Source organism: Variovorax sp. GW821-FHT10B04 (assembly GCF_059415645.1).
Genome location: NZ_JBWKNQ010000001.1, coordinates 675,391 through 898,436, shown reverse-complemented (window position 1 = coordinate 898,436; position 223,046 = coordinate 675,391). Strand labels below are relative to the sequence as shown.

Annotated in this window: 216 protein-coding genes and 1 riboswitch (2 of these 217 only partly in view); of the genes, 106 read left to right on the top strand and 110 right to left on the bottom strand. The window is 68.8% G+C overall.

All coding sequences use genetic code 11. From position 1 onward, the window contains the following. The 6 genes from AC07PZ_RS04300 to AC07PZ_RS04275 all read left to right on the top strand — a co-directional run. On the top strand, positions 1-505 hold the 3' portion of the coding sequence (locus tag AC07PZ_RS04300; RefSeq protein WP_495293773.1) for a GntR family transcriptional regulator. It extends 218 nt beyond the left edge of the window; 505 of the gene's 723 nt are visible here — the last part of the coding sequence; the start codon falls outside the window, past its left edge; the stop codon is at positions 503-505. Between the two features lie 297 nt (positions 506-802). Then, positions 803-1,663, top strand: a complete 861-nt coding sequence (locus AC07PZ_RS04295) for a fumarylacetoacetate hydrolase family protein (protein WP_495293772.1) — start codon at positions 803-805, stop codon at positions 1,661-1,663. Positions 1,664-1,751: 88 nt separating this feature from the next. Continuing rightward, on the top strand, positions 1,752-2,723 hold the full coding sequence (locus AC07PZ_RS04290) for a tripartite tricarboxylate transporter substrate binding protein (protein ID WP_495293771.1): 972 nt from the start codon (positions 1,752-1,754) through the stop codon (positions 2,721-2,723). Positions 2,724-2,745: 22 nt separating this feature from the next. Beyond that, entirely contained in the window at positions 2,746-3,324 is a 579-nt protein-coding gene (locus AC07PZ_RS04285) for an amino acid synthesis family protein (RefSeq protein ID WP_495293770.1), read from the top strand. Position 3,325: 1 nt separating this feature from the next. Further along, complete coding sequence (locus AC07PZ_RS04280) at positions 3,326-4,330, top strand: zinc-dependent alcohol dehydrogenase family protein (protein ID WP_495293769.1); 1,005 nt, start codon at positions 3,326-3,328, stop codon at positions 4,328-4,330. Positions 4,331-4,346: 16 nt separating this feature from the next. After that, a complete protein-coding gene (locus AC07PZ_RS04275; protein WP_495293768.1) occupies positions 4,347-4,913 on the top strand; it encodes a VOC family protein in 567 nt (188 codons plus the stop codon). A gap of 36 nt (positions 4,914-4,949) precedes the next feature. On the opposite strand, the gene AC07PZ_RS04270 is transcribed toward AC07PZ_RS04275, so the two are convergent. The 6 genes from AC07PZ_RS04270 to AC07PZ_RS04245 form a co-directional block, all read right to left on the bottom strand. Next, on the bottom strand, positions 4,950-5,183 hold the full coding sequence (locus AC07PZ_RS04270; protein ID WP_495293767.1) for a hypothetical protein: 234 nt from the start codon (positions 5,181-5,183) through the stop codon (positions 4,950-4,952). A gap of 72 nt (positions 5,184-5,255) precedes the next feature. Further along, entirely contained in the window at positions 5,256-6,440 is a 1,185-nt protein-coding gene (locus AC07PZ_RS04265; protein ID WP_495293766.1) for an amylo-alpha-1,6-glucosidase, read from the bottom strand. 95 nt (positions 6,441-6,535) lie between these two features. Then, positions 6,536-7,381 (bottom strand): amidohydrolase family protein, encoded by an 846-nt coding sequence (locus AC07PZ_RS04260; RefSeq protein WP_495293765.1) that lies wholly within the window; start codon positions 7,379-7,381, stop codon positions 6,536-6,538. 1 nt (position 7,382) lies between these two features. Continuing rightward, the gene (locus AC07PZ_RS04255) at positions 7,383-8,090 is read right to left on the bottom strand and encodes an RraA family protein (protein WP_495293764.1); all 708 of its coding nucleotides are present in this window, start codon (positions 8,088-8,090) and stop codon (positions 7,383-7,385) included. Then, positions 8,087-9,094: a hydroxyacid dehydrogenase gene (locus AC07PZ_RS04250; protein ID WP_495293763.1), complete on the bottom strand. Its 1,008-nt coding sequence runs from the start codon at positions 9,092-9,094 to the stop codon at positions 8,087-8,089. Before AC07PZ_RS04250 ends, AC07PZ_RS04255 begins: the two co-directional genes overlap by 4 nt. Before the next feature lie 34 nt (positions 9,095-9,128). Further along, a complete protein-coding gene (locus AC07PZ_RS04245) occupies positions 9,129-10,139 on the bottom strand; it encodes a Bug family tripartite tricarboxylate transporter substrate binding protein (RefSeq protein ID WP_495293762.1) in 1,011 nt (336 codons plus the stop codon). A gap of 91 nt (positions 10,140-10,230) precedes the next feature. Here AC07PZ_RS04245 and AC07PZ_RS04240 point away from each other — a divergent pair, with 91 nt between their 5' ends. Beyond that, complete coding sequence (locus AC07PZ_RS04240; RefSeq protein WP_495293761.1) at positions 10,231-11,145, top strand: LysR family transcriptional regulator; 915 nt, start codon at positions 10,231-10,233, stop codon at positions 11,143-11,145. A 42-nt stretch (positions 11,146-11,187) separates the two neighbouring features. On the opposite strand, the gene AC07PZ_RS04235 is transcribed toward AC07PZ_RS04240, so the two are convergent. Continuing rightward, on the bottom strand, positions 11,188-11,523 hold the full coding sequence (locus AC07PZ_RS04235) for a YnfA family protein (RefSeq protein ID WP_495293760.1): 336 nt from the start codon (positions 11,521-11,523) through the stop codon (positions 11,188-11,190). A gap of 75 nt (positions 11,524-11,598) precedes the next feature. Here AC07PZ_RS04235 and AC07PZ_RS04230 point away from each other — a divergent pair, with 75 nt between their 5' ends. Further along, positions 11,599-13,071 carry an amidase gene (locus tag AC07PZ_RS04230; protein ID WP_495293759.1) on the top strand — a complete coding sequence of 491 codons (1,473 nt, stop codon included), beginning with the start codon at positions 11,599-11,601 and terminating at the stop codon, positions 13,069-13,071. Between the two features lie 75 nt (positions 13,072-13,146). On the opposite strand, the gene AC07PZ_RS04225 is transcribed toward AC07PZ_RS04230, so the two are convergent. Continuing rightward, positions 13,147-14,082 carry an AraC family transcriptional regulator gene (locus AC07PZ_RS04225; protein WP_495293758.1) on the bottom strand — a complete coding sequence of 312 codons (936 nt, stop codon included), beginning with the start codon at positions 14,080-14,082 and terminating at the stop codon, positions 13,147-13,149. Between the two features lie 96 nt (positions 14,083-14,178). Here AC07PZ_RS04225 and AC07PZ_RS04220 point away from each other — a divergent pair, with 96 nt between their 5' ends. The 13 genes from AC07PZ_RS04220 (at position 14,179) to hydA (ending at position 27,820) form a co-directional block, all read left to right on the top strand. Further along, positions 14,179-14,931, top strand: a complete 753-nt coding sequence (locus AC07PZ_RS04220; protein ID WP_495293757.1) for an SDR family oxidoreductase — start codon at positions 14,179-14,181, stop codon at positions 14,929-14,931. Between the two features lie 130 nt (positions 14,932-15,061). Beyond that, complete coding sequence (locus AC07PZ_RS04215; protein ID WP_495293756.1) at positions 15,062-15,850, top strand: alpha/beta fold hydrolase; 789 nt, start codon at positions 15,062-15,064, stop codon at positions 15,848-15,850. Positions 15,851-15,970: 120 nt separating this feature from the next. Next, the gene (locus tag AC07PZ_RS04210) at positions 15,971-16,882 is read left to right on the top strand and encodes a LysR family transcriptional regulator (RefSeq protein WP_495293755.1); all 912 of its coding nucleotides are present in this window, start codon (positions 15,971-15,973) and stop codon (positions 16,880-16,882) included. A 245-nt stretch (positions 16,883-17,127) separates the two neighbouring features. Then, entirely contained in the window at positions 17,128-18,792 is a 1,665-nt protein-coding gene (locus AC07PZ_RS04205; RefSeq protein ID WP_495293754.1) for an ABC transporter substrate-binding protein, read from the top strand. A 47-nt stretch (positions 18,793-18,839) separates the two neighbouring features. Further along, positions 18,840-19,838: an ABC transporter permease gene (locus AC07PZ_RS04200; RefSeq protein ID WP_495293753.1), complete on the top strand. Its 999-nt coding sequence runs from the start codon at positions 18,840-18,842 to the stop codon at positions 19,836-19,838. Positions 19,839-19,841: 3 nt separating this feature from the next. Then, complete coding sequence (locus AC07PZ_RS04195) at positions 19,842-20,759, top strand: ABC transporter permease (RefSeq protein WP_495293752.1); 918 nt, start codon at positions 19,842-19,844, stop codon at positions 20,757-20,759. Next, positions 20,759-21,784, top strand: a complete 1,026-nt coding sequence (locus tag AC07PZ_RS04190; protein ID WP_495293751.1) for an ABC transporter ATP-binding protein — start codon at positions 20,759-20,761, stop codon at positions 21,782-21,784. The genes AC07PZ_RS04195 and AC07PZ_RS04190 overlap by 1 nt, the downstream gene beginning before the upstream one ends. After that, positions 21,784-22,830, top strand: coding sequence for an oligopeptide/dipeptide ABC transporter ATP-binding protein (locus AC07PZ_RS04185; RefSeq protein WP_495293750.1), 1,047 nt, complete (start codon positions 21,784-21,786; stop codon positions 22,828-22,830). Before AC07PZ_RS04190 ends, AC07PZ_RS04185 begins: the two co-directional genes overlap by 1 nt. Continuing rightward, on the top strand, positions 22,827-23,873 hold the full coding sequence (locus tag AC07PZ_RS04180; protein ID WP_495293749.1) for an isopenicillin N synthase family dioxygenase: 1,047 nt from the start codon (positions 22,827-22,829) through the stop codon (positions 23,871-23,873). The genes AC07PZ_RS04185 and AC07PZ_RS04180 overlap by 4 nt, the downstream gene beginning before the upstream one ends. 16 nt (positions 23,874-23,889) lie before the next feature. Further along, entirely contained in the window at positions 23,890-24,825 is a 936-nt protein-coding gene (locus tag AC07PZ_RS04175) for an N-carbamoyl-D-amino-acid hydrolase (RefSeq protein WP_495293748.1), read from the top strand. Positions 24,826-24,828: 3 nt separating this feature from the next. Next, positions 24,829-25,500: an aspartate/glutamate racemase family protein gene (locus tag AC07PZ_RS04170; RefSeq protein WP_495293747.1), complete on the top strand. Its 672-nt coding sequence runs from the start codon at positions 24,829-24,831 to the stop codon at positions 25,498-25,500. Then, positions 25,500-26,294, top strand: a complete 795-nt coding sequence (gene cuyB / locus AC07PZ_RS04165) for a cysteate racemase (protein ID WP_495293746.1) — start codon at positions 25,500-25,502, stop codon at positions 26,292-26,294. The genes AC07PZ_RS04170 and cuyB overlap by 1 nt, the downstream gene beginning before the upstream one ends. A gap of 11 nt (positions 26,295-26,305) precedes the next feature. Further along, complete coding sequence (gene hydA / locus AC07PZ_RS04160) at positions 26,306-27,820, top strand: dihydropyrimidinase (protein ID WP_495293745.1); 1,515 nt, start codon at positions 26,306-26,308, stop codon at positions 27,818-27,820. Positions 27,821-27,856: 36 nt separating this feature from the next. Here the strand turns inward: hydA and AC07PZ_RS04155 are convergent, their stop codons facing one another. Next, positions 27,857-28,549, bottom strand: a complete 693-nt coding sequence (locus AC07PZ_RS04155; RefSeq protein WP_495293744.1) for a GntR family transcriptional regulator — start codon at positions 28,547-28,549, stop codon at positions 27,857-27,859. Positions 28,550-28,661: 112 nt separating this feature from the next. Here AC07PZ_RS04155 and AC07PZ_RS04150 point away from each other — a divergent pair, with 112 nt between their 5' ends. From AC07PZ_RS04150 to AC07PZ_RS04080, 15 genes are all read left to right on the top strand, one after another. Then, positions 28,662-28,967: a hypothetical protein gene (locus AC07PZ_RS04150; protein ID WP_495293743.1), complete on the top strand. Its 306-nt coding sequence runs from the start codon at positions 28,662-28,664 to the stop codon at positions 28,965-28,967. A 41-nt stretch (positions 28,968-29,008) separates the two neighbouring features. After that, positions 29,009-29,857, top strand: a complete 849-nt coding sequence (locus AC07PZ_RS04145; protein ID WP_495293742.1) for a DODA-type extradiol aromatic ring-opening family dioxygenase — start codon at positions 29,009-29,011, stop codon at positions 29,855-29,857. Continuing rightward, a complete protein-coding gene (locus tag AC07PZ_RS04140) occupies positions 29,857-30,507 on the top strand; it encodes a cysteine hydrolase family protein (RefSeq protein ID WP_495293741.1) in 651 nt (216 codons plus the stop codon). Before AC07PZ_RS04145 ends, AC07PZ_RS04140 begins: the two co-directional genes overlap by 1 nt. 48 nt (positions 30,508-30,555) lie before the next feature. Next, positions 30,556-31,047 carry a carboxymuconolactone decarboxylase family protein gene (locus tag AC07PZ_RS04135; RefSeq protein ID WP_495293740.1) on the top strand — a complete coding sequence of 164 codons (492 nt, stop codon included), beginning with the start codon at positions 30,556-30,558 and terminating at the stop codon, positions 31,045-31,047. 16 nt (positions 31,048-31,063) lie between these two features. Next, the gene (locus tag AC07PZ_RS04130) at positions 31,064-32,530 is read left to right on the top strand and encodes a 2-hydroxymuconic semialdehyde dehydrogenase (protein WP_495293739.1); all 1,467 of its coding nucleotides are present in this window, start codon (positions 31,064-31,066) and stop codon (positions 32,528-32,530) included. A 23-nt stretch (positions 32,531-32,553) separates the two neighbouring features. After that, positions 32,554-33,651: an ABC transporter ATP-binding protein gene (locus AC07PZ_RS04125; protein ID WP_495293738.1), complete on the top strand. Its 1,098-nt coding sequence runs from the start codon at positions 32,554-32,556 to the stop codon at positions 33,649-33,651. Continuing rightward, positions 33,648-35,444, top strand: coding sequence for an ABC transporter permease (locus tag AC07PZ_RS04120; protein ID WP_495293737.1), 1,797 nt, complete (start codon positions 33,648-33,650; stop codon positions 35,442-35,444). The genes AC07PZ_RS04125 and AC07PZ_RS04120 overlap by 4 nt, the downstream gene beginning before the upstream one ends. 16 nt (positions 35,445-35,460) lie before the next feature. Beyond that, positions 35,461-36,549, top strand: a complete 1,089-nt coding sequence (locus tag AC07PZ_RS04115; protein WP_495293736.1) for an ABC transporter substrate-binding protein — start codon at positions 35,461-35,463, stop codon at positions 36,547-36,549. 34 nt (positions 36,550-36,583) lie between these two features. Next, positions 36,584-38,044, top strand: a complete 1,461-nt coding sequence (locus tag AC07PZ_RS04110) for an FAD-dependent oxidoreductase (RefSeq protein ID WP_495293735.1) — start codon at positions 36,584-36,586, stop codon at positions 38,042-38,044. A gap of 73 nt (positions 38,045-38,117) precedes the next feature. Further along, complete coding sequence (locus AC07PZ_RS04105; protein WP_495293734.1) at positions 38,118-39,089, top strand: alpha/beta hydrolase; 972 nt, start codon at positions 38,118-38,120, stop codon at positions 39,087-39,089. Then, the gene (locus AC07PZ_RS04100) at positions 39,086-39,469 is read left to right on the top strand and encodes an AraC family ligand binding domain-containing protein (RefSeq protein ID WP_495293733.1); all 384 of its coding nucleotides are present in this window, start codon (positions 39,086-39,088) and stop codon (positions 39,467-39,469) included. The genes AC07PZ_RS04105 and AC07PZ_RS04100 overlap by 4 nt, the downstream gene beginning before the upstream one ends. Positions 39,470-39,637: 168 nt before the next feature. Next, a complete protein-coding gene (locus tag AC07PZ_RS04095) occupies positions 39,638-40,369 on the top strand; it encodes a Crp/Fnr family transcriptional regulator (RefSeq protein WP_495293732.1) in 732 nt (243 codons plus the stop codon). Positions 40,370-40,498: 129 nt separating this feature from the next. Continuing rightward, on the top strand, positions 40,499-41,224 hold the full coding sequence (locus tag AC07PZ_RS04090) for a Crp/Fnr family transcriptional regulator (protein ID WP_495293731.1): 726 nt from the start codon (positions 40,499-40,501) through the stop codon (positions 41,222-41,224). 101 nt (positions 41,225-41,325) lie between these two features. Further along, the gene (locus tag AC07PZ_RS04085) at positions 41,326-43,263 is read left to right on the top strand and encodes an Ig-like domain-containing protein (RefSeq protein ID WP_495293730.1); all 1,938 of its coding nucleotides are present in this window, start codon (positions 41,326-41,328) and stop codon (positions 43,261-43,263) included. Positions 43,264-43,313: 50 nt separating this feature from the next. After that, the gene (locus AC07PZ_RS04080) at positions 43,314-44,477 is read left to right on the top strand and encodes an OmpA family protein (protein ID WP_495293729.1); all 1,164 of its coding nucleotides are present in this window, start codon (positions 43,314-43,316) and stop codon (positions 44,475-44,477) included. Between the two features lie 66 nt (positions 44,478-44,543). On the opposite strand, the gene AC07PZ_RS04075 is transcribed toward AC07PZ_RS04080, so the two are convergent. The 7 genes from AC07PZ_RS04075 to AC07PZ_RS04045 all read right to left on the bottom strand — a co-directional run bounded on the left by AC07PZ_RS04075 (position 44,544) and on the right by AC07PZ_RS04045 (position 53,005). Beyond that, positions 44,544-46,484, bottom strand: a complete 1,941-nt coding sequence (locus AC07PZ_RS04075; protein ID WP_495293728.1) for a putative bifunctional diguanylate cyclase/phosphodiesterase — start codon at positions 46,482-46,484, stop codon at positions 44,544-44,546. 102 nt (positions 46,485-46,586) lie between these two features. Continuing rightward, on the bottom strand, positions 46,587-48,179 hold the full coding sequence (locus tag AC07PZ_RS04070; RefSeq protein ID WP_495293727.1) for a phospholipase D family protein: 1,593 nt from the start codon (positions 48,177-48,179) through the stop codon (positions 46,587-46,589). 169 nt (positions 48,180-48,348) lie between these two features. Next, positions 48,349-48,840 (bottom strand): OsmC family protein, encoded by a 492-nt coding sequence (locus AC07PZ_RS04065; RefSeq protein ID WP_495293726.1) that lies wholly within the window; start codon positions 48,838-48,840, stop codon positions 48,349-48,351. Continuing rightward, positions 48,837-50,216 (bottom strand): LLM class flavin-dependent oxidoreductase, encoded by a 1,380-nt coding sequence (locus AC07PZ_RS04060; RefSeq protein ID WP_495293725.1) that lies wholly within the window; start codon positions 50,214-50,216, stop codon positions 48,837-48,839. The genes AC07PZ_RS04065 and AC07PZ_RS04060 overlap by 4 nt, the downstream gene beginning before the upstream one ends. 1 nt (position 50,217) lies before the next feature. Continuing rightward, entirely contained in the window at positions 50,218-51,402 is a 1,185-nt protein-coding gene (locus AC07PZ_RS04055; RefSeq protein ID WP_495293724.1) for an ABC transporter substrate-binding protein, read from the bottom strand. 77 nt (positions 51,403-51,479) lie between these two features. Further along, positions 51,480-52,238, bottom strand: coding sequence for an ABC transporter ATP-binding protein (locus tag AC07PZ_RS04050; RefSeq protein ID WP_495293723.1), 759 nt, complete (start codon positions 52,236-52,238; stop codon positions 51,480-51,482). Beyond that, positions 52,235-53,005: an ABC transporter permease subunit gene (locus tag AC07PZ_RS04045; RefSeq protein ID WP_495293951.1), complete on the bottom strand. Its 771-nt coding sequence runs from the start codon at positions 53,003-53,005 to the stop codon at positions 52,235-52,237. The genes AC07PZ_RS04050 and AC07PZ_RS04045 overlap by 4 nt, the downstream gene beginning before the upstream one ends. Positions 53,006-53,466: 461 nt before the next feature. Between AC07PZ_RS04045 and AC07PZ_RS04040 the strand changes: the two genes are divergently transcribed. From AC07PZ_RS04040 to AC07PZ_RS04010, 7 genes are all read left to right on the top strand, one after another. Beyond that, positions 53,467-54,504: a VWA domain-containing protein gene (locus AC07PZ_RS04040; RefSeq protein WP_495293722.1), complete on the top strand. Its 1,038-nt coding sequence runs from the start codon at positions 53,467-53,469 to the stop codon at positions 54,502-54,504. A 33-nt stretch (positions 54,505-54,537) separates the two neighbouring features. After that, positions 54,538-54,897 carry a DUF2946 family protein gene (locus tag AC07PZ_RS04035; RefSeq protein ID WP_495293721.1) on the top strand — a complete coding sequence of 120 codons (360 nt, stop codon included), beginning with the start codon at positions 54,538-54,540 and terminating at the stop codon, positions 54,895-54,897. Positions 54,898-55,018: 121 nt separating this feature from the next. Further along, positions 55,019-57,364 carry a TonB-dependent receptor gene (locus tag AC07PZ_RS04030; RefSeq protein WP_495293720.1) on the top strand — a complete coding sequence of 782 codons (2,346 nt, stop codon included), beginning with the start codon at positions 55,019-55,021 and terminating at the stop codon, positions 57,362-57,364. Between the two features lie 60 nt (positions 57,365-57,424). Then, a complete protein-coding gene (locus tag AC07PZ_RS04025) occupies positions 57,425-58,330 on the top strand; it encodes a copper chaperone PCu(A)C domain-containing protein (protein ID WP_495293719.1) in 906 nt (301 codons plus the stop codon). Positions 58,331-58,424: 94 nt separating this feature from the next. Further along, positions 58,425-58,925, top strand: coding sequence for a sigma-70 family RNA polymerase sigma factor (locus AC07PZ_RS04020; protein ID WP_495293718.1), 501 nt, complete (start codon positions 58,425-58,427; stop codon positions 58,923-58,925). A 17-nt stretch (positions 58,926-58,942) separates the two neighbouring features. Then, entirely contained in the window at positions 58,943-59,914 is a 972-nt protein-coding gene (locus tag AC07PZ_RS04015) for a FecR domain-containing protein (RefSeq protein ID WP_495293717.1), read from the top strand. 126 nt (positions 59,915-60,040) lie between these two features. After that, the gene (locus tag AC07PZ_RS04010) at positions 60,041-62,575 is read left to right on the top strand and encodes a TonB-dependent siderophore receptor (RefSeq protein WP_495293716.1); all 2,535 of its coding nucleotides are present in this window, start codon (positions 60,041-60,043) and stop codon (positions 62,573-62,575) included. A 31-nt stretch (positions 62,576-62,606) separates the two neighbouring features. On the opposite strand, the gene AC07PZ_RS04005 is transcribed toward AC07PZ_RS04010, so the two are convergent. The 6 genes from AC07PZ_RS04005 to AC07PZ_RS03980 form a co-directional block, all read right to left on the bottom strand. Continuing rightward, a complete protein-coding gene (locus tag AC07PZ_RS04005) occupies positions 62,607-64,316 on the bottom strand; it encodes a Mur ligase (protein ID WP_495293715.1) in 1,710 nt (569 codons plus the stop codon). A 19-nt stretch (positions 64,317-64,335) separates the two neighbouring features. Further along, positions 64,336-65,349 (bottom strand): helix-turn-helix transcriptional regulator, encoded by a 1,014-nt coding sequence (locus AC07PZ_RS04000; RefSeq protein WP_495293714.1) that lies wholly within the window; start codon positions 65,347-65,349, stop codon positions 64,336-64,338. A 77-nt stretch (positions 65,350-65,426) separates the two neighbouring features. Next, complete coding sequence (locus AC07PZ_RS03995; RefSeq protein ID WP_495293713.1) at positions 65,427-66,530, bottom strand: M14 family metallopeptidase; 1,104 nt, start codon at positions 66,528-66,530, stop codon at positions 65,427-65,429. Further along, positions 66,530-67,519, bottom strand: coding sequence for a tripartite tricarboxylate transporter substrate-binding protein (locus AC07PZ_RS03990; RefSeq protein ID WP_495293712.1), 990 nt, complete (start codon positions 67,517-67,519; stop codon positions 66,530-66,532). Before AC07PZ_RS03990 ends, AC07PZ_RS03995 begins: the two co-directional genes overlap by 1 nt. A 55-nt stretch (positions 67,520-67,574) precedes the next feature. Further along, the gene (locus AC07PZ_RS03985) at positions 67,575-68,585 is read right to left on the bottom strand and encodes a threonine/serine dehydratase family protein (RefSeq protein WP_495293711.1); all 1,011 of its coding nucleotides are present in this window, start codon (positions 68,583-68,585) and stop codon (positions 67,575-67,577) included. A gap of 1 nt (position 68,586) precedes the next feature. Beyond that, positions 68,587-68,988, bottom strand: coding sequence for a RidA family protein (locus tag AC07PZ_RS03980; RefSeq protein WP_495293710.1), 402 nt, complete (start codon positions 68,986-68,988; stop codon positions 68,587-68,589). A 131-nt stretch (positions 68,989-69,119) separates the two neighbouring features. Here AC07PZ_RS03980 and AC07PZ_RS03975 point away from each other — a divergent pair, with 131 nt between their 5' ends. After that, positions 69,120-70,019, top strand: a complete 900-nt coding sequence (locus AC07PZ_RS03975) for a pilin (protein WP_495293709.1) — start codon at positions 69,120-69,122, stop codon at positions 70,017-70,019. Between the two features lie 12 nt (positions 70,020-70,031). Here AC07PZ_RS03975 and AC07PZ_RS03970 read toward each other — a convergent pair whose 3' ends face one another. Beyond that, positions 70,032-71,447: an MFS transporter gene (locus AC07PZ_RS03970; RefSeq protein ID WP_495293708.1), complete on the bottom strand. Its 1,416-nt coding sequence runs from the start codon at positions 71,445-71,447 to the stop codon at positions 70,032-70,034. A gap of 193 nt (positions 71,448-71,640) precedes the next feature. Here AC07PZ_RS03970 and AC07PZ_RS03965 point away from each other — a divergent pair, with 193 nt between their 5' ends. The 4 genes from AC07PZ_RS03965 to AC07PZ_RS03950 all read left to right on the top strand — a co-directional run bounded on the left by AC07PZ_RS03965 (position 71,641) and on the right by AC07PZ_RS03950 (position 74,899). Continuing rightward, the gene (locus AC07PZ_RS03965) at positions 71,641-72,027 is read left to right on the top strand and encodes a response regulator (protein ID WP_495293707.1); all 387 of its coding nucleotides are present in this window, start codon (positions 71,641-71,643) and stop codon (positions 72,025-72,027) included. A gap of 89 nt (positions 72,028-72,116) precedes the next feature. Beyond that, positions 72,117-73,157, top strand: coding sequence for a hypothetical protein (locus AC07PZ_RS03960; protein WP_495293706.1), 1,041 nt, complete (start codon positions 72,117-72,119; stop codon positions 73,155-73,157). Between the two features lie 164 nt (positions 73,158-73,321). Next, positions 73,322-73,543 (top strand): hypothetical protein, encoded by a 222-nt coding sequence (locus AC07PZ_RS03955; RefSeq protein ID WP_495293705.1) that lies wholly within the window; start codon positions 73,322-73,324, stop codon positions 73,541-73,543. A gap of 69 nt (positions 73,544-73,612) precedes the next feature. Next, positions 73,613-74,899 (top strand): O-acetylhomoserine aminocarboxypropyltransferase/cysteine synthase family protein, encoded by a 1,287-nt coding sequence (locus tag AC07PZ_RS03950; protein WP_495293704.1) that lies wholly within the window; start codon positions 73,613-73,615, stop codon positions 74,897-74,899. Between the two features lie 77 nt (positions 74,900-74,976). Here the strand turns inward: AC07PZ_RS03950 and AC07PZ_RS03945 are convergent, their stop codons facing one another. Both AC07PZ_RS03945 and AC07PZ_RS03940 read right to left on the bottom strand, forming a co-directional pair. Next, positions 74,977-75,804 carry a MetQ/NlpA family ABC transporter substrate-binding protein gene (locus AC07PZ_RS03945; RefSeq protein WP_495293703.1) on the bottom strand — a complete coding sequence of 276 codons (828 nt, stop codon included), beginning with the start codon at positions 75,802-75,804 and terminating at the stop codon, positions 74,977-74,979. Positions 75,805-75,954: 150 nt separating this feature from the next. Then, entirely contained in the window at positions 75,955-77,460 is a 1,506-nt protein-coding gene (locus AC07PZ_RS03940) for an ABC transporter substrate-binding protein (RefSeq protein ID WP_495293702.1), read from the bottom strand. A gap of 240 nt (positions 77,461-77,700) precedes the next feature. Between AC07PZ_RS03940 and AC07PZ_RS03935 the strand changes: the two genes are divergently transcribed. From AC07PZ_RS03935 to AC07PZ_RS03910, 6 genes are read left to right on the top strand one after another with little or no spacing between them, the layout of a single operon-like run. Then, positions 77,701-78,519: an ABC transporter permease gene (locus tag AC07PZ_RS03935; protein ID WP_495293701.1), complete on the top strand. Its 819-nt coding sequence runs from the start codon at positions 77,701-77,703 to the stop codon at positions 78,517-78,519. Positions 78,520-78,533: 14 nt separating this feature from the next. Beyond that, positions 78,534-79,379, top strand: coding sequence for an ABC transporter permease (locus AC07PZ_RS03930; protein WP_495293700.1), 846 nt, complete (start codon positions 78,534-78,536; stop codon positions 79,377-79,379). Between the two features lie 14 nt (positions 79,380-79,393). Further along, entirely contained in the window at positions 79,394-80,188 is a 795-nt protein-coding gene (locus AC07PZ_RS03925; protein WP_495293699.1) for an ABC transporter ATP-binding protein, read from the top strand. Between the two features lie 58 nt (positions 80,189-80,246). Then, positions 80,247-81,335, top strand: coding sequence for an ABC transporter substrate-binding protein (locus AC07PZ_RS03920; RefSeq protein WP_495293698.1), 1,089 nt, complete (start codon positions 80,247-80,249; stop codon positions 81,333-81,335). A gap of 10 nt (positions 81,336-81,345) precedes the next feature. Then, positions 81,346-82,683, top strand: a complete 1,338-nt coding sequence (locus AC07PZ_RS03915; RefSeq protein ID WP_495293697.1) for a sulfatase family protein — start codon at positions 81,346-81,348, stop codon at positions 82,681-82,683. A gap of 10 nt (positions 82,684-82,693) precedes the next feature. Next, positions 82,694-82,990, top strand: coding sequence for a LysR family transcriptional regulator (locus tag AC07PZ_RS03910; protein WP_495293696.1), 297 nt, complete (start codon positions 82,694-82,696; stop codon positions 82,988-82,990). On the opposite strand, the gene AC07PZ_RS03905 is transcribed toward AC07PZ_RS03910, so the two are convergent. From AC07PZ_RS03905 to AC07PZ_RS03870, 8 genes are all read right to left on the bottom strand, one after another. Further along, the gene (locus AC07PZ_RS03905) at positions 82,973-83,788 is read right to left on the bottom strand and encodes an ABC transporter ATP-binding protein (RefSeq protein WP_495293695.1); all 816 of its coding nucleotides are present in this window, start codon (positions 83,786-83,788) and stop codon (positions 82,973-82,975) included. The genes AC07PZ_RS03910 and AC07PZ_RS03905 overlap by 18 nt on opposite strands. Beyond that, positions 83,785-84,798: an ABC transporter ATP-binding protein gene (locus AC07PZ_RS03900; RefSeq protein WP_495293694.1), complete on the bottom strand. Its 1,014-nt coding sequence runs from the start codon at positions 84,796-84,798 to the stop codon at positions 83,785-83,787. Before AC07PZ_RS03900 ends, AC07PZ_RS03905 begins: the two co-directional genes overlap by 4 nt. Further along, positions 84,795-85,646, bottom strand: a complete 852-nt coding sequence (locus AC07PZ_RS03895; RefSeq protein WP_495293693.1) for an ABC transporter permease — start codon at positions 85,644-85,646, stop codon at positions 84,795-84,797. The genes AC07PZ_RS03900 and AC07PZ_RS03895 overlap by 4 nt, the downstream gene beginning before the upstream one ends. Next, positions 85,643-86,662 carry an ABC transporter permease gene (locus AC07PZ_RS03890; protein WP_495293692.1) on the bottom strand — a complete coding sequence of 340 codons (1,020 nt, stop codon included), beginning with the start codon at positions 86,660-86,662 and terminating at the stop codon, positions 85,643-85,645. The genes AC07PZ_RS03895 and AC07PZ_RS03890 overlap by 4 nt, the downstream gene beginning before the upstream one ends. Continuing rightward, complete coding sequence (locus AC07PZ_RS03885) at positions 86,659-88,281, bottom strand: ABC transporter substrate-binding protein (protein ID WP_495293691.1); 1,623 nt, start codon at positions 88,279-88,281, stop codon at positions 86,659-86,661. The genes AC07PZ_RS03890 and AC07PZ_RS03885 overlap by 4 nt, the downstream gene beginning before the upstream one ends. Before the next feature lie 54 nt (positions 88,282-88,335). Further along, on the bottom strand, positions 88,336-89,517 hold the full coding sequence (locus AC07PZ_RS03880) for an SfnB family sulfur acquisition oxidoreductase (protein WP_495293690.1): 1,182 nt from the start codon (positions 89,515-89,517) through the stop codon (positions 88,336-88,338). Beyond that, positions 89,514-90,887 carry an LLM class flavin-dependent oxidoreductase gene (locus tag AC07PZ_RS03875; protein WP_495293689.1) on the bottom strand — a complete coding sequence of 458 codons (1,374 nt, stop codon included), beginning with the start codon at positions 90,885-90,887 and terminating at the stop codon, positions 89,514-89,516. The genes AC07PZ_RS03880 and AC07PZ_RS03875 overlap by 4 nt, the downstream gene beginning before the upstream one ends. 65 nt (positions 90,888-90,952) lie before the next feature. After that, positions 90,953-91,882, bottom strand: a complete 930-nt coding sequence (locus AC07PZ_RS03870; protein WP_495293688.1) for a TauD/TfdA dioxygenase family protein — start codon at positions 91,880-91,882, stop codon at positions 90,953-90,955. Positions 91,883-92,042: 160 nt separating this feature from the next. After that, a riboswitch (yybP-ykoY riboswitch) is annotated at positions 92,043-92,207 on the top strand. A gap of 15 nt (positions 92,208-92,222) precedes the next feature. Here AC07PZ_RS03870 and mntP point away from each other — a divergent pair. Then, the gene (gene mntP / locus AC07PZ_RS03865) at positions 92,223-92,795 is read left to right on the top strand and encodes a manganese efflux pump MntP (RefSeq protein ID WP_495293687.1); all 573 of its coding nucleotides are present in this window, start codon (positions 92,223-92,225) and stop codon (positions 92,793-92,795) included. A gap of 60 nt (positions 92,796-92,855) precedes the next feature. Beyond that, entirely contained in the window at positions 92,856-94,151 is a 1,296-nt protein-coding gene (locus tag AC07PZ_RS03860) for an NRAMP family divalent metal transporter (protein WP_495293686.1), read from the top strand. Positions 94,152-94,169: 18 nt separating this feature from the next. Here AC07PZ_RS03860 and AC07PZ_RS03855 read toward each other — a convergent pair whose 3' ends face one another. From AC07PZ_RS03855 to AC07PZ_RS03845, 3 genes are all read right to left on the bottom strand, one after another. Further along, entirely contained in the window at positions 94,170-95,180 is a 1,011-nt protein-coding gene (locus AC07PZ_RS03855; protein ID WP_495293685.1) for an alpha/beta hydrolase family protein, read from the bottom strand. 31 nt (positions 95,181-95,211) lie between these two features. After that, entirely contained in the window at positions 95,212-96,090 is an 879-nt protein-coding gene (locus AC07PZ_RS03850; protein WP_495293684.1) for an AraC family transcriptional regulator, read from the bottom strand. A gap of 101 nt (positions 96,091-96,191) precedes the next feature. Then, entirely contained in the window at positions 96,192-97,748 is a 1,557-nt protein-coding gene (locus AC07PZ_RS03845) for an FAD-dependent oxidoreductase (RefSeq protein WP_495293683.1), read from the bottom strand. 76 nt (positions 97,749-97,824) lie between these two features. On the opposite strand from AC07PZ_RS03845, the gene AC07PZ_RS03840 reads away from it, so the two are divergent. Further along, entirely contained in the window at positions 97,825-98,577 is a 753-nt protein-coding gene (locus tag AC07PZ_RS03840) for a TetR/AcrR family transcriptional regulator (protein ID WP_495293682.1), read from the top strand. A 51-nt stretch (positions 98,578-98,628) separates the two neighbouring features. On the opposite strand, the gene AC07PZ_RS03835 is transcribed toward AC07PZ_RS03840, so the two are convergent. Together AC07PZ_RS03835 and AC07PZ_RS03830 are read right to left on the bottom strand one after the other, a co-directional pair. Next, the gene (locus AC07PZ_RS03835; protein ID WP_495293681.1) at positions 98,629-99,378 is read right to left on the bottom strand and encodes a siderophore-interacting protein; all 750 of its coding nucleotides are present in this window, start codon (positions 99,376-99,378) and stop codon (positions 98,629-98,631) included. Next, entirely contained in the window at positions 99,378-100,067 is a 690-nt protein-coding gene (locus AC07PZ_RS03830; protein ID WP_495293680.1) for an O-methyltransferase, read from the bottom strand. Before AC07PZ_RS03830 ends, AC07PZ_RS03835 begins: the two co-directional genes overlap by 1 nt. A 137-nt stretch (positions 100,068-100,204) precedes the next feature. Between AC07PZ_RS03830 and AC07PZ_RS03825 the strand changes: the two genes are divergently transcribed. Then, positions 100,205-101,020, top strand: coding sequence for an AraC family transcriptional regulator (locus AC07PZ_RS03825; RefSeq protein ID WP_495293679.1), 816 nt, complete (start codon positions 100,205-100,207; stop codon positions 101,018-101,020). A 40-nt stretch (positions 101,021-101,060) separates the two neighbouring features. Here AC07PZ_RS03825 and AC07PZ_RS03820 read toward each other — a convergent pair whose 3' ends face one another. Then, positions 101,061-102,038 (bottom strand): LysR family transcriptional regulator, encoded by a 978-nt coding sequence (locus AC07PZ_RS03820; RefSeq protein WP_495293678.1) that lies wholly within the window; start codon positions 102,036-102,038, stop codon positions 101,061-101,063. An 81-nt stretch (positions 102,039-102,119) separates the two neighbouring features. On the opposite strand from AC07PZ_RS03820, the gene AC07PZ_RS03815 reads away from it, so the two are divergent. Then, positions 102,120-102,245, top strand: coding sequence for a hypothetical protein (locus AC07PZ_RS03815; protein ID WP_495293677.1), 126 nt, complete (start codon positions 102,120-102,122; stop codon positions 102,243-102,245). A 152-nt stretch (positions 102,246-102,397) separates the two neighbouring features. Next, complete coding sequence (locus AC07PZ_RS03810) at positions 102,398-103,141, top strand: alpha/beta fold hydrolase (protein ID WP_495293676.1); 744 nt, start codon at positions 102,398-102,400, stop codon at positions 103,139-103,141. 37 nt (positions 103,142-103,178) lie between these two features. Here AC07PZ_RS03810 and AC07PZ_RS03805 read toward each other — a convergent pair whose 3' ends face one another. From AC07PZ_RS03805 to AC07PZ_RS03790, 4 genes are read right to left on the bottom strand one after another with little or no spacing between them, the layout of a single operon-like run. Continuing rightward, the gene (locus AC07PZ_RS03805) at positions 103,179-104,171 is read right to left on the bottom strand and encodes a tripartite tricarboxylate transporter substrate binding protein (RefSeq protein ID WP_495293675.1); all 993 of its coding nucleotides are present in this window, start codon (positions 104,169-104,171) and stop codon (positions 103,179-103,181) included. Then, a complete protein-coding gene (gene glyA / locus AC07PZ_RS03800) occupies positions 104,171-105,484 on the bottom strand; it encodes a serine hydroxymethyltransferase (RefSeq protein ID WP_495293674.1) in 1,314 nt (437 codons plus the stop codon). Before glyA ends, AC07PZ_RS03805 begins: the two co-directional genes overlap by 1 nt. Then, positions 105,481-106,269: a phytanoyl-CoA dioxygenase family protein gene (locus tag AC07PZ_RS03795; protein ID WP_495293673.1), complete on the bottom strand. Its 789-nt coding sequence runs from the start codon at positions 106,267-106,269 to the stop codon at positions 105,481-105,483. The genes glyA and AC07PZ_RS03795 overlap by 4 nt, the downstream gene beginning before the upstream one ends. Positions 106,270-106,308: 39 nt before the next feature. Beyond that, positions 106,309-107,436 carry a M14 family metallopeptidase gene (locus tag AC07PZ_RS03790; protein WP_495293672.1) on the bottom strand — a complete coding sequence of 376 codons (1,128 nt, stop codon included), beginning with the start codon at positions 107,434-107,436 and terminating at the stop codon, positions 106,309-106,311. 112 nt (positions 107,437-107,548) lie between these two features. Here AC07PZ_RS03790 and AC07PZ_RS03785 point away from each other — a divergent pair, with 112 nt between their 5' ends. Further along, positions 107,549-108,037, top strand: coding sequence for an Lrp/AsnC family transcriptional regulator (locus tag AC07PZ_RS03785; protein ID WP_495293671.1), 489 nt, complete (start codon positions 107,549-107,551; stop codon positions 108,035-108,037). A gap of 205 nt (positions 108,038-108,242) precedes the next feature. Continuing rightward, entirely contained in the window at positions 108,243-109,286 is a 1,044-nt protein-coding gene (gene mgrA / locus AC07PZ_RS03780; RefSeq protein WP_495293670.1) for an L-glyceraldehyde 3-phosphate reductase, read from the top strand. A 36-nt stretch (positions 109,287-109,322) separates the two neighbouring features. Here the strand turns inward: mgrA and AC07PZ_RS03775 are convergent, their stop codons facing one another. Beyond that, complete coding sequence (locus AC07PZ_RS03775) at positions 109,323-110,279, bottom strand: LysR family transcriptional regulator (protein WP_495293669.1); 957 nt, start codon at positions 110,277-110,279, stop codon at positions 109,323-109,325. Between the two features lie 151 nt (positions 110,280-110,430). Here AC07PZ_RS03775 and AC07PZ_RS03770 point away from each other — a divergent pair, with 151 nt between their 5' ends. Genes AC07PZ_RS03770 through AC07PZ_RS03750 form a run of 5 tightly spaced genes read left to right on the top strand, consistent with a single transcriptional unit; the run spans position 110,431 to position 115,992 of the window. Further along, positions 110,431-111,393, top strand: coding sequence for an alpha/beta fold hydrolase (locus AC07PZ_RS03770; RefSeq protein ID WP_495293668.1), 963 nt, complete (start codon positions 110,431-110,433; stop codon positions 111,391-111,393). Then, on the top strand, positions 111,390-112,244 hold the full coding sequence (locus AC07PZ_RS03765) for a VOC family protein (RefSeq protein ID WP_495293667.1): 855 nt from the start codon (positions 111,390-111,392) through the stop codon (positions 112,242-112,244). The genes AC07PZ_RS03770 and AC07PZ_RS03765 overlap by 4 nt, the downstream gene beginning before the upstream one ends. 3 nt (positions 112,245-112,247) lie before the next feature. Continuing rightward, the gene (locus AC07PZ_RS03760) at positions 112,248-113,855 is read left to right on the top strand and encodes a bifunctional 3-(3-hydroxy-phenyl)propionate/3-hydroxycinnamic acid hydroxylase (protein ID WP_495293666.1); all 1,608 of its coding nucleotides are present in this window, start codon (positions 112,248-112,250) and stop codon (positions 113,853-113,855) included. After that, positions 113,852-114,703 (top strand): fumarylacetoacetate hydrolase family protein, encoded by an 852-nt coding sequence (locus AC07PZ_RS03755; protein WP_495293665.1) that lies wholly within the window; start codon positions 113,852-113,854, stop codon positions 114,701-114,703. The genes AC07PZ_RS03760 and AC07PZ_RS03755 overlap by 4 nt, the downstream gene beginning before the upstream one ends. After that, complete coding sequence (locus tag AC07PZ_RS03750; protein WP_495293664.1) at positions 114,700-115,992, top strand: FAD-dependent oxidoreductase; 1,293 nt, start codon at positions 114,700-114,702, stop codon at positions 115,990-115,992. Before AC07PZ_RS03755 ends, AC07PZ_RS03750 begins: the two co-directional genes overlap by 4 nt. A gap of 40 nt (positions 115,993-116,032) precedes the next feature. Here the strand turns inward: AC07PZ_RS03750 and AC07PZ_RS03745 are convergent, their stop codons facing one another. Continuing rightward, positions 116,033-117,256, bottom strand: a complete 1,224-nt coding sequence (locus AC07PZ_RS03745; RefSeq protein ID WP_495293663.1) for an MFS transporter — start codon at positions 117,254-117,256, stop codon at positions 116,033-116,035. A gap of 97 nt (positions 117,257-117,353) precedes the next feature. On the opposite strand from AC07PZ_RS03745, the gene AC07PZ_RS03740 reads away from it, so the two are divergent. Then, positions 117,354-117,812 carry a winged helix-turn-helix transcriptional regulator gene (locus AC07PZ_RS03740; protein ID WP_495293662.1) on the top strand — a complete coding sequence of 153 codons (459 nt, stop codon included), beginning with the start codon at positions 117,354-117,356 and terminating at the stop codon, positions 117,810-117,812. A 34-nt stretch (positions 117,813-117,846) separates the two neighbouring features. Here AC07PZ_RS03740 and AC07PZ_RS03735 read toward each other — a convergent pair whose 3' ends face one another. Genes AC07PZ_RS03735 through AC07PZ_RS03710 form a run of 6 tightly spaced genes read right to left on the bottom strand, consistent with a single transcriptional unit; the run spans position 117,847 to position 123,131 of the window. Then, complete coding sequence (locus AC07PZ_RS03735; protein ID WP_495293661.1) at positions 117,847-118,800, bottom strand: ABC transporter substrate-binding protein; 954 nt, start codon at positions 118,798-118,800, stop codon at positions 117,847-117,849. A 51-nt stretch (positions 118,801-118,851) separates the two neighbouring features. Beyond that, positions 118,852-119,646, bottom strand: a complete 795-nt coding sequence (locus AC07PZ_RS03730) for an ABC transporter permease (protein ID WP_495293660.1) — start codon at positions 119,644-119,646, stop codon at positions 118,852-118,854. 8 nt (positions 119,647-119,654) lie between these two features. Further along, on the bottom strand, positions 119,655-120,446 hold the full coding sequence (locus AC07PZ_RS03725) for an ABC transporter permease (protein ID WP_495293659.1): 792 nt from the start codon (positions 120,444-120,446) through the stop codon (positions 119,655-119,657). Beyond that, the gene (locus tag AC07PZ_RS03720) at positions 120,443-121,297 is read right to left on the bottom strand and encodes an ABC transporter ATP-binding protein (RefSeq protein ID WP_495293658.1); all 855 of its coding nucleotides are present in this window, start codon (positions 121,295-121,297) and stop codon (positions 120,443-120,445) included. Before AC07PZ_RS03720 ends, AC07PZ_RS03725 begins: the two co-directional genes overlap by 4 nt. Beyond that, on the bottom strand, positions 121,294-122,757 hold the full coding sequence (locus tag AC07PZ_RS03715; RefSeq protein WP_495293657.1) for an amidase family protein: 1,464 nt from the start codon (positions 122,755-122,757) through the stop codon (positions 121,294-121,296). The genes AC07PZ_RS03720 and AC07PZ_RS03715 overlap by 4 nt, the downstream gene beginning before the upstream one ends. Further along, a complete protein-coding gene (locus AC07PZ_RS03710; RefSeq protein WP_495293656.1) occupies positions 122,757-123,131 on the bottom strand; it encodes a DUF1330 domain-containing protein in 375 nt (124 codons plus the stop codon). Before AC07PZ_RS03710 ends, AC07PZ_RS03715 begins: the two co-directional genes overlap by 1 nt. Positions 123,132-123,523: 392 nt before the next feature. Between AC07PZ_RS03710 and AC07PZ_RS03705 the strand changes: the two genes are divergently transcribed. From AC07PZ_RS03705 to AC07PZ_RS03675, 7 genes are all read left to right on the top strand, one after another. After that, positions 123,524-123,775 carry a hypothetical protein gene (locus tag AC07PZ_RS03705; protein ID WP_495293655.1) on the top strand — a complete coding sequence of 84 codons (252 nt, stop codon included), beginning with the start codon at positions 123,524-123,526 and terminating at the stop codon, positions 123,773-123,775. A 12-nt stretch (positions 123,776-123,787) separates the two neighbouring features. Then, on the top strand, positions 123,788-125,140 hold the full coding sequence (locus AC07PZ_RS03700; RefSeq protein ID WP_495293654.1) for an LLM class flavin-dependent oxidoreductase: 1,353 nt from the start codon (positions 123,788-123,790) through the stop codon (positions 125,138-125,140). Positions 125,141-125,259: 119 nt separating this feature from the next. Next, positions 125,260-125,736 carry a rhodanese-like domain-containing protein gene (locus AC07PZ_RS03695; RefSeq protein WP_495293653.1) on the top strand — a complete coding sequence of 159 codons (477 nt, stop codon included), beginning with the start codon at positions 125,260-125,262 and terminating at the stop codon, positions 125,734-125,736. 69 nt (positions 125,737-125,805) lie between these two features. Next, the gene (gene epsC, locus AC07PZ_RS03690; protein WP_495293652.1) at positions 125,806-126,738 is read left to right on the top strand and encodes a serine O-acetyltransferase EpsC; all 933 of its coding nucleotides are present in this window, start codon (positions 125,806-125,808) and stop codon (positions 126,736-126,738) included. Beyond that, positions 126,735-127,004, top strand: coding sequence for a helix-turn-helix domain-containing protein (locus AC07PZ_RS03685; protein ID WP_495293651.1), 270 nt, complete (start codon positions 126,735-126,737; stop codon positions 127,002-127,004). Before epsC ends, AC07PZ_RS03685 begins: the two co-directional genes overlap by 4 nt. Before the next feature lie 64 nt (positions 127,005-127,068). Beyond that, positions 127,069-128,001, top strand: a complete 933-nt coding sequence (locus AC07PZ_RS03680) for a family 2A encapsulin nanocompartment shell protein (protein WP_495293650.1) — start codon at positions 127,069-127,071, stop codon at positions 127,999-128,001. A 92-nt stretch (positions 128,002-128,093) separates the two neighbouring features. Next, positions 128,094-130,004 (top strand): family 2A encapsulin nanocompartment cargo protein cysteine desulfurase, encoded by a 1,911-nt coding sequence (locus AC07PZ_RS03675; protein WP_495293950.1) that lies wholly within the window; start codon positions 128,094-128,096, stop codon positions 130,002-130,004. A 15-nt stretch (positions 130,005-130,019) separates the two neighbouring features. Here AC07PZ_RS03675 and AC07PZ_RS03670 read toward each other — a convergent pair whose 3' ends face one another. Continuing rightward, positions 130,020-130,886, bottom strand: a complete 867-nt coding sequence (locus AC07PZ_RS03670; RefSeq protein ID WP_495293649.1) for a LysR family transcriptional regulator — start codon at positions 130,884-130,886, stop codon at positions 130,020-130,022. A 93-nt stretch (positions 130,887-130,979) separates the two neighbouring features. Between AC07PZ_RS03670 and AC07PZ_RS03665 the strand changes: the two genes are divergently transcribed. Together AC07PZ_RS03665 and AC07PZ_RS03660 are read left to right on the top strand one after the other, a co-directional pair. Next, complete coding sequence (locus AC07PZ_RS03665) at positions 130,980-131,561, top strand: DUF4865 family protein (RefSeq protein ID WP_495293648.1); 582 nt, start codon at positions 130,980-130,982, stop codon at positions 131,559-131,561. Next, a complete protein-coding gene (locus tag AC07PZ_RS03660; RefSeq protein WP_495293647.1) occupies positions 131,558-131,698 on the top strand; it encodes a hypothetical protein in 141 nt (46 codons plus the stop codon). Before AC07PZ_RS03665 ends, AC07PZ_RS03660 begins: the two co-directional genes overlap by 4 nt. Positions 131,699-131,716: 18 nt before the next feature. Here the strand turns inward: AC07PZ_RS03660 and AC07PZ_RS03655 are convergent, their stop codons facing one another. Beyond that, a complete protein-coding gene (locus AC07PZ_RS03655) occupies positions 131,717-132,688 on the bottom strand; it encodes a CysB family HTH-type transcriptional regulator (protein ID WP_495293646.1) in 972 nt (323 codons plus the stop codon). 354 nt (positions 132,689-133,042) lie between these two features. On the opposite strand from AC07PZ_RS03655, the gene AC07PZ_RS03650 reads away from it, so the two are divergent. The 4 genes from AC07PZ_RS03650 (at position 133,043) to AC07PZ_RS03635 (ending at position 136,811) form a co-directional block, all read left to right on the top strand. Beyond that, positions 133,043-133,846: a MetQ/NlpA family ABC transporter substrate-binding protein gene (locus tag AC07PZ_RS03650; RefSeq protein WP_495293645.1), complete on the top strand. Its 804-nt coding sequence runs from the start codon at positions 133,043-133,045 to the stop codon at positions 133,844-133,846. A 116-nt stretch (positions 133,847-133,962) separates the two neighbouring features. Beyond that, positions 133,963-135,324 (top strand): LLM class flavin-dependent oxidoreductase, encoded by a 1,362-nt coding sequence (locus tag AC07PZ_RS03645; protein ID WP_495293644.1) that lies wholly within the window; start codon positions 133,963-133,965, stop codon positions 135,322-135,324. Continuing rightward, positions 135,321-136,469, top strand: coding sequence for an acyl-CoA dehydrogenase family protein (locus tag AC07PZ_RS03640; RefSeq protein WP_495293643.1), 1,149 nt, complete (start codon positions 135,321-135,323; stop codon positions 136,467-136,469). Before AC07PZ_RS03645 ends, AC07PZ_RS03640 begins: the two co-directional genes overlap by 4 nt. Before the next feature lie 9 nt (positions 136,470-136,478). Then, positions 136,479-136,811 (top strand): carboxymuconolactone decarboxylase family protein, encoded by a 333-nt coding sequence (locus AC07PZ_RS03635; protein WP_495293642.1) that lies wholly within the window; start codon positions 136,479-136,481, stop codon positions 136,809-136,811. Between the two features lie 10 nt (positions 136,812-136,821). On the opposite strand, the gene AC07PZ_RS03630 is transcribed toward AC07PZ_RS03635, so the two are convergent. The 9 genes from AC07PZ_RS03630 to ssuD form a co-directional block, all read right to left on the bottom strand. After that, positions 136,822-137,475 carry a methionine ABC transporter permease gene (locus tag AC07PZ_RS03630; protein WP_495293641.1) on the bottom strand — a complete coding sequence of 218 codons (654 nt, stop codon included), beginning with the start codon at positions 137,473-137,475 and terminating at the stop codon, positions 136,822-136,824. Beyond that, positions 137,456-138,556, bottom strand: coding sequence for a methionine ABC transporter ATP-binding protein (locus AC07PZ_RS03625; protein WP_495293640.1), 1,101 nt, complete (start codon positions 138,554-138,556; stop codon positions 137,456-137,458). The genes AC07PZ_RS03630 and AC07PZ_RS03625 overlap by 20 nt, the downstream gene beginning before the upstream one ends. Next, positions 138,519-139,352 carry a MetQ/NlpA family ABC transporter substrate-binding protein gene (locus tag AC07PZ_RS03620; RefSeq protein WP_495293639.1) on the bottom strand — a complete coding sequence of 278 codons (834 nt, stop codon included), beginning with the start codon at positions 139,350-139,352 and terminating at the stop codon, positions 138,519-138,521. The genes AC07PZ_RS03625 and AC07PZ_RS03620 overlap by 38 nt, the downstream gene beginning before the upstream one ends. Before the next feature lie 50 nt (positions 139,353-139,402). Next, positions 139,403-140,230, bottom strand: coding sequence for a MetQ/NlpA family ABC transporter substrate-binding protein (locus AC07PZ_RS03615; protein ID WP_495293638.1), 828 nt, complete (start codon positions 140,228-140,230; stop codon positions 139,403-139,405). A 34-nt stretch (positions 140,231-140,264) separates the two neighbouring features. Then, positions 140,265-141,488 carry an acyl-CoA dehydrogenase family protein gene (locus AC07PZ_RS03610; protein ID WP_495293637.1) on the bottom strand — a complete coding sequence of 408 codons (1,224 nt, stop codon included), beginning with the start codon at positions 141,486-141,488 and terminating at the stop codon, positions 140,265-140,267. Between the two features lie 40 nt (positions 141,489-141,528). Next, positions 141,529-142,899, bottom strand: a complete 1,371-nt coding sequence (locus AC07PZ_RS03605; RefSeq protein WP_495293636.1) for an LLM class flavin-dependent oxidoreductase — start codon at positions 142,897-142,899, stop codon at positions 141,529-141,531. Then, positions 142,896-143,453 (bottom strand): FMN reductase, encoded by a 558-nt coding sequence (gene msuE, locus AC07PZ_RS03600; RefSeq protein WP_495293635.1) that lies wholly within the window; start codon positions 143,451-143,453, stop codon positions 142,896-142,898. Before msuE ends, AC07PZ_RS03605 begins: the two co-directional genes overlap by 4 nt. A 180-nt stretch (positions 143,454-143,633) precedes the next feature. Further along, positions 143,634-144,827 (bottom strand): acyl-CoA dehydrogenase family protein, encoded by a 1,194-nt coding sequence (locus tag AC07PZ_RS03595; RefSeq protein WP_495293634.1) that lies wholly within the window; start codon positions 144,825-144,827, stop codon positions 143,634-143,636. Next, the gene (gene ssuD, locus AC07PZ_RS03590; protein WP_495293633.1) at positions 144,824-145,987 is read right to left on the bottom strand and encodes an FMNH2-dependent alkanesulfonate monooxygenase; all 1,164 of its coding nucleotides are present in this window, start codon (positions 145,985-145,987) and stop codon (positions 144,824-144,826) included. The genes AC07PZ_RS03595 and ssuD overlap by 4 nt, the downstream gene beginning before the upstream one ends. A 308-nt stretch (positions 145,988-146,295) precedes the next feature. Between ssuD and AC07PZ_RS03585 the strand changes: the two genes are divergently transcribed. Then, the gene (locus AC07PZ_RS03585; protein WP_495293949.1) at positions 146,296-147,423 is read left to right on the top strand and encodes an acyl-CoA dehydrogenase family protein; all 1,128 of its coding nucleotides are present in this window, start codon (positions 146,296-146,298) and stop codon (positions 147,421-147,423) included. After that, the gene (locus AC07PZ_RS03580) at positions 147,420-148,556 is read left to right on the top strand and encodes a sigma-54 interaction domain-containing protein (RefSeq protein ID WP_495293632.1); all 1,137 of its coding nucleotides are present in this window, start codon (positions 147,420-147,422) and stop codon (positions 148,554-148,556) included. The genes AC07PZ_RS03585 and AC07PZ_RS03580 overlap by 4 nt, the downstream gene beginning before the upstream one ends. A 9-nt stretch (positions 148,557-148,565) precedes the next feature. On the opposite strand, the gene AC07PZ_RS03575 is transcribed toward AC07PZ_RS03580, so the two are convergent. From AC07PZ_RS03575 to AC07PZ_RS03555, 5 genes are read right to left on the bottom strand one after another with little or no spacing between them, the layout of a single operon-like run. Next, a complete protein-coding gene (locus AC07PZ_RS03575; protein ID WP_495293631.1) occupies positions 148,566-149,327 on the bottom strand; it encodes an ABC transporter ATP-binding protein in 762 nt (253 codons plus the stop codon). Continuing rightward, positions 149,315-150,199, bottom strand: a complete 885-nt coding sequence (locus AC07PZ_RS03570) for an ABC transporter ATP-binding protein (protein ID WP_495293630.1) — start codon at positions 150,197-150,199, stop codon at positions 149,315-149,317. Before AC07PZ_RS03570 ends, AC07PZ_RS03575 begins: the two co-directional genes overlap by 13 nt. Positions 150,200-150,201: 2 nt before the next feature. Further along, positions 150,202-151,125, bottom strand: a complete 924-nt coding sequence (locus AC07PZ_RS03565) for an ABC transporter permease (protein WP_495293629.1) — start codon at positions 151,123-151,125, stop codon at positions 150,202-150,204. Then, positions 151,122-152,132: an ABC transporter permease gene (locus AC07PZ_RS03560; RefSeq protein WP_495293628.1), complete on the bottom strand. Its 1,011-nt coding sequence runs from the start codon at positions 152,130-152,132 to the stop codon at positions 151,122-151,124. Before AC07PZ_RS03560 ends, AC07PZ_RS03565 begins: the two co-directional genes overlap by 4 nt. Beyond that, a complete protein-coding gene (locus AC07PZ_RS03555; protein ID WP_495293627.1) occupies positions 152,129-153,736 on the bottom strand; it encodes an ABC transporter substrate-binding protein in 1,608 nt (535 codons plus the stop codon). The genes AC07PZ_RS03560 and AC07PZ_RS03555 overlap by 4 nt, the downstream gene beginning before the upstream one ends. A gap of 337 nt (positions 153,737-154,073) precedes the next feature. Between AC07PZ_RS03555 and AC07PZ_RS03550 the strand changes: the two genes are divergently transcribed. The 3 genes from AC07PZ_RS03550 to AC07PZ_RS03540 are packed head-to-tail and all read left to right on the top strand — an operon-like array spanning position 154,074 to position 157,356. After that, positions 154,074-155,162, top strand: a complete 1,089-nt coding sequence (locus AC07PZ_RS03550; RefSeq protein WP_495293626.1) for an LLM class flavin-dependent oxidoreductase — start codon at positions 154,074-154,076, stop codon at positions 155,160-155,162. Beyond that, positions 155,159-156,340, top strand: a complete 1,182-nt coding sequence (locus AC07PZ_RS03545) for an SfnB family sulfur acquisition oxidoreductase (RefSeq protein ID WP_495293625.1) — start codon at positions 155,159-155,161, stop codon at positions 156,338-156,340. Before AC07PZ_RS03550 ends, AC07PZ_RS03545 begins: the two co-directional genes overlap by 4 nt. A gap of 11 nt (positions 156,341-156,351) precedes the next feature. Then, entirely contained in the window at positions 156,352-157,356 is a 1,005-nt protein-coding gene (locus AC07PZ_RS03540) for an amidohydrolase family protein (RefSeq protein ID WP_495293624.1), read from the top strand. Positions 157,357-157,462: 106 nt separating this feature from the next. Here AC07PZ_RS03540 and AC07PZ_RS03535 read toward each other — a convergent pair whose 3' ends face one another. From AC07PZ_RS03535 to AC07PZ_RS03525, 3 genes are all read right to left on the bottom strand, one after another. After that, positions 157,463-158,422: a ketopantoate reductase family protein gene (locus tag AC07PZ_RS03535; RefSeq protein WP_495293623.1), complete on the bottom strand. Its 960-nt coding sequence runs from the start codon at positions 158,420-158,422 to the stop codon at positions 157,463-157,465. A 67-nt stretch (positions 158,423-158,489) separates the two neighbouring features. After that, complete coding sequence (locus tag AC07PZ_RS03530; protein ID WP_495293622.1) at positions 158,490-159,509, bottom strand: CysB family HTH-type transcriptional regulator; 1,020 nt, start codon at positions 159,507-159,509, stop codon at positions 158,490-158,492. A 12-nt stretch (positions 159,510-159,521) separates the two neighbouring features. Continuing rightward, positions 159,522-160,907: an LLM class flavin-dependent oxidoreductase gene (locus tag AC07PZ_RS03525; RefSeq protein WP_495293621.1), complete on the bottom strand. Its 1,386-nt coding sequence runs from the start codon at positions 160,905-160,907 to the stop codon at positions 159,522-159,524. A 251-nt stretch (positions 160,908-161,158) separates the two neighbouring features. On the opposite strand from AC07PZ_RS03525, the gene AC07PZ_RS03520 reads away from it, so the two are divergent. The 4 genes from AC07PZ_RS03520 to AC07PZ_RS03505 all read left to right on the top strand — a co-directional run bounded on the left by AC07PZ_RS03520 (position 161,159) and on the right by AC07PZ_RS03505 (position 165,239). Further along, complete coding sequence (locus AC07PZ_RS03520) at positions 161,159-162,568, top strand: NtaA/DmoA family FMN-dependent monooxygenase (protein WP_495293620.1); 1,410 nt, start codon at positions 161,159-161,161, stop codon at positions 162,566-162,568. Next, positions 162,558-163,349, top strand: a complete 792-nt coding sequence (locus tag AC07PZ_RS03515; protein WP_495293619.1) for an ABC transporter permease — start codon at positions 162,558-162,560, stop codon at positions 163,347-163,349. Before AC07PZ_RS03520 ends, AC07PZ_RS03515 begins: the two co-directional genes overlap by 11 nt. A gap of 62 nt (positions 163,350-163,411) precedes the next feature. Beyond that, a complete protein-coding gene (locus AC07PZ_RS03510; RefSeq protein ID WP_495293618.1) occupies positions 163,412-164,476 on the top strand; it encodes an ABC transporter substrate-binding protein in 1,065 nt (354 codons plus the stop codon). 16 nt (positions 164,477-164,492) lie between these two features. Then, positions 164,493-165,239 (top strand): ABC transporter ATP-binding protein, encoded by a 747-nt coding sequence (locus AC07PZ_RS03505; protein WP_495293617.1) that lies wholly within the window; start codon positions 164,493-164,495, stop codon positions 165,237-165,239. Positions 165,240-165,326: 87 nt separating this feature from the next. Here AC07PZ_RS03505 and AC07PZ_RS03500 read toward each other — a convergent pair whose 3' ends face one another. From AC07PZ_RS03500 to AC07PZ_RS03480, 5 genes are read right to left on the bottom strand one after another with little or no spacing between them, the layout of a single operon-like run. Then, positions 165,327-166,208 (bottom strand): ABC transporter ATP-binding protein, encoded by an 882-nt coding sequence (locus AC07PZ_RS03500; protein ID WP_495293616.1) that lies wholly within the window; start codon positions 166,206-166,208, stop codon positions 165,327-165,329. Positions 166,209-166,226: 18 nt separating this feature from the next. Continuing rightward, a complete protein-coding gene (locus AC07PZ_RS03495) occupies positions 166,227-167,054 on the bottom strand; it encodes an ABC transporter permease (RefSeq protein ID WP_495293615.1) in 828 nt (275 codons plus the stop codon). Further along, on the bottom strand, positions 167,051-167,926 hold the full coding sequence (locus AC07PZ_RS03490; protein ID WP_495293614.1) for an ABC transporter permease: 876 nt from the start codon (positions 167,924-167,926) through the stop codon (positions 167,051-167,053). Before AC07PZ_RS03490 ends, AC07PZ_RS03495 begins: the two co-directional genes overlap by 4 nt. 55 nt (positions 167,927-167,981) lie before the next feature. Further along, positions 167,982-169,094 carry an ABC transporter substrate-binding protein gene (locus tag AC07PZ_RS03485; RefSeq protein WP_495293613.1) on the bottom strand — a complete coding sequence of 371 codons (1,113 nt, stop codon included), beginning with the start codon at positions 169,092-169,094 and terminating at the stop codon, positions 167,982-167,984. Beyond that, on the bottom strand, positions 169,094-170,611 hold the full coding sequence (locus AC07PZ_RS03480; RefSeq protein WP_495293612.1) for an amidohydrolase family protein: 1,518 nt from the start codon (positions 170,609-170,611) through the stop codon (positions 169,094-169,096). The genes AC07PZ_RS03485 and AC07PZ_RS03480 overlap by 1 nt, the downstream gene beginning before the upstream one ends. Before the next feature lie 203 nt (positions 170,612-170,814). Here AC07PZ_RS03480 and AC07PZ_RS03475 point away from each other — a divergent pair, with 203 nt between their 5' ends. Beyond that, positions 170,815-172,017 (top strand): acyl-CoA dehydrogenase family protein, encoded by a 1,203-nt coding sequence (locus AC07PZ_RS03475; RefSeq protein ID WP_495293611.1) that lies wholly within the window; start codon positions 170,815-170,817, stop codon positions 172,015-172,017. A gap of 50 nt (positions 172,018-172,067) precedes the next feature. On the opposite strand, the gene AC07PZ_RS03470 is transcribed toward AC07PZ_RS03475, so the two are convergent. Genes AC07PZ_RS03470 through AC07PZ_RS03460 form a run of 3 tightly spaced genes read right to left on the bottom strand, consistent with a single transcriptional unit; the run spans position 172,068 to position 176,316 of the window. Further along, complete coding sequence (locus AC07PZ_RS03470) at positions 172,068-173,558, bottom strand: efflux transporter outer membrane subunit (RefSeq protein WP_495293610.1); 1,491 nt, start codon at positions 173,556-173,558, stop codon at positions 172,068-172,070. Between the two features lie 11 nt (positions 173,559-173,569). Then, positions 173,570-175,120 carry an MDR family MFS transporter gene (locus AC07PZ_RS03465; protein ID WP_495293609.1) on the bottom strand — a complete coding sequence of 517 codons (1,551 nt, stop codon included), beginning with the start codon at positions 175,118-175,120 and terminating at the stop codon, positions 173,570-173,572. Beyond that, a complete protein-coding gene (locus tag AC07PZ_RS03460; protein WP_495293608.1) occupies positions 175,117-176,316 on the bottom strand; it encodes an HlyD family secretion protein in 1,200 nt (399 codons plus the stop codon). Before AC07PZ_RS03460 ends, AC07PZ_RS03465 begins: the two co-directional genes overlap by 4 nt. A gap of 133 nt (positions 176,317-176,449) precedes the next feature. On the opposite strand from AC07PZ_RS03460, the gene AC07PZ_RS03455 reads away from it, so the two are divergent. After that, entirely contained in the window at positions 176,450-177,076 is a 627-nt protein-coding gene (locus AC07PZ_RS03455; protein ID WP_495293607.1) for a TetR/AcrR family transcriptional regulator, read from the top strand. A gap of 124 nt (positions 177,077-177,200) precedes the next feature. Beyond that, positions 177,201-178,679 carry a dipeptidase gene (locus tag AC07PZ_RS03450; protein ID WP_495293606.1) on the top strand — a complete coding sequence of 493 codons (1,479 nt, stop codon included), beginning with the start codon at positions 177,201-177,203 and terminating at the stop codon, positions 178,677-178,679. Here the strand turns inward: AC07PZ_RS03450 and AC07PZ_RS03445 are convergent, their stop codons facing one another. Together AC07PZ_RS03445 and AC07PZ_RS03440 are read right to left on the bottom strand one after the other, a co-directional pair. Then, positions 178,680-179,441: an SDR family oxidoreductase gene (locus AC07PZ_RS03445; RefSeq protein WP_495293605.1), complete on the bottom strand. Its 762-nt coding sequence runs from the start codon at positions 179,439-179,441 to the stop codon at positions 178,680-178,682. It abuts the gene before it with no gap. Beyond that, complete coding sequence (locus AC07PZ_RS03440; RefSeq protein ID WP_495293604.1) at positions 179,441-180,649, bottom strand: MFS transporter; 1,209 nt, start codon at positions 180,647-180,649, stop codon at positions 179,441-179,443. The genes AC07PZ_RS03445 and AC07PZ_RS03440 overlap by 1 nt, the downstream gene beginning before the upstream one ends. 54 nt (positions 180,650-180,703) lie before the next feature. On the opposite strand from AC07PZ_RS03440, the gene gcvA reads away from it, so the two are divergent. The 3 genes from gcvA (at position 180,704) to AC07PZ_RS03425 (ending at position 183,136) form a co-directional block, all read left to right on the top strand. Further along, entirely contained in the window at positions 180,704-181,678 is a 975-nt protein-coding gene (gene gcvA, locus AC07PZ_RS03435; RefSeq protein ID WP_495293603.1) for a transcriptional regulator GcvA, read from the top strand. A gap of 74 nt (positions 181,679-181,752) precedes the next feature. After that, positions 181,753-182,703 (top strand): GNAT family N-acetyltransferase, encoded by a 951-nt coding sequence (locus AC07PZ_RS03430; protein WP_495293602.1) that lies wholly within the window; start codon positions 181,753-181,755, stop codon positions 182,701-182,703. A 10-nt stretch (positions 182,704-182,713) separates the two neighbouring features. Next, positions 182,714-183,136, top strand: a complete 423-nt coding sequence (locus tag AC07PZ_RS03425; protein ID WP_495293601.1) for a GNAT family N-acetyltransferase — start codon at positions 182,714-182,716, stop codon at positions 183,134-183,136. A 71-nt stretch (positions 183,137-183,207) separates the two neighbouring features. On the opposite strand, the gene AC07PZ_RS03420 is transcribed toward AC07PZ_RS03425, so the two are convergent. Beyond that, positions 183,208-184,011: an enoyl-CoA hydratase/isomerase family protein gene (locus tag AC07PZ_RS03420; RefSeq protein WP_495293600.1), complete on the bottom strand. Its 804-nt coding sequence runs from the start codon at positions 184,009-184,011 to the stop codon at positions 183,208-183,210. A gap of 86 nt (positions 184,012-184,097) precedes the next feature. Here AC07PZ_RS03420 and AC07PZ_RS03415 point away from each other — a divergent pair, with 86 nt between their 5' ends. Further along, positions 184,098-184,676 (top strand): TetR/AcrR family transcriptional regulator, encoded by a 579-nt coding sequence (locus AC07PZ_RS03415; protein ID WP_495293599.1) that lies wholly within the window; start codon positions 184,098-184,100, stop codon positions 184,674-184,676. A 42-nt stretch (positions 184,677-184,718) separates the two neighbouring features. Here AC07PZ_RS03415 and AC07PZ_RS03410 read toward each other — a convergent pair whose 3' ends face one another. The 7 genes from AC07PZ_RS03410 to AC07PZ_RS03380 form a co-directional block, all read right to left on the bottom strand. Next, positions 184,719-185,843 carry an FAD-dependent monooxygenase gene (locus AC07PZ_RS03410; RefSeq protein WP_495293598.1) on the bottom strand — a complete coding sequence of 375 codons (1,125 nt, stop codon included), beginning with the start codon at positions 185,841-185,843 and terminating at the stop codon, positions 184,719-184,721. A gap of 57 nt (positions 185,844-185,900) precedes the next feature. After that, complete coding sequence (locus tag AC07PZ_RS03405; RefSeq protein WP_495293597.1) at positions 185,901-186,806, bottom strand: ABC transporter permease; 906 nt, start codon at positions 186,804-186,806, stop codon at positions 185,901-185,903. A gap of 17 nt (positions 186,807-186,823) precedes the next feature. After that, positions 186,824-187,663 (bottom strand): ABC transporter ATP-binding protein, encoded by an 840-nt coding sequence (locus tag AC07PZ_RS03400; protein WP_495293596.1) that lies wholly within the window; start codon positions 187,661-187,663, stop codon positions 186,824-186,826. Positions 187,664-187,689: 26 nt separating this feature from the next. Next, the gene (locus AC07PZ_RS03395; RefSeq protein WP_495293595.1) at positions 187,690-188,466 is read right to left on the bottom strand and encodes an alpha/beta fold hydrolase; all 777 of its coding nucleotides are present in this window, start codon (positions 188,464-188,466) and stop codon (positions 187,690-187,692) included. Beyond that, positions 188,463-188,861, bottom strand: coding sequence for a VOC family protein (locus AC07PZ_RS03390; protein ID WP_495293594.1), 399 nt, complete (start codon positions 188,859-188,861; stop codon positions 188,463-188,465). The genes AC07PZ_RS03395 and AC07PZ_RS03390 overlap by 4 nt, the downstream gene beginning before the upstream one ends. Before the next feature lie 26 nt (positions 188,862-188,887). After that, on the bottom strand, positions 188,888-190,723 hold the full coding sequence (locus AC07PZ_RS03385) for a gamma-glutamyltransferase family protein (protein ID WP_495293593.1): 1,836 nt from the start codon (positions 190,721-190,723) through the stop codon (positions 188,888-188,890). Positions 190,724-190,806: 83 nt separating this feature from the next. After that, the gene (locus AC07PZ_RS03380; RefSeq protein ID WP_495293592.1) at positions 190,807-191,811 is read right to left on the bottom strand and encodes a LysR substrate-binding domain-containing protein; all 1,005 of its coding nucleotides are present in this window, start codon (positions 191,809-191,811) and stop codon (positions 190,807-190,809) included. 128 nt (positions 191,812-191,939) lie between these two features. Here AC07PZ_RS03380 and AC07PZ_RS03375 point away from each other — a divergent pair, with 128 nt between their 5' ends. After that, positions 191,940-192,503 (top strand): GAF domain-containing protein, encoded by a 564-nt coding sequence (locus AC07PZ_RS03375; protein ID WP_495293591.1) that lies wholly within the window; start codon positions 191,940-191,942, stop codon positions 192,501-192,503. A gap of 76 nt (positions 192,504-192,579) precedes the next feature. Next, positions 192,580-193,686: an ABC transporter substrate-binding protein gene (locus AC07PZ_RS03370; protein WP_495293590.1), complete on the top strand. Its 1,107-nt coding sequence runs from the start codon at positions 192,580-192,582 to the stop codon at positions 193,684-193,686. Here the strand turns inward: AC07PZ_RS03370 and AC07PZ_RS03365 are convergent. Next, the gene (locus tag AC07PZ_RS03365) at positions 193,676-194,314 is read right to left on the bottom strand and encodes a pyridoxamine 5'-phosphate oxidase family protein (protein ID WP_495293589.1); all 639 of its coding nucleotides are present in this window, start codon (positions 194,312-194,314) and stop codon (positions 193,676-193,678) included. The genes AC07PZ_RS03370 and AC07PZ_RS03365 overlap by 11 nt on opposite strands. Before the next feature lie 115 nt (positions 194,315-194,429). Here AC07PZ_RS03365 and AC07PZ_RS03360 point away from each other — a divergent pair, with 115 nt between their 5' ends. Next, positions 194,430-195,350 carry a LysR substrate-binding domain-containing protein gene (locus AC07PZ_RS03360; RefSeq protein WP_495293588.1) on the top strand — a complete coding sequence of 307 codons (921 nt, stop codon included), beginning with the start codon at positions 194,430-194,432 and terminating at the stop codon, positions 195,348-195,350. A 3-nt stretch (positions 195,351-195,353) separates the two neighbouring features. Here AC07PZ_RS03360 and AC07PZ_RS03355 read toward each other — a convergent pair whose 3' ends face one another. The 7 genes from AC07PZ_RS03355 to AC07PZ_RS03325 all read right to left on the bottom strand — a co-directional run bounded on the left by AC07PZ_RS03355 (position 195,354) and on the right by AC07PZ_RS03325 (position 202,060). Beyond that, positions 195,354-196,898, bottom strand: coding sequence for an FAD-dependent monooxygenase (locus AC07PZ_RS03355; RefSeq protein WP_495293587.1), 1,545 nt, complete (start codon positions 196,896-196,898; stop codon positions 195,354-195,356). Between the two features lie 321 nt (positions 196,899-197,219). Next, entirely contained in the window at positions 197,220-197,756 is a 537-nt protein-coding gene (locus AC07PZ_RS03350) for a cysteine hydrolase family protein (protein WP_495293586.1), read from the bottom strand. Positions 197,757-197,812: 56 nt separating this feature from the next. Beyond that, the gene (locus tag AC07PZ_RS03345; RefSeq protein ID WP_495293585.1) at positions 197,813-198,334 is read right to left on the bottom strand and encodes a 2'-5' RNA ligase family protein; all 522 of its coding nucleotides are present in this window, start codon (positions 198,332-198,334) and stop codon (positions 197,813-197,815) included. Between the two features lie 65 nt (positions 198,335-198,399). Further along, positions 198,400-199,305 carry a transporter substrate-binding domain-containing protein gene (locus AC07PZ_RS03340; protein WP_495293584.1) on the bottom strand — a complete coding sequence of 302 codons (906 nt, stop codon included), beginning with the start codon at positions 199,303-199,305 and terminating at the stop codon, positions 198,400-198,402. Next, a complete protein-coding gene (locus AC07PZ_RS03335) occupies positions 199,298-200,137 on the bottom strand; it encodes an ABC transporter permease (RefSeq protein WP_495293583.1) in 840 nt (279 codons plus the stop codon). The genes AC07PZ_RS03340 and AC07PZ_RS03335 overlap by 8 nt, the downstream gene beginning before the upstream one ends. Then, positions 200,134-200,961: an ABC transporter ATP-binding protein gene (locus AC07PZ_RS03330; protein ID WP_495293582.1), complete on the bottom strand. Its 828-nt coding sequence runs from the start codon at positions 200,959-200,961 to the stop codon at positions 200,134-200,136. Before AC07PZ_RS03330 ends, AC07PZ_RS03335 begins: the two co-directional genes overlap by 4 nt. Before the next feature lie 10 nt (positions 200,962-200,971). Continuing rightward, positions 200,972-202,060, bottom strand: coding sequence for an ABC transporter substrate-binding protein (locus tag AC07PZ_RS03325; protein ID WP_495293581.1), 1,089 nt, complete (start codon positions 202,058-202,060; stop codon positions 200,972-200,974). A 296-nt stretch (positions 202,061-202,356) separates the two neighbouring features. Between AC07PZ_RS03325 and AC07PZ_RS03320 the strand changes: the two genes are divergently transcribed. After that, entirely contained in the window at positions 202,357-203,862 is a 1,506-nt protein-coding gene (locus AC07PZ_RS03320) for a SidA/IucD/PvdA family monooxygenase (RefSeq protein WP_495293580.1), read from the top strand. Between the two features lie 68 nt (positions 203,863-203,930). Here the strand turns inward: AC07PZ_RS03320 and AC07PZ_RS03315 are convergent, their stop codons facing one another. Both AC07PZ_RS03315 and AC07PZ_RS03310 read right to left on the bottom strand, forming a co-directional pair. Continuing rightward, the gene (locus tag AC07PZ_RS03315) at positions 203,931-205,094 is read right to left on the bottom strand and encodes a HipA domain-containing protein (RefSeq protein ID WP_495293579.1); all 1,164 of its coding nucleotides are present in this window, start codon (positions 205,092-205,094) and stop codon (positions 203,931-203,933) included. Positions 205,095-205,198: 104 nt separating this feature from the next. Beyond that, a complete protein-coding gene (locus tag AC07PZ_RS03310) occupies positions 205,199-205,822 on the bottom strand; it encodes a hypothetical protein (RefSeq protein ID WP_495293578.1) in 624 nt (207 codons plus the stop codon). A gap of 22 nt (positions 205,823-205,844) precedes the next feature. Here AC07PZ_RS03310 and AC07PZ_RS03305 point away from each other — a divergent pair, with 22 nt between their 5' ends. Next, complete coding sequence (locus AC07PZ_RS03305) at positions 205,845-206,558, top strand: TetR/AcrR family transcriptional regulator (protein WP_495293577.1); 714 nt, start codon at positions 205,845-205,847, stop codon at positions 206,556-206,558. A gap of 40 nt (positions 206,559-206,598) precedes the next feature. On the opposite strand, the gene AC07PZ_RS03300 is transcribed toward AC07PZ_RS03305, so the two are convergent. From AC07PZ_RS03300 to AC07PZ_RS03285, 4 genes are read right to left on the bottom strand one after another with little or no spacing between them, the layout of a single operon-like run. Continuing rightward, complete coding sequence (locus AC07PZ_RS03300) at positions 206,599-207,828, bottom strand: c-type cytochrome (protein ID WP_495293576.1); 1,230 nt, start codon at positions 207,826-207,828, stop codon at positions 206,599-206,601. A gap of 1 nt (position 207,829) precedes the next feature. Further along, positions 207,830-208,663 carry an ABC transporter ATP-binding protein gene (locus AC07PZ_RS03295; RefSeq protein ID WP_495293575.1) on the bottom strand — a complete coding sequence of 278 codons (834 nt, stop codon included), beginning with the start codon at positions 208,661-208,663 and terminating at the stop codon, positions 207,830-207,832. After that, positions 208,657-209,682: an ABC transporter permease gene (locus AC07PZ_RS03290; protein WP_495293574.1), complete on the bottom strand. Its 1,026-nt coding sequence runs from the start codon at positions 209,680-209,682 to the stop codon at positions 208,657-208,659. Before AC07PZ_RS03290 ends, AC07PZ_RS03295 begins: the two co-directional genes overlap by 7 nt. Further along, positions 209,679-210,695 (bottom strand): ABC transporter substrate-binding protein, encoded by a 1,017-nt coding sequence (locus tag AC07PZ_RS03285; protein WP_495293573.1) that lies wholly within the window; start codon positions 210,693-210,695, stop codon positions 209,679-209,681. The genes AC07PZ_RS03290 and AC07PZ_RS03285 overlap by 4 nt, the downstream gene beginning before the upstream one ends. Positions 210,696-211,274: 579 nt before the next feature. Here AC07PZ_RS03285 and AC07PZ_RS03280 point away from each other — a divergent pair. Next, positions 211,275-211,415, top strand: a complete 141-nt coding sequence (locus AC07PZ_RS03280) for a hypothetical protein (RefSeq protein WP_495293572.1) — start codon at positions 211,275-211,277, stop codon at positions 211,413-211,415. A gap of 91 nt (positions 211,416-211,506) precedes the next feature. Here the strand turns inward: AC07PZ_RS03280 and AC07PZ_RS03275 are convergent, their stop codons facing one another. Then, complete coding sequence (locus tag AC07PZ_RS03275; RefSeq protein WP_495293948.1) at positions 211,507-212,016, bottom strand: MarR family winged helix-turn-helix transcriptional regulator; 510 nt, start codon at positions 212,014-212,016, stop codon at positions 211,507-211,509. A 154-nt stretch (positions 212,017-212,170) separates the two neighbouring features. Here AC07PZ_RS03275 and AC07PZ_RS03270 point away from each other — a divergent pair, with 154 nt between their 5' ends. Both AC07PZ_RS03270 and AC07PZ_RS03265 read left to right on the top strand, forming a co-directional pair. Continuing rightward, on the top strand, positions 212,171-213,139 hold the full coding sequence (locus AC07PZ_RS03270; protein WP_495293571.1) for an alpha/beta fold hydrolase: 969 nt from the start codon (positions 212,171-212,173) through the stop codon (positions 213,137-213,139). A gap of 47 nt (positions 213,140-213,186) precedes the next feature. Beyond that, positions 213,187-214,170 (top strand): Bug family tripartite tricarboxylate transporter substrate binding protein, encoded by a 984-nt coding sequence (locus AC07PZ_RS03265; RefSeq protein WP_495293947.1) that lies wholly within the window; start codon positions 213,187-213,189, stop codon positions 214,168-214,170. A gap of 645 nt (positions 214,171-214,815) precedes the next feature. On the opposite strand, the gene AC07PZ_RS03260 is transcribed toward AC07PZ_RS03265, so the two are convergent. The 5 genes from AC07PZ_RS03260 to ilvD all read right to left on the bottom strand — a co-directional run bounded on the left by AC07PZ_RS03260 (position 214,816) and on the right by ilvD (position 220,828). Beyond that, positions 214,816-215,793 carry a Bug family tripartite tricarboxylate transporter substrate binding protein gene (locus AC07PZ_RS03260; protein WP_495293570.1) on the bottom strand — a complete coding sequence of 326 codons (978 nt, stop codon included), beginning with the start codon at positions 215,791-215,793 and terminating at the stop codon, positions 214,816-214,818. Between the two features lie 81 nt (positions 215,794-215,874). Beyond that, complete coding sequence (locus AC07PZ_RS03255; protein WP_495293569.1) at positions 215,875-216,321, bottom strand: aconitase X swivel domain-containing protein; 447 nt, start codon at positions 216,319-216,321, stop codon at positions 215,875-215,877. Continuing rightward, the gene (locus tag AC07PZ_RS03250) at positions 216,318-217,601 is read right to left on the bottom strand and encodes an aconitase X (RefSeq protein ID WP_495293568.1); all 1,284 of its coding nucleotides are present in this window, start codon (positions 217,599-217,601) and stop codon (positions 216,318-216,320) included. Before AC07PZ_RS03250 ends, AC07PZ_RS03255 begins: the two co-directional genes overlap by 4 nt. Before the next feature lie 43 nt (positions 217,602-217,644). Beyond that, complete coding sequence (locus AC07PZ_RS03245; protein WP_495293946.1) at positions 217,645-219,075, bottom strand: FAD-dependent oxidoreductase; 1,431 nt, start codon at positions 219,073-219,075, stop codon at positions 217,645-217,647. A 70-nt stretch (positions 219,076-219,145) separates the two neighbouring features. Continuing rightward, on the bottom strand, positions 219,146-220,828 hold the full coding sequence (ilvD, locus tag AC07PZ_RS03240; RefSeq protein WP_495293567.1) for a dihydroxy-acid dehydratase: 1,683 nt from the start codon (positions 220,826-220,828) through the stop codon (positions 219,146-219,148). 118 nt (positions 220,829-220,946) lie between these two features. On the opposite strand from ilvD, the gene AC07PZ_RS03235 reads away from it, so the two are divergent. Further along, positions 220,947-221,585, top strand: coding sequence for a MarR family winged helix-turn-helix transcriptional regulator (locus AC07PZ_RS03235; protein WP_495293566.1), 639 nt, complete (start codon positions 220,947-220,949; stop codon positions 221,583-221,585). A 49-nt stretch (positions 221,586-221,634) separates the two neighbouring features. Here AC07PZ_RS03235 and AC07PZ_RS03230 read toward each other — a convergent pair whose 3' ends face one another. Together AC07PZ_RS03230 and AC07PZ_RS03225 are read right to left on the bottom strand one after the other, a co-directional pair. Next, on the bottom strand, positions 221,635-222,426 hold the full coding sequence (locus tag AC07PZ_RS03230; protein ID WP_495293565.1) for an ABC transporter ATP-binding protein: 792 nt from the start codon (positions 222,424-222,426) through the stop codon (positions 221,635-221,637). A gap of 2 nt (positions 222,427-222,428) precedes the next feature. Then, on the bottom strand, positions 222,429-223,046 hold the 3' portion of the coding sequence (locus AC07PZ_RS03225; protein ID WP_495293564.1) for an ABC transporter permease. The gene runs 162 nt beyond the window's last position; the window shows 618 of its 780 coding nt (coding positions 163-780); its start codon lies off the right edge, out of view — the gene reads right to left on this strand; the stop codon is at positions 222,429-222,431.

Here is a 223,046-nt window from a genome sequence, read left to right as displayed (position 1 = left end):
TGACGAGCGCCGCGGTTTTCGCGTGGCGGACATCTCGCCCGAGGACCTGGCGGACATCACGCGGATGCGCGTGATGCTCGACGTGCCTGCGCTGCGCGAGTCCATCCTGCATGGCGACGACGCCTGGGAGGCCTCGGTGGTCGGTGCCTATCACCGGCTGGAGAAGGTCGAAGCCCGCCTCGGCGATGGTCCGGTCGTGCTCGACGAGGACTGGACCGGCCTGCATTGCGCCTTCCATCTCGCGTTGCTGGCAGCCTGCCCGTCGGAGCGCATGCGCAACTGGAGCGCAAGCCTGTTCGACCAGGCGGAGCGCTACCGGCGCTACTCCGCGCGCTTTCGCAAGACCGCGCGGCGCAAGTCGAACGAGCACCGCAAGATCATGGACGCGACCTTGCGACGCGATGCCGACACCGCCTGCGCGCTGCTGGAGGAACACATCCTCAGCACGCAGCGCAACGTCATGGCGGTGCTCGGTACCGCGACCGGGCGCGACGCCAGGAACTGACGTCCTGATGCGTTGAGCCGGTGGCCGCGCTGCATGCGCGGCCGGGCGATGTCTCCCGCGGCATGCGCCGCGCCTCTTGTTTCCCCCGTCTCCCCGCAATACGCGCACGACCGCATGGCTGCCCGTGCGCGTGCGCTTTTCCCTGTCCGTTCGAACCCTGAGATTTTGTGCTCGGTGGAAACCACTATGCATTACGATTATTTTGTGCATAAAAATGCGTTCGTGCATTAATCGGAGCGAGGCTGCGGCAACTGCCGAGAACGGCTCTCCAGATCTTTCGGACCAAGGAAACCAACCATGAAGCTGCTGTCTTATTCGCTCGCCGGACGCGAGACCTGGGGTGCCGTCGTCGGCGACGGTGTCGTCGACCTGGCGAGCCGCACCGGCCACGCCACGCTGGCCGACTTCATCGCCAGCCCCGGCTTCGCACGCCGCGATGTGCTGGTGGCCGGCCTGGCGGCCGACGCGCAACTGTCCGACGTGCGCTATCTCCCGGTGATCCCGAAGCCCGAGAAGATCGTCTGCGCGGTGCGCAACTACATGGACCATCACCAGGAAGTTCTCGCGGCCGGCATGCAGCGCGAGCTGTCCGAACAGCCGCCGATCTTTCTGCGGGTCTGGCGCTCGCAGACGCCGCATGGCGGCCCGATCGTGCGTCCGCGCGTCTCCGAGTCGCTCGACTGGGAAGGCGAGCTGGCCGTGATCATCGGCGAGGGCGGCCGTGACATCGCGGAGGCCGACGCCTGGCGCCACGTCGCCGGCTACAGCTGCTACAACGATGCGAGCGTGCGCGAGTGGCAGTTCCACGCGAAGCAGATCGCATCGGGCAAGAACTTCGAGTCGACCGGCGGCTTCGGCCCCTGGATGGTCACGGCCGACGAGATCACGCCGGGCCGCGAGCTGAAGCTCGAAACACGCCTCAACGGCACGGTGGTGCAGTCGAGCCACACGGGCCACATGATCTTCTCGATCCCGCGCCTCATCGCCTATGCGTCGACCATCTTCACGCTGGTGCCGGGCGACGTGATCGCCACCGGCACGCCGGCCGGCGTGGGCTGGAGCAAGAAGCCGCCGCTCTTCATGAAGCCTGGCGACGTCGTCGAGGTCGAGATCGAAGCGGTCGGCCTGCTGCGCAATCCGGTCGTCGCCCAGGACTGACGGCCACAGCCCCGACGCCAGCCGCCCCACACCACCACAAGCGCAGAGCATCGGCCCGCACGAGGCCGCCGCGCACGGAGACAAGACAATGCAAAGAAGACAGCTCATCGCAGCGGGCGGCGCAGCCGCGCTGGCCGGCCTGGCGCCCCGCGCGTTCGCCCAGGCCTACCCGGACCACGTGATCAAGATCTACCAGGGCTTCGCGCCCGGCGGCAACGCCGACGCGATCGCCCGGGCGATCGGCATCGAGATGGGCAAGGCGCTCGGCCAGCCGATCGTGGTCGAGGCGCAGTCGGGTGCGGGCGGCACCATCGCCGCGACCACCGTGGCGCGCGCCAGGCCCGACGGCTACACGCTGCTGCTGGCCACCGGCGGGCACGCCGTGGCCGGTGCGCTCTACAACACGCTGCCCTACAAGTCGGTGGGCGACTTCGAGATGGTCTCGACCGTCACCTACTTCCCCTTTCTGATCGTCGTCAACGCCAACTCCAGGGTGACCGGCCTGCGCGAGATCCTCGCGTCGGCGCAGGCGGCGCCCGGCACCATCGCCTACGGCACGGCCGGTGTCGGCTCCACGCACCATCTGGCGGGCGAGCTGCTGTCGAAGATGGCCGGCGTGTCGATGCTGCATGTGCCCTACCGCGGCGACGCGGCGTCCCTGACCGCACTGCTCGGCGGCGATGTGCCCTTCATCATCGCGCCGCCGACGGCCGTGATCTCGAACATCCAGGCCGGCAAGCTCCGCGCCATTGCGGCCACCGGACCGCAGCGCTGGCCGGGCCTGCCGAACGTGCCGACCGTCGACGAGCAGGGCGTGGCCGGTTACGACGTGCGGTCCTGGGCCGGGCTGATGGCGCCGGCCGGCACGCCGCGGGCCGTCATCGATCGCCTCAATGCCGAGACGGCGCGCGCGCTGCAGGTCGCCAGCGTGCGCCAGCGCCTGGAAGAGATGGGCGGCGAGGCGCGCGGCAGCACGCCCGAAGAGATGAAGACCATGGTCACCCGGGAAGTCGACAAGTGGACCCAGGTGGTGGCCGATGCCAGGATACCCAAGCAATGAACGCAACCAAGGACCGATTCCCATGTCACTGATTTCCGTGCGCAAGCGCAGCCTGACGGTGGAAACCATCTACCACGAAGGCGGCCCGGTCGCCGACAGGCCGCTGCGCGTGGCCGCCGCCGCCGCGGTGATCCGCAACCCCTATGCCGGCCGCTACGAGCCCGACCTGATGCCCTTCATGGCGGAGCTGCGCAGCCTCGGCACCCTGCTGGCCGAGGAGCTGGTCGACACGCTCGGCAAGGACCGGGTCGAGGCATACAGCAAGGCCGCGATCGTCGGCGTGAACGGCGAGCTGGAGCATGGCGCCGTCTGGCACGAGGCCGGTGGCTGGGCGATGCGCCAGGTGCTCGGCGAGCCCAAGGCCATCGTGCCGGCGGCCAAGGCCGTGGCCGCGACGGGCTACCGGCTGATGGTGCCGCTGCACTACATCCACGCGGCCTATGTGCGCAGCCACTTCAACAGCGCCGAGGTCGGCATCCAGGACGCGCCGCGGCCCGACGAGATCCTGTTCGCGCTGGTGATGGCCGACGGCGGGCGCATCCATTCGCGGCTGGGCGGCCTGACCAAGGACAAGGTCGCAGTCCACGACGGGCAGCGCTGACATGGAAGCCAAGTCAATGAAGGCCGTGCAACTGCGCGAGACCGGCGGACCCGAGGTGCTGTCGCTGGTCGACCTGCCGCTGCCCGAGCCCGGACCCGGGCAGGTGCGCGTGAAGGCGGTGGCGATCGGTGCCGGCGGCCCCGACGTGCTGATCCGCAACGGCACCTACAAATGGATGCCGCCGCTGCCCGCGATCCCGGGCAACGAGATGGCGGGTGTCGTCGATGCGGTGGGTGATGGCGCGACGCGGCTGGCGGTCGGCGAGCGGGTGCTGGTCAGCGCACGCGAGCTGCCGCAGCGTGGTGGCTGCTACGCCGAGTTCATCTGCGTGGACGAGGCCGTGCCCTTCGTGCTGCCGGCCAGCCTGGCGTTCGACGACGCGGTGAGCCTGGGCAACTTCCAGCTCGCCATCGCGCTGCTGGCCAGCAACGGCAACCTGCCGGCGCAGGCCATCCTCGTTCCCGGTGCGGCCGGCGGCGTGGCGACCGCGCTGGCGCAGGTGGCGCGGGCGCGCGGGCTGCGCGTGATCGGCACCGCCTCGTCGGACGAGAAGCGTGCGTTCGCGCTGGACAACGGCGTTGATGAAGTGATCGACGGCACCGCCGCCACGCTGTCCGAACGCGTGATGGCGATGACCGGCGGGCGCGGTGTCGACATGGCCTTCGACCATGTGGGCGGCGACCTGTTCGTGGCCTGTCTGCGCTCGCTCGCGCCCTTCGGCATGGCGGTGTCGTACAACATCCTCGCCGGGCCGCCGTCGAACGATGTGTTCGACGAACTGCGCAAGCTGCTCGGCAAGAGCCTGGCCATCCGCACCTTCTCGATCCACACGGTCGACGCCGACATCGCCCAGCGCCGCGGCCTCATGGAGCAGGCCATCGCGCTGATGGCGGCGGGCCAGGTGCGTGCGCCGCGTGCCACGCGCCTGCCGCTGGCCGAGGCGCGGCACGCGCACGAACTGCTCGACCGCGGCGGCTCGCTCGGCAAGCTCGTTCTGGTCCCCTAGAAGCCTGGAGACGGTCATGACCCAACCCTATGTGCCCAACCTGTCGCACTGCGGCATCTTCTGCCGCGACCTGGACCGGATGAAGGCGTTCTACACGGGCGTGTTCGACATGCAGGAAACCGATCGCGGCGAGGGCGTCACCTTCCGTTTCGAGATCGTGTTCCTCAGCGGGCGCGACGACCAGCATCATCAACTGGTGCTGGCCGGCGGCCGTGGTGCCGACACGCCCAGCACCGTGATGCAGCTGTCGTTCAAGGTGAAGACGATCGACCATCTGCGCGAGGCGCGCCGCCGTGCGCTGGCATTGGGCGCCACGAAGATGCGCGGCCTGAACCATGGCAACGCGCTGTCGATCTACTGCATGGACCCGGAGGACAACACGGTCGAGGTCTACCTCGACACGCCCTGGTACGTGAGCCAGCCGCACGGCGATCCGCTCGACCTCGACCAGGACGACGATGCGATCTGGGCGCAGACCGAGCGCGTGGTGCACACCGACCCGAGCTTCATGCCGGTCGAGGAATGGGCCGCGCGCTTTGCGCAGCGCAGCCGGGCTTTGAAGGCGGCCGGCGGCCTCGCATAGACAGGGATGGCGAGTGGCCGATCGGGCCCGAAGCGCCTATTTGCTGCGAGGTCCCGGGAAGCGGCGTTGTGGGATCTTCGTCTCGAGCGACTTGCGGCGGAGCGATTCGAACGCGCGGTGGATGCCGTAGAGCATGCACACGGTCACTGCCACGACGCTCACGCCGGCGATCCAGCCATAGGCCAGGCCGAACACGATTCCCCCCATGAGGATCACGAACGCAATCTGGGCATGGTCCAGTGCGTCTACCAGCCATTGAAGCCTTTTCATCGCTGCATTTCCCCTAGGTGGTGGAAAACCGCCCCGCCTGCATTCTGCCGCCTTCAAGGGGTGCAAGCTGATTCACCAGCCCGCATCGCTCTCCTGCAACGCCCGCTGCGCCAGCAGGAAGGTCGCCGCATTCCAGCTCTGTCCGGCCATGCCCTTCGGCGCCAGCGTCTTGCCGTGGAACCACTCGGTGAAACGCCAGTCGTCGAGCTGGTTCGAATGCGCAAGCTTGGCCAGTTCGGGCCAGGCCTGGTCGTGCAGGCCGAGCCGGGCCAGCGCCATCACCCAGAAGCCGCCGACGAAGGGCCAGATGCCGCCGTTGTGGTACTGGTGGACGATGTTCTGCTGGTGGCGTCCCATGTAGGCGCGCCACAGTTCATGCTGCTGCGACAGCGGATGCAGCACCACGCGCAGCGGATACGGGTCGCTGGCACGCGCCTCGGTGATGGTCTTGACGATGCGATGCGCCATCGGCTCGTCGGCCAGCCCGCTCTGGATCGCCAGCAGGTTGCCGAACACGTCGCCCTCGTCGCCGACGACCGCCAGGTTCACGAAGCTCAGGAACAGGCCGGGGTCGCGCCGGCCGCGGCGCGCGTAGTGCCGCAGGAGCCGGGCGCGGTGGTACTCGGGCAGGTCGGCCTGGAAGGGGTTGAACAGGTGGTTGAAGTGATACAGCGTTTCTTCCGCCTGGCCGAGCGCGAAGCGGCGCTTGACCTCGTACCAGAGCGCATTGCTGTAGAGCACATAGCCCGAGCGCGGCATGATGTCCGCCCAGTCGCTGGCCTCGTTCTGCTGCAGCAGCCGGAAGTGCTGATGCTCCTGCGCCAGCAGCCAGTCGATCGCGCGGCGCACGCCGTCGGCCCAGTGCGTCGCGCCGACATCGCCATGGCGGCGCACGTGGTCCACCGCGATCAGCCACCACAGCGTGGCGTCGATGCAGCCCAGGTACCAGAAGTCGGCGTCCTGGCCTTCGGGGTCGACGTACTTGGGAATCTGCCCGTTGGCCGCCTGCTGCGCCGCGAGCGCGTCAAGGCTGGCGACGGCGCCTTGCTCCAGCGCCGGTACGCCGCTGCCGCACATCGCCATCACGCAGATCGCCGCGTCGCGGCCGAAGATGCGCGTGTAGCGCCGCGCGATGGCGGCTTCGGTGCGGCTGGCGGCCAGGATGCCGTGCGGCGTCAGGTTGGCTTCGAGGAGTTCGAGCGATGCCCTGGAGCAGGCATCGATCAGCGCGAGCGAGGAGGCGTCGAGGTTCGGCATGGTGCTTATCTTCGCCCATCAACGAGCCTTCGGGCGCGGGATGCGGCGCGATGCCCGACGCAATTTCCGAGCCCGCGCGGCGCGGGATCGGCGCCTCAGCCGAACCCGTAGAACGCTACCGCGTTGTCGCTCAGGATGCGCCGGCGCTGCCGGGCATCGGGCACCCAGTCGCCGACCAGTTCCAGCAGGCGCCCATCGTCGGGCATCGGCTTCTCGCCGGCCGCGGCGGCGGTGTGCGGCCAGTCGGTGCCCCACAGCGCGCGCTCCGGTGCCGCCTCGACCCATGCGCGGAACACCGTGGCGGCGTCCGCATAGTCGGGCGCGCCCGACCGGCTGTCGTGGTACACGCCCGAAAGCTTGATCCAGGTGTTGCCTTCATCGACCAGCCGGCGCAGCGCGGCGAAGGCCGGATGGCCCGTGCCGAGCGGCTGCGGTAGCCGGCCCAGATGATCGATCACCACCGGCACCGGCAGGCGCCGCAGCCGCTCGATCGCCGGCAGCAAGGCGTCGGCCAGCGCATGGATCAGCACATGCCAGCCCAGCGGCGCGATCGCGCGTGCGAGCAGGTCGATGTCCTCGAACGGCGCACCGGCCGGCCGCGACAGGTTGAAGCGCACGCCGCGCACGCCGGCCGCATGCAGCCGGTCGAGTTCCGCGCGGCTCACCGTGCTGTCGACCACGGCGATGCCGCGGGCGGCCGGCCCGAGCTGATCGAGCGCGTCGACCAGGCCGCGGTTGTCGGTGCCGTAGGTCGAGGGTTGCACGATCACGCTGTGCGTGATGCCCAGTTGCGCGCGCAGCCGCCGGTAGTCGCCGACGGTTGCGTCGGGTGCACGCAGGGTGGCGCGCGGGTCCGCCGGGAAGCGGCTGTCGTAGATGTGGTGGTGGCAGTCCACCACGCCCGGCCGTGCCGGCGTGGCGGCGGCGCTGTCCGCCTGCATGCTAGACCGGCAGTCCCTTGGCGCGCAGTGTCGCGTCGAAGCGCTCCGGGTCGGACGTGCCGGTGGCGTTGGCGGCGCGGATCTTGGCTTCCTTCCCGAGGTGCGCACGGCCGCGCTGAAGGATGTCCTCGGCCTCGGCCGCCGGTATGGCGATCACGCCGTCGGCATCGCCGACGATCAGGTCGCCAGGCAGCACGACCAGGCCCGCGCACGAGACCGGCACGTTGACCTCGCCCGGGCCGTCCTTGCTCGGGCCGCGGTGCGTGTGGCCGCGCGCGAAGATCGGCATGCCGTCTTCGGCCCATTCGACCAGGTCGCGCACCGCGCCGTCGATCACCAGGCCGCCGAGCTTCTTGGCGACGCAGGTCGTGCGGATCAGCCCGCCGACCAGCGCCTGCGACACGTCGCCGCCGCCATCGATGACCAGCACGTCGCCGGGCTGAACCATCATCAGCGCCTTGTGGATCATCAGGTTGTCGCCGGGGCGCACGCGCACGGTCACGGCCGGGCCGCACAGCACCGTCTCCAGGCGCGCGTGGTACTGGCGCAAGCCGACCGTGCCGATGTTGCGGCTCATCGAGTCGCCGATGGCGGCCACCGGGATCTCGCGGAAGGCCGCGACGACGTCGGGTGCCGGCCCTTCGGCGCGTGGGTTGATGCGGTAGCCGGCGGGCCACTGGAGCTTGTCGGAGGTGGATGTGGTGGTCATGCGGTTGCCTTGGTGGAAAGGGTTGTCAGGACTTCGGGGTTGACGCAGGCACTGGCCGGTGCGGGCTGCCCCTGCAGCCAGCCGAGCACGTTGCGCACGGCGCCGGTCGCCATGCCGGCGAGCGCGGCGGGCGTCGAGCCACCGACGTGCGGCGTCAGCACGACATTGGACAGCGACGCGAGCGGGCTGTCGGCGGGCAGTGGCTCCACGGCCATGGTGTCGAGGCCCGCCGCGAAGAGCCGGCCGCTGCGCAGCGCGTCGATCAGCGCGGGCTCGTCCACGACTTCGCCGCGCGCGGTGTTGATCAGGATCGCGCCGGCCGGCATGCGCGCCAGTTGCGCCGCGCCGATCATGTTGCGGGTGTGCCTGTTCAGGGGCACGTGCAGGCTGAGCACGTCGCTCAGCGCCAGCAGCTCGTCGACCGAGCCCAGCAGCCGGGCACCGGCGACCGGGCTCTGGCCCGCAGGTGATGCAGGCAGCGCGGGGTCGAAGGCCACGACCTTCATGCCCAGCGCCAGACAGACCGAAGCGACGCGCTGGCCGATCTGTCCGAAGCCGATCAGCCCGATCGTGCGGCCCTGGAGTTCGACGCCGTTCTGCGCGCGCGACCAGCGGCCGGCGTGCAGCTCGGTGTCCATCCAGGGAATGCGGCGCGCGGCGGCGAACAGCAGGCCGAGCGTCATCTCGGCGACCGATTGCGCGTTGGCGCCCGGCGTCACGTAGACCGGAATGCCGCGCGCGGTGGCGGCGTCCACGGCGATGTTGCTCACGCCCACGCCGTGCTTGGAGATCACCTTGAGCGTCGGGCAGCTCGCGATGGCCGCGGCCGTCAGGTCGATGGTGCGCGAGATGACGGCGTCGACCGGTTCGGTGGCGAGGATGCGCGCGAGGTCGTCGGCGCTGTCCGCTGCCGGCAGGTACAGCACGCGGGCGCCGGCCTGGGCCAGCAGCTCGACGCCGGCGGGCGCGAGCTTGGGCGCGGTCACGAGGATGGTGTGGGTCATGAAATCGAGAGAGGGGGGGAAGGGGACGAGGGTCTTAGTCGACGGTGATGTGCGCGTCCTTGGCCGTCGCGCGCCACTTGGCGGTGTCGGCCTGCACGAAGTCGCGGAAGGCATCGGGCGTGGACGTGATGATCTCGGCGCCCATGTCCTTGAAGGCCTTGGCCACGCCCGGGTCCTTGAGGGCGGCTTGCAGCGCCGCGGTCAGCCGGCTGCGCACGTCGGCCGGGATGGCGGCGGGCGCGAACAGGCCGGTGTAGGTCACGGCGTCGAAACCGGTCACGCCTTGCTCGGCCAGCGTGGGCACGTCGGGCAGCAGCGCGGAGCGCTTCGCGCCGAACTGCGCCACCGCATGCACGGTGCCGCTGCGCAGGTACGAGAGCGACGAGTTGAGCTGGTCGATCTGCGTGTCGACCTGGCCGCCGAGCAGGTCGGTCAGCGCGGGCGCGGCGCCCTTGTAGGGCACGTGCGTCGCGTGCAGGCCGCTCTGGCGCTTGAGCAGTTCCAGCGCCAGGTGGTTCGACGAACCGTTGCCCGACGTCGCCACGCTGATCCCGCCTTCGAGCTTCTTCGATGCGGCGACCACGTCGGCGAAGCTGCGCGCCTGCGGCAGCCGCTTGGCGACGGTCAGCACCATCGGCACGGTGTTGATGCCGGCGATCGGCGCGAAGTCGCGCGTCGGGTCGTAGTTGACGTTGGCATACACCGCCGGCGCGGTGCCGATGGTGGCGCTGGAGCCGAGCAGCAGCGTGTAGCCGTCGGCCTTCGACTTGGCGACGAAGGCGGCGCCGATGATGCCGCCCGCGCCGGCGCGGTTGTCGACCAGCACGGGTTGCTTGAGCTGTTCGGACATCACGCGGCCGACCAGGCGTGCGGTCGTGTCGACGTTGCCGCCGGGCACATAGGGCACGACGATCGTGATGGCCCGGTCGGGATAGGCGGCGGCCTGGGCGAGGCCGGGCAAAAGAGTGATGGTGGTGGCTGCGAGTGCGGCGGCGCTCAGCGCGAGCGTGCGGCGCAGGCGGGATGGCATGCGGGGGGAAGTCATTCGGGTCGTCTCCTGATGGCCGCGATTCTGCGGATGCCTATCTATTCCGTCCATTCGATAATTCTCATGTTTCCATTCCTGGCATTCATAGATGGACCTGAACTACCGCGACCTCAAATACTTCGAGGTCATTGCCGACACCGGCAACCTGGGCCTGGCGGCCGAACGCCTGGGCCGCACCCAGCCGGCATTGACCAAGTGCGTGCAGCGCCTGGAGCAGGCCTTCGACAGTCCGCTGTTCGAGCGCAAGGGCCGCGGCATCCAGCTCACGCCGGTCGGCGACCTGCTGCTGGCGCGGGCGCGCATGCTGCGCGGCGCGACCGAGGAGACGGTGCGCGAGATCGCCGACTTCACGCAGGGCAACGCAGGCCATGTGCGCATCGGCAGCGGGCCGATCGCGGCGGACCACGTGCTGCCCGAGATCTGCAACCTGCTGCTGGCCGAGGCACGCGACACCACGATCGACATCACGATCGCGCCCAGCATCGCGTTGCGGGAGCGCCTGCGCGAAGGCAGCATCGACCTGCTGATCGGCCTGATGCCCGAGCACGACGACGCCTTCGTCACCCACTCGATCGTCGAGGACGTGGTGGTGGTCGCGACCAGCGCGGAGCATCCGGTGTTCCAGCTGCCGAAGATCACCATGAAGGCGCTGCTCGCATGGCGCTGGGTGCTGCCCGTCGCGTCCATCCCGAGCCGCGAATGGCTCGACAAGGCCTTCGCAGCGCGCGGGCTGCCGGCGCCGTCGGTGCAGATCAACGCCAACTCGATACCGCTGATGCCGCGGCTGATCGCACGCACCGACCTGCTGAGCTTTCTGTCGCGGCACACGCTGGACACCGTGGGCGCGGCCGACGGGCTGCGGGAGGTCCCGCTGAAGGAGACGACGTTGCGCCGCCGGCTCGGCGTGACCTACCGGCGCCAGGGCTATCTGTCGCCGGCGGCGCAGCGGCTGGTGACGCTGCTGCGGGCGCGCGGCGGGGAGCTGTTCGGCCAGCGGTTCTAGATGGCCGCGCACGCCCGCGCGGGCATGTGCATCAGCGGTGCATCAGCGCGCCAGGCGCGGGCCCGCGATGATGATGAGCATCCCCAGCAGGCTCACCGCCGCGCCGATCCAGTCGGTGGCCGTCGGTTGCACCTTGTCCACGCCCCATAGCCACAGCAGCGCGACGCCGATGTACACGCCGCCATAGGCTGCATAGACGCGGCCCGCCGCGGCGGGGTGCAGCGTCAGCAGCCAGGCAAACAGTGCCAGCGACACCGCGGCGGGCACCAGCAGCCAGGCCGAATGGCCTTGCCTCAGCCAGAGATAGGGCAGGTAGCAGCCGGCGATCTCGGCGAGGGCGGTGGCGACGAACAGCGCGAAGGTCTTGAACAGGTCCATCCGGCGATTCTGGCCCGTGCGTTGACCTTCACGGCCGTCGGGGCGACACGTCGCGCAGCGCCGTATCCTGTTCGCATGAACACGACATCTCCTCGATCTCCATCGCCGATCTCCGACATCGTGTCGGCCACCGCCACCGATCTGTCGCGCGCCATCCATGCGCGGGACGTGTCATGCGTCGAAGTCATGGGCGCCTATCTCGCGCAGATCGACAGGCTGAATCCCGTCGTCAACGCCATCGTGGCGCTGGAGGCGCCGGACTCGCTTCTGGCGATCGCCCGTGAGCGCGACCGGCAACTCGCCGACGGACAGAGCCTGGGCCCGCTGCACGGCTTTCCGCAGGCGCCGAAGGACATCATGCCGGTCGCGGGCATGGTCACCACCAAGGGCTCACGCCTGCTCAAGGACCAGGTGACGACCACGGACGCCGTCGTCTTCGAGCGCATGCGCGCCGCCGGCGCGATCTTCGTGGGCCGCACCAACACGCCCGAGTTCGGGCTCGGCGGCCATACCTACAACGCGGTCTACGGCAGCACGCGCAATGCCTTCGACCCGACGAAGTCCGCGGGCGGCAGCAGCGGCGGCGCCGGGGTGGCGGTCGCGCTGCACATGCTGCCTGTGGCCGACGGCTCGGACATGATGGGTTCGCTGCGCACGCCGTCGTCGTTCAACAACGTCTATGGCCTGCGGACATCGGTCGGCTGCGTGCCGCACGGGCCGACGGACGAGGTGTTCTTCCAGCAGTTCAGCGTCACCGGTCCGATGGCCCGGAACATCCCCGACCTGGCGCTGCTGCTGGGGGTGCAAGCCGGCTTCGACGCGCGCCTGCCCCTGACGCGGCGGCAGGAGCCGAAGGGCGGCTTCTCCGTGGACCTGGACCGCGATCCGCGGGGCATGCGCATCGGCTGGATGGGCGATCTCGGCGGGCACCTGGCGACCGAGCCGGGCGTGCTCGATGTCTGCGGCAGCGCGCTGCGGCATTTCGAGACGGTCGGCTGCACGGTCGAGGCCGTGTTGCCGGCGTTCGACCTGGAGAAGCTCTGGCGCGCCTGGATCGACCTGAGGAGCTTCTCCGTGGCCGGCAGCCTTGCCGCGGCCTACCGGAACGACGCATCGCGTGCGCTGCTGAAGCCCGAGGCCGTCTGGGAGGTGGAAAGGGGGCTCGCGCTGTCCGCCATCGACATCTACGAGGCTGCGCGCGTTCGCTCCGCCTGGTACCAGACGCTGAGAGGCCTGTTCGAGACGTACGACTTCCTGGTGCTGCCCGCGACCCAGGTCTTTCCGTTCCCGGTGGAGCAGGACTGGCCGCAGGCGATCGCGGGCCGCGCCATGGACAGCTACCACCGCTGGATGGAGACGGTCGTGCCCGCGACCATGGCCGGACTGCCCGCGCTGTCGGCGCCCGCAGGCTTTCATGCGGACGGACTGCCGGTCGGCATCCAGATCATCGGCCCGGCGCAGGCCGATGCCGCGGTGCTGCAGATCGGACATGCCTACGATCTGGCGAGCGGCTATTCGCTGTCGCGCAGCCGGCTCTTGCGCAGTTGATCGCACAGCGCCGAGGCGGCGGCTCCCGTCGTCATGCGTTCGCCAGGGCACCGGCAAGGCCGCTGGTGCCTTTCGCTAGCCAGGCGCGGTTTCGACTTCGACCTCGCTCTTCGAATAGCGTCCCGGCGGCATGCCCACATGCCGCGTGAAGGCCACGCCGAAGGCGCTGACCGAGCCATAGCCCACGCGCTCGGCGATCTCGGCGATGGCGAGTTCCTGCTGCCTCAGCATCCGTTTCGCGAGCGCCATGCGCCAGGCCAGCAGGTATTCCATCGGCGCGATGCCGACCGCCCGGTTGAAGCGCTCGAAGAAGGCCGAGCGCGACATGCCCGCCTCACGCGCGAGCTGCGCGATGCTCCACGCCGCGGCGGGGCTTTCGTGCATGCGGCGCAGTGCCAGGGCGAGCTTCGCATCGGCCAGTCCGCGCACCAGGCCCGGCGACGCCGCCGTGTTGGCGTGCGAGCGAAAGGCCTCGATCAGCAGCACCTCCAGCAGGCGTGCCATCACGATCTCGCGCACCGGCCGGTCGGCGCGGGACTCGTCGCCGATCAGCTGAACCAGCGTCGACAGGCGCTGCTCGCCGCGCACGTGAACCCATTGCGGCAGCAGCGGTACCAGCAGCGCGGCGTCCGGCGAACCGAACACGCAGTTGCCGACGAGCATGCGCGCGTCCACCGCGCCGTCCGGATCGCCGACGCGCGCGCCGCCCTGCATCGGCGCGATCGGCGTGTCGACGGCTTCTCCTTCCACCGGCGGCTCGCGGTCGAGGCTCGACGTGGCGAAGCCGCGCGCCGCGGGGATCAGCACGAAGTCGCCCGCGCTCAGCGGAATCGTGTCGTTGCGCGTCGGACCGTAGACGGTCAGATGGCAGCCACCTTCGAGCAGGACGAAGTAGAACGGACGGCCCGTCTCGGTGCGGCGCACCGCCCAGGGCGCCGATGCGACGACGAGCTTCGAGAACGGCGCGCCGGGCTGCAACAGGGAAACGACCTCCGCCAACGGATCGACCATGCTGGACTATCTCGACAAAACAATGGACATTCAAGTATATGAAGTCCGGATTCCGAGGCCTATCGTGCGGGCATCGTCATTCCAATGGAGCTTCCGATGTCCAACACCTCTACCGTTCTGATCACGGGCTGCTCGTCCGGCTTCGGCCTCGAGACCGCGCGCCTCTTCCTCGACAAGGGCTGGCACGTCATCGCGACGATGCGCACCCCGCGCGACGACCTGCTGCCGGCGTCCGACCGCCTTCGCCTGCTGCCGCTCGACGTCACCGACGCTGAAAGCATCCGCCATTGCATCGAAGCGGCCGGGCCGATCGACGCGCTCGTCAACAACGCCGGCGTCGGCCTGCTCGCACCGCTGGAAGGCATCGAGATCGCCGGTGCGCGCGAGGTCTTCGAAACCAACACGCTCGGCACGATCGCGATGACGCAGGCCGTGCTGCCCCAGTTCCGCCAGCGCCGCGCCGGCGTCGTCGTCAACGTCACGTCGAGCGTCACGCTGAGGCCGCTGCCCTTGCTCGCGGTCTACACGGGCAGCAAGGCCGCGGTGAATGCGTTCACGGAATCACTCGCGCTGGAGCTGGCGCCCTTCGGCGTCCGCATGCGCCTGGTGCTGCCCGGCCGTGCGCCCGGCACGCGCTTCGGCGACAACGCACGCCGGCTGATGGGCGACGGCGTGCACGAGGCCTATGCGGACTTCCGGCAACGCGTGTTCGCCGCGGTGCGCGACACCGCCACGCCGATCACCCACGCACAGGACGTCGCCGAGGCGGTATGGCGCGCGGTGACCGATCCGGCGGCGCCGATGCGGATCCCGGCAGGGGCCGATGCGGTCGCGTTGACGGCTGCGTGACTGCCGCGGCGGCGTCGCATCTTGGTGCACGCACGTGCAGCCAGGTTAAGGGCGCCACACATTCCGGACCGCCTCGGCGGCCGGCACGCTTCGGATAATTCCTGCGAAGGACTTCCCGAAGGCGACCCCCATGAAGCAAGTGATCCAGACGGCGGACGAAGCGTTCGACGTCACCCTCGAAGGCCCTGCGGATGCGCCGGTCGTCATGTTGTCCAACTCGCTCGGCACCCGCCACGCGATGTGGGACGCCCAGGCCGCCGCGTTGCGCGAGCGTTTCCGCGTGCTGCGCTACGACCCGCGCGGCTTCAGCGCGCAGAGCCGGGCCACGGGCGACTTCAGCATTGCGCAGATGGGGCAGGACGCCATTGCGCTGATGGACGCACTGGGCATCGCGCAGGTGCACTGGTGCGGCATCTCGATGGGCGGCGTCGTCGGCCTCTGGCTGCTGGTGAACCGGCCGGAGCGCATCGCCTCCGCGGTCATCGCCAACGCGTCACCGTACTTCGGCGGGCCGGCCAACTGGACGCAGATCGAGACGGTCCGCGCCACCGGGCTGGCCGGCGTGGCGGAGGGTTCGTCGCAACGCGTCTTCACGCCGGCCTTCCGCGCTGCGCGGCCGGACGTCGTCGAATCCACCCGCGCGTTGATCGCGTCCGCACCGGTCGGCGCCTGGGCCGGCTGCGCCGCTGCGCTGCGCGACGTGGACCTGCGCGGCACGCTGGGCGGCATCCGCCATCCGCTGCTGCTGATCGGCGGCACCGACGACCTCACCACGCCATGGAGCGCCACGCTCGCGCTGCACGAGACGCTGCCGCACGCACGGATCCGCCAGCTGCAGGCGGCCCACCTGTCGAACATCGAGCAGGCCGATGCGTTCAATGCGGCCCTGCTCGATTTCCTGTCGCCGGGGTGCGCATAAAGACCCTGATCGTCGCCGGGCAAGCAACTTGCTTGCCTTCGTGACCATGGTTATCGGATCGATGGATCCGGGCATGGCGCGGGGCGCCGCCCGGAACGCGCCACCTTGGAGCGCAACGCGGTGAATCTTCGACAGGTCGAGGTCTTCAACGCCATCATGAGCACCGGCTCGATCAGCGACGCGGCGCGGCTTCTGCACGTGTCGGTGCCGGCGGTCAGCCGGGTGATGTCGCACACCGAAAGCCGCCTGGGCTTTCCGTTGTTCGAACGGGTCAAGGGCCGCCTCTACCCGACGGCCGAAGCGCACCAGATGTACCAGGAGGTCGAGCTGGTGTATCGCGGCGTCAAGCGGCTCGACCGGCTCACCACCGAGCTGGCGGGCCGGCGCCACAGCATGGTCAGCATCGCCGCCAGCCCCAGCATCGGGCAGATGCTCGTGCCGCTGGCCATCGCGTATTTCCGCGACGGCAATCCCGACGTGCGCGTGCATTTCCAGTGCCTGAACCACGAGCATCTGAAGGAGCGCATGCTGACGGGGCAGGTCGACGTCGGCGTGTCGATCCTGCCGATGAACCACCCGAATCTCGAGACCACGCCGATCGCGCGCGGCCGGCTGGTCTGCGTGTGTCCGCCCAAGCATCCGTTTGCGAAGAAGAAGCAGATCACGGTACGCGACCTGCACGACCAGCCGCTCATCACCTATCCGCGCGACACGCCCTTCGGCCTGCGCATCGAGAACCTCTTCGCCGAATACGACGACGTGCCGATGACCGCGATGGAGGTCGGTTCGCCGCAGAACGCGTGCGCGCTGGTGCATGCCGGTGCGGGCATCGCGCTGGTCGACGAATACTCGCTGCTGGGCTGGCCGATGGGCGACTTCATGGTGGTGGCCGTGGAAGACGCGCCGCCGATCATTGCCGACCTGGTGCGGCTGCGCACCGGTTCGTCGTCGCCCGCTTCGCAGGCCTTCACGCGCGCGCTGCGCAGCGTGCTGCTCGAACGCGATCTCGCGCTGCTCACGCAGGACGCCTGAGCCGGCGCGGCGCGCGCCATTCGCCTTGGCGTTCGTCATCGCACCGCACCGGTGCGCCATCGCTCCCCGATCCGCACGCGGCGTGCGAACGCGCCCCAACGTGCTTCATATCGTGCGCCGTCTTAACTTGCGGTTAAGACCGGGCCACGACAGCGAACACGACAAAAGCCCGTGCGGCCAAAACAATGAGCCTCGGACACAGGGACTTCCCTTCTCACCGACTCGATCACCCAAGGTTCGCACACATGGCCACCCACGCACTCCCGTTCTCTTCCTCCCTCCAGAGATTCCGACTCGGCGCGCTGACGTCGGGCATGGCACTCGCGCTCGCCGCGTTCTGCGCCCATGCGGCCGACGGCCCGGTGCTGCGCTATGGCATCGAGATGGAGCTCGCCACGCTGGACCCGGTCCGCGTCTCCAACAACTGGGAGACCATGGCCGCCGTCAATCTGTACGACACGCTGGTGTTCCCCGACGTGGCCAAGGGCCTGGTGCCGCGCATCGCCGAATCGTGGCAGGTGTCGGCCGACCGCAAGACCTACACCTTCAAGCTGCGCAAGGACCTGCGCTTCCACGACGACACGCCGATCACCGCCGAGGACGTGGCCTTCTCGATGAAGCGCACGCTGACGCTGCCGGGCCTCGTCGGCGGCTACCTGCGGCAGGTCGATGCGGACAAGATCGCGATCGTCGATCCCGCGACGGTGCGCTTCGAGCTCAAGCAACCCGACCCGGCCTTCATGCGCGCGCTGCTGCACATGAAGGTGCTCAACAGGAAGCTCGTGCTGGCCAACAAGGCCGAGGGCACCTATGGGGAATTCGGCGACTACGGCGTCAAGTACCTGATGACGCACGACGCCGGTTCGGGCCCCTTCATGCTGACCGAGTTCCGTCCGTCCGAAGGCGCGACGATGGCGCGCTTCGACAAGTACCCCTTCGTGAAATGGAAGGCCAACTCGCCGGCCGCGATCCAGCTGCAGATCATTCCCGAAGCCGTCACCAACGTCACCAAGCTGCGCGCCGGTGAACTCGATGCGGGGCCGATCTCGCTGTCGCCGCAGATCCTCAAGCCGATCGACGGCGACGCCAACATGGTGGTCGAGAAGCACGCGCAGCTCGCGACCTACTACGTGACGATGAACAACACGAAGCCGCCGATGGACGACGTGCACGTGCGTCGCGCCATTTCCTACGCCTACGACGCGAACACGGTGATGAACCGCATCCTGGCCGGCGGCACGCCGGTGCGCGGCCCGGTGCCGGCGCAACTGCTGGGCAAGTGCGACAACATCCCCGCCTACGAATTCAGCCTGGACAAGGCCAAGGCCGAACTCGCGAAGTCGAAGTACACGCCCGACCAGCTCAAGGCCTTCTCGATGGACATCGCCGCGGTGTCGTCCAGCGAGACCTTCAAGAACATCGGCCTGCTGCTGTCGACCAACCTGAAGAAGATCGGCCTGAACGCGCAGGTCAAGCCGGTGCGCTGGGCCGACATCGTGCAGGCCCAGACCAAGCCGGAGTCGGCCTACGACTTCGCCATCTACTACGACTCGGCGCGCCTCGGCCATCCGAGCCAGCTCATGATGTATTACACGAAGGCCGGCTGGGGCGCCGCGTACCCGGGCGGCGGCATCTACTGGCGCAGCGACAAGGTCGACGAGCTGATGGCACAGGCCGCGCAGCAGGACGACAGCAGCGACGCTCAGAAGGCGCTCTACTGCGAGGCCGACAAGGTGATCGCCGCCGACGCGCCGGCCATCTTCTCGCACACGGCCCTGCGCACCCTGCCGCACTGGAAGTACCTCAGCGGCTTCAAGGCCGACGCCGGCGCGCCGTTCTTCGACCTGCGTTTCGAAACCTACGAGTTCGACCTGAAGAGCGCCAGCTACATCAAGAACCATGCGCAGTGACGTGGTTGCGACGGCTGCAGGGCCGGCATTGAGCGGACGCTGAGCCCATGCGATTCATCGAACGACTCACGCACATGCTGATCGTCCTGGTCGGCGTGTCGCTGCTGATGTTCATGCTGGTGCGCGCGCTGCCGGGCGATCCGGTGGCCGCCGCGCTCGGCGAAGGCGTGGCGCGCGAGCAGGTCGACAAGCTGCGCGTCGAGCTGGGCATGGACCGGTCGCTGCCGGTCCAGTACGTGAACTACCTGAAGGACCTGGCGCAGGGCCGCTTCGGCCGCTCGCTCACCGAGTCGCGCGATGTCGGCGAGATCATCCGCGAGCGCCTGCCGGCCACGCTCGAGCTGGTGCTCGCCGCACTGGCGATCGCGGTGGTCGTGGGGCTGCCGCTCGGCGTGCTGTCGGCGGTCAAGCGCAACAAGCCGGTGGACCACGTGCTGCGCATCGCCTCGCTCAGCGGCGTGTCCTTCCCCGAGTTCTGGGCGGCGCTGATGCTGCAACTGGTCTTCGGCGCCTGGCTGGCCATGCTGCCGATCACCGGCCGCCTGAGCGGCCCGCCGCCGGCCGACATCACCGGTCTGTTCCTGCTCGACAGCCTGCTGACGTTCAACGGCAGCGCCTTCCGGGACGCCCTGCGCCACATCGTCGCGCCGGCCCTGGTGCTGGCACTCGGGCCGATGACCAACATCGCGCGCATGGTGCGCAGCGCCATGCTCGACGAGCTGGCCAAGCCGTATCCGGCGCTCAGCCGCGCGATCGGCATCCACCCCTTCATCGTGAACGCCAAGTACGTGCTGCGCAATGCGTTCTCGTCGACGCTCACCGTGATCGGCTTTCTCTTCCCGCTGATGATCGGCGGCGCCTTCGTGGTGGAGAACGTGTTCGCCTGGCCGGGCATCGCCCGCTTCGGCGCGAGCGCCATCGTCTCGAACGACTACAACGCGGTGGTCGGCATCACGCTCGTGGTGTGCCTGTTCGTGGTGGTCATCAACTTCGTGGTGGACGAGCTCTATGCGGTGCTCGACCCGCGCATCCGGCTGGAGCGCTGAGACATGACCCCATCGATTCCAACGCCGGCCACGGCGGTGCCCGACACGGCGGCCTTCGTCGATGCCGAGGCGCCCGTGCGCAAGACCGGCTTCGCGCGCGGCTGGCAGCGCTTCAAGCGCAACCGGCTCGCGCTGATCGGCGCCGTGACGCTGCTCGTGATGCTCGTCATCGCGCTGCTCGCGCCGTGGATCGCGCCGTACCCCGACGACATCGCAGACGCCGTCAACTTCGACGTGCTGCTCTCCGCACCGAGCCGGCAGCACTGGATGGGCACCGACGAGGCCGGCCGCGACGTGCTGACGCGCGTGATGCACGGCGCCCGCCTGTCCTTCACGATGGTCGCGATCGTGCTGACCATCGCGGTCGTGATCGGCGTGCCGGTGGGCCTGTTCGCGGGCTACTTCGGCGGGCGCGTCGAGCAGGTGCTGATGCGCATCACCGACATCTTCTCGGCGATCCCCGCGCTGGTGCTGGCGTTGGCCATCACCGTGGTGCTCGGCCCGAGCCTGAGCAACGCGATGATCGCGCTGGGCTTCGTGTGGTGGCGCGGCTTTGCGCGCATCGCGCACGGCCGCACGCTGTCGATCAAGCAGGAGAACTTCGTGACCGTGGCGCGCACGCTGGGCGCGTCGCACCTGCACATCATGTTCCGCGAGATCCTGCCGAACATCCGCTCGTCGCTGCTGGTGTCGCTGTCGCTCAATGCGGGCTACGCGATCCTGGTCGGCACGTCGCTGAGCTTCCTGGGCGCTGGCGCCAGGCCGCCCGCGGCCGAGTGGGGCCTGATGGTGTCGACCAGCCGGCACTACCTGCCGGACGCGTGGTGGGCCTCGCTGTTTCCCGGCATCGCGATCTTCATCGTCGTGATGAGCTTCAACCTGCTCGGCGACGGCCTGCGCGACTTCCTGGGAGAAGACTGATGGACGACACACAGGCCATCGTCTCGATCGAGCAGCTGTCGCTCGACTTCATGACGCTGGACGGGCGCGAGCAGGTGCTGCGCAACGTCAACCTGCGCATCATGCCGGGCGAGATCGTCGGGCTGGTGGGGGAGAGCGGCTGCGGCAAGAGCGCCACCGCCAAGCTGCTGCTCGGCGTGCTGCCGATGCCGCCGGCACGCATCACCGCCGGCCGCGCACTGATGTTCGGCCAGGACCTCGGCACGCTCGGCTGGCCGGCCCGCGAGGCGCTCAAGCGCGACATCGCCTATGTGCCGCAGGACCCGATGGCCGCGCTCAACCCGTCGTTCACGGTGGGCGAGCAGATGATCGACCTGATCGTCTGGGACAGCTGCGGCCGCACGCTCGCCGGCTATGCGCGGGCCCGGCACCGGCGCGCCGAGCAGCTGCGTGCGCGCGACAAGGCGGCGAACCTGCTGGAGAAGGTCTACATCCCCGACCCGGCGCAGGTGCTGCAGCGCTACCCGGTGCAGCTCAGCGGCGGCATGCGCCAGCGCGTGCTGCTCGCGATGGCGCTGAGCGGGTCGCCGAAACTCATGATCGCCGACGAGCCCACGACCGCGCTCGACGTCACGGTGCAGCGGCGCACACTCGACCTCATCAAGGACCTGGTCCGCCGCGAGAACCTGGCCGGCCTCTACATCACGCACGACCTGGGCGTGGCGCGCGACATCTGTGCGCGCACCTACGTGATGTACGGCGGTACCACGATCGAGAGCGGCCCGACCGGCGCCATGCTGAACGCGCCGCGCCATCCCTACACGCGCGGCCTGGTGAATGCGCAGCCGAGCCTGGCCGGCGGCATGCCGCAGGGCATTCCGGGCCGGCTGCCCGACTACCTCGCGCCGCCGGCGGGCTGCCGCTTCGCACCGCGCTGCAGCCTGCGGCGCGAGGCCTGCGAGACCGCGCCGCCCAACCGCGACCGACCCGGCCAGCGCTGGGTCGCCTGCTGGGCCGACGAAGACGACGAAGAGGCGGTGGCCTGATGGACATGAAAGCCGCCATGCCCTTCTTCGAACTCGACAGCGTGTCGAAGGTGTTCAACGTCAAGCGCCGTGTGGAGCGCCGCTGGCTGGACCGGATGGACGCCGCGCAGGTGCGCGCCGTCAACCGCGTGTCGCTGCGCATCGCGCGCGGCGAGACGCTGGCCATCGTCGGCGAGTCCGGCTCCGGCAAGTCGACGCTGGCCAACGTGATGTCGCGCGTCACGCCGGCCAGCGAAGGCACGATGCGGCTGGACGGCGACGAGCTGACCACCGCCGGCCCGGCGCTGCTGCAGGCCTTCCGGCGCCGTGTGCAGATGGTGTTCCAGGACCCGTCGTCATCGCTCAACCCGCGCCAGACCGTCGAGGACATCGTCGGCCTGCCGTTGCGGCTCGGCGGCATGCGCAGCCGCAAGGAGCGGCGCGCCCGCGTGCGCGAGCTGCTGGAGTCGGTGCAGATGCCGGCCGACACGCTGCTGCGCACGCCGATGTCGCTGTCCGGCGGCCAGAAGCAGCGCATCAACATCGCACGTGCACTGGCCTTGCGGCCCGAGCTGCTGATCCTCGACGAGCCGACCTCGGCGCTCGACGTGTCGGTGCAGGCGCGCATCCTGAACCTGCTGGCCGCGCTGAAGGCGCAGTACGGGCTGACCTACGTGATCATCACGCACGATCTCGGCGTGGTGCGGGCCATCGCCGACCGCATCGCCGTGATGTACCTCGGCCAGGTGGTCGAGACCGGCACCGCCGACGAGATCATGCGGCGGCCCCGTCATCCCTACACGCGCGCGCTGATCGGCGCGATACCGGTGGTGCACGAGAGCGACCGCGTCTTCATTCCCGCGACCGAAGTGCTCGACGGCGAGACGCCGTCGCTGCTCGACCCGCCCGTGCATTGCGCCTTCTATTCGCGCTGCGCCTTCCGCGAGGACGCCTGCCACACGCGGCCGGCGCCCGAGCTGGTGGCCGACGCGCAGGACCACGCGGTGCGATGCCACCGCAACCCATCCGACCCAGCCAACCGAGACCTATCAGGAGAAAAGACATGAACGCTCCCGTCTACGCACCCAACCTTCCCGAGATCCGGCCCGATGCGGCCGAGGACATTCCGGTCATCGACCTCGGCCCCTACCTGGCCGGCGAGCCGGGCGCGCGGGAGCGCCTCGGCGCCGAGCTGCGGCATGCGCTGGAGGAAGTCGGCTTCTACTTCGTGATCAACCACGGCATCGAACAGCCGGTGGTCGACGGCGCCTTCGAGGCGGCACGCCTCGTCCACGGGCTGCCGCTCGACGACAAGATGGCGGTGCGCTTCAACGAGCACAACATCGGCTACGAGCCGCTCGGCGGTTCGGTCACGCGGCATTCGCGCATCAACGCCAACAACAAGCCGAACCAGGTCGAGGCCTTCTTCATCAAGCGCGAGCTGCCGGCGGACCACCCGGACGTCGTCGCGGGCAAGCGCTTCCGTGCGCAGAACCGCTGGCCCGCCGGCGCCGAGCGCGCCCGCGAGCTGAGCCTGGCCTATGCCGACGCGGTGGAGCGCATGGGCAAGTCGCTGCTGCCGCTGTATGCGCTGGCGCTCGACCTGCCGGCCGACCACTTCGACGTCGCGTTCGCGGAGCCGATGTACACGCTGCGCCTGTCGCACTACCCGCAGCAGCCCGCACGCGACGAGAACACCTTCGGCATCGCGCCGCACACCGACACCGGCTTCATGACCTTCCTGCCCTTCAACGAAGTGGCCGGGCTCGCGATCCGGCTGCCGACCGGCCGCTGGGTCGACGTGCCCAGCCTGCCGGGCGCCTACCTGATCAACAGCGGCGACCTGCTGCGCCGCTGGAGCAACGACCGCTTCCTGTCGACGCCGCACCGCGTCATCAACGCCTCGGGCCGCGAGCGCTATGCGGTGCCCTTCTTCATGGACTGCGACATCCGCCATGTGATGGCGTGCCTGCCGACCTGCGTCAAGCCGGGCGAAGAGCCCAAGTACCCGCCGATCACCTACACCGACTACATGGGCTGGTACCGCTCGCAGAACTACGGCCAGCCCGCCGATGCCGCCGCCGCGTCCACTGCCACGCCTGCCGCCTGACCCGAGGAAAACCGACATGTCTTCACCCCGTCACCTGGGCCTGGCCGTTGCGCAACTGGGCGCCATCCACCTGGCCGATACGCGCGCGCAGGTCGTCAAGCGCCTCGTCGAGATGCTGCGCGAGGCCAAGTCGCGCGGCGCCGAAATGGTCGTCTTCCCCGAGCTCGCGCTGACCACCTTCTTCCCGCGCTACTGGATGAGCGAGGAAGAAGCGGTCGAGCGCTTCTTCGAGACGCAGATGCCCAATGCCGCCACGCAGCCGCTGTTCGATGAGGCCAGGCGCCTGGGCGTCGGCTTCTACATCGGCTATGCGGAGCTCACGCCCGAAGGCGAGCGCTTCAACACGTCGATCATGGTCAACCGGGCCGGCGAGATCGTCGGCAAGTACCGCAAGATCCACCTGCCGGGCCATTCGGACCACAAGCCCGACGCGCCGTTCCAGCACCTGGAGAAGAAGTTCTTCAAGGTCGGCAACCTCGGCTTCCGCGTGTTCGACGCGGACGGCGTGAAGACCGGCATGTGCATCTGCAACGACCGCCGCTGGCCCGAGACCTACCGCGTGCTCGCCCTGCAGAGTGCCGAGCTGGTGGTGCTCGGCTACAACACGCCGTCGCACAACATCCATTGGGACGAGCCGGTGCACCTGCGCACCTCGACGCACCTGGTGTCGCTCATGGCCAACGCGTACCAGAACGCCGTGTGGGTCGCCGCGGCGGCCAAGTGCGGCAAGGAAGACGGCTTCCACATGATCGGCAGTTCGGCCATCGTGGCGCCGACCGGCGAGGTGGTGGCGCGCAGCCTGACGGAAGACGACGAGGTCATCTGCGTGCGGGCCGACCTGGCGCTGGGCGACAACTTCCGCCAGCACGTCTTCAACTTCGCCAAGCACCGCAGCCCGGAGCACTACCGCCTGATCGTCGAGCGCACCGGTGCCGGCGAACCGGTGGCCTGAGCGGTGAGTACGTTGCCGAGCGGCCAACGGGTGGCCCTGCTGAACCCGAACTCGTCGCAGAACGTGACCGAGACGATCGCCGGCGCAGTGCGCACCGGCCTGGGCGAGCGCGCCGCGCAGTTCGACGCGCTCACGCTGCATGCCGGTCCGCCGGGCATCGTCACCCAGGACGACGCCGACCTGGCGGCCGGTCTGGTGCAGGACTGGGCGCGGCAGTACGCAGCCGCCTACGGCGCGGTCGTGCTCGCCTGCTTCAGCGACCCCGGCCTGGCCGCCGCGCGCGGCCTGACGTCGACCCCGCTCGTCGGCCTGGGCGAGGCCGGCATGCGCGCCGCGCTGGGCTTCGGCCAGCGTGTCGGCGTGCTGGCCGTCGCGACCGCGGCGATCCCGCGCCACATGCGCTACTGGGCACAGCTCGGCGTGGCCGAACGCGTCGCGGCCGAGCGCGCCATCGACCTGCCGGTCGCACAGTCCGGCGACTTCGACCTGGCATTCGAGCGCCTGCTGGCGGCCGGCCGTGCGCTGCGCGACGTCGACGGTGCCGACGTGCTGCTGCTCGGCTGCGCCGGCATGGGCAGCCTGTGCGCGCCGCTCGGCGATGCACTGGGCATGCGCGTCGTCGAGCCGTGTGCGGCGGCGGCCGAGGCCGCATGGGCCGTGGCAGGGAGCGCCTGATGGCGGCGGACGATCTGCACGACACCGTGTCCGACGCCGTGCCGCCATCGCCGCTGCGCTGGCGCGGCACGCTCGGCGTGCTCGGTGGCATGGGGCCGCTGGCGGGGGCGAGCTTCGTCTACCGGCTCACCCAGCTCACGCCCGTGCTGTGCGACCAGGCGCACCTGCCGGTACTGCTGCGCAACGACCCGCGTATCCCCGACCGCTCGCAGGCGCACCTGGACGGCGGTGCCGACCCGTTCCCGGCCATGCAGGAAGGCGCACGCTTTCTCGATCGCGAAGGCGCGGCCTGCATCGCCATCCCGTGCAACACCGCGCACCTGTGGTTCGACCGGCTGCAGGCCAGCGTGAGCGCGCCGATCCTGCACATCGTCGATGCGGTGGTGGCCGACCTGGCGCGCCAGGGCGTGCACGGCGGCAAGGTCGGCGTGATGGGCACGTCGGCCACGCTGGCGGCCGGGCTCTACCAGTCGCGTCTGGTTGCAGCGGGCTACGAGCCGCTGTTGCTGACGCCCGACGAGCAGCGCAACTGCAGCACGGCGGCCATCGAGGCCGTCAAGGGCAATCGGCCCGACAAGGCGCTGGCGCCAGCCTCGGCCGGCATCGACGCGCTCGCGCGCCGCGGTGCGCTGGCCGTGGTGCTCGGCTGCACCGAACTGCCGCTGGCGGTTCCGCATGCGGTGCGTGCCGCCTTCGGCCTGGTGCTGACCGATTCGATCGATGCGCTGGCGCTCGCGGTCATCGCGCGCATGCAGCTGCCCGTGTTCAAACCCGCGCCCTCGCCCGTCGGCTGAGTCGATTCCACATGACCTCTTCTTCCGAAACCGCCGCCGGCCTGCACGGCAACGCGCCCTTCGATCTCGTCGTTCGCAACGGCCGCATCGTGTCCGATGGCCGGGTGATCGACGGCGACGTCGGCGTGCGTGGCGAATGCATCGCCGCCATCGGCGCCGACCTCGGCCCGGCGCTGCGCGACATCGACGCCGCGGGCCGCTGGGTGCTGCCAGGCGGCATCGACAGCCACTGCCACATCGAGCAGCTGTCGGGCATGGGCGTGATGGGTGCCGACGACTTCCATTCGGCCACCGTGTCCGCGGCCTTCGGCGGCACCACCACCGTGATCCCGTTCGCGGCGCAGCACCGCGGCAACGCGCTGCCCGACGTGCTGCGCGACTACGCGGCGCGGGCGGCCGAGAAGGCGGTGATCGACTACGGCTTCCACGTGATCCTGGCCAACCCGGACGCGCAGACGCTGGCGACCGACCTGCCGGAGGCGATCCGCGCCGGCATCACGTCGATCAAGGTCTACATGACCTACGACCGCATGAAGCTCGACGACTACCAGTTGCTCGACGTGCTCGCGCTGGCCCGCGAGGAGCAGGCGCTGGTGATGATCCATGCCGAGAACAACGACATGATCAAGTGGCTGGCGCAGCGGCTGATCGAGCGCGGCCATTCGGCGCCGCGCTTCCATGCGGTCGCGCACGACCCGCTGGCGGAGGCCGAGGCGACGAACCGCGCCATCGCGATGAGCCGGCTGCTGGACGTGCCGATCCTGATCGTCCACGTGGCCGGCGGCGAGACCGTCGAGCTGATCCGCCATGCGCAGAAGCTGGGTGCGCAGGTGCTGGCCGAGAGCTGCCCGCAGTACCTCTTCCTGAAGGCCGACGACCTCGACCGGCCCGGCATGGAGGGCGCCAAGTTCTGCTGCTCGCCGCCGCCGCGCGACGAGGCGTCGCAGGAGGCGATCTGGCAGGGCCTGCTGGACGGCACGCTGGCGACCTATTCGTCGGACCACGCGCCGTACCGCTTCGACGAAACCGGCAAGCTGCCCAAGGGCGACCTGACGACCTTCAAGGACATGGCCAACGGCGTGCCCGGCCTGGAGCTGCGGCTGCCGCTGCTGTTCAGCGAGGGCTTCCTCAAGGGCCGCATGGACATCCACCAGTTCGTGGCGCTCACTGCCGGCAACCATGCGCGGCTTTACGGCCTCGCGCCCCGCAAGGGCACGCTGGCGGTGGGCGCGGATGCCGACATCGCGATCTGGAACGCCGAGCGGCAGACCGTGATCCGCGCGTCCGACCTGCACGACCGCGTCGGCTACACACCCTACGAAGGCCGCACGATCCAGGGCTGGCCGGAGGTCGTGATCAACCGCGGGCGGGTCGTCGTGGCCGACGGCACGTTGCAGGTCGAACGTGGTTCGGGCCGCTACCTGCCGCGCAGTGCGCCGTCGCATGCGGCGCTGATGGCACCGCGTGCGGGCGTGGCGGTGCGCCCGCAAGGGACGGTGCTGAAGGCCCTGCTGGGGATCGGCTGAGCGGCCAGGTCTACAGCCGGCTTGTCCCGAGCCGTCTCAGGGCGTCTTCTTGACCAGCGCCCGCAGCACGTTGTTGCCGGTGCGCTCGATGTGCACGCGCAGCATCTCGCAGGCGTCGTCCGCGCGGCGCTCGAGCGTGGCCTTCACGATGTCCTCGTGCTCGCGCGACACGTTGCGGTCGATCGGATGGTCCTGCAGGAACAGCCGGCGGTAGCGGTCGCTCAGGTCATGCAGCGTCGAGCAGAACTGCAGCAGCAGCGGCATGTGGCAGGCCGACAGGAGCCGCTGGTGCAGTTCGCGATGGGCGTTTTCCCAGTCCTGCAGCCGGGCCGGGTCGGTTTCGCCGCGCCCCAGCTTGTCCAGCCTGTAGAGGCTGGCGACGACCTCGCTCTCCCAGCGGTCGTCGCCTTGGCGGATCGATTCGCGCAACGCGAAGCTCTCGATCTCGCGCCGCAGCTTGGTGACCTCGAGCAGGTTGTTCTCGGACACCGGCGCAACGCGGTAGCCGCGCTGGTCCTCCATCACCACGAAGCCCTCGGTCGACAGGCGCGACAGGGCCTCGCGCAGGGGGCTCAGGCTCACGCCGAAGCTCATGCGGAGGTCGTCGAGCCGCAGCTTTTCGCCGGGCGGGATCTGCCCGTTGGTGATCTGGGCGCGCAGCCGGCTTGCGATGCTGGTGGCCAGCGTCTGGCCCGTCGACTCCGGCAGGCGTTCCTCGATTTGCTCCACGGCCGATCTCCATAAAAATCGATTTTTTGATTGACATCGATTTTACCGGCACCTAAAGTGCCTAAAAATCGATTTATATAGAAATATCGATTTCATCGAAAGGGCATGTCACATGGGAATCCGAGACACCGATCGGACGCTGCCGTCGAACCGCATGGTGTTCGAGCTGCGCCGCGATGCCGTGAAGTACGCGGCGTTCAAGCAGGACCTGGAGGCGAGCATGGCCGCCTTCGGCCTGACGGAACCGGAGCGACGCGCGTGGCGCGAGGTCGACCTGCCCGCCCTTGGTGCGATGGGCGTGCATCCGTACTTCCTTCCGCAAATTTCGCGCCTGTTCAAGGGCGGCGAATACAACCACAACGACAGCGAAGCCGCGCTGCTCTACGCGGAAAAGATGGGCATCGCGGGTTCGCGCTGAGGCCTGTCGATCCCACCGCATCCACCGGAGAACTGGCCGACATGGCAAAACTGATCGCATCCCTGGGCATCGCCCATGCACCCGGCATCACGGGTTGGCCCGACAAGAGTCCGCAGCAGGAACAGGACGCCGTCTTCGCGGGCTACGAGGAATTCCACCGCCGCATGGAGGAGCTCAAGCCCGACGTGGTGATCGGCGTGGCCAACGACCACCTGCTGAACTTCTCCATGGACAACCTGCCCGACTTCTGCGTGGGCATCGGCGACCAATGGGAAGGCCCGGCGCCCTGGTTCAAGGGCTGGCTCAACGTCGCCGACTACACCATCGAAGGCCACCGCGAACTGGGTCGGGCGCTGGTGCGCGAGTCGGCCCGTGCCGGCATCAACCATGCGTTCGCCGAGAAGCTGCTGTTCGACGACAACTGGTCGGTGCCGCTCAAGTTCCTGTTTCCGCGCTACGACGTGAAGTTCGTGCCGATCCACATGAACCCGATCGTCCCGCCCGTGCCTTCGGCCGAGCGTTGCCTGCAGGTCGGCGCGCAGATCGCGAAGATCGTGCAGGCCTTGCCGGGCGACGAGCGCGTCGTGCTCATGGGCACGGGTGGCCTCTCGCACGATCCGGGCGGCCCCGACTACTTCACGGTGCACGAGGACTTCGACCGCTGGTTCATGGACCTGCTGGCGTCCGGTGACCTGGAGCGGGTCAAGCGCGAAGTGACGTTCGAGAAATTCCTCACGGGCGGCGATGGCGGGGCGGCCGAACTGCTGGCCTGGCTGGTCGCCATGGGGGCCGCCGCCGAGATGGGCCGACCCCGGGCCGAGAGCGTGTTCTACGTGCCGTCCGTTCCGATGCGCTGCGGCATGGGCGGCTCGTTCTGGGACCTGCGCTGATGAAGCCGGCCCGACTCTCCGACGCCGACCTGCCGGTCGAGCTGAAGGCCAAGCTGGCGGCCGGTAGTGCGCTGGTCGTCATCGACATGCAGAACGACTTCTGCGCGCCCGGCGGCTACATCGACAAGACCATGGGCAAGGACGTGTCGGCCGCGGCCGGCATCGTCGCCACGCTGTCGGCGCTGGTCGACGCCGCGCGTGCCGCGGGCGTGCCGGTGGTGTGGGTCGGTGCGGACTACTCGGCCGACCGGCTGCCGGACTCGATGCGCGTGAAGCTCAAGGCGCGTGGCATCACCGCCGAATGCTGCAAGCCCGGCACCTGGGGCGCCGAATGGTTCGGGGTGCAGCCGGCCGATGGCGAGCCGGTGGTGCTCAAGCACAGCTACAGCGGCTTCGCGGGCACCGGCCTGGCCGGCGTGCTGGCCGAACTCGGCGTGCGCACGCTGGTCTTCGGCGGCGTGCAGACGCAGGTCTGCGTCGAGTCGACGGTGCGCGATGCGCATTCGGCCGGCTACTTCTGCATCGTGCCGCAGGACGCGGTGGCTTCGCACACGCCGGCGCTGCACGACGCGACGCTGACCAACATCCGCTTCCTGTTCGGCGACGTCTGCGGCACGGCCGATGTCACGGCGGCGTGGTCGCCGCGCTGAAACCCGTTCGCCACTTCCAGCCACATCCCACAACCACGAGATAAGCACATGCTTCCAGCCCGCATCAATACGGCCTCCGTGCGCGAGTCCATCGGCGCCTACGCGGACACCGAGGTCAGCTATGCAGACCGTGCGCAGATCTACGAGGAACTGCTCGGCTTCCTGCCGCCGCGCATCGAGGCGCGCCTGTCGGTCACCGGCGCCATCGACCCGGTGATGGTCGACCTGCAGGAAAAGATGCGCACGCACGGCATGTACCCGCGCAGCTTCGACGTGAAGACCGCGCAGCTCATGCTGTTCGGCATGCTGCTGATGGACGGCAGCGATGCCGCCGTGCTGCACGCCATCGCGGCGCGCCGGGCCGGCGCGAGCTGGATGGAAATGCAGGACACCGTCAATCTGTGCTTCCTGTTCCGCGGGCTCTCGGGTGCCAACAGGGGCGCCGAGATCCTGGCCAACATCGCCCATCGCGAGTTGCAGGCCCAGGCCGCCGCCGAAGCGGCTGCCGCATCCGGCGCCGCGCCGGCTCCGGCTCAGTGAGGGCGGTGCGCACAGAATGAGCATTCCGGAAATCCTGCATTTCATCGACGGCCGCTACGTGCCGTCGGCCGGCGGCCGGCTGTTCGACGACCGCTCGCCCGTGGACAACCGCCTGATCGCCCGCGTGCACGAGGCCGGCCGGCCCGAAGTCGATGCGGCCGTGAGGGCGGCGCGTGCCGCGCTGGACGGCCCGTGGGGCCGCATGCCGGTGGCCGAGCGCGCCGCCATCCTGTATGCGGTTGCCGACGGCATCACGCGGCGCTTCGACGACTTCCTGGCCGCCGAGGTGGCCGACACCGGCAAGCCGGTCTCGCTGGCCTCGCACATCGACATTCCCCGTGGCGCGGCCAACTTCAAGGTCTTCGCCGACACGGTGAAGAACGTCGCCACCGAATTCTTCGAGATGGCCACGCCCGACGGCGCCGGTGCCATCAACTACGCGCTGCGCGTGCCGAAAGGCGTGGTGGCCGTGGTGTGCCCGTGGAACCTGCCGCTGCTGCTGATGACCTGGAAGGTCGGCCCCGCGCTGGCCTGCGGCAACACCGTGGTGGTCAAGCCTTCGGAAGAAAGCCCGGCCACGGCCGCGCTGCTGGGCGAGGTGATGAACGAGGCGGGCGTGCCGCCCGGCGTCTACAACGTCGTGCATGGCTTCGGGCCGGACTCGGCCGGCGAATTCCTCACCACCCATCCGGGCGTCGACGCGATCACCTTCACCGGCGAGACCCGCACGGGTGCCGCGATCCTGCGTGCGGCGGCCGACGGCATCAAGGCCGCCTCGATGGAGCTGGGCGGCAAGAACCCGGCGATCGTCTTCGCCGATTGCGACATGGACGTGGCGGTCGAGGCCACCACGCGTTCGGTGTTCGCCAACTGCGGCCAGGTCTGCCTGGGGACGGAGCGCGTCTACGTCGAGCGGCCCATCTTCGACGAGTTCGTCCGGCGGCTGGGTGACGCGGCGCGGGCCCTCAAGCCCGGCCGGCCCGAAGCGGCCGACACGCGCATCGGCCCGCTGATCTCGCTGGAACATCGCCAGAAGGTGCTGTCGTACTACGCGCTGGCGCGCGAGGAGGGCGCCACCGTGGTCGTCGGCGGCGGCGTGCCCGACATGCCCGTCGACCTGATCGAGGGTGCCTGGATCGAACCGACCGTGTGGACCGGCCTGCCCGAGAGCAGCCGCGTGGTGCGCGAGGAAATCTTCGGGCCCTGCTGCCATGTCGCTCCGTTCGACACCGAGGAAGAAGCCGTGCGGCTGGCCAATGACACGCCCTATGGCCTGGCCGCCGCGGTGCACACCACGCATCTGGCGCGCGCCCACCGCATCGGAGCGAAGCTGGACGTGGGCATCTGCTGGGTCAATTCCTGGTTCCTGCGCGACCTGCGCACGCCCTTCGGCGGCACCAAGCAGTCCGGCATCGGCCGGGAGGGCGGCGTGCATTCGCTGGAGTTCTACACCGAGCTGCGCAACGTCTGCATCAAGCTCTGAAGACACCGGACATCCACGCAACCATGAGTGAAATCGCGATCCGCGGCCTCTCCAAACGCTATGGCACCACGCGCGTGGTGGACGGGCTCGGCCTGACGGTCGGCGAGGGCGAATTCGTCTCGCTGCTCGGCCCCAGCGGTTGCGGCAAGACCACCACGCTGCGCTGCATCGCCGGGCTGGAGCAGCCGGACGAGGGCACCATTTCCATCGGCACCGATGCCGTCACGGACGGTGCGCGCGGCTTCTCCGTGCCGCCCGACAAGCGCCACCTCGGCATGGTGTTCCAGAGCTACGCGCTGTGGCCGCACATGACCGTGTTCGGCAACGTCGCCTATCCGCTCAAGGTGCAGCGCCAGCCGTCCGCGCAGATCGACGCGCGCGTGCGCGAGGTGCTCGAACTGGTGGGCCTGGCGCAGCTCGCGCACCGGGCGGTGTCCGAGCTCTCGGGTGGCCAGCAGCAGCGCATCGCGTTGGCGCGTGCGCTGGCCGGGCGGCCACGCGTGCTGCTGCTGGACGAGCCGCTGTCCAATCTCGACGCCTCGCTGCGCGCCCACATGCGGCGCGAGCTGCGTCGCATCCACCAGGAAGTGCGCACCACCTCGGTCTACGTCACGCACGACCAGCTCGAGGCGGTGACGCTGTCGGACCGCGTGGTGGTGATGAACGGCGGCAAGATCCAGCAGAGCGGTTCGCCGCGCGCGGTGTTCTCGGCGCCGGCCAATCGCTGGGTGGCCGAGTTCGTGGGCTTCGACAACTTCATCCAGGCGCGCGTGGTCGAAGTGCGCGGCGACGTGCTGATCACCCGTGCCGACGACTGGGACGGGACGCTGGCATGCCCGCTGGCCGCAGGCCAGGTCGCGCCGCGGCCCGGTGCGGCCGTCACGCTGGCGGCGCGCAGTTCGGGCTTCGTGCCGGGCGATGCGCAGCCGGGCAACCGCATCGCCGCGCGCGTGGTCGAAGCCATGTTCGTCGGCGACACCACCGAGTACGTGCTCGAGGCGGGCAACACCCGCCTGTCGGTCAAGCTGCACGAGGCCGCCGGCGTGCCGCTGGCAGCCGGTGCGATGGCCGACATCGCCGTGCCGCCCGGACAACTCGTCGCCCTGGTGCCCACGGCATGAACGGCACACCCGCTCTGTCCGCACAGCCTTCGCTGCCGGCCGCGAGGACGGCTTCGCACGGCCGCATCGGCGCGCGGCTGGCGCTCTGGGGCCTGCTGGCGCTGGTCGCTTTCCTGTTCGTGTGGCCGGTGGCGATGCTGGTGGTCGGCATCTTCCGCAGCGGCGCGCCGGGCATGGCGGGCGAATGGACGATGGCCGGCCTGTCGCGCACCATCGGCGCGGGCGGCACCTACATCGCGCTGCTCAATTCGATGGTCTACGCGGTGGCCACCACGGTGCTGGCCACGCTGCTCGGCGCGGTGTTCGCCTTTCTTTCCACGCGCACGCTCGCGGTCGGGCGCGGCCTGCTCACGCCGGTGATGCTGCTGGTCTTCGCGGCGCCCAACCTGCTGTACGCAGTGGCCTGGTCGCTGTTGGGCGACCCTGGCGCGGGGCTGCTCAACCTGGCCGTGCGCGCCGTGGCGGGCCCCGACGTCACCGTGTTCAACGCCTTCAGCTGGACCGGGATGATCGTGGTGCAGGCGTTCAAGCTGTCTTCCTTCTGCTACCTGCTGCTGCTGGCGCCGTTCCAGAACATGAACCGCAGCTATGAAGAGGCCTCGCTGATCGCCGGCGCCGGCCGGTTGGCCACCCTGCTGCGCATCGACCTGCCGCTGATGCTGCCCGCGCTGTTCGGCGTGGTGATCCTCGGCGCGGTGTTCGGCCTGGGCGCGTTCGACATCCCGCAGATCCTGGGTGCGCTGGCCGGCATTCCGGTGCTGTCGACCGAGATCTACAAGACGCTCAACATCGCGGTGCCGCCCGACTATGCCGGCGCCAGCGCGCTGGGGCTCTTCATGATGGCCACGGTGGCGGTGCTGCTGGTGGCGCAGTGGTCGCTCGTGAAGGCCAACCGCTTCGTCACCGTCACCGGCAAGACCTTTCGCCAGGAGCGCTGGGACCTGGGCTGCTGGAACCGCGCCGCCGGCGTGGCGATCGTGCTGTTCGCGCTGCTCACCCTGGTGCTGCCCGGCGTGCAGCTCGTGATGACTTCGTTCCAGCCGGCCATCGGTGTCAACCGGCTCACCTGGAGCAACTACGCGTCGGTGCTCGGCGACCGCCAGACCGCACGCGCCTTCCAGGTCACGGCCTGGCTCGCCGTGCTGTCGGGGCTGCTCGCCACGGTGCTGGCCATCGTGCTGGGACAGGTCGGCCGGCGCAGCGCGCGCTGGGTCCAGCGCGTGCTCGACGCCGCCTCGCTCACGCCGATCATGATGCCCGGCGTGGTGCTGGCCGTCGGCCTGCTGTGGGCCTACATCTCGGTGCCGGGCCTGCGCCGGCTCTACGGCACCTTCTGGCTCACGCTGATCGGGCTGGTGGTGTTCGTCATGCCGATCGCCAGCCGCGCGGTCAACGGTGCGCTGGTGCAGATCGCGGGCGACCTCGAAGAGGCCGCGGCCATCAGCGGTGCGTCACCGGCGCGCGTGCTGGTCGACATCGTGCTGCGGCTCATCTCGCGCAGCTTCCTGGCCGGCTGGCTGATCGCCGGCGTGGTCGCCGCAGGCACGCTGGACATTCCGCTGCTGCTGCTGCCCGCGACCAGCCCCAACGTCGCCGTGCTGGTGTATTCCGACATGAACTCGGGCCTGCCCACGCGCGCCAGTGCGCTGCTGGTGCTGCTGCTGGCAGGCATCGCCCTGACCACGCTGGTCGCGGCGCTGGCCGGGCTGGCGCTGGCACGGGTGCGCCGGGCGCTGGCACACCGGCGCGCGCTGCGTTTCGACCCCTCGCTCGCCGCCATTCCCACCCGTTGAAAACCTGGAGCTCCTCATGAACTTGCGCCGCAGAACCCTGTTGTCCGCCACCGCGTCGGCCGTGGCCCTGACCCTTGCATCGGCCGGCTTCAACCCCGCCAATGCCCAGAGCTGGAGCGGCAGTGCAGCCGACGACGCGGCCGTCATGAAGCTCTACGACGACGCGGTCAAGGCCGGCGAGTCGGAACTGGTGATCTACGGCGCCTATGCCGGACTCTTCCGGCCGATCTGGGACCTGTTCACCAGGCGCTTCCCGAAAGTCGAGGTCATCGGCAACCCGGTGAGCGGCGCGCAGATGTCGGCCAAGCTGGACGCCGAATTCACCAGCCACCAGCAGACCGCCGACATCGTGACCTCGGGCCTCACCGAATTGCTGGCGGCCGTCGAGCAGGGCCGGGCCGAGCCGTTCCGCCCGCCCAACATCGCCAGCCTGCCGGAGCGCTACCGCGACCCGCAGAACCGCTTCGTCATCAACTACGCCGAGCTGTACGGCGTGGTCTACAACACCAACAAGCTCAAGCCCGCCGACCTGCCCAAGTCGCCCGCCGACCTGCTGTCGCCGAAGTACAAGGGCATGATCATCGACGACCCGATGGGCGCCCGCACCACCGAGCTGTCGTGGATCGAGCTCTACAACAGCGGCAAGATCGACGCCGCCTTCATCAAGGCCATGAAGGCGCAGACCACGGTGGTGCCGAGCACCGCGCCATTCTTCAACCAGCTCACCACCGGCACCGTGAGCATGATTCCCTGGGGCGGCCATGCGCGCTACCTGACGCTCAAGAGCGCGGGTGCGCCGGTCGGCTTTCTCGCCGTTCCCGGGCTGGCCGTGCCGGTGCTGGCCGGCACGGTGGTGCTCAAGGGCGCGCCGCATCCCAAGGCCGCGCAACTCTTCCAGGCCTGGTTCCTGAGTGCCGAGGCGCAGAACGCGATCGTCACGCTGGGCAACAGCTACGGCCTCACGGCGACGCTGACGCTGCCCGACAACGAGGCCGACTGGCCCAAGCTGCCGCCGGTGGCAGCCGCACTCAAGCCGGTGCCGCCGGACCAGTTCATCGCTGCGCGCGATGCGCTGCGCAAGGTGGTCGAGGCCAACTTCAAGTGAACACGCGCCGGCTGCACGACGAAAGGGCCCGGCGATGACGCTCGACCTGCGCCTTCAGGCATGGCCGGACCGGCGCGGTGCCGCGCCGCATCGGTCGCTCTGGGTGGACGACGCGCTCGCGATGGAGCAGGGCGGTGCGCCCGTTGCGCTGAGCGGCGTGCAGCAGGCCGACGTCTGCATCGTCGGTGGCGGCTTCACCGGACTGTGGACGGCCATCCGCCTGCTGGAGCAGGCACCGGCCACGCGCGTCGTCATCGTCGAAGCCGATTTCTGCGGCAGCGGTGCGAGCGGACGCAACAGCGGCGGCATGGGCCATTGGTGGCCCAAGCTGCCCACGCTGGTCCGGCTGCTGGGCGCCGACGACGCCCTGCGGATGCTGCGCTACAGCGTCGACGTGCTGGCCGACATCCGGCAGTTCGTCGCCACCGAGCAGATCGCCTGCGAGCTGCGCAGCAGCCCGTCGGTCTGGAGCGAGACCGCGCCCGGCAAGAAGGGTGCGTGGCATGCGATGTTCAAGACCGCCGAGAAGCTGGGCGTGACGCCGCCGCACCGCGTGCTGATGCCAGGGGAACTGCGCGGCTATTTCGGCAACGGCCCGTACTACGCCGGCATCATCGAAGACGGTGCCACGCGCGTGCAGCCGGCGCTGCTGGCGCGCGGGCTGATGCGTGCGGCCATGGCGCGCGGCGCCGTGGTGCACGAGCAGTCGCCGGTGCTGCGCATCCGCGGCGACGCTCAGGGCCTCGTGGTGCAGACGGCCGGCGGCGAAGTGCGCGCGCCGCGCCTGGTGCTGGCGGCGAACGCCTGGATGGCGGACCTCCCCGAGTTCCGCGCACGCATCAACGTGGTGGGCAGCGACATCGTCATCACCGACCCGATCCCGGATCTGCTGGATCACCTGAACATGCGCTCCCGGCCCGGCGGCGTGAATTCGCGGCAGATGCTCAATTACGGCGGGCTCACGGCCGATGGCCGCGTCTATGTCGGACGCGGCGGCGGCCACATCGCCTGGGGCAACCACGTCGGCACACGCTTCGACCGCTCGCGCCGCTTCGCCGCCGAGGTCGAGGCCGACTTCCGCTATCTCTATCCCGAGCTGAAGACGGTTCCCGTGGCGCGCGCCTGGTCGGGCCCGGTCGACCGTTCGGCCACCGGCCTGCCGTGGTTCAGCACGCTGGAAGCCGACGCGCGCGTGCACTACGCCATCGGCTACTCGGGGCACGGCGTGGCCGCCTCTGCACTGGGAGGCCGCATCGTGGCGTCGCAGGTGCTTGGCCGGCAGGACGAATGGACCGACCTGGGGGCGCTGTTCCTGCGTGCGCGGTCGGGGCATTTCCCGCCCGAGCCGCTGCGCAGCGCCGCCGGCCACGTGATCCGCGGCGCGGTGTCGCGCAAGGAAACCGCCGAGCGCGAAGGCCGCAAGCCCGGCGCGTTCGACATGCGCCTGGCCAGCTATGCCATGGCCAGCCTGCCGGACCGGCCGCGCCCGAGCTGAGCTGAGCGCATTGCGGTCCGCGATCCATCTACCCACACACCACCCCATCCCTTCAGGAAAAGAGGAATCAGCCATGCCACACAAGAGTTCGGTCAACTGGCGCTCCCAGCTCGCCGGCCGCACGGTCGACTACAACCGCCCCACGTCCGTGGACAACCTGCCGGCGCGCCGGCGCGGCGGCCAGAAGCCGTTCGAGGACCTCAACGTCGATCTGCCCGAGGTCGGCGAACTGCACGAGCACGTGGTCATGCGGCCCGAAGGCGCGAGCCGCGGCACGCCCACGGCCGAGATCTACGTGCCGCCGGGCGACGGGCCGTTTCCGGTGCTGCTGCACATCCATGGCGGCGGCTGGTTCACCGGCAGCGCGCTCGGCGAGCGGAAGCTCGGCATGCAGTTCTGCACCCAGGGCTTCGTGGTGGTGAACATCGACTACGCGCTGGCACCGGAGAACCCGTTTCCCACGGGCCTGGAGGACTGCGTGTATGCCGCGCGCTGGATCACGAAGAACATCGGCAAGTACAAGGGCGACCCGTCGCGCATCGCCATCGGCGGCGGCTCGGCCGGCGGCAACCTGACGATGTGCACGGCGCTGGCCCTGCACGGCAGCGACGAGGGCATCCTCGACGGCGGCGACCTGGCCGGCGTGCCGGTGCGCTTCCTGGGCGCCGTGCCGCAGTTCGGCGTGCTCGACCTGCCGCGCTGGCTGATGGAGCCGCACTACTACGCGGGCGTGTCGGAGATGTACATCATGTCCTACCTCAGCGCCAACTTCAGCGACCGGCTGCGCCATCCGCTGGTGAGCCCGGTGTACAGCCCGCACCTGGCCAAGCTGTGCCCGGTGTACGTGAGCTGCGGCGACCAGGACGCGCTGCTGTCGCACTCGCTGGCCATGACCGAGAAGCTCACGCTGGCCGATGTGCCGACCACGCTGTCGGTGGTCGAGGGCTGCGACCACGAGTTCCTCAAGCTCTGGCACGTGCTGCCCAACGCCGAGCCCGAGTTCCACCGCATCTGCGGCTGGCTGCATCGGCACCTGGCCGCATGAGCGCCGGCCCGGCCGACCGCGCGGCCGTTGCGCGCGTCGAATCGATCGCGGCGACCGAAGGGATGCGTCCCACGGTCGTGCGTGCGCAGGAGCCGGGCGTCGAATCGCTCGTGCGCCTGTTCGCGTACCCCGGCATCGCCCAGGGCGAGGCCACCGTCGGCGTCTGGCGCGGCGACGTGGGAACCTACCTGAGCCCCGGCGCCGCGAACGGCGAGATCTATGTGGTGCACGAAGGCACTGCGCGGCTGGAGATCGAAGGCCAGCCGGTGATGGACATCGGCCCCGGTGCCATCGTCGTGTTGCCGCCACGGCTGAAGTCCACCTTCACGGTCACGCAGCCGCTGACCAAGTTCTGGGTGAAGGTCGAGCCGGGCGTTTGAGCATCGGCGGTGCCCGGCATCAACGGCGCCGGACGCGCGGCAATCTTCCATGCATCCATCGTCACGATGGGGGCGAGGAGGGTTCGATTCAAGATACCTTTGTCAGGTCATCTTGACATTGACTTACCATCCTAATGCCCGCTACGGGGCGTCACCTGCAGTCCCCGCATGCCATCCATCCTCGCCGCCGAACTGCATGACCCCAAGTTCAATCAGCTTCTTGCAGCGTTGCCGACGGCCGAGCTGACCGCCTGGCTGCCTGCGCTGGAGCTGGTCGAGCTGCCGTTGGGGCAGGTTATCTATGAATCGGGCGGTGTGTTGAGCCATGTGTACTTTCCTACGACCGCCATCGTTTCCATGCTGTACGTGATGGAGAACGGCGCATCCGCCGAGATCGCGGTGGTCGGCAACGAAGGCATCGTGGGCATCGCACTCTTCATGGGCGGCCAATCGACGCCGAGCCGCGCCGTGGTGCAGAGCGCAGGTCATGGATTCAGGTTGTCGGCACGCATCATCCAGAACGATTTCAATCGGGCGCCGGTGCTTCAGCTGTTGTTGCGCTACACGCAGGCACTGATCACGCAGATGACGCAGACCGCGGTCTGCAACCGACACCACTCGCTCGATCAGCAGTTGTGCCGATGGCTGCTGCTGAGCCTGGACAGGCTCGAAGGTGACGAACTCGTGATGACGCAGGAACTGATCGCCAACATGCTGGGTGTGCGGCGTGAAGGAGTGACGGAAAGTGCCAGCAACCTGCAGCGGGCGGGGCTGATCCGCTATGCGCGCGGACGCATCACCGTGCTCGACCGGCCCGGGCTCGAGAAGCGCACCTGCGAGTGCTATGCGGTGGTCAAGAGGGAATACGACCGCCTGCTGCCGGCCTGCCTGGGCGTTTGAGCGCGCGGCGGCCGCGCCGTCTTCACGCTATGTGCGCTGGCACACAGTCAAGGTCGTGGCGTCACCGCATACTCGCGCTCCCTGGCCGGAGCAACCCGCCGCCGCATGGATGCCCTCCGGCACGCGCGCATGACCTGGGCCCTGAAGAAACGGACCCCCTCGTTGAGCCCTTCCCAGAACCAGTTGATCGACCGGTTGCCAGGCGACGACCGCGTCAGCCTGCTCGCCCTGTGTGAAAAGGTGGCGCTGGTCCAGCAGACCGTGCTGGCGGAAGAAGGCCAGCCTGTCACGCACGTCTACTTTCCGACGCAGGGCTTCATCTCGTTGGCTGCGTCGGTTCAGGGCAGTGTCGGCGTCGAGGTCGGAACGATCGGCGCCGAAGGCGTATTGGGGGCGCAGGTCGGGCTCGGAATGTCGACGACACAGTTCTTGAGCCGTGTCCAGGGTCCGGGTATGGCCTGGCGCGTCCAGGCTGGTGCGTTCTGCATCGAGATCGAACGCAGCGGCCCGTTGCGCTATCTGCTGAACCGATATCTCTATGCCGTGACCGTTCAGTTCGCGACATCCGCGGCGTGCATGCACTTTCATCAGATCGGCCCGCGGCTGGCTCGCTGGCTGCTGATGTGCCAGGACCGTACCCGGTCCGACACGTTTCGGATCACGCACGAATCGCTTGCCGCCACGCTGGGTGTCCGGCGCGCCGGCATCACCACGGCAGCCAGTGCGTTCCAGCGTGCCGACCTCATCCGTTACCACCGTGGTGTGCTGCGGGTGCTCGACCGGAAAGGACTCGAGGAGGCCTCGTGCGGTTGCCATGCCGTCAACGAGAAGGCCTACGCACAGCTTCTGGCATAGAGGGCGCTATGTTCGCCAGCGCACAGACGCGCATGTGGCATTCACATAAAACCTGCTGGCATTGACGCAACCCGCCACGCGGCACGCCGCAGGAAAGTGACATGAACCAGCCACGCAGTCTTCTCAAATCCATGGCGAGGTGGTTCCCCACTTTGCTGGTGGCCTGTCTTGTCGGCTGCGGTGGAGGCGGCAGTTCGAGCCTGGATCCGATTCTCGGCACTCCGGCGCTCGGTACCGTGACGCCACCCGTGATCGTCGCACCCATCGTGCCGGTCACTCCCATTGCCCCGGTGGTCACCACGACCTCACCGCTGGCCACCCAGCCACCGGTCGGCAACGTGCCGACGGCCAGCCGCGTGCTGGTCACCTTCAGCAAGCCGATGGCCGCTGCCACACTGACGCCGGCGAGCTTCACGCTGGCATGCCCGTCCGGCACGGCGATTGCCGCCAGCGTGGCCTACGACGCGGCTGCGCTGATGGCCACGCTGACGCCCGCCGTGGCATTGCCGCCTGGCACGCTCTGCGTCGCCACCGTCACCACGGCGGCAACCGACACGACCGGGCTGGCCCTGGCCAGCAACTTCATATGGAGTTTCCGGACCGCGGCACTGGCCGATACGACGCGCCCGACCGTCACGCTGACCGTGCCCGCGCCAGGCGCCACCGGTGTCGCGACGAACACGCGGATCACCGCCGTGTTCAGCGAAGCCATGAGCCCGGCGACGATCTCGGCCAGCAGCTTCACCGTGACCAACACGGCGCTGTCGACGCCTGTCACCGGTACCGTCAGCTATGTGGTCGCCAGCCGCACGGCCACCTTCACGCCGACCGCGCCGGCTGTGCTGGCGAGCAGCACCGCCTACACGGCAACGATCACCACCGCCGCCACCGACCTCGCGGGCAACGCGCTGGCGGGCAATGCCGCCGTAGCACCCGCGGCCGGCAACCATGTGTGGTCGTTCACGACCGGCGCGCTGCTCGACACCACGCCGCCCACCGTCACCTCGATCACGCCCGTGACGAGCGCGACCAACGTCTGCCGCACACAGTCGATCAGTGCGACCTTCAGCGAACCCATGGACCCTGCCACCATCGATGCGGCGACCTTCAAGGTGAGCAGCGGCGGCACGGCGGTGGCTGGCACAGTGAGCTACGACGCGGTCAGCCGCATCGCCAGCTTCTCGCCGTCGGCGGTGACCGGTTTCGCGGCCAATACCGTGTTCGTGGTGACCATCGTGTCGGGCAGCGCGGGCGCCAAGGACCTGGCCGGCAACGCGCTCGTCGCCGATCGCACCTCGACGTTCACGACCGGTGCGCAGACCTGCATCGTGCCGGTCGACCTGCAGACCATCGCTGGCTTTGGTGCCTTCGGCGGCGCGGCCGGCGTGACCAACCAGGGCATCAATACGGTCATCAACGGCGATCTGGGCAGCACCGCGGCGTGCACGCTCATGACCGGCCTGCACGACGCATCCAACGTCTATACCCAGACGCCGCTGAACGTGGGTGGCGTGAACGGAACGGTGTATTGCGCACCGCCCGCGCCGGGCACCACGCAGACATTGGCCATCGCGACGCAGGCGCGCGCCGATGCCGTCACGGCGTACAACACGCTCGCAGCCATGCCGGCCGGCAGCGATCCGGGCGCCGGCCAGCTCGGCGGGCTGGTCCTGCTGCCGGCGGTCTACACCGCGGCGGGTGGCACTTTTGCGATCACCACCGGCGACCTGACACTCGACGCCCAGGGCGACACCGGCGCCACATGGGTCTTCCAGAGTGCGGCGGCGTTCACCATTGGACTGCCGGCGATTCCGCGCCGCATCTTCCTCATCAACGGTGCCCGGGCCGCCAACGTGTTCTGGCAAGTGGGAGCCGCTGCGCGCATCGAAGACGGCAGCAGCATGGTCGGCACCATCCTCGCCCCGGCAGGCGTGACCATCTCGACTGCCGGTCAGACCCTGCAAACCACGCTGACGGGGCGTGCCATCGGGCTGACCGCGTCTGTGACCATGGTCAACACCACGATCGTCGCGCCATGAGGACGGCCCACATGCCTTCCTCGAAATCCCACGACCACCGAAAGAACGCGATGAATCAGATGTCCATGCTGCGCCTGCTGGTCCTCGGCGGCCTCGCACCGCTGACCGTGTCCCAGGTGCATGCGCAGACGCAGGACAGCGCGCCTGGGTACTACTACGGCGGCCTGTCGGTGGGGAAGTCGACGTCGCGCATCGACGACGAGCGCATCACAGCGAACCTGGCGACCGCAGGATTGGCGACCACATCCATGTCGCTGGACGAACGCGACACCGCTTTCAAGTTGTTCGGCGGCTACCAGTTCAACCGGAACTGGGCGCTCGAGGCTGGCTACTTCAACCTCGGGAAGTTCGGCTACATGTCGACGACCACTCCTGCAGGCACGCTGCACGGCCAGATCAAGCTCCAGGGTTTCAACCTGGACGTGGTTGGCACGCTCCCCATCAGCGAACGCTTCTCGGCGATCGGCCGCGTCGGCGTGCAGGTGGCCGATGCGCGGGACTCGTTCAGCGGCACTGGCGCTGTCCAGGTACTCAGCCCGAACCCGAGCAAGAGAGATACCAACTACAAGCTTGGCATCGGCCTGCAGTACGCCTTCAGTCCATCCCTGCTGGTGCGGGCCGAAGCTGAACGTTATCGAATCAACGACGCGGTGGGCAACCGGGGCGACATCAACATGTTCTCTGTCACCCTGATCGTTCCGTTCGGGCGAATGCCCGAGACGGCGCCCAGGCCCATCGCCGTGTCTACCTATGCAGAGCCAGCGCCCGCCATCGTGGTTGCGCCGATGCCGGCGGTGCCGGTCGCCTCGGCAGCGCCACGCCGCGTATCGTTCGGTGCGGATTCCTTGTTCGGATTCGACCAGGCCACCTTGCGGACCGAGGGTCGGGCCGCGCTCGACAAGTTCAGGCTCGAACTCGACGCAACGACGTTCGAGACTGTTCGCGTCGAAGGCCACACGGACCGGCTCGGATCGGCGCGCTACAACCAGGCGTTGTCGCAGCGTCGGGCAGATGCCGTCAAGGCCTATCTGGTCGGTCGCGGCGGTATCGATGCAACGAGGATTTCCGCCACTGGCCGCGGCGAATCCTCACCGGTCACGAAGATCGCCGACTGCCCGGGCACCACGCCCACAGTCGCATTGATCGCCTGCCTGCAGCCGGACCGCCGTGTCGAGGTCGAAGTCCAAGGAACGCAGGCCGGCAACAGGCCTTGATGCGTTCGGTTCCGGCGTTCTTCGTGGCAAATGGAGATGCCGGGGTTCCCGGCCTTGCAGACCGGCTCAGGCGTCCGGCCGTGCCGAAGCGGCGAGGGGCCGGACGGCGGGCGACGAGATCAGCGTCTCGAGCGTCTCGGGCCGTGCCAGGTAGTAGCCCTGGACCAGGTTGCAGCCGAGCGAGCGGAGCACGTTGAGTTCTTCCTCGGACTCCACGCCCTCGGCGACCACCTCGATGTTCAGCGCGTGCCCGACCTGCACCGTGAACGCGACGAGCGCCGCGTTGCGCGATGGCCCCGACAGGCCGGAGACGAAGCTCCGATCGATCTTCACGCGGCGCACGTAGCTGCTGCGCAGCGACGCGATCGATGAATAGCCGACCCCGAAATCGTCCACCACGATGGCGATGTCGGCGGCGGCCAGGGCGTTCAGGCGGGCCTGCGTCGCGCGGAAGTCGAGCGCGACCTCTTCGGTGATCTCGATCTGCAGAAGCCGGGGCGCAATGCCGCGCTGCCCGAGCATGCCGAGCACGATCTCGTCGACCGGCAGCTGGACCATTTCACGCGGCGAGATGTTGACCGCGATCGGCACATCGGCAAATCGGTCTTCCGCGGCCTCGAGGGCGCGCAGTGCGGAGAAGACCTCGTCGAGGATGTGCCGCAGCAGCATCTCCGCGAGGCCGGTGGCCGCGGCGGCATGGATCACCTCTTCGGGCGGGATCGGGCCGTGGCTCGGATGCGTCCATCGCACCAGCGCTTCCAGGCTGTGGATCCGGCGGTCGTCGATGCGCACGATCGGCTGGTACATCAGCGTGACGTCGCCCGACTGGATCGCGCGGCGCAGGTCGCGCTCGACATCGCGGCGGCGATCGGACCGGTCCTTGAGCGCGTCGTCGAACACGCGGAAGTTGTTCCTGCCCGCATGCTTGGCCTCGTACAGGGCCTCGTCCGCGAACGTGATCGAGTCGCCGACGTCGGCTTCGTCGAACAGCACGACGCCGATGCTCAGCCCCAGGATGGCGGCGCCGTGCATCGAACGCGACGCGAAGGAAGCGATCAGCGCCTGTGCCAGCTCCGCCGCCGACGGATGGTGCGCCTGGGGTGTGTAGAGCACCAGGAATTCGTCGCCGCCCCAGCGGCAGGCGACCGCCTCGAGGTCGCGCAACTCGGTGCGCAGCCAGCCGGCGACGTCGTCGAGAACACGGTCGCCCGTCTGGTGCCCGAAGGTGTCGTTGATCGTCTTGAAGCCGTCGAGGTCGAGCAGCAGCACCGCATGCCGCTGGCCGGCCCGCTCGGCCAGATGGCGTGCCGTGGCCTCGGTGAAGCCTTGCCGGTTCAGCAGGCCGGTCAGGTTGTCGTGCGAGGCCTGGAAGGCGAGTTGGCGGTTCGCGTCGGAAGAGATCGCATGTTCCCTGTGCAGCTGCGAGGCCAGTTCGGTCGCGGCGTTCTTGAGGCGGCTCGATGCGCGGAAGACGCGCTCGCTGAGGAAGGTCGAGCGCAGCAGCGCCGCGAGGTACAGCACCACGGTCGCCGCAATGCTGACGTTGTCGAACCCGCCCGCGTAGCTGAGGCAGGCGGCAACCGAGAGGAGCGCCGGCGTGACGAAGCCGATCGGAACCCGGGCATAGGCGATGCCGAACACCACGGAGCCGGCACAGATGCCGCAGACGGAGGTCAGGTAGAACAGGGTCTGCGGCGACGTGTAGCCGTCGCACAGGACCGGGATCAGTGCCCAGACGCAGCCCGATGCGGTCGACGACACCGCCATGATCTTCAGCTGCTTCTCGACGGAAGCGCTGGTGGTGGCGGGCACGTCGCGCGACAGGAAGAAGCGCAGCAGGTTGACCGCCAGCGACAGCGACAGCCACCAGAGGCCGGCCTCGACGCGGCCGGCATTCCACGCGACGATGGCCGCGGCGATGCTGAGCACGACATTGACGGGCAGGGCGGCGCGGACGCTGCGGCGCACGCCCGCGAGTTGGTCGCTGCGCACCAGACGCAGAAGCACGGCCTCATCGACAAAGGGGGCGGACGTGGGCGAGGGTGCGCTAGGGTTCATGGACAGCTGCAAATATACGGTGCGCCGGGCCGCCGGCCCGACGGTCCAGGCCTACAGCTCCAGCTCGGGGATGAAAGGCCCGACCACGCGAAGCCAGAAGCGCTGCCAGGCCGTGGTCTCCGGTGGCTCGTCATGGGCGGTCTCCTTGCCAGTGTCGTCCTGTTCGACCCATTCGACGGGGCCGTTGGCCCCCTTCAGCCGCAATCGGTAGGAACTGCCGTTGTCTGCCATGGTCTGCAGCTGGTGCGCCATCATGGGGCTGTCGATGATCACGCCGAGCTCGGTATTCAGTCTGGCCGAACGTTGATCCAGGTTCATCGAGCCCAGGAACACCTGCCGGCCGTCGACGATGGCGCATTTCATGTGCAGCGCGGCGGTCCGCCTGCCGAAGATGCCGAGCTTCCGGCGCCTGACGCTGATGGAAGGGCTGATCTCCTCGATCACGACACCCGCTTCGAGCAGCTTCCGGACGTGCGCCGAGTAACCCACGTACACCCAGGGTTCATCGGTCGATGCCAGGGAATTCGTCACCAGGCGAACCTGAAGGCCGTCCTGCCGCGCATCGACCAGGCTCGCCACGCCGCTGTCGCTCGGAACGAAGTAGGGCGACACCATGTCGATGCTCCGGCGCGCCGTACGGAACCAGTCGATCACGCCTTCGGTGACGGTGCCGTCGATCGAACTGGTCGGCCCGGCCGTGCCTTCGATCTTCGTCGGCGCATCGAACAGAACCCTGGCGTCGGCCCGGAGGAGGGGGCCGATCTGGCGCCGCTCCAGTTGAAAAGGCAGGTTCAGCATGGCGATCAGTTCCGGCGCCACGACCTCCGGATCGCCGGGCGACGGGTGCTGGGGCCTGCCGTCGGCGGGGAGTTCGTTGACCTCGGGCGGGTGTGCCGCGTTCGTGAGCTTCTCGAAGTTCGACTGCAGTTGCGCGGCGGTCGAGTCGCTGCGCGCGATGCGATGCAGGGGAAACACGACCTCGCTGTTCCAGTAGGCATCGAACTCGCCGGAAAGCTGCCTCACGACCGGGCCTGCGGCGAAGGCGTCCATGTCGATGAAGCTCCTGCCGTCGGCATTCTGGACATAGTCGTCCGCCATGTTGCGTCCGCCCACCACGGCGGCGGCGTTGTCGGCGATGAACAGCTTGTTGTGCATCCGCCGATTCACCCGGCTGAAGTCCAGCGCGGAGGACATGAAGCGTGTGGTGTCGCTTTGGCGGCCACCCGGGAAGGGGTTGAACAGCCGCACTTCCACGTTCGGGTAGCTGGCGAGCCCGAGCAGCAGCTCGTCCTCGCCCGCGGTGTACAGGTCGTCGATCAGGACGCGCACGCGCACGCCCCGGGCGGCGGCGTCGCGCAGGGCACGCATGAGGCTGCGGCCGGTGTTGTCTCCCTGCAGGAGGTAGTACTGGACGTCGAGGCTGCGGGTCGCCAATCGGGTCAGCGCCAGCCGCGTCGCAAATGCGTTCGGGCCGTAGGGCTGCAGCAGGAATCCGGACCGGCCATCTTCGGGAAGCGCCTGGCCGACGATCGAGGCGAGCGGCGTGCGGTCGAAGTCGGCGATGGCCGTGGTCTGCGCTTCGGGCCGGGGTGCCGGCAGTGTCGAACACGCCGCCAGACCCACCGACAACCACGCGGCGGCCATGGCGTGTGCCAGCCATCGGAATCGTCGTCTCGGCGCCTGCCCGTGAGGGGGGGTGCTGAATCCAGGTGCCATTCGTGAGCCTCGGTTGCGTGCCGGCGTGCGGGTAGGGTCGTCATCCTAAGTCACGCTGCGCGCACCGCGAGGCGGGCCGGCCGTTCAGACTGGCCGTTCAGTCCGGAGGGTCACTCCGGCTCGGTGGCCCGGTCACCGAAATGCTGGCCTCGATCGGACCGCCACGGCGCAGCGTGTTGTAGATCGGGCAGGCGCTGGTGAAGGCCTCGAGCAGCAGCGTTGCCGTCGCGGCGTCGACACCCGAGACCACGAACGCCAGGCGCAGCGCGGCGTAGCGCGTGCGGTCCTCCGGGTCGCGCTCGAAACTGACTTCGACTTCGGCCGACCCGAGTTCGGCGCCGCGTTCGACGGCCTCTTTCTGGACGAGGCCCAGTCCGCAGGAGGCCAGCGCCGCGAGCAGCAGCTCACCGGCCTGGATCGCATCGCCGGGGCCGCCCGCCGCGCTGCGCGTGTCGGAGATGAAGTGATGCTGCCGGGCGCTCACCAGGAAGCGTCCGAAGGTGTCGAGTGCCCGTGCGCTGACGGCCACGATCTCGCCGGGTGCCGCGGCGCCGGCTTGCGGCGTGGTGGTAGCGGTGGCGGTGCTCATCGGTCGGTCTTCCGTGTGCGGCCCGAAGCCGCACGCGCTTTCCACGCGCCGTTCGCCGGTCGCTCCAGGCCGAGGTTCTCGCGCAGCGTGGCGCCTTCGTAGTGCGTGCGATAGAGCCCGCGCTGCTGCAGCTTGGGCACGACGAGCCGGACGAAGTCCTCGAAGCCGCCGGGCTGGTAGGGCGCGCTGATCATGAAGCCGTCGCAGGCGCCGCCCTTGAACCAGCGCTCCAGGCCGTCGGCGACCTTGTCCGCCGTACCGATGAAGTCGCCTTCGTAGCGGCTGCCGTAACGCTTGCCGAGGTCGCGCAGCGTGAGCCCGTCGCGCTCGGTGGCTTCGCGCACTTCCTGGTAGTGGCCCTGCACGCCGGGCACGTCGATGTCCGGCAGCGACGCGTCCAGCGGGTACTTCGACAGGTCGACGTCGAGGTGGTACGACAGGGTCGACAGGCCGGCGTGCGGGTCGACCAGCCCGCGCAGCGTGCGGTCCTTCTCGTCGGCGATGGCTTGCGTCTCGCCGACCAGCGGCGTGGCGGCGGGCAGCACCTTCAGCGAATCCGGGTCGCGCCCATGCGAACGGACGCGGTCCTTGATCTCCTTGTAGAAGTCGCGTGCGCTCTCGAACGAGTCATGGCTCACGAAGATCGCGTCGGCCCACTGCGCGGCGAAGTCGCGGCCGCGGTCGGACGCACCCGCCTGGAGGATCACCGGATAACCCTGCGGCGGGCGCGACACGTTCAACGGCCCCTTCACGCTGAACCACTCGCCTTCGTGGTCGATGTAGTCCACTTTCTCGGGGTTGGCGAACAGCGGCGTCTGGCGGTCCAGCACCAGCGCGTCGTCCTGCCAGCTGTCCCAGAGCTTGAAGACGACTTCGAGGAACTCGTCGGCGCGGTCGTAGCGCTTGTGGCGCGGCACCTGCTCCTTCTTCGAGAAGTTGCGCGCCTCGGCGTCCTGGAACGAGGTGACCACGTTCCAGGCGGCACGGCCGGCGCTCAGGTGGTCGAGCGTGGCGAAGGAGCGCGCGACCTCGAAGGGCTCGTAATGGCTCGTGGAGCGCGTCGAGGCCAGGCCGAGGTGCTGCGTGGCGGCGGCCATGATGGTCAGCACGACCACCGGGTCCAGCCGGAGCGACCCCAGCGCGCCGTAGCGCAGCTGCGTGTCGTTGCTGCCCTGGTAACGGTCGGGCACCGCCAGGATGTCGGCGAAGAAGGCCAGGTCGAACAGGCCCTGTTCGAGCGTGCGTGCGAGCCCCTGGTAATAGGCGGCGTCCAGCCAGCCGGATTCCGAACTGGGGTAGCGCCAGCCGCCGGGACGGCCGGGGCCCGCGGTCACGAAGGCCGCGAGATGGATCTTCTTGCTGTTGCTGTCGGTCATGTCAGGCACCCAGTTCGGCGGCCACGAGACGCTTGATCTCGTCGAATTTCGGGTCCAGCAGGAAGCTGCGGACATCGACCTTGTTCGGCAGCACGCCCAGCGCCTGGAAGCTGTCGGCCATGTCCTGGGTGGACGCGGCCGCGGCCTCGTCCACGGGGCGCAGGTCGACGGCGCCCGAATCGGAGAGCCGCGCGTCCACGATCAGTTGGCGATAGACCTTCTCGTCGGTGCTGCCCGACGCGAAGCCGCCGAGCTTGGCCCAGGCGGCCACCGTGTCGTCGGGATGGGCGACGATGCTGCGCTGCGTGTCCCGCACCAGCCGGACCAGCTTGGCAAAGACCTTGGGGTCGCGTTGCGCGAGTTCGGCGCGGGCCACGTAGAAGGCGTAGTCGTAGGTCTTGACCTGCGGCAGCGTACGGGCCTTGTCGCCGAGCTTGGCCAGCGCGAGCGCGCTGGCCGGCTGCCAGTGGATCCACGCGTCGATGCTGCCCTGCGCGAACGCGGTGTAGGCGTCGGCACCGCTGAGGCTCACGGCCTGGACGTCGCTCAGGCGCAGCCCCGCGGTCTCGAGGTACTTGATCAGGCTGTAGGTGCCGGTGGTGCCGTTCTGGTGTGCGATCTTCTTGCCCTTGAGGTCGGCCGCGCCGCGGATGGACGACGAGGTCTGCACGAGCACGTCCACCTCGTTCGCCGGCAGCGCATAGGCGGCCAGCGGCACGATCGGCACGCCCGCGGCCACCGCGTTGACGATGGCCGTCGCGGTGGCAAAGCTGAAGTCCACGCCGCCGGCCTTGATCCCTTCCATCACCGGAAGCGATGCGGTGAAGCCGGGCTGCCAGGTGATCTTTGCACCGATGTCGCGGTCGAGCTTGCCCGCACCGTCGTCCGCTGCGCGCAGCGAGGCGAACACGCCGGTGCGGCCGTCGCCGATGATGGCTATGGTCAGGGGCGTCAGGGGCGTCAGCGCCGCATCGGTCGCGGCAGCGCCAGCGCCCGAGGCCGCTGCGGCCGGTGCCGGCGCCGTCGATGCGCCTGCGCCAGGCGTCGTGGCCGATTCCTTGCCGCATCCGATCAGCGCGAGCGCGCTGGCGCCCAGCAGCGACGCGCCGCCGAAGCGCAGGAACGTTCGGCGCGCGGCGTTGCGTGTCGAGTCGGTGGAGGGGTGGATCAATGAAGTGGATGTCATGTCGAGCGTCCGTGTTGACGGGAAAAGAGCAGAGGAGCGGCCCCTGACGGCGCCGCGGATGGCGAAATCGGGGTGCGTCAGCGGTTGGCCTGGGCCGCCAGGAGACCGTCCAGAAGTTCTTCCTTGAGCGACGCCAGCGCGGGGTCGCCCCGGTGGCGTGGCCGCTGCGAGTCGATGTGCAGGTCGCGCTCGATGCGGCCGTCGCGCATCAGCAGCACGCGGTCCGCGAGCAGCAGCGCTTCTTCCACGTCATGCGTGACCAGCAGCACGGTGCGGGGCTTGAGCGTGAGCAGCTGCGCGAGCAGCAGCTGCATGGCGGCGCGGGTGATGGCGTCGAGCGCGCCGAAAGGCTCGTCGAGCAGCAGCAGCTCGGGCTCGTGGATCAGCGCGCGCGCCAGCGCCACGCGCTGCCGCTGACCGCCGGACAGCACGACCGGGTATTCCTGTTCGCGTCCGCCCAGGCCGACCGCGCCGAGCAGTGCGCGGGCATCGTCCTCGCGGCCCTTCAGGCCGAGCGTGACGTTGGCGATGACGGAGCGCCAGGGCATCAGCCGGTCTTCCTGGAACATCATGCGGATGTCCGGGCGCGCCTGCGGCGAGTGGATCTCCACGCGGCCGCTGCTCAGCGGTTCGAGGCCGGCGACGACGCGCAGCAGCGTCGACTTGCCGACGCCGCTGGCGCCGATCAGCGCGACGAACTGGCCGGCGGGGACTTCGAGCGTCAGGTCGCGCAGCACGGCGCGCCCGCCGAAGACCTTGCCCACGTTGCGCAGGTACAGCCCTGCGACGGACGATGCCGCCGGGACACCCGAGGTGGCCGAAATGGACGTGCTCATGCGCGACGGCCCTCCGCATAGTTGGGATGCCAGCGCAGCAGCCGCGCCTCGATGCGGCGCGTGAGCGCGTCGGCCAGCCAGCCCGCAATGGCGTACAGCAGGATCGCGAGCAGGATCACGTCGGTGCGCAGCAGCTCGCGCGCGTTCTGCACCATGTAGCCGATGCCGTCGCGCGAGGCGATCGTCTCGCCGACGACCAGCGTCAGCCAGGCCACGCCGAGCGCATAACGCACCCCGGTGAGGATCGGCGCCAGCGCGCCAGGCAGCACCACGGTGGCGATCAGCGCCGGCGTGCGCAACCCATAGGAGCGGCCGAGCTCGATGAGCTTCGGGTCGACGTTCCGGATGCCGCTCATGGTGTTGATGTAGACCGGGAAGAGCGAGCCGAGCGCGACGAGGAGCACGCGCGGCTCCTCGCCGATGCCGAACCACAGGATCATCAGCGGCACCAGCGCCAGATGCGGGATCGTGCGCACCATCTGCAGCGACCGGTCGAGCAGCCCGTGCGCCAGGCCGGACAGCCCGACCAGGAAGCCGAGCAGCAGGCCGGTCGTGGCACCGGTGAAGAAGCCGATCGCCACGCGGCGCAGGCTCACCAGGATGTCGCGCTGCAGCTCGCCGCGTTGCGCCGACTGGTAGGCGGCGCGCAGCACATCGGACGGCGCCGGAAGGATGCCGGCCGGCAGCCGGCCGGTTTCTGAGAAGTACTGCCACACGCCCAGCATGACCAGCGGAAGCACCCACGGAAGCAGCAGACGGCGCGCCATGCCGGGGCGTTCGGCCCGTGCGTCGGGCGAGCGGCCCTCCACCGCTTGCGCGACGACGGTGACGTGCGTGGGCGGCAAGTTCGCTGGCGCAGGGACCGACGGGCTCGGCAGGTTCACGGAAGGGAGGTCGGGGCGCATGAGGGGTGGATGGCACAGGCGCGAAGCCTGCCGTTGGCACCGACAGGCTGGCGGCGCCGTTGCTGAAACTGAAGATGGGCGAAAGATTAGGGCGCCTGCGGCCCGGTGCCAACGCAGATTTCCGTATGTGGATATGCGTGAATCGATGAAGCGCGCCGCAGCGGCCGTTTGCCCTTGCCGCCGTGCGCGGCCGCATTCGTCGCCATCGCCTGTTGCGGAACGCCCCCATCGCAGGCACGATATTGCTGCACTGCGGGACGCGCTTGCGCTGCCGCAGTGCCGTATCGCCGCCGCCGAGCTTCACCGGAACCGTCACGAGCCCCATGTCATTCGTCTGGCCTCAGTACCTCTGGCTCCTGCTTGTGCTCGCACTCGCGCCCGCGGCCTATGTCTGGCTGCTGCGGCGCAAGGGCCGCGTTGCCTTGCGCTACAGCGGCCTCGGGGCCGTCCGTGCAGCGGCGGCGGGCCGCCAATGGCGCAGGCATCTGCCGCCCGCGCTGCTGCTGCTGGCCTGCGGCGTGCTGCTGCTGGCCGCCGCGCGGCCGGTGGCGCGGATACCGTTGCCGTGGACGCGGTCGACGGTCATGCTGGCCATCGACGTGTCGCTCAGCATGCGGGTCAGCGACGTCAAGCCGACCCGCATGGCGGCAGCGCAGGAAGCCGCCAAGCTGTTCCTGCGCGAACTGCCCAAGCACATCGAGGTCGGGCTGGTCACGTTCGCCGGCAGCACCCAGGTCGCCCAGCGCGCGACGCTCGATCGCGAATCGCTGGCCACCAGCATCGATGGCTTCCAGATGCAGATCGGCACGGCGGTGGGCGACGCCATCGTGATGTGCCTGTCCGAGCTGTTTCCCGAACAGCACATCGATCTCGGCAGCATGACCTTCGGCCGCGTGCAGGGCGGACGGAGCCTTGACGACAGGGCGAAGCCGCCGCAGCAGCAGATCACGCCGGTGGCGCCGGGGTCCTACGACTCCGCCGCGATCGTGCTGCTGAGCGATGGCCGCCGCACCTGGGGCATCGACACGCTGGCCGCGGCGAAGATGGCCGCCGATCGTGGCGTGCGCGTGTACGTCATCGGGCTGGGCACCGCGGACGGCGATGCCTCCATGCCCGACGGCACGGCGATCTACATGCAGCTGGACGAACCGACCCTGCGCGAAGTGGCGCGCATGACGGGCGGCGAATACGAGCATGCCGCCACGGCGGAGAAGCTCCGCAGCGTCTACGAGAAGCTCGGCTCGCGCGTGCAGGTGCTGACGCGCGAGACCGAACTGGCCGGTGTGCTGGCGCTGGTCGCCGCAGTCATCGCGATGACCGCCGCGGCGCTGTCGATGCGCTGGTTCGGACGATTCGGCTGAACGCTTGCGGCCACAGACACGATAATCACGCCCATGTCCGCCCTGCGCCGCGCCCGCATCCTCGCCAGCTTCGTGCTGGCGTGGTTCATGCTGTCGCTGGGCGTCGCCATCGCATCACCGATCGTTCAACCGCAGGTCATGCAGCTGGTCTGTACCAGCGTGGGTTCGGTGAAGGTGGTGGTCCAGACCAGCGACGGCGCGCAGGACCTGGGCGCCGGTCACATCGACTGCCCCCTGTGCGTGCTGACCGGCGCCCCGCCACCGACACCGCCGGTGGCACGCCTGCCCGTCGTTCAGCCGCTGGCACTCGCCGTCCAGTCGATTCCGGCCGCACGCATCGCTGCGGCCACCGCGGCGCCGCTGCCGGCGCGCGGGCCGCCGCACCTCTCCTGACTTCGTTGCGCTGAGAGCAGCGCGCCGCGTCTCCGCACCGGGGGACGCGCGGCGCCGTCCGCTCGCAAGCATCCTTGCCATGAAGCGGCATCCCAGGCGGATGCCGAGGAGAGTTTTTTCAATGAACAAGACCGTACTGTCGCTCGCGCTGGGCGCAGCATTTCCCTGGCTCGCCATGCCCGCCCTGGCCCAGACCGAGGCACCGGCCGCGGCCACCGCCGATCCGGCGCCGGAACGTACCAAGGCGCTCGGCGTCGTGACCGTGAGCGGCGGCCGGCCGACCTCGCTGCCGACGCAGATCCCGACCACCATCGAAGGCATCACGCGCGAGGAAATCGAGACGCGCATCAACGCCACCGACAGCGAGGACGCGCTGAAGTACCTGCCCAGCCTGCTGGTGCGCAAGCGCTACATCGGCGACTACAACCACGCGATCCTGTCGACGCGTGCCTCGGGCACCGGAAACAGCGCGCGTTCCGCCGTGTACGCCGACGGCATCCTGCTGTCGAACTACCTGGGCAACGGCATCGCGAACGGCACGAACTACGCGCCGCGCTGGGGCCTCGTGACGCCCGAGGAGATCGAGCGCGTCGATGTGATGTACGGGCCGTTCTCCGCGGCCTATCCCGGCAACTCCGCCGGGGCCGTGGTCGACTACGTGACGCGCATGCCCACCAAACTGGAAGCGCACGTCAAGGCGGGCTACTCGTCGCAGCCCAACGATCTGTACGGCACGCACCAGACCTTCAACAGCTGGCAGACCAGTGCCTCGATCGGCAGCCGCAGCGGCGAGCACAACGAAGGCCCGTGGGCGTGGTGGATCGACGTCAACCGCACCGACAGCCATGGCCAGCCGCTGACCTTCGCCACGGCGACCGTGGCCTCGGGCATTGCCGGCGGTGCGGGCACGCCGGTGACGGGCGCCATCCGTGGCCTGAACACCACCAACACGCCCTGGTACATCCTGGGCACCGGCACGGCGTACCACACGGTCCAGGACCACGCCAAGCTCAAGGTGTCCTATGACTTCACGCCCACGCTCACGGCCACCTACACACTGGGCTGGTGGCAGAACACCTCCGAAGGGCGGCCGGAGACCTACCTGCGCGACGCGTCCGGCGCGCCGGTGTACAGCGGCGCCGTCAACATCGGCGGGCGCAGCTACACGCTCGCGCCCACGGCTTTTCCGCTGACCGACGACACCCAGACGCACTACATGCACGGCCTGTCGGTCAAGAGCAACACGAAGGGCGAGTTCGACTGGGAACTGTCCGCCAGCCTCTACGACTATGCGAAGGACCAGCAGCGTGCGCCCACGGTGGCGCTGCCGCTCGCGGCCGTGGGCGGCGCCGGCACGCTGCAGGACCAGGGCGACGGGCGCACCGGCTGGAACACGCTCGCCGCCAAGGGCACCTGGCGCCCGCAAGGCGTGGGCGGCACCCACATCGTCGATTTCGGCGTGGGCCGGGACGCCTACAAGCTGGGCATCCAGAAATCGAACGTGTCCGGCAGCTGGCTCGATGGCGATCCGGTCTCGCTGGTCAGCAACGTCGGCGGGCGGACCGAGACCTTCAATGCCTGGGTGCAGGACAGCTGGCGCTTCGCGCCGAAGTGGAAGGCGGTGCTCGGCCTGCGTTACGAGGACTGGCAGGCGACGGACGGCTTCACCGCCACCGCGACCAGCGCCCAGTCGTATGCGAAGCGCAGCGAATCCGATGTGTCGCCCAAGGCAGCGCTGGCCTATCAACTGGCCGCCGACACGGTGCTCAAGGCGTCGGTCGGCCGTGCCGTGCGCTTCCCCACGGTGGGCGAACTCTATGGCGCGACGTCCGGCGGCGCGCTGTCGTTCATCAACGACCCGAACCTGAAGCCGGAGAAGTCCTGGACCGGCGAGCTGTCGGCCGAAAAGGATCTCGGCAACGGCCTGGCGCGCGCCACGCTGTTCCACGAGACCACGCGCGATGCGCTGTACAGCCAGCTGATTCCGAACTCGACGGTGTCCCGCGTCCAGAACATCGACAAGGTGCGCACCACGGGCGTCGAACTGTCGTACACCGGCCAGGACGTCGTGATGCGCGGGATCGACCTCGGCGGCAGCCTGACCTACGCGGACTCGAAGACCGTCGCCAACGCGGCGTTCCCCGCGAGCGTGGGCAAGTGGCAACCGCGCGTGCCGCAATGGCGCTCCACCGTCTATGCCACCTACCGGCCCGACGATCGCTGGGCCTTCACCGTCGCTGCCCGCTACAGCGGCAAGCAGTACTCGAACCTGGACAACAGCGACGTGAATGCCTCTGCCTACTTCGGTGCAAGCAAGTACTTCACCGTCGATCTGCGGGCGCGTTATCGGTTCACCAAGGAGTTGTCGGCCGCCCTTGGCATCGACAACGCCAACAACGACCAGTACTGGAACTTCCACCCCTATCCGCAGCGCACCTACACGGCCGAGCTGCGCTGGGATCTCTGAACGCCACCCCTCGCCATCCACTGCCATTCATCGCCAATCACTGTTTTCCAAGGAAACACCATGACCCGAATCTCCGCTTTCAAGATGCTCGCGGCCTGCGCCGCAACCGCTGCCGCCGGTGGCGTGCTGGCCCATGTCACGCTGCCGCCGGGCGGTGCGACCGCCGGCTCGGACTACGAGGCCGCGTTCCGCGTCGGCCATCCCTGCAAGGACGCCAAGACGACCAACGGCATCACGGTGCGCCTGCCCAAAGGATTCACGCTGGAGGACGCGCAGGCGCGCAAGGGCTGGAAGCTCGAGGTCCAGAAGACCGGCGACAGCCAGGTGCGCTGGACCGCCGACGGTGCCGCGTCGGCGCTGCCCACCGGCGAGAAGGCCGAATTCATCGTTCGCGGCAAACTCACCACGACGCCCGGCCCGCTGTACTTCAAGGTGCTGCAGTCGTGCGACAACGGCAGCGCCGACTGGGCCGAAGTCCCGGCCGCTGCCGCCGGCGCGAAGGCTGACGCGAAGAGCGAATTCCCGGCAGCGCGCCTCGACGTGCTGGCACCCGGCGTGGCACCGGTCGACGTGAAGGACGCGTGGATCCGCCCCACCGTGCCGGGCCAGAGCGGCACGGGCGCCTTCATGAAACTGACTGCGCCATCGGGCGCGCGTCTCGTGGGCGTGTCGACGCCGGCGGCCGGCATCGCGGAGGTGCACGAGATGAAGATGGACGGCGACACCATGCGGATGCGCCCGGTGCAGGGCGGGCTCGAGCTGCCCGCGCGCCAGACGGTCGAGCTCAAGCCCAGCGGCTATCACGTCATGCTGATGGACCTGAAGCAGCCGATGCCCAAGGGCGCGGCGGTGCCGCTCACGCTGCGCTTCGAAGACGCCAAGGGCGTTCAGAGCAAGCTCGATGTCAACGTGCCCGTGGGCGCGCCGGACGCTGCGGCGGCGCCGGCGCACAACCATATGCACTGAGCGCTCGCGGGGCGACCGCCGCGAGTCGTTGCTAAAATGAGAACTATTCTCAACAGTGAGACCATCTCACGCACCGACTCGACGAACAGCGCCCATGACGGCAGGCGAAGCGAATCCCGACATCCACACGCTCTACAGCCACCATCACGGCTGGTTGCAGGGCTGGCTGCACCGCAAGCTCGGCAACGCATGCGATGCGGCCGATCTGGCGCACGACACCTTCGTCCGCGTGCTGGTCAGCCGCCGTGCGCGGCCCCTGGGCGACGAGCCCCGGGCGCTGCTGACCCATATCGCCAAGGGACTGGTGGTCGATCATTGGCGTCGGCAGGACGTCGAGCGCGCCTATCTCGAAGCCATCGCCCATCTGCCCGAACCGGAGGCGCCTTCGCCGGAAGCGCGGCTGCTGATCATCGAGTCGTTGCTGCGCATCGAGGCCATGCTCGCGGGCCTGCCGGCGCACGTGCGCCAGGTCTTCCTGATGGCGCAGCTCGATGGCCTGACGCTGCAGGAGATCTCCGATGCGGTGGGTACGCCGGTCATCACCGTGCGCCGCCATATCCAGAAGGCGCTCGTCGCCTGCATGGCGATCGCCTGAGCGGGTCCGGACTCGACGTGAGCCATTCCTCCACGCAAGCCACGGCGCCGGATGGCGCGCTCCTGAAAGAGGCCGCCGATTGGGTGATGGCCTTCCAGTACGGCAGCGCCGAGGAGCGCGACCGTGAAGCCTTCGAGCGCTGGCGGCAGCAAAGCCCGGCCCATCGCGAGGCATGGTCTCGTGCCGAGACCGTGCTCGGCACGTTCGCGCACGTGCCGTCGCAGATCGGCAAGGACACGCTGGGCGCATTGCAGCGCGTGAAGCGGCGCCGCAGCCTGCGCATGCTCGGCGCGCTGATGCTGGCTGCGCCGGCCGGCTGGCTCGCCTGGCGCCAGCTCCCCTGGCAGGAGTGGACGGCCGACGTCGCCACGGCCACCGGCGAGCGCAAGTCGATGCAGCTGGCCGACGGAACGCAACTGGTGCTCAACACCCAGAGTGCCGTGGACATCGTCTTCACCCCGGCGGAGCGGCGCATCCGGTTGCACGCCGGCGAGATTCTCGTCACCACCCACCGCGATCCCTCGCCTGTCTACCGGCCCTTTGTCGTGGAGACGGGCCAGGGTGTCGTCCAGGCATTGGGAACACGCTTCAGCGTGCGGCGGCTGGACGATGCCATCAGCCGTGTGGCGGTGTTCCAGGACGCCGTGGAGATCCGGCCGTCGGCCGGCTCCGTCCGGCGGCTGCAGGCGCAGGAGCAGGCCGATTTCGACGCGGGCGGCGTCCGGTCGCCCACGCCGGTGGAGCGCAGCGCCGCGCTGTGGGAGCAGGGCATGCTGCTGGCCAGCGACATGCGCCTGGCCGATGTGCTGGCCGAGATGGGCCGCTACCGCCACGGCGTGCTTCGGTGCGACCCGCGCGTGGCCGGGCTGCGGGTGTCCGGTGCCATCGCGCTGGGCGACACCGATGTCGGCCTGGCGCTGCTGGAGCGCTCGCTGCCGTTGCGCGTCGAGCGCACGACCCGCTACTGGGTCACGGTGCTTCCCAGGTAGCTGCGTGTCCGCGAAAAAAAGCTCGCGGCGGATGATCACTTTTTCCGTTTCGTCCGGTGTAGGGGAGAACGGTCCGTCCATCGGGACGGGCTGCAACCGCCTCCAACATCGAAAGACCGAAACGACATGACCGCCAAGCGCCTGCGCCGATTTCAGGCCACTCCGGCTACACCGGCCACCCCGACCTCCATGGGCCTCATTGCTGCAAGCATCCGCGCCGCACTCGCCGGCGTCGCGCTGACGGCCGTGGCGGCTGCGCCAGCCGTTGCCGCCGAACCCGTGTCGGCTGCGGCGGCCCAGCGCGAATACGCCATCGCGCCGGGCCCGCTCGGCGACGTGCTGGCGCAATTCGCCGCCTCGGCCGGGGTGCAACTGGTGTTCGATCCGACGGCATTCGCCGGGCAGCGCAGCGCCGGACTGCAAGGCCGCTACGGCACGCAGGAAGGGTTCGATACGCTGCTGCGCGGCAGCGGCTATCGGTCGGTCGCCCAGGGCAACAACGCATTCGCGCTGCATAAGACGCTGGTGCCCGCCGCGGCAACGGTGCCGACCGACGGCGCCACCGCACGGGAGCTCGCTGCCGTCACCGTGAGCGCCCAGTCGGACCGCACGGGCACGACCGAGGGCACCGGCTCCTACACCACGCGCGTCACCGGCGCCGGGACCCGGATGGACCTGGCGCCGCGCGAGACGCCGCAGTCGGTGAGCGTGATCGGCCGCCAGCAGATCGAGGACCAGAACCTCACGACGCTGGTCGACGTGCTGCGCCAGACGCCCGGCATCGTGGCGGACCGCCTGGACGAACGCGTCACCTTCTCGTCGCGCGGATTCGCACTCGGCACCATGATCGACGGCGTTCCCACGCTGTCGTACAACACCGTCGCGGGCGAGTCGAGCATGGCGAGCACGGCGATCTACGACCGCGTCGAGGTGATCCGCGGCGCGGCCGGGCTGCTCAACGGCGCCGGCTCGCCCGGCGGCTCGGTCAACCTGGTGCGCAAGCGTCCCACCGCGGAATTCTCGGGCCACGTGACGGCCGGCGTCGGCTCCTGGAACCGCTACACCACCGAGGCCGACATTGGCGGCAGCCTGAATGCGGCAGGCACGCTGCGCGGCCGGGTCGTCGCGTCCCACACGGACGGCGACAGCTTCGTCGACAACAAGAAGCAGCGCGAAGATGTGTTCTACGGCATCGTCGAGATGGACCTGGCGCCGGGCACGCTGCTGAGTGCCGGCTACGAATACCAGAAGACGGCCATCGACGGCGCCAACTTCGGCCAGTCGCCGCTGTTCTACCGCGACGGCACCGCCACCAATCTGCCGCGTTCGTACAACTCGAGCACGCCGTGGAGTACCTGGGACATGACGACGCAGCGGCTCTTCGTGAATCTCGAACACCAGCTCGACAGCGGCTGGCGCATCAAGGCCGACGCGGCCTACGCGAAGAACGAGCGCACGCGCTACAGCGGCGACGTCTGGCTCTACCCGGCCAACCTGAACCCGCTGACCAGCCTGGCCACCGTCCAGGTGGCGAACAACCCGGCAGACAGCACGAACAAATCGCTGGACGTCTATGCAACCGGGCCCTTCCAGTGGCTCGGCCGCACGCATGAGGCGTCGGTGGGCCTCAACATCAACCGATACAGCTACGGTTACGGAAACTGGGGTGCCGTGGCCAACGCTTTCGACCGCCGCACGGTGAGCCTCTTCGACCTGGCTTCGATCGCGCAGCCGGACTTCGCCTACCCGCTCAACCAGTTCAATGGCCAGACCGAGGAAAAGGGCATCTACGGCGCGACGCGCCTCAGGGTGACGGACGCGTTGTCGGCCCTCATCGGCGGCCGCGTGAGCTGGTATGAGAACCAGTCGTCGCAACGTCTGTGGACCAACGGCACCAACGGCGCACTGGTCACCAACAAGCCCGTGAAGGAAAGCGGTGTCTTCACGCCCTACGCCGGCCTGGTGTACGACCTGAGCAGCGCCTATTCGGTGTACGCGAGCTACACCGACATCTTCCAGCCCAACACCTTGCGCGACGCGAGCAACCAGGTGCTGGACCCGAAGCGCGGCACCAACACCGAACTCGGCATCAAGGGCGAGCACTGGGACGGCAAGCTCAACACCAGCTTCTCGGTGTTCCGCACGCAGGAAGACAACCTGGCCGTGGTCGACAGCGGCGCGCCGCTGCTGGCCGACGGCACCACGCCCTACCGCGCCGTCAAGGGCGCGCACAGCAAGGGCTTCGAGGTCACGGCGGCGGGCGAGATTGCGCGCGGCTGGCAGGTCATGGGCGGCTACACCTTCTACGCCAAGCGCGACAACAAGGACGTGCTGGTCAATCCGAACTACCCGCGCCGGCTGTTCCGCCTGGCCTCGGTCTACCGCTTTCCGGGCGACTGGAGCGCTCTCACGATCGGTGGCAGCCTGAACTACCAGAGCAGCATCTACTACGATGAATCGTATGGCACCGGCCGGGCCACGCAGGGCGGCATGACGCTGATCGGCCTGATGGCCCGGTACGAATTCAGCAAGCAGCTGAGTGCCAGCATCAACATCGAGAACCTGACCGACAAGACCTATTACACGGGGCTCGGCGGCTACAACGGCTACACCTATGGTGCACCGCGGAATGCGTGGGTGAAGGCGACCTACAAGTTCTGACCCCGCCACCGCCGCGCGGCGGTGGCCGCCGTCACGGCGGCGAGGTGTCGACGCCGCTTGCCGCCTTCGACTCCTGCGCCGCCAGATACTTCCAGTACGCCACGTAGCCCGACAGGTAATGCTCGACGTCGTCGATGCGGACCCGAAAGCTGTGGTGCTTGATGAAGAACGACCCTGCAATGCGCCCGGGGTTGCGGAAGAACATCGCGAGCTCCGGCCAGAAGTGGCCGTTCGCGAGATGGCGTGCGCGGTGCTCGAGTGCGCGATCGAACTTCTCGCGGTCGAAGCTCGCCAGCAGTGGGCGCAACTGCGGATCGGCGTCGATGCGCGCGAGCATCTCGCGCGCGGCCATCATCAGTTCGAGCAGCGTCGGGAAGGTGGTGATCCGCTCGAGCACGAAGTCGAGATAGCCGGCCACGTTCTGCAGCCCGAACAGGTAATAGCGGATGTCCGGCCTGTGGCGCGTGAGTTCGTTGACGCAGTAGCTCAGCCAGTGGTCGTGCGCCTGCCAGTGCCTGGCGGCGATGAAGTGCTCGAACGCCTTCTCGACCATTGCCAGCCAGCGTGGATCCTTCGTCAGGGCATACAGCCGCATCAGGCCGAAGGCGGCTTCGCCGTCGTAATAGATGATGCGGAACGGCTCCTTCACGTCGAGCCCGGGATGGTTCAGCACATGCACGAACCTGCCGGTCTCGGCGTCCTGCATGTGCCCGATGCCGAGGGCCAGGCGTTCCATCAGCGGCTCGTGCCGGCGGTCACCGGTCAGCTCGGTGTACTTCGTCAGTGCCAGCAGGCAGACCGCGTTGCCGCCCAGCTTGACCTCGGCACCGAGGTCGACCAGAAAGGCGGCCGGCGTGCCGTCGGGGAGCGTGGCCTCGCGGATCAGTTGCCCGGTCAGGAACGCCAGCGATCGGTCGATGGCGAGTTTCTGCGTCGGGTCTTGCGTGAGCTCCCAGGCTTCGAGCATCGCGTAGGTCGAGCTGGCATGCCGAAGCGTGTTGTAGGCCGGGATCGGGCGATCGAAGCACGGAAACCAGCCGTAGTGGAACTCGCCCGTGGGCTTCACCTGGCGCGCGAGGTAGTCGCTTCCGCGCGCGACGAGGCCGCGCACCAAGCCCGCGTCCCAGGGTTCCGGCAGCCGCAGGCCCGCGGACGGCCCGTGGCTTGCGAGCAGCCGGCTTCCCTCGCCGTCCGCGTACACGGCGCGCGTGGTGAACAGCCACACGGGCGATGCGTCGTCGGCCGGGAATTCGACCTCCCGATCGAAGCATCGCTTGCCGAGCACCCGCATGTTGGCGGCGTTCGGATGCGCGTGCTCGATGCTGCCGTCGTAGAGCGCGGCGGAGGCGCTGAGTTCCTGCGCCAGGAAGGCGGTCTGGAACGACGCATCGAACGAAATGCCCTGGGTGAAGTAGTTGCGCTTCGTGGCGGACAGGCGTGTCTTCAGGTCGCCCCAGGTCGTCTGCTCGATCTGCTCGACGATGTCGACGCGCAGCTGGGCCGGCTGCCGTCCGCTCTGTTTGACCCTGGCCTGCACGGCTGCCGCGCCCGCCTGCCAGAGGCTCGCGAGGTCCTTGCCGCGGGCGCGCAAGGTGTGCGCCCGCGTCGCGTCGTTGCCGAAGGAGAAGAAGCCGATCGTGGGTTCGGTCGCCGGCGGCGCCGCGTCGAGCGAGGCGTTCAGGCGCCGACGCGCATCGGCCAGCAAGGTGGCGATCACCATGACTTTGGGAGCCTGTTGCATGACGGCCGGCGCTGCGGCGTCAGCTCGGCTGCTTTTCCAGCGGCCGCGTCGCCGAGGCTTCCGTGTGGTCCTTGCGCATCGCTTGCGGACTCACGCCGAAGGCTCTCTTGAAAGCCGTGCTGAAGTTGGCCACATGGCCGTAGCCCACGCGGTAGGCGACTTCCGTCACCGACACCTGCCCCAGTTCGAGCAACAGGCGCGCCCGGGTCATGCGCGCATCGTTCATGTATTCGGATGCGGTCTTTCCATAGGCTTTCCGGAAGCTGTTGGCGAGCCGCCGTTCGGTCATCCCGTGTTCGCCGGCCAGGGCCGCCAGGTCGACCGCTTCGCCCAGGTGGGTGTCCAGGTGGCGCTTGAGCCGCGTCATCCGGGCCAAGTCCGAGCCGACCAGTCCGCCATGGGCGCCCGCACGGCTCTTCTCATCCATGCTGGAGAGAAAGCCATGCAACAGCGCCGTCGCCTTGGATTCCACCGAGAGCCCGCGATAGGGGTCGGCGGCGGGGGCGTCGATCAACGCATCGACGAGTTCGACCTGCTCGGCGCGAAGGGGAAACTGCTGCAGTTCAAAACGCCGGACACGGGAGAGATAGGGATTGATCGGGTCGTCGACGCTGCGCGCGTCGTCCAGGCCCAGTTGCTCTCGGAGAAAGTCGCGCGAACAGCAGACCGTCAGCGAGCGTTCGTGTTCGCCGGCAGCGAAATACTCTTCCTTGTACGAATCCTGCGGCTGCACCAGCGTGCTCATGGTGAACGGGCGCACGTCCTGCGATGTCGGCGTGGCGGCCTGTCCGACCCGGCTGTGCCCGGTCATGCGGAAGTGCAGCTTGAAGAAGTCGCCGCTCGGATAGCGGTCGATGCGGTCGGCCCGGTGCACCAGCTGCCCCATGGCGACATAGAAGCCGGGCCGCAGCCAGAGAAACTCGCGCTGCCCCTCGGTCCGGCCTTCCGGCGTCAGCGTCAGGCTGTGCACGCGCCCCCATTGGCGGGTGGCCACGACGCGATGGTCGCTGGGCACGCAGAAAGGAACACTCATCGAATACCCCCAGCCAGAAGCAGATGTCCAAGCATACTGCCGGCGCCCGATGAGAAACACCGGGCCGATGCCGATGCCTATCTGCTGGCTGTCAGGAACGCGAAGGCCTGGCCGATGATGAGGCGCGACTGGTCGACCAGGCTTCGCTGCCAGTCCGGCTGCCCGGGGTAGAAGAAGTCGAGCAGGTCGCGGCGCACGGCCGGCAAGCCCGTCCGGCCCGCCCGGCCCGTCCCCGAGGCCCACTCGCGCTGGTCGCGCAGCAGCAGTTCCAGCATCCGCTCGGACCGGCCGGTGCCGAACTCCAGCACGCCGGCGGTCACTGTCGCGTGGGGCAGCGCCCGCTCGTAGCCCGGCGTCGAATGTCCGTAGACCGGCGCGAAGTTCTCCGGTGCGCCGTGCTCGAACACCGCCTCGACGCGCCCTCCGAAGGCGCGCCGCATCCGTGCCAGCGCCTCACCCTGCTGAAGCGCCACCATCGAGCCGTAGCCGTAGGGGCCCAGGCCCGTGTGGTAGTCGACCAGGCAGACATGGCGCGCCGCCGCGCCGTGCACCTGCAGGATCTGCTCCATGGTCCGCCGCGACCAGGTCGGCTGCGTGCCGCCGAAACCCATGCCTTCGGGCAGCGTGTATTGGCCGCCCATCAAGGCGCCGTACAAGGCCTGGTGTCCATGCGTCTGCGCAAAAGCCGAGAGCTGCTGGTCCGCCGCCGCGATGGCCGCTTCGTCGCCGGGGTCGGCCGTGACGGCCGGGTGCAATGCCGCGTAGTCGGGCGCGCTCGGCAGCTGTGCCATGCGCGGGTAGTCCACGAAGTTGCGGCACAGGTCGACGTTGTCTTCCGTGTAGCGGCGCAGCCACGACGCACCCCAGGGATTGATGGCGTGCACCACCACCACGGCGGTGTCCGGCGGCAACTGCGCGGCCGAGACATCGAGCAGCCAGTCGATCTGGCAGCCCGAGCCGGCAAACAGTTCGACGCCATGGACGCCCGACGTCAGCACCAGCAGGCGCGAGGCGTCTTCGGGTCCGATGCGGACCACATCGGTCGCCAGCGTCTCGCCATCGGCGCCGGCCAGCGGATGGCGGTGCTCCGCAGCCTCCAGTCCGAGGAGCGTGCAGGCCGCCAGGAACTTGCGGCGCGCGTTGGCGTAGCTCGACGAGAACAAGGTCGAGGTCGGCGTCATCAATCGATCCGGAATCCGGACTCCTTGATGATCGGGCGCCACAGGTCGAGTTCGTTGCGCACGGTCTCCTGCAACTGTGCGGGGCTGCCCGCGGCCGCGGCGAATCCGATCTTGTTCAGGTTGGCCTGGATCGCCGGCATGGCAGCCACCTTGGTCACGGCCGAGGCCACCAGTTGCGCGTACCCGGCGGACGAGCCCGGCGGCGCGAACAGGCCGACCCAGCTCGATGCGCTCAGCGCCTTGGGATAGCCGAGCTCGATGAAGGTCGGCACGTCGGGCAGCGCCTGCTGGCGCGCGGTGCCGGTGACGCCCAGCACGCGGATCTTGCCGGCCTTGTGGGCCTCGATGTGGCTGCCCAGCGCGTCGACCGCGGCGGGAATGCTGTTGCCCATCAGGTCGGCCAGCAGCGGCGCGCCGCCCTTGTAGGGCACGGGCAGCAGATCGATGTTGGCGGTCTTCCCGATCACGTAGCCGATGAAGTGCGGGCCGCTCCCGGCCGCGGGAATGCCGTAGCTGCGCGCTTCGACCTTGTCCCTGGCCAGCACGAGGAATTCCGGCAGCGTCTTCGCGGGCTGGGCGCTGTTGATGGCGAAGGAGCTCTCGAAGGTGGCCAGTTGCGCGACCGGCACGAAGTCCTTCTGCGGGTCGTACTTGACCGAGCGCGACGTGAGCGGCAGCGTCGAGAACATGTGGCTGTTGCCCAGCAGCAGCGTCTTGCCGTCGGCCGGCAGCGAGCGGAAATACTCGGCGGCGATCTGGCCGCCTGCGCCTGCGCGGTTGTCCACGATGATGGTCGCGCCGAGCGGCGCCTGCATCTCCTGCGCGAACATGCGCGCCACGGCATCGGCCGTGCCGCCGGCAGGAAAGCCCACCACGAGCCGCAGCGTCTGGCCCTTCAGATCGCTGGGTTGCGCCAGCGCGCTGGTCAGGATGCCGGAGCCTGTGAACAGGCCCGCTGCGGCCTGAAGGAGAAGGGAGCGTCTTTTCATGGATTCAACCGGTGGATGGACTGGTGGTGGATCGGGCCTGGGGCGTTTGCGATGCTCAGCCCAGCTGCTGTTCGCCGCGGGCCAGCAGTTGGCTGTAGCCGGTGGCGTCCATGTTGGCGCCGCAGACGATCAGGCCGACCCTGGCGCCCTGCAGCTCGCTGCGCAACGGGCCGAGCAGGGCCGCCAGTGCGGCGGCGCCCGCGGGCTCCACGGCCAGCTTGGCGTCACGGAAGAGCACGGCCAGCGCGCGGCAGATCTCGTCGTCGCTCACCGTGACCATGCGTTCGATGTGGCGGCGGCACAGGCCATAGGCCATGGGCGTGGTCATCGGCGGCGCAAGGCTGTCCGCAACGCTGGTCGGCTTGCTCATCTGCTGCGGCGCGCCGGCCTCGAAGCTGCGGCGCATCACGTCCGCGGTTTCGGGCTCCACGCCGAACACGCGCGCCTTCGGCTGCAGCTTGCGGATGGCCGTGGCGACGCCGCTGGCCAGCCCGCCGCCGCCGACGGCCACGATGACCGCGTCGAGATCGGGAACCTGTTCGCCGAACTCCAGCCCGAGCGTGGCCGCGCCCAGCGAGGTGAACCTGCCTTCGAACGGGTGGATGAAGGTGCGGCCCTCGTCGCGCATCAGGGCCTCGACCATCGCGAAACCGGTCGCACCGTCGGGCGCGGTCAGCAGCTCGGCGCCGTAGGACCGGGCGAGCGCGACGCGCGCCGGGTTCGCGGTGGCCTGCACCACGATCTTGGCGGACACGCCGACCTTCTGCGCCGCGAAGGCGGCAGCGATCGCATGGTTGCCGGCGCTCACCGCGGTGATGCCCCGTTCGCGCTGCTCGGGCGTGAGCTGGCGGGCCACGTTCAATGCGCCGCGCGCCTTGAAGGAGCCGGTGTGCTGAAAGAGCTCCAGCTTCATCCAGATGTCCTGCACGCCCAGCAGGCGCTGCACGGTCACCCCGTGCAAGGGCGCCACGGGCGTCTGCAGCACGTCGCCCTTCAGCGCCGCCGCGGTGGCGCGGATGTCTTCCAGGTCCAGGTCGGGAAGCGTGTTTTCGTCGTTCTCTTGCATGTCAGGCTGCTCCTCGTGCGATCACTTCGATTTCGACCAGCGCGCCCGGCACCATCAGGTCGGCGCGAACGGTGGAGCGCGCCGGCGCCCGCGAGGTCTGTGCGCGGAAGATCGATTCGTACTGCCGGTTGAACTCGGCGAAGTCGTCCACGCGGGCGAGCCATGCGGTCGCCTTGACCACGTCCGCCAGCCCGAGCCCGCCGGTCTGCAGGATGCCCGCGATGCGCGTCAGGCACACCTGGGTCTGCTCCGCGACGCCGTCTCCCTGGATGCGCAGGTCCGCGTCGAGCGCCATCTGGCCGCTGACGAAGGCCCATTCGCCTTCCCGTCGAATCGGCGAAAAGTAGGGCATTGCACGGACCGGATCGACGGCCGGGGGAATGGAATTTTCAGGATGGGTCATTGCCGAAAAATTCTAGGATCGCTGCCGGGCGCCGTCTTTTGCGCTGCGGCCGAAGAGTTATGAGTTGGAACGTGCATGTGCGCTTCGGCCGCGGGCCTTGGCGGTATAACCACCGGCGAGGAGAACAACGAATGAACGACACCCCCGGCGACCGAATGGAGCCGATCTTCGGCGTGGACGCGACGTCCCCGCCACCGCCATCGCATCCTGATGCGTCCGACGATCTTCGGGAGCTGTACAAGGTCGCCATCGGCGCCCACAGGCAGGACTACTACCTCCGGCGCTTCGAGGCGTTCGACAGGACGGGGACCCGGTTCGGCTGGCACTGGCCGGCCTTCTTCTGCACCTTCTGGTGGCTCATGTACCGAAAGATGTGGGGCAGGGCGGCGCTCTACTTCTTCGTTCCCAATCTCATCGCCTTCGCCATCGGCGCAACCGCCGCAGTCGCACCGGGACTGACGGTGTTTGCCTATGGCGCCTACCTGCTCGGGCTGTTCGTGATTCCTCCGATGATCTCGAACGCGGGCTACTACCGGCACTGCCGCAAGCTCATCGCGAACGCGCGCAGCACGAGCGACCATCCGCAGGTCCAGCTCACGGTGCTGGCCGGCAAGGGTGGCACGAGCCAGGTCGCGCTCGTCCTGGTGCTGGCCATCGTGGTCGTCTCCGTCATCGGCATGCTGGCGGCCATTGCGCTTCCGGCCTACCAGGACTACACGGTGCGGGCCAAGGCCGCGAACGCGCTGAGCTACGGCAAGGCCGCGGCGACGGCGGTCGGCGATTACTACACGGCCCAGCGCACGCTGCCCGGCAGCCTGGCCGCCGTCCGGTTCGGCCCGCCGCTGCCGCCCGAACTCCAGGACGTGCAACTGAACACGTCCAACGGAACCATCAGGCTCGTGCTTTCAAGCGGACCCGTGAACGGGCGGACGTTCCAGCTGGTCCCTTCCGTGGATGCGGGCGGGCGCATCAACTGGAAGTGCAGGTCGGTCGACATGTCGCCCAACCTGCTGCCTTCCGAGTGCCGCTGACCTGGCGCAGCCTCAGGCCTTCCTGGCTTGCGCCTTGAACTGGACTTCGTCGAGCCAACGGAAGACGCCGGCCGACATCAAGGTGATCGCGCCCACCGCCAGGAAGGTGTAGCGGAAGGCCAGCGCGGTCGAGTCGAGCTCGCTCGACAGCAGCCCGACGAGCCCGCCGCCGATGGTGGCCCCCAGGCCCATCGCGAGCATCTGCACCATCGAGAAGAGGCTGTTGCCGCCGCCTGCGTCCGACTTGCTGAGGCCCTTGAGCGTCACGCTGTTCATGGCCGCGAACTGCATGGAGTTCGCGCCGCCGAAGATGGCCAGCTGGGCGACCTGGGCCCACAGCGGCCATTGGGGCGAGATCAGCGCGAAGGACATGATCGAGCCGCCGACGATGGCGGTGTTGACCAGCAGGAAGGTGTCGTAGCCGAAGCGCCGGACCAGCCCGCTGATCCAGGATTTCGACACGATGCCGGCCAGGGCGGCCGGGATCATCATCAGGCCCGAATGCAGCGGGGTGTATCCCAGCTGCAGCTGGAGCAGCAGCGGCAGCAGGAAGGGCACGGCGCTGCTGCCGATGCGCGCCACGAGGTTGCCCAGCAGGCCGATGCCGAAGTTGGGTTCGCGGAAGAGGCCGAGCCGGAACAGCGGTGCCCGGCGCCGGCGCGCATGCGGCACGTACACGAGCGCCGCCAGCGCACTGAGCGCGAAGAGCGCGAGCGACCAGGCGCTTCGGTGCGCGGTCGCCGGAACGTCGATCGCCAGCGAGAACGCCACCATGCACAGCGAGAGCAGCGCGAAGCCTGCGAAGTCGAATTTCGGAACGCCTTCGAGCCGCCCGACGGGGACGAAGCGCCTCACCGCCCAGAGCCCCAGCAGCCCGATCGGCACATTGATCAGGAAGATCCAGTGCCAGCTTGCCGTCTGAACCAGCCAGCCGCCCAGTGTCGGCCCGAGCAGCGGGCCGAGTTGCCCGGCCACGCTGACGGTGGCCAGGGCCGCGATGTAGCGCTCGGCCGACACGCTGCGCAGAATGGCCAGCCGGCCGATCGGCAGCAGCATCGAGCCCCCGAGTCCCTGCAGCACGCGGGCGGTCGCGAGTTGCGGCAGCGACTGCGCGCAGGCGCACCACACCGACCCGAGCACGAACAGCAGGATCGACACGAGATAGGTCGCGCGCATGCCGAAGCGGTCCGCCAGCCAGCCCGATGCGGGCGTCAACATCGCCATGGTCAGCGTGTAGGCGACCACGACCGGCTGCATGGCCAGGGGGCTTTCATGCAGGCCGCGCGCCATGGACGGCAGCGCCGTGTTCACGATGGTGGTGTCGAGCGTCTGCATGAAGAAGCCGGCCGCGACGATCCACAACAATGCCTTCTGAGCGGCTTTTTCGTCCAACGGTGCTGCCTGCAACTCGATTCCAGAACGCGGCATGACGCGCCGCGAGCCCACGAGTATCGGGAGATTCGGGTATCCGAGCCTGCGGGTCGGGCTCCTTTCCTGCAAGCGCCTCTTTGTGCCGCATCGATAATCCAGGCTGATTTGTCCCCTCGTCCGTACCCTTGCGCGGTGCCTCGACCGGGTTCCCGCGGGCATCGGCCCCGTGCTGCTTCATTCCTCTGCTGCCATGACGCTCCGCGTCTTTCTGATCGAAGACAACCCCTCCATCCGTGACCTGCTCGTGGGCATGCTCGAAGACGCCACGGCCTGCGAGGTGCTCGCCGTCGCCGAATCCCAGGACGAGGCCCTGCACTGGCTGGCGCGCAACGGCGAGGCGTGGGACCTCGTCGTCGCCGATCTCTTCCTGAGCGAAGGCTCGGGCATGGAGGTGGTCAAGGCGTGTGCCCGGCGCCTGCCGCACCAGCGCGTGGTGGTGCTGACCAACTATGCGGAGGCCGCCAACGATCGCGCGCTGTCGCAGGGCGCCGATGCGGTGTTCGACAAGACCGGCCAGTTCGAGGACTTCCTGGCCTATGCCAGCGAGTGCGCGGCCGACGGCGAACGGCGCCGCTGAGCCACTTCGGATGGGCGGACGACCGCTCGCGGTGATCGACGCGGCTGGCGGCACCGGCATGCAGCATGGACGGCTTTCGAGGAGCTTCCATGACGACGAGACCTCTTCTTGCCTTGGCCGGGTTGCCGGCGAGCCACTGGCTTCGCATGCGGACGCAGGCCTGGTTGGCTGGCGGCGCGGTGCCGATGCCGGGCGGGCCGCCGGGCAGCCAGCCGGCCAGAAGCTTCGTGAGCCACGAACTCATGGCGGCACTTGCGCAGACCCGCTTCAACCAACAGGCCGACATCGATGGGATCTTCAGCATCCAGAAGACGGCGGATTGCGTGGCCACCAGCCGGACGATGCAGCAGGCGCTGGGCCCCATGCCATCGGACATCGTCAGGCCCGTCACCATCCGCCATCCCGGCGTCGGCGACATCGAGGACCGGTGCAGGTCCGGCCCGTTGAGGCTCACGGTCTACGGCGCGCTGAGCCCGGACCAGGGCGGGACTGCGTCCGGATATGCGTTCCACCACGCGATGGTCGTGCTCGACGTGATTCGGGTCGAGCCCGGGCAGCGGCCGGTGGCCATCGTTCTCGATCCCAACGATCGGCAGCGCAATCCGGTCATGGATGCGCTGTTCGAAGAGATCACGGAAGAGGCGCTCACCGAGCGCATCGACCAGGCGCCTGATGGCCAGCCCCTGTGGTCGCTGTTGAGCAAGGAAGAAACGGAGCGCATCGACGCCCGCCTGCAGAAAGCGTCCGCCACAGGGCCGCTCAGCCGGGGGCAGCTGCCCTACAGGATCCTGGATCTGAAGTCGCTCGTCGAGGGCTCCGATGCGCGCTTCGAGGCGCTTCAGTTGATGAACCACCAGTCGCCGCTGGCGATCCGGCTGGCCACGCCCCAGCTCACGACGAGCGTCGATTCGGCCTCTGCGTTCAGCGGAGAGGAAAAGGCCGGACTGGCACGCCTGCTGGATGAGCACCCCGAGTGGATCGAGCATTTCGAGGTCCGCCCGGACGACAGGATCCCGCTGGCGGGCGGCAAGGGCACCCGGCCCCTGAGCGACGGGCTGGCGCTTTCGCGGCAGAAGGCGCTCAGGGAAGAAATCCTCGGCGAGAACCCGGCCCGCGGAATGTTCGACTGATCGACGCCGCGGGGCGGGAGCGGCCTGAAGGCCGCAACACAAACCGCAGTTGAAAACTCGAAATGGTTCTTTCTGGATCGGCTGACCCGGTTCCAGAATCTGCCTGAAGACAGCGCCAATGCCGCCCTTGCGGCACCGAAGTCGCATCACATTCAGGGCAGACCATGCAAGCATCCGGCATCAGCCAATCCTCGTCACCCGCGCTCGTGGCGCGTGCGAGCCAAGTCATCGAGCGCACGGGCACCGCCTGGCGCATCCCGCCCGCGTCGGCCCAGGAGATCGCGCGCCGCATGCCGGTCGGCTACGTGCCGATCAGGGTTCGCCGGCGTCGGCAGCAGGCCGGTGTCCGTGCCTACGGCAAGCCGTTGCTGGCGCACTCGTGGTGATGCGACGAGGCCCGCGCCGACGCAGTCCCCTGTTCCATTCCCCTCATTCCCAACCCACCGGAGCGTTCGATGTCGAAAGACTGGAAGTTTGAAACTCTGTCGGTGCACGCCGGCTATTCGCCCGAGCCGACCACGCGTGCCGTTGCGCCGCCGATCTACCAGACCGTGGCCTATGCGTTCGACAGCGCCCAGCATGGCGCCGACCTGTTCGACCTGAAGGTGCCGGGCAACATCTACACGCGCATCAACAACCCGACGCAGGACGTGCTGGAGCAGCGCGTGGCGGCGCTCGAAGGCGGCATCGCGGCACTGGCGCTGGCATCCGGCCAGGCGGCCGTGACCTACGCGATCCAGACCATTGCCGAAGCCGGCGACAACATCGTCAGCAGCACGGCGCTGTATGGCGGCACCTACAACCTGTTCGCCCACACGCTGCCGCAGTTCGGCATCACGACCCGCTTTGCGGACCACCGCGATCCGAAGAGCTTCGAGCCGCTGATCGATGAGCGGACCAAGGCGATCTTCGTCGAGTCGCTCGGCAACCCGGCCGGCAACGTGACCGACATCGCCGCGGTGGCGGCAATCGCGCATCGCCATGGCGTGCCGCTGATCGTCGACAACACGGTGCCTTCGCCCTACCTGAGCCGGCCGATCGAGCACGGTGCCGACATCGTCGTGCATTCGCTCACCAAGTACCTCGGCGGCCACGGCACGAGCATCGGCGGTGCGATCGTCGATTCGGGCAAGTTCCCCTGGGCCGAGCACAAGGCGCGCTTCAAGCGGCTGAACGAACCCGACCCGAGCTATCACGGCGTGGTCTATACCGAGGCGCTGGGCCCGGCGGCCTACATCGGCCGTGCGCGCGTGGTGCCCCTGCGCAACACGGGCGCCGCCATCTCGCCCTTCAATGCCTTCCTGATCCTGCAAGGCATCGAGACGCTCGCATTGCGCGTCGACCGCATCAGCAGCAACGCGCTGGCGGTGGCGCAGCACCTGAAGTCGCATCGCGCGGTGAAATGGGTCAACTACGCGGCACTGGAAGACCATCCGGACCATGCGCTGGCGCAGAAGTACCTGGGCGGCCGGGCGAGTGGCGTGCTGACCTTCGGCATCGGCTCCGGCCGGGCCGGCGGGGCGAAGTTCCTCGATGCGCTGAAGCTCTTCACGCGGCTCGTCAACATCGGCGACGTGCGCTCGCTGGCGACCCATCCGGCGTCCACCACGCACCGCCAGCTGGCGCCCGACGAACTGGCCCGCGCCGGCGTGACCGAAGACACGGTGCGGCTGTCGGTCGGCATCGAGCACATCGACGATCTGCTGGCGGACGTCGACCAGGCACTCGCAGCGGCAAGCTGAACGACGCGACGACATGAAAGAAGGGGTGGTGCCGGAGAGGCACCACCCCTTTTGTCATTGCCCGCGACTGCGGCGCGTCACTTCGAGAAGTAGTCCGGCAGCCGGTAGCCGGCCCAGGCCGGGTTGGCCTGGAACAGGGTCTGGAACTCGGGCGACTGGTAGGCCTGCACGATGTCCTTGGCAAAGGGCGCGTTCTCGTTGCCGCGCTTCACGGCGACCACGTTCACGTAGGGCTGCGTCATGTCTTCCAGCTTCAGCGCGTCGGTCAGCCTGAGGCCGGACGCGACCGCGAAGTTGCCCTGGATCGCAGCCAGGTCGGCGTCCGACAGCGAGCGCGGTGCCTGCGCGGTATCGATCGGTATCAGCTTCAGGTGCTTCGGATTGCTGGCCACGTCGCGTTCCGACACGCTCAGCGGGTTCGTGCCGGGCTTGAGCTGGATCCAGCCGATGCCCGCGAGGATGTTGAGTGCGCGCGTCGCGTTGACCGGGTCGGCCGGCAGCGTGACGATCGCGCCGTCGGGCACGGTGTCGAGCGACTTGTGGCGTTGCGAGTACAGGCCCATCGGCGGCGTCGGCACCTGCACGATCGGCACCAGGTCGAAGCCCTGCTGCTTGTTGGTCGCATTGAGGTAGAGCGTGTGCTGGAAGATGTTCGCGTCGATCTGTCCGCGCTCGACCGCGTCGTTGGGCTGAACGCCCTGGCTGAACTCGACGTACTTGACCGTGTAGCCCTGCTTCTTCAGCAGCGGCTCGATGCCCTTGGCGAAGGCATCGCGATAGGGCCCGGGCATGAAGCCGACGCGCAGGTCGACCGCATGCGCGGCAACGCTCACGAGCAGCGTGGCGAGAACGGCGCCGAGCCGCAGGGTGGGACGGCTGGCCGCCGTGAGGGAGAAGAGAGACATCGAAACTCCGGAGGGGTTGGAACATGACGAGTCCAACGCCACGCGATGGACCTGCCCGTGCACTCTAGGGAGCGCCCCCGTTGGCCGGAACGAAGATTTCCGAACTTGGTTATGCGTTGCGGCGTTGCGGCGCCGCGCACGATGGCGCGCCTAGGCCCAGCTCAGCGCAGCAATGTCGTTCACGAAGATCGGCGCGTCCTTCCACAGCCCGCGCAGGTTGCGCGACGCCACGGTGATGAACTGCGGCTGGAACAGGAACACGTTGGCGGCGTCTTCGGCCAGCAGGCGTTGTGCGTCGCCGAGCTGGCGGTTGCGTTCGGCCGTCGTCGGCGCGTTGCGGATCTTGTCGAAGATGGCGTTGAACTTCGGCGACTGGTAGCCCCAGTAGTACTCGGGCTTGGTGTAGTTGACGAGGTCGAAGGGCTCGACGTGCAGGATGAGCGACAGGTCGTAGTTCTTGTTGCCGTAGGTGCCGCTGATCCATTGCGCCCATTCGACGTTCTGGATCTTCGCCACGATGCCGATCTTGGCCAGTTGTGCCGCAATGAACTCGCCACCCTGGCGTGCATAGGGCGGCGGTGGCAGCACGAGGCTCAGTTCCAGCGGCGTCTTCACGCCGGCCTCGGCCAGCAGGCGCTTGGCCTTCTCGACGTCGTAGGGGTTGATGCCGGTGGTGTCGACGTAGCCCGGCGCGCCCGGCACGTAGTGGCTGCCGATCGGCACGCCGCGGCCGTCCATGGCGGCGTCGATCACCGCCTTGCGGTCGATCGCGGCCGAGATCGCGCGGCGCACGCGCACGTCGTCCAGCGGCTTCTTGCGGTTGTTGATCGCCAGGATCGCCTTGCCGCGCGAGGCGTTGAACACCACCTGGAAGCGCCGGTCGTTCTGGAACTGCGGCAGGCTGCGCGACACCGACGCGTGCGGGAAGAGGTCGATGTCGTTCGACAGCAGCGCCGCCACCTGCGCGGCCGGCTCGGAGATGAAGCGGAAGGTCACCTTGCGGATCTGCACCGTGTCGGCGCTGCGGTAGCCGTCCCACTTCGACAGCGCGATGCTCGAACCCTTGGCCCAGTTCTCGAGCTTGTACGGGCCGGTGCCCACCGGCTTGGTGGTGTTGGTGTCGACCGTCTTCGGCTCGACCACGATGGCCGTGGCCTGGCCGAGGATGAACAGCAGATCGGGATCGATCTCCTTGTTGATCAGCACCACGGTGTGGTCGTCGACCACCTGGGTCGTGATGTTGGCGAAGGTGCGCTTGTCCTTGTTCGTGCTGTCGGCGGCTGCCGCCCGGTCGAAGGAGTACTTCACGCTGTGCGCATTGAACGGTTCGCCGTTGTGGAACTTCACGCCGCGGCGCAGCCGGAAGGTGATGGTGCGCAGGTCGGGCGACACCTCCCAGCCTTCGGCCAGCAAGGGCGTGACGCTGCCGTCGGAATGGATCTTGGTCAGCGTCTCGAAGACGTTGTAGTGCACGACTTCGGCGATTTCCGCGCCGGCCTTGGCGGTCGGGTCGAGACCGGTCGGCTCGAGCGTCAGCCCGATGATCAGCGTGTCCTTGCGGCGAGCCTGCGCGAGAGCGGTGGTGCTGAAAGCGAGTGGGGCGAGTGGCGTGAGTGCTGCTGCGCCGGTGGCCAGCAGGGTGCGTCGATTCAGCACGTGGAGATGTCCTTGAGGAAGAGGGGCCGCATCTTCGTGTGGCCGGCGCGGCGGCGCAACCAGATGCTTATGACCGAATCGTCCGAAGACGCAGGTCGCGCCGCAGAACCGCATGCCCATGCTTTGGCTATGTACAAATGAATTAACGGTCGTTCCCATGTGCGGTCCGGCTTCGGACAATCCGACGCTTTCGCTCCGCGTACACAACCGCACCGGTGCTTCCCGCCCGCCTCCCTTTCCATGCTGCCCGCCACCACCGAGTACCTGCCCGCCGACCGGCCGCGCCGCGATTTCGCCAAAGTCCTGGGCGGCATCTCGCTCGGCGGCTGGCCGTTTCCGCTGGCGTTGCTGCTGCTCTGGTACCTCGGCGCCCATTACGAATGGATTGCGCCGCAGGTGCTGCCGTCGCCTGCCGCCGTGTGGTCGACGTTGGTCGACATGTTCGCCACCGGCGAGATCTGGGGCCATCTGCAGGTCAGCATGATCCGCGTGTTCGCCGGCTTCGCGCTCGGGCTCGTGGTGGGCGGCGCACTGGGCGTCGCGATGGGCCTGTCGCCGCTCTTCAAGGACTACGTCTATCCGCTGTTCAAGGCCTTCAGCCAGATTCCGGTGCTGGGCTGGCTGCCCCTGCTGATGCTGCTGGTGGGCATCGACGAAACGCTCAAGATCATCCTGATCGCCAAGGCGGCGCTGGTGCCGGTTGCGCTCAACACCTACAAGGGCATCGAAGGCGTGCCGACCCGCTACATCGAGGTGGCGCGCGTGCTGCGCTTCACGCGCTGGCAGCTGCTGACCAAGGTGGTCTTCCCGTCGGCATTCGCGCCGATCTGGAACGGCGTGCGCTACGGCTTCACGCATGCCTGGCTGTCGCTGGTGGTGGTCGAGCTGCTGGCCTCGAGCGAAGGCATCGGCTACCTGATCGTCTATGGCCGGCAGCTGTTCCAGCTCGACGTGGTGCTGGCGGCGGTGGTGGTGGTCGGCGCGGTGGGCTTCGCACTGGACCGGGCGCTCGCCTGGGTCGAGACACGGCTCACGCGCTGGCGCAGGGCTGGCTTCTAGGCTGAAGGACTCCCATGACCGACACACGTACGCAGGCGGCCGATGCCGTCCCGCGCAGCCCGCGGCATGCCCGCCCGCATCCGCGACCGCATCCCGTCCCCAAGGCGCTGCGCGGCTGGGTGCTGCCGCTCGGCCTGCTGCTCGTCTGGTGGACGGCTTTCCACTTCGGCTGGAGCACCTCGCCGCTGCTGGTCTCGCCGGGCGCCGTGTGGGCGCGCGCCGTGAGCTACACCGCCAGCGGCGAGCTGCAGACCGCGCTCGGCGCCAGCCTCTGGCGCAACCTGGCGGGCTTCGCCATCGGTGCCGGCGCCGGCCTGGTCTTCGGCGCGGTGCTGGGCTTTTCGCGCGCCTTCGAGCAGGCCGTGGGGCCCAGCTTCCACACGCTCAAGCAGATCTCGCTGTTCGCCTGGATTCCGCTGATCTCGGTGTGGTTCGGCCTGGGCGATGCGGCCAAGGTCGCGTTCCTGTCGTTGGCGGCCTTCTTCCCGGTGGTGCTGAACACCTTCGAGGGCATCCGCAGCGTGCCGCGCGAGTTCATCGAGGTGGCGCGGGTGCTGCGCTTCAGCCGTGCCCAGATGCTCTCGCGGGTGGTGCTGCCGAGCGCGTCGCCGTCGATCTTCGCGGGCATCCATCTGGCGCTGATCTATGCGTGGCTCGCCACGCTCGGCGCCGAGTACCTGCTGGTCGCGGGCAAGGGCATCGGCAACACCATGATCGACGGGCGCGAACACTTCCAGATGGACCTGGTGATCTTCGGCGTGATCGTCGTCGGGCTCGTCGGCTTCTCGCTCAACTGGGTGGCGACGCGCATCGAGCGCCGGCTGCTCGCCTGGCGCGGCCACACGGTCGCGCAGTTCTGAAGGACACGCATTCCATGGCCAACAACGCAGGCACGCTGGACATCCGGCATCTCAGCAAGCAGTACCAGGTCGAGGGCGCACCGCTGAAGGTGCTCGACGACATCACGCTGCACATCGAACCCGGCGAATTCGTGAGCATCGTCGGCACCAGCGGCTGCGGCAAGTCGACCCTGCTGCGTCTGGTGGTCGGGCTCGAGGAGGACTACCAGGGCGAGCTGCTGCTCGACGGCAAGCGCATCGCCGGCACCAGCCTCGACCGGGGCATCGTGTTCCAGGAGCACCGGTTGTTTCCGTGGCTCACGGTGGAAGACAACATCGGCCTCGGCCTGCTCAATGCGCCGCTGACCGAAGGGCAGAAGCGCCACCAGGTGCGCGACCACATTGCGCTGGTCGGGCTGCAGGGCTTCGAGAAGGCCTGGCCGCACCAGCTGTCGGGCGGCATGTCGCAACGCGTGGCCATCGCACGCGCGCTGGTCAACCGGCCCGAGATCCTGCTGCTGGACGAGCCCTTCGGCGCGCTCGACGCCATCACCCGCGCGCACCTGCAGCAGGAGCTGCAGCGCATCTGGCAGGCCGAGGGCATCACCACGATCCTGGTCACGCACGATGTCGAGGAGGCGGTGTTCCTCGGCGACAAGGTGGTCGTGATGGCGCCGCGCCCGGGGCGCATCCGCCGCATCGTGCCGGTGCCGCTCGCGCATCCGCGCGACCGGACATCGGCCGAGTTCACCGAGGTCAAGAACGGCGTGCTCGCGGAGTTCGCGGGCGACGACCGGGTGGCTTCGGGCGAACTGCTGGCCGCGCACTGACGGCGGCCACCGCTTCGCGCGGCGCTCTTATTTCTTCTTTCATTCCAGAGGTATCTCCATGCATTCCCATTCCTTCGGCCGACGGCCCTTCATCGCCCTCGCGGCTGCCGCCATCGGTCTGCTCGGGGCCGCTGCCCATGCTGCAGAAGGCCTGCCGCAGGTGATCCGCCTGGCGGCGCCCGAGCAGGGCAGCCAGGGCAAGTCGTTCGCGGGCGCGGGCCCGGTGTCCCTGGCGTATGCGAGCAAGGCGCTCGAGGCCGAGTTCGAGAAGGACGGCGTGAAGATCGAATGGAAGTTCTTCAAGGGCGCCGGCCCCGCGATCAACGAGGCACTGGCCACCGGCCAGCTCGACGTGGTGTTCCTCGGCGACCTGGCCGGCGTCATCGGCCGCGCCAATGGCCTCAAGACGCGGCTCGTGCACGCGGGCGGCCGCGGCAGCAACAGCTACCTCGCCACGGCGCTGGGCTCCAACATCCAGAGCTTCAAGGACCTGAAGGGCAAGCGCGTGGCCGTGCTGCGCGGCACCGCCTACCAGCTGTCGTTCAACCGGCTGCTGGAAGACCAGGGGCTGACCGAGAAGGACGTGCGCTTCACCAACCTCGACTGGCCGACGTCCAAGGCGGCGGTCGTGAGCAAGGACATCGACGCCACCTTCGGCGGCTCCGACCTGCAACTGCTCAAGATCGCGGGCACCGCGGACATCCCGGTCAGCACGCGCGGCAAGGGCCCGATCTATGGCATCAACTCCGGCACGATCGCCACGGACGACTTCGCGAAGAAGTACCCCGAGGCACTCACCCGCCTGATCAAGGTCCTGGTGAAGCAGGCGCAGGCCGCGTCGGACGAGAGCCAGCGTGCAGCCCTGTTCGCGCGCTATCACGAGATCAGCGGCCTGCCGGTGGCGCTGTTCACCAGCGACTTCGAGGGCACCACGATCAAGGAGCGCTTCTCGCCGCTGCTGGACGACGGCTTCGTGTCGCACTACGTGGACGTGATCGACGGCGCCAGGAAGATCGGCATCATCCGCCAGACCTATGACGCGAAAGCCTGGGCCGACCCGAGCTTCCTGAACCGTGCGCTGGCCGAACTCAAGCTCGAAGGCTTCTGGGCACCGACCAACGTGGCCGGCCTGGTGGCGAAGAAGTAGGCCGTCCGTCGTGAGTGCTGCACCCAACATCGTCTTCATCCTGGCCGACGACCTCGGCTGGGCCGACCTCGGCGTCTACGGCCAGACCGGCTTTGCGACGCCCCATCTCGACAGGCTGGCCGCGCAGGGCGTGCGCTTCACCCAGGCCTACGCCAACTCCGCGGTGTGCTCGGCCACGCGCTTCGCGCTGATCACCGGGCGCTACCAATATCGGTTGCGCGGCGGGCTCGAGGAGCCGATCGCCGGTGCGAGCAAGGGCCAGGGCCTGCCGCCCGAACATCCCACGCTGCCGTCGCTGCTCAAGGCCGCGGGCTACGACACCGCACTCATCGGCAAGTGGCATCTCGGCCGTCCGCCGGAATACGGTCCGCAGAAGAGCGGCTACGACCGCTTCTTCGGCAACCTCAGCGGCGTGGTCGACTACTTCACCCACAAGCCTGGCGTCGGTGCGCACGTGCCGCGCGACCTGTGGGAGGGCGAGGTGCCGGTGGAACGCACCGGCTACTACACCCACATCCTCGCGGACGAGGCGACCGCTTATGTGCGCGAGCGCGCCGCGCAGCCCGGCAGGCCCTTCTTCCTGTCGCTGCACTTCACCGCGCCGCACTGGCCGTGGGAAGGGCCGGGCGACGAGCAGGTCTCGCGCGAGATCAAGGACCTGTTCCATTACGACGGCGGCAGCCTGCAGAAGTACGGCGAGATCGTGCAGGAGCTCGACGCCGCGGTGGGCCGCGTGCTCGACGCGCTCGATGCCAACGGGCTCGGCGACAACACCATCGTCGTCTTCACCAGCGACAACGGCGGCGAGCGCTTCTCGAAGAACTGGCCTTTCATCGGGCAGAAGACCGAACTGCTCGAAGGCGGCCTGCGCGTGCCCACCTTGCTGCGCTGGCCCGCGCGCGTGGCGCCGCAGGTGCAGGAGCAGGTCACGATCTCGGCCGACTGGCTGCCGACACTGCTCGCCGCCGCGGGCCTGGCGCCGCACCCCGACTACCCGAGCGACGGCGAGGACATCCTGCCGGTGCTCGAAGGCCGCGCGCCGGTGCATTCGCGCACGCTGTACTGGCGCTACAAGGCGCAGGCGCAACGCGCATTGCGCGAGGGCAACTGGAAGTACCTGAAGATCAACGACAACGAGTTCCTGTTCGACGTGGTGGCCGACCAGCGCGAGCGCGCGAACCTGCGCGACAAGCACCCTGAGGTCTTCGCCCGCCTCAAGCGTCTGTGGGAAGAACTGGACAGCGGCTTCCTGCCGGTCACCGACGAGGTGTTCACGCATGGCGTGACGCCCGACGTGCAGGCCGACCGCTACGTGCCGCACAGCCTCGTGCGCACGTTGTCGCGCTGACCCCCGCGACGTGTTCAGGCTCGAACTGATCGAGGCGCTGCGCGAGGTGGCACACCATGGCAGCCTGACACGCGCCGCCTCGGCGATGCAACTGTCGAAGTCCACCGTGAGCAAGTACATCACCGAGCTGGAGACCCAGGTCGGCGTGCAGCTGCTGCATCGCAGCACGCGGGTGGTGGAGGTGACCGATGCGGGCCGCCACCTGCTCAAGCGCAGCGCGGCCTTGGTGGCGCTGGCGGAACGCATCCAGACCGAACTCGACGCACACGCGCGCCGCTGCAGAGACCGCTCAGTGCGGTGTGGCTGAGAAGCGCGGGATCGCCGCGGCCAACGCGGCGGTGTAGGGATGGCGGGGCCGGTCGAAGAGTTCGGCCGCGGGACCTTCGTCGACGATGCGCCCTTCGCGCATCACCAGCACGCGTTCGCACAGCAGGCGCACCACGCCGAGATCGTGCGAGACGAACACGATGGACAGCTGCAGCTCGCGCCGCAGCCGGTCGAGCAATGCCAGCACGCCGGCCTGCACCGACACGTCGAGGGCCGCCGTCGGCTCGTCGAGGATCAGCAGTTCGGGCCCCGGCGCGAGCGCCCGCGCGATGCCCACGCGCGCCGCCTGTCCGCCGGACAGTTCATGCGGCCTGCGCTGCAGCAGGTCGACGCCCAGCTGCACGCGCGCGGCCGTGTCCAGCACCTGCCGGCGCAGGGCGTCGCCCCGCAGGCCGAGCAGGCTGCGCAGCGGATCGGCGATGGCGTCGAAGGCCGTCTTGCGCGGGTCGAGGCTGTCGTGCGGGTCCTGGAACACCATCTGCACGCGGCGCCGCCACGGCGCCCGTGCGGCGTGCGCGGCCGGGTGGCGCGCAAGGTCGTCGCCGTCGAATTCGATGCGTCCCGACAGCGGATCGCCGAGCCGCGCCAGCAGCGACACCAGCGTCGACTTGCCGCACCCCGATTCACCGACCAGCCCCAGCGCCTCGCCGCGCGCCAGCGTGAAGCTCACGCCATCGACCGCCTGCAGCCAGCGCCGCCGCGTCACCAGCCCGCCGAACGATGGAATGCCCGGCAGCGGATAGCGGGCCACGAGGTCGCGGACGTCGAGCAGTGTCATGCGGCGAGGGCGAGTGAAGGTTGGCCGATGTGGACCGGGTGCCAGCATGCCAGCGTGTGCCGGGCCCCGAGCGGCGTGCCGGGCGCGGCCTGGCTGCGGCAGCGCGCATCGGCCTGCGCGCAGCGCTCGGCGAAGCGGCAGGCGGGCAGGTCGTTGCGGGTCAGGTCCGGCAGCGTGCCGTCCACGCTGCGCAGGGCGGCGAGCGTCGGCGCCGATTGCGGCGTGGCACGCAGCAGCTGCCGCGTGTAGGGGTGCGCGGCGCCGTCGCGCAGCCGGGCCGACGGCAGCGTCTCGACGAGCTGGCCCGCATGCATGACCGCGATGCGCGCGCAGCGCTGCGCGGCCAGCGCCAGGTCATGGGTGATCAGGATCGTCGCCAGGTGCCGCTCCGCCGCCAGGCCGGCGATCAGGTCGAGCACGCGGGCCTGCGTGCTCACGTCGAGACCGGTGGTCGGCTCGTCCGCGATCAGCAGCTCGGGTTCGCCGGCCAGTGCCAGCGCGATCATCACGCGCTGGCACTGGCCGCCGGAGAGTTCGTGCGCATGGGCCTTGAAGCGGCGTGCCGGATCGTTCAGGCCCACGCGTTCGATCCATGCCAGCGCTTCCTGCCGCGCCACCGCGGGCTTCAGGCCACGGTGCACGCGCAGCACCTGCTGCAGCTGGTCGCCGACGGTGCGCAGCGGATGCAGCGCGCGTCGCGGGCTCTGGAACACGAAGCCGATGCGGCGCCCGCGCAGCGCCTGCCAGGCCGCGGCATCGGGCGCGCCCCGGCCGTCGAGCAGGTCGCGCTCCTGGAAGCGCAGCCGCCGCGCGTGCACCTCGGCACGCGCATCGAGCAGGCCGGCCAGTGCCAGCGCGGTGACGGACTTGCCCGAGCCGCTCTCGCCGACCAGCCCGAGCGTCTCGCCGGCCTGCAAGCTGAAGGTGACCTTGTCGAGCACGTTGACCACGCCCGAAGGCGTGTTGAAGCGCAGGCTCAGTCCGTCGACGTCGAGCAGCGGCGCGCTCATGGTGCGGCCTCCGCCGCGCCGCGCGGATCGAGCAGGTCGCGCAGCGCGTCGCCCAGCAGCGTGAAGCAGACTACGGCCGCGAACAGCGCCAGGCCGGGGAAGAAGGCCAGCCACCATTGGCCCGTGATGATGTAGGGCGCGCCTTCGCTGACGAGCACGCCCCATTCGGCCGTCGGCGGGCGCACGCCCAGGCCGATGAACGAGAGCCCGGCGCCGTTCAGCAGCGCCCAACCGAGGTTGATCGACCCCTGCACCGCCAGCATCGGCAACACGTGCGGCAGCAGCACGCCGAACAGCAGGCGCGCGGCACCCGCACCGCCCAGCCGCGCCGCAAGCACATAGCCGGCGTTGCGCCGCACGCCGACCTCGCTGCGTGCCAGGCGGATGTAGAAGGGCAGGTTGATCAATGCGGTGGCATAGACGATGTTGGCGACGCTGTTGCCCCATGCCGCGACGAGCGCCATGGCGACGACGAACAGCGGAAAGGCCATCAGCACGTCCACCAGGCGGCCGACCCAGCGGTCCAGCCGGCCACCGACGAAGCCGCACCACGCGCCGATGGCGCTGCCCGCGATCAGCGACAGCACGACCGCACCGGCCGCCATGCCGAGGTCGAGCCGCGTCGACACGAGCACCCGCGAGAACAGGTCGCGCCCGAGCGCGTCGGTGCCGAACCAGTGCGCCGCACTGGGCGGCTGCAGGCTGCCCTGCACGTCGGTGGCGAGCGGGTCGAAAGGTGCGAGCGCCGGGCCGAGCAGCGCGGCGCCCAGGAACAGCGCGAGCAGCAGCAGGCCGAGCGCGGCATGGGCGCCGGGAAGGCGCGAGAAAGGCGAAAGACGCTTTGTCATGTCGGTGCGCCCGCGCGTGGATCGATCCGGCTGTGCAGCAGGTCGACCAGCAGGTTCACGCCGACGAAGAGCAGCGCCACGAGCAGCACGAAGCCCTGCAGCGGCGCATGGTCGGCGGCCAGCAGCGCGTCGAGTGCATAGCTGCCGATGCCCGGCCAGGCGAACACCTTCTCGATCACCACGTTGGCGCTCAGCATGTACGAGAACACCATGCCGGCGCCGGTGACGACCGGCAGCAGCGCGAGGTGCAGCGCGCTCGCCAGCACTGCGCGGCGCGGAAGCCCGAGCGCCCGCGCGGTGCGCACCGCGTCGCTGCGCAGCACGCCGAGCAGCGACGCCCGCATGATCCGCGCCACCGGCGCCAGCGAGAACAGTGCCATCGCGATGGCCGGCAGCAGCAGCCGCCCCGCGGCCGAAGCCAGCGCATCGGCCCGGCCGGCCAGCGCCGCGTCGATCAGCAGGAAGCCGGTGACGTGGGGCGGCGGCGTCAGCATGGCGTCGATGCGGCCGGTCGGCTCCGGCGCCCATCCCAGCAGGAAGTAGAAGACATAGACCAGCAGCAGCGCGATGACGAAGGTCGGCATGCAACTGCCGCCGACGGTGAGCAGGGTGCATGCGCGGTCCCACACCGAACGGGGTCGCAGCGCCGCGGCGGCGCCGAGCGGCAGCGCGATGGCCAGCGTCAGCGCGAACGCGACGAAGGTGAGTTCGAGCGTGGCGGGCAGGCGTTGGCGCAGGTCCGTCCAGACCGGCTGCCCGGTGGTGTGCGACATGCCCCAGTCGCCTTGCGCGAGCGCCACGAGGTAGTGCCACAGCTGCGTCGGCAGCGGCTGGTCGAGGCCCATGCGGGCGCGGATCTGCGCGATCTCCTCCGGCCCGGCGCTCGGCCCCGACGCCAGGAAGGCCGCCGGGTCGCCGGGCAGCACGTGCGTCAGCAGGAACGTGAAGACGACGGCGCCCAGCAGCACCGGCACCGTCGCCAGCAGCCGCGCGGCGATGCGGCCCGCGAAGTTCAACGGGTCAGCGGCCGGAAGTCGACCTGCCCGTGGATGTAGTAGGTGAAGCCCTGCAGGTCGGGCTGCAGCGCGGCCTCGAACGACGGCAGCCACAGCGGCACCAGCGGCACCTGCTCGAACGCGATCTCGATGGCGCGCTGGATGCCGCGGTCGTACTTGGCGCGATCGGTTTCCCAGCGCGCCTGCTCGACCAGCCTGGCGAGTTCGTCGTTCTTGAACGAGCCGAAGTTCCAGCGCCAGTCGCCCTGGAAGAAGATCCGGAAGAAGTAGTCCGGGTCGTTGAACCAGGCGGACGAACTGTCGATGAAGAAGGGCAGCTTCTTCTCGGTCTGCAAGGTGCCCCACTGGGCGCCCGGCACTTTCTCGATGGTCAGTTCGATGCCGATCTTCTTGAGCGCTTCCTGGATCAGCAGCGCAGCCGGCTCGGCCAGCGTGGCGTCGCCGACGTTGTAGCTGAAGCTGGTCTTGAAGCCGTTCGCCAGCCCGGCCTGGGCGAGCAGCTCGCGTGCGCGCAGCAGTTGCGTGTCGTACGGATAGGGCTGGGGAAAGCGGCTGCTCGTGGGCTTGGCCGACTTCGCACCGAACAGCGGCTCGCCGCGGCCCAGGCTCGCGCCGCGCAGCAGCGAGGTGTAGGGCAGCGCATAGGCCACCGCCTGCCGCACGCGCACGTCGTCGAAGGGCTTGGCCTGCGTGTTGAAGGCGACGAACCGGAAGCTCGTGGTGACCGGCACGGACACCACCTTGGCGCGGGTCTTGTCGGTGAGCGCGTCCAGGTCCTTCGGCGGCAGTTGCAGCGCCACGTCGGCATCGCCCTTGAGCAGCGCCGCCACGCGGTTCGAAGCCGCCGGCACGACCTGGAACACCGCCCGCCGGATCTGCGGCAGTGCGCCGCTCTTCCAGCCGTCGAAGCGTGCGTAGATCACCTGCTGGCCCGGCGTGAAGTTCTCGACGCGGTAGGCACCGCCACCGGCGGCGTTGGCCTTCACCCATTCGGTGGCCCAGGGGTCGGCCGCCGTCGCATGCGACCTGGCGAGTTCGGCATTGAGCACCGACGCGAAGAACAGCGCCAGGTTGGGCAGCGTGTAGCGGTCGGCGCGCGGCAGCGCGATGCGGAAGGTGTGCGCGTCCACCACGCTGAATTGCGCCGGGCTCTCGAGCGATCCGGTCGCGAGCTGGCGCTTGCTGGCCGGCAGCGACACCGCGCGGTCGAGCGACCATTTCACGTCGTTCGCCGTCACCGGGCGGCCGTCGTGGAAGGTGGCGTCGCGGCGCAGCTTGAAGGTCAGCGTGCGGCCGTCGGCCGACTGCTCGAAGCTTTCGGCAAGCTCGCCGCGGAAGCGCCCGTAGTCGTACTTGAAGACGCCGGGCGACACCTGCACGCGGTCGAAGTTGATCAGCCGGTCGTACACGTTGGTGAACAGCCCGAGCGATTCGCGGCTCACGCCCTCGCCGTGGGGGTCCTGCGAATTGGGTGCGCCTTCGGCCAGCACGCGCACGGTTTCCTTGCGCGACTGCGCGAGCGCGGCCAGCGGCAGGCCCAGGCCCGTGGCCGCGATGGCACCGCCGGCGCCGACCGAGACGAAGGCGCTGCCCTGCTGAATGAAACGACGACGATCCATGGGGAATTTCCTGAAGGTGTGGGATGGGGGAGAAAGCGTTCGCGCCCTGGCGGCTCAGAGCGAGGCGTGGCGCTGCGGCGTCGCGCCGTTGATCCAGTGGTTGCCGATGACGTGTGGCTTCCAGCGCACCGGGTCGTGCACGGTGTGCGTGCGCGCATTGCGCCAGTGGCGGTCGAGGTTGTGCTCGCTGAGCGTGGATTGCGTGCCGCCGAGTTCGATCAGCGTCGTGGCCGCGCGCAGCGCGAATTCGGTCGTGACGACCTTGGCCTCGGCCACCGCGATCGATGCCTCGGTCACGCGGTCGGGTGTGCCTTGGTCGCGGGCGGCGTCGAGGTAGCGGCCGCTGCGGTCGACCAGCGCTTCGGCCGCGTGCTGCTGGATCACCAGCTCGCCCAGCCTGGCCAGCGTCAGCGGGTCATCGGCCGCGCGGGCCACGCCGCTGTCCGGCCAGGGCCGCGCGCGGTCGCGCACCCAGGTGCGCAGGTCGGCCATGGCGGCCCGGCCGATGCCGAGGTCGATGGCCGCATGCAGGATCTGCGCGAAGGGCCCGTGGATCGTCGGCGGCTCGAACAGTTGCGCGCGCGGCAGCACCTGCAGCGGCTCGACCGCCACGTCGTCGGCCGTGACGGTGCCGCTGGCGGTGGTGCGCTGGCCGAAGCCGCTCCAGTCGTCGAGCACTTCCAGGCCGGGCGCATCGCGGCGCACGTACACCAGCACCTGGCGGTCCTGCTCGTCCTTCGCGGCCACCGGCACCCAGTGCGCGAACAGCGCGCCGGTGCAGTAGAACTTGCGGCCGTTCAGGCGCAGGCCGTCGCGGCCATGGCTCAGGCGTGCGGTGATCACCTTGGCGTTGGGCGTGCCGCTCTCGGACACCGCATTGCCGAAGCGCCGGCCTTCGAGCGCCTCGCGAAAGAAGAAGTCCTGCTGGGCGGGGTTGCCGATCAGCCGCACCGCGTCGACCAGGCAGTAGTGGTTCTGCGGGATCTGGCCGAGCGCGGGGTCGGCCTCGGAGATCAGTGCGGTGACTTCCGCCAGCGTCACGTGCGACACGGCTGCGCCACCGAAGGCGCGCGGCACCGTGATGCCCCACAGCCCGCTGGCCGAGAAGCGCTCGATCTCCGCGTGCGGCAGGCGGCGCTCGCGGTCGCGCTCGGAGGCGGTCGGCGCGAATTCGGCGGCCAGTGCGCGGGCCACGGAAAGGGCTTCGGCGTCGGTCTTGATCAGGTGGGCGGTCATGGGTTGGCTCGGGGTTGTCTGGCTGGAACGGGAACGGCAGGCGGGCGCACGCCGGCGCGCCCGAAGATCTTTTCGCGCCAGGTGCCTTCGGCATAGGCGCGCTTGTGCAGCCCGCGGCGCTGGAGCTCGGGCACGACCAGCTCGACGAAGTGCTCGAGGCCTTCGGGGCTGACGGTGCGCACGAGGTTGAAGCCGTCGACGCCGGCTTCGTCGACCCAGGCCTCGATCTCGTCGGCGATCTGCGCGGGCGTTCCCACGATGGGGCGGTGGCGACCGCCGAGCGGCATCTGCGCGAGCAGCTGGCGGATCGTGGGCGCCGCCTGCTGCCGCTGCAGCGTGTCGACCGAGCTCTGGATCGCGTCGGCGCTGCCGCCGGTCACCGGGTCGTCGAGCCCGTGCCGGGACAGGTCGACGCCGATGGCGCTCGAGAACTGCACGAGGCCAGCTTCGGGCCGGGCGTAGCGGCGATAGTCCTCGTAGCGCGCGCGGGCCTCGCTTTCGGTGCGGCCCGCGATCACCTGCAAGGTGGTGACGAAGCGCGCGTCCGACGGGTCGCGCCCGGCCTCGGCCATGGCGGCGCGCAGCTTGCGCACGACGGCCGCGGTCGCCTGCAGGCCCTGGTTGGGAACGAAGACCACTTCGGCATGGCGCGCCGCGAAGACGGTGCCGCGCGCGGACGCGCCGGCCTGGAAGAGCAATGGCGTGCGCTGCGGCGACGGCTCGCACGGATGCACCGCGTCGAGCCGGTAGAACGCGCCGTCGTGGTGGATCGGCCTCACCTTGGCCGGGTCGGCGTAGAGGCCGCCGGCGCGGTCGGCGACCACGGCGTCGTCGTCCCAGCTCGACTCCCACAACTGGTAGACCAGCGACATGAATTCGTCGGCACGGTCGTAGCGCTGGTCGTGGCCCGCCGTGGCCGCGCCGCCTTGTGCACGTGCCGCGCTGTCGAGAAAGCCGGTGACGATGTTCCAGCCGAGCCGGCCTTCGCTCAGGTGGTCGAGCGTGGACATGCGCCGCGCAAAGGCGTGCGGCGACTCGGCGGCGATGGTGGCCGTGATGCCGAAACCCAGGTGCGTGGTGACGCTCGCCATGGCGCCGACCAGCACGGCCGGGTCGTTGATCGGCAGCTGGATGGCGTCGCGCAATGCAGCGTCGGCGTTGCCGCCCCAGACGTCATAGACGCCCGTGACGTCCGCGAGGAACAGGCCGTCGAACAGCCCGCGCTCGAGCGTGCGGGCCATGTCGAGCCAGTACGGCAGCCGCTTGTATCCGGTGGACCGGTCGCGCGGATGCCGCCACATGCCATGGGCGATGTGGCCCACGGTGTTCATGTCGAACGCGTTGAGCAGGATGGGGCGGCGTGCAGCCATGGCGTGGTCCGCGCGGGCCGGCAGGCCGCCGCGCTGGGGATTCGGAGTCGTCGGCCCGGGGCGCGTCAGTAAGGGCGGCTGCCCGAAAGGCTGATGCGCTTGAGCAGCCGGCGTTCGCCGTTGTCGAACGCGCTGCGCGCATGCAGCGTGGCCTGGTTGTCCCAATAGACGATGTCGCCCACCGACCAGCGGTGCGTGTAGGCGAAGCGCGGCTGCAGCAGGTGCGCCCGCAGGCGGGCGATGAGCGCGGCACCGTACTGCGGCTCCACGCCGACGATCTCGACCTCGGTGCGTGCGCCGAGATGGAGGATCCGGCGGCCGCTGTCGGGATGCGTGCGCACCAGCGGATGCACCTCGAAGGGCGCGAGCGGCTCGATGTCGGGCGTGCGATAGAGCGGAAAGCCCGATGCGAGCGGCTTGAGCTTGCGCAGGAACGGGTTGTAGGTGATGAGCTGCAGCTGGTCGATCTCGCGCTGCGTGGCGGCGTCGAGCGCGTCCCACGCGGCGGCGAGGTTGTACCAGGTGGTGTCGCCGCCTTCGGACGGAACCTCGATGCCGTAGAGCAGCGAGCCGGCGGAGGGCACGGGCGTCCAGTGGTGGTCCGCGTGTGCCGAGAGTTCGTCGTGCCCGAGCACGCCACCGGCCTGGTTCGACACGTGCACGATGTCCGGCGTGTTGCCGCCGTACGGGTCGGAGCCCAGCACCGGCACGTTGGCCGGCGGCCGGAACACGCTGCCGAAGTAGCTCGCCAGCCGCTCGAACTGGCCGTCGTCGATCCGCTGCTGCTTGATGACGAGCACATGCCTGTCGCGCAGTGCCTGCTTCAGCGCCAGGACCTGGGCGGCCGGCAGCGGGCGGGTGGCGTCGAGGCCGACCACCTGTGCGCCCAGCGACGCGTCGATGGGCGAAATGCGGAAGGCATCGGGTCCGGCGGCGGGGCTCGCAGCATGGCTGGCGAGGTGGGTGACGGGCTCGGCTGAAATGGATATGGACATGGCTTTGGAGTGCGGTGCTGCGCCTGCGAATGCTAGGAAAGTTCGCACCCATCGCTTGCGCCCATTGCGCATGTCGATATGCGGAAATCCGGCTTCGGTGGCCGATCGCCGATGGCATTGCACGGCGCCGGGATGTTCCCGGTTCCCTATACTCGCGGCTCCCTTGGGGAGTAGCCGGCTTCCGTCCCTGGAAGCGCCCGCGTCAACATACTCGGCATTTCATGTGCTGTGGCGCTGGCAACCGTTCTGGTTGGCGAGACCATCGGCACGCCACCGCGACACAGGTCGGGCAGTGGGGCGTGCCGTTGTGTCGTCGCCCGGCCATCAGAACGATCCCCACATGAACTTCGCTTCCACCGCATTGCTGGCCATGGCCATGTCGACCGATGCATTCGCCGCCGCCGTCGGCAAGGGCACGGCACTCGAAAAACCCCGATGGTCCGAAGCGCTGCGGACCGGCGCCATCTTCGGCGTCATCGAAGCCATCACGCCGGTCATCGGCTGGGCGCTGGGCTACGCGGCGTCGGGCTACGTGAAGACCTGGGACCACTGGATCGCTTTCACGCTCCTGTGCGTGCTCGGCGCCCGCATGATCTGGGCCGCCCTGCGGAAGTCCGGCGAGGAAGAAACCGAAAAGCCCCGCAGCCACGGCTTCTGGGTGCTTGCCGTCACCGGTTTCGCCACCAGCATCGACGCGATGGCGGTCGGCGTCGGCCTGGCCTTCCTGAACGTGAACATCGTGCCCGTGGCTGCGGCCATCGGCTTCGCCACGTTCGCCATGGTCACGCTGGGCGTCATGGTCGGGCGGCTTCTCGGCAATGTGGCTGGCCGCTGGGCGGAAGCCATCGGCGGCGTGCTGCTGATCGGCATCGGCTCCGTCATCCTGTACGAGCACCTCACCGCGCTGGCATGACCCGATTGCGGCGGTCGGGCGCCGTGCGACGATAGCGGCCCGATCCCTTCGATTGCGCTCATGCCAACCCCACCTGCGCCAGCCAAGAGCACCCGCGGCCCGACCTCCGACGACAAGCGCTCGTTTCTCGGGCGGCTCGGCCCGGGCCTGATCACCGGTGCGGCCGACGACGACCCGAGCGGCATCGCGACCTACTCGCAGGCCGGCGCCCAGTTCGGGCTGGGCACCTTGTGGAGCCTGTGCTTCACCTACCCGCTGATGGTGGGCATCCAGTTGATCAGCGCCCGCATCGGGCGGGTCACCGGGCATGGGCTGGCGGCCAACATGCGGCTGCACTATCCGCGATGGCTGCTCTGGGCCGTGGTGGCGCTGCTGCTCGCGGCCAACGTCATCAATCTGGCGGCGGACCTCTCGGCCATGGGCGACGCCGCCGTCCTGGTGTTCGGCGGCGAGGCCAAGGCCTTCACGGTCGCCTTCGGGCTGTTGACGCTGCTGCTGCAGGTCTTCGTGCCCTACACGCGCTACGTGCGCGTGCTCAAGTGGCTCACGCTGGTGCTGTTCTCGTACGTCGCCGTGTTGTTCACGATCGAGATCCCCTGGGGCGAAGTACTGCGCGCGGTGGTCATGCCGCCACTGCAGATGAAGGCCGAATACCTGGTCACCGTCGTCGCGATCTTCGGCACGACCATCAGCCCCTATCTGTTCTTCTGGCAGGCCTCGCAGGAAGTCGAGGAAATGCGCAGCGACGGCGCGGCCAGGCCGCTGACCGAGGCGCCCGAGCAGGCGCCGTCCAGCTTCCGGCGCATGAGACTCGACACCTGTTTCGGCATGGGGGTTTCGAATCTCATCGCCTTCTTCATCGTGCTGACGGCGGCATTGGCGCTCCACGCCAAGGGCGTGACCGACATCCAGACCTCGGCCCAGGCGGCTGCGGCGTTGAAGCCGATCGCCGGCCCGCTCGCGTTCTGGCTGTTCGCATTGGGGATCATCGGTACGGGCATGCTGGCGATTCCGGTGCTGGCCGGGTCCGCCGCCTACGCGCTGGCCGGCACCTTCGACTGGAACGCCAGCCTCGAAGACAAGCCGGCACGGTCGCGCGGCTTCTATGCGGTGATCGTCGTGTCGACCCTGCTCGGCATCGCCCTGGGCTTCACGCCGCTGGACCCGATCAAGGCGCTGTTCTGGAGTGCCGTGTTGAACGGCGTCATCGCCGTGCCGGTGATGGTGGTGATGATGCTGATGGTGTCGAATCGGCGGCTCATGGGCGACTTCACCGCGTCGCGCAGGCTGAAGATCCTCGGATGGGCGGCGACGGTGGCGATGGGCCTCGTGGTGGGCGCCATGTGCTTGGCCTGATCGACGGCCTGCTGTCTGCTAGGGCCTTGCCGCGGAGGCGAGGTGCTGCTTGAGGAACGCAAGCACCCGTTCATTCAGTTCGGCATGAAACGCGGTGCGGTCGAAGCCGGCCGGGTCCGCGCACAGCTCGGGCGCCGCTTCACGTTGCGCGGCCGAACACGGCGCGAGAAAGCTGAAGTGCGAAGCACCTGCCGCCACATGCCAGTCCGGCACCACGGGCAGGCTGCGGCGCACGCCTTCGACGCTCTCGGGTGTGACGCCATCCCCGCCGGTGGCGGAAGCCCAGAGTTGAATGGGAATGCTGCGCACCCTGGCCAGTCCAGCCGCCGTGAATACCGCATTGAACGGATCGACGATGACGGCCGCCTTGATGCGCGCGTCATGCGCCAGCGGAGCCGAGAGCAGCGACTGGAAGCGACGCCGCATGGTGACGCAGTCGGGTCCTTCGGGGGCCACCGCGCAGGGAGATGACGGCCGCGGCGGCAAGCGTTCGAAATCGGGTTCGGCACCCACCAGCACCAGGCCCGTGTAGCCGCCTCTCGAGAAGCCGTAGAAGCCCACCTTGTCGGCATCCAGCCGCTCGTGCGCGGGCCAGGCCCCCAGCATGAAGTCGATCAGGCGCCGGATGTCGACGGTGCGGGTTGCGAGCGCGACGATGCTGTCGTCCGGACCACCGCGCAACCGGAAGTTGTCGCCCGAATGGGTGATCGTCGCGACCACGAAGCCCGCGTCTGCCAGGGCCTGTGCCGTGTCGTGGTGCCCCAGGAAGGAACCGCCATAGCCGTGCGACAGCACGATCAATGGCCGCGGACCGCCCGATGCGATCGGGCAGTCGCGCACCGCCGCGAGCCGTACGCGGCCGAGCTCCACCCCGTCCGCCGGGGGCTGGGCGCACGGCATCCAGACGGCGCCTTGCAGCGCGGGCCCGTCGCGATCGGCCGGCACCTCGATCAGGCTGAAGCCGGCGGCATGGACGAAGGTCGAAACGAGGAACAAGAGGGCAACGAGCAGGCGGCGTGGCAGGAGCATGTGCATGTCTGGAGATGGGATGCCGGGCGCGTCAGCGCGCCGGGCGGACCGGGATCAGGAGTTCCGTGCGCAGGTCGTCCGGCGGAACCTGGCGCGGCGAGTTGAGATAGTGTTCGAGCGTGGGCCGATCATCCGGCTCGTACCCGCTCTCCGGCAGCCATCGCCGATAGATCGCCTGCACGGCCGCGTTGATGCGGGTGTACCGGCCGCCGAGGCAGTGCATGGCATAGAGCCCGCCAGGTATCTCGATGTGTTCGATGCCATGCACTGCCTCGGCGGCAGGCCGGGGATCGGGCAGGGCAGCGGCGACGTAGTGCCTGAAGTCCGAGCGCATCTCGGGATTGCCGTAGGAGATGCCGAACCATCCCGACACCCTTTGCGCGCCGAGCTGCGCACGCAGCCGCCGATGCGTGTGCGGAATGGTCGAGAACGGGCCCTGGTGACGCAGCGCATGAACCGACTGGGCCGGCCGCTGGACGATGCGCACTTCGAAGCCGGATTCGGCGTGCTCGCTGCTCGCCGTCGGACCCTGCGCATCGGTCGGCTTCGGATGCAGCGCCGCCTTGTTCATGTGCTGTCGGAACTGCCGCGGCGACTGGCCGGTGAACTGGGTGAACGCACGCGTGAAGGCCTGAGGGCTGTCGTAGCCCACGGCAAGGGCGATCTCGGTGACGCTGGTGTCGTCTCCGGTGAGCATCCGGCCCGCCAGCGCGAGCCGCACGCGGCGCACCGTCGCCGCCACGGTTTCACCTGCGATGCCGTGGTAGATGCGATGAAAGTGGAACGGGGAGAAGTGGGCGAGTGCCGCCAGGTCTTCGAGCCGGTGGTCGGCCAGTGGGTCGGCGACGATCGCCGCGACCACGCGGGCCACGCGCGCCCTGTAGCGCTGCTCGATGGATGAGGCTTGCATGGCGCAAGTGTGCGCCGGTCCTGCACATGAAACTTAGCCGCGCTTGCGCAATTCGGGCGAGCGGACGTTGATGGACGTGTGCACGCGGGCTGCCAGTGGAGTCACGCGGGAATCGAACAGGCTGTGCCATCCGGGCGGCCCAACCAGCGGTGCATGGATTCAAGCAGCGCCGCTTGCTCGAAGGGTTCATCCTGGTCTCGAGCCCACGCGACGATGCCGTCGGGCCTGATGAACAGGGCTGCAAGTCCCATTGCGTCGACGCCATTGCCATGGACGATGGTCAAGCGGCCTGGGTACTCTTCGTCCATCGACCTGAGCGCCGGCTCGTCATGCAGGGTCACCAGCAGGGCGCTGCCGCCACGCATGAAGGCGGCGAGCCGCGACCCGTCGGACAGCACGAGATCGGGCGCGCTGTGGCCCACCAGCGGGTGACGGCCGGGCAGGTCATGGCGGCGTTGGGAGCCGTCGACTTTCGCGGCGAAATACGCGGCCCCGTCCCTGGTGGCGATCAGGTCGCGGATCACCGCTCCGATGGCGCGGCTCCATGGATCGGGCCGCAGGATGGCCACCTGCGCGCGAGTCCATTCGAGCGCCCAGGCGCCGGCCGGATGGCGCTCCGCCGTGTACGTGTCGAGGAGTCCGGCCGGCGCCGAACCCTGGATCGTCGCGGCCAGCTTCCAGCCCAGGTTCAAGGCATCGATCAGTCCCGTATTGAGCCCTTGCGCCCCCAACGGCGAATGGATGTGAGCGGCATCGCCGGCCAGCAGAATCCGGCCTTGCCGATAGGTCGTCGCCTGTCTGGCCCTGTCCGTGTAAGTGGATGCGAAATGGATCCTGGACAGCGTGACATCGGTTTCGGAAACCCGTCGAAGGACGGTCTGCAGATGCGCGATGGTGATGTCTTGGCTTCGATTGAAGGTGCCGCCGTCGAAGTCCATCACGGTGATGCGACCCGGCCCCGGGCCGACAGCGTACAAGCCATGCGGCGTGATGTTGAAGCCGGGGAGAAGCTTCTCCGGGTCGGCCATTTCCACCGATGCAAGATAGCCGGTGAACTGGGGCTCGGTGCCTTCGAAGTCGAAGCCTGCCCGCTTGCGGACGATGCTTCTGGCGCCGTCGCAACCCACCAGCCAGTCGGCGCGGTGGACTTCGCCCGCCGCAAGCACTGCGACCCCATGATCGTCCTGCCGGACGGCCGTGACTTCGCAGTCTCGGCGGATCTGCACGCCAAGCGACATCGCACGTCGGCCGAGCAGCGACTCCAGGTCCTCCAGGCTGATGATGCCGGTCGTCGACGACGGGCCGTGCGTCGCGTACTGCGGCGCGGGTGCATCGTCCCGGCACACCTCCACCGGAATTCCCGCGAAATGCCCGGCATTGCGCTTCGCTGCTTCTGGCTCGCCCGTCTTCGCACGCGGTGCGTCCTCGGCGTCCCAGTCGAGTGCAGCCAATCGGACTTCGTCGAGCAGGCCGCGTCGATGGAACGCCTCGACGGAGGGGATGTTGAGCCCTCGCATTCCCATCCAGCCCGCCTTCATCGGCGCATGGGGATCGGACGACTTTTCCAGAACAAGGACGCGGATCCCGCGCAGCGCGAGTTCCGTTGCCAGGAAGAGTCCGACAGGACCGGCGCCAGCCACGATGACGGAGCAACTCATGATTTTTGTGTGAAGATCATTTATGCGTACAGTGTTCGCAAAAGACGATCCTATCGCACTGGGTACGATGTACGCAATGAAGAAGATCACAAAAAAATCCGCCGATGCCGGCGACGCCGCAGAACCTGGGATGTCGTTGCTGTGGGGGCTGGCAACAAAACCCTCGCGCGGGCCACAGCCCGCTCATACGCGGGATGGCATCGCGGACGCGGCCGTGAGGATCGCCGACGAGGAGGGTCTCGACGCCGTCTCCATGCGGCGGGTGGCGGCCGAGATCGGGACGCGTGCCACATCGCTCTATCGCTACGTGCGTGCCAAGGACGAATTGCTCGATCTCATGGTCGACCAGGTCATGGGGGAGTTCGATGCGCCAAGCCGCTCCGGGGAATGGCGATCGGACTTGAGCGCGATGGCACGTCACATGCGCGCGTTGATGATGCGGCATCCCTGGATGATCTCGATTCCGGCACCCCTGGGGCCGAACAGCCTGGTCAAGATGGAAGCGACGCTCAGCGCGCTCGATGGCCACGGGTTGGACAACGACGCCCTGAACGTGATCCTCACCACGCTCTCCACCTTCACGCGCGGATACGCTGCTCGCGAGATCTCCGTGCTGCAAGCCCAGTCGCGTGCCCGCCTGAGTCTCGCGCAGTGGCAAGCGTCGCAACACGCGTACATCGAAATGATCCGAAGCTCTGGAAGGTTTCCGCTGTTCTCCGGACTTCTCGGCGGAGCGGATGCAACGCGCCAGCCGAAGAGCGCCGACCAGGAGTTCGACGAGAGCCTCGAATGTCTTCTGGACGGTATCGCCCAGCGGATGTCGCGTTAGCCCCAACCGTTGGGGACGACGCCAGCCAGGCGACCCCGACGGCGCGTGCTTCTAGTCGAGTCCCCGTTTCCCGGGTGCCCAGTAAGCCTTGGTCGAGATGCGTGCCGCCGGAACGCCGAGCCGTTTCAAGACCCGTTGAAGCCGCTGGATCGTGCCGGCCTTGCCGGTCAGAACGAACGAGGCCCCGACGGCGATGGGCGCACCGAGCAAGGCTTCCATCTCCTCGATGTGCGCGTCATCCTCGCGCCGGGCAACCCATGTCACGCCTTCGAGGCCGAGCCGCGCGGCGACCTGGCCACAGGCCTCGACATGAGCGACCTCGAAGCAGCATGTCAGGTTGCGGGCTCGGTTCTGCGACGCCAGCGCATGCGCGAGTCCGATCGATGTTTCATCGCCGAACAAGGCGAGCGGGCCGGACAGGCGGCTCGTGTTCAGTGACGAGTTGGGGCCGAACAGACTGCATTCGTCCCCAGGCCTCAAGTCGCGCAGCCAGGTGCTGCCGGGCCCTTCGCCGTGCATGTAGCCCAGGATGCGGGTGCGTCCCGCCGCGGCATCCCAGTCGATCGGCGTGTAGGTTCGCGAGGTGAACGCACCTTCCATCGACATCTGGGCCTTGTGCCCCGGTGCCCAGGTCGCTTCTCGCAGGGCCGGCCCTGCCAATGTGACCAGCCGGAACCGGTCGGCGATGTCCTCGATCTCGACGACCTTCGCGCTCCGCGTGAACAGGCGCCGCATCACCTTGCCCAGCCGGCTGGGTTCCTTCGCCGGCGGACGGTCGCCTGGTTGCGTGTCGAGCGTCATCAGAGCCTCACGGCGAATTCGTTGCCGCGCCCCTGGTCGATCGGAAGCGACTGCGAGATGTAGCCGCCCGACGTGCGGACATGTTCCAGGTAGTCCTGCGCGAACGCGTTCTCGGCGAGCACCACCGCGCCGGCCCTGAGCCGAGGCTCGATCAACTTGAGCACGGGCAGGTAAAGCGACCAGGCACCGTCGATGAGCGTGAGTTCGACGCTCCCACCGACCTCCCTGAGCGTCTCCAGCGCGTCGCCTTCGCGGATGTCCACCAGATCGGACAGGCCCGCGGCAGCGACGTTCGCCCGTGCCCGCGCCACCTTGGCCGGCTCCAGTTCGGAGCCGATCAGCTGGCCGCCGCCGTTGTCGCGCAGTGCCGCTGCAAGATAGATGGTCGAGACGCCCATCGAGGTGCCGAACTCCACGATCCGCGTCGCCTTGCAGGCCCGCGCGATCGCGTAGAGAAACCGGCCATAGCCGGGCGAGACGCACAGAAAGTGGCCCGCGTTGTCGCGACATGTCCTTTGATAGTCGCCGCGCTCCTCGTCGATCATCGCCGACGCCATCTGCTCGATCGTCGTGGCGGACGCCTTCATCTGCGCCACGATCCTGGCCATGAGGCCACTGTCCGCAGCGGCGGCCTCCTGATGAAGCTTTTCCAGTACTTCGGGGGCAGCGCCCCGGCTCAATGTATTCACGGTAGTCGTCCTTTGTCATGCCCGGAGCCGTCAGGCCTGACAGCTTGGCGTCGACTCTAGGACGCATGGCTTCTGGCGTCATTCCGAAGGTTGGTCAAAATGCTATTCAATTCAGTCACCGCGCCCGAAGTACCACCATGCCCCTCCTGAACGCTCACCTGTCCGAGCCGTCCGACTGGATCGAACCCGATAGCGTGCCGCGCCCGGTGGTGGTCTATGGCGTCGAGACCGCGCAGGTCGGCGCCGTCGAGCTGGGCCACCATCGCCACGCGAAGGGCCAGGTGATGCTCGTTCAGCGCGGCGCACTCAGTTGCGAGGTGGAAGGCGGGCTGTGGATCGTGCCGCCGCGCAGCGCCGTCTGGATCCCCGGTGGCGCGTTGCACGCGGTCAAGGCGACGGGCTTGATCCAGGGCTACAACGCTTTTGTCGAGCCCGCCGCCTCGGCCCGCCTGCCCTCGACCTGCTGCGCCGTCTCGGTGACGCCGTTGCTGCGCGAGCTTCTGACCCGGGCCGCGAGACTGCCGTTGCTTTATGAGGAAGGCGGAGCGAACTCGCGCCTGATGGCGGTCCTGATCGACGAGCTGGCGGATGCGCAGATCGAAGACCTTCATCTGCCGATGCCGAGCGACCTCCGGCTTCGCCGGATCGTCGATCAGATGGTGGCTTCACCGGCCGACCGGAGAACGCAGGCCGCCTGGGCGAAGCGTGCCGGCCTGAGCGAGCGGACGCTCGGGCGGCTGATCGCCCGGGAAACGGGGATGAGCTTCGGCCGTTGGCGTCAGCAGCTCGGCGTGATGCTCGCGGTCAAGTGGCTTGCCGGCGGCGCCTCCATCCAGCAGGTCGCCATCGATCTTGGCTACGAAAGCGTGCCCAGCTTCATGACCATGTTCCGCAAGACGCTCGGAACCTCGCCGGGGCGCTACATGGCGGAGCGCCATTCGAGCCGGCCTTGACGATTGGCGTTGAACGCGATCGCACGTGGCCGACCTCGGGTCAGGCCCAACGCTCCCATGGCGCAGGCGCGGCGAAAGCCAGCTTCAACTGGTCGATGAAGAGCCGGGTCTTGAGGCTCACGTGCTTCGCGCTGGGCGTGATCGCGTGCAATGGAAGAACCGGGCTCGTGAAATCGCCGAGGACGGGCACGAGCTCTCCTCGCTGCAGATGGTTCGCGAACACGAAGCTCGGGCCGTACACGACGCCAAAGCCGGACAACGCCACTTCGAGCATGACCTCCGTGTTGTTGGCGACGAAGCGGCAGCGGGTGTCGACGTGGGTGGTTTTTCCCTGCCGGTCGCTGAAGGTCCAGGGTGGCGTCGTCACCGCGCCGGCGTACCCGATCAGGGTGTGGCGCGCCAGGTCGGCCGGCTCGCGGGGCGGGCCGGCCTTGGCCAGATAGCCCGGCGTGGCGCATGCCATCAGCCGGCATTCCGCGAGCTTGCGCGCGACCAGGTCGGAGTCGGGCAGCTGGCCGATCCGCAGTGCCAGATCGAGGCCTTCTTCCACCAGGTCGACGAATCGATCCTGCAGATGCAGCGCCACTTCGACGCCCTGGAACTCGGTCATGTACCGCGCGGCGATCGGCCCCAGGTACATCGCGCCGAAAGTGATCGGCGCCGAGACACGGAGCTCTCCACGCGGCGACGCCTGCAGGTCGCCGGCTTCCTCGTCCGCGTCGCCGAGTTCTTCGAGGATCCTCTTGCCCCGCGCGAAATAGGCCCGCCCCGCCTCGGTGAGATTCAGCTGACGCGTCGTCCGCTGCAGGAGCCGGGCGGACAGGGACTTTTCGAGCGCCGTGAGGTACCGGCCCGCCATCACGGCAGAAAGCCCGTGTCGCCTTCCCGCAGCCGCGATGCTGCCTTCTTCAACGGCTGCGACGAAGACGGAGAGGCTGAGGAAGCGGTCCATTCGGTCGATGCGCGGTGGGTGCGGATTATGTATTTTGAATATGCACGCTAGTGCATTCGTGGCCAATTATCAACCTGGGAGAAACAAAGAAGAATTCATCCCATGGCGCATCGATCTCGATTGCGCCTCACGACGAAAGGCCAAGCCATGAAGATCCAGAACATCGACGTCGAACTGAACGTCGAAGACACCGCATTCGGCGACACGGCGCTCGTTTTCCTGCACCACTGGGGCGGCTCTTCGAGAACATGGTCGGCCTTCTGGCGAACGTAGGACACCTGTTGCCCGTCGAAGCGCCCGACGAGGTGGCCGCAACCATCGGCGAATTCGTTGCCTCGCTCTGACTGCCCGCACCGGAATCGACGCCTTTTTCCCCCTCGCAGCGTGCTTCGCAGGCTGCTCTTTTCATCACAGGAGTTTTGACCATGACCAACGAACAACAAACCACACAGACGACCGGGGTCGACCCGGCCGGCGTCCGCAACATCGTCCTGGTGCACGGCGCCTGGGCCGACGGCTCGAGCTGGGCCCGGGTCGTCGAGCCGCTACAGAAGAGAGGCTTCAACGTGGCGGCTGTCCAGAACCCGTTGACCTCGCTCGCTGACGATACGGCGGCCACCCGGCGTGCCATCGCCCTGATGGACGGCCCGGTGCTGCTGGTGGGGCACTCCTACGGCGGCGCCGTGATCACGGAGGCTGGCGCCGACCCGAAGGTCGCCGGCCTGCTGTACGTCGCGGCGTTCGCCCCGGACGACGGGCAGGCGGTCGGCGATCTCGGCCGCGACCTTCCGCCGGCGCCCGGAGGCGCGGAGCTTCGCCCCGACGCGCAAGGCTTCTTGTCGATGACCGCCAAGGGCATCGAGGAGAACTTCGCCCAGGATCTCCCGATCGCCGAGCGCAAGGTGTTGGCCGCGACCCAGGGACCGACGAACGGCGCCTGCTTCGGCGCAAAGATCTCCAGTGCCTCGTGGCGCACGAAGCCGACCTGGTACATCGTTGCCAGCGACGACCGCATGATTCCCCCGGCACTGGAGCACCGGTTTGCCGCCGCCATGCAGGCGACGACGCTGACAATCCCTTCGAGCCATGTGCCGATGCTGTCGCACGCCGCCGAGGTCACGGATTTCATCGTGGACGCGGCGAAGAGCTTGGCAGGCGACCGCCGCTGACGGCCGCGCGGCCCTGGACCCCAGGGCGTCGCGGTGGCTAGACCGGTTGCAGCTTGGCCTTGCGGATGGCTTGCGTGTAGCGCGCGATCTCGCTGCTGTAGAAGGCCGCCAGTTGCGGTGCCGACAGGGGCGGCGCTGGCGGCACGCCGGCCTGCATTTCCAGCTGTTGCTGGACCTCGGGGTCGCCGAGCGCCACCAGCACGGCCCGCGACATGGCCTGCGACACGGCCGCCGGCGACGTCGCTGGAATGAACAGGCCCGCCCAGGCATCGACCGTCGTGAAGTTCGGCATGCTGTGCGTCTCCGCGAAGGTGGGCACCGACGGGAACACCGGCGAACGCGCAGTGCCCGTCACGGCCAGCGCCTTGGGCTTGCCGCTGGCCACGCGCCGCGCCATGTTGCCATCCGCAGGCAGGAGCACCAGGTCGATGTGGCCACCCGTCAGGTCGGTGATGAGGGGCGCGCCACCCTTGTAGGGCACATGGGTCATGGGCACGCCGGTCGCTTCGGCGAAGGCGTCGCCTGCGAGGTGGTAGATGCTGCCGACGCCGACCGAGCCATAGCTCAGCGGCGTGCCGGGGTTGGCCTTGGCCCAGGCGACCAGTTCGTCGACGGTGCCGACGGGCAGGTCGCTGCGCGCATACAGCGCCAGCTGCGAGCGGGACAGCATGGCCAGCGGCCGGAAATCCTCGGGCTTGTAGCGGGCCGATTGCAGCGTCGCAGGGGCCAGGATCAGCTCGGTGGGCGAACCCACCACCAGCATGTCGCCGGCGGCGGCCCGCCCCAGTACCTTGGCGATCGCCAGCGTGCCGCTGGCGCCTGGCAGGTTTTCCACGATCACGGTGCAGCCCAGTTCCCTGGCCATGCGCGGGCCGACGGCGCGCGCGTACATGTCCGAGGCCCCGCCGGCAGGAAAGGGAACCATGAGCGTCAGCACCGCGGGCACGGCGGGCGTGGCTGGTGCTTGGGCACGGGCTGCTGCACCGGCGCCAAGGGCGGCAGCAGCGGCAAGAAGGGTGCGGCGTTTCATCATGGGCAACTCCTGATAGTGGACAGAGCGGTGGGCAGGGATGCGGGCGCGTCGACCCCGACGGGGCCGAGGGGGAAGCGTCGGCACAGCGCGCGGACGGCGCCGGCTGCACCGGCAGGCGGCGGCAGCCCTGCGGCCAGCGCCCGGGCAGCGTCGGCCACGATGCTGGCGACGATGTCGCATTCGGCCTCGGCCATGCCGCGCGTGGTCAGTGCCGAGACGCCCAGGCGCAGGCCGTGGGCCTGTTCGAAGTTCGCGTCGCCCGGCACGGGCACGGCGCTGCAGCCGATCTGCAGGGCGTCCAGTGCGTGCACCAGCGGGGCTGCCTGCAGGCCCAGAGGCCGCAGATGGGCGACCACGAAAGGAACGTCGGTTCCGCCGGTCAGCTGCACGATGCCTCGCGCGGCCAGGCCGGCCCCGAGGGCGCGCGCGTTGCGCAGCACCTGGGCGCTGTACGCATGGAATTCGGGTTGCAGCGCTTCGCCGAACGCCACCGCTTTGGCGGCGACCATCTGCATGAGCGGCGTCCCCTGCAGGCCCGGACACAGGGCTGCGTTCAGCCGTGCGGCCAGCGCGGGCTCGTTGCACAGGATCAGGCCGCCGCGGGGCCCGCGCAGATTCTTGTAGGTGGTCGTGGTGACCACGTCCGCATGCGGCAGCGGATTCGGGAAGTGGCCGGTGGCGACGAGGCCGGCGACATGCGCCATGTCCACCAGCAGCCGCGCGCCCACCTCGTGCGCGATGGCCGCGAAGCGCGCGAAGTCGATGCTGCGCGGGTAGGCCGAGGCGCCGCAGATGATGAGCCGTGGCCGGTGCTGCCGCGCGAGCGCCAGCACGTCGTCGGGGTCGATCAGGCCGGTGCGCGGATCCACGCCGTAATGGCGGGCCGTGAACCAGTCGCCCGACAGCGTGCCGCCGGCGCCGTGGCTGAAGTGGCCGCCGGCCCGCAGGTCCATCGACAGCAGGGTGTCGCCGGGCCGCAGCAGTGCGAGCAGCGCGGCCTGGTTGGCCTGGGTGCCGGAGTGCGGCTGCACGTTGGCGAAGCGTGCGCCGAACAGCCGGCAGGCGCGGTCCATCGCCAGCCGCTCCAGCGCATCCACCTCCGCCGAGCCCGACAGGAAGCGCGCCCCGGGATAGCCTTCGACCGTGGTGTCGGCCAGCACGCTGCCGCTGGCCTCGCGCTGCGCCAGGCTGATGTGGTTCTCCGAGGCCACCAGTTCGAGCCGGTCCGACTGGCGCTGTTCCTCCAGCGCGATCAGTGCCGCGACCTCCGGATCGAGCGTCTGCAGGGGCTGGCGCAGGAAGTGCGTCATGCCGCTTCAGGAAGCACGGGTTGGAGCAGGCAGTCGTCTGCCAGTGCCGCCAATGGCTGGCGGTCCCGCTCGTGGGCCATCTCGGGCACGTCGCGGGTCGCCGGGTTGCTGCACGGGTTGTAGATCACCGAGAAGATCCATCGCGAATAAGGCGACACGTTGGCGGCCGACACGTGCAGCAGGTTGTCGCCGAAGATCAGCAGCGTGCCGCGCGGACCCTTGGCCGAGACCATGCCCAGTTCGTGGACCAGATCGGTCACGGCCTCGTGCGGCACCGTCCACAGCTCCCACTTCTCGCCGTCCACGCTGCGCTTGAGGGGGATCTCGCGCTTGTGCGAACCGGGCACGAACATCAGGGGGCCGTTGAACTCGGTGACGTCGTCCAGGTGGATGTGGAAATTGAGCGCCAGCGGCTTCGGCACGCCATCGCGATGGTGATGGGTGGCGAAGTCGGTATGCCACTCGAAACCGCCGCCGTCGAAGCCGGTCTTCAGGTTGATCTTGACCTGCTGCGCATAGGCCTCCTCACCCAGAATCTGCCGGGCCGCCTCCAGCATGCGAGGGTGGCGCACCAACCGGCGGTAGAGCTCGTTGCGCCGGTGCAGCGACAGGATGTTGCGAACCTTGTCCTTGCCGGCCTCGCGCGGATTCTCCGGCCGCTGTTCGGCCACCATGCCGGGGACTTCGCCCCTCAGCACGTCCACTTCCTCGGGTGTGAAAACACCAGGGAGCACGAGAAAGCCGTCCTCGTCGAGGCGGCGCAGTTGGTCTTGGGTGAGTCTCATGGGTTTCTTTTTGATGAATTGATGGGTGCCTGTGCGTCGTCAGTCGCGCACGGGCTGGCCGCGCTGGGCGCTCGCGCCCTGCATACCGGCCAGCGCCATGCGAACCAGCTGGTGGGCACGGAACAGCACGGCTTCCTTCCAGTCCAGGGTGTCGGGATAGAACTGCCGCCGCAGCGCCTGCTTGATCGGCGCCGCCTCCGGCCCCAGCGGGTCGCCATGCTTGTGCAGCCAGTGATCGGCCCGCAGTGCAGCGCGGCCCAGATCGCGCTCGTAGGTGCCGAACTCCAGCGTGCCGAAGGTGAGTCGGGCGTGCGGCAGTGCGCGCGTCACGCCGAAGTGGGTGGGGCCGTCCTGCACCAGCGGCAGGGTCTGTCCCCGGCGGCTTTCCGAGACGCCGTCGCCCCAGAACCGGCGCACGCGCTGCGCGGCATCGGTGCCGGGTTCGTGGTCGGAGATCAGGTCGCCGTGGCCGTACGGGCCCAGCCCGGTGTGCAGATCGATGCAGGTCACGTCGGTGGCCTGCCCGAGCAAATCGCCCATCACCGCGTGCAGCGTCCGGTTGGACCAGGTCGGTCCGCTGCCGCCGTAGAACATCCCCTGCGGGTCGATGAACTGGCCGCTGGCCAGCGCCCGGTAGAACGCGAGTTCGCCGACCTGCTGGCGGTAGCGGGCCAGCACCGCCTCGGCCTCCGCGGCCACGGGGCCGTCCAGGCGCGCGGGCAGTACGGCCTCCGCGATGGCACGGTAGCCCGGGTTGTCGGGCGGCGGCTGGCGCCAGTCCAGGTAGTTGCGGTTGAGGTCGACGTTGTCCTCGTTGACCCGCCGCAGCCAGGCGAAGCCGTAAGGGTTGAGCGCATGGACGAACAGCACGGCGGTGTCGGCAGGCAGTTGCCGGTGCAGGCCGCTGCGCAGCCAGTGCACCTGAAAGCCAGAGCCGCAGAAGCCCTCCACGCCGTGCGTGCCGGACAGAACCATCAACACCTTGGGCGCGGCGGCGTCGCCGAGCCATGCAGTGTCCGTGTGCAGGGCTTCGCCGCCTGGCCCGGGAGCCGGACATGCGTGGTGCTGGAGTCGCGCGCCTGCTGTGCGGGCTGCCTCCAAAAAGGCGGCCCGCGCTTCGTGGTAGTTGGCCGAGAAGGCGTCTTCGGCATCTTCGAGTGATTTCATGCTGAAGTCAGTGTAAGAATGCGTCCGGAGCTATTTCTGCCAAAAATCACCATCGATGGTCTGATTGGTGGAGCTATATGCCAACATTCTTAGACTTGATGGAGCTTTTCTGATGAAGCCTGCGGCCTCCTGGCTGGATCGCATCGACCTGAGAATCCTGTCGCTGCTGCAGCAGCAGGGCCGGCTGACGAATGTGGAACTGGCGGAGCGCGTCGCCCTGTCGCCCACGCCTTGCCTGCGGCGCGTCAAGAGGCTGGAGGACGAGGGCGTGATCGCGTTCTATCGCGCAGAGCTCGACCGCAGGCAACTGGGCCTGGGCGTGACCGCCTTCGTATTCATCAACATCGCCGAACACGGGCCCAAGGCGACGGAGCTGTTCCTGACCAGCGTGGATGCGATCGACGAGATCGTGACCTGCCATGTGCTGTCGGGGCAGTTCGACTTCCTGCTCGAGGTGGTCACACCCACGCTCGACCACTACGCGTCCGTGATGTTGGACCGCCTGGGCGGCCTGCCCGGCGTGAGCGCGCTGCAGACCAGCTTCGCGTTGCGAACCGTCAAGGCGGCGCGTCGCCTGCCGCTCGCCCATATCGGGAGTTGATCGATCGGGCGAGACTCACGCGGAAGCGATGTCTGCAAGGCGCTCTCCGGAAAAGCGGAGACCCGGTGGTCGATGCCGACCTTCTGACTTTCGCTCGAGCCGGCACCTGAGACGCCACGCCGCATAAGCTTCCTCGAAAACATGCCTTGCGGCGCATGCGGACGCGCGGCCAGACTCCGCGGTTTTCACTTGTCGAGCATTGCCAGTGACCTACCGCGCCGCCGAAGACCGCTACCAGAACCATCCCTATCGCCGTGTCGGTCGCAGCGGCCTCGTGCTTCCTGCGATCTCGCTCGGGCTCTGGCACAACTTCGGTGACAGCACGCCGATCGAGACGCAACGGGCGCTGCTGCGCACCGCCTTCGACCTCGGCATCAATCACTTCGACCTGGCCAACAACTACGGGCCGCCTTACGGCAGCGCCGAGATCAATTTCGGACGCCTGCTGCGCGAGGACTTCGCCGCGCATCGGGACGAATTGATCATCTCCACCAAGGCCGGCTGGGACATGTGGCCGGGCCCTTACGGCCAGGGCGGCGGTTCGCGCAAGCATGTGCTGGCGAGCCTCGACCAGAGCTTGCGCCGGCTCGGCACCGACCACGTCGACATCTTCTATTCGCACCGCTTCGACCCGCACACGCCGCTGGAAGAAACCGCTTCGGCGCTGGCGCAGGCCGTGCAGCAGGGCAAGGCGTTGTACGTCGGCATTTCCTCCTACTCCGCAGGCAAGACGCGCGAGATCGCCGCGCTGCTGCGCGAATGGCGGGTGCCGCTGCTGATCCATCAGCCGGCCTACAACCTCTTCAACCGCTGGGTCGAGAAGGACCTGCTCGACACCACGGCCGAGCTCGGCGCGGGCGTGATCGCGTTCACGCCGCTGGCGCAGGGGCTGCTGACCGACAAGTACCTCGACGGCGTGCCGGCCGACGCCCGCGTCAACCGGCCCGGCGGCGCCTCGCTCAAGCCGGCGCACCTGTCCGAGGCCAACCTCTCGCGGGCGCGTGCGTTGCAGGCGATCGCCCGGCGACGCGGCCAGAGCCTCGCGCAACTGGCGCTGAGCTGGACGCTGCGCGATCCGCGCGTCACCTCGGCGCTCATCGGTGCGAGCCGGCCCGAGCAGATCCGCGACAACGTGGCCGCCCTGGCGCATGCGCCGCTGAGCGCCGAAGAATTGCGCGAGATCGACACCCACGCGGTCGAGGGCGGCGTCAACCTGTGGGAGAAGCCGTCGACCGACTACGCCGGATGACGCGATCGGTCCGATCGGTGATGTCGGCCGCAGCGCTCAACCCGCCTTCCTGACGCGCGCGCCGCGCACCGGCGCAACGCCGGGCTCGCGCTGGCGCCGGTCCGCCACGAAGAGATCCGCGACGACTTGGCGCAGCCAGACGTTGCCCGCATCGGCATGCTGGCGTTCATGCCAGTGCAGGCGCACGGAGTAGGGCGGAAAGACGATCGGCGACGCCAGCACCTTGACGTCGTCCGTTGCCGCGAACGCCTCGCCCAGGCTGCGCGGCACCACCACGATGAGTTCGGTCTGCGCGACGATCCGCGCGACGCCCAGGAAGCTGGGCACCCGGAGGCCGACGGCCGGCCGGAGCTTCATCTCGGCGAGGGTCCGCTCCACGATCGATGGCCCGGTGCCGGACATCGTGACCTGCAGATGTGCTTCCGCCATGAAGGCGGCCGATGTCATGCGCTGCCGGATGCGCGGATGCGCACGCGCCACCAGGCAGACAAAGCCCTCGTCGAGCAGCGTGCGCTGGAAGAAGCCGGCGTCGAGCTGCGGCATGTAGCCGACGGCGAGCTCCAGCCGGCCCTCTTCCATCAGCCGCGGGCTGTCGGCGGAGATCGACTCCGCCTCGATGCGCACGCCGGGCGCGATCCGCTTGAGCCGGTTGACCAGCCGGGGCAGCAGAACGATCTGCCGGATGTCCGTCACGCCGAGGCGAAAGGTGCGTTGCGACGTGAGCGGATCGAAGGCGACGCGCTCGCCCTGCGCGTGGGCGAGGATGTCGAGCACCTGCCGGATCGACGGGCGGATGTCGCTCGCGAAGGCCGTCGGGAGCATGCCGGCGGGCGTGCGCGTGAACAGCTTGTCGCCGAAGTGCACGCGCAGCTTGCCGAGCGCGATGCTGGCCGTGGCCTGGGCAATGCCGAGCTGTTCGGCGGCGCGCGAGACGCTGTGCGTCTCGAACATCCGGTCGAAGACGCTCAGCCATTCGAGATCCATCTTGGACATGGGTGTGATCCGTGCGGGTGGGTCGTTGGATTTCACCCGAAGCATGCACGAACCGTGCACGTCTATTGAGAAACGCAATTCAGGCAATCGGACGCACGGTTTGACGCTGTGCCGGGCTCGGCGAACACTCGATCCCGAAGAGACACACACCATGCCCGACATCCACAAAAGACATCTACTCAAGACCGCCGCCGTCGCCTTGGCCGGCGCAGGCGGCCTTTCTGCAAGCCACGGCCGCAGCCATGCGCCGGTCGCCTTCGTGCTCGTCCATGGCGGCTGGCACGGGGCCTGGAGCTTCGAGCGGGTGCTGCCCGGGCTGGTGGCGGCCGGCCACGCGGCCGTGGCGCGCGACCTGCCGGGCCATGGGCTCGACGCGCGCCTGCCGGCACCGGAAGCAGCCGGCACCGCCAAGCCGGATCCGGCCACCGCACGTTCGCCCATCGCCGGCCTCGGCCTGGACGACTACGCCGACAGCGTGATCGCCACCATCGACAGCCTGCGTGCCGCGGGCCATGCGCACGTGGTGCTCGTGGGGCACAGCATGGGCGGCATCGTGCTCGGCGCCGTCGGCGAACGTGCGCCGGACAAGGTCCAGGCGATGGTCTACCTGGCGGCCCACATGCCCGGCGCGGGCCAGCCCGCGGGCGCGTACTTCGCGCTGCCGGAGGCCGCGAGCGCGTCGATGAATGCGGCGTTCGTGGGCGACCCGTTCGCGATCGGTGCCTTCCGCATCGACCCGCGCCGGGCCGACCCGGCCTACCGCGCCTTGCTGAAGCAGGCCTTCTACAACGATGCCGGCGACAGGGACTTCGAAGCGGCGGCCCATCTGATGACGCCGGACATGCCGCTGCAGCCCATGGTCACGCCGATCGCACTGACGGCGGCACGCTGGGGTGCGATCGATCGCCACTACATCGTCTGCGAGCGCGACCAGGCGGTGCCCGTCGCGCTCGCTCGCCGCTTCATCGCCGATGCGGACGCGCTTGCGCCGCACAACCCGACGCAGGTCCACACGCTCGCGACGGGCCATTCGCCCTTCGTGACCGCGCCCGATCGGCTGGTCGACCAGCTGCTGGCCATCGCGTCGGCGCCACGCCGGAGCCGCCAGCCATGACGCTCCATGCCGTACTCGACGCACTCGAACTCTGCACGCCCGAACCCTTGCGCGCCGCGCAGTTCTACGGCCATGCGCTGCAGTGCGACGTGGAGGTCGTCTCTGCCGAACACGTCCGCTGCCATGGACCCGAGCGTCGCCTGCAATGGCGGCGAGGCGAGGCGAATCGCCTGCATGCGAGCCAGTTCCGGTTCGCGGATGCGGCGGCGTTGCAGGCCTATGCGGCGCGCTTCGAAGGGCAGGCCATCGCCCGGTTCGACGGCGCCGATGCGCAGGCGGCGCTGCTCACCGTCACCGATCCGGAAGGGCGGCTGGTGCGCTTCTGCGCCGCGCCTGCCGTGCCGGAATCCGCGTCGACGCCTGCGTCCACGGGTGGCGCGGCCGGGGGGCGTACCGCCGCGCGGCTGCAGCACTACGCGGTCCGGACGCCCGACCCCGAAGCACTGGTCCGCTTCTATGTCGATCGGTTGGGCTTCGTCGCCTCCGACTTCGTGCGCGACGACCAGGGCGTGCTGCGTGCGGCCTTCCTGCGCACCGACCCCGAGCACCATGCGCTGGCGATCTTCCACGCGCCCGCGCCCCGCTTCGACCACTTCTCATGCGAGACGCGCGACTGGCTGCATCTGCGCGACTGGGCCGACCACATGGCCCGCAGCGACGTGCCGCTGGTGTGGGGCGTCGGGCGGCACGGGCCGGGCAACGACACCTTCTTCATGGTCGCGGACCCCGACGGCAACCTCGCGGAGATCTCCTGCGATCTCGAGGTCTGCCCGGACGAACGCCCGGCCGGTGTGTGGCCGCATCGCCAGAGCACGCTGAATCGGTGGGGCATGGCGATCATGCGGAGCTGAGCGGTGCAGGCGAATCCTTCTCCGGCCGTGCGAACGGCCGATGTGCTGATCGTCGGCGCCGGGCCGGTCGGCCTGCTGCTGGCGAACCTGCTCGGACAGCATGGCGTGCGGACGGCCGTGATCGAACAGCACGACGGCACCGTGCGCGAACCGCGCGCCGTGACGCTGGACGACGAGAGCCTGCGCACGCTGCAGTCCGTCGGGCTGGCCGACGCCGTGGCGCGCGACCTGGTGCCGGGTTACGGCGTCCAGTATTTCTCGTGGCGAGGCAAGCCGTTCGCGAGCATCCAGCCGACGCGCCAGGAGTTCGGCTATGCCAAGCGCAATGCCTTCATGCAGCCTCTGCTGGAGCAAACGCTGGCCGAAGGGCTCGGCCGTTTCCCGACGGTCGACCTGCTGTTCGGCCACGAGCTCGTGCAGCTGCACACGCACGAGGCCGGCGTGTCCGCCGACGTGCGGACGTCGGCGGGGCAGGTCCGGATCGACGCGCGCTGGCTGGTCGCCTGCGACGGCGGCCGCAGCCGGGTGCGTGAGCTGTGCGGCATTGCGCTCGAAGGCAGCACCTACGCGGAGCGCTGGCTGATCGTCGACCTCGCGCAGCGCAGCTTGCCGCTGCGCCACACCCAGACCTTCTGCGACCCCTTGCGTCCGGCGATCCGCCTGCCGGGGCCGCACGGCGCGCTGCGCTACGAGTTCATGCTGCATCCGGGGGAGGACGACGACTTCGCGCTGGACGAATCGCGCTTCCGCGCATGGATGGCCGCGCGCCATCCCGAGGACGCGGTGCTGCCGCTGGTGCGCAAGGCCGTCTATGTGTTCCATGCGCGGGTCGCCGAGCGCTGGCGACAGGGGCCGGTGCTGCTGGCCGGCGACGCCGCGCATCTCACGCCGCCGTTCGCGGGGCAAGGGCTCAACAGCGGCCTGCGCGACGCGGCCAACCTGGGCTGGAAGCTGGCGGCGGTCACACGCTGGGGCTTCGATGCGGCCCTGCTCGACAGCTACGAGGCGGAGCGCCGGCCGCATGCGCAGGCGCTGATCCGGATGGCCTTGCGCATCGGCGCATTCATGCAGCCCAAGAGCCGGGCGAGCGCGGCGCTGATGCAGGCCGCGCTGCGCCTGGCCTGCATGTTGCCGCCGCTGCGCGACTACGTGCTGCAGCTGCGCTTCAAGCCACGGCCGCGCCTGCAGGCCGGCTGGTTCGAGCCGCCCCGGCATCGCGCAAGCCGGCCCGAACTGCTGCCGCAGCCGATGGTGGACCGGCCCGACCGTTCGGTGTGCAGGCTCGACGCGCTGCTCGGCGACGGCTTTGCCGTGCTGGGCTGGGACTCGCCGGCATTCCGCGCCCAGGCGCGGCTGCTCGCGCCGCCCGGCGTGCCCTTGCGGGTCATCGCGTTGATCCGCGCGCAGGACGACTTCCTGCCGTTGCGGCATGACGAAGCCGTCCTGCAGGCGCGCGACGGCAGCGGCGCGCTCGACGGCTTCCTGCATGCGCTCGGGGCCGACGCGCTGGTGCTGCGTCCCGATCGCTACTGGTGCCGCGTGGTGCCGGCGGGCGGCCTGTCGCCGGTACCGAACGAACCGCTTTCCCTCCTTCTTGAAAGTCCCTCATGAGATTCCTGAGCTACACATCCGGCGGCCGTCCGTCCTATGGCCTCGAAGTGCCCGGCGGCGTGGTCGACCTGGGCCGGCATCTGGCGCCCGAATGGCCCAGCCTGAAGAGCCTGATCGCCGCCGGCGAACTCGCCCGTGCCGCACGCTGGCAGCACGCGAGCGCCGACCTGCGGCTGGACGACGTGGTGCTGCTGCCACTGCTGCCGGACCCGGGCACGCTGGTGTGCATCGGACTGAACTACGAAGAACACCGGGCCGAAACGGCGCGACCCGTGGCCGCGCATCCGACGGTGTTCCTGCGCATCGCCGAGTCGCTGCAGGCGCACGGTGCACCGCTGCTGATCCCCAGGGAATCGACGCAGTTCGACTACGAAGGCGAACTGGCGCTGGTCATCGGCAAGGCGGGCCGGCGCATCGCCGAGGCCGACGCCTGGTCGCACATTGCCGGCGTCGCCTGCTTCAACGACGGCAGCGTGCGCGACTGGCAGAGCCACACCCATCAGTTCGGCCCGGGCAAGAACTTTCCGCGCACCGGTGCCTTCGGCCCGGCGCTGGTCACGCCCGACGAACTGCCCGACGACCGGGTCCTGAGCGTCGAGACGCGTGTCAACGGGCGCACCGTGCAGCAGGCGCGCACCGACCAGATGATCTTCCCCGTGCCGCGGCTCGTGGCCTATGTGTCGACCTTCATGACGCTGCAGCCCGGCGACGTGATCGTGACCGGCACGCCCGGCGGCGTCGGCGCCAAGCGCAAGCCACCGCTCTGGCTGGCCGATGGCGACGAGGTCGAGGTCGAGATCGGCCATGTCGGACTGCTGCGCAACCGTTGCGAGAAGGAGGCCGCGTGAAAGAGCCGCGCCGTGTCGAGACGCGGCCGTCCGTGGTGGCCGGTCGGCACATCGAGGTCGACCTGTGCGTGGTCGGTGGCGGTGCGGCCGGCGTGTCGGCGGCGGTCGAGGCGGGGCGGCTGGGGCTGAAGGTCGCGCTGGTCGACGGGCAGGCGCAGATCGGCGGCCAGTCCGTCAATGGCCTGATCGGGACGCTGTGCGGCTTCTTCTCCGCGGGCGACAGCCCCTGCCAGCTCAGCTACGGCTTTGCCGGCGACGTCATCGCCGACCTGAAGGCCGCGAACGCGTTGGCCTGGCGCCCGGGCCGCCGCAGCCTGGTGGGCCTGTACGACGAGCTCGAACTCGCTGGCAGCTATGCCCGGCACCTGCAGCAGGCCGGCGTCACGGTCGTGCTCGGCGCGCTGCTGGCGAGCGCCGAGCGCGTTGGCGATCGGTTGCGGCGCATCACGCTGCAAACCCGCTACGGCGTGCTGTCGGTCTCGGCCACGACCTTCATCGATGCCAGCGGCGACGCCATGCTGGCCAGCCTCGCGGGCGCGACGCTGCAGCAGCCCGACGTGCCGGTGTACGGCACGAGCATGTTCTCGATCACGCGGCTCGGGCCGGCCGTGCCCGCGCGCGCCGCCGTGATCGCGCGGCTCGAAGAGGTCGGCGATCGCTATGCGCTGGTGCGGCGCGACGGCTTCGTGTTCGAGTTTCCGGGCCGCGACCTGTGCCTGGTGAACCTCACGCACTTCGAGACGCCGCTGGATGCGATGGCGATGTCACGCGTGGCGCTGCAGGCACGCGCCGACATCGATCGGGTCATGGCCTTTCTGCGCGGTGAATTCCCGGAAGCCTTCGCAGCGGCGCGCATCCAGTCGATCGGCCAGCCCGGCGTGCGCCAGACCCGCGGCATGGCGGCCCTGCGCACGCTCACGACGGCCGAGGTGCGCGCGGGCCGCCGGCCCGCCGACGCGATCGGCCGGTGCGCCTGGCCGATCGAGTTCCACGGCAGCGCACAGGGCGTGTACTGGGAGACCTTCGACGACGGCCACATCACCTGGATTCCGATGGGCGCCATGATCTCGCGCGACCTGCGCAACCTGATGGCGGCCGGCCGCTGCATCGATGCGGAGCCGTTCGCGCTCGGCGCGGTGCGCGTCATCGGCCCCTGCATGGCGATGGGCGCTGCCGCAGCGGCCGCGGCGCGCGTGGGCGGCGACGACCTGCACGCGCTGGACATCGCGAAGGTGCAGTCGATGGTGGCGGACAACACGGACCGCCGGGACCCTGCGCCGCAGGGCTGAACGCGACGGCCAGGTTGCGGAACGGGCGCAGGCGTCCTGCCTACGGCGCCGTCGGAAGTTCATGGGCCAAGCTGCGAGGCGCGCGCAGCACGCTCGCGAGCCAGACGGCAAGCGCCGCCAGGCTCACGCCTGCGCCCAGCACGCAGACCCCGCGCCACCCCGCGTGGGCGAAGACCGCCGTCGAAGCCAGCGCGCCGCCGCCACTGCCGATCGCGTAGAACAGCATGTAGCTGCCGACCAGCCGGCTGTGCGCCTGCGGCGATCCCCGGAAGATCAGGGCCTGGCTGGTGACGTGCAAGGCCTGGCCGCCCACGTCGAGCAGCACGATGCCGACCATCAGCCATCCCAGCGAATCCGACATCAGCGAGATCGGAACCCACGCCGCCAGCATCAGCACCAGCGCGCCCGCGCTGGTGCGCTGGGCCCATCCGCGGTCGGCCCAGCGCCCGGCCAGCCCCGCGACCAGCGCGCCGGCGGCACCCAGGATGCCCAGCGCACCGATCGCCGCGTGGGACATCGAGAACGGTGGCGCGCTCAGCGGCAGCACCAGCGCCGTCCAGAAGATGGCGAGCACGGCGAACATCAGCATGGCCAGGAGGCCGCGCCACCGGAGCGTTCGGTCGTGCCACAGCAGAACGAGCCCCGACGCCACCAGGCGCGGGTAGGGCATGCGCGAGGTGGGCACGGGCTGCGCGGGCAGGCGCTTCCAGATCAGCGCGGCCAGCAGGAGCATGAGGACGGCCGACGCGCCGTAGACGCCACGCCACCCCACCAGGTCGGCCACTGCGCCGGCCCATGCGCGGGCCAGCAGCAGCCCCACCACGACGCCGCCTTGCGCGGCACCGACCACGCGGCCCCGCTCGAAAGGCGCCGCGGCGCTGGCGGCGTAGGCGATCAGCCCCTGCGTCAGGGTCGTGCCCATCAGGCCGACGGCCAGCATGCCCGCCATCAGGCGCCAGGTGGCGTGCGCCGTCGCGACGCTGCACAGCGCCAGCACGAGCGCCACGATCTGCAGCCGCACCAGCCGGCGCCGGTCATGCTGATCGCCCAGCGGCACGAGCAGCAGCAGGGCCAGCAGCGAGCCGGCCTGCGTCGCGGTCATCACCCAGCCGATCGCCGCGTGCGACACGCCGAAGTCCTTCGCCAGCCCGTCCAGCAGCGGTTGCGCGAGATAGACGTTCGCGACGCTCATCCCGCTTGCGCCGGCAAAGAGCGCCACCAGGCCGCGCGGCATTCGCGGCTGGCTCGTCGTGGGTTCGGTCATTCTTGAGGTTTTAAATTGAAACTACTTTCAGCTTATGCGATGAAGTTTTAAAATGCAACCGATGTGCGGAAGACCCGCCGCTGAAGGAGTGATCGCGATGGCCGAACGAAAGCGTATGAATGCGTCGACTTGCCCGGTGGCACGTGCGCTCGATGTCATCGGCGACCGCTGGTCGCTGCTCATCGTGAGGGATGCCTTCGACGGCATCACGCGCTTCGGGGATTTCCAGAAGAGCCTCGATGTCGCGCGCAACATCCTGGCGAGCCGGCTGAAGGCGCTGGTGGAGGCCGACGTGCTCGCGGTGCAGCCGGCTTCGGACGGCTCGGCCTATCAGGCGTACGTGCTGACGGCGCGGGGACGCGAACTGTTCCCTGTGGTGGTCGGCTTGCGCCAGTGGGGCGAGGGCCATCTCTTCCGCCGCGGAGAGAAGCACTCGCGCCTGGTCGAACGCGAGAGCGGCCAGCGACTGGCCAGGCTCGAGGTTCGCACCGCGGACGGCCGCACGCTGTCTGCCGACTCGACCATCGTCCGCAAGGTCGACGCCGCCAAGGCGTGAGGCCGGGCCGCTCGTCGAATGGCGGCCCCGGGTCTCAGTCCAGCGCGAGCGAGCGGTTCACGAAGCGGTCGACATCGGGCACCATGGCGAGCATGCCGTTGTCGCGCATCAGCGCCGCCGTCTTCCGGATCTGATCGATCTCGATGCGGGTCGGCATGGGCGGCAGCGTGATCTCCTGCAGCACCGACACCGGCAGCTTCGTGAAGTCCGACACCACCTGCTGGGCGGCCGGCGTCTTGAGGTTGGCGTTGTACCAATCGATGCCGCGTCGCAGCGCCCGCGTGAACCTGCGCAGCAGCTCGGGGTTCTGCGCCGCGAACTTGCCCGTCGTCAGGTACTGGCCGGCATCCGCACCCGGCTGCACCTCGTTGAAGGGCGTGCCGACGACGGCGAGGTCGGCGCTCTTCACCGCGGCGCTCTTGAAGGGCTCGACCATGAAGGCGGCGTCGACGTTGCGGCGCCTCACCGCGTCCTCCATCTGCGGAAACGGCACTTCGCGGAAGCTCACCTTCGACGGATCGCCGCCGCGTGCCTTGACCCAGGCGCGCGCATACAGCCAGACGATGCCGTTGCGGCTGTTCACGCCGATCGACTTGCCTTCGAGGTCGGCGGCCGTCTTGTAGGCGTCTCCCTTGCGGCCGACCATCTCGCTGGTCGGCGCCTGCGGAACCATCTTGGCGCCGGGCGCGATGGCCTGGACGTCCAGCCCCTGGTTGAAGGCGAGCAGCCCCGACACCGTGTTGCTCTGCGCGATGTCGTAGGCGCCGCCGATCAGTCCGGGTATGCCGACCGCGCCGCCGGCCGAGGTGCTGGTGTCGACCTCCAGGCCCTCCTGCGCGAAGTAGCCTTCGCGGATGGCGACCACCACCGGAACGCAATCGATGATGGTCTGCACGTTGACGCGCAGGCGCGTCAGCTCGGCGGCATGGGGCAGGGTGGCGGACAGCAGCGCGCAGGCGGCCACCACGGCCTTGAAGGCGTGTTTCATGGGGAACTCCGAAGGAAGGGTTGTGGAACGGAAGAAAGCGCCGCCGCGGCCTCAGGCCCGGCCGTACCAGGGCAGCGCCATGCGTTCGATGTGCAGGATCGCGCGGTTGAGCGCATACCCGACCACCGAGAGGCAGACGACCGCCGCGTACATGGGTGCCGGCTGCATGGCGTACTGCGCCTGCACGATGAAGTAGCCGACGCCGCTGGCGCCCGCCACCATCTCGGCAATGATGGCCACCACCAGCGCGATGCCCAGGCTCGTGCGCAGGCCGGCGAAGATCGCCGGCAGCGTGCCGGGCAGGACGATCTTCCACAGCGTGGCGGCACGCGACAGCCGCAACGTGCGTGCGGTCTGCCGCAGCACGCCGCTGCCGTCGCGAACGCCGGCCATCGTGTTGATGAGCACCGGGAAGAAGCTGCTGAAGGCGACGATGAAGACCTTCAGGGCATTGCCCACGCCGAGGAACAGGATCAGCGGCGGAACCACGGCCGAGATCGGTATGGGCCTGAGCGTTTCGACGATCGGGCTGCAGAAGCGCTGCAGCAGCGGCGACAGCCCGGACGCCAGTCCCAGTGCCACGCCGGCCACGCTGCCTGCGGCGAAGCCCGCCAGCATGAAGCCGACGGTGTTGCCGACCAGCGCCGGAAACTCGCCGGAGCGCAGGCCGTCCCGCAGCGCGAGCAGCACATGCGAGAAGGGCGGCCAGTTGCGGCTCCCGACCCAGCCGAGCCGGGCCGAGGCTTCCCACAGCGCAAGCAGCATCAGCACGAGCAGCACGCCCGCGGCGGTTCGAAGCGCATGTTGCACGGCGTCGGGCCGGCCGGGCGTTGGAGATGTCTGCATGGCGGTCCTCACGATTGGTGCGCGCGCCAGGGCAAGGCGCGCCGTTCGATGCGCTCGAACAGCGCGTTCAGCAGCAGCCCGAGCACGGCGAGCACCACCAGCCAGGCGTACATCTTCTGGATCTGGAAGGCGCGCTGCATGTCGAGGATCAGGAAGCCCACGCCGTCCTCGCCGGCGAGCATTTCCGCCACGACGACCAGCGTCAGCGCGAGGCCGAGGCTCACGCGCAGGCCCGTCGTCACCATCGGGAGCGCGGCGGGCAGCACGATCTTCCACAGGGTCGCCGCGGTCGACATGCGAAACGTACGGGCCGTGTTCAGCAGCACCGGATCGACACCGCGCACACCCTGCACGGTGTTGATGAGCACCGGGAAGAACACGGCCAGTGCGACGATGAAGAGCATCGTCTTCAGGCCGATGCCGAGAAACAGGAACAAGGGCGGAATCAGGGCCGGCTTGGGGATCGGCCGCACCAGTTCGACCAGTGGCTCCAGCAGGCGGTAGAGCGTGTCGCTGCGGCCCATGGCCATGCCGACCGCGACACCGCCGACGCTGCCGATCGCATAGCCCCAGGCCACGAGCCCGAGCGTCTGCCCGATCGGGTGCAAGAAGGGCTCGCTTCGCACGATCTGCCACAGCGTTGCGAACACCACCGACGGACCGGGCAGCAGCGCCGGGTCGAGCACGCCCGCGCGCCCGAGTCCCTCCCACAGCGAGAGCGTCAGCAGCACGGCCGCCGCGCCGGGCAGCCAGTGCGTCCATGGCGAGGCCGTCCACGCCGGATGTCGGGCCGTGGTCATGACGGCGTCCCCCGGTTCAGCAGCCGTTCCATCAACGCATGGCGCAACGCCAGGAAGCGCGGATGCTCGCGCGTCGCGATCGGGTCGCGCGGATGGGGAATGGCCGTCTCGACGATCTCCTCGACCACGGTCGGGCGCCTCGAGAGGATCGCGATGCGGTCGGACAGGAACACCGCCTCGTCCACGTCGTGCGTCACGAGCACCACCGTCAGGCCGCGCCTGGCCCACAGGTCGAGCACCAGCGCCTGCAGTTCGACACGGGTGAGCGCGTCGACCGCGCTGAAGGGCTCGTCGAGCAGCAGCACCCGGGGGTTCGCAGCCAGCGCACGTGCGATCGCCACGCGCTGCTGCATGCCGCCCGACAACTGCCACGGATAACGGTCCTCGAAGCCGGCCAGCCCGACCAGGCCGAGGTACTCGGACGCACGGGCGCGCACCTGGGCGCGCGTCAGCCCGGGTTCGCCCTCGAAGGCCAGCGCGACGTTGCGCGCGACCGTCCGCCATGGCAACAGCGACTTGGCGTACTGCTGGAACAGATAGACCATGCCTTCGGGCGGCCCGTCCACCGGCCGGCCGCGAAACAGCACCTCGCCGCTGGTCGGCGGCATCAGGCCGGCAGCGATCTGCAGCAACGTGGACTTGCCGCAACCGGAGGGCCCGAGGATGGCGAGGAACTCGCCGGCGCGCACTTCGAGATCGATGTCGCCGAGTGCGAGCAGGCCGTCGTCGCCATCGCCGAAACGTCGCGTGACGTGCGACAGGCGCACGCCGTCGAGGCTGCCGGCTTCGCCGCGCGTGGCGGGCGGCGCATGCCGGGCCAGATGCACGGCGCTCAGTTGTGAATTCTTCATGGCGTGGCCTGCACGGAAAGATCGAAGGGTGGTGGCATGGCGGACTGCGCTGGTGCGAGGGCGCGTTCGAGCGCGTGCCCGAGTGCGAGCAGCCGTGCGTCGCTGCCGTGCGGCGCATCGAAGGCGAGCCCGACCGGCAGGCCCGCCGGCGTCAGGCCGCCGCGCAGCACCAGGCTCGGCAGTGCCGCGATGCTGGCCGGCGAGACGTTCTGCCCGAAGGCCTCGCGCGCGCTCATTCGGCGGCCGTCCGGCAGCGCGACGTCGGGCGCCGGCGATGCGCGCTCGGCCGCACTCGCTGCCAGCGGGGCCGCCACGCGCGTCACGGGATGCATCAGCGCCAGCACGCGGTGCTGCACGAAGTAGCGGTGCATGGCGTCGCTGAGTGCCGTGCGGCGGCGAAGCGCCTGGTGGTAGGACAGCCGTGTCGCCTCGGAGCCGAGGCCTTGCTGGCCGGCCTGCAGCGCGTGGACCAGATCGCGTCCGGCCCGGGCGATCAACTGGTCCATGGACACGCCCGGTGCGCGGGCGGCCAGCCAGTCGGGCAGCGCCGAGGCGGACTCATGCCCGATGAGGGCCGGCGCGATGCCGTCCGCCAGCTCCCGCAGTTCGGGCAGATCGGCTTCGACCCAGGTCACGCCGCAGCGGGTGAGCCGTTGCCGTGCGGCCTCGAAGGCTTCGGCGACCTCGGGCGTCAGCTGCGACAGGTAGTAGCTCGGCGAGACCGCCAGGCGCACGCCGTCCAGGTTCGTCATCGGCGCGTCGGCCGGCTGCCCGGCCATCACCGCGTCGAGCAGGGCCAGGTCGGCCACGCGACGCGCCATCGGGCCGACCGTGTCGAGCGTGTGCGACAGCGGGACCACGCCTTCGCTGGGATAGCGGCCGACCGAAGGCCGGAAGCCGACGATGCCGCACAGCGCGGACGGGATGCGCACCGACCCGTTGGTGTCGCTGCCGATCGCCGCCGGCACGAGCATGGCCGCGACCGCGGCGGCGCTGCCTCCGCTGCTGCCACCCGCGATGCGGGCCGGTGCATACGGGTTGGCCGGACGGCCGAAGTGGCCGTTGTCGCTGGTCCAGCCCATGGCGAGTTCGTGCATGGTGTTCTTCCCGAACACGATCGCGCCTTCGGCGCAGAGCCGTTCGACCACGCCGGCATTGCGCATGCCGTGCGCGCCTGCCAGGGCAGCGGTGCCGGCGGCCGTGGGCAGGCCCTGGCTCGCGATGTTGTCCTTGAGCGCGAGCGGCGCGCCGTGCAGGCGGCCGAGCGGCCGGCCCGCCGCACGGGCGGCATCGGCCTGGCGCGCGGCGGCCATCACGGCGTCGGCGTCGATGCTGACGAAGGCGCGCAGTCCGGCATGGCTGCGCTGGCGCGCCAGCAATGCGGCGGCATAGTCTTCCGCGCGCAGGCTGCCGTCGCGCAGCGCGGCGAGCACGTCGGTCAGTGACAGGGCGTGGTTCATCAGCCCCAGACCACTGCGCCGCTGGCGTCGACCCCGATCTCGCGCGGACCGTGGCCGGCGCTTGCTTCCGCATGGCCGGCGATGCCCTGGATCGCGATCGCGCGGGCCGGCTTGCCGGCCGTGCCGGCCAGGCGCTTGCGCTTGAGGGTCTGGTTCGGCTCGGAGTGGTAGTAGCGCTCCACGGCATCGAGGTCGGGGAACTCGATGATGATCAGTCGCTTCGGGTGCCAGTCGCCTTCGATCGGCCGGAAGTCATTGCCGCGCACGAGAAAGCGGCCGCCGGCGGCCACCACGTGCTCGGTGACCTCCCTTTCGTACTCGGCCAGGCTGGGGCCGTCCTCGACATCGAGCTCGATCACGAAATATGCAGTCATCACGGTTCCTTGAAGTGGTTGCATCGGATGACGCCGGTGGGCGGCAGCCGGTCTGCAGGAGAACTTCAGTGTCCGGTGGGCGGTGATGAGGGTCAAACCGCCAGGCAAATTGGCCGTATCAAGAATCGCAATAGCCGGACGTCGCGGGTCGCCGATCGTGGCCAGCGCGTGGCACCACGAAACGTCTATGCATAGTCGGGATCGTTCTTTGTGATCCGCGTGCAGGCCACTATTCTGAAAGCGCTTCTTCGGAGGCGAAGTGAACTTGAGTTGAAGGAAGTGAAACCGCGTCGGTGGTGACGACGTTCAACGGACCCTCGCGGGTCCGTTTTTTTTGAGACACCGGCTTCCTTGCACCGATGCGCCCCGAATCGTTTCCTGACTCACCCATGATGCCCGTCACCACCGAACACCTCCTTGTCGATGTCGACGCCTTCGCGTTCGACCGTGTCCTCGAACGCCTGGCGCTCGGCGTCCTGGCGGGATGCGCCGTCGCGCTGATCCTCTGCTTTCTCGTGATCACGTCCAGCGACGACAGGCAGGCGTCCGCGCGGCCGCAGGAGCCGCGGCCGAAATCGCTGAGCCTGCTGGCGCATCCGGCGTCGACAGGCGATCTCGCGATCGCGCCGGACACCACACGCTGAAGGGGCCGCGCCATGACCACGTCGCGTCCGCAGATGCATCTGGGTGCGTTCTTCTTTGGCGTCGGCCACCACCTGGCCGCCTGGCGCCATCCCGACGTCGATGCCGGGGCGGCGAGCCGGATCGATGCGCTCAAGGAATGGACGCGCGTCGCCGAGGACGCGAAGTTCGACGCGATCTTCTTCGCCGACAACGTCGGCCTGCCGGGGCCGCCCGACGCCGCCGTCGCGAAGAACGCGCTCTGGTATCCGCTCGATCCGCTGATCACCCTGGCCGCGCTGTCGCAATCGACCACGCGGATCGGGCTGGTCGCGACGGTCTCGGCGACCTACCTGCCGCCCTACCACCTGGCGCGCAAATATGCGGCGCTCGACCAGGTCAGCCATGGGCGCAGCGGCTGGAACCTCGTGACCTCGGGCAGCGACTTCGAGGCGCGCAGCTTCGGGCTCGACCAGCAGTTCGGGCATGCGTACCGCTACGCACGTGCCCACGAATACGTGAAGATCGTCAAGGGTCTCTGGGACAGCTGGGAGGACGACGCCTTCATCCACGACAAGTCGGCCAACCGCTTCTTCGACCCGGCGAAGCTGCATCGCGTCGCACATGAAGGCGAGCACTTCAAGGTGCACGGTGCGCTCCAGACGCCGCGCGCGCCGCAGGGGCATCCGGTGCTGGTGCAGGCGGGCTCGTCCGGCGACGGACAGGCGCTGGCCGCCGCCACGGCGGAAGTGGTGTTCACCGCGCAGCAGACCGTGGAGGAGGCGCGTGCCTTCTACAAGGGACTCAAGGGGCGTCTCGCCGCCCATGGCCGCACGCCGGACCAGCTCAAGATCCTGCCCGGCATCTCGCCCTTCGTCGGCCGCACGCAGCAGGAAGCGCAGGACAAGTTCGACGAGCTCCAGGCGCTGATCGACCCGGTGCTCGGCGTCGGCCTGCTGTCGACCTTCCTGGGCAATGCCGACCTGTCGGGCTACGACATCGACGGTCCGTTTCCGCAGGACCTGCCGGTCACCGAAGGCTGGAAGAGCCGGCAGGCGCTGTTCGCGAGCCTGGCGCTGCGCGACAACCTGTCGATCCGGCAGCTCTACGAAAAGGTCGCCGCCGCACGCGGGCACTGGACGCTGGTCGGCACCGCCGAATCCATCGCGGACCAGCTCGAACACTGGTTCACCACCGGCGCGGCCGACGGCTTCAACGTGCTGGCGCCGACGCTGCCGCACGGCCTGCGCGACTTCGTGGCGCTGGTGATTCCCGAGCTGCAGCGGCGCGGCCTGTTCCGCACCGAGTACGAAGGCCGCACGCTGCGCGAGCATCTGGGGCTCGCGCGACCCGCCCATCCGGCGCAGGCGCGCGCGGGTGGTGCATAGATCGAATCGTTGTTAGGAATTGACTTTTCAGTCGTTTGTATTGGCTGGGACCCGACCTAAAGTGGTCTATCGCCATCAAGGCGACGCACTCACACCCCCTCAACGACGGAGCTTTTTTCATGTCATCGGACGACACCCTCGCATTGCCTGAAGCGCTGGAGCAGGCCCAGGCCGCTGCGGCGCAACAGAACCTGCCCTATGCCGGAGGCGTGGCGCCGCCGGTGGCGTGGCAGCTGGTGCAGCAGCGCGAAGCGGTGCTCGTCGACGTGCGTTCGGGCGAGGAGCGCAAGTTCGTGGGCCATGTGCCCGAGAGCCTGCACGTGCCCTGGGCGACCGGCACGGCGCTCACGCGCAATCCACGCTTCGTTCGCGAGCTGGAAGCGAAGCTGGCCAAGGACGGCGGCAAGGACGCGGTGGTGCTGCTGCTGTGCCGCAGCGGCAAGCGGTCGGCGCTGGCCGCCGAGGCCGCGGCGAAGGCCGGCTTCAGCCACGTGTTCAACGTGCTCGAGGGTTTCGAGGGCGAGATCGATGCCGACCAGCACCGCGGTGCTGCCGATGGATGGCGTTTTCATCGGCTGCCATGGATTCAGGATTGAACGCAGGACGCGTGCCGCAACACTGAGCGCGCGCCTGCAAGGCCCATAGCGATAGCGAGGAGAAGCGACATGGCTGGATTCGATGTCGACCAGGTGGTCGGCGCATTGCGCACGGTGCGCGCCGAATGGCGCGATGCGCAGAAGCGGCCACGCGAGCCGGCCGGACGCGAATTCCCTTCGCGCGAGGTGCTGTCGTCGGTGATCGAGCAGCTCAAGGGAGCGCTTTTCCCGATGCGCCTCGGGCCTTCCGACCTGCGCCAGGACGGCGAGGACTTCTATGTGGCGCGCACGCTCGATGCGGCGCTGCACGCCCTGCTGGAGCAGGCGCGGCTGGAGCTGCACTACGTCGGCCGCCATTCGCCGCGGCCCGCCGCGGAGGTCGATGCGCAGGCGCGCGAGGCCGTGCATGCCTTCGGTGCCGCGCTGCCGCAGATCCGCCGCCTGCTCGACAGCGACGTGGTGGCGGCCTACCAGGGCGATCCGGCGGCGCACAGCGTCGATGAGGTGCTGCTGTGCTACCCCGGCGTGCTCGCCATGATCTACCACCGGCTGGCGCATCAGCTCTACCGGCTGGCGCTGCCGCTGCTCGCGCGCATCGTCGCCGAGCTGGCCCACGGGCAGACCGGCATCGACATCCATCCCGGTGCGCAGATCGGCAGCGGGTTCTTCATCGACCACGGCACGGGCGTCGTGATCGGCGAGACGGCGGTGATCGGCCAGCGCGTGCGGGTGTACCAGGCCGTGACGCTCGGCGCCAAGCGCTTTCCGGTCGATGCGCACGGGCTGCTGCAGAAGGGGTTGCCGCGCCATCCGGTGGTGGAGGACGAGGTCGTGATCTACGCCGGTGCCACGATCCTGGGCCGCGTCACCATCGGCCGGGGTGCGGTGATCGGCGGCAACGTCTGGCTGACCGCCGACGTACCGGCCGGCGCGAGCGTGACGCAGGCCGGCCTGCAGAACGCCGCGGCCGCTGTCGAAGCACTGTCGACGCTTGCGCAGTGAGTGCCCTGGTCGAGCGCTTCGGGGTGGCAGTACGCCAGCTCCGGACCCAGAACGGCTGGTCGCAGGGCCAGCTGGCCGAGCGTTCGAATCTCGACCGCTCCTATGTGGGCGAGATCGAGCGGGGCCGCGTCATCGCGTCGATCCTGACGGCCGAGAAGCTGGCCGTGGCGCTGCAGGTCGACGTGGCCGAGCTTCTCGCACGCTGCCGGCAGCTCGATGAACAGCGCGCCGTCCAGCTCATCAGTTTGTCGGCTATAGCCCGTTGAGGCGCCGCCCGAATCCCCCGAGACTGGCGGCCATTCGTTTTCTTGAACCACGGAGTCCATTCCAATGACCGCAACAGTCGGTGGTACCACCGCTCTCGGCGACAACGCCGCCCGCCAGCTAGCCAATGCCACCAAGAGCGTCCCGCAGCTCGAGACGATCAGCCCGCGCTGGCTGACGCACCTGCTGCAATGGGTTCCGGTCGAGGCCGGCACCTATCGGCTCAACAAGGTGAAGAACCCCGAGTCGATCAAGGTGGTCTGCACCTCGCGCGAGGAAGAGAACCAGCTCCCGCGCACCTGGGTCGACTACGAAGAGCATCCGCGCGAGTACAACCTCAACGCGGTGAGCACGGTGCTCGACGTCCACACGCGCATCTCCGACCTCTACAGCAGCCCGCACGACCAGATCAAGGAACAGTTGCGCCTGACGATCGAGACGATCAAGGAAAACCAGGAGAGCGAGCTCATCAACAACCCGGACTACGGCCTGCTGTCGCAGGTCACCGAAGAGCAGCGCATCTTCCCGCTGACCGGCGCGCCCACGCCCGACGACCTCGACGAGCTGCTGACCAAGGTCTGGAAGGAGCCCGCCTTCTTCCTGACCCATCCGCTCGCGATCGCCGCCTTCGGCCGCGAAGCCACGCGCCGCGGCACGCCGCCACCGACCGTGAGCCTGTTCGGCTCCCAGTTCATCACGTGGCGCGGCATTCCGCTGATCCCGTCGAACAAGGTGCCCGTGGCCGATGGCAAGAGCAAGATCCTGCTGCTGCGCGTGGGCGACAAGCGCCAGGGCGTGGTCGGCCTGTTCCAGCCGGGCCTCACGGGTGAACAGAGCCCCGGCCTGTCGGTGCGCTTCATGGGCATCAACAACCACGCCATCGCGTCGTACCTGATCTCGCTGTACTGCTCGGTCGCGGTGCTGACCACCGACGCGCTGGCGGTGCTCGACGACGTCGAGATCGGCAAGTACCACGACTATCCCGATACCTACAAGTAAGCCGCGCGGTGAGCACGACCCTTACTCCACCCGGCCTGCAGCACGTGCCGCAGCAAGCCGAGGCACCGTTCGACCCGGCCGTGCTGGCGCGCATGGCGAGCCAGCTGTTCGCCGCGTTGCCGGGCCAGGCACCGTCGCTCGGCACGCCGCCCGGCGTGCAGGCGCCGTCCCAGCTGGCGCCGCCCGGTTCGCCGCTGGTGAGTCCGGCCGGCTTCGGCCCCAGCGTGCCCGGCACGCCGATTCCGCAAGGCCAGCTGCCCGGCACGAACCTGTTGCCGGCATCGCCGACCCAGGTGCTGTCGCTCGGCAACCGCGTGCCCGCATTGCCGCCGCATGCCGTCGCCGGCAACGGTGCACCCGACCATCTGCAGAGCGCCTTGCCGGCCTACGAGCCGCGGCTCGGCAGTGCCGTGCTCGGCGTGCCCGAGGCGCATGCCGCAACGCCGTCGCAAGCGGCGTCCCACCCGGCCGGCGGCGCGGCACCGTTCTACTTCCTCGGCGACGGTTACGGGCAGCCGTCACCGGGTGGCCGCGGTACCGATGCGGCGCCGCGCGTGCACGACGGGCTGGCGAGCTTCCCGTTCGCACAGCCCGGTGGCAGCGACGTGCAGGCCCTGCTGGCGAAGAAGCCGCCCGCGCAGGACACCGCGCCGACCACGCCGTCGACAGCCCCGCAGTACTACTTCGTCGACGCGGTGCGCCTGCCCAGCGGCTACGTGACGCCGGCCAAGCCCGCGCCGCACGGTGACGTGCCGGTCGCCACCGCCGGCCAGCGGCAGCCGTTCGACGTGCATGCCGTGCGCCGCGACTTTCCGATCCTGCAGGAGCGCGTCAACGGCCGTCAGCTGGTGTGGTTCGACAACGCGGCCACCACGCACAAGCCGCAATCGGTGATCGACCGGATCTCGTACTTCTATGCGCACGAGAACTCGAACATCCACCGCGCGGCGCACGAGCTGGCGGCACGTGCGACCGACGCGTACGAAGGCGCGCGCGAGCGCGTCCGCAGGTTCCTCAACGCGCCCGACGTGAACGAGGTGATCTTCGTGCGCGGCACCACCGAGGCCATCAACCTGGTGGCCAAGAGCTGGGGTGGCCAGCACGTGGGCGAGGGCGACGAGATCATCGTCTCGAATCTCGAGCACCACGCGAACATCGTGCCCTGGCAGCAGCTCGCATCGGCCAAGGGCGCGAAGCTGCGCGTGATCCCGGTCGACGACTCGGGCCAGGTGCTGCTCGACGAATACCGCAAGCTGCTGAACGACCGCACGAAGATCGTGGCGGTCACGCAGGTGTCGAACGCGCTCGGCACGGTGGTCCCGGTGAAGGAGATCGTCGAGCTGGCGCATCGCGCGGGCGCGAAGGCGCTGGTCGACGGCGCGCAGTCGGTGTCGCACATGCGGGTCGACGTGCAGGACATCGGCGCCGACTTCTTCGTGTTCTCGGGCCACAAGGTGTTCGGCCCGACGGGCATCGGCGTCGTGTGGGGCAAGCGCGAGGTGCTCGAGGACATGCCGCCCTGGCAGGGTGGCGGCAACATGATCGCCGACGTGACCTTCGAGAAGACCGTGTTCCAGCCGATCCCGAACAAGTTCGAGGCCGGCACCGGCAACATCGCCGACGCGGTCGGGCTCGGCGCGGCGATCGACTACGTCAACAAGGTCGGCATCGAGAACATCGCGCGCTACGAGCACGAGCTGCTGGTCTACGGCATGCAGCAACTGGGCGCGATCCCGGGCGTGCGGCTGATCGGCACTGCCGCCGACAAGGCCAGCGTGATGTCCTTCGTGCTGGACGGCTACAGCACCGAGGAAGTCGGCCATGCGCTGAACGACGAAGGCATTGCCGTGCGCACGGGGCACCATTGCGCGCAGCCGATCCTGCGGCGCTTCGGTGTCGAGACCACGGTCCGGCCGTCGCTGGCGTTCTACAACACCTTCGACGAGATCGATCGTCTCGCGGGCGTGGTGCGCAAGCTGTCGGCCCAGCGCCGCGCAGGCTGAACGAAAGGCCGCGCCTCAGCGCACGGCCGCGCCGCGGAAGGCCGCGGCCAGTGCGCGCAGCATCTCGCGCGACCGCGGGTCGGTCGCGCGTGCGTACATCACGACCTGCGACAGCGGCATCTGCGGAAGCCCGGCGCGCTCCCCCACATCGATGAGGCCGGGCGGCGCCACGCGCTGCGCCATCGCGGCGACGCCCAGGCCGGCGCTGGCCGCGGCGCCGACGGCCATCACGCCACCGCCGATGAAGACCTCGGTCCAGGCGATGGCGGCGGTATCCAGGGCGCGCGTGGCGACGGCACGCACGCCGCAGGGCGCCGCCATCGTCGCGAGGCGCAGCGGCTCGCCGGGGCGCGGCTGCCAGCTCGGTGATGCGAACCATCCGAAGCGCTCCTCGGCCAGCACCTCGCCGTCGCGGCGCTTGCCCTCGCGGCGCACGATCGCGGCGTCCACCTCGCCGTTCTCGAAGGCGACCACCAGGTCCCGCGACGGGCTGATGCGCACCTCGATCAGCAGCATCGGATCGTAGGACGCCAGCCGCCCCAGCAGCGCCGGCAGGTCGGAGCCCGCCACGTGGTCGCTGATGCCCAGCACCAGCCGCCGCGGTGGCGCGTCCGTCAGGCCGCCGACCGCTCGCTCGTAGGCCAGGAGCAGGTCGCGCGCAGGCTCGATGAAGCCCTGGCCCTGCGGCGACAGCCCCACGTGGCGCGGCGTGCGTTCGAGCACCCGGTAGCCGAGCCGTGCCTCCAGCCGTTTCAGCTTGAGGCTGATGGCGGCCTGCGATGTGTCCATCACTTCCGCGGCGCGCGTGAAGCTGCCCAGGTCGGCGACCAGCACGAAGGCGCGGACGGCGTCGATGTCGAGTGTTCGGTGCAATGAAGTCATGTCAATCGCTTATCGCAGATATATGCAGTCATGCGTTGTTGAAATCATAGGCTCCGCGCACCATGGCCGCTTGCAGACCCCAGGAGAAACCTCATGCTTTCGATGCAGTACGCACACCGGCTTCCCGCCGACTACGACATGTCCCTGATCCGCACGCGCGCCGCGCGCCGTGGCCCGCTCTGGGACGACGCGCCCGGACTGGGCTTCAAGGCCTTCGTCGTGCGCGAGCGCGGCCGCCATGGTGCGGATGCGAACGTCTACGCCTCCGTGTACCTCTGGCTCGATGTTGGCGCCGCCACCGACTTCCTCGTGGATGACCGCTTCCAGAACGTGATCGACGGCTTCGGCCGGCCGGCGGTGGAGACCTGGCTGCCCCTCGATGCGCGCGCCGGGCGCGATCCGGGCCGGCCCGCGCTGACGCTGTACCGCGAAGACGTGCCGGTTGCCGAAGGCACCGATCGCGCCGCGCTGCGCGTGCAGGAGCTGCTGCGCAACGACGCGCTCCTGGAGAGGCCCGACACGGTCGCGGTGGTCACGTCGCTCGATGTCTCGACCTGGCGGCTGCTGCGCCTCACCCTGTCATCGAAGGCGCAGGAAGCCTCGGCGCCAGCGGCGCAGGGCACGGCCTACGAGATCCTGCATCTGGCGCGCCCCGGGTTGGCGAAGCTGCCGTGAAGCCGCCGTCGCGACAGGCCGACGCATGGCATGCGGCATGGTGGGCACTGGCCGGCGGCGCGGCCACCGCGCTGTTCGTCCTGGGTGCGACGGCGGCCGTGGCCGTGCTGCTGCGGCGCTTCCTCGCTGGCGGATGAAGCGAAGGGCCGGCGGCGTCAGGCCACCGGATCCAGCGCCGGCTCGCGAGAGGGCTCGCTCTCCTCGACCGCGCCGGTGTCGAGCGCTTCTTCCACCGCGCTGCGCGTCAGCGTGGGTGCGAAGGACTCGATGAACGCATAGACATAGGACCGCAGATAGGCATCGCGCCGCACGGCCAGCTTGGTGACGTTGATGCCGAACAGATGCCCGACGTCGACCGCGCGCAGCTTGAGGTCGCGCTCCGCCTCGAAGGCGACACCCGCCACGATGCCCACACCCAGGCCGAGCTCGACATAGGTCTTGATGACGTCCGCATCCATGGCGGTGATGACGAGGTTCGGCTTCAGCCCCGCGTCCGCGAAGGCCTGGTCGATGCGCGTGCGGCCGGTGAAGCCGCCGTCATAGGTGACGAGCGGGTGTTCGGCGAGCCGCTCGATGGTCAGCGGCCCTTCGAGCAAGGGATGGCCCGGCGGCGCGATCAGCGAATGCGTCCAGCGGAAGCACGGCAGTGCCACGAGTTGCGGATAGTCGCTCAGCGCCTCGGTCGCGATGCCGACGTCGGCTTCGCCGTCCAGCAGCATCTGTGCGATCTGCTTGGGCGAGCCCTGGCGCAGGTGCAGGCGCACTTCGGGGAAGCGGCCACGGAACTCCTGCACGGCCACGGGCAATGCATAACGGGCCTGCGAGTGCGTCGCGGCGATGGAGAGAAGGCCCTTCTCCTGCGCGAGAAACTCCTGCCCCGCCTGCCGCAGGTTATGGCTCTCGATCAGCATGCGTTCGATGATCGGCAGCAGGTGATCGCCCGGCGCCGTCAGCCCCGTCAGCCGCTTGCCGGCGCGTGCGAACAGGGCGAGGCCGAGCTCTTCCTCCAGCTCGCGGATCTGCCGGCTCACGCCGGGTTGAGATGTGTGCAGCGCATGCGCCGCTTCCGTGAGGTTGAAACCGCTTCGGACTGCTTCGCGGACGGAGCGTAACTGCTGAAAATTCATGGGAGCAACGAGAAAAGTTACCGGAGATCACTTCGGCGGCCAATTCTCTTGGCACGGTCTTCGAACTGGAACTACCGATTCGTTGCAATGAAATAAGCGAATGATCTGAGTGATCGATGCGGACGGGCATTCGCCGCAGGCCGATCGCCCCGATGTTGCCGCGTGTGCCACGCCATGCGGCGCGGCGAAATCGCGTTTTCATATGCGTTTTTTCCGCTTGGCTTTCGGCTTGGACGGGTTCGACAATTCATCCGCGTTAACCCTGGGGCACACCCCGAGTCAACGCCCGATCGCACACCGGCGCACCGCTCCGCGTCGTGTTTCCCGCCTCCTGTCGCCTTACGTTCCATCCCGATGTTCCGTTCTCTCTCGCGTCGTCTCGCGCTCTCATCCCTCGTCCTCGTGGCCGGCCTGTCCGCCTTCAATCTGTATGCGGCGGACAAGCCGTTGCGCATCGGCCTCGGCGCGAGCGTGGGCAACCGCGCGGTCGAGATCGCCGCGAAGGAGGCGAAGGCCCAGGGCCTCGACGTGGAGCTGGTCGAGTTCAGCGACTGGCGCACGCCCAACTCGGCGGTCGCCAACAAGGAAATCGACGTCAACTACTTCCAGCACAAGCCCTTCCTCGACAGCTCCAATGCCCAGGCCGGCTTCGACCTGGTACCGGTGGCGCCCGGCTACACCACGGTGATCGGGCTCTATTCGAAGAAGATCAAGACGCTCGCCGAACTGCGCGACGGCGCATCGATCGCGGTGTCGGCCGATCCGGTCAACACCGGCCGCGCGCTGCAGTTCCTGCAGGAACTCGGCCTGCTCAAGCTCAAGCCCGGGCTGGACTACAAGGCCACCATCCTCGACATCACCGACAACCCGAAGAAGCTGAAGATCGTCCAGCTCGAAGGGCCGCAGATCGCGCGTTCCTTCGAGGACGTCGATGCCGCCGCGACCTATGCGACCTTCGCCAAGCTGGGTGGCCTGTCGGCCAAGAGCGCGCTGGCCTTCGAGAAGGACTCGAGCCAGTACGCGTTCCAGTGGGTCACGCGCCCCGATCGCAAGGACGACCCGCGCATCCGCAAGTTCATCTCGATCTACCAGAACAGCCCCGAAGTGCGCGCGTCGCTGACCACGCTGTACGACGGCGTCATCGGCTTCGCCTGGTAGGCAAGCCTGCCGACAGGCGCTGCGCCCGCGGGCGCTCCCTCTCCGCTGCGCCCATCCCGGGCGCGCACCGATCCGGCCGGGCCGCAAGCGTCCGGTGTCCCATGAAGAAAATCCTGATGAACGCGGTCCACATGAGCTGCGTGGGCGACATCGCCCACGGCCTGTGGACCCATCCCCGCGACCAGTCCGAGCGCTACACCGACCCCGCCTACTGGGTCGAGCTGGCACAGACGCTGGAGCGCGGCCGTTTCGACAACCTGTTCCTGGCCGACATCATCGGCGCGAACGACGTGTTCGAAGGCCGCCCCGACGCCGCCCTGCGCGAAGCGGTCCAGATGCCGATCGACGACCCCTTGCTGCTGGTGCCGCTGATGGCGCACGCCACGCGGCACCTGGGCTTCGGTGTCACCGTCAACCTGACCTACGAGCACCCGTTTCCGCTGGCGCGCCGCTTCACCACGCTCGACCACCTGAGCCGTGGGCGCGTGGCCTGGAACGTCGTGACCGGCTTCCTCGACAGCGCGGCACGCGGCATGGGGCTCGCGAAGCAGCACGGCCACGACGAGCGCTACGAGCGCGCCGAAGACTTCATGGCCGCGGCCTACAAGCTGTGGGAAGGCAGCTGGGAAGACGATGCCGTGGTGCGCGACCGCGCCCGGCGCGTCTACAGCGAGCCGGCGCGCGTGCATGCCATCGACCACGACGGCCCTTACTACCGCGTGCAGGCCGCCCACCTGTCGGAGCCATCGATCCAGCGCACGCCCGTGCTGTTCCAGGCCGGCGCATCCACGCGTGGCCTGGACTTCGCGGCCAGGCATGCGGAATGCGTGTTCGTCTCGGGCAACAAGCAGCAGGCGCGCGACATCGTCGCCAAGATCCGGCAGCGTGCAACCACCTTCGGCCGCGATCCGCAGGACCTGCGCTTCTTCCTGGGCGTGGTCGTCGTGGTGGCACCGACCGACGCACTCGCGCAGGAGAAATACGCGGAGTACCGCACGCACGCCAGCGCGCAGGCGGGGCTCGCGCACTTCTCCAGCCAGACCGGCATCGACTTCTCCCGATACGACCTCGACGAGCCGATCAGCCTGGTCAAGACCGATGCGGTCCAGTCCTTTCTCGAGTCCGTCACGACCCAGAGCGAGAAGCGCTGGTCGGTACGCAAGCTGCTCGACCAGATGACGCTGGGCAGCCGGCACACGCCCATCGTCGGCTCGCCCCAGCATGTGGCCGACGAACTCGAGTCGTGGGTGCGCGACGCCGACATCGACGGCTTCAATCTCGTGCGCACCGTGGTGCCCGAAGGCTTCGGCGACTTCGTCGATCTGGTCGTGCCCGAGTTGCAGAATCGCGGCAGCTACAAGACCGACTACACCGAAGGCAGCCTGCGCGACAAGCTGTTCGGCGCCGGCCCGCGGCTGCCGGCGCGCCATCCGGCCGGCGCGTTCCGCGTCGGCGCCGCCGCGCGGAACGTGGCATGACGGTGCTGCTGGAAGAAGTCGTCGCCGCGCTGCGGGCGACGGCCGTGGAGCGCGATCGGCAAGGCGGCCATGCCGCGCACGAGAAGACGCTGCTGCGCGATGCCGGCCTGCTCGCGCAAGCCGTGCCGGTCGAGTTCGGTGGCGAGGGCGCGGCCTGGCCGGCGGTCTACGACACCGTGCGCCGCATCGCGCGCGTCGACAGCGCATTGGCGCATCTGCTCGCCTTCCATCACCTGCAGGTGGCGACCGTGCTCATCTACGGCACGCCCGCGCAGCAGGCGCGATGGCTGCGGGCCACCGTGGCCGAGGGGCTCTGGTGGGGCAACGCGATGAACCCGCTCGACCCGCGCCTGACGGCATCCGAGGACGACGCCGGCCAGGTGCTCACCGGCACCAAGGGCTTCTGCTCGGGCGCGCAGGGCTCCGACCTGATGACCTTCTCCGCGGTGCATGCGCCCAGCGGCAAGCTGCTGCTCGGCGTGGTTGCGACGCGCGCGCCGGGCGTCACGGTCAACGACGACTGGCGGGCCATCGGCCAGCGCCAGACCGACAGCGTGTCCGTGGACTTCGCGCAGGTCCGCGTGCCGCATGCGGACCTGCTGCGCCTGCCCGGCGATGTGGCGACGGTCCGCCATTCGCTGCGCACCTGCCTGGGCCAGCTCATCCTGGTGAACCTGTACCTGGGCATTGCCGAAGGCGCGCTCGAAGCCGCGCGCGAGCTCACGCTGGCGGGCACGCGGCCCTGGCTTTACGCCGGTGTCGCCAGCGCCGCGGAAGACCCGTATCGGCTCCAGCGCTTCGGCGAGATGCATCTGCACGCCGTCGCCGCCGCGGTGCTTGCCGACCGGGCCGCGGCCACGCTGCAGGCCGCGTGGGACGCCGGCGACGCGGTGACGCCCGCGCAGCGCCGCACCGCCGGCCTGGCCATCACCGAGGCCAAGGTGCTCGCACATCGCGCGAGCCTGTTCGTGAGCCAGGCGCTCTTCGACGCCGCCGGCACGCGCGCGGCGCAAGCCGAGCTCGGCCTCGACCGCTACTGGCGCAACGCCCGCACCCACACCCTTCACGATCCCCTGGACTACAAGCTGCGCACGCTGGGGCGCTGGGCGCTCTCCGGGGAATTCACCGCCGATCTCTACACCTGAGGATTTCCCATGAGCCAAGAACGCATCGACTGGACCCAGGCCGAAAGCATGCGCGCCCTGTCGGATCTGGCGCCCGAGCCCTTTCGCGCCTTCGCCGATTTCGAGCAGGCCGTCTTTGCGCCCGGCCATCTGTCGCCCAAGATCAAGGAACTGATCGCGGTCGCGGTGACGCACGTCACGCAGTGCGGCGCCTGCCTCACGCTGCACACCAGGAACGCCCGGCTGCTGGGCGCGACCGAAGGCGAGATCGCCGAGGCCGTGATGGTCGCCGCCGAGCTGCGCGCGGGTGCGGCGATCGGCCAGTTCGCCACCACGCTGCAGGCGATCCGCAGCACCCGCTGACCCTGCCGGATCAGCGCTCGGCCAGGAAGCGTACGAAGCGGTCGCCGATGAACTGGATCAGGCAGACCAGCGCGATCAACACCACGATCACCACGGCCATCACGGTCGTGTCGAAGCGCTGGTAGCCATAGCGGATCGCGAGGTCGCCCAGGCCGCCCGCGCCGACGGCGCCCGCCATGGCCGACGAGCTGATCAGCGCGACCACCGTGATGGTGAAGCCGCCGACGATGCCCGGCAGGGCCTCGGGCAGCAGCACATGGCGCACGATGTGCCAGCGCCGGCAGCCCATGGCCTGTGCGGCCTCGATCAGGCCGCCGTCCACCTCGCGCAGGCTGACCTCGGCAATGCGCGCGAAGAACGGCGTGGCGCTGATCGACAGCGGCACGATGGCCGCCCACACGCCGATCGTCGTCCCGGTGACCAGCCGCGTGAACGGGATCAGCGCGACCAGCAGCACGATGAAGGGCGTGGCGCGAAAGCCGTTGATCACGCTGCCGAGCACGCGGTGCACTCGCGGCGATTCGAGGATGCCGCCGGGCTTGGCGAGCACCAGCCAGACGGCCAGCGGCACGCCCGCGGCCAGCGCGATGGCCGACGACACGCCCACCATCACCAGCGTTTCGAGCAGTGCGTTCCAGAGGCGTTCATACATCGCCGCAGACATAGCCGAGTCCTTTCGCTTCATGCGCCACGCGTTGCGTGACCAGGTCTTCGATCGGGGCCGTGCGGGCGTCGACGGCGATCACCAGCCGGCCCTGCGTGTGGCCCTGGATGCGGTCGACGCCGCCGTACAGCAGCCGTATCGGCGCGCCGAGCACGGCCGCGATGCGCGACAGGTCGGGCTCGACGCCACGCTCGCCGCTGTAGTGCAGCTCGACCACCGTCTCGCAGGCGCCATCGCCGGGCGGCGGTGTCCGCGTCAGGCGCGCGAGCAGGTCCTCCGGCAGGTCGCGCACCAGCGGGCGCAGCAGCGCCCGCGTCGCGTCGTGTGCGGGTCGGCCGAACACCTGCCAGACCGGGCCGAGCTCGACCGCGCGACCGCGCTCGAGCACCAGCACCTGGTCGCAGATCTCGCGGATCACGCCCATCTCGTGCGTGATCAGGATCACCGTCAGGCCGAGCCGGCGGTTGATGTCGCGCAGCAGCGCGAGGATCGACTGCGTCGTCTCCGGGTCCAGCGCCGAGGTGGCCTCGTCGCACAGCAGGATCTCGGGCCGGTGCACCAGCGCACGGGCGATGCCCACCCGCTGCTTCTGGCCGCCCGAGAGCCGGCCGGGCCGCACGTCGTGCTTGTCCGACAGGCCGACCAGCGCGAGCACTTCCGTCACGCGCTGGCGGATCTCGTCGCGCGCGATGCCGGCGACCGCGAGCGGCAGTGCGACGTTGTCCCAGACCGTCTTGGCCGACAGCAGGTTGAAGTGCTGGAAGATCATGCCGACGCGCCGGCGCAGTGCCACCAGCCCGTTCTCGTCGAGCGCCGCGACGTCCTGCCCGTCGACCAGCACCTGGCCGCTGCTCGGGCTCTCCAGGCGGTTGATGGTGCGCAGCAGGCTGGACTTGCCCGCACCGCTGCGCCCGATGATCCCGAAGATGCGGCCCGCCGGAATGTCCAGCGTGATGTCGTGCAACGCATCCACCGGCCCGACGGCCGAACGGTAGGACTTGCCGACGCCGCGGAACGTGACCGTCCCGAGGTCGGCGCGACGCTCACTTTCGAAGCCAGGGGAGGCTGTAGAGCTTGTCATTGTTGCCAAAGGTCGCGGAGATCGCCTTGCGCACGGCGGGCGAGTCCTGGTAGATGCGGATGAACTGCTGGAAGCGCGGGTCGTCGGCGCGGTCGGTGCGCGCGACGAAGCGTCCGGCGTAGTACACGTCGTCGCCCTGCGAATACACAAGCGCCCGGTTGGCCAGCTCCGACTGCCCCGCCAGCACCAGCGTGAAGGGCGACAGCACCGCGATGTCGATGTCCGGGAACGAGCGGATCAGCTGCGTGCCCTCGATCTCGATGAACTTCAGCTTGCGCGGGTTCTGCACCACGTCGTTGATCGTTGCCCAGTCGCCCACGCCGTCGCGCAGCGTGAGCAGGCCGATGCGCTCCAGCAGCCGCAGCGCGCGGGCCTGGTTGGACGCATCGTTGTGGATGCCGAGGCGGAAGCCTTCCTTGATGTCCTCGACCCGCTGGACCTTGTTCGAGAACAGGCCGACGCTCGACAGCACGCCGATGCCGATGCTCTTGAGCTTGTAGCCGCGCAGCTTGATCGAGCTGTCCAGGAAGGCCTGGTGCTGGAAGTAGTTGAGGTCGAGATCGCCCGCATCCAGCGCCGCGTTGGGCGTGGTCCAGTCGGCGAACTCGATCACGCGGACATCGAGGCCCTGGGCCTTCGCTTCCTGCGCCGCCACTTCGATGGCGGCCGCCGTGTATGCGGCCACGCCGATCTTGAGCGGACCCGCGGCCGCAGCCTTGGGGGCCTGGCCTTGAGCCGCGGCGAACAGCGGTGCACCGGCGAGCAGCAGCGCGAGCAGGGAACGACGTGAGGTCATGGAGATGTCGGTGTGTGAAAGGGACGGGGCGGCGTGCGCGTCGGGCGGCGTCATTTCTGCGCCTCCAGCCACGGCAGGTTGTAGAGCTTGTCGCTGTCCGCATAGGCGGCGCGGATGGCCTGCCGCACGCCGGGCGCGTCGCGGTAGATCTGGATGAAGCGGCGCAGCCGCGGGTCTTCGGGCTTGTCGCTGCGCGCGACGAACTGCACCGCCCAGTAGCGCGGGTCGCCCTTGTCGTAGAACAGGGCCTGGGTCGCCAGTTCCTTCTTGCCGGAACGCACCAGCGCGTGCGGCAGCAGCACGCCCGCATCGACGTCGTCGAGCGAGCGGACGATCTGGATGTACTCGACCTCGATGAAGCGCAGCTTCTTCGGATTGGCCGTGATGTCGTCGAGCGTCGGGAACGGGCCCACGTCCTTGCGCAGCCGGATCAGGCCGGCCTGGGCCAGCAGGCCGAGGCTGCGGGCCTGGTTGCTGGCGTCGTTGGCCAGCGCGATGCGCGCACCGTCGGGCAGCGCGTCGATCTGCTTGAAGCGCGTCGAGTACAGGCCCAGGTTGGACACCACGCCGATCGCCACGCTCCTGAGCTTGTAGCCGCGCTGCTTGATCGCGTTGTCCAGGAAGGCCTGGTGCTGGAAGTAGTTGGCGTCGAGGTCGCCCGCGTCGACCGCGACGTTGGGCGTCGTGTAGTCGGCGAATTCGACGACCTTCACGTCGAGCCCCTGTCTCTTGGCCTCGGCCGCGGCGGCCTCGATCGATTCGGCCGCGACGCCGGCGGTCACGCCGATGCGCAGCGGCGCCTGTGTCTGCGCTTGCGCCTGCACGGCGGCGGCCGCGAGCCAGGCGGCCGTGAAGAGGACTTTGCTGAGCCGGTTCATGTTCCGTCTTTCCTGTGGGAGGGGGCGGGGCCGCTCAGCGGTAGCCCGAGGGCTCCGGCGCCTCGCCGTTGAGGACGTACCGTCCCACTTCGTTGAGCTTGTAGGCCAGCGGGTCGTGCAGGCTCATGGTGCGCAGGTTGCGCCAGAAGCGGTCCAGCCCGAAGGCCGCGCCGGTCGACTTGGCACCGGTGAGGTCGAACACGTGGCTGGTCGTCTCCAGGCCGGCCTGGATCGACACGATCTTCGCGCTGGCGACGATCTCCGCGACCTGGGTGCGCTGCTGCGCGGTGATCTCGTCCTTGTGATCGACCAGCCAGCCCACCGCGCGGTCGGCGCGTTCGGCGAGCGCCGACACCGCCTGCAGCCGGGCGGTGTAGTCGCCGAACGCGTTCTGCACGAAGGGGTCGTCGGTGGTCTTTTCCACCGTCGCGTGCGCCCACGGACGGGCCTTGTCGCGCACGTAGTCGGCCGCTTCCAGCAGCGCGCCTTCCGCGATGCCGAGATGCAGGTGGGTGAAGAGCGACTGGAAGAACAGCACGCCCAGCGACATGCGCGGCGTGGTCGGCTGGCCGAGCGGTGCGAACACGCCCAGCACGTCGGCCGGTGCGATCGGCAGGTCATCGAAGGCCACGCTGTGGCTCGCGGACTGGCGCTGGCCGAGCACGTCCCAGTCGTCGGTCAGGCGGAACTGCGGCGCACGCGGGTCTGCGACGGCCAGCACGAAGCGCTGGGTCTCGGTGTCGACGCCGCGCACCAGGATGCGGTCGGCCACGGGCGCGCCGGTGGCGAAGGCCGCGCTGGCCTGGCCGATGTAGCCGGCATGGCCTTGCGCCGGCTTCAGCTGCGCGAGGCCGAGGCGCGATGTGCCGGCACCGGCCCAGAGCCAGCGGTGCTGCACGGTGTCGCGCAAGGTCTGCTGCGCCGTCTCGGTGTCGACCACGTCGATGATGCGCAGCCAGGCGTAGTGGTAGCCCAGGATCTGCGCCACGGGTGCATCGGTGCGTGCGATGCGGCGCACCACCTGCAGCGCGGTGCGCCAGCTGGCACCCTGGCCGCCGAAGCGCGTGGCGACGGTCAGGTCGAGCAGGCCGGCCTCGCGGAACAGCGCGATCTGCGCGTGCGGCAACGCGTTCTCGCGGTCGCGCCGGACCACGTCGGGGCGAAGCGCTTCGGCCAGGCGGTCGGCGACGGCCAGCCAGCGCGACAACTCGTCGTCGGGCGTGGCGCTGGGGTCGGGTATCAGGTCGAGAGAGGACATGGGATTCGGGAGATGCAGTGATGGCGAGGTCGATGAAAAGTCAGTGGCCGAAGGCACCGCGGTAGCGGGCGGCCGGGTGGCGGTCGTTCAGCAGGTCGCTGCCGAACAGCTTCTTGCGCAGCGTGCCGGGGCTGTATTCGCGCTGCGCCAGGCCGCGCCGTTGCAGCACCGGCAGCACGTGGTCGATGAACTCGACATAGGAGCCGGGCAGCCGCCAGTTCACCAGGTTGATGCCGTCGACGCCGGCCGCCTGCCATTGCGCGAGCTGGTCGGCGATCTGCTCGGGCGTGCCGACCACGCGGCCCCGGCGACCCAGCAGGTCGCCCAGGTCGGCCACCGTCGGCTCGCGTCCCGGCACGCTCTTGCTCAGCCATTCGAGGATGCTCTGGCTGGCGTTGGTCCTGATGGACGACAGCGGCGTGTCGGCCGGGTACGGGTTGCCGTAGCGGTCGACCGCGAAGTTCATGTGCGCGAGAAAGCCGTCGCGGCTCGCATAGGCGTTGTAGTCGGCCTCGTTGCGGCGCGCCTCTTCTTCGGTGCTGCCGACGATCAGCGACAGGCCCTGGAAGAACTTGATGTCCTCCGGCCGCCGGCCCGCTTCCACCGCCAGCCGGCGCGTGTCGCGGATGAGCTCGCCCGCCACCGCGGGGTTGGGCGTCACGATGAACTGGGCCTCGGCATTCGCGGCGGCAAAGCGCCGCCCCGCACCCGACGAACCCGCCTGGTAGAGCAGCGGCGTGCGCTGCGGCGACGGCGAGGGCAGGTGCGGCCCTTCGACCCGGTAGCGCGGGCCGACGTGGTTGATCTTGTGGATCCGGCTGCGGTCGGCGTACACGCCCGCGTCGCGGTCGATGCGCAGCGCGCCGTCGTCCCACGAGCCTTCCCAGAGCTTGTAGGCGACGTCGATGTATTCGTCGGCCCAGGCGTAGCGGTCGTCGTGCAGCGGCAGCTGGTCGAGGCCGAAGTTGCGCGCGCTGTTCTCCAGGCTGCTCGTCACGATGTTCCAGGCGATGCGGCCCTTGGAGATGTGGTCGAGCGTCGAGACCTTGCGCGCGAAGTTGAACGGATGCTCCTGCAGCACCGAGCTCGTGAAGGCGAGACCCAGGTGCTCGGTGCTCACGGCCAATGCCGACAGCAGCACCGACGGGTCGTTGCTCGGGATCTGCAGGCCTTCGCGCGCGTTCACCGCGTAGTCGCCGCCCAGCGGTCCGTAGAGCCCGACCACGTCGGCGAAGAACACCGCGTCGAACAGGCCGCGCTCCAGCGTGCGCACGAGGTCGATCCAGAACGACACGTCGTTGAAGTCGACCTGCCCCGCGTCCGGATGGCGCCACTGTCCGTGCTGGATGTGCGACGCCGTGTTCATCACGAAGGCGTTGAAGTGCAGCGGCTTCATCGCGTCGCGGCTCACGCGGTCTCTGCCGTCGGCACGGTGTGCAGCAGCGGCAATGCGCGCGCGATCGTCAGCGCGATCCGGTCGCGCAGCGGCCCGCTGCCGATGTGATAGCCGTCGAAGTCCTTCTCGGCGGCATACACGCCGAGCGGCAGCGTGTGCGACTGGAAGAAGCTGAACAGCGGGCGCAACTGATGGTCGATGACCAGCGCGTGCCGGTCGCTGCCGCCGGTCGCTGCCAGCAGCACCGGCTTGCCGATCAGCGCGTCGTGGTGGACGAAGTCGAACAGGTGCTTGAACAGGCCGGTGTACGAGCCGCGGTAGACCGGGCTGGCCACCACGAGCAGGTCGGCCGACTCGATCTCCGCCAGTTGGGCTTCGATGGTGGCGGGCAGTTGCTGGCGATAGAACGCGGCGCCGAGCTGCGCGCCGATGTCGCCCAGCGTGATCACGCGCGTGTCGATGGCGACGTGCTCGCCGAGCTCGGACAGGAGTGCGTCGACCAGTGCCAGCGTGCGCGACGGGCGCTGCAGGCTGCCGGAGACGGCGACGACTTTGAGGGCGGTTTTCACGTGCGGTGTGCTGGTGTCTTGAAGGCCGTCATGGAGCGACGGTGCCGTCTCTCTTAGCGATTCACGTGCCATGGTGTTTTTCCTTTGAAATCAATGGGTTGGGTGGTTCGTCGGTCGCGCCGCATGCTGGGTCAGCAGCAGGCTGCGGCTGCGCTGCTGGTGCAGCAGCACGGCGCGCGATCAGGAATAGAAGCTGGGCTTGGGCGCCTGCGCGTTGAGAGCCCAGTCGCCGAGTTCGCGGACCTTGTAGTCGACCGGGTCGTGCAACGTATGCACGCGCAAGTTGCGCCAGAAGCGGTCCAGCCGCAGCGCTGCCGTGGTCGCGCGGGCACCGGTCACTTCGAACATGCGGTGCGCCACGTCGAGGCCCGCACGCGTGCTCGCGACCTTGGCCGCGGCCACCGCGATCGCGACATCGGCGCGCTCGCGTTCGTCCAGTGCCGTGCCGCGCCGCCACGCGCTGTCGAAGGCCGTGGTGGCCAGGCCGAGCAGGGCGCGCGCGCCTTCCAGCGCGAGCCAGAACTCGCCGTAGTGTGCGAGCACGTAAGGGTCTTCGTTCGCGCTGGAAACCGGCGAGAACAACCAGGGCCGCGCCTGTGTCGACGTGAACAGCCGTGCCTGCGCGAGCGCGCCCTGGCCGAGCCCCAGGTAGACGTTGGCAAGGATCAGCTGGGCCAGCAGCGGGCGCAGGCAGGCGAATGGCGTCGACAGCGGGCCAGGGTCGCGCAGCACCTCGTCGCCCGCGACCCGGACCCGGTCGAACAGCACGCTGCCGCTGTCGGTCTGGCGCTGGCCCATGTTGTCCCAGTCGTCGAGCACGCGGATGCCTTCGCGGCCTGTTGGCACGACGCCGATGACCAGGCGCTGCCGGTCGTCGAGCGCCGAGGCCAGCAGCATGTCGGAGTCGCCGGCACCCGAGCAGAAGCTCTTGCGGCCCGCGAACACGTAGCCGTCGCCGGCGGCTTCGGCCTGCGTGCCGCGGTCGAGCGGGTTCAGTGCGTTGCCCCAGAACCAGCGGCGCTCGCCCGTGTGCACGAGCCAGGGTTCCCATTGCGCGGGTTGCCCGAAGAGCCGCACCGTCGCCAGCAGCAGGTGATGGAAGGCGAACACGTGCGCCACCGAACTGTCGACCTGCGCGACGCGGCGGACCACGTCGAGCGTCTGCTGCCAGCTGGCGCCGAGTCCGCCGAACGCAGTGGGCACGCTCAGCATGAGCAGGCCGCTGTCGCGCAGCATGTCGCGCTCCGGCTTGGGTACGCCGCCGCGGCGGTCGCGTTCGACGGCGCTGTCGTCCAGCGTGCGCACCACGCGCTCGACGCTCGCCTGCCAGGCGGGCGCGCCGTCGTCGCCGGCCTGCGTGCCGCCGTGCGTCATGCGACGGCCTTCGCGGGTGCGGGCGCGGCGGCGGCCGGCGGCACGATGTCGTTGGCGATGACCTCGCCGAACGGCCCGGTGATGTTGGCCTGGCCGGGCGGGCGCACATGGTCGAGCGGCAGCAGCGGGAACAGCAGCTCGGCCACGCGATAGGCTTCCTCCAGGTGTGGATAGCCCGAGAAGATGAAGGTCTCGACACCGAGCGCCTCGTACTCGCGGATGCGCGCGGCCACCTCGTCCGGGCTGCCGACCAGCGCCGTGCCGGCGCCGCCGCGCACCAGGCCCACGCCGGCCCACAGGTTGGGCGACACCTCGAGCCTGTCGCGGCGGCCGCCATGCAGGGCGGCCATGCGCTGCTGCCCGACGGAGTCGAAGCGCGAGAAGGCCTTCTGCGCCGCTGCGATGGTCTCGTCGGTCACGAAGGAGATCAGTTCGTCGGCGGCGCGCCAGGCAGCCTCGCTGGTCTCGCGCACGATCACATGCAGCCGGATGCCGAAGCGCAAGGTGCGCCCATGCCGCGCTGCCGCCGCACGGGCCTTGGCGATCTTCTCGGCCACCGCGGCCGGTGGCTCGCCCCAGGTCAGGTAGACGTCGACCTGCTCGCCCGCGAGCGCGATCGCGGCGTCCGACGAGCCGCCGAACCACAGCGGCGGATACGGCTTCTGCACGGGCGGGTACAGCGTCTTCGCGTTCTCCACGCGCAGGTGCTTGCCGCTGAAGTTGACCGTCTCGCCGGCGGCCACGCCGCGCCAGATGCGCAGGAATTCGTCGGTGACTTCATAGCGCTCGGCATGCGTGAGGAAGCTGCCGTCGCCGTGCTGCTCGTCGGGGTCGCCGCCCGTCACCACGTTGATCAGCAGGCGGCCATCGGAGAAGCGGTCGAGCGTGGCGGCTTGCCGGGCCGAGACGGTCGGCGAGATGATGCCGGGCCGGATGGCCACCAGGAACTTGAGCCGCTCGGTCTGTGCGGCGAGTGCCGATGCGACGACCCACGAGTCCTCGCAGGACCGGCCTGTCGGTATCAGCACGCCTTCGTAGCCCAGTTCGTCGGCTGCCTGCGCGACCTGCCGCAGATAGCGATGGCTCACGGTGCGGGCGCCGCGTGCGGTGCCGAGGTATCGGCTGTCGCCGTGTGTGGGAAGGAACCAGAAGAGTTGCATGGGGTGCTTTCAGCAGTTCGCGTGCCATCGCTTTTGCTGCGAAAAGCCGGCCTTTTCGTCGTTTTCTGCTGGTGGAGAAGCAGCCGCCCAACAGCGCTGCTGATGCATCAGCAGCCTCATGCAGACTGCTTCCATGGCAGCAGAAAACGCGTATGGATATGCCAATCCCATCGTTGCCGGACGCCGCATGCCACTTGAAGATGCTGCTGGCGCAGCAGCTTGTCTGCGCATCAGCAGACCTCTGTCCAGTGACCGCCGCCATCCACCTTCCCGAACCCACCTCCGTCGACGGCGTTGCGCATGCGCTGATGCGCGACTTCGCCGCGACCGCGGCCGAGCGCGACCTGCGCGGCGGCACGCCCAAGGCGGAGCGCGATGCGTTGCGCGCGAGCGGCCTGCTGGCGCTGAGCATTCCCACCGCGCTCGGTGGCGGCGGGGCCGATTGGCGCCAGACGCTGGAGGTGGTGCGCGTGCTCGCGCGTGGCGACAGCTCGCTCGCGCACGTGTTCGGCTTTCATCACCTGATGCTGGCCACGGTCCGCCTCTTTGCCCAGCCTTCGCAGTGGGAGCCGTGGTTCGAGCAGACCGCGCGGCGGCGCTGGTTCTGGGGCAACGCGCTCAATCCGCTGGACGACCGCACCGTCTCCAGCGCGCATCCGGGCTGGCGCGAATTCACCGGGCAGAAGAGCTTCTGCTCGGGCGCCCTCGACTCCGAGATGCTCATCGCCTCGGCCCGCGAAGCGGGCACCGACAGCCTGGTCATCGCCGCCTTCCCGACCGGCCGTTCCGGCGTCTTCGTCGCGCCGGACTGGAACAACATCGGCCAGCGCCAGACCGACAGCGGCAGCGTCACCTTCGAGCGCGTGCGCGTCGAGCAGCACGAGGTGCTGGCCGACCCCGGGCCGCTGTCCACGCCTTTCGCCTGCCTGCGCCCGCTGGTGTCGCAGCTCGTGCTGACCAACGTCTATCTCGGCATTGCCGAAGGCGCCTTCCAGGACGCCCGGCACTACACCCTGCACGAGGCGCGGCCCTGGCACGCGGCGCACGTGGCCGAGATGCACGAAGACCCTTACGTGCTCGGCCACTACGGTGATTTCTGGGTCGGCCTGGAAGGCGTGCGCGTGCTGGCCGACCGCGCCGCCGAGCGGCTCGACGCCGCGTGGCGCCGCGACCATGCGCTGACCGAGGCCGAGCGGGGCGAGGTCGCCGTCGCGGCGGCCACGGCCAAGGTCGCGGCGACCCGCACCGGCCTGGACATCTGCACGCGGATGTTCGACGTGGCCGGCGCCCGCGCCACGCACGGCGGCCTGCGGCTGGACCGGCACTGGCGCAACCTTCGCACGCAGAGCCTTCACGACCCGGTGGCGTACAAGGTGCGCGAGCTCGGCGAATGGGCGCTCAATCAGCAATATCCCTCACCGACCTTCTATTCATGAACGCCTTCATTCGCCAGCACGACGAGCCCGCAACGGCTGCGGCGGCTACCGGGCCCGAACTGGACTGGGACGCGCCCCGGCTGCTCACGCTGCCGAACCCGCGCAACCTCACCACCTCGATCCGTGCGACCGCCCAGGTGTTCCAGGACCCGCGGTCCGTGGCGCTGCTCGAGCGCATCCACCTGGTGGCGCCGAGCGATGCCAACGTGCTCATCATCGGCGAGACCGGCACCGGCAAGGAACTGATCGCGCGCCATGTGCACGACCTGAGCCGGCGCAGCGGTCGCCCCTTCGTCGCGGTCAACTGCGGCGCCTTTTCCGAGAGCCTGGTCGAGAGCGAACTCTTCGGCCACGAGAAGGGTTCGTTCACCGGCGCCTTCTCGTCCAAGGCCGGCTGGTTCGAGGCCGCCAACGGCGGCACGCTGTTCCTCGACGAGATCGGCGACCTGCCGCTGTCGATCCAGGTCAAGCTGCTGCGCGTGCTGCAGGAGCACGAGGTGGTGCGGCTGGGCTCGCGCAAGAGCATTCCGATCGACGTGCGCGTGGTGGCCGCCACCAACGTGCGGCTGCAGGACGCGGTCGCGGCCGGGCACTTCCGCGAAGACCTGTTCTATCGGCTGCACGTGGTGCATCTGGCGCTGCCGACGCTGCGCGAACGGCCGGGCGACATCCTGCCGCTGGCGCGGCATTTCATCGATGAGTACCGCCGCCGGCTGGGCTACGGTGCGGTGCAGCTGGCCCCCGACGCCGAGCAGAAGCTGCTGGCCCACGGCTGGCCCGGCAACATCCGCGAGCTTGAGAACGTGATCCACCATGCGCTGTTGATCTGCCGCCATGACGTGCTCGGCGTCGACGACCTGCACCTGTCCTCGCTGACCGCCGCGCGGCGCCTGCCGGATGCCCATGCGGGCGATGCCGTGCCGCCTGCGCGACAGACGCTCGAGGCGGTGCTGCGCGACCTGTTCAACGAGCCGCAGGACGGCCTGTTCGAGGTGATCGAGGACACGGTGATGCGCACGGCCTTCGAGTTCTGCCACCGCAACCAGATGCAGACGGCGCGCCTGCTCGGCATCAGCCGCAACGTGCTGCGCGCGCGGCTCATCAAGAGCGGCGAGATCGCGGCGCTGAAGTAGCCGGCCGCTTCAGCCCGCGAAGGCCGCGGCCAGTGTCTTCGTGTAGGGATGGCCCGCCTGTCCCGCGGCCAGCGTCTCGCGGCCCAGCACCTCGACGAAGCGGCCGTCCTGCATCACGGCCACGCGTTCGCACAGGTGCGCGACCACGCCCAGGTCGTGGCTGACCAGCACGAAGGCCAGGCCGCGTTCCTGCCGCAATTGCGCGAGCAGGTTCAGGACCTCGGCCTGGACCGAGACATCCAGCGCGGAGGTCGGCTCGTCCAGCAGCAGCAACTGCGGCTCGACCAGCAATGCGCGGGCGATGCAGACGCGCTGCCGCTGGCCGCCGGAGAGTTGATGCGGAAAGCGGAAGCGCACGCTGCGGGGCAGGGCGACCGCGTCCAGCATGGCGAGCACGCGCCGGCTCCGGTCGCCAATGCCGTGGATCGACAGCGGCTCCAGCAGCGCCGCCTCGATGGTCATGGCCGGGTTGAGTGCGGCGGACGGGTCCTGGAACACCATCTGCAGCCGACGCCGCTGCGCCAGCGGACGCCTGGCGCCGAGCGGTTCGCCGGCCAGCAGGACTCGACCCGTCGCGTGCCGGTGCACGCCGGCCAGCACCTTCAGGATGGTGCTCTTGCCGCAGCCGGATTCGCCCACGATGCCGAGCGCACCGCCCGCGTCCAGCGCGAAGGACACGCCGTCGACCACACGGCGCTGCCCGTGGTCGAGCACGAGGTCCTGCACCGACAGCAGCGGCGTGCCGTGCGCCGATGGCGTCATTGCATCCATGCGGCCTCCCGCTGGAGCACGGGCAGCGGCCGGCCGGCATGCGCAGGCGACGGCCGGCAGGCCAGCAGGCCCTGCGTGTAGGGGTGGCGGGCCTCGAGCCGGCCTTGCTGCGGGCGCAGTTCTTCGACCATGCGGCCCGCGTACATCACCAGGATGCGGTCGGCCGTCCGCGCCACGAGCGAGAGGTCGTGGCTGATCATCACCAGCCCCATGTCGCGCCGGCGCACCTGCTCGTCGAGCAGCGCGACGATGTGCTGCTGCACCACGGCGTCGAGCGCCGAGGTGGCTTCGTCGGCGATCAGCAATTGTGGCTCGCCGGCCAGCATCATCGCGATCATGGCGCGCTGGCCCATGCCGCCCGAAACCTCGTGCGGGTACAGGCGCGCGACGCGTGCCGGGTCGCGGATGTGCATCTGGTCGAGCAGCGCCACCGCCTCCGCGGCGGCTGCGCGGCGGCCGAGGCCGCGATGCGCCTGCAGCATCTCGGCGACCTGGTCGCCGATGCGCAGCAGCGGATTCAGGCCCTGCCGCGGGTCTTGCACGACCATCGCGATGTGGCGGCCACGCAGGCGCCGCAGGCCCTGCGCGTCGAGGCCGAACAGGTCGGTGCCGAGAAAGCGCGCATGGCCTGCGGTGCGCTGCGCCGTCGCGGGCAGCAGGCCCAGCAAGGCGCGCACGACGGTCGATTTGCCGGAGCCCGATTCGCCCACGATGGCCAGGCGCTCGCGTCCGAGCGTGAAGCTCAGGTTGCGCACCGCATGGGCGTGGCCGCCGCGCCCGTCGGCGAAGCGCACGTCGAGGCCGGAGACGTCGAGCAATGGCGCTTCCGCGCCGCCGGTGCCGGGCGCCGTAGGCAGTCGATTGGCGTTCATGTTCATGGCGTGCGAGGGTCCACCACGTCGCGCAGGGCGTCGCCCAGCAGGTTGAAGCCCAGGCTCAGCAGCGCAATGGCCAGCCCGGGGAAGAAGGCGATCCACCAGGCCTCGAAGATCACGGCGCGGCCGTCGGCCACCATCGAACCCCATTCCGGCGCGGGCGGCGGCAGGCCGAGCCCGAGAAAGCCGAGTCCGGCCAGGATCAGCACGATGCCCGGTGCGTCCAGCGACGCGCGCACGATGACGGACGGCACGCACAGCGGCACCACGTGGCGCCACAGCAGCCGTGCGGGCGATGCGCCGAGCGACCGCGCCGCATCGATGAACTCCGCGCGCCGCAGCGCCGACGCCTCGGTGCGGACCAGGCGCGCATACGCCGGCCAGGCCGTGACGGCGATGGCCAGCACCGCCGTGCCCAGGCCGGCGCCCATCGCCGCGCCGATGGCGAGCGCGAGGATCAGCCGCGGGAACGCCATGAACATGTCGGTGATGCGCATCAGCACGCGGTCGAGCCAGCCGCCGGCCAGTCCGGCTGCCGCACCGATCGCCAAGCCGAGCGGCACCGTCAGCAGCAGCACGATGGCGAGAACGCTCAGCGACGCCCGCGTGCCGTGGATGACGCGCGCCAGCACGTCGCGGCCCAGCGCGTCGGTGCCGAACAGGTGCTGCGCCGAGGGCGGCAGCAGACGGCGGCCGAGGTCCTGCGCCAGCGGGTCGGCGACCGGCAGCCAGGGCGAGCTCACGGCGACCAACAGCATCAGCGCGACGATCAGTGCGCCGGCCCGCCCGAGCGGATGCGACAGCAGCGCGCCGCAGGGCCGCCAGAGCCTGCCGGCCCAGGCTTGCGTGGCCGTTGCGGGCTCTTCGCTGGCGAGCCAGGCCCTTGCACGGCCGATGCGGCTCTCATGGCCGAGCGCGCTCATGGCCGCGTCCTCGGGTCGAGCCAGGCCTGCATGACTTCGGCCAGCAGGTTCAGCCCCACGAACACGACGCCGACGACGAGCGTCGATGCGAGCACCGCGGGCAGGTCGGCCGACAGCAGCGACTGCGTGATGTACGAGCCGAGGCCCGGCCAGGCGAACACGGTTTCGGTGAGCACGGTGCCTTCGAGCAGATGCGCATAGGTCCAGGCCAGCAGCGCGACGATCGGCCCGGCCACGTTGGGCAGCACGTGGTGCCAGAGGATGCGCGCTTCCGACAGCCCCTTCAGCCGGGCGACGGCGACGTAGTCCTGCTGCAGCTGCGACAGCACGAACGACCGTGTCATGCGTGCCAGGTAGGACATCGACAGCAGCCCGAGGATGCCCGCCGGCAGCACGAGGTGCGAGACGGCACTCGCGAACGCCGCGGTGTCGCCGGCCAGCAGCGTGTCGACCAGCAGCAGGCCGGTGACTTCGGGGATCGAATACTGGAAGGCGATGTCGATCCGGCCCGGCCCGCCGACCCAGCCGAGCCGGGCATAGAAGACCAGCAGGCCGATCAGGCCCAGCCAGAACACGGGAAGCGAGTTGCCGGCCAGCGCGACGACCCGGCCGATGTGGTCGGGCCATCGCCCGGCCATGCGCGCGCACACGAAGCCCAGCGGCACGCCGAGCAGCGCGCCCACGACGATCGCGACCGTCGCGAGTTCGAAGGTCGCTGGCACGAAGCGCTGCAGGTCCGACGCGATCGGGCTGCCCGTGGTCACCGACACGCCGAGCCGCCCCCGCGCCATGTCGGCCGCGTAGTGCCAGGCCTGGACGTGGATGGGCTGGTCGAGCCGCATCTCGCGCCGCACGCGTTCGTAGACCTCGGTCGGCGCGTTGTCGCCGACCACCGCGACGACCGGATCGATCGGCAGCAGCCGACCCATCACGAAGGTGATGAACAGCAGGCCCAGCAGCGTGAGGATGACGCCCGACAGCGCCGAGGCCAAGCGCCCCGGTTTCACGAAGCCGATTTCTTCAGGCGGTAGTAGACCGGCGTGAAGATGCTGGGGCCGGCCTTGAAGCCCGTGACGTTGCGGCGGATGACCGAGGTCTCGCTGTCCTGCAGCAGGAAGACGTAGGGCGAATCCTTCTGCACGTCGCGCTGCAGCTGGTCATAGAGCTTGGTGCGCCTGGCCGCGTCGGGCTCCTGGCGCGCCTGCACGGCAAGTGCGGACAGCGCCGCGGGTGGCACCCAGCCCTGGCGCTGCGCGCCGTTCTTGTTGGGCGCGTTCGGTGCCGGGTCGGGGTTGACCACGAAGAAGCTCGCCACCGGGTCGGGGTCGCTGTAGGCCGGCACGGAGGCATACACGCCGAGCTGGTGCTGGCCGTTGCGGTGGCGCGTCAGCACCTGCTTGGTGTCGAACTTGGTGAGCTCGACGCGGACGCCCGCCTTGGCGAAGCTGTTCTGCACCGCCTGAGCGATCTCCGGATACGGATAGAAGGTCGGCACGTCGAAGCTCACGCTGAAGCCCTGTGCATAGCCCGCCTTCTCGAGCAGCGCGCGGCCCTTGGCCAGGTCGAAGCGATAGGGCTTCAGGCCGTTGCTGCCGAGCGTCGTCGGCAGCGGCGTCTGGTTGACCTTCAGCCGGCCGCCGAGCAGCTGCGAGGAGATCGCGTCGTAGTCCACCAGCCAGCGCAAGGCCTGGCGCACTTCCGGCTTGGCGAGCGCGGGCGTCTGCTGGTTCAGTGCGAGGTAGATCTGGATCTCGCGGTCTTCGGTTTGCACGTACACGTCGTGGTTCGATGCCAGCGCGTTGACCTGGTCGGCCGAGAGGTTGCGGGCGATGTCGACATCGCCCTTCTCGAGCAGCAGCCGCTGCGTCGCGACTTCCGCGATGTGGCGAATGATCACGCGCCTGACCGCCGGTGCGCCGAGATAGAAGCGCGTGTTGGCCTCCAGCGCCACGGCTTCCTTGGGGCGCAGGCTGCTGAGCGTGTAGGCGCCGCTGCCGGCGGCGCTGGTGCGCAGCCAGGCATTGCCCAGGTCGTTGCCCTGCTGGTGTGCGAGCGCCTCCTGCGCGTCGACCACGGCGGCCGGACCCGATGCCAGCACGTTCAGCACGAGGCTGCGCGCCAGCGCCTGCGGGAAGCGCAGCACCACCGTGTCGCCCTTGGCCGTGACCAGCGTGTCGATGGAGTCGGGCGTCCAGCCGAACTGCGCGAAGCGATCGCTCTGGCGCGTCTTCAGGCGCACCACGCGCTGCAGCGAGAAGACCACGTCGTTCGCCGTGAGCGGGCTGCCGGACGAGAAGGTCTGGCCCGGGCGCACATGCAGCGTCAGCGTCTTGTCGTCGGCCGAGAACTCCCAGCGGTCGGCCGCGCCACCGACCACTTTCGAGAAGTCGTCGGGCGAGAAGCTCAGCACGCGGGTGTAGAGGTTGTTCGTGATCTCGGCGCTTGCGAATTCGGCCGACTCGGCCGGGTCGATGCTGAGGAAGTCATCGAGGTTCTTGGCGATGACGACGGTGTCCGCAGGCGTTGCGGCCCAGGCGGGCACTGCGTGGATCGCGGCGATCGCCGCAGCCAGGGCGAGACGGCGCCACACCGGGGAGAGCTTGGAATTCACAGAAGGCAATCGGGAAAGTGGAGGAGAAATCGATGTCATCGGCACGTCGCGACGGGCGATGAATGGGTGCCGGTCCGGGGGCAACGGCGAGCCGCATGCGTGGCAGTCCGCGGTGGCCGGCAGCGCGCAGATTCTGCGTCGCGCAGGCGACTTTCACGGGTCCGCGCTTGCGCCCATTTCGTGTTTGCTTAGCTGAAATCCGTCTAAGTGCGGGGCGATGCCGTTCCTATACTTTGGCCGCTTCCATGCCGGCGCTGCCGGCGTCCCGCACGGTCGGCGCCAGCCAGCGCGACCGCATCCGGCGGTCCTTGCTGCCGCCTTCTGCCCCCGTTCTCTCATGTCCATCTCTTCCATCCCGGCCCCACGTTTCGGCGTCTGGGCGCCTTACCGTGGCCCCTGGGTCGTCGACGCGCAAGCCGGCGCGCCGCAGGCACGCTTCGCACTCGCGCGCGACGTCATCCTGAGCGCCGAACGCAGCGGCTTCGACACCGTGCTGATCGCGCAGCACACCATCAACCCGATCGACACCGACGACGAGATCCTCGAAGCCTGGACGGCCGCCGCCGCGGCTGCCGCACTCACCGAGCGCATCGAGATCATCGCGGCCATCAAGCCCTACCTGTATCACCCCGCGGTGCTCGCCAAGATGGCCCTGGGAATCGAGGACATCAGCCAGGGACGCTTCGCGATCAACTTCGTCAACGCCTGGTTCAAGCCCGAGCTGGAGCGTTCGGGCATCGGCTTCTCCGAGCACGACGCACGCTACGCCTATGGCGAGGAGTGGCTGCGCATCGTCCGCGACCTGATGGCGGGCGAGACCGTGACCCACCGCGGACCGCACTTCCAGCTGGACGATTTCAAGTTGGTGCCGCGTTCCGCCGCGCGGGCGCGCCCCGTGATCTACGCGGGCGGCGAGTCCGGCCCGGGCCGCGACCTGGTGCATGCGCTGGCCGACCGCTGGCTGATCAACGGCCGGCCGCTGGACGACGTCAGGCCGCTGCTGGCCGACATGCACGAGCGGCCGCGCAAGGGGGCACCGCTGGAGTCGGGCATCACCGGTTTCGTGGTGGCGCGCGACACCGACGAGGCGGCGCATGCCGAACTCGCGCGGCTGCTGGCCGTTCAGGAGCCGTACTTCGCGGCGCGCCGTCCCGCCATGCGCCCGCGCATCGATGACAAGGCGGTCGCGCTGCAGGTCAGCCGCCAGTATCCGGGGCAGCCGCCGATCGGTGCCAACGGCGGCACCTTGCCGGGCTTCGTCGGCAGCTACGAGACCGTGGCGCGCCGCATGGCCGAGTTCCATGCCGCGGGCATCAGCACCTTCCTGCTGTCGTTCTTCCCGTTGATCGAGGAGCAGGAGCGCTTCGCGGCCGAGGTGATCCCGCGGGTGCGTGCGTTGACCTCGGCAGCCGGGAGCCGCGCATGAGCGCGGTGCAGGTCATCCGCAGCGATGCCGAGGCGCGCGAGGTGGTGGACCGGCTCGCTGCCGAATTCCGCGAAGGCGCTCGCCTGCGCGACCAGCAGCGCATTCTTCCCACCGAACCGATCGACCGGCTCACGCGCGCCGGCTTCTTCGGCATGACCGTGCCGCGCACGCACGGCGGTGCCCAGGTGTCCGCGGCCACGGTGGTGCATTGCTTCCGCGCGCTCTCGGCGGCGGACCCGAGCATCGGGCAGATACCGCAGAACCATTTCTGCTGGATGCCCCTGTTCTCGAACGGTAGCGCGGAGCAGGCCAGCGTCTTCTACGGCCGCATCCTGGCCGGCGACCGGATCGGCAATGCGCATTCCGAGGACACGCGCAAGCGCCCCTTCGACTACGAGCACAGGCTCGATCGCGTCGACGGCGGCTGGGCCATGACCGGGCGCAAGTTCTATTCGACCGGCGCGGTCTTCGCGCAGTGGATACCGTTCATCGGCAACGACGAGACGGGCCGCCAGCTGATGTTCTTCGCGCAGGCGGGCAGCCCCGGCCTGACGGTGATCGACGACTGGAGCGGCATGGGCCAGCGCACCACCGCCAGCGGCACCACGGTGTTCGACAACGTCTTCGTGCCGGATGCCCACGTGTTTCCGTTTGCCGGCGACGGGCCCGCCAACCGGGCGCGCATGCTGCTGTCGAGCCTGGTGCATGCGGCCATCGACCAGGGCATCGCGGAAGAGGTGCTGCGCGATGCGCGCGACTACATCGTGAACCAGAACCGCCCCTGGATCGACAACCCGCACGAGACGCATGCGCAGGAGCCGTTCGTCATCCAGGAGTTCGGCACGCATGCGGTGTGCGTGCGCACGGCCGCGCTGTCGCTGCGCCATGCGGCCGAGGCCGTCGACCTGGCGTGGGCCGAGCCGAGCGACGACAGCGTGCTCGCCGCACGGCTGGCGATCGCCGATGCGCGGCTGAACTGCGGCAATGCCGCGACGACGGTGGCCGACCAGTTCTTCACGCTGACGGGCGCCCGCGCGACGCTCGAGAAGCACGGGCTCGACCGCCACTGGCGCAACGCGCGCATCCACTCGCTGCACGACCCGCTGCGCTGGAAGCTCTATCACCTCGGCAACTACTACCTCAACGGCGTGGCGCCCGGCGCACGCACCTACATCTGAGAAAGAACATCATGTCCTCCGTCATCGACTGGCACACCCACTGGCTTCCGCCCGCGCTCGTGCAGGCGCTTTCGCAACGCACGGCAGGCCCGCGCATCGACCTGCAGGCACAGCGCCTGCTGTATGGCGATTCGTCGTTGCCGCTGTGGGACACCTACCACGACATCGGCGCACGGTTGCGGTTGCTCGACCAGATCGGCATCGGCCGCCAGGTGCTGTCGCTGCCCGGGCTGTTCCGCATCGACAGCCTGCCCGCGGACGAGGCCGCGCCGCTGCTGGACATCTTCAACGAGGCCACGACGGCGCTCGTGCAGCAGCATCCCGACCGCTTCTCGGGGCTTGCGGCCCTGACGGTGGCCGACCCCGCGCGGGCCGCCCGCGACCTGGACGCGCTGCTGACGGCCGGCGTGCTGATCGGCGCCATCCTGCCGGTGGATGCCTTCCTGAGCGCGCAGACCGCCGAGGCCTGGCGCCCGGTGCTGGCGGTCGCGCAACAGCACCGCGCCCATCTCTTCGTGCATCCCGGCCCGGTGCCCGCCACGCTGCCGCCGGCGGATGCGCCGGCACCCGCCGCGGTCGACCATGCGAGCTATCGGCGCGGCGCGCAGGACCTGCAGTCGCGCATCACCTCCGCCGCCATCACGCTCGGCCTGACCGATCTGCTCGACGCCTACCCCGACGTCACCGTGCAGGTGGCCAACCTGGGTGGCACGCTGCCTTTCATCATCGAGCGCTTCGACGCGATCGACCTGCGCGACCAGGGTGGCATTGCGCCGCGCGATCGGCTGCGGCGGCTGTATGTCGACACGGCGTCGCTCGGTGCCAACGCCATCGGACTGGCGGCCCAGGTCTTCGGTGCGGACCGCCTGCTGTTCGGTACCGATCTACCGATCTTCGATGCGCAGTTGCCGCTCGACGGCGTGCGCCGCGCGTCCTTTGCCGATGCCGGTGCGGCCGATCGGATCCTGGCCGGCAACGGCCTGCGCGCGCAGGTCGGCGGCCTGCGGCGACCATAAGAGTGTCGTCGACTTCCCTGAGCGAGACGCCCCAAGATGCCCTGCGTCTCGCTGCGGCGGACCTGGAAGCCGACCCATCCGGTGGGTGTATTCGAGGTGCGGTGCCTCAGGCGGCGCGGCGCTGCGAGGCCGCGGCGTCGGCCGATTCCCGGACGCGCCGGGCCTCGTGGCTCTGCACCTGCGCGAAGGCGACCGGCAGCAGCACGGTGTCGGTCGTGAACCAGCGGCCGCGGCGCAGCAGGTCCCCGAGGATGTGCTCGCCTTCGGTTCGTGCGCCGTGCTCGATGTCCCGCGACATCGACGCCGTGAGCAATGAATTCGCCTGGGTCAGCGCGCTGCGCGTGCGCTCCAGCGCTTCCGTGCGCGGCGCGAAGCCGTTGTGCGTGGCGATCCGCGCGCACTCGTCGAGCATGTCGAGCGCCAGGTCCTGGTTGCCGGCGCGCACGATGTCGCCCACGCTCGCGCGCATCAGCGTGGTGATGCCGGCGATCGCCGCCACATGCACCCAGCGTTCCCAGAGCACCTGCAGGATCGCGTCGCTGGGCTGGCTGTCGAAGCGCGCCTGCGAGAAGGCGGACGCCAGCGCGTCGACCCGCTTCGAACGCGTGCCATAGAGTTCGCCGAAGCCCAGCGTGTGCTCGCGGCCCAGGTGCAGCACCGCACCCGTCTCGTCCAGCACGGCGGAGATGCCGCCGAAGCCGCCGATCACGCGCCTTCCACCGAAGCGCTCGCTCAGCCGGTCGATGTGGCGCAGGCCGTTGAGCAGCGGCAGCAGCACGGTCTCGGGGCCGACCGCCGGCGCGAAGGCGGCGATCGCCTCTTCCAGGTCGTAGGCCTTGCAGGCGATGATGACGACGTCGTAGGGCTTGCGGATCTGGTGCGCCAGCAGCACCGTCGGTGCGGGGCAGTGCAGGTCGCCCGCCGGACTGTGGATCACGAGGCCGCTCGCGGCGAACTGGGCCGCGCGATCGGGGCGCAGCAGGAAGCTCACGTCGCAACCGGCCTGCAACAGCCGGCCACCGAAATAGCCACCGAGCGCGCCTGCGCCCACCACGAGGAAATTCACGGTCGGATCCTTCTTGAAGAACGCTCCAGCCTAGACGCGCACGGCGCCGTTGACCACGATGCATTTCTCATGTGTTCATGCGGAAAGTGCCGTTGGCGGCGATGGCCTTCGCGTCGGACCGCAGTCCGTCGATCAGCGCCGAGTCCGGCAGTGCCTGTTCGGCCCCCTTGTCCCAGCCGTGCGCATGCTCGACCTCGGAGCGCTGCAGGTCGGGCGCGAACGCTTCGATGAACGCATAGACGAAGGAGCGCAGGAAGGTGCCGCGGCGCAACGCGACCTTGGTGAGGTTGGTGCCGAACAGATGCCCCAGCTCGGCCGAGCGCAGCCGGACATCGCGCTCCGCCTCCAGGGCGATCCCCGCGATGACACCGATGCCCATGCCCAGTTCGACGTAGGTCTTGATCACGTCGGCGTCCATGGCCGTGATGGCGAAGTCCGGGCGCAGGCCGGCGGCCGCGAAGGCCTGGTCGATCCGCGACCGTCCGGTGAATCCGCTCTCGTAGGTGACCAGCGGGTAGGCGCCGATCCGCTCGATCGTCAATTCGCCGTCGAAGACCGGATGGCCATGCGGCGCGATCAGCGCGTGGGTCCAGGCATAGGACGGAAAGGTCACGAGCTGCGGGTATTCGCCGAGTGCCTCGGTCGCAATGCCCACGTCGGCCTCACCGTCCAGCAGCATCTGCGCGATCTGCTGCGGAGAGCCCTGGCGGATGTGCAGCTGCACATCCGGAAAGAGCCGCCTGAACGCCTGCACGGCGGTCGGCAACGCGTAGCGCGCCTGCGTGTGGGTGGCCGCGATCGACAGCAGGCCTTCCTGCTGGGAGAAGAACTCCTGCCCGGCCTGCCGCAGGTTGCTCGTCTCATGCAGCACGCGCTCGATGATCGGCAGCAGCTTCGCGCCCGGTGCCGTCAGCCCGATGAGGCGCTTGCCGGAGCGCTCGAACAGGACGACGCCCAGCTCTTCCTCCAGCTCCCGTATCTGGCGGCTGACACCCGGCTGCGATGTCTGCAGCGCGAGCGCCGCTTCGGTGAGGTTGAAGCCGCATCGGGCGGCCTCGCGTGCGGAGCGCAGCTGTTGGAAATTCATGCGCGGTCCGGCTCAGACCAGGCTGCCGTGCGTCTCGCGCGATGGCGCCGTCGGCCGTGTGCCGACCCGGGCGGCCGGATGCACCGGGCGCGTCAGCCCGAGATGTTCGCGCAGCGTGCGGCCTTCGTACTCCGTGCGGAACAGGCCGCGGCGGCGCAGCTCGGGCAGCACGAGTTCGATGAAGTCGTCCAGGCCGCCTGGCAGCCAGGGCGACATGATGTTGAAGCCGTCCGCGCCGCCTTCCTCGAACCACTGCTGCAACTGGTCCGCGATGCTCGACGGCGTGCCCACGACCTGCTGGTGGCCGCGCGCGCCGGCGATGCGCAGGTACAGGTCGCGGATGCTGAGGTTCTCGCGCCGCGCCAGGTCGAGCAGCAGGCGCTGCCGGCTCTTGGGCCCGTTGGTCTCGGGCAGTTCGGGCAGCGGACCGTCGACCGGCAGGCCCGACAGGTCGAAGCCGCCGATCACGCTCGACAGCAGCGACACGCCGACGACCGGATGGACCAGGTCCTGCAGCTGCGCGAACTTGTCTTCGGCCTCGGCCTGCGTGCGGCCGACTACCGGGAAGATGCCCGGCATGATCTTCACCGACTCCGGGTCGCGGCCATAGGCGCGGGCCCGCTGCTTGATGTCGCCGTAGAAGCTCTGCGCCTCGTCGAAGGTCTGGTGCGCCACGAAGATCACTTCGGCCGTGCGCGCCGCGAGGTCGCGGCCGGCTTCCGACGCGCCGGCCTGCACCACCACCGGCCGGCCTTGCGGCGAGCGCGACACGTTGAGCGGGCCGCGCACCGAGAAGTGCCTGCCCTTGTGGTTGAGCACGTGCAGCTTGTCTTCGGCGAAGTACTGGCCGCTGTCCTTGTCGCGCACGAAGCTGTCGTCCTCCCAGCTGTCCCACAGTCCGGTCACGACGTCGTGGAACTCGGCGGCCCGCTCGTAGCGCAGCGCGTGCTCGAAGTGTTCCTCGCGGTTGAAGTTCTGCGCCTCGCCGGTGCCGCTCGAGGTCACGAGGTTCCAGCCCGATCGCCCGCCGCTGATCTGGTCGAGCGATGCGAACTTGCGCGCGACGTTGAAGGGCTCGTTGAAGCTGGTCGACACCGTGGCGATGAGGCCGATGCGCTCGGTCACCGCGGCGAGGGCCGACAGCAGCGTGAGCGGCTCGAAATGGTCGCTGCGGGCGGTGCGTGCGAGCGACGACAGCTCGGTGCTGCGCACGCCGACGGCATCCGCCAGGAAGACGGCGTCGAACTTGGCTGCCTCCGCCTTCCGGGCCAGGTCCACGTAATGGCGGAAGTTGCTGCCCGCATCGGCCTGCGCGCCGGGATGGCGCCAGGCGGCGATGTGGTGGCCCGTCTGCATGAGAAAGGCGCCGAGCTTGAACTGGCGTGTCGATGAAGGCATGTGCGACTGTCCGGTGAGGAGAAATGGGCCGCAGGTTAGGTGCGATGCACGCCATTGCGAAAGAAGGCTTTCGCGTTTGCTTAGGCGCGATGCGCATAGCGCGGGCAACGCCGCCGCACCGGTCCTTCACCCCTTTGCGCACACGCCGGTCAAACCCGAAATGCGCATATGCAAGCGCGAAAAACGGATTTCCATCCACCTGCCGTCGCGGTGAAAACTCGCAGGCTTTTCCTCAGCCGACTTCGCTCCCGATGCCAAGCACTTCCCCTCAGCCGCGCCAGCTTCACTTCGGCATCTTCCTGTTCTCGATCGGCTACCACCCCGGCGCGTGGCGCCTGCCCGGCGTCGATCCGAAGGCGTCGCACGACCCGGCCTTCATCGCGTCGATCGCGCGCAAGGCGGAAGACGCCAAGTTCGACTTCTTCTTTCTCGGCGATGCGCTGGCCACCAGCGCCGAGCAGCAGTACGTGTTTCCGTCGCAGACCGTGCGGCTGGAGCCCTTCACGATGATCGGCTACGTGGCCGCGCACACGCAGCGCATCGGCCTGATCGCCACGGCCAACACGACCTATGCCGACCCGTACCACATCGCGCGCCAGACGGCTTCGCTCGACCACCTGAGCGGCGGCCGGCTCGCATGGAACGTGGTCACCGGCGCGGACGAACGCGCGGCGAAGAACTTCAGCCGCGACCACCACTGGGACAACGCGCGCCGCTACGACTACGCCGAAGAACTGGTGGACGTGGTGTCGCAGCTCTGGGATTCGTGGGAAGACGATGCGCTGGTCGGCGACCAGGAGGCCGGCCTGCTGGTCGATCCGGTGAAGCTGCATGCCATCGAGCACGAGGGCAGCTTCTTCCGCGTGAAGGGGCCGCTCAATGTCGCGCGCCCGCCGCAAGGCCAGATCCCGCTGGTGAACGCGGGCACCTCGGTGCGTTCCCGCGCGTTTGGCGCGGCCCGCTCGACGGTGGTGTTCGCCGGCGTTCCGACCTTCGAGGCCGGCCAGGCCTTCTACAGCGAGATCAAGGCCGGCGCCGTTGCGCAGGGCCGCCGTGCCGACGACGTGTCGGTGCTGCCGGGGCTGGTGCCCTACATCGGCCGCACGAGTGAGGAGGCCTATGCGCTGTACCAGCGCCTGAGCGCCCTGATCGCGGCCAGGCTGGACATCGCGGCGCTCGAGCGCGACCTTCGCGTGCCGCTGCAGGGCCTGTCCGGCGACGACCCGTTCCCGGCCTTCGACGAGGCCGACCCGGCGCTGGCGCTGGCGCTGCACTTCATCACGCAGACCCGCAAGCTCAACCGCACCGCGACGCCGACCGTGCGCCACGTCTTCGAGTACGCGATCGCGCGCGGCCGTGGCCACTTCCTGGCGATCGGCAGCGCAGAGGAGGTCGCCGACACCATCCAGCACTGGTTCGAGAACGGTGCGGCCGACGGCTTCAACATCTGCCCGCCGCACCTGCCCGCGGGCCTCGACGATTTCGTCGAACTGGTGCTGCCCATCCTGCGTGCGCGCGGCCTGTTCCGCGAGGACTACACCGGCAGCACCTTCGCCGCCCATTTCGGTGGCGGCGAACGGCCGGCGAACCGCTTCGAGGGCTTGCGCACGGCACAGGCCGAATTCGGCCGGATCACCGAAACGCACCACCGTGTGGTCTGAGCGCAGACCGGGCGGCGCGTCGCACGCCGGCCGCCGCATCGTTCTCGCGCAGGTCGTGGTCGCGCTGGCGCTGGTGATGGCCTGGGAAGGCGCGGTGCGTGCCGGCGCGGTGAGCGCGCTGTACCTGCCCGCCCCGAGCGCCATCTTCGAGAGCTTCGGGCCGTTGCTGGCGCGGGGCCAGTTGCTGCACCACACGGCCGTCACGCTGGCCGAGTTCGCGGCCGGCTATGCGGCGGCGGTGGTCGCCGGCATCGGCTTCGGCGTGGTGCTCGTGCTGACGCCGTCGGCGGAGCGCTTTGCGCAGCCCTTCGTCGCGGCGCTGATGTCGGTGCCCAAGGTGGCGATCGTGCCGCTGCTGGCGCTGTGGCTGGGCATCGGGTTCAGCCACAAGGTGGCGATCGTCTTCCTGTTCTCGGTGTTCCAGATCCTCTACAGCACCATCGCCGGCATCAAGCAGACGCGCAGCGAGCACCTGAAGGTGGCGCGCGCGTTTCGCGCGACGACCCTGCAGACGGTCTGGAAGGTGATCCTGCCGTCGGCCGTGCCGACCATCTTCGCGGCGCTGCGCGTGTCGGCGTCGGTGGGCCTGGTGGGCGCGCTCTTCGCCGAGATGCTGTCGTCGAAGGAAGGGCTGGGCAACCTGATCACCCGTTCGACGGCCTCGCTCGATACCGCCGAAACCTTCGCCCTCATCGTGCTCGTCACCGTGCTCGCGGTGGCCATGGTCGCCGCGCTCGACCTGCTCGAACGCGTCGTCTTCCTGCGCTGGCGCCCGGCCTGAACGGCGCGCCTCTTTTTCCTCTCATTCCATTCATCCGTGCTTCGGACAGATCCATGACCTCTATGACATCCATCGCCGCCGCCCGGCCTTCCGCCGAACGGACCCGCTGGGCGCAGCGCGCCCGTTTCGTGCGCCTCGCCGCCGTCGGCGTGGGCATCGCCATCCTGGCGGCGTGCTCGCGCACCGATCCTGAAGCCAAGGTCGCCACACCTGCGGCACCCGCAGCGGCGCCCGCCGCCGAAGCCGCGCTGCAGAAGGTGCGCTATGCCGGCTACCCCGGCGTCACCGGCCTGGGCGTGCAGCTCGGCATCGAGAAGGGCTTCTTCAAGGACGAAGGCCTGGCGCTTGAATTCATCAACACGCAGGACGCGGTCTCGGGACTGGCGAGCGGCGACATCGACGTGGCCGACTGGAACACCACCGGCGCCATCGTCGCGGCCGGCAAGGGCGTGCCGCTGACCATCGTCGCGTCGCTGTTCCGCCATGTCGGGCCGTTCTACCTGGTCGGCGCGCCGGACGTGGCCTCGGTCGCCGCGCTCAAGGGCAAGACGGTCGGCTCGGCCGCGTTCGGCACCGGGCTCGACGTCTATGCGCGCACCATCCTGTCGAAGGAGGGCGTGCCGCTGGACAGCGTCACCTTCGTGGCCAACGGCGTGAACGCGGCCGCGCTCGCGACGGTCGAGAACGGCTCGGTCAGCGCGACCATCATCCACGAGCCCTTCGCGTCGCTGGCCGAGGCGACGGGCAAGGGCAAGGTGCTGGCCGCGGGCTACGACTACCTGCCGCGCTTCCACACCGGCGTGATCGTCGCCAACAACCAGTTCATCGCGAACTCGCCGCAACTGGTCGAGAAGTTCCTGCGTGCGTACTTCAAGTCGAACGTGTACGCCAAGGCGCACCTCGACGAGTACAAGGCCTTCTATGCCAAGCGCCTGGGCGTGGACCCGAAGGTGGTCGATGCCGCGGTGCAGCGTGAACTGCCGATCTGGGCCAACGACCCGAACGTGTCGCTCGCTGAAGTCGAAGAGACGCAGAAGATCCAGCTCGCGCTCGGCTTCCAGAAGGAGATCTACGACGCCGCGAAGTTCGTGAATCTCGCCTTCATCCCGAAGACCGCGGCGCCCTGAGCGCGCCCAGGCATCGATGGCGGAGTTCGTACTCGAATCGCTCGGCAAGACCTTTGCCGGCGCCGTTCCGGTGACCGCGCTGGAAGGGGTGAACCTGCGCGTGCGCGCGGGTGAGTTCGTCTGCCTGCTGGGGGCGAGCGGCTGCGGCAAGAGCACGCTGCTGGACATCCTCGCGGGGCTGGAGCGCCCGAGCACCGGCAGCGCGTTGTTCGGCGGGCAGCCGATCGCCGGGCCGGACCCGCGGCGCGGGCTGGTGTTCCAGGACCCGGCGCTGTTCCCCTGGCGGACCATCGCGCAGAACGTGGGCTTCGGCCCCGAGCTGCGTGGACTGGCGCGCCGCGAGCGCCGAGCCCGGGCCTGCGCCAGCCTGGCGCGCGTCGGGCTGGCCGGCTTCGAGGACGTCTATCCGCACCAGCTCTCGGGCGGCATGCGCCAGCGCGCGGGCATTGCGCGTGCGCTGGCCAACGATCCGGAAGTGCTGCTGATGGACGAGCCCTTCGGCGCGGTCGACCACCTCACGCGCATCGCGCTGCAGGAAGACCTGCTGCGCCTGTGGGAGCGCGAGCGGCGCACCATCGTGTTCGTGACGCATGACGTGGGCGAGGCCGTGTTCCTGGCCGACCGCGTGGTGCTGATGTCGCCGCGGCCGGGGCGCATCCACCGCATCTTCGATGTGCCGGTGCCGCGAGCGCGGATCCGCGGCCAGAAGGCCCTGATCGAGATCGAGGCCGAGGTCTACCAGACGATCCACGCCGCGGCGTGAGCGGCGTGAGCGGTGTGAGCAGCGTGATCAGCGCGAGGCGGGCCTTTTCGCTGCAGGCGCCTGGCGCCGCCCCGCATGGCAGCCCGCTCACCAGGCCAGCTTGAGCCCTGGCGGCAGACCCTGCACCGGCAGCGCGCCGCGGGGCTGCTGCGGCGCCGGATGGGTGTCGGCGCCGCTGTCGATGAAGTCGCTCAGCACGTCGTCGCGCAGCCGGATGAAAGCCGGGTCGCTGCGGTTGCGCGGATGCGGCAGGTCGACGTCCACGGTGCGGCGGATGCGCCCGGGCGAGGGTTGCATCACCACCACGCGATCGCCGAGGAACACGGCTTCTTCCACGTCGTGCGTGACCAGCAGCATCGTGATGCGCTCCTTCTGCCAGATGCGCTGAAGCTCGTTCTGCAGCCGCGAGCGCGTGAGCGCATCGAGCGCGCCGAAAGGCTCGTCGAGCAGCAGCACGCGCGGCCGGTTGACCAGCCCGCGTGCAATGGCCACGCGCTGCGCCATGCCGCCGGAGATCTGGTGCGGCCAGGACCGCTCGAAGCCTTCGAGCCCGACCAGCGCGACGTGTTCGGCCACCAGCTCGGCCTTCTCGCGCGCGCTGAAGGGCGCGTTGCGCAGGCCGACCGCGATGTTCTGCGCCACCGTCAGCCAGGGGAAGAGCCGGTGGTCCTGGAACACGATGCCGCGCTCGCGGCCGGTGCCCGCGATGGGTTTGCCGCCGAGCAGGATCTGGCCTTCGTACTGCGTGTCGAGCCCGAGGATCAGGCGCAGCAGCGTCGACTTGCCGCAGCCGCTCGCGCCCACGATGCTCACGAAGCGGCCCTCGGGCACGTGCAGGTCGATGCCTTCGAGCACCTGCAGCTCGCCGCTCGTGGCCTGCGTGTGGGTGTAGCGCTTGCCGAGGCCGCGGATGTCGAGTTCGTTCGACGGCCGGGCATGTCCGGCGTGGGAGTTCAGTGGCGTGTTCATGGGGCGTGCTTGGGGTGTTCAGGTTGTGCGGCCGGTCCAGCGCGCCAGCCGGCGCTCCAGGGCGCGGGCCGATGCGTTCATCAGCCAGCCGACCGTGCCGATCACGACCATGCCGAAGATCACCAGGTCCATCTGGAAGTGCTCGCTGCCTTCGATCAGCGTGTTGCCGATGCCGCGGCCGGACACCAGCAGGTATTCGGCGCCGATGGTCGCGAGCCAGGAATAGATGAGCGCAAGGTACACGCCCGTGAAGATCGACGGCAACGCGGCCGGCAGCACCACCTGCGTCACGGTCTGCCAGCGCGTGTAGCCGTACACGCGTGCGACCTCGAGCAGCCCGGCGGGCGCGGTGCGGATGCCGTCGCAGGTGTTGACCACCACCGGCACCAGCGCCGCCAGCGACAGGAAGACGACCTTGGCCACGTCGCCCAGCCCGAACCACACCGAGATCAGCGGGATCCACGCGAACAGCGAGATCTGCTTGAAGGTGTTGAAACTCGGGCCGACGATGCGGTTGAAGAGCGGCGACAGGCCGAGCAGCGTGCCGAACACCAGCCCCGACACGGTGCCGATGACGAAGCCCGTGAACTCGCGGGCCAGGCTGGCGCTGAGCGCGCGCCAGAGCCGCCCGCTGACCACCTGGTCGACCGCCGTGTCGAACACCCTGGCGGGCGACACGAGCAGTGCCGAGTTGGCGATGTCGAGCGACGACAGCAGCCACCACAGCGCCACCGCCGCCACCGGCACCACGAGCCCGCGCCAGCGGCCGGCCTCGACCGGCCGCAGCGGCTGCACCGCAGCCAGTTCCGCCGCGTCGCGGGCCGTGCTCCTGTCGGCGCCGCTCATCGCGCGCCTCCGGGGCGGCGCCGGTGCGCGGCGGATTCGAGCCGGTCGAGCAGCCGGTCGATCGCATAGCCGATGGCGCCCACCACGATCACCGCGGCCATCACCAGGTCGAGCTGGAACAGCTGCCGGCCATAGACGATGAGATAGCCGAGCCCTTCGCTCGACGCGACCAGTTCCACCACCACCAGCGACAGCCAGGCCTTGGTGAAGCCCAGCCGCACGCCGGTGAAGAGCGTCGGCACCGCATGCGGCAGCACGATCTCCAGCACCTGCTGGCGCCGGCTGTAGCCGTACACCTCGCCGACCTCGCGCAGCGACGCGGGCGTCTGCCGGAAGCCCTGCAGCGTGTTGAGTGCGACCGGCACCAGCGCGGCCTTGGCGATGAGGATGTACTTCAGCGGCTCGCCGATGCCCACGAGCAGCAGCACGAAGGGCAGCCAGGCCAGCACCGGAATCTGCACCAGCGCATTGAAGGTGGGCAGCAGATAGGCCTCGACGCGGCGCGACAGCCCCATCGCCGAGCCCAGCACCAGGCCCAGCAAGGTGCCGATGGCGAAGCCCACGCCCACGCGCATGAAACTGGTGCTCACATGCAGCCACAGGTCGCCGCTGGTGGCCAGGTCGCGCAGCGTTTCCCAGACGAACTGGGGCGGCGGCAGTACCTGCGGCGAGATCCAGCCCTGCGCCGCGCCGGCGAACCAGGTGGCGAGCAGGGCGGCGGGGAGCAGCCAGGGGAGGGCCGCTTCTCCGACGCGTGCGAGGAGTTGCGCGACACGCGGTCCGATGCGTCGCCACGTCGGTGCCACCGGCGTCCATGCGGGGGGCGCGCCGTCTCGTTCCAGGACGGCGTCCAGTTCGGCTTCAGCGCTCATGGGCTTGCTCCCTCTCCCGCACGCGGGAGCGGGGAACAAGACGAACGCGCGCTCATCATCGGGCCGCGACCGACTGTTGCCCCGCCTTCGGCTGGCCCTTCGCATCGAACGCCGTCCAGTAGTTCTCCAGCCCCTGCTTCTTCAGCGACGCCTTCAGGTAGCGCGTGTCGAACCAGTCGTCGATCGAGACCTCGCGGCGGATCAGCTTCAGCTTGAGCGCGTCGGCCACCACGGCCTTGTAGCGCGCGATGATGAAGTCGTCGACCAGCGGCGAGTTGCGCACCGCCAGCGGCTGCTGGTCGAACTCCGCGGCCCAGGAGGCCACCGGCGTTCCGCTGCGCGCCCAGATGCGGAACAGCTCGTCGCGGTTCTTTTCGTCCGACGACCAGCGGGCCGCGCGCACGAAGACGTCGACCACGCGCTGCACCTCGGCCGGGTTGGCCTGCTCGAATTCGCTGCGCACCAGCAGCGAGGCCTGGCGCGTCAGCGCCGGGTCCTTGCCCTGCGTGGAATACACCACCTTCGCCAGGCCCTGGTCGCGCACCTTGAACCATTCGTAGCCGCCGAAGGCGGCGTCCACGCCGTTCGACACCAGCGCCGCCTGCGCGCTGCCCGCGTCCAGGTTGACGCCCTTGACATCGCGCTCCGACAGGCCGGCCTCGGCCAGCACGTTGATCGCGACCAGGTGGCCGTTGGTGCCGCGGAAGATCGACACGGTGCGGCCCTTCAGGTCCTTGATCGAGCGGATGTCCGACTGCGGCGGCGTGACCAGATAGAGGTTGTTGCGCGCACCGCTCGTCAGCAGCAGCTTGGTCTGCAGTCCGTTGGAGCGCCCGACGATCTGCGGCAGGTCGCCCTGGTAGGCGAAGTCGATCTGCTTGTTCGACAGTGCCTCGTTCACCGCCGGGCCCGCGCCCTTGAAGAACAGCCATTCGATCTTGATGCCCGAGGCCTTGAACTCTTCTTCCAGCGCGTTGTTGGTACGAGCCACGCCGCCGGGCGAGCCGCCGAAGGTGAGCGGGTCGCCGCCGCCGGCGGATGCGACGCCGATGCGGATGGTGTCGGGCGCGGCGTGGGCCTGCGCGGTCATCGCCAGACTCAAGGTCAACGCCAGGGGAAGCGGCGCGACCCAACGGCGCAGCAGGGTGGAGACGGATCGGGTGCGCATCATTGGCCTTCCTTCAGCGCGAGCTTGCGGCCCACCTCGGTGCCTTCGAAGAAGCGCGGGTTGGCTTCGGTATAGAAGCGGTGCGGGTTGTCGAACACGAAGGCCCTGAAGTCGGTCGCGGAGATCACGCCCTGCTGCACCAGGTCCCAGGTTTCGGCCAGCGGCTCGGTGAACTCGGGCACGTCCCAGTGGCCCACGTCGGACGACCAGATCGCGTTGATCTTCACGCCCAGCGGGTTGACCTTGTCGTTGAAGGCGGCAGCCACCGTGCGGTCGTCGGCCTCGGAGCCGAAGTAGAAGCTGTTCACCCAGCGGTCGCGGATGTCCTCCACCTTCTCGATGCCGGCGAGCGCGAAGTCGTCGATCTCCGAATCGTTCGGCTCCCGGCTGTGCGGCAGCGCGGAAATGCCCAGGCTGTCGCGCAGCAGGGTCGACCTGTCGAGCGTGCGGCCCTTGAGGAAATCGCCGCCATGGCTTTCGAACAGCCGGGCCAGCAGTTCGATGTCGGCCTCGGCCGGATCGTAGTTGCGCACCGCCTCGCGGTTGCGCTTCTCCCAGCGGTCGACCAGGTGCGTGTAGACATGCGAGCCCCAGTCGGCGCCGCCTTCGAGCAGGCCCACCCGCAGGCCCGGAAAGCGCCGTGTCACGCCGCCGAAGAACAGCGCCTTGGCAAAGGCCTGCGAGCCGTCGGCGAAGTGGCCGATGTGGTTGTTCATGTAGTTGCTGATCGACTGCCGGCCGGTCCAGCCCTGGCTGCCGTAGTGCGTGGTCACCGGCACGCCGAGTTCGACCACCTTGGCCCAGAACGGGTCGTAGTCGTGCTCGCTGTCGATGCCGTAGAAGTCGATGTAGCCGACCTGCTTGGCGATCTCCGGGTGCTCCGCGGCCGGGTACTTCTCGGCGATGGCGCGGATCGGCCGGCGCACGCCGCCGGCGATGTTGATCACCTTCAGGCCCAGCGTCCTGACCGCGAACTCGAGCTCCTCGATGCCTTCCTGCGGCGTGTGCAGCGGGATGCCCGCCACCGGGGTCAGGCGGTCGGCATAGGGCCGGTACTGGTCGGCGTGGAAGTGGTTGATGGCGCGGTGCAGCGGCTGGCGGTATTCGCTGCCAGCCGCTGCCGGCGAGAGCACGTCGTTCGGGAACAGGATCGAGTAGTCGGAGCCCTGTTCGCCCAGGCGCTCGTGCAGCAGCGCGGGCAGCGTGTAGGTGGCCAGGTCGTAGGTGTTGCGCGTCACGCGGGCCCACCACGGCGCACGCAGCGTGCGATGGAACTGTCGCTCCTCGGCACTCTGCTGGTACCAGTCCTTGCCCCCGCCGTTGCGCGTGACGAAGCGCCCGCCGAGCGCCTTGCGCAGCGCGTCGACGAGCTTGTTGCCGCCGTACTGCGCCACGTAGTCCTCGAGGACGGGGGCGAAGTCGTTGACGTGGACATCCGTGTCGATCACGGGATGGTCGAGGCCGGCCTTGACGGCGGCGGAGCGCGACACGCGCGCACGGTTCAAGCGATCGTTCATCTGCGGTTTCCTTGGTGGGAGAAGGACGCCGCAGGCTACGTGGAGCCGGCGCGCTTGCCAAAGAAGGCTTTGGCTGTTGCTTACGCGGAACTCGCATGAAGCAGACGACATGCGAAATCCGAGTTTGCACATGCGGGAATCTTCGTTCTTGCCCGGCCGCGTGCTTTCTAGACTCGACCGCTTTCACCGGCCTCGTCATTCCCTTGCCAGCCTCTTCATTCCCGGACCCCTTCATCGAGGACTTCGGTGACTTCACTTCGACCGTGAACACGCTCGCCGACGCGCTCGCGGCCACGGCTGTCGAACGCGACCGGGCCGGCGGTACCGCATTCGCCGAGCGGCAACTGCTGCGCCGAAGCGGCCTGCTGACGCTGGCGATTCCTGCCGTGCACGGCGGGCATCAGGCGTCATGGCCGTTGATCCTGCGCATCCTGCGGCGGCTGGCCCAGGTCGACAGTTCGCTGGCGCATCTGTTCGGCTTCCAGCACCTGCAGGTGGCCAGCGTGCTGCTGTTCGGTTCCGAGGCGCAGCAGGCGCGCTTCCTCGGCCAGGCGGTGGAGCACCGCTGGTTCTGGGGCAACGCGGTGAATGCGCGCGACAACCGCCTGAGCGCGGTGCGCACGCCGGGCGGGCTGGAGATCGATGGCGTGAAGGCCTTCTGTTCGGGCGCGACCGATTCGGACGTGCTGAACGTGTCGGTCGTGCTCGGCCCCGAACCCACCGACCGCGTGTTCGCGGTGGTGCCGACGTCGCGCGCCGGCATTCGCGTGCATGGCGACTGGGACAACATGGGTCAGCGCCAGACCGACAGCGGCAATGTCAGCTTCGACCACGTGCGGATCGCGGACGACGAGGTGCTCGGGCCGCCCGGCGTGGCTTCGAGTCCGCGGGCGACGCTGCGCAACCTCATCGGCCAGGTCGTGCTCACCGAGATCTATCTGGGCAATGCGCTGGGTGCGCTGCGCGAGGCCATCGGCTACCTGCGCACGCAGACGCAGCCCTGGCCGATGGCCGGCGTCGAACGCTCGCAGGACGATCGCTTGCTGCAACTGCGCGCGGGCGAGATGTGGTCGGCGCTGCAGGCGGCGGTCGCGCTGGCGAACCATGCGAACGCGCATTTCCAGCAGGCCTGGGACCGCGGCGGCGCGCTGACGGCCGAACAGCGCGCCGCGCTCGCCATCGACGTGGCGTCGGCACGCACGCAGGCGGCGCGAACGGCGCTGCACGTGACCGCGCAGATCTTCGAACTGGTGGGCGCGCGCGCCACGGCATCGCGCCATGGCTTCGACCGCTACTGGCGCAACGTGCGCGTGCATACCCTGCACGATCCGCTCGACTACCGACATCAGGGCATCGGTGCGTGGCTGCTGGCGGGGGACGTGCCGAATCCGTTCAGCTACGGCTGAGGGCGGCGCGGCTGTCGCGGCCCCCTCGCCGGCCCGCGGTGCCGTGCATGTCAGCCGGGCGGCACCCGGGCCGACCAGCCCAGGCCGAGCGCCTTCTGCAACGACACGAAGTCCGTGGTCAGGCCGGCCCTGGCTTCCGACAGGTTCTGGTCGGCCGATATCTGCTGACGTTCCGTGTCGAGCAGGTCGATCAGGCTGGCGGTGCCGGCGGCGTTCTTCTGGCGCATGAGTTCTGCCGACTGGTCCGCCGAGGCCTTGGCGCGGGCAATGGTGGCCACGGTGATGCGGCGATTGCGGTAGCGCGACAGCGCGTCTTCCGCGTCGCGCAGCGCGGTGTTGACCGCGTCCTGGTATTGCGCCTCGGCCTCGTCGCGGTCGGCCTCGGCCTGGGTCACCTTGGTCTTGGCGCGACCGAAATCCAGGAAGTTCCAGCTGAGCTGCGGCGCGAGGATGGCGGTGAAATCGTCCAGATGCGTCAGGTCCGACGGCGAGGTGCCGCCGAGGCCGATCAGGCCCAGCAGGCTCAGCTTGGGGAAGCGCGCGGCTTCGGCCTGGCCGATCTGCGCGGTGCGGGCGGCCAGCGTGCGTTCGGCGGCGCGCACATCGGGCCGGCGCTGCAGCATCTCGGACGGGTCGCCGATGGCGACCTGCGCGGGCGGCAACGGGACCGGCGTGACCTCGGCCAGTTCGGCATCCAGCGCGCCGGGCGCCGAACCCACCAGCGTGGCGAGTTCGTTCAGGTAGGCATCGCGTTGCGCGCCGAGCGGAATGGCGTTGGCGCGGGTCGACTCGAGCTGGCCCTGCAGGCGAACCAGCTCCAGCCGGCCGGCCGTGCCACGCTCGACGCGCTGGCCGGTCAGGGCGAGCATCCGCTCCTGCCGGGCGATGGACCCCTCGTTGAGCGCCATGCGGGCCTGGGTGTCGCGCAGCTTGACGTAGGCCTGCACCACCTCGGCGGTCAGGCTCACCTGCGCGTCGGCCAGCTTGTCTTCGGCCGCGCTGGCCGAAGCCACGGCGGCCTCGATGGCACGTCGCTGGCCGCCGAAGAGGTCGATTTCCCAGGTGGCGTCGAAGCCCAGGCTGTAAAGGTTGATGTTGGTGGCGCCCGCACCTGAACTGCTGCCCGATTCGCTGCTGCTGCTGCTGCTGCCCGTGAGCGAACCCAGGTCGAGCGGCGGCAGCCGGGCATGGGCAGCCAGCGCGCTCACGCTGGCCTTGGGTGCCTGGTTTTCATGCTCCATGCGCAGCGAGGCGCGGGCCCGGCGCAATCGGGCCGCGGCCACCGCCACCGTGGGGTTCGCGGCCAGCGCGCGTTGCACCAGCGAGTCGATATGCGGATCGCCGAGCGAGGTCCACCAGTCGTCCAGCGGGATGCCGACGGGACTGTCGCCGGCGCGTGCGAATCGGGCCTGCGCCTGCGTGGCCGGCGCGCCGCCGTAGTTGGGGCCGACGGCGGCGCAGCCCGACAGCAGGCAGGCGAGGGCGGTGACCGCGGTTGCCACGGTCAGGGCGGTGAGGGGGAAGCGTTGGCGTGGAGGCATGGAAAGGTCCATCAATGCGCGGCGAGGGGCGCGTTCTTCTGCAACGGCCGCAGGAACAGGACCAGCGGCAGCACGCAGGCGATGCCGACGGCGAGGATCCAGAACAGATCGACGTAGGTCATGGTCAGCGCCTGCAGCTGCACGATGCCTGCGAGGCTGCGCGCGGCCGGGGCCACGCCGCCGTGCGCCGCGACGTAGCTCTGCACCTGCTCGCTGTTGGCGCGCAGCGTGTCTTCGAGGCGGCGGCTGTGCAGCCACAGGCGTTGCTCCTGAAGCACCGACACGCCGGCCAGCGCCAGCGAGCCACCCATGTTGCGGGCCGCGTTGAACAGGCCGGACGCATCGCTCGCGTTTTCCCTGGAGACCGACTGGATGGCCGCCTGGTTCAGGAACAGCATCGCGAAGATGGTGCCGACACCCCGCAGCAACTGCGAAGCCACGAAGGACGAGCCGTCCGACACCGAGCTGAGGTCGGTCTCCATGAACGCGCTGTAAGACAGCACCATCAGCCCGAAGCCGACCGCCACCCGGATGTCCACATAGCGGATCAGCAACGGCACGAAGAACATCAGCATCAGGCTGGGAATGCCCGAGAGCATCACGATCTTGCCGGACTGCAGGGCGTTGTAGCCGGAGATGGTCGCGAGGAACTGCGGGATCACATAGGAGGTGCCGTAGATCACCATGCCGATGACCGTGCCCATCACCACCACGCTGCCGAACTGGCGGTCGAGCAGCAGCGAAAGCCGGATCACGGGCCGCTCAGCGGTGAACTGGCCGACCATCATCACGGCGAAGCCGAGCACCGAAAAGGCCGTCAGCCAGACGATGGTCGACGACGAGAACCATTGCTCGCGCTGCCCTTCCTCCAGCACCACGGTGAGGCAGCCCAGGAACAACGCCAGGCCCGCGATGCCCAGCCAGTCGGCCTGGCGCAGCAGATCGAATTTCGGCTTCTGGTGCGGCAGGCCGACCAGCAGCAGCACGATGAGCGCGAGGCAGATCGGCACGTTCAGGAAGAAGGCGTAGTGCCAGGAGATGTTCTCGGTCAGCCAGCCGCCGATGGCCGGCCCGATCACCGGCCCCAGGATCGCGGTCGCGCCGAACATCGCCGTGCCGATCGGCTGCTGTGAGCGGGGCAGGCGGGTGGCGATGATGGTCTGCGCGGTCGGGATCATCGCCCCGCCGGTGAAGCCTTGCCCGACCCGGCCGGCGATCATCATCGGCAGGGACGTCGAAAGGCCGCACATCACCGAAAACGCAGTGAACAGCACCGCGACGATGAGCAGGAAGGTGCGCAGGCCGAACACCCGCTCCAGCCAGCCCGACAACGGGATGATGACGATCTCCGACACCAGGTAGCCGGTGGCGATCCAGGTGCCTTCGGTGCCGCTCGCGCCGATCTCGCCCTGGATGGTGGGCAGCGACGAATTGACGATGGAGATGTCGAGCGTCGCCATCAGTGCGCCCAGCGTGCCGGCGCCGACGGCCAGCCAGGCGGACGCGTCGGCGCGCTCGGGCGCCTTCGGCGCCTGCGGCTCCGCCGTGGCCGCGGCGCTCATTTGCCGCCTTCCCGCCGCTGCTCTTCCTGCTGCTTCATTTGCTTGACTTCATCCCTGGCGGCGATCGTGTCGACCGACACCTTCACCGACAGGCCGGGCAGCAGCACCTTGCGGGTTTCCGGGCCGGCGTCGAGGGCGATGCGCACCGGCACGCGCTGGACGATCTTGGTGAAGTTGCCGGATGCGTTCTGCGGCGGGATCAGCGAGAACTCGGAACCGGTGCCGGGCGCGACGCTTTCGACATGGCCGTTCAGGTCCACGCCGGACAGCGCGTCCACCTCGATCTTCACCGGCTGGCCCGGGCGCATGCGGCCGATCTGCGTTTCCTTGAAATTGGCCGTGATGTAGAGCTGGGCCAGCGGCACCAGCGACATCAGGCGGGTGCCGGACTGAACGAACTGGCCGAGCCGCACCGTCTGGTCGCCGATACGCCCGTCGATGGACGCGTTGATGGTGGTGGCCTGCACGTTCACGTTGGCGGCGGCCAGTTCGGCGGCGGCGGTTTCGCCCTGCGCGCGGGCCTGGCGCACCTGGGCCTTCAGCGTGTCGATGCGGCGTTCGGCGCTGGCCAGGGCCGAGCGCTGGCCGGTCACGTCCAGCGCAGCCTGGCGCGCCTGGTTGCGCTTGGCGGCGTACTGCTCGGGTGTCTCGGCGCCGGTGCGGGCCAGCGGCGCGTAGCGTTCGGATTCGCCCTGCGCGAAGGCCGCCTTCTCCTGGGCCACCGCGAGTTGCGCACGGGCCTGGCCGATGGCCGATTCCTGTTCCCTGATCTGCGCGGTGATGGCCTCGGCGTTGGCCTGGGCGACGTCGATCTGCGACTGCGACTGCGCGGCCTTGGCGTCGTAGTCGCGCGGGTCGATGTGCACCAGCGGCTGGCCCTGCTTCACGTCCTGGTTGTTGACCACCAGCACCTGGTCCACATAACCGCTCACCTTGGGTGACACGGCGACCGAGTCGGACTGGATGTAGGCGTCGTCGGTGGACTCGACGTAGCGCCCGGTCTGGAGATAGCGCACCAGCGCGATGATGCCGATCACCAGCACGACGAGCAGGCCGATCAGCAGTGCGAACCGGACCTTGGGTTTCTTGAGGGGAGAAGGTGCCTTCGGCGGGGTCTGCGCAGAGGCCTTGTCCGATACCTTGGCTTCGGACGTGCTGCCTGCGTCATGTGCGCCGGACAATTGGGGTTCTGACATCGGTCGATATTCCTGAAAATACGGAATCCAGATCCGATACTCGACCAGACCAAGGGTTGCCGAAAAATGCACTGAGTGCATATTTTATCGCCGACCGCCCCACACCACAATTTCAGCAATCGTCCACCCATCCATGCAGACTGCAAACAGCGGCATCCGGCAGCAGAAGAGGGGCGAAACCCATCGCCGGATCCTCGAGGTCGGCATGCGCCTGTTCATCGAGCGCGGGTACGCGGAAACCACGCTCGAAATGGTGGCGGAAGAAGCGGGCATTGCGCGCCGCACCTTCTTCTCGTACTTCAAGAGCAAGGACGAGATCGTGCTGGCGCGGGAGCGCGACGGCTGGCACAAGCTGCTCGACGAGATCCGGGAGATTTCGCCGGACAAGGCCCCGCTCATGGCGGTGCGCGACGTCATCCTGGATGCGCTGGAGTCGGTGGACGACACCTACCTGAAAGCGGTCGTCAAGATCAAGGCATGCAGCCCGGCGCTGGTCGCGGCGCGTCACGCATCCTTCGCAGAGCGCGAGCAATTGCTCTATGCCGCCTTGCGTGACGTGTGGCCCCAGAACGAACATGCCGCGCCGTTGCGCATGATGGCCATGGTGACCGTCGGCGCGCTCCGGGTGGCGGCAGAAGCCTGGGAGGCGCCGGGCAATCGGCAGTCATTGCGCCATCTGTTCGGCGAGGCCATCTCGTCGATGAGCAGCCTGCTGTCGCCGCAGGAGGGTGTGAGATCGAAGCGGAGTACGCGGTCGTGAGGGGAACGGCCCGACCCGGGGCAGCATCCGGCAACCTTGCAACGGTCAACGCGATGCGCAACCCGCGCATGGCGAGCCGCTTCTCGACGGCAGCATCGACCGCGCATGCCGATGCGCTCCAACCATGACCTCCAAATCCACAGACTTCGCCACCCTGCAACGCCTGACCGCGGAGGAGTTTCCCGATGGCGAGGCGCAGATCGACGGCTGGATCGCGCCATTCGAACCCGGGGCGCATTCGTCCTATTTCGCGCTGGTGGACGATCTGCCGTGCTGCGTCGGATGCATTCCACGCGATGCACGGGCACGCGTCGAAGTGTTCGCGGCGGTGCCGATCGAGGTCACCGGCGAGCGCGTCCGTCTCGCCGGCCGCCTGCGTGCACTGCCTGACGACGATCCATCGGGCTGGAAGTTCCAGTTGCACGACGCCCGTGCGCTCCCGCAGCGGCGCGAGTCCGACAGCCGCTTCACGCGGCGCAATGCACTGCGCGCGCTGGCGTTGGCGGCCGCCGCGGCCCAGCAGGCCTGCACGACGGTGCCGGCCGGGCTGCTCGCCACGCCGGCCCCGGTGGCTGCGCCCGCGCCCGCCGTGGACGAGAGCCTGCGGCTGCTCCAGGGCATGGCCAGCGTCGACATCCATTCCCACGCCGGTCGCATCATCGGCGTCAGACGCGTCGAGAACGGCGGTGCGTTCGAACCGGTCGCCGGGCCGATGCGCGATGGCGGCATGGCGGTGCTGTGCCTGGCGATCGTCGCCGACTCGCCGACGCACCACGTCACCGCCGAGAAGCGCATCCGGCCGTTCCGCGACCCGGCGCCGGGTGAACTGCAGGCCTACGGAGAGCGATCGTTCCAGCGCGTGCATGAGCTGGTGCGCGCGCAGGGCTTTCGCATCGTGCGCAGTGCACGCGAGCTGGACGACGCGCGCAGCGAGCGGCCCGCGATCATCGTCACGGCCGAGGGCGGCGATTTTCTGGAAGGCCGACCCGAGCGGCTCGACGACGCCCATGCGCGTTGGGCGCTGCGCCATCTGCAGCTCACGCATTACCGCGTCAACGAACTCGGTGACATCCAGACGGAGCCACCGGTGCACGGCGGCCTGACGCCGACGGGCGCCGAGGTGATCCGGCGCTGCAATCGGCTCGGAATCGTGGTCGACGTCGCGCATGGCACGTACGACCTCGTGCGCCAGGCCGCGGCCGTCACCGGCAAGCCGCTGGTGCTGTCGCACACGTCGCTGGCCACCGCGCCGGGACCGCACAGCCGCCTGATCTCGCCGGCGCACGCGCGCGTGGTCGCGGGCACCGGCGGCGTGATCGGCATCTGGCCGCCGGCCTCGATCTTCCCCAGCCTGACCGCGATGGCCGCGGGCATCGCGCGCATGGCCGATGTGGTCGGCGTCGAGCACGTCGCGCTCGGCACCGACATGAACGGCCTGGTCGGACCTTCGACGTTCAGCGCCTACCGCGATCTGCCGGCGTTGGCCGACGCGCTGCGGCAGCGCGGCTTCGGTGCCGACGATGTGCGGGGCATCCTCGGCGACAACTACCGGCGGGTGTTCCGCGCGTGCCTCGGTGACGGCGCGGCGCCGAACCCGGTCTGATCACTTGCCGCCGGTGACGTCGAGGAAGGTGCCTGTGATGAACGATGCCTCGGCGCTGGCCAGCCACAGGATGGCCCGCGCCACCTCTTCGGGCTGACCGCCTCTTCCCATCGGGATCGAATCCTTGACGCGATCCACCCGCCCTGGCTCGCCGCCACTGGCATGCATGTCGGTGTAGATGTGTCCGGGCCGGATGCAGTTGACGCGTATCCCGTCGCGCGCGACTTCCTTGGCGAAGCCGGTGGTGAAGGTCTCGAGGGCGCCCTTCGACGCGGCGTAGTCGACGTATTCATTGGGACTGCCGAGCCGCGCCGAGGCCGACGAAATGTTGATCACGGAGCCGCCGCGCCCCTTGTGGCGGTATGACATCCGCTTCACCGCCTGCTGAGCGCAAAGGATCGGGCCGATCGCGTTGACCGCGAAGATGCGCTGCATCCGCTCGAAGCCCAGGTCCTCCAGGCGGGACTGCGGCGCGAGCATCGCGGCGTTGTTGACCAGGACGTCGATTCGGCCGAACGCCTGGTCGATCGCGGCGAACAACTGCGCGACCTGTGCCGGATCCGCGCTGTCTGCGCGCACGGGCAGGGCCCGGCGCCCGGCAGCTTCCACGTCGGCCGCCACGGCGAGGGCCGCGGCCTCGTTGGAGACGAAGCTGATCGCGACGTCGTAGCCTTGCGCGGCAGCGAGCCGCGCAGTCGCCGCGCCGACGCCACGACTGCCCCCGGTGATCAGAATCAACGGTGCCTGAGAGACTGTATTCATCAGCGGACCTCTGCTGTGGTGATGAGATGGGACCGCAGCGCCAGGGCCAGCGGAACGATGGCGAGCGCCGTGAGTGCGGTGGTGCAGGTGGCCAGCCGGATGCCGGCATGGTCGCCCAGCAGACCATAGACCACCGGCGACACCGCTCCCGATGCGATGGTGCCGGTATAGAACAGCGCAAATGCGCGTTCGGTTCCGCCGGGTGGGGCGAGTTCGGGCACCGTGCCGTACAGCACGGTGGACGTTCCGTTGAGCATCAGGCCCAGCAGCGGCAGCAGCACCAGGGCCGGCCCCAGCGGGCACAGCAGCACAGCGATGATCAAGACCGCCGTGCCGCCTTCGGTCGCGAGCACCGTGCCGGTCACGCCCATGCGCGCCCCCAGCCAGCCGCAGACGAACTTGCCGGCCGCGCCGCCGATGAACACCAGCGCCAGGGCCGTGCCGAGCATCGGTGTCGATATGCCCTTGTCCTTGAGCAGGAAAGGCAGAAAGGTCAGCAGGCCCATGCGCACGCCGGTGTCGAGCACGCCGATCGTCAGCAACAGGTCAAAGCCCCTGCGCGGCGCGCGTGCGCTACCGGCCACCGCTTGTGTCGCCGCCGGTGCATTGCGCGGCAAGGATGGGAGGAAAAGTGCAATGCCCAACGCCGCCAGGCCACCGACGGCCGACATGGCCCACAGCGCATGTCGCCAGGGCATCAAGGTCACCAGGATCGAGATGGCTGCAGGCAGCGCGGCTTTGCCCAGGTCGCCGGCGAAGTTGTAGATGCCGAGCGGGCCGCGGGCGTCGCGCCCGTACGCACGCGACACGGCGCTCGATGCCAGCGGGTGCTGGGTGCTGGAGCCGCTGCCCGACAGGGCGAGTGCCACGCACAGACCGAGCAGGCTGCCCGACACACCGGCCGCCGCGTAACCCAGTGCGGCCAGCAAGGTGCCGAAGGCCAGCGTGATGCGGATGCCGAGGCGCTGCGCCAGCCGTCCGGCCGAAAGCTGCAGGCAGGCCATGGTGCCGGCGTAGATGCCGCGCAGCATCGCCAGCGCGCCATAGCTGAGGCCGAATTCCGTCTGCCATACCGGCAGCAGCACATAGATCATGTCGGTGTAGCCGTCATGCAGCGCGTGCGCCACGCAGGACGTCCACAGCACACGGCTGCGGGTTGATGCCGCCGCCTGTTCGAGCGGAGCGGCGGCGAGGGAAGGCGTCGTCATCCGCGAATCCTATGACGGTGCCGGCGTGGCCGCTACAGACGTAATATCGCGTCAATGGAGAGAAAAAGTCACCCCAAGGACGACGGCGAAAGCGCTGGCACCGAGCGCGGCAGACTGCCCCCGCTGAACGCGCTGCGCAGCTTCGAGGCCGTGGCCCGGCATGGCAGTTTCGCCGCGGCGGCGACCGATCTGAGCGTCACCCATTGGGCGGTGGGCAAACAGATCCGGCTGCTGGAGGACTGGTTCGGCATGCCCTTGTTCGAACGTCGCGCACGTGGCGTCCACTTGACCGACGCGGGCGCGGCCCTGCTCGGTGACGTGGGCAATGCGTTCGACCGCCTGGCGGCCAGCGCCGCCCGGCTGCGCCACGATGGCTCGGCCCACCGTGTGTCGGGCACGGTGCGCGTGAATGCGTTGGCGAGCTTCGCCTTGTGCTGGCTCATTCCGCGCCTGGCGGATTTCCAGGCGCGCTACCCCGACATCGATGTGCGGCTCTCGACGAGCTCACGCAGATTGCGCTACGTCGGCGACGCATTCGACGTCGGCGTGCGCTCCGGGCCCGAAGACGCGGCAGGCCTCGTGTCGACCACGCTGATGCCGGACTTGCGCCTGCCCGCCTGCAGCCCGGCCGTGCTGCTGAGCCAGCCGATCCGGGCCGTCACCGATCTGCGCAACCACACACTCCTTCATTCCACGAGCACACGCACGGCCTGGGCCGACTGGTTGCGGGAAGCCGGCGCGCCGGGCCTGCAGGGGACGCGCCATCTCGACTTCGACCATGTCTTTCTCCAATTGGGCGCAGCCACGGAAGGCCTGGGCGTGACCCTGGCGTCGCTGCCCCTCATCGAACGCGAGATCGCCACCGGGCGGCTCGTGTGTCCAATATCGGAACCGGCCTGGCGCGGACCCGACTACACCTTGGTCGTGAACACCGATCGCGCGGAAGACGATGCGGTTGCTGCATTCAAGAAATGGATCACGTCGGCCGCGGCGGGCGTTGCAACGAACGAGTCTGTGGAGCAGCGATGACCACCAGGCCGACGCAGTGCAATGACGGTTCTCCGAGAGAAGCCGGTCTTCGTTTTCCAGACCGCATGCGAGTCATGACCGTCGAGTTCCAACCTGCTGCCTCGACCGATGCCGAGGAACTGGTCGCACTTCGCATCGCAGCAATGCAACCCAGCCTCGAGCGGATCGGGCGATTCGACCCGCAACGTGCCAGAGATCGATTTCTGTCGGGCTTCAATCCGACCTGTACGTGGCATCTGGCCGTCGACGGAGCGAGGGTCGGATTCGTCGTCGTTCGCCCCCAGGATGGGGCGCTGCTGCTCGACCACCTCTATGTCGCCCCCACACACCAAGGCGTCGGCGTCGGGGCCGCGACGCTTGCGATCGTCTTCGCCCGAGCGGATGAGCAGCAACTGCCCGTGAAGGTCGGCGCATTGCGTGGCAGCGACGCCAACAGGTTCTACGAGCGACATGGATTCCAGCTGATCGAAACAACCGAGTGGGACAACTACTATGTTCGGCGGCCGGACTCGACGCATGCCGCAAGCGACGGACAGCGCCGGACAATGGGCATTTCTCTCGAGTCCCCGACACAACATGATGTGCGCCGGCTGATCGAAGCATTGGATGCCTTTCAGACGCCGTTGTATCCGGCGGAGAGCCACCATGGTGTCGATGCCGACGCCCTGACCGGCCCCGACGCCATCTTTGCCGTCGCTCGCGATGAGTGGGGCCAGGCCGTCGGTTGCGGCGCGATTCTGATCGAGGCACCACGCGGTGAGCTGAAGCGCTTCTACACGTCGCCCGCGTTTCGAGGCAAAGGCATCGCTCGCCGGCTTCTCGCCTTCCTGGAAGAACAGGCAAGACGCCGAGGCTGCGCGGAGTTTCTATTGGAAACGGGCAACCGCCAGCCCGAGGCTGTCGCGTTCTACTCACGCTGCGGCTACGAGCGCTGTGGTCCTTTTGGGGCGTACACGGACGACCCGCACAGTGTCTTCATGCGCAAGCGCGCGCGACCCCTGCGACCATCCTCCGACGTCGGGTAGCCTCTTGGGCATGGGATACACGCTTTCGACAGACCGCACGGTCACATGGCAGGAGTTCGGCAACCTGATGGAGTCGGTGGGGTGGGGCAAAGGCTACAGCGAAGCCCTGTTTCTGCGGTCCTGCTCGGCCTATCCATTGGTGGCGCACGCCCGCGCTGACGACGGGACTCTGCTTGGCTACATCTCCGCTTTCAGCGATGGCGCGTTCACCACGATGCTGGGAGAACTGGTCGTGCATCCGAGCGCTCGAAGGGCTGGCATCGGCCGAGCATTATTGAATGCGGTGGAAGCGACATTCCCGGGCATTCCCGTCTATGTGAAAGCAATGGACGAAGCAAGACGATTCTTCGAGTCGTGCGGCTATCGGAATCCATCCAGCGCGATGACGGTCATGTTCAAGAAGGTGGGCGCTCATGCTCGACAAGCTCCATGACGTGATGGGCCATTCCAATGCGCTGGAGGTCGTCGGGTGCCGTGGTCTCCATCAACCCCGATCGAGCCCTTCTAGAGACTCGCGATGTTCTTCCCCAGGCCGAGTTCGAACTCGCCGGGCTGGCCGATGCCTCGCTTGAGCAGCTTGGGAATGCGTTGCTGGAAGCCTTCCCAGGCGAAGGTCTTGAAGAACGTGTCCTGCGTTTCCTGGAGTTCGGCGCTGCTGGGAAGCCCGGTCTGGTTGATGGTCGCCTTCGCCACCGCAAGCACGCGTTTGTCGAAGGACAATACGCGCTTCACGAACGCGTCGACGTGCGCGTCCAGCGCGTCGTCCGGGATGGCGCGGTTGATCCAGCCGTAGCGCTCCGCCGTCTCGGCATCGAAGTCGTCCGCACCGAGCACGATCTCGAGCGCCCGTGCGCGGCCGACGAGCAGCGGCAGCCGTTGCAGGGCACCGCCGCCGGGAATGAGGCCCGTGCCGACCTCCGGCTGACCGAAGATCGCTTTCTCGCGGCTGGCGAAGCGGATGTCGCATCCCATCGCAAACTCGCTGCCGCCGCCGCGCACGCGGCCCCGGATGACCGCGATGCTGAGGACGCTGCTGGCCGCGAGGCGCTGGGCCGTCTCGATCCAGAGCGGCACGCCGAAACGGCTGCGCGGCTCGGCGGAACTGTAGTGCGCGATGAAGAAGTCCGGATTGGCGCTTTCGAAGGTGACGACCTTCAGCGCGGCATCGGCCTCGATCTCGGTGACGAGATCGAAGAGCTCGTCGTACATACTGTCGTCGATCAGGTTGATCGGCGGGTTGTCCAGCGTCACTCGCCAATGGCCATCGCTCGTCTTGTCGACAAGCAGCTTCTTCTTCGCATCAGTCATCGTATTCTCCATGTCAGGTCGTCGCATCTTCGAAAATCACTGTACTGATCAGTACAACAATCATATACCAAACGGTACAACACGCAATGGCTAGGAAGTTGATTCGAGAACAGGCCCTGGAGCAGGCGATTCGCATCTTCTGGCGCAATGGTTACAACGGCACCTCGATGGAGATGCTGACGACCGAGCTCGGCGTCGAGAAGCCCAGCATCTATGCGGCGTTCGGCAACAAGAAGAGCCTCTATCTGGCGGCGCTCCTGCATTACCGGAAGAGCCTGGTCCGGCAGGTCGCCGAGTTCCTGGCGTCGGCGGCGACACCACGGGCCGGCATCGATCGCGTGGTTCGTTTCATGATGACTTCGCTGTACGCGCCGGGCGTGCAGGATGGCTGTCTGGTGACGAATGCCGCGCTGGAACTCGCAGACCACGATCCGGACGTGGCGGCCCATGCGACCGTCATGCTCAGCGAATTGAGTACCTTGTTCGAGGAGAAGCTCGTCGCCGCGCAGCAGGCGGGCGAGGTCACGACGCGCGTGTCGGCGGACTTGCTCGCCGGCTACCTGATCAACACCGTCGAGGGCGCGCGCGTGATGGAAAAGACGCGTCCTGGCAAGGAGCGGCTGCAGGCGCTCGCAGACTTCGCGCTGGCGGCGCTCGATCCCTGAGGAACCAACCGCCGCGCTGCGCCACGCGCTGCAAGCTCTCCCTCAACGCCCCGCGAACTTCGCCTCGAAAGCCCGGAAGTTCGCATTGCGCTCGTCGAGCGCTTCCTGGGTCGGCGGCACCATGATGGGCGCGTTCTCCTGGGCAAAGGCCTGGCATTGCTCGACGTAGGGGCGCAGGCGCTCGTGATACAGGTCGCTTGCCACGCCGAGATCGCCGCCGCATTCGGTCCAGGTGTTGGCCAGGGTCTCCGCCGCCACCATCGCCAATGTCGTGCCCATGCCCGACAGCAATGCCGCGCAGTGGCCCGCGTCACCGATGACCGCGCAATTGCCGCTGATCCACGTCGGCATGTGGGTCTGGCTCACCGAGTCGAAGTAGAAGCCTTTGGCCGCTGGATCGGCGAATGCGGCGCGAAGCGCGGGCACTTCCCATGCATCGACGCGCGACAGGAAGCCATCGATCGCCTTTCGATGCGTGGCGACGTCACGGTAGTCGTAGTCGATCTCGGGGCTGGCGACGAGCATCATGCCCTGCGGCCCGTCGCCCGCATCGCGCACGGCGATCATGAGCCCCGGGACACTCAGGAGACCGCGTTGCCATTCCCGGTCCTGGGGCAGCTGAACGAGCGCGACGTAATAGCCGAAGTGCCGAACGAAGTCCTTCTCGGGGCCGAAGGCAAGCCTGCGCACATTCGAGTGGAGGCCGTCGGCGCCGACCACCAGGTCGTAGCGATCCGCCTGTCCATCGGTCAATGTGACCTCCGCGCCGTCGGGGCCATCGTCGATCGACACGATGGAGGTCTTGTAGCGGAACTCGACGTGCCCGGGGATGCTGCGCAGCAGGATCTGATTCAACCGGTCGCGGCTGATCTCGATGTCGTTGTCGCTCTCGTTGGCGAACCAGCGCAGATCGATCGTGGCGACCTGCCGGCCGGTGGCGTCCAGCACGGGCCCCGGGCCGACGATGGCGACCTTCTGCGCGTCGATCAGGGGCAGGATGCCCATCCGTTCGGCCGTATCCAATCCGCGTCCGCGGACATCGATGGGCGCGCCTCCGAGGCGCAGGCCATCGGCGCGCTCGACGACGGTGACGCCATGTCCATGGCGCGCGAACCAGTAGGCCGCGGAGAGTCCAGCCATGCTGGCGCCGGAAATTAGAACCTTCATCATTCATTCCTTTGGCCGAATGGCCAGATCGTTCTGATTGCCCGAGATGCCGCAGTCTCAGGTCGGGAGTTTCGGGTCGGCGCTTTCGGCCGGCATCCAGTGAAGAACGCGGCGCCTGACCAGGGTCAGGACCTTGGTCAACGCGATCCCGATCAGCGACAGGATCACCAGCACGGCGAAACTGCCACCGGTGTCCATCTGCGCGTCGGACTGCAGGATGAGCACGCCCAGGCCGGCCTGCGCGCCGACGAACTCGCCCACGATGGCGCCGACGACCGAAAACGCCGCGGCCATGTCGAGTCCCGCAAAGATGTACGGCAGCGCGCTCGGCAGCTTGGCCTTGCAGAAGATCTGCCACGGCGTGGCGGACATCGAACGCAGCAGATCGAGGCGGTCGGCATCGACGGCCTTGAAGCCGGCCACGCTCGTCACGAGAACCGGGAAGAAGGTGAGCATGCAGACGACCGCCACCTTCGAACTGATGCCGTAGCCCAGCCACATGATGACGATCGGCACGATGGCCACTTTCGGAATGCTCTGGAAGGCCGCCACATAGGGACGCGCCACGGCTTCGAACAGGCGGCTCTGCGAGATCACGACACCGAGCGCCAGGCCGATGGCGCTGCCGATGCCGAAGCCGAGCAGCACTTCGACCGTCGTGACGGCGCCGTGGTACCAGAAGCCATCGAGCGCCAATGGCGAGGTCGCCAGGCCGCGCCACAGTGCGATGAGCACATCGCTGAGAGGCGGCACCAGGAACTTGGGGACATGCAACAGGCGGGTACCGAATTCCCACAGCCCGATCATCGCGGCCAGCACCACGATGGAAAGCGCTCTTGGAAAGTGCGGGGAGTCGATCAGGCGACGCGGCGCGGCGGATTCGTCGAGATCCCTTTCGGCGGATTCATCGGGCATGTCGTCGACGGCGAAGTCTGGAATGGCGGAACTGGAAGCTGGTGGCATGGTGATCTCTTTCCTCTTCAGTCGAATGAGCCGGTGTGCTGGAACAGTTCCCGTATCTCATCGGCCGCCTGTGCGAACGACGGCTCCGACATGGCGTGCAGATTGCGCGGTCGCGGCAGATCGATCGGAATGACCCTGGCGAGCCGGCCCGGCCGCGGCGTCATCACGAGGACGGTGTCGCCCAGGAAGATGGCCTCGGGAATCGAGTGGGTGATGAGAATGATCGTCTTGCCGCTTTCGAGCCAGATGCGCTGCAGTTCGATGTTCATCTGCTCCCGCGTGAGTGCGTCGAGCGCGCCGAAGGGCTCGTCCATGAGCAGGATCTTCGGGTCGTGCAACAGCGCGCGGGCAATCGACGCGCGCTGCTGCATCCCGCCGCTGAGCTGCGACGGCAGCTTGTTCTCGAAGCCGTCGAGGCGAACCATCTTGAGCAGTGCGAGGGCCCGTGCACGTGCGGCGGTCATCTCCAGCCCGAGGACTTCGGCTGGCAGGAGAACGTTGTCCAGGATCGTCCGCCACGGCAGCAGGATCGAGTTCTGGAACACGACGCCGACATCTCTTCGCGTGCCGCGGATCGGCTGTCCGTCGAGCAGCACCGTTCCGCGGGAATAGGGCAGCAGGCCGGCGACGATCCGCAGCAGCGTGCTCTTGCCGCAGCCGCTCGGCCCGACCACCGTCGTGAACGATCCGGCGGCCAGGTTCACATTGACGTCGGACAGCGCGGTGACCTTGTTGCCGGCTGTTCCGAATGTCTTGACCAGGCCGCGGATCTTGATGAAGTCCTCTCGGGCGCGCTCGGCAGACGGTGCTGTTGCGCGCTCAGCTGAGGCGTGGATCGGACTCGTCCTTGATGGCATTGCGAATTGCACGTCGATCCTTTCGATCACAAGATGAAGTCGCGCACGAGCCCGGCCAACCGCTCGGGCGCTTGCAGCGAGGCGACATGCCCGACGCCTTCGAGGGTCACGCCGCGCGCGTCCGGAACGAGTTGCGCGATGCCGAGGGTGACCGCCGCGGGGATGAGCTCGTCCACCTCGCCGGCGATCACCAGCGTCGGTGCTGCGATCGAGGCCGCATCGCCATGGACCGTGGTCGCCGCCTGAGCCCGCCGCGCGGCGCGATCCGGCGCATCGGGCATGGCGAGCAATTGCCGGCGGACGTCGGGATTCGCATCCAGAAAAGCCTTGGGCACGAACATCTCGGCCAGTTCGCCGGCGCTGGCCGGCAGCTCGCTGCGGATGCGCGTGAACCGGGCCACGCCTGCCGGGTTGGCGTCGGCGATCGACTGCGGCATGGGCCAGGTCGCGCCCAGCACGAGGCGATCGACGATCTCGGGGTGCCTGATCGCCAGGACCTGGCCGAGGCGGCCTCCGAACGAGGTGCCAAACACGTTCACCCGCGTGTAGCCCAGCGCCCGCACGAGTGCCGCCGCGTCGTCCGCGAGCTGAGCCAGGTCGTAGGGTTGCGCGAGATTGCGCGTCTGGCCGCTGTCGCGCTGGTCGAAGTTGATCACGCGGAAAGAGGTCGCCAGCAAGGCGGCCAATTCGGCGAGCATCTTTCGCCCGCCCTGCAAGCCGTGCAGCAGAAGCAGCGGCGGGCCGTCACCTGCGATGTCGTAGGCAATCTGCAGGTCGTCGTCGAGTTGGGCGAAGTCCGTCATGCTGCAGCCTCGGCAGAGTCCGTTGCGAATGTCAGTTCGATCCTCAGGCCCAGCGGGTCCTTCACGAAGATCTGATGCAGGGGAAAGCCGGGCACCGGCAGTTCGTCGAAGGCGACACCCAGCGCATCGAGCGCGCTGCGGGCCGCCGCGACGTCGCGCCCGGTGAAGGCGATGTGATCGAGCGGCCCCGTTGCGGGCGGCGCCGGCGCATCGAGCAGGACGGCGAGATGAACGATCGGCTGCGCCCCGCTGTAGAGCCAGTGGCCGGCGAAGCTGAAGGCGGGCCGCGGGCCCTCGACCAGGCCGATGACCGCCGTGTAGAAAGCCCTGACCGCTTCGAGATCGCGCGCGGCGCATTTCAGCGTGTAGTGGTTGAGTTGGTGAACGAGCATCATGGTGTGGGGGTGCGTGTTGAAGATCTCTAGCGGCCGACTGCGTAGCCCTGCATGCCGCGCGGATTCGCGGCGGCACGAAGAATCAGGCGGCCCTCGCGGTCGCGCTCGCGGCTGCAGGCCGACAGCCGCCCCTCCGACCACTGCTCGCCGACTTCGACGGTGTGGCCGAGCGCCTCCAGCTGGGAGATGACGCTGCTCGGGAAGCGAGACTCGACGGTCAAGCCGCCCAGCCGTGTCAGCCGAGGCCAGAACGAACTGGGGTAGTGCGTCACGTGCCACGAGGGGCAGTCGATGGCTTCCTGCAGGTTCATGCCATGCACCGCATGGCGCAGGAAGAAGGCCGTTGCCCATTGGTCCTGCTGGTCGCCGCCCGGCGTGCCGAAGGCCAGGTACGGTTCGCCGTCGCGCAGCGCCAGGGTCGGCGAGAGCGTGTGCATCGGTGCGACGCCTGGCGTGAGCGTGTTGGGCAGACCTTCGTCCAGCCACGTCGATTGCAGCCGGGTGCCGAGCGCGAAGCCGAGTTCGGGAATCGTCGGGCTCGACGAGAGCCAGCCGCCCGAAGGCGTCGCCGACACCATGTTGCCTTCCTTGTCGATCACATCGATGTGGCAGGTATCGCCCACGAAGAGTTCGCGATCGACCCATTGGGCTGTCGGCGGCAGCTTGGCAAAGGTCGGCTCGCCGACGCCGTAGCGCAGGTCGGCGTTGCGCGCGGTGCGCTCGGCCACGGAGAGGTCTGGCAGCCTTGGCGTGCGCCCCAGTGGCGAGCCCGGCCGAAGCTCGCGTGCCGCCGAGGCGAGATCGAGAGAATCCCAGCGCTCCCTCGCGTACGCGTCTTCGAGCAGGGCGGCCTGGGCCTTTTCGTTCGCAGCCGGCGCGCGTCCATACCAGGCGAGCCGGTCGGCGAAGGCGAGCTTGGCGGCCTCGGCAATGCGATGTGCGAATCCGGCGCTTTCCGGTGCGAAGCGTTCGAGCTCCGCATGCTGCAGCATCGACAGCTGTTGCAGCATCATCGGCCCCTGGCTGCCGAAGCCGCCTTTCAGGATCGAGTAGCGGCCGAAGTCGATCGATGCGGGCGCCTCCACTGCCACGCGCCAGGCCGCCATGTCGTCGAAGCGCAGCAGGCCGGCGTGTGCTTCGCCGGTGCCGTCGAGCACCTGTGTGGTGCGCGAGAAGCGGTCGATCTCGGTCGCCACGAAGCCGCGCTGCCACACGTCGATGGCCGCCTCGATCGCATCGACGCGGCCCGTGCTGCGTTGCTCCGCCTCGGCGATCAGACGGCGATAGGTGGCCGCCAGCTGCGGCAGCCGATGCAGCGACCCGGGGCGAGGCACCTTGCCATCGACCAGCCAGGTCGCAGCCGACGACGGCCAGTGCGAACGGAACAGCTCGCTGACGGCGAGCAGCCCCTGCGCCAGCCTGGGCGCCACCGGAAAGCCTTCGGTGGCGTAGTGGATCGCGGGGGCGAACACCTCGCCCAGGCTGAAGGTTCCGTGCTGCGCGAGCAGCGTCAGCCATGACGGCAGTGCGCCGGGCACCGTGGCGCCGAGAAGACCGATGCCGGGCACGAGGTCGAGGCCGAGGCGGCGGAACTCCGCCGGCGTGGCCGCCGCCGGCGCCGCGCCCTGGCCGTTCACGAGGCGCGCCGCACGCTCGCGCTCGCTCCAGAAAAGGATCGGGACTTCGCCGCCCGGACCGTTGAGATGCGGCTCGACCAGATGCAGGACCAGGCCGGCGGTGACGGCTGCATCGAATGCATTGCCGCCTTTCTCCAGGGCACTCATGCCCGCCTGTGATGCGATCCAGTGTGTCGATGCGACGACGCCGAAGGTTCCTGCCAGCTCTGGTCGGGTGGTAAACATGCTTCGACTTTACGAAGCGAGGATCGCGCGTTGCGACAGCTTTGGCATGAGGGCATGCCATTTACGTGATGCGTGCCGACCCCTCAATAGTTGGCCGATTGGCGGATCCGCCGCGCCAATGCCAGCTCCTTGCCCGCACCTCTGATGACGTGGGCCAAGGCTTCCACCATGGGCTGGCGCGAGGCGGATCGCTGCAGCAGCAGGCAGATCGGCGGCAGTGTCCAGTCGAGGTCGTAAGGCAGGAGCCGGCAGGTGCCTGTTGCGACCAGGCGTTCACCCTGGTCGCGCGCGAGGATGGTGATCCCGTTGGGCAGGAAGCGGAGTGCGTTCTCGATGGCGCGCATCGAGATCGTCTCGACCACGGGCATCGGCGGCGGCACGCCGGCGGCCGAGAAGATCGTGTCGACGATCTGGCGCATCGGCGTGCTGGACGGCTGCAGGATCCAGTCGAGTTCGGCCAGCAGCTTCCAGTCGAGCGCGCGCTTGGCGATGCGGTCGTACACCGCGGGCGTGACGAGCAGGCCGGGTGTCTGCTCGAAGATCGGCTCCTGGATGACTTCCGCGTTGTGGTTCTGCGGCAGCGAGCGGCCGATGGCGCAATCGAGTTCGTGCGCACGCAGCGCGCTCACGAGCTCCGCGGTGGAGCCTTCACGGATCACGATGGAGATGCGCGGGCTCTCGGCGGCCAGGCGTTCCATCGCCGCGGCGAGCAGCATCTCCGGTGCGTGCGGAATGATGCCGATCCGGACGCGGCCGTGCAGCCCTGCGGAGATCGCGGTCAGCCTTTGCGAGGTCATGCTGAGGTCCGCGAGCGAGACCTCGGCGTATTGCAGGACGGCCTCGCCCGCTTCCGTCGGCTTCAGGCCTGTCGGCGTCCGCTCGAAAAGCATGGTGCCGAAGATGTCCTCGACATCCTTGAGCGCCTTGGTGATGGCCGGCTGGCCCATGCCCAGCACGTCGGCGACGCGGCTGATGCGCCGATGCTGGGCAATGAGCGAAAGCAGGGTCAGGTGGCGCAGCCGAAGCCTGGACAACAGCAGGTGGTTGAGTGCCGCCGAGCGGTGCTTGATGTCGGGCGAAGAATTCATTGCTCGGAATAGGCACGACTTACGCCGGCCGGTATGACCGAATTTGAATGGCGCCATCAGCAAATCGATCGCCGATGCCACCCTGCTTCTCTACGCTTCGTTGCATGGACCATCCCGATACACAAACCATGCCAGACTCGAAATACCTCCATCTTCCAGCGGTCGAAGTCGAGCGCCTGTGCGACGCGCTCGACGGCGCGCCGTCATGGCCCCATGCCATGGCCCACATCGACACGGCGCGACGCGCCTGGGCTGGCAACGGCGTCCTGTCGGTCAACGTCAATGTCGACGCGCCCGAGCGCCGTGCCGGCGAAGTCCTGCTGCAGCGCATCTGGTCTTCCGACCCGCAGAGCTATCCGGTGGGCGGACGCAAGCACAAGCGGATGACGCCCTGGACGCGCACGCTGGTGGTCGATCACAAGGTGTATCTGACCGAAGGCCATGCCGCAATGGCCGACACCTTCGACGACCACGTGTTGATGGCCTCGCTCGGCCTGTATGCGGCCGTCAACATTCCCATTCTCGACAGCGACGGGCTTTGCGTCGCCATCTTCAACTTCATGGGCGCACGGACGGAGTGGAACGCGCAGCAGGTCGCCGCATTGCGTTGCCTGGCGACGCTGGCCCGCCCCTGGATCCTTGCCGAAGCGGCACAGGTGCCTCATGTGTCGCGCGCAGAAAGCGTGACGTGAGCCCTCGCCGTACCAGAGAGACCCGCCACCACGGCCGGCCCGTCGCATTCCAGTCCCCATGCTTACAGGAGTCTTCATGATCGACCGTCGCAGATTCAACATCGCCGCCCTGGCCCTCGGCGCCGCCACGACCGCGGGCCCCATGATCGCGCGTGCGCAGCCGCGCCGCGTTTTTCGGCTGGCCAATGCGGCCAACGTGAACGATGCCCAGCAGTGCTTCATCACCTGCGGCCAGTCGCCGCGCCTGGGCTATTACGCGGCCGAAGGCGTCGACGTGGAATTCGTCAACATGAGCAATCCCTCGCAATCGATGCAGACCATCGTGACCGGCGAGACCAACTTCGGCACGGTGTCGCCGATCATCTTCTTTGGCCAGGCGGCCAAGGAACCCGAGCTTGGCGTGGTCGCCGTGTACAACTTCCTGCCGGGCTCCGCATCGAGCCTTTGCGTGAAGCCCGACAGCCCGTACAAGTCGGTCCTGGATCTCAAGGGCAAACGCATCGGCATCCGCAACCAGGGTGATGCCGGCCCCATCACGCTGCGCCTGATGTTCAAGGAACTCGGGGTCGCCGATCCGGGTGTCTCCTTCATCCCGATCGGCGACGGCGGACCGGCCGGCAAGGCGCTTCACGAGGATCGCGTCGATGCCATCATCTCCTTCGACACCGCGACGGCACGGGTCGAACTGGCCGGCTTTCCGCTGCGCTACCTGCCGCTGACGCCGAAGGTCGCGGCCATCAGCTCGGCCTGGTTCGGGGTCAGCAAGAAGGACCTCAAGGAGAACCACAAACAGTATGTGGGCCTGTTCCGGGGCATGGCCAAATCGACGCTCTTCGCACGGGCCAACCTCGATCAGGCGATCAACCTGCATTGGGCGCGCTACCCGGAGAGCAAGCCGAAATCGAAGACCGAGGAAGAAGGCCGCGAGGAATTCAAGAAGATCCTGGCGCGGCGCAAGGACAACTGGGTACGCAAGGACGACGACCCCGAAAGACGCCACGGCTACATTGCGCCGAGCGACGCCGAAGCCAATGTCGCGCTTGCCAGCGAAGTCACCAAGGACCCGGAACTCGCGGCCAAGCTGGGCGACATCGGCAAGTGGTACAGCAACGAGCTGATCGACGAGGTCAATGCGTTCGACAAGGCCGCGATCATCCGGCAGGCGCGCGAGTTCAAGGCCTGAGCTTGCCGTCCCTGGAGGCGAGTTGCGCGCGGAGTGTCGCGACTTCCGCTTCCAGCGCGCCCAGTCTTTCACGCAGCGGCCGGACACCCGCGGTGACTTCTTCTTCCGTGAAGCGGGGCGTGATGTGCTGCGGGCAGTTCCAGTCGAAGGCTTCCAGCCGCACGCGCAGGATGCGTTCGAGCTTCGCCTTGTAGCCCGGCACCGTGACGAGTTCCGCAAGTGCCGCATCGGACTCCAATGCAACGGCTTCGACGCGTGCATAGATCTTCAGCCGGGCGCGACTCGCATAGTCCATCAGGAACAGGCAGGCGCGGTCATTGGCCGCCAGATTGCCGGTGCTGATGTATTGGCGATTGCCGCGGTAGTCCGCAAACGCCAGCGTCCTGTCGTCGATCACCTTCAGAAAGCCGCGCGGCCCGCCACGATGCTGGACATAGGGCCAGCCCGTTTCCGACACCGTGGCCATGTAGAAGCTGTCGCGGTCCGCGATGAAGGCGGCCTCGTTCTCGCCGAAGCTGTCGAAGTCGCGATGCCCCTTGAAGTCGCGCCACAGGTGGTCGGCGCCCATCGCCGCCTGCGCCGCCTGCACGCTGGGCGTCGATGCAATGTCCATGAAGCCGTAGGCCATTTCACACCTCCGATCGAGTCGAATGACTCGCTTGCAGCAATGATGGACCTTTGCAGTGGAATAGATAATCCAGCAGATTCGGTAATCTCTCTACCGAAAAATGGAAGGATGATCCATGGACCGTTTCGAGGCCATGTCCATGCTGGTGTCGGTGACCGAGACGGGCAGTCTTTCCGCCGCGTCGCGCGCACTGCAGGTTCCGCTGGCCACGCTGAGCCGGAAGATCTCGGACCTGGAGGCGCTCCTGGGCACGCGCCTGCTGACCCGCACGACGCGCAAGCTCACCCTGACCGATGTCGGCGTCGCCTATGTCGCTTCGGCCCGCCGCATCCTCGAACAGGTCGAAGACGCCGAGCGCACGGCGGCCGGCGAGTTCACCGTGCCCCGGGGCGAACTGGTGGTGACTGCGCCCATCATGTTCGGCCGCCTGCATGTGCTGCCGGTCGTGGCCGAGTTCCTGGCGGCGTTCCCCGAAATCAACATTCGGCTCGCATTGGGCGATCGCAATGTGAATCTCGTCGACGACCATGTCGACATGGCCGTGCGGATCGGCAAGCTGCCCGACAGTTCGATGGTCGCGACCTCCATCGGCACGATGCGGCTGGTGACCTGTGCGAGCCCGGTGCTCCTGGCCGCCCGGGGCGAGCCGCTCGAACCTGCGGCGTTGGGCCGCTTTCCTTGCGTGGCAGTCGGCACACCCTTGCCGTCACCATCTTGGCGCTTCAGGGATCCCCGTTCGGGAGCGGCAATCGACGTCCCCCTCCAGCCACGGCTGACCGTGACGACGACGGAGGCCGCGGTCGATGCGGCGAGCCTTTCCGTCGGAGTGACGCGCCTGCTGCATTACCAGGTCGTCGATCCGGTCGACCGAGGCCAGCTCCGGATCATCCTGGCGGCATACGAGCCCGAAGCCGCGCCGGTCCACCTGCTGCATGTGTCGCGGGGCCAGATGCCGCTGAAGATGCGGCGCTTTCTCGATTTCGCCGCACCTCGATTGCGGCAGGCGATCGGGGCGGGCCTTCAGCCGTCGGCGTAATGCCTACCGCGGGACCGACCCGGCCGGTCCGAACCAGGCCGTGGCGGCGCGCTCGACGGCACCGTCGGCCGGCATCTCATCAGATGCCCATGCGACGAAGCCGTCCGGGCGCACCAGCACGGCGGTCAGCCCGAGTTCGTTCTGTGCGCGGAGCGCGACGTACCGGATTCGATCGGCCCAGGGCGTGACGCTGCGCCGCAAGGACGCCGGATCGCCGAAGTCGACCAGCACGCCCGCGCCGTGCCGCAGATGGCAGGCGAGCCTGCTGCCGTCGTCGAACGCGAAGTCCGGAGCGCTGCGGCCGACCAGTGGATGTCCGCCGCCCAGGTCGTATTGCAGCGAAACGCCCCACAGCCGTTCGGCGAAATAGGTGGCGCCGTCCGGCGTGTCGACCAGGTCGCGGACGATGTGCTCGACCGCGCGTGCGTGCGGGTCGGGCCGCATGACAGCGACCTGCGCGCGAGTCCAGTCCAGAACCCATTGCCCGACCGGATGCCGTTCCGCCTGGTAGGTGTCGAGCAGATCGGCAGGTGCCGTGCGCCGGATGACGGCTGCGAGCTTCCAGCCGAGGTTCATCGCGTCGCCCAGGCCCGTGTTCAAGCCTTGGCCTCCCAGCGCGGAGTGGATGTGCGCCGCATCGCCGACCAGAAGCACACGGCCCTTGCGGTAGGTCGTTGCCAACCGTGCCCGGTCGGTGAAGCTCGTGGCGAGGTGCACGGCCGACAGCGTGACGTCCGTGCCCGTCACGCGCCGCAGCACCGCCTGCAGATGTTCGGCGGTGATCGCCTTCGCGCGGTCGAAGGCACCCCCGTCGAAGTCCGCGATGGCGATCTGGCCCGGCTGGTTCATGTAGAAGCCCGACGGCGTCGCGTTGCGTCCCGGTCGCAGCGGGCTGGGCTCGGCGATGTCCACGAGCGCGTAGTACGCGGTGAACTCGGGCTCCGTCCCTTCGAACGCGAAGCCGGCCAGCTTGCGCACCGTGCTGCGGCCGCCGTCGCAGCCGACCAGCCACCGTGCGCGAAACGCGGCGGTGCCCGCGCCGACCATGACTTCCTCCCCGCGGTCGTCGAGCCCGGTGACCGGCAGCCCGCGCCGGATGTCGACCCCGAGCGCGATGGCCCGTGCCGCCAGGACGGACTCCACCGAGCCCATGTCGGCCGCGAAGTTCGTGGACGCCGGGTTGGGCAGGCGGTACGTCCACCGGGACGGGTCGATCTTGGCCGCATCGATGCCGATGCCTGCGAAGTGGCCGGCCTGCGCCTTGCGCGGGGCGCCGGTAGCGGACCGGTCGCCCGCGGCACGTGCGGTGGCGGCCGCCGCCAGCACGTCGTCGAGCAGCCCGCGGCGATGAAGTGCCTCGCCCGTTGCCACGGACAGGCCACGGGTGCCGAGCGGTGGCGCCTTCAAGGGCGTGACGGGGCTGTCGGCCCGCTCGAGAACCAGCACGTCGAGCTTGGCGAGTGCGAGCTCGCAGGCGAGAAAAAGGCCGACGGGGCCGGCACCGGCAATGACGACGTCGTAAAGACGCGAAGAAGAATAGACAGTCATGGATGGACAGGACGGAAGCGTCGACCGCGCGCGCACGGGCGCGTTCAAGCCGGGCAAGACGTTCAGGTGCTTGCGGCTGCGCCTCGCAGGAGGTCGACGCTGGGAACGAGGAAAACGAACGTGAACCGACGCGGCAGTTCAACAGGACCGTGCAAGCGCACCAGGCGCTCGCCTTCGGCCTCGGCCGGAGAAGAACGCGGTCGGCGATGCGACGGGTTTGAAGAGAAGGGGTTTGCTGGGGCTGACGTCTAGGCCGCACCGTTGGGTGGGAATTGCCGGGAACGTCCCGGCACCGAGTCGGGCGATTCTAGCGATGGCCCGCTATGCGCCGAAGACCAGCTGCTCCGCGGGAACTGCCGAGATGCGCGGCCCGAAGCTCGATATGTCCGCGAGCGTCGCGTTGTGGTGCGCCCGGATGAGTCCGCCGGTCGCATGCGCCTTGTCGTGCGTCGTGTGAGCGTCCGCGGCGATGACGACCTCATAGCCCAGCGCCGCGGCCCGGCGCACCGTGGTGTCGACGCAGAACTCGGACGCATAGCCCGCGACGACGACGCAGTCGACGTCTTTTGCGGCCAGCACGTCACCGAGATCCGTCTTCAGGAACGAGTCGGCCGTCGTCTTCCGGACCGCGAAGTCGCCGGGGCGGACCGTGAGTGCGCCGTCGAGTTGCCAACCATCGGACCCGAACGCCAGCGCGCCGCCGTCCTCGTGCTGGATGAACACGACAGGCACCTGTGCATCGCGCGCTCGGGCGGCCAGCGCGTTGATGCGCGCGATGACCGCCGCCGATTCGAAGGGTGGCGGCTTGGAATCGAACAGGGCGCGCTGAACGTCGATGATGAGAAGGGCTTGTTTCATGGGTCCGATCCGGATGCGAGCGAAGGTCATGCACGGGCATGAACAACTGCCTGCGCTCAGCCCTGCGGCAGATGAAAGACGTGCAACTCATTCCACCGGCCAGACGAATTTTCGATCAGCGAGACGGAACCGCAGTGCGCGGTGACCGGGCCGTCCTTGTCGAGGGCTGCCTGCAGGGCCAGCGCGGCCTCGTCGGCTTCGGCGTCGGTGCCATGGGCGACGGTGAGATGGGGCACGATGCCCGCGTGCGCGCCGGCATAGGGCGGGTAGTCGGCAAAAGTCCCGGCCAGTGCCTGCGTCAATGCGATGAAGGGTGCCGCGGGTTCGGGCGCCAGGTAGGCCACGGCCGGAAAGCGCCCGACCGACGACAGGCGGAAGGAAAAGGCGGCCGTTCGATCCAGGGCCCGCTGCGCCCGCCGCAGCACGTCGGGCGTGATGTCGCGCGGGTCCATGAAGGGAATCAGCACCGTGATGTGCGCAGGGACGCCCAGGGTCGACGTGGCGTCGAAGCGCTCGCGCAGCGGTCCCGCCAGCGGCTCGGCGCTGGGGACCTTCACGATGAAGGCGGAAATGGCCATGGTTCTTCATCGTACGAGAAGTCCCCTTGCACCTCCACGTCCACGTCCACCTCCACGTCCAAGGCTCAGGAGTGGCAGACGAAGCCGTCCTTCAGCAGCGTGATCTCGAACTGCAGGTTGCCCGCGCGCGTGCCGCGGGCCTGGGCCAGCGTGCCATCGGCGCGCCATTGCCGCAATGCGGCGGCGAGATAGTCGCGCGACACCGTGTCGCCCGCAGGCAGCCGGACCGCGGCATCGGAAGGGGGCCGCAGGTCGCTGGCCAGTGCCTTGTAGAAGCGCCATTCGTCGTTCTTGAGCAGCCGCTCCAGCACCTCCGAGTCTTCGGCCAGCGCCGCGCATTCCCCCGCCATGAAGGCCGAGACGGCATGCACGGACGATGGGTAGCTGCGCGGTTCGGCGCCATAGCGCAGCGCCACCGCACCCGCGTAGCCCGAGCCTTCGCCCACGCACACGGGTGCACCGCGCAGTGCCGGCGCGTCCTGCACGCGACCCTTGCGCAACGCCACCACCAGGCCGCTGCCGGTGTCGTAGCTGCCGGGCGCCGCGTCGATGCCCTTCGGTGCCTGCGCAACCGGTACGCCGGCGATCAGCAGGTCGACGCGGCCTTCGCGCAGCGCGCCTTCCTGGTCGGCGGCACCGAGCCCGACCAGATCGAGCTTTACGCCGAGCGAGCGGGCGAGATCGCGCGCCAGCGCCGCATCGAAACCATCCGGCTCCGGCGGCGTGGGCGCCTCGGGCGGCGCCGGACGTGGGTAGCTGCGCACGCCGACCACCAGCGTGCCGCGCGCGATCGCCTTGGCCAGCACCGGCCCCTTGGGCAGTTCGCTCAGGCGCGGGCCGGAGGACGACGCCCAGGACGCGCCCAGCCCCGCGAGCGCGATCGCTGCGACCAGCGATGCGCCCGCCAGCGCGGCGCGCCGCTTGCGCGATGCGGCCGGCGAGGTGGGTGTCGACGTTGCGCCGTCACTCATCGAGGCTCAGCCCCCGCCGCCAACGCAGCAGTCGGCGCTCCAGCAATGCGAGCAGGTAGTTCAGCAGCAGGCCCAGCACCGCCAGCAGCAGGATGCCCGCGTACATGGTCGGTATCTGGAAGGTCTCCTGCGAATTCAGCGTGAGGAAGCCGAGCCCCGAATGCGCACCGATCATCTCGGCGGCCACCAGCGCGGTGATGCTGTAGGCGCCCGCAAGCCGGACGCCGGTGAAGATCGACGGCAGCGAGGCCGGCAGCACCACCTTGAAGAAGACGAAGCGGCGCGACGCGCCCATCGACAGCGCCGAGTTCACGAGCAGCCGGTCGACCTGCTTCACGCCGCTCACCGTGCTCAGCAGCACCGGCCAGAACGATGCCCAGAAGATGATGGCGATCTTCGACAGCTCGCCGATCCCGAGGAACAGGATGAACACCGGAAACAGCGCGAAGGCGGAGGTCTGCCGGAACAGCTGCAGCACCGGGTCGACGATGGCCGCCAGCCGGCGGAAGCCGCCCACCAGCAGACCCAGCACCACGCCCGCGGCGCTGGCGAGCACCAGGCCCCAGAGCGAGCGCTGCAGGCTCGCCGCGACGTGCTTCCAGAGCTGGCCGTTGTCCAGCAACTGCACGATGCTCGCGAGCACCGCCGACGGCGGGCTCAGGTAGGCGTCGCTCACGATGCCCAGGCGGGGCAATGCCTCCCACAACGCAAAGAACAGCACGATGCCGATGCCGCGCTCGGCCATGCGGCTGGCGCCACCGAGCCGCCGCGCGAAGCGGCGCAGGCCCGACGCCGGGCGGGGCGCCGGCGGCGCGTCCAGCACGGCGCTCATCGCACCACCTCCGCATGACGCGTTGCGGCGTGTGGCTGCGGCGGGCGGATGCCCAGCTGCACCTCGTCCTTCAGCACGTCCCAGGCCCGCTGCCGCAGGGCCGCGAACCCGGGCGAATGCCGCAGCTCGGCCGAGCGCGGCCGTTCCAGCGGGATGTCGATGATGTCCTTGATGCGGCCCGGCCGCTGCGTCATCACCGCCACGCGGTCCGACAGGTACACGGCCTCTTCCAGGCTGTGCGTGATGAACACGATGGTCTTGCGATGCTGTTCCCAGATGCGCAGCAGCTCGCCCTGCAGCACCTCGCGCGTCTGCGCGTCGAGTGCGGCGAAGGGCTCGTCCATCAGCAACACGTCGGGTTCATAGGCCAGCGAACGCGCGATCGCCACGCGCTGCTTCATGCCGCCGGAGATCTCGTGCGGGTAGCGTTCGCCGAAGCCGTGCAGGCCGACGAGTTCGAGGTACTCCTGCGCCGTGCGGCGTCGCTGCGCCTTGCCCACGCCGCGAATGTCGAGCCCGACGGCGATGTTGTCGAGCACCGTCAGCCAGGGGAACAGCGCATAGCCCTGGAACACGACGCCCTGGTTGCGATGGATGCCGGCCAGCGGCTGTCCGTTGATGGCGATGCGCCCGCCGGTGCGCTCGGTCAGTCCGGCCAGAATGCCCAGGAAGGTCGACTTGCCGCAACCCGAGGGGCCGAGCACCGACAGGAATTCGCCGTCGCGCACATCGAGGTCGAAGCCTTCGAGCACCCGCACGCGTTCGCTCGCGCCGCGGGCCGCGTAGTCCATCCGCACGTCGCGGGCCGAGATCTTGATGGTCATCGGCGCACGCTCAGGTCTTGGTGGCGAACGGGTTGAACTCGTTCGTGTAGACGTCCTTCACCGTCACCTTGCCGGCCGGGATCTTGCCTTCCGACTGCAGGATGTCGACGTAGTACTGGATCGGCGGCTCGGTCACGACCAGGTCGTCGATGTAGGCGAAGCGGTCGACGTTCTTCAGTTCCATGTTGATGCGCTTGGACACCAGCTTGCGCGCCTCTTCCGGGTTGGCATTGACCCAGTTGCCGGCCTTGGCCAGTGCCGTCACCACGTCGCGCACGGCCTCGGGATGCTGGCGGATGAACTGGCCGTGCGCGCTGTACGGCGCCATGCCGCCCAGCCCGCCGTCGAGGTCGTAGTCGCTCCACAGCCGCACCAGCTGCTCGGCGTTGTCCGCGCGGCCCGAGAAGGGCGCATGGATGATCGCGAGGTCGGTGTTCTTCGTCACCAGCGTCTGCTCGGCCTGCTCGTCGGGGATGACGACGAAGTTGATCTTGTTCACGTCCACGCCGTGCTGGCGCAGGTACTTCTTGGTGACGAACTCGGCGCAGGCGCCGAAGCTGTTGAAGCCGATGGTCTTGCCTTCGAGGTCCTTCGGCGTGCGGATGCCGGAGTCCTTGCGCACGAAGTACTTCATGTGCGGCGCCTCCTGCAAGGTCTTGCCGCCCGCGGCCACGACCTTCAGGTCGGCGCCCGACGCGATGGCCGAGATCACCAGTGGCACCATGCGCGCGCCGAAGTCGATCTCGCCGGTGCCGACCAGCGGAATGATCTGCGGCGCGGCGATCTTGCCGACGTAGTCCGGCCGTGTGTTCGTGCCTTCGAAATAGCCGAGCTGGTCGGCCAGGTAGATCAGGTCGAACGACGGGTTGTCGGGGTACTTGAAGGCCACCTTGTCGCCGGCCTTCTTGACCACGGCCGGCCCGCCAGCGGCACCGGCGGACGACGCGGTCTTGTCGTCGCCGCGCGAGCAGCCGGCCAAGCCCAAGCCAGCCAGGCCGGCCACGCCGCTCACCGCGGTCAGCGACGCAAGCGTCTTCAGCGCCAGGCGCCTCGACGGAATGGAATGAGCGGTGAAGGCGGGAGACGACTCGATGGACATGGCGGCGCGCTCCGGCTGGGGAGCGTTCGGAGGTTGGGGAACGCGCATCGTAGGAAGCGCTGCATGGCCTGCCAACGAAGAAAAGTGCGTATGCATATGCGCCGCCGCACGACGGCCGCCGGCACGTGCCGAAGAGAAAAAACCGGATCAACGTATGCGATTTACGTGCTTCGGGATGCGCGCCCATGCACCAAGAATGATGGCCTCGCCTTCGGAAGCGAGTGTCTCCTGGCCGCGCGAGCGGCGGGTTCGCGGGCCCTGCGGGGCCCGCATTTTTCAGCCGATCACAGCCGCACATGACTGCTCCGTCTTCATCCCATCCGGACCGATTCGCCCATGAGGCGCTGCGCCTTCTCGGCCCCGCGCCCGCCGACTGGGTGCCCACCCACGCGGGCATCGACCACAACGTACTGATCGTCGGCGCGGGCCAGACCGGCAGTGCCTTCGCCTTCGCGCTGCAGCGCGCCGGGATCGGCGCGGTCAGCGTGATCGATGCGGCGGCCGACGGCGCGTCGATCGGCGTCTGGCTCACGCGGGCGCGCATGCAGAAGCTGCGCACGCTCAAGAACCTGGTCGGACCCGAAGGGCCGGTCTCGGCGCTGGGCTTTCAGGCCTGGTTCGAATCGCGGTACGGGCTCGAAGCCTATGCGGCCATCGATCGCATCCCGCGCACGACATGGGCCGACTACCTGGCGTGGTTCCGCGGCATCGCCGGCATTGCCGTTCGCCATGCCACGCGGCTGCTGCGGTTCGAGCCGGTCGTCGACGGGCCGGTACCGCATTTCAGGCTTCACCTGCAGGTCGATGGCGTCGACCGTGTGGAGACCGCGCGCAAGCTGATCTTCGCCAACGGCGTGGCCGGCAGCGGTGCGCCTTTCATTCCCGGCCTGCTGTCGGATGCGGTGCGCGCAGGTCTGGCGGCCCACACCGGCCATGCCATCGACTTCGCGGCGCTGGCAGGCAAGACCGTGGCCGTGATCGGCGGCGCCGCATCGGCGTTCGACGCCGCGGCCGTCGCGCTGGAGAGCGGTGCCGCAGCGGTCCATCTGTTCGCACGGCGTGCGCGGATCCCCGCGACACCGGTGGCGCGGCTGCGCGGCTATCCGGGCGTCTACGACAACTACCTGGCCTTGCCCGATGCCACACGCTGGCACCATGCGGCGCGCTATCGGCGGCTGGGCACCACGCCGCCGCCCGACGCGGTCCAGCGCGTGCTGGGCTTCGCCAACTTCCATCTGCATCCGGCCGCGCCGTGGCAGGACGCGCCGGTGCAGGACGGTCGCGTGCTCGCAGCGGTGGGCGACGAGCGCTTCCTGTTCGACTACGTGATCGCGGGCACGGGCTACACGCACGAGCTGTCGCAGCGGCCGGAACTCGCCGGCATCGCCGATCTGGTGCTGCGCTGGCGCGACCGCTACCAGCCGCCCGAGAACGAACGCGACGACGAACTGGGCGCAGCGCCGTATCTGGGCGCGGGGCTCGAATATCTCGAGAAGACGCCCGGCAGCGCGCCCTGGCTGCGCGACATCCACACCTACAACCCCGGCGGATTCGCCAGCACCGGACTGCCGCTGGGCGATGTGCCGAGCTTCCGCGGCTATGTGCCCGCGGTGGTCCGCCGCATCAGCGAAGACCTGCTGCTGGCCGACCTGCCGCAGCACGAGGCACGCACGCGTGCCGATGTGGCACCGGACTTTGGCGAAGCGCTGTATGCCAGCGCGATCTGGCGCCGCGCGGCGACTGCGCCTGCAGCGGCGGAGGCCGATGCATCGGATGGCGCAAGGAAGACTGCCGTGGCGTGATGGGAAGAGGTCACGACGGATGGGGCCCGGCCTGTCTTTCGTGACCGGTTCGGCCGTGCCGCCCACGGTCAGCTGGAGGGCATGCCCTGGAGCGCATCGACGGCGGCCTGCAGGCCGCCCAGCACACGCTCGGCCACCAGGGGCGAGAAATCCATCGGCAACTGCGCCTGCACGTCCGCGATCGCGCCGGGTGTGCGTTCGATCAACTGCTGGATGATGGCTTCAGCGTCCTGACCGTAGCCCAGCTGCCGGGCCGTGCTGTTGAAGTGCCTTCGCCGAATGGTCGCCATGGCGTAGTGCCTGTTCTTGCCGAGCAGTGCCATGGCCATCTTGACGTCGTGCGGCGACCATTGGTTCGCGCCCTTGCCGAGAATGGGATAGGCCGACATCACGTCATACATCTTCGTGAGCCGGAAGCCGCCACCCGCCAACAGGTGGATGCTGAAGTTCTTCGCATGTCCGTCCGGTGCGCGCAGCAGCCAGAACAGGATCTGCGAAGCCATCAAGGTCCGCATGTCCTCCGCTGCGTTCGCGGACTGTTGCAGCAATGAACTCAGCCTGAGGAGTCCGGGCCCGCCTTCGTTCTCGTACTTGACCAGGGGTGAGGTGCCTGTGGCCTGGCAGAAGTCTTCCTGCGGCAGCCGCAGGAGGCGACCGTTCGACAGGCGCCTGTCGAAGCGCTCGACCACCAGGACACGCTGCTTTCCGAACGAGGCGATGGTGGCGTTGGCCGTCGGCAAGCCGTGCGCCTGCAACAGCTTGAGGCACAGCCACTCGTTGTCGACCGAGGTCGAAAAATCGGCCTGACGACCACCGATCAGCCCCAGCGGGAGTTTGAAGATATGCGTCGTGGGCGTGGTGCCGCGTGGCTTGTGCCAGGCACCGTTCCACCACAGATAGGCATCCTTTTCCTGCGCGCCGGCCAGCGAGATGCGGAAGTCGTCATCCGGGTCGCCCGCTGTGCCGAACATCGCCGGGTTGATGACACCGAGCAGGTGCCGTTCGATGGACGCCTCGTCGACGGCTACCGCATCGACCCGGTCGAGCGCCGCCGGTGTCTCGACCTCATCCAGAAGCTGGACGGCACCGACGCAGTCGCGCCCGATTAACTTGTATCCAGCTAAATCACAAATAGCATAAAAACAGCTAAGAGCAGCCCGGTGCCGCGAACGCGACCCTCGATCTGCAATGGAGATGATCCGGCTGGTATGTCGAGGCAACGGATGGCGCATCTGCGGAACGACAGCGAACCCCGTGTGTACAGCCGGCCGCCGCGGGGTCTCGGATGTCTTCTTGTGCCGGCAACCCAAGCACTGGCAGGCCGTTTGCTGTGAGGTCAAAGAGCGGCGCGCCGTGACCAGCGGGTCGCACCCAGGCGCAAGAGCAGTGCGGCGACCAGCACGACAACCGGCAGCACATAGGCGGGCGAGACGGGAATGCGCTTGCCGAACGTGACCATGAAGCTGATCCAGATGTAGTAGACGCCCACCGTGTGCAACAGCCGCCACCGTCGTGCCCCGAGCCATTGAACTGCGCCGTCCCATGATGTCGCGGCCAGGAGGACGATGAACACGTACCCCAGGCCGCCGCTCACGTAATTGCCGATGGAGGTTTGCTGGGCGAAGCCGGCTGCATCCATTCTTGCGAACGCGAGGATCGCCGCAAGATGAGTGGCATGGGACACGGCGAAGGCCAGGCCGAATGCGCGCCGATGAAGCATCAGCCAGCGTGTTCGGGGTGATGGCCACTGCCTCGCCAACGCCGACGCGAGAAACGCCACGAGAAAGAAGACGAGCGAAGTCCGTGCCGTCAGCCGGATGACCATGCGGACACCCTGCACCGGATCTGGTGCAACCCACAGCACGGCGAGCGAACACGCCAGCACGAGGAGCGAAAGCACTGCGACCGTCCTGCCGGTCCGCACATGTGGACCGGCGGGGGGGAGGGGTGTCGTGGTCATCGGTGGTGTCCTTGAGCAGAATGTGAGCACGGATTACATTGGGAATCGCCCAGACCGTCGACATTCATCACAAGGTGCTCACATGGGGAATGCCCGCGCGAACTATCACCACGGCAACCTGCGCCAGGCGCTGGTGGATGCGGCACTCGCCATGGCGCTTCAGCACGGCCCGGAGCGGGTGAGCGTTCGTGAAGCGGCTCGTGCAGTCGGCGTTTCCGCGAGCGCGCCGTTCCGCCATTTTCCGAACCGGCGTGCGCTCATGACGGCGCTGGCCGAGGAAGCCACCGAGCGCCTTCGCATCGAAGTCCGCCGCGCCATCCGGCCGAGCGACCGCAGCGCGCAGCGCCGCCTGTTCGCCCTGGGACGAGGCTACCTTCGGTGGGCTCAAGACCACCCGGCGCACTTCAGGATCGTGTCGGCGCGCGACCAGATCGACATCGACTCCTCGCCGGGGCTGCAACGTGGCATCCAGGACGTGCGCGAACAGACCGAAGACCTGATCAGGGAAGCGCAGTCGGAAGGAGCGATCGACGCCCGGCACGATGCCGCGAGACTGTCTCTGCTGTCGCGTGCCTGCGTCTACGGCCTGGCCCGCATGCGAATCGACGGCCATTTGCCGCAATGGGGCGTTGCACCAGGGAAGGAACAGGCGGCTGTCGAAGAGGCACTGGCGCTGCTGCTCGAACTGATGCAAGAGAGCGCAGTTCTGCCCGCGCCGGCGACTGGCGGCCCGTGAGCGACTGGTCGCGACCTGCCTGCCGCATCGCCCACAGACCTCAATGCACGAACCCACCCTTCACGAACCGAACCGGCTCCGCGTCCATGCGCGCGATCAGTGCGCCGAGCCCATCGGCAGGCGCCGGACCTTCAGGCGTGCGGCCCGTGCCCTCGGTGCGGCACAGCAGGTCGTCGTCGCGCCAGGCGCCCTGGCCGGGCTGGCTGCGCGCACGCAGCCAGCCGCTGCGGTCGACGATCAGCTGGGTCCCCGCCAGCCGATCGCTTGCCGCGATGAGCGAGAACGCGGCCCAGGCCGCGGCGGAGTCGACCACGCAATCGCCCGGTGACGGCATCGGGCCCGGGGTCGTGGACGTCGCCCGCGACGCGGTGGGCGGCAACAGGAAGACGGTGACCAGCCGCGGGTCTTCGCGCAGTGCGGGCGCGGTGCCCGCCGCATCGCCTGCACCGTTTGCGCCGCTTGTACTGCTTGCACCGGCCGCCACGATCCGCAGCCGCTGGCCGCGCCAGCTCCCGAGATTGCGCGGTGCCTTGCCGCTGCACTGCACCGCCACGTCGGGCGGCGCGACGGGCTGCGTCCACAGTCCGGCTTCGCGCAGGCTTTCGCCGGCGCCCTGGGCCTTCATGAAGTCGATCAGCGACCAGGCGTCCGCGTCGCTGAGCACACCACCGAAGCCGGGCATGGTGCGTGCGCCGCGCCGGTCGCGCACGCCCTCGAGCACGTGCCAGAGCAGGTCGCCATCGGCGCGCCGCCACAGCAGCGGGCCCGCGAGGTTGGGCGGCCACACCGGCAGCGAGGCCGACAGGGTTCCCTGTCCGCGGCCATCCGCGCCATGGCAGCCCACGCACTGCGCCGCATAGAGTGCGCGTCCGCGCTCGATGCTGTCCGCCGCAAAGCCGGTCGGCGACTGATGGAAGCTGGTCGGATGGGCCGGCACCCACACCACATTGGCTTCCGGCCAGGGCGCCACGGCAAGCAGCAGCACGGCGGTTGCCATCAGCGCGATGCGGCCGCGGCGCCAGAACAGGCCGACCCCGAAGAAGCACAGCGCCGCGGCGAGCGTGATCAGCGTCAGCCCGAGCCTGCGCGCCTGCCCGAGATCGAGCAGCAGGTTCTCGCCCGACATGCGCAGCGGCCATGGCCAGGCGGCCTGGCCGTGCAGGTGATCGACCAGGCCGAGCGCGTCGAGGATGCGCAGCAACTGAAGCTGGCTGCGCTGCAGCAGGCCGATCAGCAGGTTGAGCCAATCGGTCTCGAGCAGGCCGCTCATGTCACCACGTGGCGTCGAGCCCCAGGTGCGTGAGCGCCTCGTGCCGCAGCGCGGCCAGCGCCGGGTCGCCGCGGCGGCGCGGGTAGGGGAGGTCGACCGTGATCTCGGCCTTCACGCGCGCCGGCCGGTCGCTCAGCACGATCACGCGGTTGGCGAGGAACAGCGCTTCTTCGACGTCGTGCGTCACCAGCAGCGCTGAGAAGCCCGCGCGGCGCCACAGGGCGACCAGTTCGCTCTGCATGGCGATGCGCGTCAGCGAATCCAGCTTGCCCAGCGGCTCGTCGAGCACGAGCAGTTGCGGGTCGTTGACCAGCGCGCGAGCCAGCGCCACGCGCTGTGCCATGCCACCCGACAGCTGATGCGGGAAGGCCTTGGCGAACTGCGCCAGGCCGACCAGTTCGAGTGCCTCGTCGACACGCCCACGCTGCGACTTGAGCACGCCGCGGGCCTGAAGGCCGAGTGCGACGTTGTCCCAGACGCTGCGCCACGGGTAGAGCGTCGGGTCCTGGAACACGACGATGCGTGACGGGTCGGGCCGGCGAATGGGCGCGCCGTCCTGCTCGATGGCACCGGTGGTGGCGGGCTCGAGCCCGGCCACCAGCCGCAGCAGCGTCGACTTGCCGCAGCCGCTCGGACCGAGCAACGCCACGAACTCGCCCGGCTTCACCCGCAGGTCGATGCCGTCGAGCACCTGCAGCACGCCATCCGAGACCTCGAACCAGTGGCTCACGCCGCGGATGTCGATGTCGGCGCCTCTCGACGTTGCGTCTGCGTCTGCGGCTGCCGGCGGCGCGTGTTCGACGGATGCCAGGAAAGGCTCGGCGGCGTTCACCATTTGACGGTCCCCCGCTGCCACGACAGCGCACGGTCGCGCACCTTGAACAGCAGCGTGATCAGGCCCGAGCACAGGGCCGCCATCACGAACAGCGCGGCATACATGTTGGCGTAGGCGGCCCAGCCCTGCGCCCATTGCAGGTACCAGCCCAGGCCGGCCTTCACGCCCATCATCTCGGCCGTGATCAGCACCGAGAACGACGCGCCCAGGCCCATGAACAGGCCGACGAAGACCTGCGGCAGCGCGGCCGGTACGGCCACGCGCAGCACCAGGAAGCGCTCCGACGCGCCCAGCGTCCGCGCCACGTCGTAGTAGCTCTTGTTGACCGACGCCACGCCCGACCAGGTCAGCACGGCCACCGGGAAGAAGGTGGCGAGCCCGACGAGGAACACGGCCGCCGAGTAGCTCGACGGCGCGAAGAAGAAGGCCAGCGGCAGCAGCGCCGAGGCCGGCACCGGGCCCAGAAAACGCAGCAGCGGATGCACCCAGTACCCCGCGATGCGCGACCAGCCGATCGACACGCCCGTGACGAAGCCGATCAGCGCGCCGAGCACGAAGCCGTTCGCCAGCAGCCGCAGCGAATAGGCCGTCGACAGGCCGAGGCGCTGCCAGTCTTCATGGGCGACGTCGATCAGGCTCTGCGGCGGCGCAAAGAAGGGCGATGGCAGCACGCCGAGCTTGGCGGTGCCGATCTCCCACACCGCGAGCAGTGCGGCCAGCGCCACCAGCCATTGCCCGGCCGGCCGCAGCACCCGCGCTGCCTTGCCCGCGCGCGAGCCGAGCAGCGCGATGGTGAGGAGCAGACCCGCGACCACCAGCGTCGCAATGCCGAATTCCTGCGTGAAGGCCCAGTCGCTGAAGCCGATCTCCTTGTTCGGCCAGAGCAGGGTGAGCAGGCCCAGCGCGAGCCATCCGGCCGCGGCGACCAGGCCGGTGGGCCAGATGCTGAGAACGCCCGATGACCGTGCATCCCGCTGCCGCTCGAACGGCGGATCCAGCACCTGTGCTGCGGCGCTCATGCCAGCACGTCCAGCGACACGTGGTTCGCGAAGCGGCTCACGTCCGTGCTCTTCTTCAGGATGCCCGCATTGCGGAAGTCGGTGGCGAAGGCCTCGACCTCGTTGCGCAGGGCCTTGCCGGCCGGATGGTGCTTGTAGGTCAGCTCCGCGAGCAGCTTCTGCAGGTCTTCCAGCGGCACCTTGGGTGCGTACTGCGAATAGATCCGGCCGGCCTCGTTCGGGTTCTCCGCCACGTAGTCGGACGCCTGGGCGAGCGCACGCACCACGGCCGCCGCGCGCGGCTTGTCGTTGCGTGCCAGTTCGCCGCGTGCGCCGACGATGCAGCACAGCCGCTCGGCGTATTCGCCCTTGGCGCTGTTGGCCAGCTCGGCGAACACGCCGGGGTTGCGCTTCTCGATCAGGTACACGTTCGGGTCGCCGTCCGCAATGGCCTGGACCTCGCCCTTCTTCACGGCGATGTCCAGCAGGTCGGCCGGGTAGACGCGCCATTCGACGTCCTTGTCGATGTCGATGCCCTTCTTCGCGAGATGGATCGCATAGAACTGCTTCGCGGGGCTGTTGAGGTCGGACACGCCGATGGTCTTGCCCTTCAGGCTCGCAACGTCCGTCGTCACGCCCGACGCCTTGGCGCCGATCAGCCGCAGGCAGCCGCCGTGCACGCTGCTCACCACCTTGACGTCGAAGCCGGCTTCGAGCGGCTTGACCCAGCGGTGGATCAGGCCCACGGCCACGTCGGCCTTGCCGGTGGCGAGCGCCTCGAGCATCTGGTCGGACGATCCGGCCCAGTTGAGAAGCTCGACGTCGACGCCGTTCTTCTCGAAGAAGCCGCGCTCCAGTGCCACGGGCACGGGCGCGAGGCAGAAGCCGGCCTGGCTCCAGGCGAACGTGAGCTTTTTCTGCTGCGACCATGCCGGAACACCCAGCAGGCCCGCCGAGCCGACCACGGCCGCAGCGGCTCCCGCCTGAAGCACGCTGCGGCGCGACGGCGGCAATTGTTTGAGAGACAAGGACATCGAAGCTTCTCCACCGGAATGTTTGGAGCCGCTAGTGTTCGTTTGCGGGAGGCTCCCGCACAACGAATGAATGCGCCTATCGATATGCGCGCGGTGCCGGCGCCGTTGATCATGATCCACCCGCTGTCGGGGCGCACCAGGCGCAGCAGCGCACAGCCGAGCGTGCTCTTGTCCGAACCCGACTCGCCGGCGGTGCCGGCTCGTTGCAAAACGCCGCGTCGATCAGCGCACGCGTACAGGCGTGGGTCGGCGACTGCAGCACGGCATCGACCGTGCCCTGTTCCACGATGCGCTCGTGCCGCATCACGGCCAACCGATCGGCCACGTGTTCATGCAAGCGTCGCAGCAAGATTGACGGAGCGGCCCATCTTCTTGCCGGCCTGTGGCAGTTACCGGCAGGGCATTGTGCTGACCGCGGGTTGCACGCGCGGATGCTTTCCTCGGATGTTTCCGGCAAGCGCATTCACGAATACCTGGCGGAGCGCTACCGCAAGGCAGCGCATGTGCGCGTGCTGCCAATGCGATCTGCCGCCATCGATGATGGAAGTGGACCCGCAAGTCCATAACTGGTCGAACGACATGAGTCTGGCCGTTGACTGCAATGGCCGAACAGGTCAGATCGTCCTGAGCGCGGTGCTCGACAATCCGGGCAAAGGTGCAGCAGGCGCAGCCGTGCAGAACCTGAGACTGACGGCGGGTGCGTCCGAGGCCTCGCTGTGAATTCAAAGCGTCGGTGAGCTCACTGGAAGTCGTCTCGACGGCCTGCCGGTCTCGTCTCCCAACTGTCGAGGCGGAAGACGCGATGCCTGAATCAAGGCAGCTTCGTCCTCGCTCGTCGTGCATCCGGCCGGATGTGTTCGGTGCCGCTCCACGCGGGTGTGCCAGCGCACAGCTTTTTCAACAACCGAGCCAGCGTGTGCGATTCTGCTTCCGAGAGGCAGGCCATCATGTCACGCTCCCGATCCTGCAGGCCGGTCATGAATCGATCGTGCAGCGCACGTCCCGAAGGCGTGATGAAGAGCAGGAGGCGTCGGTGATTTCCGGGATCGGCGGAGCGGGTCAGCAGCCTCTTCGATTCGAGGGCAGTGACAGCGCGACTGATGTTGTTCTTCAGGTGGCCCGAGAAATCGCAAATATCGCCCGCGGAGATTCCGTCAAGGAAGCACAGGAAGATCAACGTGAGAATTTCCGGGCGGGTCAATCCATATTTGGCTTCGATCGCCCTGAAAGACGGCTCCCTGTAAGAGTTGATCATGTACCCGAACTTGTAGGCGAAAGGGATGGACACGCCGTCCAGGATATCGCTGAGGGCTTTGGTCACTTCGTTCAAGGTCTGTCTGTGTGAGGAGGCTATCACAGCACGTTCTGGCCCTTCATCGCAATCCTGTGGCCGCACGCCGGCGCGCTCGCTTGTGGCAGTGCTGCGGGTTAGTCCCGATGATCGATGGGCAGGCGGCGGGGCACCATTGTTCCAAATGGAACTGAGAAATTTTCACTCTGGAATGGTCCGGACATCGAATGCGAACCGCCGAGATGTCCGGGCGGTCGAGCTGTCTGATTTTCTGTCCGGGACTGCGGACTGGCCGATCTACGTCGCAACCGTGCGACCCTCCACGGAGACACGGCAACGGTCCAATGTCGTCATGCTGCATGGCGGCTTCCACAGTGGTGATGGCTATCTGCTGACGCCGGACGGACGACCGGGCTGGGCCCGGCAGTTCGCATTGCATGGGCATACCGTCTTCGTCCCGGATTGGCCCGCGCATGGCAAGTCACCCCAGGCGGAGTTGATCACCGCGCTGTCCACCGAGGACGTGGCCAAGGCCATTGCGAAACTGCTCGACGACATTGGTCCGTCGATCGTCCTTGCGCACTCAGCAGCAGGTCCTGTTGCGTGGTGGCTGGCGGAACATCACTCGCACAACGTCAAGGCCATTGTCGGTGTCGCGCCGGGCTCGCCCGGAAATCTCCTGCGGGCGTTGCCGAACGATGCCGACGCCGTGGCTGCGTTGCGCTCCGACGAAGCGGCTGGTTGTCCTGTCTTTTCCGCGCCGGATCGGCCCGCCGTCGTGGACCAGAAGTTCATCAAGGAGTTTTGGGCCAACGGCGAAAGATTTCCGGCCGAAGGTCTCGAGGCCTACGTTCGAACGGTTGTTCCAGAGAGTCCCAAGATCCTGAACGAGCGTTTCAACATCGGCGGCGCCGCCATTCATGTCGGCTTCCCCCAGAAGGTCGGCGCGCGGCCCATTCTGGTGCTGACGGGCGAGAACGATCTGCGTCATTCGAGACCCACCGACGCAGCGCTCGCCGAGTTTCTGGGTGCGGATTTCACGTGGCTTCCCGATGCGGGAATTCACGGGAACGGACACATGCTGATGCTCGAGAGCAACAGTGCCCCGATTGCCGATTTGATTTTGAAATGGATCGATCTGAAGGGCATCTAGGCCTGCGATCGGCGCATGAAAACAGCGATGGAGACGACTTGAAAAAAATGGACAACCGCCGCGATTTCCTCAAGGGTGCAACCCTCAGCGCGCTTGCAGCTTCACCGGTGTGGGCGAATGCGCAAGGCCCGATATATCCCAGTCACGTTGTCAGGATCGTCGTTCCCTGGGCCGCGGGAGGAGGCGGGGATGTCCTGGTGAGGGCGTTGGCGCCCGCGCTTGGAAAGGAGCTTGGGCAAGCCGTCATCGTCGAGAACCGGCCCGGTGCCATCGGAACCATCGGCAGTCTCACGGCGGCGCGCAGTCCGTCGGACGGCTATACGCTGGTCTACGGCACGGCCGATTCGCATTCCATTGCGCCTCACCTGCTCAAGACGCCGCCCTACGACTCCAAGAAGGACTTCGTGGCACTGGCGCCAATCGGCTTCACACCGTTGGCGCTGATCGTGCACGCAGACCATCCCGCCAAGAATTTTGCGCAGTTCCTTCAGATGGCCAGGAAGGCGGCAGACCCGATGACCTTCGGGTCATGGGGGCAGGGCAGTTCGGGTCAGATCACGATGGAAGCCCTCAAGCAGAAGGCCAACATTCAACTGCTGCATGTGCCGTACAACGGTACGGCACCTCTCATCCAGGCGCAGCGTGCCAATGAGATCAACTGCGCGATCATTCCCGTGCTCGTCGCCGATCCGCACGTGCAGTCCGGTGCGGTCCGGATACTGGCGGTCACGGCGCGAGAACGGCTTCCCAGTCTTCCCGAAGTCCCGATCATGAAGGAAGTGGGTGTGGAGATCGACATGGGCCCCTGGCTCGGACTGCTCGCACCCGGTGGCACATCCGCAGACATCGTCAGAAGACTCCACGCCGCGATCACTGCGGCGATGGCGGATCCCCATGTCGCCGAAGTCATGAGGAAGAATGTCATCGTCACGGAGACGATGACGCAGGCAAAGTACCAGGCATTCGTCAACAGCGAATACGACCGCTGGGGTGCCTACATCAAGTCCGCAGACATCAAGATGACTTCTTGAACCTTGTCAAAGCAGCGGCCTCTCTGCCGAGGGGCGTCGAGCGGGCCGGTTCGGCCCGCTTCATTTTGCGCAGAAGCGGGGATTCGATGCCTTCACCGCATCCCTCGCAGAAGCGGCGGCGAGCGATCCGGACGAGCCGTTGGCAGCCATGGGCCAGGCCTATGTCCGCTTCGCCGTCACTGCTTTGCGCGGGGTCCATGATTCACGGACTGGCGCAGTTGGTCATCGACGGCATGCTGCCAGGATACGACCCGGGCCTGCTGGCGCGAGCGGTGACGACGAAAACGTTGCCGCCGTCCACATCTCGACAGAACGGTTCCACAAGGCGGACGGGGTCTCAGGGGACAAAGTAGGGCGCCTGCGTCCGGATCCGTTACGAAGCGGCACCCCCCGCCACAGCACGCTGCCTGTCCTTGCGCTTCTTCGCGGGCCTGTTCAATGCCTTGGAGGACGGTCTCTGCGACGGGTGCCGGCATGTCCTTCGGCAGCAGCGCCGGCGCCGGATGTTGCGCATCCGGTCGGTCTTGCCCTCGAGGATGGCCTGCGCCTCCGCGACGGCGCCACCGACGCAATGCGCCAGACGCCTCATGAAAGCATCGCGCAAACGCTCAAATTGGTCTGCGCATCGTGCCCTGGTCCGCCGCCTCACTCCAGCCGGATATTGGCCCGCCGGATGTACGTCCCCCAGCGGTCGTAGTCGCGCCGCACGACCTTGGCGAACTCGGCCGGCGTGTCGTCGACCGGGTCGAAGGCCATCAGCGCCAGCATGTCGCGAAAGGTCTTGGTCCGCGAGGCCGTCGCCACGGTGGCATGCAGCTTCTGCAGCACGGCGTCGCTCATGCCGGCCGGGCCGAAGAGCCCGTTCCATCCGCGGATCTCGAAGCCGGGCAGGCCGAGTTCCAGCAGGGTCGGCGTGTCGGGCATCAGGCTGCGCCGCTTCTCGCCCGCGCTGCCGAGAATCCGCAGCCGGCCTTCCTTGGCGTACTGCGCCGCGGTCGACGGCGAGTCGAACATGATCTGTACCCGGCCGGCCAGCAGGTCCTTCAGCGCCTCCGCGCTGCCCTTGTAGGGGACGTGCACGATGTCGATGCCCGTGTTCTGCCGCAATACCTCGCCGTAGATGTGCGACACCGTGCCCACGCCGAACGACGCATAGGCCAGCTTGCCGGGGTTGGCCTTGCCGTAGGCGATGAACTCCTGCAGCGACGCCGCAGGCACGGACGGATGCATCACCAGCACCACGCCGCCGGCGGTGAGCTGGGCGATGGGCGTGAAGTCGCGGAAGGGGTCATAGGGCACCGACTTCAGCGTGTGCGGGTTCTGCGTCACGACGCCGTCCGAGATGTACATCAGCGTGTGGCCGTCCGGTTCGGCGCGGACCACCTCCATCGCGCCGATGCCGCCGCTGGCGCCCGGCTTGTTCTCGACGATCACCGGCACGGACAGCAGCTTGCCCATCTCGTTGGCGAGCGCGCGGGCCTGGATGTCGGTCGGCCCGCCGGGCGCAAAGCCGACGATGATGCGTACCGGTTTGCCCGGCCTGGGGAAATCCTGCTGGGCTCGGGCCAGCGGTGCGCCAAGGGCCATCCAGGCGGCCAGCGGCAGGAAGGAACGGCGAAGCATTCGTTGTCTCCTTGTTGTTGATTCGTTCATCGTGGGCGGGCGCCGCCAGGCGCATCAGGCGCGCCCGGCGGACGGCGGCGCTCAGGCCGGCCGCCGATTCTTGTGCACTTCGACGATGCCGCGATCGGCGTCCACCCGCACCCAGTCGCCCGTCTCGATGACCGACAGCGGATCGCGGTCGAAGTCGGTCAGCGCCGGTGCGCGCGTGACCACCGCGCCGAGCGCGATCTTCGCGCTCATGTCGTTGAACAGCATGGCCGCCGGTGCCACGCCCATCGAGCGCGTCAGGTGGAACGCGTTCGACCAGCCCGACGAGCCCTTGGCGCCCGGAAACACCAGCACCTTGCCGGCGAAGCTCACGCCGCGCAGTTCGTGGCGTGTCTCCACGATCGTGCCGGTGCGCGAGTCGATGCCGCCCCAACCGGAGACCGCCTGGGTGGTGACCAGTGCCTCGCCCTCGGCCGTACCGCCGACCACGCAGCGGCCACGCAGCACGATCACGTCGCGCACGTCTGCCGCGCCGCTCATTGCAGGCCTCCCTGCCATTGGCCGGAGCATGCGGCGTCGATGCATTCGGCGGTCGTGCCGAACCAGGCCTCGATGCCGAGAATCGCCGGCAGGTAGTGCGCCTGCTTGGCCGAATCGAGCGCCACCACGCGCGTGCCCTTGGGCACCGCGCGGCTCATGGCCGAGCAGCTGTCGGTCAGCAGGTGGCCGCCGGCCGCCTCGATGATCCGCGTGTAGCCGTTGCGGTCGGCCAGCGACTTGATGGCATGCGGCGTGAAGATCCAGAGCTCCGTGCTGGCGCTGATCTTGCGGCCTTCCAGCAGGCGCGCGGCCTCCCAGATCTGCTCGATCGTGTAGTGCGGGCAACCCAGCATCACGTAGTCGACCGCGGTGTTGCGGCCGACGCCGTTGAGCTTCTCCCAGATGGCGCGGCGCTCGGCCTCGCCGTAATGCAGCGTCTGCACCGGCCGGTTGCGGCCGAACGCCTGCTCGCGCGTGTTGGCCTCGGGCGTCACGCCCACGAGGTGGTACATCTCCACGCCGCCCGACGACGACGCCGCGGCGCCGAAGTGCTTCAGCTGGGCGAGGTTCGGCAGCCGGCCGAGGCCCTCGACCACGGGCACCTTGTCCTGCACCACGTCGCCGATCCAGTAGCCCAGCATGCCCCAGTCGGCCGTGCTCTCCACCGGGATGTCGAGCTGGATCGAATGGGTGCCCAGGCGGTTCTCGTCCAGGTGATAGCCCCAGTACGGAATGCGGCCCGTGAGCATCGCGGCGCCGACACTTTCGCGCCCTTCGGTGTTGGTGCGCGCGCCCAGGACGGCGTTGCAATAGATCACCGCCGAGGACTCCATCCACGCGCAGTGCTCGCCGCGCGTCGGCACGTTGCCGACCTGGTAGGGCGTGCACGTGTTGGTGGCCTGCACGCCGAGCCCGGTGATGTAGGCCTCGCCCTTCTTGTAGAACTGCACGGTCTGCTCGTCGACGCCCATCAGCGCCGCGTTGTGCGGATCGAAGCCCAGCTGGACATGCGACGTGAAGGTCTTCACGCGCGGGATTTCCACGGTGTCGTCGCTGTCCAGGCTGAACTCGGAGAAGACGCCGTCCATGCCGCCGCGCTGCTTCGCGTAGTCGCGCATGAAGGGCGTGGTCGCGCTGATCGAGGCGACCACGTTGTGGGTCTCGACCAGCCGCTCGGCGCCGAGTGCGCGGCCATAGCGCATCAGCAGGTCCATCGCGCGCTGGACGGCGGGGCCGTCGCGGCCATCGAACATGGCCTGTTCTTCAGGGGTCAGTTTCATCGTTGTCTCCGTCTTCGCGGGTTGGTTCGGGTCGGGCGGCGCGTCAGGCGGTGGCCGTCTGCCGATGCGCCGCGCGCACGTACGCACCCTGTGCGGCCAGTTCGGACTGCAGCGCGCCGATGTCGACCGCGCGCGGCTGCACGCCTTGGGACACCGCCAGCGCCGCCGCCACGCCGGCTGCCTGGCCGGTGATCCAGCACTGCGGAATCTCGCGCATGAAGCCGTGCGAGTTGCGGTCGCAGGAGATGTGGCGCCCGCAGGCCAGCAGGCCGTCGAGCTTCTCGGGCACCAGCGCGCCGTAGGGGATCGAGATGTTCGGGAACTTGGGCGACACGGCCGGCGACACGCCGATCTCGTCGGGCAGCGCGACGCCGTCCGGCCAGCGCGCACGCAGCACCGCGTCGACGCCCTTCAAGCGACGCGAATGCCGAACGCCGATCTGCGGTGCGCTCAGCATCATGTAGGCCTCCTCGAAGCCGGGCGCATGCGCGCGGTAGTACGCGAGGTGCTGTGCCATCGCGCGGTGCGAGCGCACCTCCACGGCGGTGAGGTCGTCCACGTCCAGCGCCGAATAGCCAGTCTGGCGCGGCCCCATGAACAGCGCCACGTCGTTGCGCCAGGACACGAAGGGCCGCTCGAACAGGCCGCACTCGTCCCGGCCGCGGGCCATGAATTCCGCGAAGCGCTCCGGCTGGCCGGCCTTGAACTCGATCCAGCGGTTCATGTCGACGCCGGAGAACATCCAGGCCGTGTTCATGCAGTGGTGCACGTCGGCGGCCTCGATGTCGTTGTCGTAGGCGGCGCCGGCGCGCGCGAACAGGTCGCCGTCGCCGGTGGCGTCGACCACCACCTTCGCACGGATCGCCATGCGGCCTTCCTTGCTCTCGAAGCTCACGCCGGCCACGGCGCCGTTCTCCATCAGCGGCTCGGCGGCCCATGAGTGGTAGATGAGCTTGACGTTGCGCTCCAGCACGATCTCCTGGCTCAGCAGCTTGAGCCGCTCGGGGTCGATCGTGGGCGACCAGGTGACGATGCCGTGGTAGGCCGCCGTGCGCTGCGACCAGTGGGCCGCCTTGGCCGCGTCCTGCGAGCCCCAGTCGCTGCGCACCGGGCCGGCGACGGCATCGGCCGGCAGGCGGTCGAACAGCTCCTCGGCAAAGCCGCGGATGACGAGCTTGCCTTCCCAGTCGCTCATGCGGTCGATCCAGATCACCAGGCCGCCGGTCGACAGGCCGCCGAGGTGGTTGTAGCGCTCCAGCAGCGCGACCTTCGCGCCTGCGCGAGCGGCCGCCGCAGCCGCCGCGGTGCCCGACGGGCCGCCGCCGACCACCAGCACGTCGCACTGGTGATAGACCGGAATCTGCCGTCCGGGCTCGCTCACGTGGCCGTGATCGGGGCGGGGCGGGCGGTCGTCCTTGCGGGCGAACAGGTCGGACGACAGGAAGCGCTCGTCGCCGCGCTGGGTCGTGAGCATGCCGTTGTTGGATTGGGGGCCTTGCATGGGGATGTCTCCGTCGATTCGTGGATGAGGATGGGGGAAGCGGTCAGCGCGGCTCGACCAGCACGGCGCCCTGGGTGAGCGGGCCGACGTTGCGGCGATAGATCTGGAGCCAGCCGGTGTCGCACAGCGGCGGCGATGGCTTCCAGGCCTCGCGGCGGCGCGCCATCTCGGCATCGTCCACGTCGAGATCGCAGCGGCGGGTGTCGAGGTCGATGGTCACCGTGTCGCCGTCCTGCACCAGCGCCAGCGGGCCGCAGACGGCGCCTTCCGGCGAGATCTCGGCAACGACGAGGCCCTTGCAGACCAGCCCCGACAGATGCCCGTCGGTCAGCAGCGCGACCTGGTCGCCCAGGCCGGCGCCGTCGATGGCGAACACGACCTTCGACGAGCCGCCGCCCATGCCGGGCCCGCCGCACACGCCGGCGCCGCGCATCACGACCACGTGACCGGGGCGGATGTCGCCGCTCTGCAGCGCCGCGATGGCCGCGTCGGAGGTCGAGAAGCAGATCGCCGGCCCGCTGAAGCGGCGCACCTTGCGCTCCACGATGCCGGTCTTGACGATGCCGTATTCGGGCGCCAGGTTGCCGCGCAGCATCATGATGGCCGGCAGCCGCGCGATGGGGTTGTCGAGCGGGCGGATGACGTCCGCGTCGGCCACCGTCACCTCGGCGAGGTTGTCGGCCAGCGTGCGGCCGGTGACCGTCAGCGCCTGCGTCTCCAGCAGCGGCTCGAGCTGCTTCATCACCGCGCGCGCACCGCCGGCGGCCTCGAAGGTCTCGATGACGTGATGGCCGACCGGCCGCACCGCGCTCAGCACCGGCACCTCGTGCGCGAAGCGCTCGAACATGCCGTAGACGTCGGCACCGCAGCCCGCTTCGGTCGCCACCGCCTGCAGGTGCTTGATGGAGTTGACGGAGCCACCGATGCTCAGGATGGTCTTGACCGCGTTCGCGAAAGCGGCGGGCGTGAGGATGTCGCGCGGCTTCAGGTCTTCCCAGACCATCTCGACGATGCGCTGGCCGGCGCGGCGTGCGGCGTCGAACATCGCCGCGCTGTTGGCCGCGACCGGCGTGCTGCCGGGCAGCGCCATGCCGAGTGCTTCGCAGCAGATGTGCATCGAATTGGCGGTGCCCATGCCCGAACACACGCCCGGCCCGCGGATCGCGTTGCGGCTCATGCCGATCAGCTTGTCCATCGGCATGCGGCCCATCTGCGCGTGCATCGCGCCGACGAACACGTCCTCGATGTCGACATGCTCGCCTTCGTACTCGCCGCTCGGCTGGTAGCCGCAGGCCAGCATCAGCGTCGGCACGTTCAGGCGGCCGGCGGCCATCATCTGGCCGGGCACCGTCTTGTCGCACGACGTGAGGCAGACCATGCCGTCGAGCTGCGCGCCTTCCACCGCGACCTCGATGTCGTTGGTGACGAGGTCGCGGGTCGACAGGATGTAGCCGCCGCGGCCGCCGGCGCCGATCACGAAGTCGCTCGGCGCGGCCGTGCGGATCTCGAAGGGCACGGCACCGGCTGCGCGGATGGCTTCCTTCACCACGGCGGCCACGCCGTCCAGATGCGCGAAGCACGCGGCCAGCGACGACGAGCTGTTGACGATGGCGATCTTCGGTTTTTCGCAGTCCTCTTCCGGAATGCCGAGTGCCTGCCACTGGGCGTTGCGCACGGCCCAGAGATAGGAGCCACGGGGGAAGTTGCTGCGCAGCTTGCGGGTCATCTGCGGGGGTCCTTTTGTTGTGTGAGCGGGAATTTCTTTATGTTGACATGTCTATAAATGGGATGTCAATAAGGTGTTGTGGCATGCTTGACGACGTGAACGAATCAGGAGGACATCCATGAGCAGCAGTTCTGCAACCCGACGCGCGCCTGGCACGGCCGCGGCCACTTCCGTGAAGGGCGCGAAAGCCGCCAAGGCCGCTCCCGTGGCGGCCGGCGGGCGGGCACCGGTCGCCTTGCCGGACGAGCCGGACATCGACATCGATATCGGCGCGCCACGTCGCGCCGCCGCGCTGCCGGCGCCGGTGCAGGGCACGCAGGCATCGGTCAACCGCTTCCTGGCCGCTTACATCATGGGCGTGGCCAACCGGCTCGCGAACGGCGCGTCCAACCACTACCGCTCGCGCTTCAACCTGGGCATGTCCGAGTGGCGCGCGATGATGGCCGTCGGCGAGAACCCCGAGAGCATCGTGCGCGAGGTCGCCGAGATGGCCGACCTGGACTACGCCGCCGCCAGCAAGAGCGTGCGCCTGCTGGAAGGCCGCGGCCTGGTGAGCATCGAGCAGACCCTGCGCCGCGGCCGGGCCGCGATCGTGCGGCTCACGCCCGAGGGCTCGGTCATCTACCAGAAGCTGCGCGAGTCGGCCCTGCGCCGCAACGAACGGTTGATCTCCACCTTCACGCCGGATGAAGTCGAAACGCTGTGGTCGCTGCTGCGGCGCGTGGAGCAGCAGGTGCCGCACATGAACGCCGACTGACGGCGCGCGAAGGCACGCGGCGTGCCCGTGCCTTCGCGCGGCCGGGCCGTCAGCGCCCGGCCTTGGCCGCCTGGATACCGGCGTACACGCGGGTGCGCAGCGCCGCGAATTCCGGGTGCACGCGCGTGTCGGCCTGGTTGCGCGGCTCCGGCAGGTCGACCCGCACGTCGTCGAGCACCCGTGTCGGCGACGACGACAGCACCAGCACGCGCTGGCCGAGATAGACCGCTTCGTCGATGTCGTGGGTCACGAAGATCATGGTCAGGCCCAGCTCCGCCCAGAGACGCAGCATCAGGTCCTCGAGGTCGGCGCGCGTCTGCGCATCGACCGCCGCGAAGGGCTCGTCCAGCACCATCACCTTGGGCTGGTAGGCCACCGCGCGGGCGATGGCCACGCGCTGCTGCATGCCGCCCGACAGCTGCCACGGATAGGAGTCGCCGACGTTGCCCAGCGCCACGGCCTGCAGCGCCGTGTCGACCATCTGCTTGCGCTGCGCGGCCGGCACGCGCCGCTCGCGCAGCGGCAGCTCGATGTTCTGGCGCACCGTCATCCAGGGGAACAGGCTGCGCCCGTATTCCTGGAAGACCACCGCCATTTCCTCCGGCGGCGCCGTGACTTCGCGGCCGTTGACCCTGACCGCGCCGCGCGTCGGCGCGAGCAGGCCGGCCAGGCACTTGAGCAGCGTCGTCTTGCCGGCGCCCGAGGGCCCCACGATGCAGGTGAAGTCGCCCGGCCGCACGTCGAAGTTCAGGTCGCCGATCGCTTCGACGCGCCGCTCCTTCGACTCGTAGACCTTGTTGAGATGTTCGACGGCCACTGCCGCCATTGCTTGCGTTTGCACTTTCACTTGCGCCTCTCGATGTCTCGCATGCCGTGATACCAACCGAGCGCCCAGCGCTCGAAACCCCTGAACACCAGCGACAGTGCGAAGCCGAACAGGCCGAGCATCAGCACGCCGCTCCACATCTGTGGAATCTCGTAGCTGCGCTGGAAATAGATGATGGCGGAGCCCAGTCCGTCGAGCGCTGCGAACATCTCGCTGATCACCATCAGCACGATGCCGATCGACAGGCCGATCCGCATGCCGACGATGATCTGCGGCGATGCGCTCGGCAGGATGAAGTAGCGCAGCCGCGCGAGGCCCCGGATCTGGTAGGTGCGGCAGGTCTCGTCGAGCACCGAGTCGACCGACTTCACGCCCTCGACCGTGTTCAGCAGCACCGGCCAGATGGCACCGGCGACGATGACGATCACCTTCATCGCGTCGCCGAAGCCGAGCGTCATGATCAGCAGCGGAATCATCGCCACCGGCGGGATCGCGCGGAAGAACTCCAGCACCGGCTCGGCCGCGCGGCGCAGCGGCCGGTAGATGCCGATCGGGATGCCGAGCGCCACGCCGCCGACGCAGGCCAGCACGTAGCCCGCCAGCAGCCGCTGCAGGCTGGGGATGACGTCCGACGT

Bases quoted from the DNA above. Each gene is read 5' to 3' on its own strand.
- AC07PZ_RS04295 (WP_495293772.1), top strand. From the start codon at position 803: ATGAAGCTGCTGTCTTATTCGCTCGCCGGACGCGAGACCTGGGGTGCC.
- AC07PZ_RS04290 (WP_495293771.1), top strand. From the start codon at position 1,752: ATGCAAAGAAGACAGCTCATCGCAGCGGGCGGCGCAGCCGCGCTGGCC.
- AC07PZ_RS04285 (WP_495293770.1), top strand. From the start codon at position 2,746: ATGTCACTGATTTCCGTGCGCAAGCGCAGCCTGACGGTGGAAACCATC.
- AC07PZ_RS04280 (WP_495293769.1), top strand. From the start codon at position 3,326: ATGGAAGCCAAGTCAATGAAGGCCGTGCAACTGCGCGAGACCGGCGGA.
- AC07PZ_RS04275 (WP_495293768.1), top strand. From the start codon at position 4,347: ATGACCCAACCCTATGTGCCCAACCTGTCGCACTGCGGCATCTTCTGC.
- AC07PZ_RS04270 (WP_495293767.1), bottom strand. From the start codon at position 5,183: ATGAAAAGGCTTCAATGGCTGGTAGACGCACTGGACCATGCCCAGATT.
- AC07PZ_RS04265 (WP_495293766.1), bottom strand. From the start codon at position 6,440: ATGCCGAACCTCGACGCCTCCTCGCTCGCGCTGATCGATGCCTGCTCC.
- AC07PZ_RS04260 (WP_495293765.1), bottom strand. From the start codon at position 7,381: ATGCAGGCGGACAGCGCCGCCGCCACGCCGGCACGGCCGGGCGTGGTG.
- AC07PZ_RS04255 (WP_495293764.1), bottom strand. From the start codon at position 8,090: ATGACCACCACATCCACCTCCGACAAGCTCCAGTGGCCCGCCGGCTAC.
- AC07PZ_RS04250 (WP_495293763.1), bottom strand. From the start codon at position 9,094: ATGACCCACACCATCCTCGTGACCGCGCCCAAGCTCGCGCCCGCCGGC.
- AC07PZ_RS04245 (WP_495293762.1), bottom strand. From the start codon at position 10,139: ATGACTTCCCCCCGCATGCCATCCCGCCTGCGCCGCACGCTCGCGCTG.
- AC07PZ_RS04240 (WP_495293761.1), top strand. From the start codon at position 10,231: ATGGACCTGAACTACCGCGACCTCAAATACTTCGAGGTCATTGCCGAC.
- AC07PZ_RS04235 (WP_495293760.1), bottom strand. From the start codon at position 11,523: ATGGACCTGTTCAAGACCTTCGCGCTGTTCGTCGCCACCGCCCTCGCC.
- AC07PZ_RS04230 (WP_495293759.1), top strand. From the start codon at position 11,599: ATGAACACGACATCTCCTCGATCTCCATCGCCGATCTCCGACATCGTG.
- AC07PZ_RS04225 (WP_495293758.1), bottom strand. From the start codon at position 14,082: ATGGTCGATCCGTTGGCGGAGGTCGTTTCCCTGTTGCAGCCCGGCGCG.
- AC07PZ_RS04220 (WP_495293757.1), top strand. From the start codon at position 14,179: ATGTCCAACACCTCTACCGTTCTGATCACGGGCTGCTCGTCCGGCTTC.
- AC07PZ_RS04215 (WP_495293756.1), top strand. From the start codon at position 15,062: ATGAAGCAAGTGATCCAGACGGCGGACGAAGCGTTCGACGTCACCCTC.
- AC07PZ_RS04205 (WP_495293754.1), top strand. From the start codon at position 17,128: ATGGCCACCCACGCACTCCCGTTCTCTTCCTCCCTCCAGAGATTCCGA.
- AC07PZ_RS04200 (WP_495293753.1), top strand. From the start codon at position 18,840: ATGCGATTCATCGAACGACTCACGCACATGCTGATCGTCCTGGTCGGC.
- AC07PZ_RS04195 (WP_495293752.1), top strand. From the start codon at position 19,842: ATGACCCCATCGATTCCAACGCCGGCCACGGCGGTGCCCGACACGGCG.
- AC07PZ_RS04190 (WP_495293751.1), top strand. From the start codon at position 20,759: ATGGACGACACACAGGCCATCGTCTCGATCGAGCAGCTGTCGCTCGAC.
- AC07PZ_RS04185 (WP_495293750.1), top strand. From the start codon at position 21,784: ATGGACATGAAAGCCGCCATGCCCTTCTTCGAACTCGACAGCGTGTCG.
- AC07PZ_RS04180 (WP_495293749.1), top strand. From the start codon at position 22,827: ATGAACGCTCCCGTCTACGCACCCAACCTTCCCGAGATCCGGCCCGAT.
- AC07PZ_RS04175 (WP_495293748.1), top strand. From the start codon at position 23,890: ATGTCTTCACCCCGTCACCTGGGCCTGGCCGTTGCGCAACTGGGCGCC.
- cuyB (WP_495293746.1), top strand. From the start codon at position 25,500: ATGGCGGCGGACGATCTGCACGACACCGTGTCCGACGCCGTGCCGCCA.
- hydA (WP_495293745.1), top strand. From the start codon at position 26,306: ATGACCTCTTCTTCCGAAACCGCCGCCGGCCTGCACGGCAACGCGCCC.
- AC07PZ_RS04150 (WP_495293743.1), top strand. From the start codon at position 28,662: ATGGGAATCCGAGACACCGATCGGACGCTGCCGTCGAACCGCATGGTG.
- AC07PZ_RS04145 (WP_495293742.1), top strand. From the start codon at position 29,009: ATGGCAAAACTGATCGCATCCCTGGGCATCGCCCATGCACCCGGCATC.
- AC07PZ_RS04140 (WP_495293741.1), top strand. From the start codon at position 29,857: ATGAAGCCGGCCCGACTCTCCGACGCCGACCTGCCGGTCGAGCTGAAG.
- AC07PZ_RS04135 (WP_495293740.1), top strand. From the start codon at position 30,556: ATGCTTCCAGCCCGCATCAATACGGCCTCCGTGCGCGAGTCCATCGGC.
- AC07PZ_RS04130 (WP_495293739.1), top strand. From the start codon at position 31,064: ATGAGCATTCCGGAAATCCTGCATTTCATCGACGGCCGCTACGTGCCG.
- AC07PZ_RS04125 (WP_495293738.1), top strand. From the start codon at position 32,554: ATGAGTGAAATCGCGATCCGCGGCCTCTCCAAACGCTATGGCACCACG.
- AC07PZ_RS04120 (WP_495293737.1), top strand. From the start codon at position 33,648: ATGAACGGCACACCCGCTCTGTCCGCACAGCCTTCGCTGCCGGCCGCG.
- AC07PZ_RS04115 (WP_495293736.1), top strand. From the start codon at position 35,461: ATGAACTTGCGCCGCAGAACCCTGTTGTCCGCCACCGCGTCGGCCGTG.
- AC07PZ_RS04110 (WP_495293735.1), top strand. From the start codon at position 36,584: ATGACGCTCGACCTGCGCCTTCAGGCATGGCCGGACCGGCGCGGTGCC.
- AC07PZ_RS04105 (WP_495293734.1), top strand. From the start codon at position 38,118: ATGCCACACAAGAGTTCGGTCAACTGGCGCTCCCAGCTCGCCGGCCGC.
- AC07PZ_RS04100 (WP_495293733.1), top strand. From the start codon at position 39,086: ATGAGCGCCGGCCCGGCCGACCGCGCGGCCGTTGCGCGCGTCGAATCG.
- AC07PZ_RS04095 (WP_495293732.1), top strand. From the start codon at position 39,638: ATGCCATCCATCCTCGCCGCCGAACTGCATGACCCCAAGTTCAATCAG.
- AC07PZ_RS04090 (WP_495293731.1), top strand. From the start codon at position 40,499: ATGACCTGGGCCCTGAAGAAACGGACCCCCTCGTTGAGCCCTTCCCAG.
- AC07PZ_RS04085 (WP_495293730.1), top strand. From the start codon at position 41,326: ATGAACCAGCCACGCAGTCTTCTCAAATCCATGGCGAGGTGGTTCCCC.
- AC07PZ_RS04080 (WP_495293729.1), top strand. From the start codon at position 43,314: ATGAATCAGATGTCCATGCTGCGCCTGCTGGTCCTCGGCGGCCTCGCA.
- AC07PZ_RS04070 (WP_495293727.1), bottom strand. From the start codon at position 48,179: ATGGCCGCCGCGTGGTTGTCGGTGGGTCTGGCGGCGTGTTCGACACTG.
- AC07PZ_RS04065 (WP_495293726.1), bottom strand. From the start codon at position 48,840: ATGAGCACCGCCACCGCTACCACCACGCCGCAAGCCGGCGCCGCGGCA.
- AC07PZ_RS04060 (WP_495293725.1), bottom strand. From the start codon at position 50,216: ATGACCGACAGCAACAGCAAGAAGATCCATCTCGCGGCCTTCGTGACC.
- AC07PZ_RS04055 (WP_495293724.1), bottom strand. From the start codon at position 51,402: ATGACATCCACTTCATTGATCCACCCCTCCACCGACTCGACACGCAAC.
- AC07PZ_RS04050 (WP_495293723.1), bottom strand. From the start codon at position 52,238: ATGAGCACGTCCATTTCGGCCACCTCGGGTGTCCCGGCGGCATCGTCC.
- AC07PZ_RS04045 (WP_495293951.1), bottom strand. From the start codon at position 53,005: ATGGCGCGCCGTCTGCTGCTTCCGTGGGTGCTTCCGCTGGTCATGCTG.
- AC07PZ_RS04040 (WP_495293722.1), top strand. From the start codon at position 53,467: ATGTCATTCGTCTGGCCTCAGTACCTCTGGCTCCTGCTTGTGCTCGCA.
- AC07PZ_RS04035 (WP_495293721.1), top strand. From the start codon at position 54,538: ATGTCCGCCCTGCGCCGCGCCCGCATCCTCGCCAGCTTCGTGCTGGCG.
- AC07PZ_RS04030 (WP_495293720.1), top strand. From the start codon at position 55,019: ATGAACAAGACCGTACTGTCGCTCGCGCTGGGCGCAGCATTTCCCTGG.
- AC07PZ_RS04025 (WP_495293719.1), top strand. From the start codon at position 57,425: ATGACCCGAATCTCCGCTTTCAAGATGCTCGCGGCCTGCGCCGCAACC.
- AC07PZ_RS04020 (WP_495293718.1), top strand. From the start codon at position 58,425: ATGACGGCAGGCGAAGCGAATCCCGACATCCACACGCTCTACAGCCAC.
- AC07PZ_RS04010 (WP_495293716.1), top strand. From the start codon at position 60,041: ATGACCGCCAAGCGCCTGCGCCGATTTCAGGCCACTCCGGCTACACCG.
- AC07PZ_RS04005 (WP_495293715.1), bottom strand. From the start codon at position 64,316: ATGCAACAGGCTCCCAAAGTCATGGTGATCGCCACCTTGCTGGCCGAT.
- AC07PZ_RS04000 (WP_495293714.1), bottom strand. From the start codon at position 65,349: ATGAGTGTTCCTTTCTGCGTGCCCAGCGACCATCGCGTCGTGGCCACC.
- AC07PZ_RS03995 (WP_495293713.1), bottom strand. From the start codon at position 66,530: ATGACGCCGACCTCGACCTTGTTCTCGTCGAGCTACGCCAACGCGCGC.
- AC07PZ_RS03990 (WP_495293712.1), bottom strand. From the start codon at position 67,519: ATGAAAAGACGCTCCCTTCTCCTTCAGGCCGCAGCGGGCCTGTTCACA.
- AC07PZ_RS03985 (WP_495293711.1), bottom strand. From the start codon at position 68,585: ATGCAAGAGAACGACGAAAACACGCTTCCCGACCTGGACCTGGAAGAC.
- AC07PZ_RS03980 (WP_495293710.1), bottom strand. From the start codon at position 68,988: ATGACCCATCCTGAAAATTCCATTCCCCCGGCCGTCGATCCGGTCCGT.
- AC07PZ_RS03975 (WP_495293709.1), top strand. From the start codon at position 69,120: ATGAACGACACCCCCGGCGACCGAATGGAGCCGATCTTCGGCGTGGAC.
- AC07PZ_RS03970 (WP_495293708.1), bottom strand. From the start codon at position 71,447: ATGCCGCGTTCTGGAATCGAGTTGCAGGCAGCACCGTTGGACGAAAAA.
- AC07PZ_RS03965 (WP_495293707.1), top strand. From the start codon at position 71,641: ATGACGCTCCGCGTCTTTCTGATCGAAGACAACCCCTCCATCCGTGAC.
- AC07PZ_RS03960 (WP_495293706.1), top strand. From the start codon at position 72,117: ATGACGACGAGACCTCTTCTTGCCTTGGCCGGGTTGCCGGCGAGCCAC.
- AC07PZ_RS03955 (WP_495293705.1), top strand. From the start codon at position 73,322: ATGCAAGCATCCGGCATCAGCCAATCCTCGTCACCCGCGCTCGTGGCG.
- AC07PZ_RS03950 (WP_495293704.1), top strand. From the start codon at position 73,613: ATGTCGAAAGACTGGAAGTTTGAAACTCTGTCGGTGCACGCCGGCTAT.
- AC07PZ_RS03945 (WP_495293703.1), bottom strand. From the start codon at position 75,804: ATGTCTCTCTTCTCCCTCACGGCGGCCAGCCGTCCCACCCTGCGGCTC.
- AC07PZ_RS03935 (WP_495293701.1), top strand. From the start codon at position 77,701: ATGCTGCCCGCCACCACCGAGTACCTGCCCGCCGACCGGCCGCGCCGC.
- AC07PZ_RS03930 (WP_495293700.1), top strand. From the start codon at position 78,534: ATGACCGACACACGTACGCAGGCGGCCGATGCCGTCCCGCGCAGCCCG.
- AC07PZ_RS03925 (WP_495293699.1), top strand. From the start codon at position 79,394: ATGGCCAACAACGCAGGCACGCTGGACATCCGGCATCTCAGCAAGCAG.
- AC07PZ_RS03920 (WP_495293698.1), top strand. From the start codon at position 80,247: ATGCATTCCCATTCCTTCGGCCGACGGCCCTTCATCGCCCTCGCGGCT.
- AC07PZ_RS03905 (WP_495293695.1), bottom strand. From the start codon at position 83,788: ATGACACTGCTCGACGTCCGCGACCTCGTGGCCCGCTATCCGCTGCCG.
- AC07PZ_RS03900 (WP_495293694.1), bottom strand. From the start codon at position 84,798: ATGAGCGCGCCGCTGCTCGACGTCGACGGACTGAGCCTGCGCTTCAAC.
- AC07PZ_RS03895 (WP_495293693.1), bottom strand. From the start codon at position 85,646: ATGACAAAGCGTCTTTCGCCTTTCTCGCGCCTTCCCGGCGCCCATGCC.
- AC07PZ_RS03885 (WP_495293691.1), bottom strand. From the start codon at position 88,281: ATGGATCGTCGTCGTTTCATTCAGCAGGGCAGCGCCTTCGTCTCGGTC.
- AC07PZ_RS03880 (WP_495293690.1), bottom strand. From the start codon at position 89,517: ATGACCGCCCACCTGATCAAGACCGACGCCGAAGCCCTTTCCGTGGCC.
- AC07PZ_RS03875 (WP_495293689.1), bottom strand. From the start codon at position 90,887: ATGGCTGCACGCCGCCCCATCCTGCTCAACGCGTTCGACATGAACACC.
- AC07PZ_RS03870 (WP_495293688.1), bottom strand. From the start codon at position 91,882: ATGTCCATATCCATTTCAGCCGAGCCCGTCACCCACCTCGCCAGCCAT.
- mntP (WP_495293687.1), top strand. From the start codon at position 92,223: ATGAACTTCGCTTCCACCGCATTGCTGGCCATGGCCATGTCGACCGAT.
- AC07PZ_RS03860 (WP_495293686.1), top strand. From the start codon at position 92,856: ATGCCAACCCCACCTGCGCCAGCCAAGAGCACCCGCGGCCCGACCTCC.
- AC07PZ_RS03855 (WP_495293685.1), bottom strand. From the start codon at position 95,180: ATGCTCCTGCCACGCCGCCTGCTCGTTGCCCTCTTGTTCCTCGTTTCG.
- AC07PZ_RS03850 (WP_495293684.1), bottom strand. From the start codon at position 96,090: ATGCAAGCCTCATCCATCGAGCAGCGCTACAGGGCGCGCGTGGCCCGC.
- AC07PZ_RS03845 (WP_495293683.1), bottom strand. From the start codon at position 97,748: ATGAGTTGCTCCGTCATCGTGGCTGGCGCCGGTCCTGTCGGACTCTTC.
- AC07PZ_RS03840 (WP_495293682.1), top strand. From the start codon at position 97,825: ATGAAGAAGATCACAAAAAAATCCGCCGATGCCGGCGACGCCGCAGAA.
- AC07PZ_RS03835 (WP_495293681.1), bottom strand. From the start codon at position 99,378: ATGACGCTCGACACGCAACCAGGCGACCGTCCGCCGGCGAAGGAACCC.
- AC07PZ_RS03825 (WP_495293679.1), top strand. From the start codon at position 100,205: ATGCCCCTCCTGAACGCTCACCTGTCCGAGCCGTCCGACTGGATCGAA.
- AC07PZ_RS03815 (WP_495293677.1), top strand. From the start codon at position 102,120: ATGAAGATCCAGAACATCGACGTCGAACTGAACGTCGAAGACACCGCA.
- AC07PZ_RS03810 (WP_495293676.1), top strand. From the start codon at position 102,398: ATGACCAACGAACAACAAACCACACAGACGACCGGGGTCGACCCGGCC.
- AC07PZ_RS03805 (WP_495293675.1), bottom strand. From the start codon at position 104,171: ATGAAACGCCGCACCCTTCTTGCCGCTGCTGCCGCCCTTGGCGCCGGT.
- glyA (WP_495293674.1), bottom strand. From the start codon at position 105,484: ATGACGCACTTCCTGCGCCAGCCCCTGCAGACGCTCGATCCGGAGGTC.
- AC07PZ_RS03795 (WP_495293673.1), bottom strand. From the start codon at position 106,269: ATGAGACTCACCCAAGACCAACTGCGCCGCCTCGACGAGGACGGCTTT.
- AC07PZ_RS03790 (WP_495293672.1), bottom strand. From the start codon at position 107,436: ATGAAATCACTCGAAGATGCCGAAGACGCCTTCTCGGCCAACTACCAC.
- AC07PZ_RS03785 (WP_495293671.1), top strand. From the start codon at position 107,549: ATGAAGCCTGCGGCCTCCTGGCTGGATCGCATCGACCTGAGAATCCTG.
- AC07PZ_RS03775 (WP_495293669.1), bottom strand. From the start codon at position 110,279: ATGTCCAAGATGGATCTCGAATGGCTGAGCGTCTTCGACCGGATGTTC.
- AC07PZ_RS03770 (WP_495293668.1), top strand. From the start codon at position 110,431: ATGCCCGACATCCACAAAAGACATCTACTCAAGACCGCCGCCGTCGCC.
- AC07PZ_RS03765 (WP_495293667.1), top strand. From the start codon at position 111,390: ATGACGCTCCATGCCGTACTCGACGCACTCGAACTCTGCACGCCCGAA.
- AC07PZ_RS03755 (WP_495293665.1), top strand. From the start codon at position 113,852: ATGAGATTCCTGAGCTACACATCCGGCGGCCGTCCGTCCTATGGCCTC.
- AC07PZ_RS03745 (WP_495293663.1), bottom strand. From the start codon at position 117,256: ATGACCGAACCCACGACGAGCCAGCCGCGAATGCCGCGCGGCCTGGTG.
- AC07PZ_RS03740 (WP_495293662.1), top strand. From the start codon at position 117,354: ATGGCCGAACGAAAGCGTATGAATGCGTCGACTTGCCCGGTGGCACGT.
- AC07PZ_RS03735 (WP_495293661.1), bottom strand. From the start codon at position 118,800: ATGAAACACGCCTTCAAGGCCGTGGTGGCCGCCTGCGCGCTGCTGTCC.
- AC07PZ_RS03730 (WP_495293660.1), bottom strand. From the start codon at position 119,646: ATGCAGACATCTCCAACGCCCGGCCGGCCCGACGCCGTGCAACATGCG.
- AC07PZ_RS03725 (WP_495293659.1), bottom strand. From the start codon at position 120,446: ATGACCACGGCCCGACATCCGGCGTGGACGGCCTCGCCATGGACGCAC.
- AC07PZ_RS03720 (WP_495293658.1), bottom strand. From the start codon at position 121,297: ATGAAGAATTCACAACTGAGCGCCGTGCATCTGGCCCGGCATGCGCCG.
- AC07PZ_RS03715 (WP_495293657.1), bottom strand. From the start codon at position 122,757: ATGAACCACGCCCTGTCACTGACCGACGTGCTCGCCGCGCTGCGCGAC.
- AC07PZ_RS03710 (WP_495293656.1), bottom strand. From the start codon at position 123,131: ATGACTGCATATTTCGTGATCGAGCTCGATGTCGAGGACGGCCCCAGC.
- AC07PZ_RS03705 (WP_495293655.1), top strand. From the start codon at position 123,524: ATGCCCGTCACCACCGAACACCTCCTTGTCGATGTCGACGCCTTCGCG.
- AC07PZ_RS03700 (WP_495293654.1), top strand. From the start codon at position 123,788: ATGACCACGTCGCGTCCGCAGATGCATCTGGGTGCGTTCTTCTTTGGC.
- AC07PZ_RS03695 (WP_495293653.1), top strand. From the start codon at position 125,260: ATGTCATCGGACGACACCCTCGCATTGCCTGAAGCGCTGGAGCAGGCC.
- epsC (WP_495293652.1), top strand. From the start codon at position 125,806: ATGGCTGGATTCGATGTCGACCAGGTGGTCGGCGCATTGCGCACGGTG.
- AC07PZ_RS03680 (WP_495293650.1), top strand. From the start codon at position 127,069: ATGACCGCAACAGTCGGTGGTACCACCGCTCTCGGCGACAACGCCGCC.
- AC07PZ_RS03675 (WP_495293950.1), top strand. From the start codon at position 128,094: ATGGCGAGCCAGCTGTTCGCCGCGTTGCCGGGCCAGGCACCGTCGCTC.
- AC07PZ_RS03670 (WP_495293649.1), bottom strand. From the start codon at position 130,886: ATGACTTCATTGCACCGAACACTCGACATCGACGCCGTCCGCGCCTTC.
- AC07PZ_RS03665 (WP_495293648.1), top strand. From the start codon at position 130,980: ATGCTTTCGATGCAGTACGCACACCGGCTTCCCGCCGACTACGACATG.
- AC07PZ_RS03655 (WP_495293646.1), bottom strand. From the start codon at position 132,688: ATGAATTTTCAGCAGTTACGCTCCGTCCGCGAAGCAGTCCGAAGCGGT.
- AC07PZ_RS03650 (WP_495293645.1), top strand. From the start codon at position 133,043: ATGTTCCGTTCTCTCTCGCGTCGTCTCGCGCTCTCATCCCTCGTCCTC.
- AC07PZ_RS03645 (WP_495293644.1), top strand. From the start codon at position 133,963: ATGAACGCGGTCCACATGAGCTGCGTGGGCGACATCGCCCACGGCCTG.
- AC07PZ_RS03640 (WP_495293643.1), top strand. From the start codon at position 135,321: ATGACGGTGCTGCTGGAAGAAGTCGTCGCCGCGCTGCGGGCGACGGCC.
- AC07PZ_RS03635 (WP_495293642.1), top strand. From the start codon at position 136,479: ATGAGCCAAGAACGCATCGACTGGACCCAGGCCGAAAGCATGCGCGCC.
- AC07PZ_RS03630 (WP_495293641.1), bottom strand. From the start codon at position 137,475: ATGTCTGCGGCGATGTATGAACGCCTCTGGAACGCACTGCTCGAAACG.
- AC07PZ_RS03625 (WP_495293640.1), bottom strand. From the start codon at position 138,556: ATGACAAGCTCTACAGCCTCCCCTGGCTTCGAAAGTGAGCGTCGCGCC.
- AC07PZ_RS03620 (WP_495293639.1), bottom strand. From the start codon at position 139,352: ATGACCTCACGTCGTTCCCTGCTCGCGCTGCTGCTCGCCGGTGCACCG.
- AC07PZ_RS03615 (WP_495293638.1), bottom strand. From the start codon at position 140,230: ATGAACCGGCTCAGCAAAGTCCTCTTCACGGCCGCCTGGCTCGCGGCC.
- AC07PZ_RS03610 (WP_495293637.1), bottom strand. From the start codon at position 141,488: ATGTCCTCTCTCGACCTGATACCCGACCCCAGCGCCACGCCCGACGAC.
- AC07PZ_RS03595 (WP_495293634.1), bottom strand. From the start codon at position 144,827: ATGACGCACGGCGGCACGCAGGCCGGCGACGACGGCGCGCCCGCCTGG.
- ssuD (WP_495293633.1), bottom strand. From the start codon at position 145,987: ATGCAACTCTTCTGGTTCCTTCCCACACACGGCGACAGCCGATACCTC.
- AC07PZ_RS03585 (WP_495293949.1), top strand. From the start codon at position 146,296: ATGCGCGACTTCGCCGCGACCGCGGCCGAGCGCGACCTGCGCGGCGGC.
- AC07PZ_RS03580 (WP_495293632.1), top strand. From the start codon at position 147,420: ATGAACGCCTTCATTCGCCAGCACGACGAGCCCGCAACGGCTGCGGCG.
- AC07PZ_RS03575 (WP_495293631.1), bottom strand. From the start codon at position 149,327: ATGGATGCAATGACGCCATCGGCGCACGGCACGCCGCTGCTGTCGGTG.
- AC07PZ_RS03570 (WP_495293630.1), bottom strand. From the start codon at position 150,199: ATGAACGCCAATCGACTGCCTACGGCGCCCGGCACCGGCGGCGCGGAA.
- AC07PZ_RS03565 (WP_495293629.1), bottom strand. From the start codon at position 151,125: ATGAGCGCGCTCGGCCATGAGAGCCGCATCGGCCGTGCAAGGGCCTGG.
- AC07PZ_RS03550 (WP_495293626.1), top strand. From the start codon at position 154,074: ATGTCCATCTCTTCCATCCCGGCCCCACGTTTCGGCGTCTGGGCGCCT.
- AC07PZ_RS03545 (WP_495293625.1), top strand. From the start codon at position 155,159: ATGAGCGCGGTGCAGGTCATCCGCAGCGATGCCGAGGCGCGCGAGGTG.
- AC07PZ_RS03540 (WP_495293624.1), top strand. From the start codon at position 156,352: ATGTCCTCCGTCATCGACTGGCACACCCACTGGCTTCCGCCCGCGCTC.
- AC07PZ_RS03530 (WP_495293622.1), bottom strand. From the start codon at position 159,509: ATGAATTTCCAACAGCTGCGCTCCGCACGCGAGGCCGCCCGATGCGGC.
- AC07PZ_RS03525 (WP_495293621.1), bottom strand. From the start codon at position 160,907: ATGCCTTCATCGACACGCCAGTTCAAGCTCGGCGCCTTTCTCATGCAG.
- AC07PZ_RS03520 (WP_495293620.1), top strand. From the start codon at position 161,159: ATGCCAAGCACTTCCCCTCAGCCGCGCCAGCTTCACTTCGGCATCTTC.
- AC07PZ_RS03510 (WP_495293618.1), top strand. From the start codon at position 163,412: ATGACATCCATCGCCGCCGCCCGGCCTTCCGCCGAACGGACCCGCTGG.
- AC07PZ_RS03505 (WP_495293617.1), top strand. From the start codon at position 164,493: ATGGCGGAGTTCGTACTCGAATCGCTCGGCAAGACCTTTGCCGGCGCC.
- AC07PZ_RS03500 (WP_495293616.1), bottom strand. From the start codon at position 166,208: ATGAACACGCCACTGAACTCCCACGCCGGACATGCCCGGCCGTCGAAC.
- AC07PZ_RS03495 (WP_495293615.1), bottom strand. From the start codon at position 167,054: ATGAGCGGCGCCGACAGGAGCACGGCCCGCGACGCGGCGGAACTGGCT.
- AC07PZ_RS03490 (WP_495293614.1), bottom strand. From the start codon at position 167,926: ATGAGCGCTGAAGCCGAACTGGACGCCGTCCTGGAACGAGACGGCGCG.
- AC07PZ_RS03485 (WP_495293613.1), bottom strand. From the start codon at position 169,094: ATGCGCACCCGATCCGTCTCCACCCTGCTGCGCCGTTGGGTCGCGCCG.
- AC07PZ_RS03480 (WP_495293612.1), bottom strand. From the start codon at position 170,611: ATGAACGATCGCTTGAACCGTGCGCGCGTGTCGCGCTCCGCCGCCGTC.
- AC07PZ_RS03470 (WP_495293610.1), bottom strand. From the start codon at position 173,558: ATGCCTCCACGCCAACGCTTCCCCCTCACCGCCCTGACCGTGGCAACC.
- AC07PZ_RS03465 (WP_495293609.1), bottom strand. From the start codon at position 175,120: ATGAGCGCCGCGGCCACGGCGGAGCCGCAGGCGCCGAAGGCGCCCGAG.
- AC07PZ_RS03460 (WP_495293608.1), bottom strand. From the start codon at position 176,316: ATGTCAGAACCCCAATTGTCCGGCGCACATGACGCAGGCAGCACGTCC.
- AC07PZ_RS03455 (WP_495293607.1), top strand. From the start codon at position 176,450: ATGCAGACTGCAAACAGCGGCATCCGGCAGCAGAAGAGGGGCGAAACC.
- AC07PZ_RS03450 (WP_495293606.1), top strand. From the start codon at position 177,201: ATGACCTCCAAATCCACAGACTTCGCCACCCTGCAACGCCTGACCGCG.
- AC07PZ_RS03445 (WP_495293605.1), bottom strand. From the start codon at position 179,441: ATGAATACAGTCTCTCAGGCACCGTTGATTCTGATCACCGGGGGCAGT.
- AC07PZ_RS03440 (WP_495293604.1), bottom strand. From the start codon at position 180,649: ATGACGACGCCTTCCCTCGCCGCCGCTCCGCTCGAACAGGCGGCGGCA.
- gcvA (WP_495293603.1), top strand. From the start codon at position 180,704: ATGGAGAGAAAAAGTCACCCCAAGGACGACGGCGAAAGCGCTGGCACC.
- AC07PZ_RS03430 (WP_495293602.1), top strand. From the start codon at position 181,753: ATGACCGTCGAGTTCCAACCTGCTGCCTCGACCGATGCCGAGGAACTG.
- AC07PZ_RS03425 (WP_495293601.1), top strand. From the start codon at position 182,714: ATGGGATACACGCTTTCGACAGACCGCACGGTCACATGGCAGGAGTTC.
- AC07PZ_RS03420 (WP_495293600.1), bottom strand. From the start codon at position 184,011: ATGACTGATGCGAAGAAGAAGCTGCTTGTCGACAAGACGAGCGATGGC.
- AC07PZ_RS03415 (WP_495293599.1), top strand. From the start codon at position 184,098: ATGGCTAGGAAGTTGATTCGAGAACAGGCCCTGGAGCAGGCGATTCGC.
- AC07PZ_RS03410 (WP_495293598.1), bottom strand. From the start codon at position 185,843: ATGAAGGTTCTAATTTCCGGCGCCAGCATGGCTGGACTCTCCGCGGCC.
- AC07PZ_RS03405 (WP_495293597.1), bottom strand. From the start codon at position 186,806: ATGCCACCAGCTTCCAGTTCCGCCATTCCAGACTTCGCCGTCGACGAC.
- AC07PZ_RS03400 (WP_495293596.1), bottom strand. From the start codon at position 187,663: ATGCCATCAAGGACGAGTCCGATCCACGCCTCAGCTGAGCGCGCAACA.
- AC07PZ_RS03395 (WP_495293595.1), bottom strand. From the start codon at position 188,466: ATGACGGACTTCGCCCAACTCGACGACGACCTGCAGATTGCCTACGAC.
- AC07PZ_RS03390 (WP_495293594.1), bottom strand. From the start codon at position 188,861: ATGATGCTCGTTCACCAACTCAACCACTACACGCTGAAATGCGCCGCG.
- AC07PZ_RS03385 (WP_495293593.1), bottom strand. From the start codon at position 190,723: ATGTTTACCACCCGACCAGAGCTGGCAGGAACCTTCGGCGTCGTCGCA.
- AC07PZ_RS03380 (WP_495293592.1), bottom strand. From the start codon at position 191,811: ATGAATTCTTCGCCCGACATCAAGCACCGCTCGGCGGCACTCAACCAC.
- AC07PZ_RS03375 (WP_495293591.1), top strand. From the start codon at position 191,940: ATGCCAGACTCGAAATACCTCCATCTTCCAGCGGTCGAAGTCGAGCGC.
- AC07PZ_RS03370 (WP_495293590.1), top strand. From the start codon at position 192,580: ATGATCGACCGTCGCAGATTCAACATCGCCGCCCTGGCCCTCGGCGCC.
- AC07PZ_RS03365 (WP_495293589.1), bottom strand. From the start codon at position 194,314: ATGGCCTACGGCTTCATGGACATTGCATCGACGCCCAGCGTGCAGGCG.
- AC07PZ_RS03360 (WP_495293588.1), top strand. From the start codon at position 194,430: ATGGACCGTTTCGAGGCCATGTCCATGCTGGTGTCGGTGACCGAGACG.
- AC07PZ_RS03355 (WP_495293587.1), bottom strand. From the start codon at position 196,898: ATGACTGTCTATTCTTCTTCGCGTCTTTACGACGTCGTCATTGCCGGT.
- AC07PZ_RS03350 (WP_495293586.1), bottom strand. From the start codon at position 197,756: ATGAAACAAGCCCTTCTCATCATCGACGTTCAGCGCGCCCTGTTCGAT.
- AC07PZ_RS03345 (WP_495293585.1), bottom strand. From the start codon at position 198,334: ATGGCCATTTCCGCCTTCATCGTGAAGGTCCCCAGCGCCGAGCCGCTG.
- AC07PZ_RS03340 (WP_495293584.1), bottom strand. From the start codon at position 199,305: ATGAGTGACGGCGCAACGTCGACACCCACCTCGCCGGCCGCATCGCGC.
- AC07PZ_RS03335 (WP_495293583.1), bottom strand. From the start codon at position 200,137: ATGAGCGCCGTGCTGGACGCGCCGCCGGCGCCCCGCCCGGCGTCGGGC.
- AC07PZ_RS03330 (WP_495293582.1), bottom strand. From the start codon at position 200,961: ATGACCATCAAGATCTCGGCCCGCGACGTGCGGATGGACTACGCGGCC.
- AC07PZ_RS03325 (WP_495293581.1), bottom strand. From the start codon at position 202,060: ATGTCCATCGAGTCGTCTCCCGCCTTCACCGCTCATTCCATTCCGTCG.
- AC07PZ_RS03320 (WP_495293580.1), top strand. From the start codon at position 202,357: ATGACTGCTCCGTCTTCATCCCATCCGGACCGATTCGCCCATGAGGCG.
- AC07PZ_RS03315 (WP_495293579.1), bottom strand. From the start codon at position 205,094: ATGCGCCATCCGTTGCCTCGACATACCAGCCGGATCATCTCCATTGCA.
- AC07PZ_RS03310 (WP_495293578.1), bottom strand. From the start codon at position 205,822: ATGACCACGACACCCCTCCCCCCCGCCGGTCCACATGTGCGGACCGGC.
- AC07PZ_RS03300 (WP_495293576.1), bottom strand. From the start codon at position 207,828: ATGAGCGGCCTGCTCGAGACCGATTGGCTCAACCTGCTGATCGGCCTG.
- AC07PZ_RS03295 (WP_495293575.1), bottom strand. From the start codon at position 208,663: ATGGTGAACGCCGCCGAGCCTTTCCTGGCATCCGTCGAACACGCGCCG.
- AC07PZ_RS03290 (WP_495293574.1), bottom strand. From the start codon at position 209,682: ATGAGCGCCGCAGCACAGGTGCTGGATCCGCCGTTCGAGCGGCAGCGG.
- AC07PZ_RS03285 (WP_495293573.1), bottom strand. From the start codon at position 210,695: ATGTCCTTGTCTCTCAAACAATTGCCGCCGTCGCGCCGCAGCGTGCTT.
- AC07PZ_RS03280 (WP_495293572.1), top strand. From the start codon at position 211,275: ATGAGTCTGGCCGTTGACTGCAATGGCCGAACAGGTCAGATCGTCCTG.
- AC07PZ_RS03270 (WP_495293571.1), top strand. From the start codon at position 212,171: ATGGAACTGAGAAATTTTCACTCTGGAATGGTCCGGACATCGAATGCG.
- AC07PZ_RS03265 (WP_495293947.1), top strand. From the start codon at position 213,187: ATGGACAACCGCCGCGATTTCCTCAAGGGTGCAACCCTCAGCGCGCTT.
- AC07PZ_RS03260 (WP_495293570.1), bottom strand. From the start codon at position 215,793: ATGCTTCGCCGTTCCTTCCTGCCGCTGGCCGCCTGGATGGCCCTTGGC.
- AC07PZ_RS03255 (WP_495293569.1), bottom strand. From the start codon at position 216,321: ATGAGCGGCGCGGCAGACGTGCGCGACGTGATCGTGCTGCGTGGCCGC.
- AC07PZ_RS03250 (WP_495293568.1), bottom strand. From the start codon at position 217,601: ATGAAACTGACCCCTGAAGAACAGGCCATGTTCGATGGCCGCGACGGC.
- AC07PZ_RS03245 (WP_495293946.1), bottom strand. From the start codon at position 219,075: ATGCTCACGACCCAGCGCGGCGACGAGCGCTTCCTGTCGTCCGACCTG.
- ilvD (WP_495293567.1), bottom strand. From the start codon at position 220,828: ATGACCCGCAAGCTGCGCAGCAACTTCCCCCGTGGCTCCTATCTCTGG.
- AC07PZ_RS03235 (WP_495293566.1), top strand. From the start codon at position 220,947: ATGAGCAGCAGTTCTGCAACCCGACGCGCGCCTGGCACGGCCGCGGCC.